We start from the raw sequence: 224,577 nt of genomic DNA on the forward strand, positions 1-224,577 counted from the left end.
CAGACTCATCGGATTGATATCGGATGCAAACCCCGCCGAACCGCTCACTTCCCTACGTGCAGTGCAAGGGAACCTGGGCCCCAAGGGCATCCATGAACGCATTGCGCTGATCTCTGCAGCCCTTCGCGGCGACATCGAGCCATCGCTCGACGTCACGGCCATGAGCCTCCTGGAATCGAAGGATTTCGCGGGTTGGATGACACTGGCGGTTTCGGATGCCCTGGTCACCCGGGAGAACCCGGATCTGGATACGACACTCGAATTGCTTCGACGTTTCACGCCCCGGTTGAGCAGCGAATTTGCCATGCGGAAATTGATCGCGTCCAATCAGGACGACGTCTGGCCCACGATTGTTCGGTGGACGCAGGATACCGATCCGGATGTTCGACGCTTGGCTTCGGAATGCACTCGGCCGCGACTGCCCTGGGCCATGCGCATGGACCACCTTGCCAAGGACGAAAGGCTCTCCGGGCCGATTCTTGATGCACTGTTCAACGACGACTCGGACTTCGTTCGCCGTTCGGTCGCCAACCACCTCAACGACATCAGCAAGATCAACCCCGAGCTGGCATTGCGATTGGCGCGGCGATGGGCAACTGATGGGAGCCCCGAAAGCCGGAAGCTGATCCGGCATGGTTTGAGAACATTGATCAAGGAAACGAATCTGGATGCCTTGGAAATGATTGGCGTGGAAAGTTCCAGACGCCTCGCCGTCACAGGCCCTGTCGTCGAACGCAAGTCCATCGGCCTCGGGGAATCGCTGGACTTCTCGTACGCGGTGACAAACGAGGAAAGCACGCCAACCACTGTCGTCATTGACTACGTCATCCATTTCATGAAGTCCAACGGCCGGACACGGCCCAAGACGTTCAAGCTCAGCACGCGCACGCTGGCGCCAGGCGAAACTTGGGCTGGACGGCGTGAGCATGGCATCGTTCCCATCAGCACCCGAAAGTATTACCCGGGACTCCATGCGGTGGAACTCAGGGTTAACGGAATCGCTACCTTGGCTGCGCCATTCGCGCTTGAAATACCGGGAGTCGGAAGCTGAACCGCGCTGAGTTTGGGCATGCCACTCGTTGGGGCGGACGGGTCACCAGTCACAACGTCAAGGGCCGGCAACCGCCCACATGGGCGTCGTGGCCCGTGTCGGCGAAGCTTGACGCAGGTAGCCGAAAACACTGCCGACATCGTTGAGGCCCCCGACAAGCCCAGACGGGTGACCTGAACTTTGGCATGAAAAAATCCCCGCCTTCACAAGGAAGGCGGGGATCATTCTGTAGCGGCTCCGGGACTCGATCCCGGGACCTCACGATTATGAGTCGTGCGCTCTAACCAGCTGAGCTAAGCCGCCACGAATGGTAAAACCCGCGTCCGCGTCACGGTTCCCTTGCGGGCAGACTCAAACGCGGGCCATTCCATTCAGAGCCCCCCACCGGAATCGATCCGGTGACCTCGTTCTTACCAAGAACGCGCTCTACCACTGAGCTAGGGGGGCAACGAGTAAGAACTCTACCAGCATTTTTCGGCACTGTGAAATCGAGATGCACTTTTGTGGCCGACGACACAAAATCGGGTGAATTGGGCACGTCAGAGGGCTAATCGAGCCCATGTGCAGTGACATGGATCATGGAAGTTCTTTCCGCTATAAAGGCTCGTGGTGCCGGCGGGGCCCAGGCCGGGGACTTCGTCGGCACCGGATGGCGCCCAATGACCACCGACCCCAGGACTCCCCCGGACCAGACAAGCTCGTCAGCATCCATGGTCCCTGCAAAATTTCCACACACCCTGGAACTTGGCGGGAGCAAACGCGGCATTGCCGCCCGTCCAGTTCCACAGCTCGCTGACGGCGGGCTCACGAGCGCGTCACGCGCTGGCGCCCCTGTCAGCGACGCACAGCGCTTCAAACAGCTCACGGCGGCATACATAGGTTTCAGGGGCTTCCTCCCCGTCCAGCGGTTCACGTAATCGATGGCGTGCGCGCGGGCGGGTTTCAAGCCATGCCCGATGCGTCCGGTTGAAACACAGCAGCGCGTCCACGTCCGGATAGAGCGTCGAACTCGCCGCCTTGCGCCCGGGCAAAACAAAACCCCCGGCGGGAGTGCCCAACCCTTTCGGGATGAACACCCCCACCGGGGGCGTTTGCCTATTTAATGCTTAGTAGTCGCGACGACGCGGGGCGCCGGTGCCACCTGCGGTGCGCGGCTTGCGCGAGCCGCCGAAGCGGTTCTCGCCGCCACCGGCGTTGCCGCGGTATCCGCCGCGCTCGCCACCCTGGCCGCCACGGTCGTTGCGGTCGTAACCGCCACGGCCGCCTTCGGAGGAGCCGCCTTCGCTGCGACGGTCGTTGCCGCCACGGTATCCGCCGCCACCCTGGCCGCCACGGTAACCGCCGCCGCCTTCACGGCCTCCGCGGTAACCGCCGCCGCCGCCCTGGCCGCCACGGTAACCGCCGCCGCCTTCACGATCGCTGCGCGGGCTACGGCCATTGTCCAGCTCGAGGTGGATCAGTTCGCCACCGATGCGGGTGCGGGACAGCGACTGCAGCTGCTCCGAGGAGAGGTCTGCCGGCAGTTCCACGAGCGTGTGGTCGGCACGGATGTCGATGCCACCGATCTGTGCGGAGGTCAGGCCGCCTTCGTTGGCAAGTGCGCCAACGATGGAGCCCGGCATGACGCGCTGGCGACGGCCAACCGCGAGGCGGTAGGTTGCGTTGCCTTCGGTCAGTGCACGCGACGGGCCGCGGGAGCCGAAGCCGTCCTTGCCGCCGCCTGCAAGGCGAGCCTGCTTGGCCGGGGCAACCGGAAGTTCCTGCATGAGCAGCGGGCGGCCGCCCTGTGCCATGTGTGCCAGCGCAGCGGCGATCTCGACCTCGTCGATGTCTTCGTGCTCGGCGGAGAACTTCTCGACCAGGTTGCGGAAGACCGTGAGGTCCTGCGACGAGATGGTCTCGGAGATCTTGTCAGCGAACTTCGAGAGGCGCTTGTCGTTGACTGCGTCAACGCTCGGCAGGTGCATCAGCTCGACGGACTGGCGGGTTGCCTTTTCGATGGCACGCAGCAAGTACTTTTCGCGCGGGGTCATGAAGAGGATCGCGTCGCCCGAACGGCCGGCGCGGCCGGTGCGGCCGATGCGGTGGACGTAGGACTCGGTGTCGTGCGGGATGTCGAAGTTCACGACGTGGGAAACGCGCTCCACGTCAAGGCCACGGGCCGCAACGTCGGTGGCAACCAGGATGTCGATCTTGCCATCGCGCAGGTTCTCGATGGTGCGCTCGCGCTGCTGCTGCGGGATGTCGCCGTTGATGGCCGCTGCGGTGAAGCCGCGGGCCTTGAGCTTGTCGGCCAGGTCCTCGGTCGCCATCTTGGTGCGAACGAAGGCGATGACGCCGTCGAAGGTTTCCGACTCAAGGATGCGGGTCATGGCGTCGAGCTTGTGGGCTCCCATGACCTGCACGTAGCGCTGGCGGATGTTGCTGCCGGTGCTGCTCTGTGCCTTGACGGAGACTTCCTGCGGGTTGCGCAGGTACTGCTTGGAGATGCGGCGGATCGAGGAAGGCATGGTGGCCGAGAACAGCACAACCTGCTTCTCTTCCGGGGTGGCCTCGAGGATCTTGTCGACCTCTTCGGCGAAGCCCATGCGCAGCATTTCGTCGGCCTCATCAAGGACCACGTACTGCAGGTCCGAAAGGTCCAGGGAACCCTTGTTGATGTGGTCGATGACGCGGCCGGGGGTGCCGACGACTACCTGTGCGCCACGGCGAAGGCCGTTGAGCTGCGGGCCGTAGGCGGATCCGCCGTACACGGGAAGGACGGTGAAGTCGCCCATGTGCTTGGCGTAGGAGGTGAATGCTTCGGCGACCTGGAGTGCAAGCTCACGGGTCGGGGCAAGAACCAGGACCTGGGTCTTGCGTGCGGTGCCGTTCAAGTCGGCCAGTTCGGCCATCTTGGACAGAGCCGGGAGGGCGAACGCGGCGGTCTTGCCGGTGCCGGTCTGGGCTACGCCGACAACGTCGCGGCCCTCGAGCAGCAGCGGGATGGTTGCTGCCTGGATCGGGGATGGCTTTTCGTAGCCAAGATCGGAAACTGCGGCGAGAACGCGGCCGTCCAGACCCAAATCGGAGAAGAGAACGGTGTTCTCTTCGGTCTTGGTTTCGGCGTTGGCGTTCTGGTTTTCGGGCATGTCAGTAGACAAGGAAAATAACCTCATTCATAGGGGCGGATAAACCCCGTTTCAACGAGGCTCCGCAGCACAATCGGACTCAATCACTTTGGTCCGGCGACTCCCCTATGAAAGAAACATCCCGCGCAATTTGGCGGGCTCACACACGACGAGCTCCTGCCTCAAATATTGGGCAGAATGCGAGGGAAGCCGGATACAGCGAACACCTAAGCTTATCGCCCCTGACCCGAAAGGGGGGTCTTTTTGTCCGGTGAGCTTGCGCACACAGCCGCGCACCACGGCCAACGTGGCCGTTCGACCGGGTTCGACTTGGGTGGATCTAGTCCGTGAACCCGAGCTGCCGCAGCTTGTTGAGGATCTTTTCCGGAAGCGGGACACCGGTTGCCGCCTGCTCGTCGAGCATGGCCTGCGCCTGCGCCGGGGTCGGTCCCGTGAAGACGTCCCGCACACTGACCCCGTGCGCGGGTCGGGAAACGACCTCGATGGCGTCGCCGGCGCGGATCTTGCCGACCCGGACAACCCGGAGATAGCAGCCCACGTCGCCGCGTTCGGTGAAGCGGGAGACCCAGTCCTCCTCCTCCATGTGCCTGGCGAAGGTCGAACACGGCGTGCGCGGCAGCGTGACCTCCACTACAACGTACTTGCCGATCCGCCAGCGCTCCCCCACGATGGCGTCCGTGGTTTCCAGCGAGGAGACCCTGAGGTTTTCGCCGAAGCATCCCCCGGGAATCTCGCGGCCCAGCTCCTGCGCCCAGCGTTGCGCCTCGGCCTCCGAATAGGCGTAGATCGCCTGGTCGGCGCCGCCGTGGTGGATCCGGTCCGCCTGCACATCGGCATAGAGCCCGACCTTGGTGGCCTTGACGGGCCCGGCGACCGCGCGCTTGTCGATCGCGGTGACACCGATGCCGCGGTCGGGCTTCAGCGCATGCACCACGCAGACCTGTTCCAGGATCCCTGTCCCGGGGCCCTGCTGGTTCACTGTTTCGACGTTGACCTGTGCACTCATGGTTCGCAGTCTATGCCAGCGAGAGGAAAAGTTTCTCAAGTTTCTGGCGATCCACGGCCCCGGCGCCTTCTTCGTTCGCCTCGGCCTGCATGCAGGACTGCAGCCCACTGGCGATGATGCTGAACCCGGCGCGGTCCAGGGCCTTGGATGCCGCGGACAGCTGGGTGATCACGTCCGCGCACTCCTGGCCGTCCTCGATCATGCGGATCACGGCGCCAAGCTGCCCCTGGGCACGCTTGAGCCTGTTGAGTACCGGTTTGAGTTCTGCTGGGTCCAGTTCCATGCCTCGAGAATATGCCCCCGGGGGTAATTTCGGCCAACCGGGCCGCCGCCGGCGGGTCACCGTTGTTCACACAAACGCGGGGCGCGGGCCCTGCGCAGCCGCGGCACCCTGTCTCTCACTACCAAACGTTTTCCGGTATCCTCCCGAACATGAACTTGCTAGATAACGACGCCTTTGCCGGATGGCTGGCGGACCAAGGCGACCACCGTGCAGTGCCCGTCAAGGTAGCCGGGTAGGGCCTTGGGACCGGACGAGCAGACCCCGCCGCAATCCGCCCGGCAGACGGTGCCGCATTCCCTGGTGGTGGCACGCTGGTGGTGGATCGCCACCGCGCTGGCGGCGCTGGGATTCGCCGCAAGCTTCTTCTACAACTCCACCCAGCGCCCGGCCGCCGAGGCGCCCGGGCTGTGGGCCGCGGGCATTGCGCTGGTCGGGATCGGGCTGCTCGTCGGCTTCGCCGTCCTCCAGCTGTGGCGCGGCAAGCTCGCGGGACGGCTGTCGCTGACCTGGTGCGGGTTGATCATCGGGCTGCCGCTAATGACCCGAGGGTTCCGGCTTGGCCTCTTCGCCGCGCTGATACTGGTCGGCGTCGCACTGCTGTGGACCCCGGGCAGCATCAGGTTCTTCGCCCCGCAGGCCAAAGCCGCACGCGCGCAGCGCAAGGCCGAACGCGCGGCACGCCGGCGGCAGGGCGCGGCGAAGTAGCCGGCGGACGGCCTGCCCAAGGCGCCGAAACCAAGGATGGCCGGGGCCCATGCGGAATTTTCCGCACGGGCCCCGGCCATCGCTGTCTGGAGTGCCCCCGAAACAGGGGCCGTCGTCGGGTCAGAGCTTGGCGAACGCCTGTTCCAGGTCCGCGATCAGGTCCTGGACGTCCTCGATGCCGACCGAGAGCCGCAGCAGGTTCACCGGCACCGCGAGCTCGGTGCCCTTGACCGAGGCGTGGGTCATTTCCGAGGGGTAGTTCATCAGCGATTCGATGCCGCCCAGGGACTCGGCCAGGGTGAAGATGCGGGTAGCCTCGGCCACGGTGCGGGCCGCGGCCTCGCCGCCGGTGAACTGCACCGAAACCATGCCGCCGAAATCGCTCATCTGCTTCTTGGCCAGCTCGTGCCCCGGGTGGTCCTCCAGACCCGGGTAGTGCACGGCCTCAACCTCGGGGCGCCCGGCCAGCCAGGTGGCGACGGCCATGGCGTTCTCCGAGTGGGTGCGCATGCGCACGCCCAGGGTCTTGAGCCCGCGGGTGGTCAGGAACGCGTCCATCGGGCCGGAGACGGCGCCCACGGCGAACTGGATGAAGCCGATCTTCTCCGCCAGCTCGGCGTCATTGACGATCACTGCGCCGCCGACCACGTCCGAGTGCCCGCCGATGTACTTGGTGGTCGAGTGCACCACCACGTCCGCGCCCAGGGCCAGCGGCTGCTGCAGGTACGGGGAGGCAAAGGTGTTGTCGACGACCAGCAGGGCGCCGGCGTCGTGGGTGATCTTCGCGATGGCCTCGATGTCGGAGATGCGCATCATCGGGTTCGACGGGGTCTCGACCCACACCAGCTTGGTGTTGTTTGCGGCGATGGCCTCGGCGAGCGCCGCGTGGTCGGCCATGTTCACCGGGGTGTTCCCGATCCCCCAGCCGCCGAGCACCCGTGCGATCAGGCGGTAGGTTCCCCCGTAGGCGTCGTTGCCCAGCACGATGTGGTCGCCCGGTGCGGTCAGCGCGCGGATCAGCGAGTCCTCCGCGGCGAGGCCCGAGCCGAAGGAGAACGCGTGCGTGCCCCCCTCCAGTGCGGCGAGCTGTTCCTGCAGGGCGTCGCGGGTGGGGTTTCCGCCGCGGCCGTATTCGTAGCCGGCGCGCAGGTTGCCGATCCCGTCCTGGGCGTAGGTGGAGGAGAAGTGCAGCGGCGGCACGACGGCCCCGGTGCGCGGTTCGAAGGCCTGGCCGGCGTGGACGGCGCGGGTGTTGAAGCCCTGGTTGGCGTGGTTGTTCTCGCTCATGGTGTGTGGGTCCTTAGTGGGTGAGGTAGGTCAGCAGGTCGTGGCGGGTGATGACCCCGACGGCCTCGCCGTCGTGGGTGACCAGCAGTGCGTCGTGGTCGGCCAGCAGGGTGCGGGCGTTGTCGATGGATTCGTGCACGCCGATCATGGTCAGCGGGACGGTCGCCAGCGGACCGACCGGGTCGGTGAGGGCGATTTCATTGCGGAAGAGCTTCTCGGTCAGCGTGCGCTCGTCGATGTAGCCGAGCACCTCCCCCAGCCGCACGGGCGGCTCGGCACTGAGCACCGGGACGGCGGAGACCCCGTACTCGTTCATGATGCCGATCGCGTCGCGCACCGATTCGTTGGGGTGCACGTGCACCAGGTCCGGAAGGCTGCTGTCCTTGGAGCCCAGCAGCTTGGCCACGGTGTCCTGCCTGTCGGTGGACAGGAAGCCGTAGGAGCGCATCCAGGCGTCGTTGAAGATCTTGCCCAGGTAGCCGCGTCCGCCATCCGGGGCGATGACCACCACCACGGCGTCGGAGGGCAGGTCGCGGGCCAGGCGCAGGGCCGCGGCAACCGCCATACCGGAGGAGCCGCCCACCAGCAGGCCCTCTTCCTTGGCCAGTCGGCGGGTCATCTCGAATGCCTCGGCATCCCCCACGGGCAGCACCTCGTCCGGGACCGACTTGTCGTAGTTGGCCGGCCACATGTCCTCCCCGACGCCCTCGACGAAGTAGGGGCGTCCGGTGCCGCCGGAGTACACGGAGCCGTCGGGGTCGACCCCGATGACGCGGACTGGGCCGCTTGGGCGGTCCGCGGAGATCTCCTTGAGGTAGCGGCCGGTACCGGTGATGGTTCCGCCGGTGCCTGCGCCGATGACCACGTGGGTGACGGTGCCGTCGGTATCGGCCCAGATTTCCGGGCCCGTGGATTCGTAGTGGCTGTCGGGGGCGGCGGGGTTGGAGAATTGGTCGGGCTTGTAGGCCCCCGGGATTTCGCGCACCAGGCGGTCGGAGACGCCGTAGTAGGACTCGGGTGATTCGGGAGCCACCGCGGTGGGGGTGACCACGACGTCGGCACCGTAGGCGCGCAGCACGTCGCGCTTTTCCTCGCCCACCTTGTCCGGGGTGACAAAGATCGTCTTGTATCCCTTGAGCTGGCCCACCATGGCCAGCCCGACCCCAGTGTTGCCGCTGGTCGGTTCGACGATGGTGCCACCGGGCTGCAGTTCCCCGCTGGCCTCGGCCTTCTCAACCATCTTCAGGGCGATGCGGTCCTTGATGGACCCTCCCGGGTTCAGGTATTCGAGCTTGAGCAGAACCGTTGCCTGGATTCCTGCGGTGACTGAGTTGAGCTGAACCAGTGGCGTGTTGCCGATCAGGTCAAGGACTGTGCGCGCGTACTTCATGGCGCACACTCTACCGGCGCAGCGTAACAATTTCGTGGTGACTCGTAGTGATTCTTCATGAGCGGCCGGGGGCACGTAACACCCGTCGTAGGCACGGTGGGAGGATTGTTCCATGGCCCTCGATGTTGCACCCCAGCTTCCCCCCAGTGACGCGCATGCCCTCTGGGATCCGCAGGGGCCCTATTCGTTGCGGCCCAGCCTTTCCATCCTTCAGCGCGGCCCGCAGGATCCCACCACCAGGGTGGGCGCGACCCAGGCCTGGCTGTGTTTCCACACCGCCGAGGGCCCCGTCACCCTGCTCATCTCCCGTACTGAGGCGTTGCATTCGGAGGTGATGCTGCGGGCATGGGGTCCGGGAGCGCAAGCGGCCGTGGCACAGGGCCCGCGGCTGATCGGCGCACACGACGACTGGAGTGGCTTTGACGCGCCGCCCTTCAGGGAAACCGTTCCCCAGGTCGTCTCGCAAACCCGCAAGATGAACCCCGGCTTGCGTTTCCCCGCCACGGGCCGCATCTTCGACGCATTGTTCCCCGCCATCCTCGAGCAAAAGGTCACGGTGATCGAGGCCCACTACGCGTGGAAGTACCTGGCGCTCGCGGTAGGCGAAATTCCGCCGGCCCCGGCGCCGGCCGGCATGCGGTTGCCGCCGACCCCGGCAGCGGTGCGTTCACTGCAGCCGTGGCAGTGGCACCAGGCGCGCGTTGATGCCAAACGCTCGGCCACTGCCGTGCGTGCCGCCGTCCTGGCTCCGAGCCTGGAACGCTGGGGCTCACTGGCGCTGGGGAGCAAACGCGAGGGCGTTTTGGGGCCCGGGACCATCGACGCCGCACTGGGCTCGATTCCCGGGGTGGGTCCCTGGAGCATCGCCGAGGTGCTGCAACGCACGCACGGCGCGCCGGACCACGTTTCGGTCGGCGACTACCACCTGGCGGCTTTCGTCGGCCAGGTACTGACCGGGCGCAGGGTCGATGATGAGGGGATGCTCCGGCTGCTGGCCCCCTACACGGGGCACAGGCAGCGCGTGGTCAGGCTCCTGGGCGCCTCGGGCGTGCGCAAACAGGCCTTTGGCCCCCGGTTGGCGCCGATGGATCACCGGCGCCGCTGAAGCGCAGCTACTGAGCCTGTGCTTCCTGCTCGGCGATCTGCGAGTGAACCTGTTCCATGTCGATGCCCTTGACCGCAACAACCAGGTCGTCGAGCTGAGAGGCGTTCAGCGCGCCGGGCTGCGAGAAAACGAGCACCTTGTCGCGGAAGGCCATCAGGGTGGGGATGGACGTGATGTTTGCGGCACGAGCAAGGCCCTGTTCTGCTTCGGTGTCGACCTTGGCGAATTTTACGTCCGGGTATTTTGCCGAAACCTGCTCATACACGGGGGCGAACTGGCGGCAAGGTCCGCACCATTCAGCCCAGAAATCTACGAAGACAATGTCATTTTCTTCCAGTGCCGTGGTGAACTCAGCTTCGGTGATGTCGATGGTAGCCATACCTCCACGGTACCGCGAACTGATGTTCATGCCTCAGTTATCCCCAATTTGTGGCCTTGGACACCGCCCTGCCCCAAGGCCCTTCGAACCGCCTCGCGAGACCTATCCACAACCCCGCGACACCCGCCCCAATCACCTTTCCGTCCTTCTATCCTCATGGGGATGAAGAACCCGCTGAAAAGAAAGGGAACGGGCCATGACACGGTGCACCTTGTTGCTGATCACCACCGGCGAATCCGGTCGCAGGGCACTCTCCGAGGGAATGCTGCTTGCCGAACGCTACGTCGACGGGCTCCCCGTCGACCTGGCCATCACGGAGTCCATGCCGTTTGCCATCGCGCCGGCGTCCAGGATCCAGGAGCGGGTCTCTTACCCCTCCCCGCTTGACGATCCCAGCGCCGCGGCAACGGCCGTGGGGCCCTTGCAGGCGATCTGGGATGGAAACACGTGGTTGACTCCGGGTTCCTGTCCTCCGAAGCCGCCTGCCGACAACGGGGCGACCGAGTGGCAGTGGGCGCACTACAACGCGGTGCTTCAAGCCCCGCGTGACTCCATGATGTTGCTCTGGGATGTATTCGTCGTTCCCATGGGCGAGCGCATGGCGGCCTAGGGAACCGACAAGATTCGCGGCAATTCCAATATATTGGGTGAATCACATCGCGTGCAGGTGCCGGGCAATGAAGGCTACCAAGGCAACGAGGGTGGTACCGGGATCGATTTTGGGCATGAAAAAGCTCGAGCCCAAATCTTACGATTTGGGCTCGAGCTTCATTCGGTGGCAGATACTGGATTCGAACCAGTGAAGGCGTTGCCAGCTGATTTACAGTCAGCCCCCTTTGGCCACTCGGGTAATCTGCCGAATTTGTTCCCTGCGGAACGAGTAGAAACTCTACATGACTTTTTTCGAAAGATAAAATCGAACGGTACGTGAGCTGCCCCACACTCCAATTATGGGCCTCTTTTGGCCATTTGCGGCACCCCGGTAGTCTTGTATTCAAAGCCCATCTCTACTCTTAGGAGGCTCCCATGGCGAGCGATTCAACCTTTGATGTTGTCAGCAAAGTCGACAGCCAAGAAGTGTCCAACGCACTGAACCAGGCCCAGAAGGAAATCGTGCAGCGCTACGATTTCAAGGGCGTCGGCGCAGAGGTCGATTTCAGCGGCGAAAAGATCCTCATGAAGGCTAACTCCGAGGAACGCGTCAAGGCCGTTCTCGATGTTCTGCAGTCCAAGCTGGTCAAGCGCAACATTTCCCTGAAGTCCCTGGATGCCGGCGAGCCTTACCAGTCGGGCAAGGAATACCGCATCGAGGCATCCATCGTTGAGGGCATTGCCCAGGATGTTGCCAAGAAGATCAACAAGCTCATCCGCGACGAGGCACCTAAGGGCGTCAAGTCCACCATTCAGGGTGACGAACTGCGCGTTTCCTCGAAGTCCCGCGATGACCTGCAGGCCACCATGGCATTGCTGCGGACCTTTGAAGATGCGGACCTCCAGTTTGTGAACTTCCGCTAATTCGCCTTTGATAACAACGATGGGCCTGTCACCTCGGATTCGAGGTGACAGGCCCATCGTCATTTGTCGCGTTGCACTGCGTACGGTTCTCCACCGCTATCGCGCTGGAACCGCATCCGGGTAATCAGGATTCGAAGAGGGCTTGGCCCAGGTACCCGCCCTGCTGGACTCCCGGCGGAACGGCAAAGAGGCCCGATCCGGTGTGCCGCAAGTACTCGAGAGACAGAACGTCGTTCCTGGCCATTGCCGACTGCATGGGAACGTAGTGCGTCCTCGCATCCACGACGAACGCAATGAAGAACAACCCGGCATCCAACTTGCCCAGTCCGTCCGAGCCGTCGGTGTAGTTGAAGCCGCGGCGCAGCATGTGCACCCCGTTGTTGTGGCTCGGATGCGCAATCGAAACGTGCGAGTCCACGGCAATCAACGGCCCCTCGCGGCCCTGCATGCCGAAGTCTGGGTCGGTGAATTCCCCGCCGCCCGAGAGCGGCGCTCCTTCCTTCTTGGTGCGGCCGATGAGGCCTTCCTGCTCGCCCAATGAAGTGCGGTCCCAGATCTCAATGTGCATGCGGATTCGACGCGCGACCATGTAGGTTCCGCCGTTCATCCATGCTTCGGGCCCGCTGGAGTCGCGGACCCACACATGCTCGTTAAGGAGGTCGGCGTTTTCCTGCTTGAGGTTTGCGGTGCCGTCCTTGAAGCCGAAGAGGTTTCGGGCCGTCTTCTGGGTGGTGGTGGTCGAGGACGTCCGGCCGAAACCGATCTGGGACCAACGCACGCGTGCACGGCCAAAGGCGATCCTTGCCAGGTTGCGCACGGCGTGCACGGCCACCTGCGGATCGTCGGCGCAGGCCTGGACAATCAGGTCGCCACCGCTGCGTTCTTCCTCCAGCGCATCACCGACAAAGTGTGGCAGGTCGATCAGGGCCGCGGGCAGCTTCCCGGCCAGGCCGTAGCGGTCCTTGCCGTCCTTCTCGAACAGGGTCCGGCCGAATCCGATCGTCACGGTCAGGTGGCTGGGATCCAGATCCAGGGCTTCGCCGGTGTCGTCCGGCGGAGCGTCGTAGCTGCCGTCGGTGGCGCCCTCCCCGATCTCACGCCCTTGCGTCAGCTCGGCGATCGCCTCGGTCCAGTCCTTGAGCAACGAAATCAGTGATTCGCGGGTGCTTGCCGTGACGTCGAACGCAGCGATGTGCATGCGGTCCTGCGCCTCGGTCACGATGCCGGCCTGGTGTTCCCCGTAGAAGTCGACGATCTTGTCGGCGGGATTCGGGACGGTGGCCGCGTTGACGGCGTTGATGCCCAGGGCTCCAACGGCCAAACCGATGCCGCCGGCACCCGCGGCGCCAAAGAGGCCGCGCCTGCTGATTCCCCGGGATTTTTGCTTGTCGTCGTTGGCGACGTCCGTGGTCTTTCTCATCGGGTGCTACTTCACCACTGCGGCGGTGAGCTTGGACAGCGGTTCACCCAGCGCATCCACGGCCGCGCTGAGTTCCTGGACCTGGGCGTCGGTCAGGTCCGTGTAGAGGACAAAGCCGTCGCCCTTCCGGTACTGGTCCAGCAGGCCTTGAAGCGTTGCGAAGTTGGTTTCCAGTGCGGCATCCAGTTCCGAGTCGTTGCCGGCAAGCAACGGACGCAGGTCTTCGTAGGCGATGCGCGCACCTTCCACGTTGGCCTGGAAGTCCCACAGGTCGGTGTGCGAGAAGAATTCTTCTTCGCCGGTGACCTTGCCCGTGGCAACTTCGTCGAGCAGTTCCTTGGCGCCGTTGGCCAGCTTGTCCGGCGTGTAGGTCAGTTCCCGGGTGCGGCTGTTGAGCTCAACCGTGTCGGCAACCATCTTGTCGGCAATCTTCTGGCGTTCGGCCTGCGTCATGGCGGTGTAGCCCTTGGGCGCCCACAGGTCCTTTTCCGCCCGGTGCCATCCGGTGAAGGCGTCGCCCTTTTCCAGGTCCTTTTCGCGTGCGTCCAGCATGGGGTCGAGGTCGCCAAAGGACTCGGCAACCGGCTCGATGCGTTCCCAGTGCATGCGCACGGCGGGGTAGAGTTCGCGCGCCTTATCGGCATCCCCCGCGGCGAAGGCCTCGGCGAACTCCTTGGTGCCCTCAACCAGCTGCTGTGCCTGGTCCTTGACGTACGCGGAGTACAGGCTCACCGCGGTGGCCTGAAGCGCTGCACGGTCGGCACTGACGGTTTCCCCTTCGGGCGCCTTGGTCACGGTGAAAGCCGCACGGATGCCGTCGCCAACCATTCCGGGCTTGCAAGCGGTGAAGTACTTGCCTTCCGGCGCAATGACCACGAGGTCGCGGCTGAGCCCGGGGCCCACGTTTTCAACTTCACCGACAATGCGCAGACCGTCCTCGGCCAACAGGTAGAACTCGGTCACCTCTGTGCCCTCGTTCTTGACGGAGAACTTCATGGTTCCGCCCGGCGCAGTGACTGCGGAGACCGTGCAGGCCTCGGCGGTGCTGGTGACCTGGATGGATCCGTCACCCTCGGCGGTCGGGGTGTTGGTGGTGCAACCGGTCAGGGCCAGCGCTGCCACGGCGGCGGCCGCAGTGAAATTAAGGGGACGAACAAGCTTCATGAGGATTCCTTGATGGTGAAAGTGATGTGAAAACTAGGCGTTTGCCCGGACGGCTGCAGTCGAGGTCGATGATGCGGCCTTCTTGGGCACCGAGATGCGACGGAAGAAAATGGTCATCACGGGAACGACATAGGAAACCCAGACGATTGCCTCGAGCCATGTCGTCGCTGGCGAGAAGTTGAATACGCCCTTGAGCAGCGTTCCCAGGAAGCCACCCGGGGCGATGATGTGTGAAACGTCGAAAGCTAGGTTGTGCAGGCCCGGCAGGATTGCCGCCTCCTGCAGGTCGTGCACGCCGTAAGCCAGGACGCCGCCTGCAACAACGATCAAGGCAGCGCCGGTCCAGGTGAAGAACTTGGACAGGTTGATCTTCAGGACTCCTCGGTGCAACAGTGCACCGAGGCCAATGGCGACGATGATGCCAAGCGTTGCGCCCACCAGCGGCTGCCAGGTCTCGCCCGTGGCACGGGTCGCAGCCCACAGGAACATTGCGGTTTCCAGGCCCTCGCGGCCCACCGCGAACGCCCCCACCATGACCAGCCCCCATGCCGATCCTTCGGCCGCTTGGTCCACCTTTCCGCGAAGATCCGCGGCCAGGGTCTTGGAGGCACTGGCCATCCAGAAGACCATCCACGTCACGAATCCCACGGCAACGATGGACAGGCTTCCGCCAATCGCTTCCTGGGCTTCAAAGGTCAGTCCGCGCGGTCCGAAGGTCAGCAGCGCACCAAATCCCAGGGAGACTGCAACGGCAATGCCGACTCCTGCGAAAATCCGGGGAACGAGCTGAGTCCGCCCGGTCTTTTGCAGATATGCCAACAGGAGCACGACAACAAGGACGGCTTCGAGCCCCTCGCGCAGGCCGATGAGAAAGTTCGCGGTCATGAATTACCTTCGTGGTTCAGTGTCAACCGGCAGACACCGACATTGCGGCACTCCACCCATTAGGTGCGACTGTTGCCAATAGGCTACATGCCCATTGCCTAATGAGGTTACGCCCCGCTTACTTCATGCCGCAAACCGAAATCAGGCTAACGAAGAGTGCCATCCAACCCGCTGCCCCCTCCGCTTGCGGCAATCCGGCTATTCACTTGGTGATATGAATCTCCAGTGGCCCGTGTTCACGATTCGGTATTTTCTTAAATGACGCCTGGTTTAAGCCGGATTTCCGCAGGGCGAAGACCCGGAGACGCCTGCCGGGACGGCGGCCGGAGAATCGTCCGGGACCGCTCGCCGGCCAAAGAAAAGCTCCCGTTTCCCCGGCAGAGGGGAAACGGGAGCGAAAGGCGTTACTTGTCCGGTGCTGTCACCGGCGCGACTAGTAACCCAATGGGCGGCCGGCCATCTTTTCCAGGCGCGCCACGCGGTCGTCCATCGGAGGGTGGGTAGCGAAGAGCTTCTGGGCTCCCCCGGCAAACGGGTTGGCAATCATCAGGTGCGAGGCGTTCACGAGTCGCTGGTCGTCGCTCGGCAACGGGGCGCGCTGCACTCCGCCTTCCAATTTGCGCAGGGCCGAAGCCAGCGCCAGCGGGTCGTTGGTCAGCTTGGCCCCGTCTTCGTCGGCGTCGTACTCGCGGGTGCGGCTGATGGCCATCTGGATCACGGTCGAGGCCAGCGGGGCCAGCAAAGCCATCGCGATCATGGCCAGCGGATTGGCATTGCGGCGGTCGCCGCCGCCGAAGAAGAGCAGGAACTGGGCCAGCGAAGTGATGACGCCCGCCACGGCAGCAGCCACCGAGGAGGTGAGGATGTCGCGGTTGTAGACGTGCATGAGTTCATGCCCCAGCACCCCTCGCAGTTCACGCTCGTTGAGCAACTGCAAGATTCCCTCGGTGCAGCAGACTGCCGCATTCTGCGGGTTGCGGCCCGTGGCGAACGCGTTCGGGGCCACCGTCGGCGAGACATAGAGACGCGGCATCGGCTGCTGCGCAGCGGCCGACAGCTCGCGCACGATCTTGTACATGGCAGGCTGTTCGGCCTCGGTGACCGGGTAGGCCTGCATGGAGCGGATGGCGATCTTGTCGCTGTTCCAGTAGCCATAGGCAGTCGTGGCCAAACCAATGAGCGCAAAGATCCAGATGAAACTGCTGCTTCCGGTTCCCGAAGACAACAGGCCGCCAATGGCCAGCAGCAGGGCGAACATGCCGCCAAGCAGCCCCGCAGTCTTCAGACCGTTGTTGTGATTGTGCACTGTGGTTTTCTCCTCGAAGAACGGTTCGCGGCTTCATATACCGCAAGTTGTATCCACTGTAGTCAACGAGCCTTGGCCCGTCTTTGTTCCCCGCTGTGATGTTGCCGCGAGTTTGCGAGGCGACGGTTCGAATGAGGACTTCAGGGCTTTGGGTGGCGCGAGTCGTAGCGCAGGAATCCGGGCTGTGCGCGCATGAGCAGCGCCGCGGCAACCACGCAGGCGATTCCACCCAGGAGCAACGTGGCGCCCTCGCCGATTCCGCCGGCGACGCCGCCGGAGAGCATCTCGCCCAGCCGCGGGCCGCCCGCGACGACCACGATGAACACGCCCTGCAACCGCCCACGCAGGTGGTCGGGGGTCGCAGCCTGCAGGATGGTGGTGCGGAAAACCGAGGAGATCGCATCGGCAACACCCGCGACGGCCATGCACAGCGCGGCCGGCCACAGCCAGGCGCTGGCTTCACCGCCGGCGGGGAGCGGTTGGCGCGATGCCAGCAGCACCACCAGTCCGAAGGCCCCGATGCTCGCACCCCAGACGGCCACGCACACGAACACCGCGACCCCTTGGCGGTGGAGGCGTCCCAGCGGACCCGAGAACAGCCCGGCCAGGAACGCCCCCAATGCGGTGGCAGCGAGCAACAGGCCCATCGTCAGCTCCCCGCCACCGATCAGCACGGCGCCCACGGCCGGAAGCAGGGCCCGCGGGGCCGCCAGCACCATGGCCGCCAGATCGATCAGGAACGTCATGCGGACGTTGGGCTGGGTGCCCAGGAACTGGAAGCCCTCGATGACCGAGCGCAGCCCCGCTTGGCCGGCCTTTCCGTCGGGCGGCAGCGCCGGGAGCATGTACACGGACCAGACGGCGGCGGTGTAGGTCAACACGTCTATTCCGTAGGTCCAGCCGAATCCGATCCGCGCCACCAGGATCCCGCCCAGCAGGGGGCCGACCATCTGCGCGATCCCGAAGGTGACCATGTTCAGCGAGTTTGCGGCCGGCAGGAGCTTGAGGCCGACGATTGCGGGGATGATGGCGCCACGGGCCGGCTGGTTGATTCCGCCTGCCGCCGAATGGATCGCCACCAGGCCGTAGAGGACCCAGACGTTGTCCACGCCGAGCCAGGCCTGGGCTGCGATCGCCGCGGTCGCCGCCCACAAGACGATGGCGGATGCCAGCGCCACCTTGCGCCGGTCGTGGGCATCGGCAATCGAGCCACCGTAGAGACCCGTCAACACCAACGGAACCAGGGCGAATGCGCCGAGCAGGCCCACGTAAAAGCTTGAGCGGGTCAGCTCGTAGACCTCCAGGCTGACCGCCACAAGCGTCAACTGCCCACCGACGGCGGAGAGCGCGTTGCCGATCCAGAGCCGCTTGAAGGCCGGGCTTTCGCGTAGTGGACTCAGGTCAGCAAGGATTCGTGGCACCCAACGAGTCTAGCCACGCATGACACGCCACACAGGACGCTTATCTTGACTTATTCAAAATAAGCGTGTGGAATAGTTCACATGGACCATTCGACACAGATGCGGGATCTAGGGCTGCGGGTAACCCGCGGCCGCCTTGCCGTGCTCGAGGTCCTTGACCGGCATCCGCATTCCTCGGCGGAAGACGTTGTGGAAGAAGTCCACAAGGATTTGCCTGATGTTTCAATCCAGTCGGTCTACAACGTGCTTAATGATTTGACCGAGCAAGGCATCTTGCGCAGGTTCACTCCCCCTCATTCCGCGGCGCTCTATGAAACCCGCGTGAATGACAACCACCACCATGCCATCTGCACCGGTTGCGGCCGGGTCGAGGACGTGGACTGCGCGGTGGGCCACGCCCCCTGCCTGACACCCTCGGACAACCACGGCATGGTCATCCAGATTGCCGATGTCCTTTACCAGGGCATCTGTGAAGACTGCAGGAAAGCAGCGGATTCCTAGAGCAACTTCGTTGCCCTGCAGAGTTACCAACCCACACAGAAGGAGAGTCTCTCTTGAGCGAGAACTTCACCACCACCCAGAGCGGTGCACCGGTCGCCAGCGACGCGCACTCGCTGACCAGCGGTCCGGACGGCATCACCGCCCTTCATGACCGTTACCTCGTCGAAAAGCTGGCGTCGTTCAACCGCGAGCGTGTGCCGGAGCGCAACCCGCACGCAAAGGGCGGCGGAGCTTTCGGTGAATTCTTCGTCACCGAAGACGTTTCCAAGTACACCCGTGCAGCTGTGTTCCAGCCGGGCGCCACCTCCGAGACGCTGCTGCGCTTCTCCTCGGTCGCCGGCGAGCAGGGCTCCCCCGACACCTGGCGCGACGTGCGTGGCTTCGCACTTCGCTTCTACACCACCGAGGGCAACTACGACGTCGTAGGCAACAACACCCCGGTCTTCTTCATCCGCGACGGCATCAAGTTCCCGGACTTCATCCACTCGCAGAAGCGCATGGGCGCCTCCGGCTTGCGCAACGGCGACATGCAGTGGGACTTCTGGACCCACTCCCCCGAGTCCGCACACCAGGTGACCTACCTGATGGGCGACCGCGGCCTGTCCCGCTCCTGGCGTGAGCTCAACGGCTACGGCTCGCACACCTACCAGTGGATCAACGCCGAGGGCGAGCGTTTCTGGGTGAAGTACCACTTCATCTCCCGCCAGGGTGTCCACAACATCGGCGCCGAGGAAGCTGAGAAGCTTGCGGGTTCGGACGCCGACTTCTACCGCCGCGACTTGTTCGACAACATCGAGGCCGGCAACTTCCCGACCTGGGACGTCAAGGTCCAGGTCATGCCGTACGAAGAGGGCAAGACCTACCGCTTCAACCCGTTCGACATGACCAAGGTCTGGCCGCACGCGGACTACCCGCTGATCCCGGTCGGCCACTTCACGTTGAACCGCAACCCGCGCAACTTCTTCGCCGAGATCGAGCAGGCAGCGTTCTCCCCGTCGAACCTGGTTCCGGGCATCGACATCAGCCCCGACAAGATGCTGATGGCCCGCGTGTTCTCCTACCCGGATGCACAGCGCAACCGCATCGGCGCCAACTACAACCAGTTGCCGGTCAACCAGCCGCACGCCGCCAAGGTGAACAACTACATGCACGAAGGTGCCATGCAGTACCTGTTCAACGACCCGGAAGCCCGCGTCTACACCCCGAACTCCTTCGGCGGCCCGTCTGCCGATGCAGAGCGCGCCGGTGAAGGCGGCTGGGAGACCGACGGCGAATTGGTCCGCGCGGCCCAGACCCTGCGTTCGGAAGACGACGACTTCGGCCAGGCCGGTACCCTGTACCGCGAGGTCTACAACGCAGAGTCCAAGGAACGCTTCCACGAAACCCTGCTGGGCCAGTGCCAGGGCATCACCATCGAGTCCATCCGCGAGGGCTTCTTCCAGTACTGGACGAACGTCGATGCGAACCTCGGCCAGATCCTGCGTGACGCCTACGCAGCGAGCCTGGAAGACGCGGCCGTCTAAGTCCCGCACCGCGGACTTGACCGGCGCCTAGCCAGACAAGCGAAGGGTCCCACACTCCACCAGGAGTGTGGGACCCTTCGTCGTTTCCCCGCAGCTGGCCGCCGGCGGCCCGTCCCGGCACGCTGCCGGGTCCCCGAAGTCGACGGGCCCCGGACAAGGCAAATGCCCGCGCCCTCGATCATTCGAGGACGCGGGCATCGGTTGCTTGGGTAGCGGAATCAGTCGCGGGAGCTCTCGGCCATCTCGCCGCGGGAGATCTTGACCATCTCGTCGCGGTCCACGACCTTGATACGCGCGCGCTCCACCGGGCCCACCGAGGTTTCGGTCGGGCTTGCCGCGGCACCGAGCGCGATCTCGTGCGCGTCGAGCTTCTTCCACCCTTCCCAGGTGGTGAATTCGACGCCGCGGGACTGCAGCAGTTCGATGATTGCGTCCTCGCTCGGGTTTGCGGCCGGCGGCAGCGCCATGCGGTCCTCGAGCAGGTTGCCGATGGTTTCCAGGGCGTCGCCCTTGGTGTGGCCGATCAGGCCGACCGGGCCGCGCTTGATCCAGCCGGTGGCGTAGAGGCCCGGAACGTGCGTTCCCTTGGCATCCAGCACGCGGCCTCCGGCGTTGGGAATGACCCCGCGCTTTTCGTCGAATTCAAGCTCGGCGAGCTCGGAGCCGAAGTAGCCGATGGCGCGGTACACGGCCTGGACCGGGTAGTCGACGAATTCGCCGGTGCCGCGGACGTTGCCGGTGCCGTCCAGTTCCTGGCGCTCGAACTTGATGCCGGCGACCTTGCCGTCCTCGCCGATGACCTCGACGGGGTTGTGCAGGAAGTGCAGGTGCAGGCGGCGGGAGGCGCCGGTGTCCTGCTCCTCGACGATCCAGTTGGTCAGCGTGTTGACCATGGTCTTGACCTGGTTGTTGGTCTTGATCAGGGCGTCGGAGGCCTCGTCGAACTCGAAGTCTTCCGGGTAGAGCACGATGTCGACGTCGCGGCTGTGGCTCAGCTCGCGCAGTTCCAGCGGGGTGAACTTCACCTGGGCCGGGCCGCGGCGGCCGAAGATGTGCACGTCGGTGACGGGCGAATCCTTCAGGCCCTCGAAGACGTTTTCCGGGATCTCGGTGACCAGCAGGTCCTCGGCGTGCTTGGAGAGCACGCGTGCCACGTCCAGGGCCACGTTGCCGTTGCCGAGCACGGCGATTTCCTTGGCCTCCAGCGGCCAGGTGCGCGGCACGTCGGGCTGCCCGTCGTACCAGGACACGAAGTCCGCGGCACCGTAGGAACCCTCGAGGTCGATGCCCGGGATGTTCATGTCGGCGTCCTTGATGGCGCCGGTGGCGAAGATGACCGCATCGTACATGTCGCGGATGTCGCTCAGGGTCAGGTCGCGGCCGTAGGTCACGTTGCCGAGGAAGCGGATGTCGCCGCGGTCGAGCACCTTGTGCAGGGCGTTGACGATGCCCTTGATGCGCGGGTGGTCCGGGGCCACGCCGTAGCGGATCAGGCCGTAGGGAGCCGGGTAGGCGTCGAGCAGGTCGATGCTGACCTCGAACTCGCGCTCTGCCTTGGTGAGGATATCGGCAGCATAGACGCCGGCCGGGCCTGCCCCGATGATGGCGACACGGAGCGGACGTACTGCTGAATCGGACACGAGGGGTTCCTTCCGGAGGATGTACACGGGCGCGCAAAATAACGCACGGACACCTAGTCTAATTGGGATTACTTATCTTGTGGGAACCCTTGTGCGCATGCTCACGTTCCCACCAGGCGTTTTCCGGGGCGGGATGCAAGGTGAGGCACGCACGATGTCGCCGCGCCCGAGCGTTCGAGCTGTAGGCTGAAGTGTGGGTAGTTTTTCCGCGGCTCGCACCGCCAGTCGAAAAGCCTGTTGACACTAGTCAGCAACCTTTTGCCGCCCACGAAAATGCCCGAACTTTTTGTTGCTTTGCACGGCAGCACGGAATGGAATCAATGTTTTCCCTGTTGAGTCAGTCATGACCCAAACGAGTACCCCCAAATCCACGAGCACAGCCGCCGGGGTCTCACCGACGTCCGAACGCAACACCGGCTTGATTCAGGGGCTGATGGCCTACGGTTTGTGGGGCCTGCTGCCGCTCTACTTCCTCACCATCGGCATTGCCTCGCCGATGGAAATCGTCGCCAACAGGATCGTCTGGTCGTTGGTGTTCTGTGCCATCCTGCTGAGCGTGACCCGCAACTGGCACCAGCTGTTCGCGCTGGGCCGCGACCGGCAGGCCATGATCCGGCTGACGGTGGCGTCGGTGCTCATCGCTATCAACTGGTTGACCTACACCTTCGCGGTGCTCAACGGCCACGCCGTCGAGGCCTCGCTGGGATACTTCATCAACCCGTTGGTTTCCACGGCGTTGGGCGTCATCTTCCTCAAGGAGCGGCTGCGCCCGCTCCAGTGGATCGCCATGGGATTCGGCCTCGCCACGGTGCTCACGCTGACCTTCGCGTACGGCAACGTCCCCTACATCGCCCTGACCCTGGCGTTCTCGTTCGGCTTCTACGGGTTCGTGAAGAACCGGGTGGGCCGCACGGCCACGGCGCTGACCTCGCTGAGCATGGAGACGGCGATCCTGAGCATTCCCGCCCTGGCCTTCATGGTCTGGCTCATCGCCCAAAACCAGGACACCGTGCTTTCCGCAGGCCCGGCGCACTTCTGGCTGATGGTCGCCAGCGGCGTCATCACCGCCGTCCCCTTGCTGCTTTTCGGCGCTTCGGCCCGCCGCCTGCCCTTGACGACCCTCGGCACCCTGCAGTTCCTGGCGCCGATCCTGCAGTTCATCGTGGCGTTGACGGTGTTCCACGAACCGATGCCGCCGGAACGCCTGATCGGCTTCTGCCTGGTCTGGGTTGCGGTGATCCTGCTCTGCGTCGACATGGCCACCCAGCCACGCCGCGACCGCGCCGCGCGGGCGGCAGTTGCAGCACCCGCGGCGGACGCTTCCGCCACGGCTCCCGCCGAAAAGAACTGATCGCGTAGTCAATCACGCGGTCCCGCAAGGATCCTGCTCCTTGCCCGTTTCCGGGCATGAAGAAAGGGGCTGGTAGTTGTCCAAAGCCCTGAACAACTTCCAGCCCCTTTCTTGGCTATGCGCGCGTAACGACTAGACGTTGGCGCGGATGGCGGCTTCCAGCACGTCGAATGCGTCCGCAAGCAGCTCGTCGCTGATGACCAGCGGAGGCAGCAGGCGGATGACGTTGCCGTAGGTGCCGCAGGTGAGGATCAGGACGCCTGCAGCCAAGCAGTCGGCAGCAATCTTCTTGGTGATGTCCGCATCCGGCTCGGTGCCGCCGGCCTTGACCAGCTCGATGGCAACCATGGCGCCACGGCCGCGGATGTCACCGATGACCGAAACCTCGGACTGGATCTTGCGCATGCGGGTGAAGAACTGCTCTTCGATCTCGCGGGCGCGGGCTGCAAGGTCGTGCTCTTCCATGAACTTGATGGTCTCGAGCGCGGCCGCAACGGCAACCGGGTTGCCACCGTAGGTGCCGCCCAGGCCGCCCGGGTGGACCGAGTCAAGCAGGTCGGCGCGGCCCACGATGCCCGAGAGCGGCATGCCGCCGGCGATGCCCTTGGCAACCGTGATGATATCCGGGGTGATGCCTTCGATGTCGGAGGCGAACCATGCACCGGCGCGGCAGAAGCCGGCCTGCACTTCGTCGGCCACGAAGACGATGCCCTGCTCCTTGGCCCATTCGGCGATGCGCGGCAGGAAGCCGGCGGCGGGAACGATGAAGCCGCCTTCACCCTGGATCGGCTCGATGATGATGGCCGCGATCTGGTCGCCGCCGATCTGCTTCTCCATGGCCAGGATGGCGCGCTCTGCGGCTTCCTTGCCCGAGATGTTCGGGTTTTCCTCGCGGAACGGGTAGCTCATCGGCATGCGGTAGATTTCCGAGGCCAGCGGGCCGAAGCCGCGCTTGTACGGAGCTGCCTTGGCGGTCAGGCCCATGGTCAGGTTGGTGCGGCCGTGGTAGGCGTGGTCGAAGGCGACGACGGCGGTGCGGCCGGTGGCCACGCGGGCCACCTTGATGGCGTTCTCAACGGCCTCGGAACCGGAGTTGAAGAACACGGCCTTCTTCTCGTGGGTGCCCGGGGTGATTTCGGCAAGCTTCTCGGCCAGCTCGACGTAGCCCTCGTACGGGGTCACCATGAAGCAGGTGTGGGTGAAGCGTGCTGCCTGGGCGGCAACGGCTGCTGCAACCTTTTCGTTGGAGGCACCAACGCTGGTTACCGCAATGCCCGAGCCCAGGTCGATGATGGAGTTTCCGTCGACGTCGACGATCACGCCGCCGTCGGCGTCGGCAACGTAGACCGGGAGCGAGGAAGCCACGCCCAGGGCCACGGCCGCTGTGCGGCGTGCTGCCAATTCAACGGACTTCGGTCCGGGGAAGGCACCGTTGATCTGGCGCTTCTGTTCAATGCGGTAAGTGACGTCCATGAACGCTCATTCCTTTCCCGGTCCTCGCGGTTTGGGACCCCTCATCCTGCGCCGTAGGGCAGGAACTTGGGCACGCACAAGGGAGCCGGTGTGTTGGTGTTGTGTACTTTCATGAAGCCTATGTCGCGGGTGAGAATGCCCGCTAGTGAAATTGGCACAGTACTCCCGGAAGTTCGCAGTGCATGTGCACAGAAGTTTGCGGGGCCGTTTAACTGAAAAGGTGGTCCGTGCCCGCCCGGGATTACCGGACGGGCGGACCACCGTGTAGCTTTCACGCCGCGCGGGGCGTGAACGTGTTAGAGCTCGTGGGGCATTTCCTCGGGAAGGTGCCCCTCGTCCTCGGGGTGGCGGGCCAGGTTCCACATGGAAAGGGCGAGGCCTCCCCAAACGGTGACCATGGCAATGATCATCATGGTGATGGCTACCGGGGTCATACCTTCAGCTCCTCTGCTGCTTCGTCGGCCACAAGTTCGGCCTCGAATTCATCGTATTCCGGGTCGTTGAGCTTGGACTTGTCGCTCCACGGGATCATCGAGAGCAACAGTGCGCCGATGATCAGCGCGCCTGCCATTCCCCAGCCGAAGACACCGTTGAACCACGCCGGGTATCCGGAGTACTGTTCGGTGCTTTTGGCCTGGATTTCGTTGATCAGCATGTAGCCAAGTGCCACGGGCGCAATGCCGCCGACGAGGATGCGCCAAACGGTGCCCATCTTGATCGACGAGGTTCGGTTCATGTGCTTCTGCAGGCCCGGCAGGGCGGTCAGTCCTGCGCTCAGCACGATGACGGTGACAAGTGCGCAGGCAAGGATGCCGAACTGGTTGACGAACGCATCCGAGGTGTCAAGCAACTGCAGGCCCGTGGTGGTCGGGAAGAGCACCATGGAAATCACGGCAATCGGGATGGTGACGATGAGCGTGGCCGACTTGCGGCTCCAGCCCAGCTTGTCCTGGAATGCCGCGACGATGACCTCGAGGATCGAGATCAAGGACGTCAGCCCGGCAAAGACCAGCGAGCCGAAGAACAGCACGCCGAGGATCGCGCCGAACGGCGCCTCCGAGACGATGGTCGGGAAGGCGATGAATGCCAGGCCGATGCCGCCGCTTGCCACCTCGGACACCGCGGTGCCGGAGGCGGCCGCCATGAAGCCGAGCGCGGCAAAGACGCCGATGCCGGCGAGGATCTCGAAGCCGGAGTTGGCGAACGCGACAACCATGCCCGAACCTGTCAGGTCGGTCTTGCGCTTCAAGTAGGACGAGTAGGTGACCATGATGCCGAAGGCTACTGACAGGGAGAAGAAGATGTGGCCGAAGGCCGCAGCCCACACCCCCGGGTCCTGCAACGCTTCCCAGTTCGGGGTGAAGAAGGCGTTCAGGCCCTCCATCGCGCCGGGGAGCAATACCGCCTGGATCACCAGGATCACGAACATGACAACCAGCAGCGGCAGGAAGATCGCATTCGCACGCGAAATGCCCTTGTTCACGCCGGCGACCATGATGAAGATTGCCACGACCCAGACGGCAAACATCGGGAAGAAGACGTTGGAAACGAAGTCGAAGGACAGCCCGGCGTCCGGCGCCATCTTGAGGAAGTCGTTGAAGAAGAACGCCTCCGCGTCGTTCCCCCAGGCCTTGGTCACCGAGAACCAGGTGTACATGGCGGCCCAGGCAATGATTGCCGCGTAGTAGATCGCGATGACGAAGCAGATCAGGACCTGCCACCAGCCAAGCGGTTCGGCCGCACGGTTCAGTCGGCGGTAGGACAGCGGGGCGGAGCCGCGTCCGCGGTGGCCGACCGAGTAGTCAAGGAAAAGCAGCGGGATACCCGCGCACAGAAGCGCGACGAGGTACGGGATCAGGAAGGCCCCGCCACCGTTGTCATAGGCAACGTAGGGGAAACGCCAGATGTTGCCCAATCCAACGGCGGAGCCGATGGCGGAAAGTATGAAAAGTTTTCGCGAGGAAAATGTCTCTCGAGTAGCCGGTGCGGGTTGTCCGTCCTGGCTTGTTGGTGCAGTGGTCATGAGGAGACATGTTACGCACAAGTGACGCGCGTCCCGTGACCCAGTACGCATTTGACCACATTGTGAAACAAGTGGTCGTTCGAGTGCACAATAATTTCAATAGAATTGGTGCATGGCCATCACCTTGTCGCGACTCCTTGGGTCCCCCGCACTCTCCCTGCGCGCACTGACCGATATTTCGGCGGCGGGAGACATTCCGATCGAGTGGGCGGCAGTCACGGAACTACGCGATCCGTCCCCCTTCCTGAGCGGAGGGGAGATCGTGCTGACCACGGGCCTGCGGCAAACCACGATCGCCAACCAGCAGGCTTTCGTGGAAATCGTGCACGGCGCCGGCGCCCTGGCCCTGGGTTACGGGACGGGGCTGAGCCACCGCAGCGTTCCGGCGGCGGTCATCCGCAAGGCCACCGAACTCGGCCTGCCGGTTTTCGAGGTCCCCTACGAAACCCCGTTCGTGGCAATCACCAAGTTGATTGCCGACACGCTGAACGCCGACCACCTGGCTCGCCTCGAACGCCTGCTCAAGGGACACCAGCAGCTGGCTTCCACGCTGCTCACCGGCGGATTGCGTTCAATGCTGCGCGAGCTCTCGCGCATGCTCGGCACAGCCGTCTCGCTGACCCAGTTCGGGGCCAGGGTGCATGGCCCGGAACTGGGCAAGGAGCAATGGCACCCGGTTCCCATCGCCACCGGGCTGAAGGACAGGTGCACGCTCTACCTGGCCGAGCCGTACACCCGGGACGGGCTGGTCGACTACGCCCAGGGACTGATCGGGCTCGAGCTGGCAAACCAGGCCAGGCTGCGCGAATCCAACCGGCTCGTCGCGGGCCAGGCGTTTTCGGACCTGATCGCCGGAAACCTCAGCGCCACCGAGGCAACCGCCCGCCTGCAGGGCATCGGAATCACCGTGGACCGACCGCATTCGGTGGTCCTGGTCCATGCGTCCGCGGGGCATGAAAAGGCGTTGCGGACCCTTCCCATCCCGCCGCAGCTCGAACACGAAGTCTCGGCCATCGTGGATGACAGGCTTTCCCTGGTGGTGAACGGCTCCGATGCCGCGAAGTTCGCGGACCAGCTCGACGGATACCTCGAGGGGGCCGGCATCACCGCCCGCGTGAGCTTCGGAGGGGACTACGCCCAGGCCAACGGCCTGCGTTGGAGCTTCTTCGAGGCGCTCGAGGCCCTGCGCCACGGCGAACGCATCAACACCCCCTCCAGGCTCTCGCTGACCTCCCTGCTGCTTGCGGCGCGCGATGTCCCGCTGCAGGCGCTGGCCCAGGAGGCGCTCGGGCCGCTGGAAGCCTTCGACAAGAAACATTCGGCGGAATTGCTGGGTACGTTGCGTCACTACCTGGAATTGGACGGCAGCGTAGGCGCCGTGGCCGAAACCCTGGGTTTGCACCGCAATACCGTGCGATACCGGCTCCAGCAGATCAGCGAGCTCAGCGGCTACGACCCGACGACCACCGCCGACCGGGTGCAATTGTGGCTTGCGCTGACCGCCAAGGACATTACTTAGAATCGCTCCGGATAGAATGGGGAGCATGGCTGAAATGTTCCTTGAGAAGTTCCGTTCACTGGTTCCGTTGTACCTCGAGGACGAGTGGCAAAAAGAAGACGGTTTGACCGACGCCGAGCTCGATGAGGCGCTCGGCACGCTTCCCGTCCAGTTGCCCCTGGTGCTGCGCGAGTTCTACCTGGCCCTGGGTGGCTGCGAAGACCTCATGGAGGCGTACCACTACTTCTTCGACCCCGACGAGCTCGAGGTCGAAGACGGCTACCTGCTTTTCCTTGAGGACGAGGAAGAAAAGTACGTGTGGGGCTTCCGTCTCGACCAGCTCGAGGTGCCGGACCCGATCGTCTACCGCCGCCAGAACGCCCGCGGCACGTGGAAGAGCGAAGAGGGAACCTTCAGCGAATACGTCCTTGACATGTTCACCTGGGTATTCAACGAGCTCTCCCCCGAGCTGAACGACTAACCCCGGGCCAACCATCCCCATGCGCCGGCTATGGAAATCGCACGCACCGGAAGACTACCGCTGCCCTTTTTGCGAGCTCCTGGCCGGCGTTGAGTTTTCCCCGGACAACCTCTGTGCGCCGACCGACCTGATATACCGGACCGAACACGTCGCCGTCATCATGGCCTGCGACGGGTTCGGCCCCCACGGCGGCCATGCGATGGTCATTCCCGCCGCGCACCACGAGGCACTCTACGATTTGCCCGAACAAGTCGCCGCGGAAATCATGTTCGAGACCAGGCGCATCGCCCTGGCCATGAAACACGCGTGGTCCCCCGAGGGCACCAGCACCAGGCAGCACAACGAGCCCGCCGGCAACCAGCACGTCTGGCACTACCACCAGCACGTGTTTCCGCGCTTCAGCGACGACGACCTCTACAGGCACCTGCGGCACCGCGTCCCGGTTGCCGAGCGCGCACAAAAGGCCGCCCAGTTGCGGGCGGCCTTGAGTGAAGCGAACCTTTGGGGCGAATACCCCGAAAGATTCCTCGTTTAGGTTTTCTTAGACCTCGCGGGTGACCACGGCGTCGGCAAAGGCCGCCAGCGCGTCCTTCACGGTTCCGGCCGGGAGCGGCTGCAGCACCGCCACTGCCTCGTCGGCCCAGTGTCGTGCAACAGCCCAGGCCTTTGCCGTGGCGGGGTTGCCGGCAACCGCCTCGACCGCGAGGGTCAGTGCAGCGTCCTCGGTCAGGTCCCCGTCGACAATTTCCAGCACGCGGGCCGCCTCCGCGTCGCCCGCCGCGGCGGCATCGCGCATCAGCAGGATCGGCAGCGTCGGGACGCCTTCGCGCAGGTCGGTTCCCGGGGTCTTGCCCGAACGGACCTGTGCGCCCGTCACGTCGATGACGTCGTCTGCGACCTGGAAGGCCACGCCGACCTTCTCGCCGTAGGTGCGCAGGATCTCCACGTATTCCGGGACGCCGCCGAAGAGCGCACCGAAGGCGCCGGATGTTGCCAGCAGCGATGCGGTCTTGTCGGCGATGACGCTGAGGTGGTGTTCGATCGGGTCGTCGCCGTCGCGCGGACCCACCGATTCGTGCAGCTGGCCCAGGCACAGGCGCTCAAAGGTGCGCGCCTGCATCGAGACGGCCTCGGGGCCAAGCTCGGCGCCGAGGACCGAGGCCCGTGCGAAGATCAGGTCGCCGGTGAGGATGGCAACGGAGTTGCCCCACACCTCGTGGGCGGTGGGTGCACCGCGGCGCAGCGGCGCCGAATCCATCACGTCGTCGTGGTAGAGCGTGGCAAGGTGGGTCAGCTCGACGATGGCCGCGGCCTTGATGACGTCGTCGGTCACGCCCCCGCCCAACAGCGAGGTCAGGACCACCAGCAGCGGACGGATCCGCTTGCCGCCTGCCTCGACGAGGTGGCGGCTTGTGGCGTCGATCAAGGGGTCGGAGTTGGCGATCGCGTCGCGCAGCAGCTTCTCCACCTTGGCCAGGCCGGTGGCGATGGCCGGGCCAAACTCCGGGTCCTGGGCGATCAGCGAAAAACCGCTGGGCAGGTTCACCGCGGCGGCCAGCACGCTGGTCTCCGGGTTCAGATCGAAGGAATCGTGCACGCCGTGTCCGGCAGCGGTCCAGTTGGTCTGGGAATCGGTCACAGTTCTAAGACTTACTATCTCTCGACGGTCGGTTCCAGCCGCGGCACGTGGCCGATTCTGGTTGCTGGTCGGTAGGTACCAGCTGCTCAAGTACAGGCTTCACTCTATCGCCATTCGGCCCGAGCAAGGCCAAGACGGGCGACTCGCGGCAGGTTGCGCGGCGTTTGACGCCTAGGCAACCCGCCAGCGGCGTGCCTAGTCCAGCGGTTTGGTGGCGCGGTGCACGGCCACGATGCCGCCGCTGAGGTTGCGGTAGCGGCACGAATCCCAGCCCGACTCGTCGATCCAGGCGGCAAGGCCGTCCTGGTTCGGCCAGGCGCGGATGGACTCGGCCAGGTACACGTAGGCCGCCGGGTTCGAGGAGACCTTCCTGGCGATCGGCGGAAGCGCCTTCATCAGGTACTCGGTGTACACGGTGCGGAACGGCGCGAACGTCGGGTGCGAGAATTCGGCGATCACCAGGGTGCCGCCGGGCTTGGTCACCCGCAGCATCTCGGCCAGGGCCTTCTTCGGCTCGTTCACGTTGCGCAGGCCGAAGCTGATGGTCGCCGCGTCGAAGCTGTTGTCCTCGAAGGGAAGGTTGGTGGCATCGCCGGCAACAAAGTCGATGTCCGGGCGGCGGCGCTTGCCGACCTTGAGCATGCCCTGGGAGAAGTCGCAGGCCACGACGCCGATGCCGGCATCCGCAAACGGCTCGGAGGAGGTTCCGGTTCCGGCGGCGAGATCCAGCACGCGCTGGCCCGGCTTGGCGCCGACCGCGTCGAAGACGATCTTGCGCCAGCGGCGGGTCTGTCCCAGGGAGAGAATGTCGTTGACCACGTCATAACGCGGGGCAACGTCGTCAAACATTGCTTGGACTTCTTCTGTGTGCTTTTCCAGCGATGCGCGGCTCATTGTTTCATTGTCGCAAAGTTCGGCGGCAACGTGAAAATACGGCACCCCGGCGTCCTGGTGAGCAGGGCCACTCTAGAGCCTGGCGCGCACCCCGGCGGCGGTAGGCTTAGCTCATCATGACTTCCCAACTTTCCGCCGGTACGGGACCGCACACGCCAACCCCGGTTCCGCAGCTGCGCAGCTTGACCATCAAACGCCCGGCGATGAGCGAGCACGGACTTCTTGACTACGCCACCCGCGACGATTCACTGATGTGGGCCCGCCGCGGCGAGGGAGTCATCGGCTTCGGCCAGGTTGCACGGTTCGAGTCGACCGGCCCGGAGCGCTTCGCGTTGGCCCGCGACTGGTGGGGCAGGGTCACTGCGGCCGCCGGCGTCGAGGACCCGCTGGAAATCCCCGGCACGGGCCTGATCGCCTTCGGCGCCTTCGCGTTTTCCTTCTCCAGCACCTATGCCTCGCGCATGATCGTGCCGAAGATCGTGGTGGGCCGGGACGAAACCTGCAGCTGGATCACCTACACGGTCGCCGACCCGGAGGCCGAACTGAGCCTCGAGGCGGCGGAGGCCGAACTGGCGATGCTGCTTGACGACTACTCGGTTGAGCACGAGCTCGGTTCCGGCGTGGACCGGCTGGTGGCTGGCCAGATCACCGAGGACGAGTACATGGACTCGGTGCGCAAGGGCGTTGCAGCGATCGAATCCGGGCAGGTCACCAAGCTGGTGCTGGCCCGCGATGCGGTGGCCGAGCTCGCGTCGCCGATCGCCGTGGCGCAGGTGTTGCGCCAGCTTGCGCTGCGCTACGCAGACTGCTGGACATACTCGGTGGACGGCCTGATCGGCGCCACTCCGGAAATGCTAGTCCGGGTGCGCGGCGACATCGCCGAGGCACGTGTCCTGGCCGGCACCCTTGACCGTGCCAGCGCGCCAGCCGGGGATTCCGGCTACGCGCACCGGATGCTGGTCGAGGACGAGAAGCAGCGCCACGAACACCAGCTGGCGATCGATTCGCTGACCGAACAGCTCGGCCCGCTGGCCACCGGCATGGACGCTCCCGCCGAGCCGTTTGTCCTGCGGCTGCCCAACGTCTGGCACCTCGCCTCGGACGTCAAGGCATCGCTGGCCCGCCGCGCGGACGGCAGCGTTCCGTCGGCACTGGATTTGGCCGAGGTATTCCACCCGACGGCTGCGGTGTGCGGAACCCCCACGAAGGAAGCGGGCCGCATCCTGCGCGATCTCGAGGGCATTGACCGCGGCCCGTACGCAGGTCCGGTCGGCTGGGTCGACACGCGCGGTAACGGCGAGTTTGGCATTGCGCTGCGTGGCGGCGTAATCGAGTCCCCCACGTCAGTCCGGCTTTACGCCGGTTGTGGCATCGTTGCGGCGTCCGATCCGGCGGCGGAATTGGCCGAGTCGTGGGCCAAGATGCGTCCGATGCGTGAGGCTCTCAGCATCTAGTCTTTTTCCGGTCCGCTCGAACCAATTACCCGTTTACCCTTGTTTACCCATGGACAATGAATGTAGCCTGTGATGCACATCTCAAGACTTGGGGTAATGCCGGTTACAATGTACAACGACGCAAGTCATGCGAGCGATCATCTAGAGAAGGACCACACTCCATGCGGATCACCACCACCGTACTCAAATCCTTTGCTGTTGCAGCGGTGGGCGCACTCGCCCTGACCGCCTGCGGAAGCAGCGACACCCCAGCCGCTTCATCGGACCCGAACGCGCTCAAGCTCATCAATGCGGGCAAACTCACCGTTTGCTCCGACATTCCTTACGAGCCGTTCGAATTCGTGAAGGACGGCAAGAACGTCGGCTTCGACATGGACATTGCGGCAGAAATCGCCAAGGACATGAAGGTCGAACTGAACGTCATTGACTCCAGCTTCGACTCCATCGAATCAGGTTTGTTCAAGACCCAATGCGATCTCGCAATTTCGTCGATCTCCATCACCGAAGCGCGTAAGGGCAACATGGATTTCTCCACGCCTTACATGGATGACGACCTGACCCTTGTCGCCAAGGATGGTTCGGGTGTCACCGACCTGGAATCCGCCAAGGGCAAGAAGGTCGGCGTGCAGCAGGCGACCACCGGCGAGAAGTTCGCCAAGGAAAACGGTCTGGATCCGATTGGCTACGAAGATGCTGGCCTGCAGGTGGCATCCCTGAAGGCGGGGTCCACCGTGGCTTCGTTGGGCAACCAGTCGGTGCTGGGCTACGCCATTAAGAATGACCCAACGCTCAAGCGCGTTGCGGACTTCAAGACCGGTGAACAGCTCGGTATCGCATTGCCCAAGGGATCCACAGTGATGCTGGAGAACGTAAACGCCACGCTCAAGCGCCTGACCGATGACGGTTCCCTGGCCAAGTTCACCGAAACCTGGTTCGGTTCCACCAACTAACATCAACCAAGTTTGCCGCAAGCATTCAGGCGAGGCTCTGGCTCCCGATCGGAACCGGGGCCTCGTCATCTTTCACGGAAGGCTTCGATCCCATGGCCATGACAACACGTCAACGCGCCCGATTAAGCAAAATCATCCAGATTGTCATCTTTGTCGTTGTCATTGTCGCCGTGCTGCTGCAAGTCAACTGGAAGGTCCTCAGCGAACAGTTCTTCGCATTCGACAAGCTTGGCCCGATTTTCCCGGCCCTGATCACCGTCGGCTTGAAAAACACCATTTACTACACGGCCATCTCCTTTGCCTTCGGCCTGACGCTCGGCTTGATCTTGGCACTGATGAAGATGGCCAGCTTTGCGCCGTACCGCTGGTTTGCCACTGGATTCATCGAGTTCTTCCGCGGCATCCCGGCAATTTTGGTGCTAATCACTTTCGGATATGGCGTTCCCACCGCGTTCCCGGGGACACAATGGCCGCAACCCATCGTCGTCATGGTCTCCCTCGGCCTCGTATCTGCCGCCTATATTGCCGAGACACTGCGTGCCGGCCTGCAGGCCGTTCCCAAGGGCCAGATCGAGGCAGCCCGTTCGCTTGGCATGCCCGCTTGGCGTGCCATGGTCACCATCGTGATCCCACAGGCATTCAAGATCGTGTTGCCTCCGCTGACGAACGAGGTCATCCTGTTGACCAAGGACTCTTCGCTGGCCTTTATTCTCGGTGCCAGCATGGCCCAGTACGAAATGACCAAGTTCGGACGCGACGGACTAACCTCGCTCGGGGCAGGCATCACCCCGTTGGTCGTGGCCGGTGCCCTGTACCTGGTGATCACCATTCCTTTGAGCTTGGTTGCTCGGAAGTTTGAATCCCGTTCCGCACGGACGAAGCGATAGGGGATATCGTCATGACTCAAAACAACATTCAATCCACATTCAAGGCCGCAGGCGTAGACATCGTGGGGCTGCACAAGTCATACGGAAATAACGAAGTCCTCAAGGGAATTGATCTCGAGGTGAAGCCCGGCGAAGTAGTTTGCCTGATTGGTCCTTCGGGCTCTGGCAAGTCCACGTTGCTGCGTTGCGTCAACCTTCTAGAACAGCCAAACGCAGGAACGGTCCACGTGGGCGGTTTCGAGGCCACGGATCCCGACGTTGACCTGGACAAGATGCGCCAAAAGGTCGGCATGGTCTTCCAGCAGTTCAACCTCTTCCCGCACCTGACGGTGACCCAGAACTGCACCGTGGCGCAGACCAAGGTACTCAAGCGTCCCGCCGCTCAGGCGAAGGAAGTGGCCCACAAGAACCTGACCCGCGTGGGTCTGGGCGATTTCGGCGACCGCTACCCGGACCAGCTCTCCGGCGGCCAGCAGCAGCGTGTGGCAATCGCCCGCGCCCTGTCCATGGACCCGACGCTGATGCTCTTCGACGAGCCGACTTCCGCGCTCGACCCCGAGACGGTCGGCGAGGTCCTGGCCATCATGCGCACGCTGGCCAAGGCCGGCATGACCATGCTGGTGGTGACCCACGAAATGTCATTCGCCAAGGAGGTTGCCGACCGGGTGATCTTCATGGACGGCGGCGTTGTCGTCGAGCAGGGGCACGCCAAGGACGTCATCGGTAACCCGCAACAGCCGCGCACCCAGGACTTCCTCAAGCGCGTGCTCGATCCCACCCACGTGGAGATCGCTGACTAGCAATCCGTTTGCCGTTCCACGACGAGGGACCGGTTGCCATCGCCATTTTTTGGCCGATCGCAACCGGTCCCTTTTTCATGTGTCCATCCGGTATGCGCCAAGGTGCAGGCTCATCATCGTCGTAGGACCGGATGCGCCCGGGCGCGGAGGCAGACGGGACCTTCGGTGCTTCACTGTCCGGGCGGAACCTGTCTCCGGCGATTCGGCGGCCCCATCATTCTGCATGCAGAAAGAAACGGTGCCGGCAGCCCCACCCAGGGCAGCCGGCACCGTTTCTTGTTGCCCGGCGGCTCGCAGACCGCCCGCCGGGAGTTCGTTGGCTTTCTACTTCACCGCGCCCGCGGTGAGCCCGGCCTTCCAGAAACGCTGGAGGAAGAGGAAGAGCAACAACAGCGGAATGATCGAAACGAGTGCGCCGACAACCACCAGCGACATCGGGACCTTGCCGTTGGAGGCGAACCAGGACACCAGGCCCACGGTCACCGGCTGCAGCGAGGAGTCGTTGATGACCATCGCCGGCAGCAGGTAGTTGTTCCAGATCTCCACGAAGTTGAACAGGAAGATCGTCACCAGGGCCGGGGTCATCATGCGCAGGCCGATGCGGAAGAAGATACCCACTTCCCCGAGCCCGTCGAGCCGGGCGGCCTCGATGACCTCGTCCGGCACGGACTGGGCCGCAAAGACCCGTGACAGGTAGACGCCAAAGGGGCTCACGATGCTTGGCAGGATCACTGCCAGGGGGTTGTTGATCAGCCCCACCTCGGAGAACATCAGGTACAGCGGCAGGGTGAAGAGGATCTTGGGTATCAGCACTGCCGCAAGAACCACGCCGAAGACGACTTCGCGTCCGCGGAAGCGGTACTTGGCCAGCGCGTAGCCTGCCATCGAGGCAAGCAGCGTGCCCACTATGGCGCCGATTCCCGCATAGAAGATCGAGTTCAGGATCCAACGCATGAAGATTCCGTCGCGCGACGAGAGCAGCTCGGCCACGTTGCTTCCCATGTGCATGCCGTTGAACCAGAAGCCGGGTGCGGAGAACTGCTCGCCCATGGGCTTGGAGGCCGCGACAACGAGCCACCAAATCGGCACGAGGAAGTAGACCGCAAAGCAGCCCAGCACGATGGTGACAACCAGCCGGCTCGTCAGCGTCGTTTCGCGATTGTCCCGGGATTTCCGGCCCGTTCCACGCCCAAAGTTCCGGCCGCCGCCCGCAGGCTTGCCCTGTGTGTTGGCCCGCCCGGCGACTGTGTTGTCGGATTCAACGTCGTTTCCCGTGATTAGCTGGGCACTCATGCGTCGGAGCCTCTATTCGTGAGCTTGAAGAAGGTGATGGACAGGACACCGACGAGCACTGCCAGGATGACGGACATGGCAGCGGCATATGGATAGTTCTGTGCGGCCGTTGCGGCCTGCGCGGCCATGATCGGCGTGAACGCGGAATCGATGGACCCTCCGGAGACGCTTTGGAGCACCTTGGGTTCGTTGTAAAGCTGCGCGGTGCCGATGATGGAGAAGACCGCCGTGAGGATGATCGCCGGGCGAACCATGGGGATCTTGATGTTCCAGGCAATGCGCCAGGCCGAAGCCCCATCGATCTTCGCGGCCTCGAGGATCTCCCCCGGGATGGACTGCAGCGCAGAATAGATGATGATCATGTTGTAGCCGGTCCATCCCCAGGTGACGATGTTTGCCACCGACCACAGGACCATGTCCTCGCCAAGGAACGGGATCTCGATCCCCAGCGGCGCCAGCAGAGCATTGATCGGGCTCGATGTTCCGGAGTAAAGGAACGACCACATGAGGGCCGCTATGACGCCCGGCACCGCGTAGGGCAGGAAGCTGGTGAGTCGGAAGAAACCCTTCGCCCGCGCGGATCGGGAGTCAATCAGCAAGGCCAGGCCAGTGGCCAACCCCAGCATGACCGGCACCTGGACCACGCCGAAGAGGAGAACCCTGCCAAGGGACTCGATGAACACCGGGTCGCCAAACGCCTTCAGGTAGTTCGCCATCGGGTCGAATGCGAGGGTGGGGGCCGTTAGTCCGAGCCCATCCCGCTTAAGCACGAAGAGGCTTCGGTAAACGGCGAACCCCAGAGGAGCCAGGTACATCGCCGCAAAGATGACAGCGAAAGGAGCAAGCAGCAAGGCCGCGGTTCGCCCCTGGCGCCCCTTGGTTTTTGTCCTGGCCACACGGGGCCGGGTTGTGGAAGCGAGGCTCATGGGTGCTGCTGCCTTTCAAAGTTCTTGTAGCGGCCGAAACCCGTGGCACCCCCGGTGGGGGTGCCACGGGAATCGAGTTAGTCAGCGACGTTAATGCCCTGGCTCTTCATGTTCTCAACTGTTGCGGTGTTGGCTTCGACCAACGCATCGGCAAGTTTTCCGTTGCCTGCCCAGGCCTTGTTCAAGCCGTCATCGAGCTTGGTTGTCGTCAGCGGCATGTTCGGGCTCCAGGTCCAGTCGGTGTTGACCTTCAACGCCTCTTCCTTGAACACGTCAAAGATCTTCTGGTCCCCGAAGTACTTGTCTGCCTTGGTCAACTGCGGCAGGTCCAGCAACGCCTTGGCGGCCGGGTACAGCGCCGCCTTTTCGATCAGGTTCCCGTAGCTGTCTGCATCGGTGGAAAGGAAGTTTGCGAACTTCCATGCAGCCTCGGGGGTTTCGCAGCCCTTGAGCACCGCGGTTGCGGAGCCGCCGACGTTGCCGACCTTCGGGTTTGCAGCATCCCACTGCGGCATCGGGGCCACGGCCCACTTGCCGGCGCCGTCCGCCGCGTCGCCCTTGATGACGCCAGCTTGCCAGACAGCACCGACCAGGGTGGCGATGGATCCGTCGCCCAGGCCCTTGAACCAAGCCGGGTCGTACATCGGAGCCTTGGAGATGGTGCCTGCATCAACGAGCGACTGCCAGTAGTCGGCAACCTTCTTGTTTTCCGCCGAATCGATCGAGACCTTCCAGCTGTCGCCCTCGATGCCGAACCATGGTGCGCCCGCCTGCCAGGACATGCCTGCGTAGTCGTAGTTTGCATACGGGGAGCTGATCTTGATCTTCGGATCGGCCGCCTTCAGCTTCTCGGCGGCTGCCTTGTACTCGTCCCAGGTGGTCGGGACGGCAATCTTGTGCTTCTCGAAGAGGTCCTTGTTGTAGTACATCGCCATGGGACCGGTGTCCACGGGGGCGCCGAACACCTTGCCGCCAACGGTGACGCTGTTCCAGGCGAATTCCACGTACTCACCCTGGTTCACCGTTGCGTACTGGGTGACGTCTTCGAGTGCGCCCTGTGCCGCGAAGCTGGTCAGGGTTTCGTAGCCGACCTGCCCCAAGCAGGCGGCGTTTCCGGCCTGAACGGCATTGAGCATCTTTTCGTATCCGCCGCGCGAACCCGGCTGGATCTCTTCGTACTTGACCACGACGTCCGACTGGGACGCGTTGAATGCCTTGACGCTGTCCGCGTAGCCCGGGGCCCAGCCCCAGAACGTCAGCTCGGCCGGCTTGGCGGCTTCGCTGCTCGACGCCGCAGGTGCCGGAGTACTGGCTGCCGGGGCTCCGCTGGAGCCGCCGCAGGCCGTCAAGGCGAGAGTCGCTGCAAGGGTGCCGGCCGCGGCCAGACCCCATCGCTTGAAGCTTTTCATGTTTCCTCCACTTGCTACCACCAGGCAATGCGTTGCCCGGAATGACTATCAAAGGCTGGGTCTTCGAGGGTTTTCCCCCGACACCTGAACCTGCCCCGGCACCCCCAAGAGTGAACTCATGTGAGCCGCGCAACATCAAGCGTGAAAACCAGAATGCCACAGCTTGTTATCGATAACAAGTACTTCGCCGTCATTTGCCTTCACTTCGACAATCATGGCCAAGCAGCAGGCCCATAACATAGAGTCACTTGACGCATCACTTGTAACTCCGACATCCGTGACCGATGAATGCCGGCCCGATAAGAAGGACACGATGATCCAGAAACCGACCCGCTCCCCGTCCATGCGCGACGTTGCCCAGCTGGCTGGCGTCTCCGCACAGACCGTGTCCCGCGTCCTCAGCGACCATCCAAACGTCCAGCCCGCGACGCGCCAGTCCGTCAAGGAAGCGGCCCGCAGCCTTGGGTACCGCCGCAACGCCACGGCCCGGGCACTGGTAACCGGGCGCAGCAACATGATCGGCGTGATCACGCTTTCAACCAGTTCCTACTCGCGCATGACTCTGATCGTCGGCATCGAGCGAGAGGCAGCGGCCCGTGGATACTCGGTAACGTTCGTCTCGATCACCAACCTCTCCGCCCGCTCGCTGGAGGAAGGGCTGAGCAGGCTCGTCGCCCAGGGAGTCGACGGAATCATCACCGCGATCCCCTTGCAGGACTCGACGGCGGAGGTAGACAACCTGCTTCGAGAGGTACCGTCGGTGGCAATTGATTCCCCGCTTCCCGCGGGCGAACAGGCCGTCACGTTCGACCAGGCAGAGGCCGCGCGCCTTGCCGTTGAACACCTCATCGCCTGCGGACACACCAACATCTGGCATGTTGCCGGCCCCAAGGACTGGATCGAATCCGAGACAAGAATCGCCGGCTGGCGAGGGGCGCTGGAAGCCGCAAAGCTTCCCGTTCCGCCGGAACTTTATGGAGACTGGAGCGCCGAATCCGGTTACCGCTCGGGCCTGATCCTCGGTCGCATGCCGGACGTCACGGCCGTTTTCGTGGCCAGCGACGAAATGGCCTTCGGCCTGATCGCGGCGGTCAAGGATCTCGGCCGCAAGGTTCCGGAAGACATCTCCGTGGTCGGCATTGACGACATCGAACTGGCCCCCTACTGCTCGCCTCCGTTGACCACGGTCCGCCAGCCGCTTGAGGAGATCGGCCGCCAGGCGGTACGCCAGCTGGACCAAGAACTGTCCGAAGATGGCGGGCAGCCTTCCCCCGGCCAGGCCGGACCCATCGTGCCGGAATTGATAGTGCGCTCCAGCACCGCCAAACGCTGAACCGGAAGTTACACTTTTTGACCCATTGCCAAATCTCTTGTTATCGATAACAATCGTATGACCACGGTCGCCGGAATGGACAGTTCCCTTCGGCGCCGATTCCGTGGCCTGCCACTTCCTGCCTCACAGACGACGTGCAGCAGTTTCGAGCAAGAACCGAGGTATCAGAACGTGATCATCAGCGGAGCCCTTCACTACTTTCGGACCCACCCCGAACAGTGGCGAACCAGGTTGCACTGGCTTCGGCTCATGGGCTTGGATTCCGTGGAAACCTACGTTGCATGGAACATCCACGAACCTCGCCAAGGCGAGTTCGATTTCACCGGCGGTGCGGACCTCGAGCGGTTCATCCGGCTGGCCGGCGAGGAAGGCCTAAAGGTCATCCTGCGCCCGGGGCCGTACATTTGCGCCGAATGGGACAACGGCGGGCTGCCCGCATGGCTCACCGCGCAACCCGGCATCAGGATCCGGACCAGGCAGGAGGCCTACACGTCTGCCGTATCCGCGTTTTTCGACGAGCTGATCCCGCGCATGCTTCCGTTGCTGGAAACCCATGGCGGACCGATTTCGATGGTCCAGGTTGAAAATGAGTACGGATCCTTTGGCTCCGACTCCGTTTACCTGGAACAGGTCCAAAAGGCGCTCGTTGAGCGCGGCATCGACGTCCCGCTTTTCACCTCCGACGGCCCCGAAGACCATATGCTCACCGGCGGCATGATTCCCGGCGTAGCTGCCACCGCAAACTTCGGCTCGGGCACCAACAAGGCGTTCGCAGGCTTCCGCCGGCACCGCGCCGAGGACCCCCTGTTCTGCATGGAATTCTGGAACGGGTGGTTCGACCACTGGGGCGAGGAACACCATGCGCGTTCCCCCCAGGAGGCCGCGCAGACACTCGACGAGATGCTTTCCTCCGGCTGGTCGGTGAACTTCTACATGGCCCACGGCGGAACAAACTTCGGCACCGGCGCCGGCGCAAACTTCGATCCGCCGCACTCGGTGACCGTTGGCAGCTACCAGCCCACCGTGACGTCCTACGATTACGATGCGCCGCTTGACGAACGTGGCGCACCCACGCCGAAGTTCCACGCCTACCGCGAGGTGATTGCCAAGTACCGCGCGGTCCCGGAACTCGAGGAATTCAACGAACCGCTCCTTCCTGTCACTCCATTGGTCGCTGCGGGCGCACCCGTGGGACTGCGCGCCTATCTGGATGCCGTTGCCCTCACGGGGGGCGGCAGCCAGGAGTCGGGGCACCCCCTGACGTTCGAGGAGCTTGGCATTTCCCACGGCGTGGTTCGCTACACCACCACGATCCCCGGTCCGCGGCAGTCATACCCCTTGACCATCGACGGGCTCAACGATCGCGCACACTTGGTCATCGACGGGACGATCAGGCACGTTTTCGAACGCAACAACCAGCAACCCTACGATTTGTCGGTTCCTGCCGAAGGGCTGGAAATCGAGCTGTTGGTTGAATCAATGGGCAGGGTCAACTACGGCCGTCTGGTTGGCGAACGAAAGGGCATCCTCGGTGCCGTGCTGCACGAACGCCAAGAACTCCACGGTTGGCACATGACGGCGCTGAAACTGCCCCAAGCGCCTTCGATCGAGCTGATGCGGCAGGCCGGATCCGCGCAGACCGGGGAAGAACCCGAAGCGGCCTTCCACTCGCTGCACTTCGCGGCCGCGGTCCCCGCCGATGGCTACATCGATCTCACCGGTTGGGGCAAGGGCTACGTGTGGGTCAACGGATTCTGCCTCGGCCGGTTCTGGGACAAGGGGCCGCAGCTATCGCTCTACGTTCCCGCCCCGATCATCCAACCCGGGAAGAACCGGGTCGTGATCCTCGAGCTGGATGGAACCCGCGGGAACGCCCCGCAGATCCTGCCTGTACCCAATCTCGGATCGGGCTGCGTACCGCTGGCACCGCAATAGGAAGCTTGCAATCCCGCATTCCGCGCACGGTTTCCGACATGCTCCATGCCGGAACCCGTGCGCGACTGCGTGGCAGCTACCGGCTTTCGGGCCATTCAAGTGCGTTCACGGCCTCGGTGATCTCCGCATGCAGGGCCCGAAGGCCGCTTCGTCCCACCTCGACCTCTATCAAGCGACGGCGGCCACCGCGCGCATCCAGTGCACGGCGGAGGCCATCGACGTCACCCACCGCGAGGTACTCCCACCCGTAGGCTGCCGCGAGGGACTCGATCCGCACCCGGTGGGGTGTGCCGAAGAGCCTCTCCACGGCGTCGGCGTAGCGTCCCGATTCCTCCACGGCCCCGTGCTCGAGCGTTGCGAAGATGGCGCCTCCCCCGTCGTTGAGGACGATCACGTCCATTTCCGGCTCCGGTTCGCCCAACCCCAGCAGCAACCCGCCCACGTCGTGCAGGAACGTCACGTCCCCGAGCAACACCGTGGTCTTGAGCCCCGCGCGGGTCTGGGCGATGCCGGTGGCCGTGGCAATGGTTCCGTCGATTCCCGCCAGCCCGCGGTTTGCGTACACGCGCGCCGCGGACGCATCCGCGGGCGTGCCGCACAGGTCGGCGTCGCGGATGACGTTCGAGGATCCGAACACCAGGTTTCCCTTGGCGGTCCCCCAGACTTCTTGCGCCACCACCGGGCCGTTGAGCCCGCCGGAGGCTTCGATGCGCTGCTGGATCGTTTGGCTGGCCGAGGCTCCCAGGCGTTGCCAGCCTTCCAGCCACCCCGCCGGGGCGATCCCCGCAAAGGCCTCCAGCTCGGATGCCTCGGAGACGAGCCTTTCGCGCCTCTTGCCCTCCTCGAACCACGGCGCCGGCGCCGGCGCCCAGAGGGCGGTCTCAATCGATGCGTTGTTCAGCAGGCGCGCCACCGGCCGGCTCAACGTGGGGCGGCCGAAGAGGACCACCCGCTGGATGCGGGACATGTGCGAGGCCAGCAGCGTTCGGTACGGGCCGATGGCGTTCGCGCCGAAACGTGCGTTCGAGCTTGGCTCCGCGAACAGCGGCAGTCCCAGGGCGTGTGCGAAGTCCGCGGCGGCGGGTCCAGCACCGTGTCCGGCAACCACCACGGTCCGCAGTGATTCTCCCGAGTCGGGCCGTGCCCAATCGACCGATTCCGCGCTGTCCACGGCAACCGGCGGGTGCGTCAAGTTGGCGCCAAAAGTGGGCAGCCCGTCCGTATCCGAGGGAACCAGCGGGTCACGGAAGGCCACGTTGATCTGCACCGGCCCCGGCGCCGTGGTTTCGGAGCCCCCGGCCGCCTTCAGGGCCCCGGCAACCGGCACGGCGGGATCGCTGCCGGCGCCGATGTCCACGCTGGCGCGCACGTGCACCCCGAAGAGGTCGACCTGGTTGGTGGCCTGGTTTGCCCCGGTGCCGTGAAGCTCCGTGGGCCTGTCCGCCGAAACCACCAGCAGCTGGGCACCCACGTGGTTGGCTTCCATGACCGCCGGAAGCAGCTCCCCCACGGCCGTGCCGGAGGTTGTCACCACCGGCACCGGTGCGCCGCCGGCCAGGCTCAGCCCGAGCGCCGTGAATCCCGCGACCCGCTCGTCGATGCGCACGTGCAACCGGATGGTGCCCGCGGCCTCGGATTCGGCGAGCGCGTAGGCCAACGGGGCGCTTCGCGAACCCGGGCAGATCACCACGTCACGCACTCCGGCGGCCTGCAGGGTTGTCACGAGTTTCCGGGCTACATCCAGGGAGGCGAGTTCGGGATCGGAATTAGTCGGCATACCCTCCATCCTAATTCCGACCCCGACGTGTGCCGTGCCGTTCTGTACTGCTCCGCCGCTATTCGGAGACTGAGATGTAGCGGGTGACCACGTCTGTGGCGTAGGTGACGGTCCCCTCGGGTCCCTTGTCCTTGCGGAACTCTTCGACGTAGTTGGTCAGTCGCCCCGTCTCCGGGCTGAACAGGAGCATTGTCTTGTATACGCCCCCTTCAGCGGACGTATCCACCCCGAAGGCCATGGCGTCTCGGCCCCAGCGGTCCTTGGTGGTTCCAAGCACCTTCATGCCGTCAATCTTGGGGATCGTTTCGAGCAGTGCGACGGATTGCGTTTGGTCGAACTTCCAATCGCTCATCATGAATCCAATTGTTTGGACGACCCCCCATGCACCATCCGCGACTGCCGCACTGCTGGCAACTTGCTGTTTGGCGACCTGCCCATAGAGTTTCGCAGCCGAGTTTTCCGGCCCCTTCGGGAACCAGCCCTGGAACTGTCCGGCCGACAGATTGATCGTGTCGACACTGCCAGGCTTTTGGTTTCCCTCGAAAGGAACGTAATGCACCGTCTCACCGGTTGTGGAATGCGGTTCCCCCACGGTTTGCGTGATGGTTCCGGAGCCGTCGGCCTCCCTGCGTATTTGGGTGGTCGTTGGAATGGAGATCCGGTCGTCGGACTCCACCTCCGTTATCGTCATGGTCCCGCCGAGGTCACCGTCAGCGATTTGTATCGGGGCGAACTGGACATCGAGCGGGACAAACATGGTCCCTGCTTCCCAGTGTTCGACGTCCAGGTATCCCGGTTTGAAGTCGGCGGCGTCCGCGTGCGATTTCGCTGCCCCGATGAGTTGTTCGACAGCTTCGGCGGTGCCCAGCGTGGTGGGCTTGATGGCGGCCAACGCCAATGGTGATGCAACTGCCTTCCCTGCCCCGTTGAGAGATGACCCCAAGGGCACAGCAACAAGTACCGCCGCAGCCGCGGCAGCCAGACCTCCGAGCACCCAGCGCCGGGTGACCGTCGATTTGCGCTTCAGCGGCACAACATTGCCTGCTGCTGGAAGCTCAGGAGCAGTTTTGTTTGGTACTTCTTCGGGTGATTCGGCAGGGACGGAATGCTCGTTGAAATCTCCAGCCAGGATCGAGGCCAGATCCTGAAGTGCGCGCTCATCCAGGTCACGTTCGAGCGACGCCGGGAACGGGTTGGAGTCGCGCAACTTCTGTTCAATCCACGTGTCGTCTTCGAATAGGTTCTTAGGCATTCGATCCCCCGCTTCGTAGGATGTTCTTCAATGACTTGCGTGCCCGGCTAACCCTGGCCCAGACCGCGTCCTGCGAGCAGCCAAGTGTCTCGGCCAGCTGTTCTGCGCTGGCTTCCTCCCAGTAGGTCAGGTAAAGGACCTCGCGTTCGGCCTCACGCATTTTCAGCATCGCTTCGCGCAACGCCACAGCGTGATCCTCGGTGTTTGATGCGTTGGCCCCGTTCTGGAGTTTTACCTCGAGTGCGGCGACGCGCAGCTGCCTGCGGTACTCGTTGCCGATCAGGTTCTTGCAGGTGAGATAGAGGAACGCGAGCCCGCCTTGTTCAGCGTCCTGGAACTTGGTCCAGGCAATGCGGAAGGTTTCACTGGTGATGTCGCGCGATGTTTCATGGCTGCTCAATCGCCGTTCAGCAAATCTCAAGACCATCCAGTAATGCTGGCGATAGAAGTCGCTGAAGCGTTCTTCCAATCCGTTTGGCGGTCTGATCGTTTGCTCCAGCAGCTGTGGGTTGGGCTGCATGGGCCTCCCTCGGTAGGTAAGCGAGTAAGTCTTTCACCCTATCTATTTCCGGCATCCACAAATTCCTGACACCTTGCGATAACTTTCCTGAAAAACAGAAAAGCGCCGTGCGTGAAAGGTGGAATTTCCCATTCACGCACGGCGCCCATTCGCCCGTTCTTGGCCCGGTGCTAGCGTCGCGGGGACCTACCCGTTGGGTAGACCTGGACAACGGTGGGCCGCGGCCCGTAGACCTCGCCTCGCTTGGCCTTCCCGGGTGCGGACACGTAGTCGGGGAAGAACGAGAGCGGCTGGTTGTAGCTGCCTCCCTCCCCCGGGTGCTGGACCGAGACGAACACCGAGCCGTCCCTGTCGTGGATCACCGGGCCGCAGGTCTCTGCTCCGGCGGGAACAGCAAGGAACTGCTCGACCTTGCCGCGTTCCTTGCCCGTCAGGGTGACCTTGTGCAGGGCATCGCAGTAGCCGATGGTTCCCGGCTGCCCGTCGGTGGAGATCCACAGGTTCCCCTTGGAGTCGAATGCCAGGTTGTCGGGGCAGGCGATCGGCGAGACCTTGTCCTTCGGGTACCCCGAGAAGTAGGTGCTCGCGTCCTTGGACGGGTCCCCCGCCACGAGCAGGATGTTCCAGTCGAATTCGGTGGCGGCGGCGTCGTTCCTGCGTTCGGTCAGCTCGATGACGTGGCCGTCGCGGTTCTTGGTGCGCGGGTTCGCCTCGTCGGCGACCGCCTTGCCGGTCGTCCCGCGCTGGGTGTTGTTGGTCAGCGCAATGTACAGCTTGCCCGAGACGGGGCTCGGCTCCACGTCCTCCGGCCTGTCCATCTTGGTGGCTCCGGCCTTGTCCGCAGCGAGACGCGTGTAAACCAGGACTTCCTCGACGGTCATCCCCGGCACCTTGGACTTGCCGTCCAGGACCAGCGGCAACCAGGTTCCCGTTCCGTCGAACTCGCCGTCTGCCGGCACCGTGCCCGAACCGTCGATCTGGCCGGCCGGTGAATCCCCGCTGAATCGTGCAACGAAGAGGTCGCCCTCGGAGAGCAACCGCAGGTTGTGCCGGCGGTCCCCGCGCTTGTACTTCTCCTTGGAGATGAACTTGTACACGTAGTCGAAGCGTTCGTCGTCGCCGGAGTAGGCAACGGCCCTGCCGTCCGCTGCAATGCGGATGTTCGCCCCTTCGTGCTTGAACCGCCCGAGCGCCGTGTGCTTGACCGGGGTCGAGTCGGGGTTTTGCGGGTCGATTTCGATGACCCAGCCAAATCGGTTGGCCTCGTTCTCGAATCCCTGGTTGTGTGCAGAGAAGCGCGGATCGACGTCCTCCCAACCGCGTTCGGTTGCGGCATCGGCGATTCCGTAGCGTGCGTCCGTGGCCGATCCCGTGCCGCGGAAGTACTGGTTGAAGTTTTCCTCACCGGACAGCACTGTGCCCCACGGCGTTGTCCCGCCGGAGCAGTTGTTCAGCGTTCCCAGGACTTTCTTTCCCGAGGGGTCGGCCACGGTCTTGAGCAGCGCCGAGCCGGCGGCGGGACCGTCCACGTTGAAGGCGGTGGAGGCGGTGATGCGGCGGTTTCTTTCACCGCCGCGGATGTACTCCCACCGTTCACTTGTCCGGCTGCGCTTGACCTCGACGACGGAGAACCCGTGTGCCGCCATGGCGATGCGCACTGCTTCGGCCTTGTTGGCGGCAAACCATTCCGGGTCGAACATGAGGTCTTCATTTGTGTATTCGTGGTTTGCGACAAGTACGCCGGTGCGGCCCGAGTATTTGTCGACGATCACGTTGAGGTAGTCGTTGTTGTAACCGAACTGGCCGGCCTGGCCCTTGGCGCTCTGCTTGGTGATGTCGAAGCTCGGCGAGTTCTTGAACAGCGGATCGCCCCAGCGAATCACGGGGCTCCAGTCGTACCCTTCCGGGACGCTGAACGCATCGCTGCTTCGCGGAACGGGGGCAATTGCGTTGAATTGCAGTTTGCCGCTGGTTCCGGGAGCCGCGGCAAACTGGGCGTTTGCCGCGGGGGCCCGAAGAAGCTCGCCTCCAACCACCAGCGCGGCCGATGCCACCGCGCCGAGGCCCAGTAGCGAACGGCGGCTCAACGCGGCATCGGCGATGTCGCGGAAGTACTCGTTGTCAGTGGTGTTGCAGACGTCCTTGGCGCACGCGTTGCCGCACTTGAACTGGCAGGTCGCCGCGTTTCGATTGCCTCGGGTGTGGCCAAGCATGGGCAGAAGGGTTCGGTTCTGGATCATCGTGGTCCCCATAAAAGATGTTGAGAATGAATTATTCGATTCATAACTTTCCATGAGAGGGTGAGCATTTGGCTTGGTCGACGTTAACGCCGAACAAACGCCCGGTTAAATAGTTTCCGTGACCGCCTGCAGGCCGGACATCCGGGGCCCTCATGTGGATATCGATTGCCGTTGGGTCTACTTCTCCAAGTCTCCGCCCGAAAGGCAAGATGCGTCTCATTAGATCCACGAGAAATTTGTTCATGTTGTTGTGGCGCGAGGCCGCAAAGTTCGGCGTGGTCGGCGGTCTGGGCTGGTTCATCGACAACGGCATTTACACCCTGCTGTGGCACGGCCCGATGGCTGACAGCACCATCAAGGCCCGCGTTGTCTCGACGGTCGTCGCCACGATTTTTTCCTGGTTCGCCAACCGCTATTGGACGTTCAGGCACCGGCGTTCGGAGCGGCCGTGGAAGGAATTCGTTCTCTTCCTGATCATGAATGGCATTGGGCTGGGCATTGTCGTGGCCTGCCAATTCGTTTCCAGGTACGTTTTGGGGTTCACGACGTTTGGCGCCGACTTCATTGCCGGCGGGGTCGTCGGATTGATCCTCGGAACCATCTTCAGGTTCCTGGCCTATCGGTACTTCGTCTTCAGCCAGGACCAGCCGGCACCTGTCGGCGACCTGGTTCCCGAAAGCGTCGTGGCAGCAGAGGAAGGCCTCGCAGCTCGCGTCTAGGTGTCCTGGCCCCGGACCGACTACAGGCCCGCGTTCGCTGCCTTGTCGCTGAGGACCTGGTGGCTCGCCCTCAGGCGGTCCATCCACCAGCGCCGGCGCTCGGGATCGACGGCATGGGTACGCAGCAGGTCGGGATCGGCCGCAACGTCGCGCAGCCGCAGCGCACCGCCGACGGCGAGGAACCTGTCGGTCGTGACATCCTCGACGAGCAGGGAACCAGTGGCCAGCCCGCAGGCGTACGGAAGTTCGGGCAGGGCCGCGGCAAGCGCCGCCCCCTGGCGCAGGCCGATGGAGGTGTCCAGCGCCGAGGAGACAACGGCAGGGAGCCCGGCCTGCGCCACGATTTCGAGCGCGCGGCGCACGCCGCCGAGCGGTTGCGCCTTGATGACGATCAGGTCGGCCGCACCGGCACGGGCCACCGCCAGCGGGTCCTCTTCCTTCCGCACGGATTCATCGGCGGCGATCAACACCCCGAGTTCCCGCGCCTGCACGTGCCTGCGCAACCGGGCCAGCTCCTCGATGCTTGCCACTGGCTGTTCGGCATATTGCAGGCCGAAGCCGGCCAGCGCTTCCAACGCCTGCGTTGCTTCCTCGAAGGTCCATCCGGCATTGGCGTCGATGCGGATGTGCGCGTCGGGGAACAGGCGGCGCACCTCGGCCACCCGTGCGACGTCCTGGGCCAGGTCCTGCCCGAGCTCCGCAACCTTGACCTTGATGGTGTGGACGGCATCGTAGTTGGACAGCACCTGTGCAATGCGTTCGATCCCGACCGCCGGAAGCGTTGCATTCACCGGGATCTCGTCACGGAGCGGCTCCGGGTAGCCCGACCATGCCGCCTCTATGGCCGAGGCCAGCCATGAAGAGGCCTCCGCGGGGGCGTATTCGAGGAACGGCGAAAATTCACCCCACCCCGCGGGGCCGTCGAGGAGCAACGCCTCGCGGTGTTCGACCCCGCGGAACTTGACGCGCATCGGCAGGGAGACGACGTGGGCGCGCTCGGTGAGTTCGGCAAGGCTTGGCAGTTCAAACATGGTTCCAGCCTATCGCCGGTTCCTTCCCACCGGTTCCGGTGTTTACGCCGTGGCGTAGGCTCCGTTGAGGGCCTGCTGCCAGGCTTCGGCGTTGTCGTCCGCGTTGGCGCCGGGCCTGAAGTCGTGCACCGTCAGTCCAACCCGGTGGCCGAAGGCATTGCGCCCGAAGATGCGGATCATCGCGTCGTCGGTCCGCAGGCCCACGAAGTTCTCGTTCCTGAAGTCGACAACCACGTCCTGAATGCCGCGCCCGGGAAGCTCCAGGCTGAGGGTGTCCCCCACTGCCGCGTTGCCGAGTCCCAGGGCTTCGATCCAGCGGTCGAGGGCATCCGCGCTTGTGGCCGCATCGGGCCCCTGGACATCGCTGAAGACCACCGGGCGGTCGTTGAAGTACCGGAGGTACTGCCCCAGGGTGTGCAGGTAGAACGTGGTGTGCTTGGAGGCGCCGTCGTACTGGTTGTCCCAGTCGTCGACAAGGATTCCGGAGTGCACATAACGCAAATGGGTCCCGTCCGGCCCGGGGGTCATTTCGTGCTCGAGCTGGTTGAACCACCCGTTGGGCCCCTCCATGCGGGACACCAGGTGCGTTGGGTAGTTCCTTTCACTCACATAGGATTCCCATTCCCCGGTGGGGAACATCCATGCGGCGGTGTCCTCCGTGACGGCCTTCCATATCTGTTCGGGGGTTCCGGGCAGATCCAACTCTTGGCGGATTTCGAATTCCTTGTTCATGAGGCTTGTTCTTTCAGTGTGGGATGAAGGGTGACGACCAGGCGATGCCTGCGTCCGGTCGTCGATGGCTTGTGGTACTTCGCCGCCAGGGAACCGATGCTTTCGCCCAACTCCCGGCTGAAATCGGCGCGGTCCCGGGCGCTGGAAAACGTCAATTCCGCGTCCACGGCAAAGGTTGCCAGTGGCTTGTTCGCCGCTCGTGCCCCGATGATCAGGCGCCCGACCTCGCGCAGGGTTCGCGCGGCCAGGGCAAGCATCCAGATCGCGGAGAAGCTGTCCCGCAATTCGCCGGCGCTCGGGTTCAGGGCGCCCACGGCTTCCGGCGAAATCACGTACGACGCGGCAGTGGCCTGCATCAGGCGCTCGGTCATGATTCCCTTGTGGCGCTGTTCGACCTCCTGCACCAGGCCGAGTTCGGCCAGCTGGTTCAGGTGGTAGGTGATTTTCTGGCGGGGGATGTCCATTCGCTGGGACAGCATGCTCGCGGATGCAGGTTCGCGCAGCTCCCCCAGGAGACTGCGCCTCATGGGGTCAAGGGTGGCGGCTGCGGCCCGCGGGTCTTCCAGCACGGCAAGGTCTAACATGGCTCAAGAATCCCACTGACAAATTTTTTTGTCAATAGATTCGAAGCGGACGCACAAGGCTAGGTCCCCCGGCCGTTCGGCATCGCCGAGTGGAATCCGGCCGGTGCTCCGAGGCACGCAATCTGCGTTGGAGTGTCCGATTGTGAAAGGCTTGAGGCAATGAGTTCAGAAGATTCAGCCCCAACCGCTCCGCGCGGGCCCGCCAGCCTGCTGCCTTGGTATGCCGCCATGGCGGCACTGGCGGTGGCTTTCATTGCTTGCTACGTCTTTTTCGTCCGGACCCGTCTCGGACAATGGATCGACAATGCGGCGCTCCTGGGAGGCCAGGCGTTCCTCGCTGCCGATGCGACCCGGAAACCGGCCCTGACGTTCCTTGACTACATGCCGGCGTTCTCGGCTGTCCTGTCTGCGGCGGTGCTGCTCTGGGCCTTGATCCGCAGGCGGGATTTCATGCGCCCGGTCATTGCCGGCCTGAGCATTCTGGGAGCCTCCGGAACCACCCAGCTGCTCAAACACGTGGTTCTCGAGCGGCCCGACCTGAATATTTCCGGCGCCACCGTAAACTCCTTCCCCTCGGGCCATACGACCTTTGCCGCCGCAGCCATGATGTCGATCTTCATGGTGAGCCCCGCGGCACGCCGACCGATGGTGGCCCTCGGTGGCTGGACCTATGCAGCAATTGCGGGCGCCTCGACGCTGGTGCTCGGCTGGCACCGTCCCGGCGATGTCGTGGCTGCCTACCTGGTGGCGGCTTTCTGGGCGCTTCTTGCGGGTCTCGTGCTGCGGCACCTGCACGGACCCTTGGAACCGGGCAACAGCGCCGGCCACTCCGGTTCGGGACGGGCGGCAAAGATCCTCACTTGGTGCGCATCGGCCGGGACGGTCGCATTCACCGCGGGACTGGTCGTAGCGCTGCTGCTGCCGCACCCTCGGATCGGCGACGTCTCGGCTCCCGTCCTGCTGGTCTTCCTCGGTTCCGGTCTGGCCCTGATCCTGGGCTCGGCGTTCCTCATCGGCAACGCGGTCCTTCGGCTATTCAGCCGCTATGGGGCACCGATTCGGTTCAAACCCGATCTCGGAATGAAGTAGCCGAACAGAGCCGCTCCGAGCACCGATACCGCCGCGATGCTCCAGATTCCGATGCCCAGCGTGGCCACGGCCAGCATGCCGGAAAGCAGGATCGGGCCACCCATGGCCCCCGCGTCCGCCATCAGTCGCCAGACCCCCAGGAACCGCGCCCGGTCATGCACCGGGGAATAGTCGACGCCCAGGGTCAGCACAATTCCCGAGCCGATTCCGTTGCCGAATCCCAGCAGCATGGCAACGGCCGTGAACATCCCGATGCCGGTCGTCAGCGGCAGCAGGGACATTGCGATCGCCATGATAACCAGGCACGGTACCGCTATCCAGACCCGGCCCTTGAGGTCCATGACCTTACCCGCAGGATAGAAGATCAGCATGTCGAGCGCACCGGAGAGTCCGTAGACCAGGGCGATGGTCCCCGCGTCCAGGCCCAGGCTTTCGCCCCACAGGGGCAACACGATCTGGCGGGACGAACGCACCGCGGCAATGCACACGACGCCCAGCCCCACGCCGCAGAGCACCCTCCGGTTTTTCTTGGCCATGCCCCACATGGAAATGCTGGGGGTTTCGGGTTTGGTGCCGCTTCGTCCGCCGCTGCGCGAGGGCAGTTCGGGTATGGCAAAGCAGACGGCCAGGGCAAGCAGCATGGCCGCCACACCCACCCAGTAGGCCCCGGTGATGCCCCACCATCCCATGGCGACCGTCGCCATGAACGGCCCGGCGAACACGCCGATGCGCATCACGCCCCCGAGGGTGGACATGGCCCGCGCCCTGTACTCAACGGGAACCGCCTCGGCGAGATAGCTCTGTCTGGCCAGGTTGAAAACCGCGCCAGCCATGCCCAGCATGGTGACGCCAACGGCGAAGAGTGGCAGCTGCGAATCGAACAGCCCAAGGGCCAGTCCCGCGGCGGCCCAGCCGGCGGCAGCCACCATGGCGGTCCGTTCGCCGACCTTGTTTGTCAGCAGCGCGGCCGGGACATTGGACACCAGAGACCCGACGCCGACGAGCGTGACGATGAGCGCGGCCATGGCGATGCTCGCACCGCGGTCCCGTGCCGATATCGCGATGACCGGGGTGACCGCCCCGAGGCCGATGGAGTACAAAAGCGATGGCGAATACACTTTCAGCGCCATGCTCCGCAGACTGAAAGTTTGATCATCCATTGCCTCATCGTACGCATGCACTACGGGCTCGTGGCGACCAGCCGTTCAAATATGAAGCGGGACTCCACCGGTCCGTAGGGCAGAACCGACAGCTCCTCGTCCGTCGGTCCGCGGCCCGCGGGCAGGCCGGCGGCAAGGCGCCGGCACAGCAAGATGGCCTCGCGCAGTTCGTCGGCCTGGCGTTGCACAAAGTCCCGGCCCACCGGGCCGCCGTGGCCGGGAACGAACACCGTGTCGCTGCCTTCGCTCGATGCAAGTTCCTCCAACAGCCGCAACCACTGGCTCGGGCGTGAATCCCCGAAATTCGGGGGGCCGCCCTGCTCGATCACGTCGCCGGCAAAAAGTACGCGGCCCGCGCGCACCGTCACGTCCCCGGGGCTGTGCGCGGAACCGACCTGTTGCAGGGTGATGAACCTGTTTCCGAGGTTCAGTTCGTGCGGTTCGCTGCCCAGGGCATGGGCCGGCACATGGATGGCGGTGTGCTCGCCGACCCCCGCACCCATTTCCGGTTCCAGCGTCCGCACCAGTTCCCGCTGTTCCGCCCCGGATTCCCGCATGTGGCCGATGGCGAGGTTCCCCGCGTAGAAGTCCCGGACCCCTTGGGCACGGAAGTAGTCGTTGCCAAGGAAATGGTCGCCGTGCGCATGGGTGTTGACGACGATGAGATCCAGATCGGTGATGCGCCGCACCGCACGGTGGATCGCTTCGGCTTCGCGGGGCCCCGCGCCGGTATCGATCAGGGCCGCCAGCCGGTTGCCCACGATCAGCCCGCTGTTCATGGAGAACCCGGGGCTGGTCAACCGCCAGCAGCCGTCGGGCAGCGCCTCCCACGCCAAGGGCGCGGCTTCCGCCTCCCCGGCGTGGGTGCCGTTCGGATGCAGACCCTGCATCGACTCGGGAACATCATGCATGGAGCGGCTCCTCAGTCGGGTATCGGGTCCGGCAGGTGGCGATCAGGTCTTCGTGACCTTCACCTTGCCAAAGGGAACCGTCTCGTCAACGAAGGCCTGTTCGTAGTGGCTGCCCAGTCCCCGCACATGGACCCCGTGCGTTCCCTCGGCCACCGATTCCCTCATCACCGGCAGCACCATCGCCGCGTGGTGTTCCTCGATGGATTCAAGGTACTCGACATAGCTTGCTGGCAAATCTTTCATCTCGCTCATGACCTCAGGATAAAGCCGCGGGCAACAACCGCATAGATGCAGGCCCCTGCATCTATGCCGTTTCTCCCGTTCGGCACCTCGGGTGTTCGGGTGCCGGACGGCGTTCCCGCGGCAAACAAAAACGGGCGTGCGCCCAATCCCCCTCAACAGGATTGGGCGCACGCCCGTTTTCCGTGCAACCGCTACAGGTCGGCCAACGCCCCCGCGGGGTTCTCGATCGCATCGGCAACGAAGCGCAGGAAGCCTGCGGCAACGCCGCCGTCGCAGACGCGGTGGTCGAAGGCCAGCGTCAGCTCGGTGACCTTCCGGACGGCAAGTTCCCCGTTGACGACCCACGGCTTGTCAATGATGCGGCCGACGCCCAGGATGGCGACCTCCGGGTAGTTGATGATGGCGGCCGAGCCGTCAACGCCAAAGACGCCGTAGTTGTTCAGCGTGAACGTGCCGCTGGTCAGCTCGGCCACCGTGGCCTTGCCGGCGCGGGTGACCTCGGTGAGGCGCGCGAGCTCGGCGTTGATGCCGCGGGCGCTGAGCTGCTGGGCGTTGCGGATGGCCGGAACCATCAGCCCGCGCTCGGTCTGCGCGGCGATGCCGAGGTTGATGCCGTCGAACCCGACGATCTCCGCCTCGCCCTGCGCATTCGTCTCGATGCGGCTGTTCAGCTCCGGGTACTTCTGCAGCCCGGCCACCACGAACCGCGCGATGAACGCCAGCAGCCCGGGGGTGTTCTGCGGGTCCTTGGCCTTGAGCGCGCTCCGCATCTCCAGCAGCGCCGTGGCGTCCACGTCCACCCAGACCGTGGCCTCGGGGATTTCGCTGCGTGAGCGCGTCATGGCCGCAGCGATGGTCTTGCGGACCCCGGTGATCGGGGTGCGCGAGGCAACGGCCAGGCCGGAGCGCGAGTCGAGCTCGCCGGTCGCGGCACTTGCCGCACGCGGCGCGGCAGCTGCCGGCTGCGCCGCGGGTGCGGCAACCGGGGCCGGCGCGTCGATGACGGCAGCCACGACCGGGGCCGCGGACGCTGCCTCGACGTCGCTGCGCAGGATCAGCCCGCCGATCCCGGAACCCGCGAGCGTTGCGATGTCGACGCCGCGTTCCCTGGCCAGCTTGCGGACCAGCGGCGAGATCACCAGCGGCGCGCGCAAAGGCACCGCCGCGGCCGCACGGACCTGCGCCCGCGCCGGGGCCGCGTCCACGGATCCGCCGCGCGGACGGCGTTTGCGGGCCTTGGCGGCCAGCCCCTCGGGGGTGCCGTAGCCGATGAGCACGTTGCCAGAGCCCTTGGTTTCCGGCTCCGCGACGCCCGCGAGTTCCTCCTCGCGGTAGGACTGCGCCACCTCGCGCTCCGGCTCGGATGCCGTCACAGGCTCGGCGTCGCTGCCCTCCTCAAGCACGGAGATCAGCGGGGTGTCGACCTGGATCATTTCGCCCGCGGCGCCGTGCAGCTGGTGCACGGTGCCGGCGTAGGGGCTGGGTACCTCCACCATCGACTTGGCGGTTTCCACCTCGGCAATGGGCTGGTCGATGACCACGGTGTCGCCTACGGCAACAAGCCACTTCACCAGTTCGGCCTCGGCCAGGCCCTCGCCGAGGTCCGGCAACAGGAATGTCTTCACGCTCATGCCTTTTCCTCCCACTGCAATGCGTCAACGGTGTCAAGAATGCGGTCAACCGACGGCAGGAAGTACTTCTCCAGCTTTGGGGCAGGGAACGGGGTGTCGAAGCCCGTCACGCGCAGCACCGGGGCCGCGAGCGAGTGGAAGCACCGTTCCTGGATCCGCGCCACAATCTCGCTGGCGACGGAGGCGAAGCCCGGGGCCTCGGCGATGACGACCGCGCGGCCGGTCTTGCGGACGGATTCGCAGATGGTCGCGTCATCCAGCGGCACGATGGTGCGCACGTCGATGACTTCCAGGCTGCGGCCCTCCAGGGCGGCGGCCTCGGCCGCGGCAAGCGCCGTGGACACCGAGGGGCCGTAGGCGATCAGCGTGGCGTCGGTGCCGGGACGGGCGATTGCGGCCTTGCCCTCGGTCGAGGGAACAACTGCGGTCTCGTGGGCCAGGCGCAGCGCCCCCAGGTCGACCTGTTCCTTGGTCCAGTAGAGCTTCTTCGGCTCCATGAAGACCACCGGGTCCGGGGAGTCGATGGCCTCGCGCAGCATCAGGTACGCGTCCTTGACGGTGGCCGGGGTGAAGACCTTCAGCCCGGGGGTGTGCGCGTAGTAGGCCTCGGAGGAGTCGCAGTGGTGCTCCACTCCCCCGATGCCGCCGGCGTACGGGATGCGGATGACCATCGGCAGGGGCATCTTGCCCTTGGTGCGGTTGTGCATCTTGGCCACGTGCGAGGCGATCTGCTCGAAGGCCGGGTAGGCGAAGGCGTCGAACTGCATCTCGATGACCGGTCGCATGCCGTTCATCGCCATGCCGATCGCCATGCCGACGATGCCGGATTCGGCCAGCGGGGTGTCGAAGCAGCGGCCGGTGCCGAAGCGCTGGGTCAGCCCGTCGGTGATGCGGAAGACGCCGCCGAGCACGCCGACGTCCTCGCCGAACATCAGGACCGAGGAGTCGGATTCCATGGCGTCGGCCAGGGCGGTGTTCAGCGCCTTCGCGAAGGTGACGGACTGCAACCCGGTGTTGGCCGTGCGTGCGGCCTGCGCCGCGGTTTCGGCGCTGACGTTGCCGTTGGCCTCTGATGAGGTGCTGATGGTCGGGCTCACTTGGTGTCCTCCTCGCGGGCGAGTTCGTCGGCGAGCAGGTTGGCCTGCTCGGTCAGTTGCGTGGTGGGGGTCGAGAATACGTGGGCGAACAGATCGGCCGGATCCGGGGTGTTTTCCGAGTTCATGCCGTCGCGCAGGGTCTTGGCAACGGCCTCGGCGCTGGCCGTGATGCGCTCCTCGGCCTGCTCGGTGAGCAGACCGGCATCGACCAGGTAGCTGCGCATGCGGGTCAGCGGGTCCTTGGCGATCCATTCCTGGACCTCGGCGTCCGCACGGTACCGCGTGGCGTCATCGGCGTTGGTGTGTGCCTGCATCCGGTAGGTGTGGGCCTCGACCAACAGCGGGCCGTTTCCTTCGCGGGCCAGGCGCACGGCGCGGCCAAGCACGGAGAGCAGCGCCACCAGGTCGTTGCCGTCTACGCGCTCGCCGGCCATGCCGTAGCCGACGGCCTTGTGCGCCAGCGACGGGGCGACCGACTGCTGCGAGAGCGGGACGGAGATGGCGTACTGGTTGTTCTGCACGAAGAAGATCACCGGCAGGTTGAACACGGCCGCGAAGTTCAGCGCCTCGTGGAAGTCGCCCTCGCTGGTCGCGCCATCGCCGCACATGGCCAGGACAACGGTGTCCTCGCCGCGCAGCTTCGCGGCGTGCGCCACGCCGACGGCGTGCAGCAGCTGGGTGGTCAGCGGGGTGGCCTGGACCGACACCTTGTACTTCTTGGGGTCGTAGCCGCTGTGCCAGTCGCCGCGGAAACTTGTCATGACCTCCATCGGAGCGACACCCTTGGCCATGACCGCCACCGAGTCGCGGTAGGTGGGGAACATCCAGTCGCCTTCGCCCAGGCACAGGGCCGCCGCAACCTGGCAGGCTTCCTGTCCGTGGCTGGAGGGGTAAACGGCCATGCGGCCCTGGCGCACCAGCGCGGAGTTCTGGTCGTTGACACGGCGTCCGATCACCAATTGCTCATAAGCGGCCAGCAGCGCGGCGGGGCTCGGCAACGGGTAGTCGTGGCCCGGCTCGGCACCCTGTTCACCCGACGGGTGGAGTTTGCCGTTGACGTCGAGCATGTGGATCTCGGTTCGCGCCGGAAGCATGTAGTCCTCCGGGGTGATGCCGAATTTGCTGCTCACCTGCTCGATTGCTTCGCGCGATTCGTTGATGGTCACGGTCCACGCCTTTCTGCCGTTTCGGTGGCATTCGTCCAGGCCGGGAGGCTTGACCCGATGCCAATTCTTGACTCAATTATGTGTTTTGCTACTGAAACGTATCCAGTCTGTTGAACAATTCTGGAAAACTGAGCATGAGATCGCTAGTATTGTGGACAGATTGAAAATGTGACCGTCACTACACGATGGTTTATAGACAAAGCGGATAGAGGCATTTGATGGAGACTCCCCCGGTTCGACTCGACGACGTGGACCGCCGCATCCTCGAAGAGCTAACCCGCGACGGTCGGCAGTCCGTCACCACCGTCGCGCAGAAGGTGCACGTCTCGCGCGCCCACGCCTATTCTCGTATCAATCGCCTCCAGGAAGAAGGGGTCATCACCCGCTACACCGCGGTGATCGATCCACTGCGTGCGGGCCTGCGAGCCAGCGCCTACGTGACCCTGAAATTGCGCCAGCATTCCTGGCGTGAACTGCGCGAACGCCTGGCCCTCATGCCTGAGGTGCACCACGTCGGGCTGGTCGGCGGCAACTTCGACGTCATTCTCCTGGTCCGAGCGAGGGACAACGTCGACCTGCGCCGAGTCATCTTTGAACAGATCCAGGCCATGCCGGGCGTCTTGGACACCCAAACGTTCCTGATCTTCGAGGATGTCGATACTCGCTAATCCAACACTGGAGTCATAGGCTAATCCCAATGACTCCTACCGGGTCGTCAACCAACAGGGAGCGGCCAGCATGGATCGGCAGTCGGCGGAAGCGGAAACACGGGACGATTCCCGAGGGGCTCCGGAGCTCCTGAGGCACCGCCCCGGCTTTCCCGCCTTGATGGTCTCCGTTGCCTTTGGCGCCGTTGCCTCGGGCATCATGAATGTCGCCAACGATCTGGTTGCCATTTACGCGCTCAACGCCGACGCAACGCAAATCGGTCTGCTGAACGCCTCCGAATCCATCGCGTTTCTTTTCCTGGCCATTCCGGCCGGGATCCTGCTTGATCGAGTCAGTCGGATCAAGACCATGATCTGGGCACAAGTGGCAGCCGGGCTGGCGATCTTCTCGGTCCCCGTCTGCTGGGCGCTGCAGGTCCTGAGTTACCCGCAGCTGCTGGTTGTTTCATTCACGGTGGGTGTCGCCGGCATGTTCTGGGGCCTGGGTTCGGGGTCGGCACTGCCGGGCATCGTGGGGCGTGACCTCATTTCGGCGGCGTTCGCGCGCAAGGAGACGGTGGATGCCTCCGTGGGCATCGTGTCCCCCGGTTTGGCAGGCATCTTGGTTGCGCTCGTATCCGCGCCATTCACCCTGCTGGTGGCCGGGACAGCGAATTTCATGGCAGCGGGGGCACTGCTCTGGGGCTTTAGGAACAAAGCCAACGTCGTCCACCAAGCCGCGGAGCCCAAAGAACGCATCTCTTTCAAGGCTTCCTTCCGGGAGGGGCTGCATTTCACCCTCAAGCACCCGATAATCCGCGCGCTCACGGCCTCGTCGTCCATCACCAATATGGGCCTGGCGTTCGGTGCTGCGTTGGAGACGCTGTACTTCATCAGGGTGTTGGGGTTTACCCCGCAGGTGGTCGGACTGGTCATTTCGACCACCGCCGTTGGTGGCTTGCTCGGTTCGCTGGTGGTTCCGGGATTGGTTGGTCGTCTGGGCGAGCGAAAGCTCCTGGCACTTTCGTTGCTGTGCCTACCCTTGGCGGTCGTTCTTGTTCCGCTCGCGGCTAGCGCAACCGCAGTTCCCGTGGCGCTGATCGCGGCTCATTCGGTTCTCTACAACGCGCTGATGGTTTCCTACAACGCGACAGCGTATGGCCTGCTTGCGCGCTTCACCCCGGAGGAAATGATGGGCCGTCAGCAGGGGTTCCGTCTGGTGTTCACGATGGGCCCGGTTCCTGTCCTGGGAATCGTTGGCGGTTTGCTGGGCGACGGGCTTGGCTTGCAGCCGTCCATGTGGATCTGGGTGGGAATCACTGCATGCGCAGGACTTCCGTTGGTCGTCTTCCTCAACAAGTCCAGCCAGGAGACGACGCCCGCGAATGCCTAGTCTTCGGGGACGAGCATGAAAATACCTCGGCCAACGGCGATCCGAAGGCGCAGGTCCTAGATGGCTTCGCCGCGGATTTCTGCCGGCCCATCGATTCGTGGCGCCACATGGCGGCGACGGTAATGGACAAGATCAATTATCGATCGGACAACCGTCGCCCACAGCAACCCAGTGAACAAGGCATTTGCAAAGGTGTACTGTCCTGCACCCAATAGGGCCAGTGCCGGAAGAATTCCTCCGGTCAGGAGGACAAGTAGTCCAGCGGTGGGCTTGCCGCGATAGACGATGCCCAAGGTCCACGCGTCGCGCTGGTCGGTCTCTTGCGTGCGTCCGCGCAGGATAACGAAGCTTGCTCCCGCGATCGCTGCGCAGATTGCAATGATTGTCCAAATCATCGGCGCGGCACTCGCGCTGCTGGAATCCCCCGTGGCGAACGACGTGGTGGCCATGATGATCACCGAATAGAGAATCAGTCCGCCGGCTGCGATGCTGCCTGCGGCCCAGGCCAACTTTTCATAGATAGCCATATAACCTCGCATGTCCGGGAGCTTCTTGACCTGAGCCTACGAAGCAATCAAACGGCTGTAAAGACTCCGCTGCCGCCGCGTGGCTGCCCAAAGAAAATGCGCCGCCGCCGCTGGCTACTGCCAACGACGACGGCGCATTCGGTAAAGCCCGGAACGTGCCTAGCCCTTGAATACGGGCTTGCGCTTTTCCTGGAAGGCCAGGAAACCCTCGGCGTAGTCCTCGGTCGCGCAGAGGTCGGCCTGTGCCTGGTTTTCGTTAGCCATCGATTCCCACAGGCCCAGTCGGGCGTCACGGATCTCGGCAACCAATTCCTTGGAAGCCCTGAATGCCTCGGTCGCGCCGTTGGCAACCTTGGCAACGATGGCCCGGGTGTTCTCCAACAATTCGTCAGCGGGCATGGATCGCGAGAAGAGGCCCGAGCGCACTGCCTCGGCGCCGCTGATCAGCTCCGCCGTGTAGATCATGTCCAGGGTGCGGTGGGAGCCGAGCCGTTCGGTGAACAGCCAGTGTCCACCCGAATCCAGGGTGGCGCCGAGGTTGGCGAAGGGCGACCCGATCTTTGCGTTGTCCGCAACGTAGACAACGTCAGTGGCGATGGCCAGGCCGAGTCCGACACCCAGGCAGGCGCCCTGGACGGATGCGAAGGTCGGTGCCGGGAACGACGACATCTTGGCCAGCAGCGGCTGGACCTTGCCACCCAGGTAACCCAACACGTCATCGTCGGCCGGGGTGACCCCCGAGATGTCGCGGCCGGCGCAGAATCCGCGGCCCTCGCCGCGCAGCAGCAAGGCACGGACATCACCGGTTTCGACGCCCTCGGCTGCCTTGTCGTAGGCGGCCTCGAGTTCGGCCAGGGCCGCCTCGTCGAGCGCGTTCATCTTCTGCGGGGCGTTGAGCACGATTTCTGCCACGCCTCCGGAAATGCTTAGTTCAATCATCCGGTCCTCTTTTCCAGTCGGTACAAGAGAAGGACCCGCCCACGTCCATGAGCAGATCCTTCCCCACAATCAATTATTCCTAGGCGTCGTAGTCGACCAGGACGCTGTCGCTGGTCGGGCGCGACTGGCAGGTCAGGACGTAGCCCTTCTCCACCTCGTCCGGTTCCAGCGCGTAGTTCTCGTCCATTTCGACCGTGCCGGTGACGACCTTGGCACGGCAGGTGCCGCACACGCCGCCGGCGCAAGCGAACGGAACATCCGGGCGAACGCGCAGTGCGGCGTTCAGGATGGTTTCGCGGGCGCTGACCGGGCTCTTGACCTCGCCCTGCAGGCCGTCGAGCTTGAAGGAAATCTCGAAGTTCTTCCCGCCGTCGTCGGCAACCACCGGGCGACCGATGTGCCCCTCGGGACGGTTCGGCTCACCCGTGGTGAACAGTTCGAAGCGGATCTTCTCGGGCGCCACACCCTGGGCCGCAAGGTTGTCGCGCACCAGCTGGACCAGTTCGAACGGTCCGCAGAGGAACCACTCGTCGATCGATGGCGTGCGGATCACCGTGCTGAGCATGGTGTGCAGCTTCTCGGAGTCGATGCGTCCGGAGAGCAACGGCGAGATGCGCTGTTCGCGGCTGAGCACGTGGTGCAGGGCGAAGCGTGCCGGGTACTTGTCCTTCAGGTCCGCCAGTTCCTCGAGGAACATGACGTCCATGGCCGCCTTGTTCGCGTAGATCAGGTCGAAGCGCGTGTTCTTGTTTGCGGCAAGCACCGTGCGGGCAATGGCAATGACCGGGGTGATGCCCGAGCCCGCGGCAACGGCCACAAAGTTGTTTTCGTTGTCCGTGTCGATGGATTCCGGGTCGTTCATCCCGGTCATCTTGTGCTTGGAAATGAAGGCACCGGCCGGGCTCATCACGTCAATGACGTCGCCTTCGGCGAGGGATTCGTTCGCCCAGGTGGAGAAGATGCCGCCAAGGTCGCGCTTGATCGCAACGCGGATCTCTCCGCGTACCGGGGCCGCGCAGATCGAGTAGCTGCGGCGCAGTTCGAAGGGGTTGCCTTCGGCGTCCGGCAGTTCCTTGCGCAGGGCAACGTACTGGCCGGAAACGTAGTCGAACTGGTCGGCCAGGTCCTCGGGGACCTCGAAGGTGACCTCGATGGCGTCGGCGGTCAGCCGGCGTACCTCGGCGACACGCAGGGAATGGAAGGTGGCCCGGCGTCGGGTCGTTTCGGGCGTGGCAGCGGTATCTGTCATGAGAGCACCTTGAAGTAATCAAATGGTTCCAGGCAATCCTTGCATTGATACATGGATTTGCAGGAGGTGGAACCGAAGCGGGAAAGTTCTTTGGTATTGAGAGAATGGCACTGTGGGCACTTGACGGCCATGCCCACCGTGACCCGGCCTCGGTGGCCCGTGCCGGTAGGCGGGGCGATGCCGTATTCCTCGAGTTTGGCCTTGCCCGACTCTGTCATCCAGTCGGTGGTCCAGGCCGGTGAGAGCACCAGATTCACCGTGACCTTCTCAAAGCCTTCCTCGCGGAAGGCAATGCCAAGGTCCTCGGTGATCGCGTCCATGGCCGGGCACCCCGAATAGGTGGGGGTGATGGTCACGTGGACGGTGCCCTCGGTGTCCTGTTGCACCGAGCGCAGAATCCCGAGGTCCTCGATGGTGAGAACCGGGATCTCGGGATCCGTGACCCGTGAGGCGATTTCGAGCAAGCGCTCGGTGGAAACAGACACGTCGTTCAGCTTTCTTTCTTTACCAGGTGGCGCCGGGGTGCTTGCGCGCCAGCACCTGCATTTCGGCCAGGATGAAGCCCATGTATTCGCTGGGCTGGCCCTGGCGGCCGAAGCTCATGGCCGAACCGGTCTTGGGGATTTCCAAGCCGGCATCGGCGAGCACTGCGGTGATTTCCTCGTCCCACGCCGCACGCAGCGTGGACGGGCGGACGCCCGCGTCCCCGAGCACGTCGTAGAGCGGTTCGTCCTTGAACATCTCGTCAACGTACGGCCAAAGGATCTGCAGCGCGTGGCGCATCTTCTCGGCCGATTCCTCGGTGCCGAGGCCCAGGCGCAGCGTCCACTGGATGGCGTGGTCGCGGTGGTAGTCCACTTCCTTGACTGCCTTCGCGCAGATTGCCGCGATGGTCTCGTCCGAGGACTCGAGCAGTCGCGAGTAGAGCAGGTGCTGGAAGATCGACACGATCAGCTGACGCACGATGGTCGTGCCGAAGTGGCCGTTTGGCTGCTGCACGATGTGCAGCGCGGTAAATTCCTCTTCCTCGCGGAAGTAGGCAAGGTCGTCCTCGGTCTTGTCCCACGCCAATGCGGCGTAGGAAAGGAAGGAACGGGCATGGCCCAACTGGTCCAGGGCGATGTTGCCCAGGGCGATGTCTTCCTCGAGCTCGGGGCCGCGGGAGATCCAGTCGGAGAGCCGCTGTGCGAGGATCAGGGCGTCGTCGCCCAGGCGTAGCGCGTACTGTGCGACCTCTTCGCTCGGGGCCGTCTGCTGGATGGCGATGTCCTCCGGGCGCAGTGCGTTGCCAGGGGTGACGCGGGTCGCCGAGGCGCTCGCGTCGCCGAAGCTGTCCAGGGAGTGGTCGATGTCGTGTGCGCTCACAGGTGCTTCACGCCTTCGCTCTTGGTGTAGTAGGTCGCGTGGCGGTAGTCCTTGCCCTGCGGGGACTCAAAGAACTGGCCCTTGGCGTCCGGGTCGGAGGCGATGATGTCGTTGGAGTTCACGATCCACAGGGAGACGCCCTCGTTGCGGCGGGTGTACAGGTCGCGCGCATTGCGAAGCGCCATTTCCGCGTCCGGGGCATGCAAGGAACCCGCGTGCACGTGAGAGAGCCCGCGCGAGGAACGGACGAATACTTCCCAAAGCGGCCAGGCGCTGTTGTTTTCACTCATTGTTTAGGCAACCTCAGTCTTTCGAGCCATCTTCGCGGCGTATGCCGCTGCTGCTTCACGAACCCACGCACCTTCGGCGTGGGCCTGGCGGCGGCGCTCCAGTCGCTGGGAGTTCACCGGACCGTTGCCGGCGATCACCGCCTTGAATTCTTCCCAGTCAAGTTCCTTGTGGATCCACTTGCCGGATTCCTCGTCGAAGTGCAATTCCGGATCCGGCAGGGTCAGTCCAAGGACCTTGACCTGCTCGGCGATCATGCCGACGAAACGCTGGCGCAGTTCGTCATTGGAGTGGCGCTTGATACGCCATTCCATCGACTGCTTGGAGTTCGGGGACTCGTCATCGGTCGGGCCGAACATCATCAGGGACGGGGCGTAGAAGCGGTTGATGGCGTCCTGCGCCATCTTCTTCTGGGTCTCGGTGCCGTTGGCGAGCTCGAGCAGGATTTCGAAGCCCTGCCGCTGGTGGAAGGATTCTTCCTTGCACACGCGGACCATGGCACGGCCGTACGGGCCGTAGGAGGCACGGCACAGCGGAACCTGGTTGGCGATTGCCGCACCGTCCACGAGCCAGCCGATTGCCCCCATATCCGCCCAGGAACGCGCCGGGTAGTTGAAGATCGAGGAGTACTTGGCACGTCCGCTGAGCAACTGCTCGTTGAGCTCGTCGCGCGGGGTGCCGAGGGTTTCGGCCGCCGAGTACAGGTACAGGCCGTGGCCCGCCTCGTCCTGCACCTTGGCCATCAGGATGGCCTTGCGCTTCAGCGACGGAGCACGGGTGATCCAGTTTGCCTCGGGCTGCATGCCGATGATCTCGGAGTGCGCGTGCTGGGATACCTGACGCGTGAGCGTCTTGCGGTACGCCTCGGGCATCCAGTCTCGTGGTTCGATGCGGGAATCTTCGGCGATGATCGCGTCGAAGCGATCCTTGCCTGCTTGCTCCTCAGGAGAAAGTACCGCGGATAGCTTTCCGCCGCTTTCATTCTGCGCAGCCATAGTGCTCACCTCACTGTGACAAAAACATTTATTTACTGACCGTTCGTTCAGGATATGCGGATCGTCACCTTTTCGTCAATCGGTTACGAGCCCGAAACCTCGAGCCGCGCCCTGGACATGCTGGCAGGTTGGACCCGCAAGGTAGTTGCGAATCGCCTCCCACCGCAGCCAAAACCGGTTCCCGCACTAGTCAGCACTCAATATGGCCCCGCAACCGGCTCGGGCAACGCTTGGAATACGCGCTTGGCACGCGCTGGAAACCGGATCGCCTCGGACGAACACGCACCGCGCTATTCTTGTTCACCCGGAACCGGTACCACTGGCGCTTCAGCCTCGCCTTGGCAAAAGAGGCTGCCGAGCTACCCGCAAGTACACGACGTCACATGTGTCGGCAGGTGACCTTTTGTGTCAAAGAGGGTGTTTTCCAGCCCAATCGACCGGACGAATACGTCGCCGCGTGACTGCACGTGCCGCTCCGTGACCGTCATCTGGCGCCACAAGCCAGGCATCGGGAGTATGGATTTACTCCCCCACGGCAGTCCACCCCGGTGAAGCTGCCCAGCCAGACGGTACGGTCCCCGGACCGCGCCACGACGGAAAGCTCCCCCTCATGATCAGCCTCAAAAACCTCACAAAGGTCTATGGACACGGCGCCAACGCCGTCACCGTCCTCGACGGCCTTGACGTGGAGGTTGCAAGCGGCGAGATCCTTGCGGTTGTCGGCCCCTCGGGCGCAGGCAAAAGCACGCTCGCCCAATGCATCAACCTCCTGGAACGGCCCACCTCGGGCCAGGTCATCGTCAACGGCGAGGACCTCGCCGGGCTGCCGGAGCACAAGCTCCGGGTGGCCCGCCGCCGGATCGGAACCGTCTTCCAGTCCGCCAGCCTGCTCTCGCGGCGCACCGCCGCCCAAAACATCGCCCTCCCGCTCGAGTACCTGGGCGTCACGCCCGCCGAAGCCAAGTCGCGGGTAGCAGAGCTGCTCGACCGCGTCGGGCTTTCGCACCGGGCCGACCACTACCCGTTCGAGCTGTCCGGCGGCCAGCTGCAGCGCGTGGGCATCGCCCGTGCGCTGGCGCTGCGCCCCTCGGTATTGCTCTCCGACGAGGCGACCTCCGGCCTGGACCCGGAAACCACGCGCTCTGTGGTGTCGCTGTTGCGCCAGCTGCGCGACGACCTTGACCTTGCGGTTGTCTTCATCACCCATGAAATGGACACCGTCCTTCACGTTGCGGACTCTGCGGCTCGGCTGGACCACGGCCGGATCGCGGAGCAGGGATCCCTCGTGGACCTGCTCACCGACCACGATTCGGCCCTGGGCCGGGCCCTGCAGCCGCACCTGTCCCCGGCCGAACCTGGCGCGGGCTCCCGGGCTTGGTACGTCACCTACGATTCGCGTACCGTCCCGGCCGACTGGCTGCAGCTGGTCTCCGCCGAGATCGGCGAGCCCGTCGCGCTGCTGGCGGCCACCATCCAGAGCATCGACGGCACCAGCACCGGCAACGCCACGGTGGGGCTGCGCGCCGAGGCCCGCAGGGTCCAGCGTGCCTTTGCCCGCCACGGCCTGCGCGCCACCCTGCGCCCGGAAGCCGGAGCGGGGATTCCCGCGACGGCCGGGGCCGACGCCAAGGAAGAGGAGCAACTCCAATGGGCCTGACACTTTCCAGCGCGGTGCATGTCCGCGCTTTGTCCGACACCCCCCTCACGGAACTGCCGGCCTTGCTGGTTCCGGCCCTGGGCGAGACCCTGGCGATGGTCGGGATCGTCATGGCGATCGTGGTGGCACTCGGCACCCCGATCGCCGTCGCCCTGCACAACATGGCGCCGGGCGGGCTCTTCGAGCACCGCGGCATCTACGGGGTGCTGAGCTGGGTCGTCAACATCGGCCGGTCCCTGCCGTTCCTGGTGTTGATGGCCGCGATCGTCCCGTTCACCAGGTTCGTCACCGGCACCAACATCGGCATCGCCGCGGCCATCGTCCCCATGTCGCTGGCCGGCATCCCGTTCTTCGCCCGGCTTGTGGAGAACTGTTTGCGCGATGTCCCGCGATCGGTCACCCAGGCGGCACGGGCCTCCGGGGGCTCTCCCCTGCAGATCATCCGCACCGCGCAACTCGGCGAGGCGGTTCCGGCGATCCTCGGCGGGCTGACCATCAATACCATCGCGATGATCGAGTACTCGGCCATCGCCGGGACCATCGGGGCCGGCGGCATCGGCTACGTCGCGGTGACCTACGGGTACCAGCGATTCGACCACACGGTCATGCTGGCCACCGTGCTGCTGTTGATCCTCATGGTCACCATCGTCCAGCTGGCTGGCGATGCCCTGGTGCGGGCCACGACCCCGCACCTGCGCCGCCGCTAGGACCCAAACCCTTCCATCCACCCACACCCTGCCGGAACTCCTCCCCCGTTCCAGGCGCCCCCACCCCCACACCCGAAAGAGAACTCCCATGACCATCACGGACACCAAGACCACAGGCGGGCCCGAGGCCCACGGCTTCACCATCCAGAAGAAAAAGAAGTGGCCATGGGCCGTCGGCGCGCTGGCCGTCGTCGCAGCCGTCACCGCCACGGTGGCCATCAACGCGGGCGGCGGAGACAAGTCGCCGAACAACGTCGCGGGTGCCACCCTGACGGTTGTCACGGCCGAAGGCAACCACGCCGAACAGGCCCTGGTGAACTTCGTCGCCGAAAAGGTGGCACCCAAGTACGGCATCAAGGTCGCGTTCAAGGGCCTTGCCGATTCGACGACGCTGAACCGCGCGGTATCCACCGGCGAGGTTGCGGGAACCATCTACCAGCACAAGCTCTGGCTGGGCCAGGTGCTGGAGGCCAACCCCGATTTCAAGCTCACCGCCGCGACCCCCGTCTTCCGCTGGGGCTTCGGGATCTGGAGCCAGAAGTACAAGTCGGTGGATGAGATCCCCGACGGCGCCACCATTTCCCTCTACTCCGACCCGGCCAACGAGGCCCAGGGACTCTGGCTCCTGGAACGCGCCGGACTGCTCAAGCTTGCCGACGGGATCAACAAGGCCGAAGCGACGCAGAAGGACATCGTGGAGAACCCCAAGGGGATCAAGATCAAGTTGCTCGACTTCGCAGCGCAATCCCGCGCCCTGCCGGATCTGGATGCGGCCGTCGGCTACACCGAGTACTACGTCTCGGCCAAGGTCCCGCTGGAACAGCAGATCTTTGCCCCGGCCGCGCCCGACGAGTTTGCCGGGCAGCTGACCATCGGCACCGAGTACCAGGACACCGAAAACGTCAAGAACCTGGTCAAGGCGTTCCAAGACCCCGCCGTGCAGGAATTCCTCCGCACCGACCCGTCGGTCAAGGACCTGCTGGTGCCCATCGACGCCAAGTAGCGCCCGGCCTGCCGGCCCAAACGGCAAAACCCCCGTGGCTGCACCGAATTGCTTTCGGTGCAGCCACGGGGGTTCGCCCGCTTTACGGCTTATGCGTGGAGCGCGGACTTTGCCCGGGAGCGTCCAAGGATGAAGCGATCCACGGCAATCCGCCCGGGGCCCATCAGCGCAATGGCAACAGCGCCGGCGGCCAGCACCAGCACCAGTTCGAAGCCGCCGTTTTCCACGAAGACTCCCGCCGGGGCGTGCACGAGGACCAGTGCGCCAAGCATGTTCAGCGCCAGCAGCGCCGCAAAGACGCGGGTCAGCACCCCCAGCATCAAGGCAATGCCACCCACCAGTTCAAGCGTGGCGACGACCGGCGCCACCAGGGCAGCCTCGGGAACGCCCATTTGGCCGAAGGCGGCCGTCGTTCCGTCCAGGGTGAACTGGACGTATTTTTGCCAGCCGTGCGCGGCGAAGAGGAACCCAACCACCACGCGCAATAGCGTCTGGGTGGCGGTTGTCAGTGCGGGGCTTTTCGAAAAGGTATCCATCGGTTTTTCCTTCGGGCTTATGGTGATCGCAGCCTCCACTCGTGGCGGATGGCGCGGCGGGCCGGATCAACCGGTCCGCAGGTTCTGGTTCAAGCTTTGCATTAATTTAGTTGAAGATTCAAGCGTTGTGAGATTCGCCTCGGGCAATGTGACGCCGCGTGGCTTGGATGACGCGTCTCCGCGGCCGGCCGTAGATTGGGGTTCGCTAACGCTTTGGGCGAAACGCCACGCCGGTTGAGGATCTTTGCAGGTTCGAACGGCAACATAGGAACCATGAGCTCTCGCCTTGCCGCCCTTAGCATCGCAACCGCCGCCGTCTTGACGCTTTCCTTAGCCGGTTGTTCGGCCCCGCTGAGCGAAAAATGGGTGAGGTACTCGTTCGCCCCGGGGCCCGAGGAATCCGGGGAGGCAACCGCAACGCCCCCTTCTGAGGACCAGGGGGCGAAGCCCGCGGCGGAGCGGACACCGCCGAATTGCAGCAAGGTCAAATGCGTTGCGTTGACCTTCGATGACGGGCCCGGCAGCTACACCACGGAACTTTTGTCCCTGCTGGACCAGTACGACGCCAAGGCGACCTTCTTCCTGATCGGTGGCAACGTCAAGAAGCACCCGCAGATCGTGCGCGACGAGGTCGCCAAGGGACACGAAATCGGAAACCACACGTGGGCGCACAAGGACCTGACCAAGATGTCGGTTGCCGCGGCCAAGCGAGACCTGCAAAAGACCGATGACGCCGTCAAGCAGGCCGCGGGAGTCGAGCCGACCTTGGTCCGACCGCCGTTCGGCTCGCTTCCGAGGTCACTGAAGAAGAATCTCGCCGTCCCCATCGCGTTGTGGGACGTAGACACCCTCGATTGGAAAACCCGCAACACCAAATCCACGATCAAGGCCGCCGAGAAGATCGTTCCCGGCTCAATCGTCCTGATGCATGACATCCACAAGTCCACCGTCGACGCCATGCCCACGATCCTCAAGGACCTTGACGCGAAGGGCTACCACTTCGTGACAGTCACCGAACTCATTGGCCACCCGAAACCGGGCATCGGTTACGGCTCGGGCCAACACCCCGGCTCCAAGGACTGAGCCGGGGGCGCGGCAGGATCCCGGCGCGTTCCCGAACGCAACGAAGGCGGTTGTGCGCCCACCAGTGGTGGGTGCACAACCGCCTTCGTCGTCGACGGGCTACCGTTGGTATCCGCCGCTCCTGCCGCTTGCCTACAGCGCCAGGATCTTGGCCTTTTCTCCCAGGAATTCCGATTCCGTCAGCACACCGGCGGCACGGAGCTCACCCAGCTGCTTGAGCTGTGAAAGTTTGTGGTCGGTCAGGTCCATTGACGACGGCGGGGCAGCGACGGGTGCGGCCGCCGGTGCCGCCACGGCAACCGGAGCAGCTGCCGCAGCCGCTGCAGCGTCCTCGGCGGCAAATCGCAGCTGCTGCTTGCGCTGGACACGGCCAACCACTGAACCCGCGACTGCGGCTCGTCCGGCAGTTCTAAAAAGTCCCATGATTTGTTGCCTCTCCCAAGAAGTGCACCGGTATTGCCTCAACCATAGTGCTGGGATCCGGTGAAAAACATGGGAGGCTCGAACATTGATCATGCTCCTTCGGATGCAGTCGCAGAGGCGCGCCGCACCTCGCGTTGCAGGTGCGGCGCGCTATTGCTTGATCGAACCCCCTAGAGCACTTTGGAGAGGAATTCCTTGGTGCGAGACTGTTGCGGGTTGCCAAAGAGGTCGGCAGGCTTGCCCGACTCGCAAACCACTCCGTCAGCCATGAAGACCACACGATCGCCGATTTCCTTGGCAAAGCCCATTTCGTGTGTCACCAAGACCATGGTCATGCCTTCGGCTGCCAGATCACGGATCACCTGAAGCACTTCCCCGACCATCTCCGGGTCAAGCGCGCTGGTGGCTTCGTCAAAGAGCATGATGCCGGGGTTCATCGCCAATGCACGGGCAATGGCCACTCGCTGCTTCTGCCCGCCGGACAGCGAAGCCGGACGGGCATCCGCCTTCTCGCGAAGTCCAACACGATCAAGCAGCTTCAAGGCCTGCTCACGGGCTTCGGGCTTTGTTGCCTTCTTGAGCTCGACCGGCGCCAACATGATGTTCTCCGCAACGGACATGTGGGGGAACAGGTTGAAGTGCTGGAACACCATACCCACGTGGCGACGCACCTCGTTGATGTCGACCTTTGGGTCGGTGACGTCGAAGCCGTCCACGATGACGTGTCCCGCGGAGATTTCCTCGAGCTTGTTCAAGCAACGAAGAAGAGTGGATTTGCCCGAGCCTGAAGGCCCAATGATGCAAACGACTTCGCCTTCACCGATTTCCACGTCGATGCCTTTAAGCACCTCGTTGGACCCGAATGACTTGCGCAGTCCCTTGACGGTGATCTTGGCTGGCTTCTGTGTTTCAACCGGTGATGCACTCACTTGTTGAACCTCCTATCGGCGTAGTTTGCCAGTTTGGTCAGGGCCATGATGGCCACGAAGTAGATGGCGCCCACGATCAGCAGGGTCTCGGTGACGCGGAAGTTCGCGGCGTAGATCTGCTGGCCCTGGTAGAGAAGTTCAGCGAAGCCGATGGCCAGCAGCAACGAGGAATCCTTAAGCATGATGATCAGCTGGTTGATCAGGGATGGCGTCATCATCTTGAATGCCTGCGGAACCACGACCTTCTGCATGGACTTGCCGTAACCCAGGCCCAGCTAACGCGACGCCTCGAGCTGCCCGGGATCCACAGACTGGATGCCGCCGCGCACGATCTCGGCCACATAGGCACCGGAGTTCAACGACAGCGTCAACACGCCTGCCACCCAGATGCTGATCGGCTGCCCTGTCAGCTGCGGGATGCCGAAGTAGAACATGAAGGCCCACAGCAGCAGCGGGGTCCCTCGGAACACATTCACAAACGTGGTCGCGATGCCGCGCAACACGATGTTGTGGGAGATCTTCATGAACCCTGCCAAAAGACCAATCGCCATGGCCACGGCGAAGGAAATCAAGGTCACCAAAAGCGTGTTTTTCAGGCCGCTCATCAGTGCCGGGAAGGACTTGACCAAAAGGTCCACGAAGGTGGTGGGGACTGCCGCGGTCGGATTGGCGAGGTACTTGTCCAGGATCTTCTGGTAATCACCGTCGGCCTTCAACTTGGCCAACCCGTCGTTGAAGGCGGCCAGCAGGGCGGTGTTCTGGCCCTTGTTCACCGCGAATCCGTAAGATCCGCCGGGCACCTTGTCGGTGACGGTCTTAAGTCCGTTGTTCTGTGCAATGCCATAGGCCAAGACCGGGTAGTCATCGAAGACTGCCACGGCGGAACCGGATTTGACGGACTCGTACATGGTTGCCGACTGGTCCAGGGCTTTGACGGTGAACCCGTACTGCCCTGCAATCGACTTGGCATAGGACTCGCCCTCGGACCCGGTCTTGGCAACCACCGTCTTACCTTTGAGGTCCTCGTAGCCCTTGATGGAGTTGTCGTTCTTGTCGACCGCCATCTGAACCCCGGACTCGAAGTAGGGCTCTGAGAAGTCGTAGACCTGCTTGCGTTCGTCGGTGATCGACATGCCGGCAATCACGCCGTCGACTTGGTTGGAACTCAGCGCCTGCAATGCGGCGTTGAATCCCAGAGAACGGATTTCAACCTTGAATCCTTCTTTCGCGGCAATGGCACGGATCAGGTCCATATCGATGCCGGTCAGTTCACCCCCCTCGCGGAATTCAAAAGGCGCGAAGGTGGTATCGGTTCCAATGACGAAGGTTTTGCCTGCGACGCCATCGTCGCCCTGCTGGGCCAAGGCTGGACCCGCTGGACCAAGCAGCAGGAAAAGGCCCAACATGGCAGCCGTCACCGCCTTCAGCCAGCCACGGGGGCCACCTGTCATTTTAGACGTTTTCAAGTCTTGTTCACTCTCCCATATATGGCCAAGCCACCAATCTGCGATGGCTTTAACACGGGTCATAGCATAGTTGCTGCGCGTGGCCGGTCACACCACCAGCCGAGAAAACGGTCAAGTACGAGCTCCCAATTTTCGATCCAGAGTTCTTGAAAATCAATGCTGGTGAGCCTGTTTTGGCAAACGAAACTTTCTGCGGCTTCGTCGGCAACTCGCTACTTCGTTGGCCGCAGCACCTTGGGGAATACAAAATCTTCCTGACGCACGAAGCGCATTCCGCCGGGTCCGCGAAGTGCACTGGCACCGCGCCCGTCAAACTCGAAGTGGACGGGTTCCCGATACCCGCCAAATCCGTTGGGATCGGCCGATTTCAGGGTGCGCTCATCCACGAATTCCAGCGGCACGGTGGTCCTGGGATCCACGGCTCCCCCGGGTTCGAGCATGAACAGCTTGCCGCCCAGTTCCACGATGTCCTGCAAGCCCCACAGGGCCGCAAAGCGGCCCGTGAACCGGGACAGCGTGTCGGGTTCGACGCCGTTGTAGGACTCCGGTGTCTTCTGTTCGGCGAGCGCCGCCAGGGCAAAGAGCTTTTCTCCCCAGGAAGTTGCCGCACCATCGACCGCGTTGCTGAGCACGCTGAGCACCACACCCGTTTCGGGGACAACCCATGAACGGGTGATGTGGCCGGGATACCCTCCGCTGTGGCCGAAGGTGTCCCGGTCCTGGACCTTTTGAAGGATGAGCCCGAGACCGTAGCCGCGGCCGGCAACGCCCGAGTCTTCCACCTTGCGCTGCATGAGACGCTTGGAATCGTCGCTGAGCACGCTCGGTTCAGCACCGACCAGGTGGGACGAGAAATAGGCGACCATGTCGCTTGCCGTGGAGTAGAAGCCAGTGGCCGCGGCCAGTGAGTCGGTGTGGATGTGCTCAATCTCGATCCGCGCATCCAACGCGTGGTCCATGCCCGCCAGCACCAGAGGTCCATAGCCCGCGGCGAGTTCCGGCGCGCGACCGTCAAGGTCCGCGCCCGTGTTCGCCAGCCCCAGCGGGGAGAGGATACGCAGGGTCACAAACTCGGCAAAGCCCAGTCCGCTCGCCGCCTCGATGACCAGGCCCAGCAACCCGTAGCCGATGTTTGTGTACTTGAAGTGTTCATTGCGTTCGAGCACCTTGGAGGACTTGGCAATCTCCAGAAGTTCCGCTTCCGGAGGGAAGGGCCGTCCGAGCGTCCAGAAGTCCGCGTTTTCACTGTCCCTGATGATTCCGCCAGAGTGCGAGAGCAGCTCGCGAACCGTTACCCCGGAAACGTCACTGTCCGCCAGAGTCGGCACCAGATCGCCGAGCCTGCCCTCGAGAGACAGCGCCCCGTCCTCGCACAGGAGCATGACGGCGGTGGTGGTGAAGGTCTTTGAGTGCGAGGCGACCCTGAACAGGTGCTCGTTGGTCAGCTTGGCGCTCCGGCCCAGGTGCGCGTATCCGCCACTGAAGGCCCCTATCAATTCGCCATCAACGCCCACCGCGCATTGGAAGCCGGGTTGCCTGGACACGGCACGGTCGACTTCCAAGAAGCTTGGCGCATACCTGAGCACCGATTCCCAGACGGCGACGGCGGCGTTGGCGGCAGGGTTGGCTGTGGGTTGTTCCGCTTCGCTCATGAAGCCATCCTGCCATGTCGGATATCGATTCGAACCGATCACCGGGGCGAACCTACACGACCGTGTTTGGACTGCGTAGGCTCAGGTCATGAGCGATTCCCAGACCACGGCAGCGGATGCCGCGCCGACCAAGCCCACGACCCCTTCGACACCCCGGAACCCCTACGCCTTGGGATTGTGGATCCTGACCGGCGGCATGTTCCTCACCGCATTCATCCTGCAACGAGTGGGGTCCGAGAAGTCACGGGTCCCCAATGGGACGGGCGACAACGAGTCTTTCTCCTTCGACCCTTCGATGTTGTCCACCTACAACACGGCGGCATTCGCGTTCCTGGTTCTCGGAGTGCTTTGCCTGCTCGCCACACTGCTCTTCCAGGCCAGCCGTTGGAAGCCCGCCGCTTCCTGACGCCTCCCGCGGTCCTGTCCGCGCAGCCCCGATCCGACCGGATTTGTACGCGGTGGGCGTAGCATCGCACGGACTGCCCGTGGTTCGGATTGAATAGGAGCATGAGCCACACCGAGCAGACGCCCCAGCCACCGGTGACCGCCAAGGTCCCCGTCACCCGTACCCACCACGGGGACACCTTCATCGACAACTACGAATGGTTGCGTGAGAAGGACAGCCCCGAGGTTCTGGAGCACCTGCGCGCCGAAAACGCCTACGCGGAGGCCGTCACGGCCAACCAGGAATCCCTGCGCGAGGCGATCTTCCAGGAGATCAAGGAACGCACCGTGGAAACCGACCTGTCGGTGCCCGCCCGCAAGCGCGGCTGGTGGTACTTCACCCGGACCGCCGAGGGCTCCCAATACTCGATCCACTGCCGCGTGGCGGCAACCGACACCGGCGACATCGCCGCCGACTGGACTCCGCCGGCCATCGAGGCCGGCGTGAGCATCGAGGGCGAACAGGTGCTGCTCGACGGAAACCTCGAGGCCGAAGGCAAGCCCTTCTTCTCCCTGGGCGGCCTGACCGTCAGCGAAGACGGCAACCTGCTGGCCTACGCCCAGGACAACGCCGGCGACGAACGCTTCACCCTGCGCATCAAGGACCTGACCACCGGCGAGCTGCTGCCAGACGTCATCGAGAACGTCTTCTACGGCCTGAATTTCTCCCCCGACGGCACCCGCCTGTTCTACACCGTCGTCGACGAGTCCTGGCGTCCGCACCAGATCAAGGCCCACACCCTGGGAACCGATCCGGAAACGGATGTTGTCATCATCCAGGAGGACGATCCCGGCATGTGGCTCGGCTTCGACCTGTCGGCCGACCGCACCGAACTGATGATCTCGATCGGCAACTCCGAATACTCGGAGACCCTTGCCCTGGACCTGAACGACGAAAACGCCGTCCCGGTCATGCTCCTGTCCCGCGAGCACCGGATCCTGCACTCGATGGACCCGATCACCTTGGTGGGCGAGCGCGCCTACGTGATCACCCACGACCGCGACGCCCTGAACAACATGGTCTCGCTCCTGCCCGCCGGCCAGGTCGGCCTCCCCTACGGGCAACAGGAATGGGCGACCATCCTCGAGCACCAGGACACCGTCAAGGTCGAGGGAACCGCGGCGACCGCAAGCCACCTGGTCATCGCCGTACGCAAGGACACCACCGAACGCGTGCAGATCCTGCCGCTGGCGGGCCTTGGCACCGACGCGCAACAGCCGGCCGTGGAACCGGCCTTCGACGAGGAGCTGTACACCGCCTCGCTGGCCGGTGCGGAGCTCGAGTCGCCAATGATCCGGTTGCACTACACCTCGGATTTCACTCCCTCGCGCGTCTACGACTACACGCTTGCAGACGGCACGCTGACCCTGCGCAAGCAGACCCAGGTCAACAACTACGATTCCTCCGACTACCTGGCCACCCGCGAGTGGGCCACCGCCGCGGACGGCACCAAGATCCCGCTGACCATCCTGCGCCGCGCGGGCGTCACCAACGAATCCCCGAACCCGGTCATCGTCTACGGCTACGGCAGCTACGAGGCGTCCATGGACCCGGGCTTCGGCATCCCCCGCCTGTCCCTTCTTGACCGAGGCGTCGTCTTTGTCATCGCCCACGTGCGCGGCGGCGGCGAACTGGGCCGCCAGTGGTACCTGGACGGCAAGAAACTGACCAAGAAGAACACCTTCACCGACTTCGTCGACTCCACCAAGTACCTGCTGGACACCGGCTGGGCCGACCCGTCCCGTGTGGTGGCCCTAGGCGGCTCCGCCGGCGGCCTGCTCATGGGCGCCGTGGCGAACCTTGCCCCGCAGCTCTACACGGGCATCATCGCCCAGGTGCCGTTCGTCGACGCGCTGACCTCCATCCTGGACCCGGAGCTGCCGCTCTCCGCCCTGGAATGGGAGGAATGGGGCAACCCGATCGAGGATGCGGAGGTCTACGCGTACATGAAGTCCTACACCCCGTACGAAAACGTCGCGGCCCTGCCCTACCCGAAGATCGCGGCCGTCACCTCGCTGAACGACACCCGCGTGCTCTACGTCGAGCCGGCCAAGTGGGTCGCGAAGCTACGCGAGGAAACCACGGGCGGCGAGCCGATCATCATGAAGATCGAGATGGACGGCGGCCACGGCGGCGCCTCGGGCCGCTACGAGGGCTGGAAGACGCGCGCCTGGGACTACGCCTTCGCCCTCGACACCCTGGGCTTGAACCCAGCGGGGGCATGACCACGCCCGAAATAACCAGCGCGTCCAACGCGGGGTTCGCCACGAACCCCGCATTCCGGGCGCTGCTCACCGAGGCAAGCGACGCCACCGGTGCGGAGCTCGATGCCTTGGTCGCGCAGATCGCGGACATGGAGCTGCTGGTGGTGCCCGGCCCGCACGGAGATCCGCAGGCGCTGGCCGTCTACCGGCGGCTCGATGCCTACGCGGTGGAGATCGAGTACCTCGCTGTCGCACCGGCCCTTCGTCGGCACGGCGTGGCACGGGCGCTGGTGAACCGGGTGCAGGCGCTCGAAGAGGCCATGGTCGTGGCCCGCACGGATGAAGACGCCATCGGGTTCTACCTCAACTCCGGATTCCAATGCAGCGACTCGGCCGCCGACCCGCGCTGGCCGGAGAACCGGCGCTACATCTGCGTGCTGCCCCACTTGCCGCTGGTGCGGAACCCGGAGACGGATTCGTCTTCCGTGGAATGGGTCAATGGCTCCCCCGTACCCGTGCAGGTCGCCGTCGTCGAGCCCCGGGAATCCTGGAGCGACGACTTCGTCGCGCTCGCCGGGCGCATCGGGTCCGCGCTGGGGCCCAAGGCCGTCGCGGTGGAGCACCTGGGTTCGACTTCGGTGCCGGGCCTGCCCGCCAAGCCAATCGTCGACGTGGTGCTGACGGTTGCCGACCCCGCGGCCGAGTCCGGCTACGTTCCGGACCTCGAGGCCGCGGGGTTCGCCCTGCGGCTGCGCGAACCGCGCTGGTACGCCCACCGGCTGCTGGTCGCGGCGGAGGGCAGCGGGCTTCCACCGGTTAACCTCCACGTCTTTGCCCCGGGTTGCCCGGAGACCTCGCGCATGCGGTCCTACATGGACTGGCTGCGCCGGAATCCCGACGACCGGGAGGCATACGCCCGCATCAAGCGCTCGGCCGCGCATGAGGTCAACGAGCGAGGCGGCGGCGCCGGCCTGGTCATGGACTACAACGCGGTCAAGGAACCGTTCATCAAGGACCTGTACGCCAAGATCTACGCGGACTGATGGAACCTGCCTCCGTGTCAATCCTGGAGGCTGTTGCCGACATCATTGTTGGCGTTGCTTGTGTCGGCAGTCCTCGCCAGCTTGATGCCGTCTCGGACGGCAGCGCGGATCACGAAGTACAGGGCGTACAGCGCGATGGCCGCAAAAACCACATTGAGAACCATTGCCGAAATCAATTCACCCGTCATCCGCCCGGGCCTACCGGCACCGGGCCCGAATTTGTGTTCATTTGGTCTTGGCTTGATTCGTGCCAGGTGCAGCTTCGCCGGTTCGTTCATGGCATGAGGCGCCCGACACCGCGGTGGCCCGGACGCAAAAAAAGATGCGCTTTCGGGGCGATTCCCCGAAGGCGCATCATGATTTTTCACTCAGCATTTCAAAGCCAAAGGCCCGGGCATCAAGCTTCACTGATGCTGCACTTCGTGAGAGGCTTTGACGCTTGGTTTCATGGCCAGGATGGTGGCGATGAATGCGATGCCACCGGCGATCCACGAGGTCATGGCCGGGACATTGACTCCGGTAAAGTATCCGAGTCCCGGCAAGAGGATGGCGATCAAGGCCGCCAGCAATTGTCCGGCCTCGATGCCGTAGAGGTTTGGCCCGGCCAAGTTGATAACTCCGACAATTACCAGCAAGGTGCCCGAAGTAATCATCAGCGGAACGGAATTTCCGATCGCCTCGCTCCACAACGGGGTCAACGCAATGGCCAAGCCCGCGACAACCACCGTCCAGTCTTCCCAACGCCGCCATTTACGCATCGGTTTTCAGCTCCTCAATAATCCAGAAGGTCCTCCACTCTTGAGTTTGCCCCTGAACCGGGAGGGGCAGCTAGGGACTTTCGTCCCATGCAAGGTCGGCTTGCCGGCAAAATCGCCGCAGCATCTCCCCGGAAATCCCGGCTGCACCGAAAATCCCATGTGGGACACCTGCACCCTCGTCCACGGGGCTCTGGACGTATCGTTCCGTTGGGAGGAAATTCGTGCCCGAACGAGCCCAAAATGACGGCGTTTCGAGGCTCGCGTCTTGACTTATCTCACATTTCAGGATTACCTAATGATCGTTCGGTAAATAACTGAAGGGACCTTCATGAGCGACATCGACGTCGACGCACCACTACTACATCCCATCCTGAAGAACGACTATGCCACCCAATGGATGGGCATTGAAGTGACCAAGGTCGCCGACGGTCATGCGACCATCACCATGAAGCTCCGCCAGGAAATGCTCAACGGTTTCGGTATCGCCCACGGCGGGATGATCTTCGCCTTCGCCGATACCGCATTCGCCCTGTCCTGCAACCCGCACACCGGCTCCGAGGACTCCATCACCGTGGCCGCCGGGGTCGACATCAACTTCCTCAAGCCCGGTATTCCCGGACGCCTGCTCACGGCCGTTGCGAACCGCCGCCAGCAGTCCGGCCGCAGTGGCATCTATGACATCCAGGTCTTCCAGTCGGTCCCCGGCGCGGAGGATGAGATCTTGGCAGAATTCCGCGGCCGTTCGCGCACCATCCCCAAGCGCGCCTAGTTCCCCTCCCCCAGCTTCACCCCTCCCGCACACACAGCACGATAGGCACAGAAATGACCCAGATCTCCACCCGGATCGAGCTTCCAAACCCGTTGGATCCGGAAGAAACCATGAGTCGCGACCAGATCGAATCGATCCAGCTCACGCGACTCCAGGACACCCTGGCCTACGCCTATGACCGCGTGCCGCTGTACAAGGAAAAGTACGATGCCGCCGGTGTCCACCCGACGGACCTGAAGGAACTTTCCGACCTTGCCAAGTTCCCCTTCACCGAGAAGGAAGACCTGCGCAAGACCTATCCGTTCGGCATGTTCGCCGTTCCGCAGCACGAGGTCGCCCGCATCCACGCGTCCTCGGGCACCACCGGCCGCGCCACCGTCGTCGGCTACACCCAGACCGACCTTGACGACTGGGCCAAGCTCGGCGCCCGCTGCCTGCGCCTCTCCGGCGTGAAGCCGGGCTGGAAGGTCCACAACGCCTACGGATACGGCCTGTTCACCGGCGGCCTCGGCGCGCACGCCGCGGCCGAGCGCCTGGGCACCACCGTGATCCCGATGTCCGGCGGACAGACCGAGAAGCAGATCACCCTGATCCAGGACTTCGAGCCCGACGCCATCCTGTGCACCCCGACCTACCTGCTGACCATCGGCGATGCCATGCAGCGCCAGGGCATTGACCCGCGCAAGACGTCGCTGAAGACCGCCGTCCTGGGCGCCGAGCCGTGGACCGAGGAAATGCGCCACGAGCTCGAGGTCATGTTCGACCTCGACGCCTGCGACATCTACGGCCTGTCCGAAGTCATGGGCCCGGGCGTCGCCGGCGAGTCCAATGAAACCAAGGACGGAAGCCACATCTGGGAGGACCACTTCCGCCCGGAGATCGTGGACGCCTTCGACGAGACCCAGGTCCTGCGCGACGGCGAGCACGGCGAACTGGTCTTCACCTCGCTGACCAAGCAGGCCCTGCCGATCATCCGCTACCGCACCCACGACCTCACGCGCCTGCTGCCCGGCACCGCCCGCGAGGGACACCGCCGCATGGGCCGCATCACCGGCCGCAGCGATGACATGATCATCCTGCGCGGGGTGAACCTGTTCCCGTCGCAGATCGAAGAGCTGGCGCTCAAGGTACCGGGGCTCTCCCCGCACTTCCAGCTGGAAATCACCCGCCCGGGCCGCATGGACCAGCTGGCCGTTCGCATCGAGCGCCGCGAGGACTGCACCAGCGACCGCGCGGAAGCAGCCGCCAAGGAACTGGCCAAGCTCATCAAGATCCACGTCGGCTCCTCCTGCGAGATCGATGTCATGGATCCGGGAACCCTCGCCCGGTCTTCGGGCAAGCTGCGTCGCATCTACGACTTGCGCAACAAGTAAGTCGTGAAACTGTGTTGGGGCGGGAATCCGGAAACGGTTCCCGCCCCAACACGTATCTTCAGGCACCCCGCCGATTCTGACTTCATGAAAGAATGACTGACCATGACCACCAGTGCAATGAAGCCCCCGGCAAGCAAGCGGGGACGTCCCGGCTACGACCAGGAGTCGGTGCTTTCGATTGCCGTTGAGGTCTTCAACAAACACGGCTACGACGCCACGTCGATGGGCAAGCTCGCCGAGAACCTCGGCATCAGCAAGTCGGCGATCTACCACCACGTGCCATCCAAGGGCGACCTGTTGCGTCTCGCCCTCGACGAGGCCCTGGTGCCGCTGGAGGCCATCGCCCAGGACGAGCGCGCCACCGTCGGAAACGCCGAGGAACGCCTGAAGTTCTTCCTGCGCTCCACCATCCGGGTGCTGGTCAAGCGCCAGCAATACGTCACCCTGCTGCTGCGCCTGCGTGGCAACACTGAGATCGAGCGCGACGCACTCGACCGACGGCGAGCCGTAGACCGCAAGGTCTCGGACCTGGTGATCGAGGCCCAGCAAGAGGGCTCGCTGCGCAGCGACATCGACCCGCGCACCACCACCCGTTTGCTCTTCGGCACCATCAACTCGCTGGTCGAGTGGTTCCGCGAGGACGGCAACGTCACGGCCGAACAGGTCGAAGAACATGCGATCACCATGATGTTCGAGGGGTTGCACAAGAGCGACCGATAGGCGCTTGGTCCACGTTTCACGCTACGATCAGTAGTTGAGGCTCTCGCACCGTCTCACACCCAATCTTTGTGAATAGGCAGTATTTTTCGTGGACGAACTCTTCTACAACCTCTTCTCCCAGGCGCCGGGCACCGATTCCGGCACCCAGGTAGCGCTCTTCGCGGTATCGGCGCTGCTGAGCTGCATCGCCATGGTGCTGCTGGCCCGCCGCAACGACCTGGGCTGGTGGGCGCAAATCCTGGCTGTTTTCGCCGGGCCCACCGTGGTTGCCCTGCAGTACGAAATATCGATGCTCTTCTACGCGGTTCCGGCCATGCTGGCCGCCGCGTTCGGCCTGTGGCGCTTCTCCAAGTACGAGATGGCAGGCCGTTTCGGCCGCAAGGTGATCCGCCGCGAATTCTCGGTGAAGTCGCTGCTCATCGGTTTGGCGCTGCTTGTCGTGTTTGGCGCCCTGCGCCTGGGACGGATGCTCACCACCGGCTTCATCTTCAGCGACGGAACCGCCGCCGTGCTGGTTTCGCTGCTGGCCGAGGCGACGCTCGTGGTGGCGCTGATCGGCATCGCCTGTGGTTACCGTTGGGCATGGCTTGCGGCAAGTGCCTCGGGCGTCGTCTACGTCGCGGTTCTGTTCGGCAGCAACCCTGCGCTGGCCCTGTTGGGCGTCACGGTCTTCCAGGTTCTGGCAGGTCTCTACGGCTGGTTCGTCTGGCGCGACCTCCCCACGTCGAAGTCAATTGCGGCCGACGCCGAATCAGGCTCGGAGTACCCGCCAAGCCCCTACACCGCGTAGCCGGCAAGAACAGCCAAGCGTTGAGAATGGCCTGGAACATCACTGATGTTCCAGGCCATTCTGTTTTCCTGGCACCGCCCGGTTACGTCCCGATGCGAAGCGGCGTCAGGGGCGGCACGGGATCGTCGCGCAGCCTTGCGTAGGTTTGCACGTCGAAGCGGACCGGCTTCCCGTGCTCATCCAGGTACCGAAGCTTGGAGCGCTCGATGCCCTCGGGGATGAATCCCGCATTCACTGCGACCCGACCCGAGCCGGGGTTGTTGACCCGGTGGGCCAGTTCCAGCCGGTGCAGCCCCAGTTCGTGGAAGCAGTGGTCGGCCAGCCCCGCGGTAGCCGCGGAGGCAAGCCCGCTCCCCCGTGCCGAAGGGGTGACCCAATAGGAAATCCAGGCGGTGTCATGCCTGCGGTCAATGGCGCTGGCCGACACATGACCGACGGCGAGGCCTTCGTGCTCGATCGCGAACGCCACGGCGTCGGACCGCGGTCCATCGGCCCAGGCGTCGAGCCAACGCCGGGCAGCTAGCTCTGAATTGATTGGCTCACCGGCTTGTCCGGCCATGTCGTCATGGTCGAAGGCCGCCAGCACGGCCGCGACATCCCGCATAGAATCCGTCCACGGACGAAGCCAGGCCAGTTCTGTGGGCCGCAGGTGTTGTGAATTCATGCTCCAACCCTAGCCGTGGCGACCTTGCGCGGAACCATGAGCCATCCAAGCGCTCCAGCCACGGGTGGAATGGCGAGGAGCAACCACAGCGGCTTGGCCATTGAGATGTCAACCATTCCAAACATGATGCTCATCAGCAGCAACATGGGGATCGCCCCCAGCACGAAACCAAACCCCGTTCCCAGTAAGGCCGTAAATCCTGCTTGGATGCCACTGAACTTTCGCCGGGTCCTGGTGGTGGCACCGATCCCCGAAAGAGTCCTTGCGTCCTCACGCCCGTCGGCAAGAGCCAGACCCGTGGTGATCACTGTGGTTGTGAGCACCAGCAAGCTAGCGGCAATCAAAAGCAACAGCGGTAGCTTTACGATCAGGCGATCGCTCCCGCCAAGGGTATCCGTTGGCATGTAGAACGCGCCATGCTGCCGGACCGCTGCACTAAGGTCGTTTGATTCCTGCATGGACAACGACTTCCCAAGCTTGACCATCAGCCTCTCCCCGCCAAGGGTTGCACCGGTTCCCCGTAGCGCGTTGTGCGGAATGATGATTCGCGGGACAGTCGGTCTCCCTGGCTTGATTTCCACGGCTTCGAGCTCGAGAGTCTTCGCGATTGGATCCAGTACAAGGTTGCCAGTCCTGCCGTAGCTCATGCCGGCACTATCCAAATCCGTGAGTTCCAACGTGTAATCTCTGTCGATCTCGGCGATTCTCAAGACCCCGCCGCTGCTCACATATTCGGGTGCGGAAACGATGACCTTGTTCTCGTCGAACGCCCTGCCGATTGCAGGCGACATCGACTTGCCCAGCAGCAGTTCCAGCCCCTTTCGATCGGTGACCACGGGATTGAAATCACCGGCAAGCGGGGAACCACCCCAATGATCGATGTTGCAGTATCGTGCACTGAACCGGTCGGCACTACCCAAGGCCATGTCCAAGTCATCGGCCCAGCGCTGGATCTGTTTGTAATCTGGTTTGTCGGCGCTCAGGAGCTCGTCCACGCCGTATCGGCATTTGCTACTAGGTGCTAAGAGCAAGCCGTAATCGCTGTAGTCAAAAGCTCCTGGTTCATACTCATGTTTCCCCGCGAACGGGGTCTGAGTAATAGCTTTCTCCACCGGGACGTGGCCAAGGCGAGCGAGTTCGGCAAGGACAGCGTCCTCTCCTCCGCCGCTTGGTGCTGTGCCGTCAGGGCCTTCGCTTGCCAGGGAAATGGTCAAAATCCTGTCCGAATCCCCAACAGCTGTTGGTCCATCCATGGCAAGCCCCATTCCCACTGCGACCGTTATGGCAGTCGTCAACGCAACCCCTGCAATAACTGAGGCAACGACGGGAGTATTGCGCGCAGCGTTCCTGTGAACATCACGGATGGCAAGCCTGCCGGACAGCGGTAGCTTGTGGCCAACTTTGCCGGCGAAACCCAGAACGCGGCCGATTACCAGCATCATTCCAGCAGTGCATAGAAGCATCCCCCCGACGAACGCGTATTGGATCAGGGAGATACGGTCCTGCAGCAGTGCGAGCGTTGTTGCAGATAATCCGAGGTACAGCCCAATTCCCCACGCAATGGCAGCCAGTCCCAGCAAGATGTATCCAACGATCGGCTTCTTGGCCGAAGTCGCGCTTGGGTTGCCGGCACCACGCAGCGCATGCAGGGCACTGTGTTTTGTGGAAACCCATGACGGCACCAACGATGCAACCACTGCGCAACTCAGCGCCAGCATCATTAGCGGTACAACAGTTGCCCATGGAACATGCCAGCCGGGGAATCCCACCGCAAACATGTTGCCCCAAAGAATAGTTAGCCATGCCACCAACAGTCCCAAGGCCGTTCCCAGCAGAATTCCGACGAGGCCCAGATAGAGTCCGGTGTAGCCGGCAAGCATCCGCAGTGTTCCCGGTCCGGCACCATTGGATGCCAACAATGACAGCACACGTTTCTGTTTTTTGGCACCTACCGCAAACGCTGCACCGGCCAGCATCCCCACTTCCAGGAACACAAAGAACGCCACGATGAAAATCATGAGGTTCGATTCAAGTGTTGTGGTCCCATCCCGTCCGGTGCCAACGCCCGTCCATTGATCAGTCAGCGGAGGATCCAGCAGGAACCCGCGTTGAATGCTGCCGACACCTTTGGCATTGAACCCAGCCTGCTCTTCAAGGGAGTGCCCCATTTTCTCTACAAAAAAAGAAGTCTCGTATGGGTTAAGTTTCTGCACGACCTCGTTTCGCGGATCGAGGAACACCTCATAATCCTGTCGACTGCTGAGCCCAAGGCTTGAGACGAACATGTTTCCGGAATTCGCAAAGACCGACCGATCCCTGACGAGGCCGGAAACAATGAGGGGCTTGCCCTCAACCTGAAGAGTGGAACCCACTGAAACATCGAATGTTTCGGCCAGATCGGTGGTGATCTGCAAACCGTCAGCCGACCCCCAGGTCCCCTCAAGAAGTTCGTATCGGCCCTCGAACCGGGGATCGAAAATCTGCCCCACGGTTACCGGCATCTCGAGCTTAAGGGTTTCGCCCTGCACTTGGGCCTGTGAGGACGTCAGCATGACGCTGGATGCATCTTTCGGGATCACCGATTCCAGCGTTGCACGGTCCGCGGCACCCGTTCGACCTTGGCTATCATCACCCCAGGCCTCATTCGCCGTCGATACCGTGGGCACAGACGAGTATGTGATATTTGAATCACCAGATGTGGACACGTAGTAGTCATTTGGAAGTTGCACTGTTCCCACGACAAAGTCCCGTGATGCCAGCTTCGTTTCGAAGTGTCCCAGACGCATAGTCGCATCCTCGGCCCGCGTGGGCATGCCACTTTGTACGACAACCATGACCGCGGTGATGACCATCAGGGGGAAGGCTATAAGCACAAGGATCAACGCGGATCTGGATTTGTGTGCAAGGATGTCACGCAGCGCGAGGCGTCGCGTTAAGGCTCCTGAAAGTCTTGCAGTGGGGCGGTCCTTTGGTTTTTGCCTGCTGCCGCCCAAACTCATTGACTCACCAACAAAGATGCAGGGTCATTCTGCAGCGCGGTCTGGTCCACGAGGCGGCCGTCCTTCAGGAACACCACGCGGTCGGCCCAACCTGCATGCCGCGGCTCGTGGGTCACCATGACCACGGCCGCGCCGGCATCGGCACGCTCACGCAGGACCTCCAGCACGCCGTTGCCCGTCACCGAGTCCAACGCACCGGTGGGCTCATCGGCGAGGATCAGGCGTCGCTCGCCGATGATGGCACGGGCAATCGCGACTCTCTGCTGCTGTCCGCCGGAGAGCTGGTCCATGAAGCGGTTGGCCAGGTGCTCGATCCCCACCTGGCGCAGTGCGTTCGTGGCAACGCGATGGGCCTTGGCGGGCTTCCACCCGTCAAGCTCGAGAGGCAATGCGGCGTTCTCCACCGCGGTCAACGTGGGGATCAGGTTGAAATCCTGGAACACGTAGCCCACCGCGCGTCGGCGCAGCCGGGCAAGCTCGTTCAGGTTCAACTTTCCCAACGGCGTGTCCTGGAGGTAGACCTCTCCGCTGGTAGCGGTGTCCAAGCCGCCAGCGAGGGCGAGAAGCGACGACTTGCCGGAGCCCGAAGGGCCCATGACTGCAACGAACTCTCCTTCGTCGACGCTGAACGACACCTCGCGCAGCGCTGCCACAGAGGTTGCACCCTGGCCGTAGGTCTTGGTGACCGAGTCCAGTTCAAGAAGTTGCCGACGATTGCGGGCGTTCATGAGGAGGCCTCCATTCGGGCTGGCTTTACTTTGGGCGCGGCTGCACCGGCCGATGCGACAGAAGACTGCTTTGCCATCGATGGCATCTTTGCTTCACAGTGGTCGAGCCACTTGAGTTCGGCCTCGGCCGAGTAGATCAGCGATTCGAGGACCAGCCGCCAGGAAAGGTCGGCCGCATTGTTCTCGCGGTCCGCTTCCCGCCGAGCGCGCACATAACCCTGCATCGTCTGGATCGTGGCCAAGCGCTGGGTCTGCACCACGGCCGCCACGTCGACGCCCGGCGTACCCAGGGCAAGGGCCAGCTTGATGGCCAGCTCGTTGCGCGGCGGCGCGCTCGGCGCCACAGGTGTGGCAAACCAGTTCCGGGCTTCCTGCCGCCCGGAGTCGGTGATCGCGTAGTAGCGGTGCCCCGCCTCATCCGTTCCCATGTCACTGACCAGCCCGTCGCGCTCGAGTCGATCAAGGGTGGTGTAGACCTGCCCGATGTTCAGCGGCCAGGTGCTGCCGGTGGAGCGCTCGAACTCCTCGCGCAGCTCGAAGCCGTAGCGCTGCTGTCGGTCAAGCATGACCAACAATGAATGTCTAATGGACACAACCACTCCTGCATACTCGGTATTCTCTGCACCCATCTTACATACTCAGTATTCTCGAATACACAACCTGTCCACCGATCGGAAATTTGCAACAAGTCGTGATAGCAAAAACAAGTCATAGTGATCAACGCCCTATTGTGACGGGTGCATTTCGTACCATACTTAGGGCAGTCAGCAAGCATCATGTACATTTGCTGAAAATTTAGCTTTCATTCGACCAGCGCGGCACAACGACGTGCCCGCCATGCAGCATAAGTCCCCGGGCACCCGCGGCGACAGCAAGGAGCAATGACCAATGAGCACCCAGACCCTACAGGCACACGCGCAGACCCCGACGCCGACCAAGAAGTCGGCAGGGCATGTCATCGTTGATACCCTGGTGGCCCACGGTGTGGAACGCACTTATGTCATTCCGGGTGAGAGCTACCTCGACGTCCTTGACGGACTCCACAACTCCCCCATTGAAACAATCGTCTGCCGCCACGAGGGCGGAGCTGCCTACATGGCCGAGGCGGACGGCAAGATGCACCAGCGCCCCGGCATCGCCATGGTCACCCGCGGCCCGGGTGCCGCCAACGCACACGTCGGCCTGCACACCGCATGGCAGGACTCAACGCCCATGGTGCTGTTCGTGGGTCTGATCCCGTTCGCCCACCGCGACCGCGAGGCCTTCCAGGAATTCGACATCAAGGGCTGGTTCGACACCGGAGCCAAGCGCGTCATGGTCCTGGACCACCCCGAGCGTGCATCGGAGATCGTTGCCGAGGCAATGTTTGCCGCCATGAGCGGACGTCCCGGTCCGGTGGTCGTCGGCCTGCCCGAGGACATCATCCGCGAGATGATCGAACCCACGCTGCACCCGATCATTCCCGTCGCAGCGGGCGGCATGACCGTCACCGACTGGAAGCAGCTCAAGTCCGCCCTCGAGGTATCCACCAAGCCGTTGTTCGTCGTGGGCGGCAACGACTGGACCGCAGAGGGTGCCGCAACCCTGACCAAATGGCTGGAAGATCACCAAATCGCGGCGGCCGTTGAATGGCGCTGCGAAGGCACCGTCCCGTTCAGCTCCCCGTCCTACGTCGGCCCGATCGGCTACGGCCGCCCCAAGCCGACGTACGACCTGCTGGAGGAAACCGACCTTCTGGTCTTCGTCGGTACCGTCCCCGGTGACGTCATCACCGACGGCTTTGTGGTTCGCCAGGACTGGAGCAAGAAGAACTTCCTGGTCACTATCGACCCGTCGCTGCGCGGACGTTCGGGCGCGGTTTCCCACCAGATCGTTTCCAAGCCCGACGTATTCGTCCGCGACCTCGTCATGATGGATCTCGACGTGAAGCCGGAATGGAAGGCATTCACCGACCGCATGCGCGCCGAACAGGTGAAGTTCTCGGCGCTGCCCCCGGCAACGCCGTCCGCAGGCCCCGCCAAGATGGACACGCTCATGGCCAACCTGGTCAAGGACCTGCCGAACGATGCCATGGTCACCCTCGGCGCCGGCGAGCACACCAACTGGGCACACCGCTACTTCCCCACCGAGGAATACGCCTCGATGATTTCGGCCCGCAACGGTTCGATGGGCTACTCGGTTCCTTCGGCCATCGCGGCTTCGCTGAACTTCCCGGGCCGCCGCGTCGTCACCATCGCGGGAGACGGCGAGTTCCTGATGAACGGGCAGGAACTGGCAACCGCGGCACAGTACGGCGCGACCCCGCTGGTGATCGTCATGGACAACCAGGAATACGGCACCATCCGCACCCACCAGGAACGCCACTACCCGGAGCGTGTTTCCGGCACGCAGCTCAAGAACCCCGATTTCGCCCTGATGGCACAGGCCTTCGGCGGGTTCGGGGTCCGGGTTGAGAACGACGCCGACGTTCCCGCTGCACTCGAGGCAGCGCTGAAGGCCATCGACGAGGAAGGCCAGTTCGCGCTCATCCACCTGATCGTGGAGCAGCGCGTCAAGGCCTACTAAGCCGATCCGTCCGCCCGCTCGGCCGGCAGGTCCGCCCATTGCGCGTACCCGCTGGCCGAGGGGGCAACCCACCCCGGCCATAAGTTCTCCACCGTTTCAATCCCCCGGCCGGTCATCCCTTCCTGAGCCCACCGTTGGCCACACTTGCCGCCGGAATGGCAATTGCACCAAGCCACCCGCGGGTTCACGGTGTCGGGTTCTCATCTTCGTCTCATCAACATCGGCCATACTGATTCCTATGGGATTTGGAACGATACGTCGGGTTGCACTCTGGGCAGCGGTTTTGTCTGCCCTCGGCATCGGCGTGTTTGTAGTGGCGCAAGGGGCAACGGCTCCCCCGCCGGTCGAGCTTGGACCTGGCATCACCATCCAGCAGAGCGCCATCCCCACCCAGTCGCGCCCGATCGCACCAGCGAATCCCGAGCCGTCCGGCACCCCAGCCACCCCGAGTTCCGCTTCGCCGTCACCGACCACCCTCGTCCCCGGCAAATCTGCACCGGTCAAACCGCTTCCGCCGTCACTGGCCGACGACGATGACGATGATGACGACGGCGACGACATTGACGACTAGCCACGCGGGGACGGCGCCTCCCGAAACCGAACGGGACATACGCCCCAGGTCCAAGGCCTCGCGTCGGGGTTGGTCCGTGCGTTCGCGCGTGCTCGCCGGCATGCTGGGACTCATCACCATCGCGTTCATTGTCACCGGGAGCGTGGTCTACCTCTTACAGCTCTCCAGCATGGACGCCCGCATCGACGACTCGCTCAAACGCAGCGTCGAGGAATTCCGCGTGCTGGCTGCACGCCATTCGGACCCGACTGTTTTCCCCGAACAGGTGACGGCCGAGGTCCTCCTCTACACCGCCATGCAGCAGACCCTGCCCGCCAACCACGAAGGCATGCTGAGCATTGTCAACGGAAAGGTGCGGTGGACGGCACCCGAGGTCGTCGATCTCAGGCTGGAAAACGATCCGGAATTCGTTGCGTGGGCGGCAAGCGGCACTTCGCGCACTGACGTGGTCATGCAATCCGTGCCCACCGCAACGACAACGTACCGGGCGGTTTCGGTGCCCGTAGCACTGGGTGATCAGGCCGGCCCCGCGCACCTGGTTTTCGCCTACGACTACACGGCGGAAAAACGCGCGCTGAACCAGGGTTTCCTGATGTACCTGCTGGTGGGGCTCCTCGTGTTGTTGACCGCCGGGGTCGTGGGCTGGATGTTGGTGGGTCGCATCCTGCGACCAGTCGCCCTGCTCCGGGACACTGCGCGACAGATCTCCGAATCCGACCTTGCCCAACGCATCGAAGTCGTCGGGCGGGACGACCTCGCGGAACTGACGGCCACCGTCAATGCCATGTTGGACCGCCTGGAAAACGCCATGACATCGCAACGCCAATTGCTGGATGACGTGGGCCACGAGCTGCGGACACCGGTCACCATCATCCAGGGACACCTGGAACTCATGGACCCGTTGGATCCCGGCGACGTCAACCAGTCCCGCGACATAGCGCTGGCAGAACTGGACCGGATGTCGTTCCTGATCAACGACTTGGTGACCTTGGCCAAGTCAAACCGGATCGACTTTGTTCACCCGGCGCCCACGAATGTTGGAACCCTGCTGGATGACCTCCTGGACACGGCGCGCCCTCTTGGCGAGCGGGCCTGGAAAGTCGGGCATCGAAACGAGGCCGTTGCGCTCCTGGATCCACAGCGGATCACCCAGGCCATGCTGCAGTTGTGCTCGAACGCGGTCAAGTTCTCGGCACCGGGAACCACCATCACGCTGGGGACCAACATCAACGGCACGGCCGACGGAAAGCGAAAGCTTCGCTTGTGGGTGCGTGACGAGGGCATCGGAATCGCGCCGGAGGACCAAGAACGGATCTTCGAGCGATTCGGCAGGGGCCACAATTCAAAACGCACCGAAGGCTCCGGGCTGGGCCTGAACATCGTAGCGGCGATCGCCGCCGCACACCATGGAACGGTCGGCGTCAGCTCGGATCCGGGCCTGGGCTCCACCTTCGTCATGGAAATCCCCCTGCGCGCAGAAGGAGAAGATCATTAGCCGCATCCTGATCATCGAGGACGAGGAGCGCATCAGTTCCTTCGTTGCCAAGGGCCTGAAGTCGGCGGGATTCCAGCCGACGATCGCCGACACCGGCTTGAAGGGCGGATACCTTGCCCAAACCGGGGACTTTGAACTAGTCATCCTTGACCTGGGCCTCCCGGACGAGGACGGCTTCTCGGTGCTCAAACGCATCCGAAGCACACACGTCGACACCCCGGTCATCATCCTGACGGCACGTTCAAGCATCGACGACACCGTTGCCGGGCTCGAAGGCGGGGCCGACGACTACATGGCAAAGCCGTTCAGGTTCGAAGAACTGCTCGCCCGGGTTCGACTGCGCCTGCGACCGCAAGCCAACGGATCGGATACGCGTGTGCTGCGCGTCGGCTCCCTGGAGCTGGACCTGGGCAGCCGCCGGGCCAGGCTGGAGGGCCGTGAGATAGACCTTTCAGCGCGCGAATTTGCCCTGGCGGAGGCCTTCATGCGCAACGAGGGACAGGTGCTGAGCCGCGAGCAGTTACTCTCGCGTGTCTGGGGCTACGATTTCGACCCCGGTTCAAACGTCGTTGACGTCTACGTCCGGTACCTGCGCAACAAGCTCGGGGCCGAGTGGTTCACGACCGTTCGCGGCATGGGATATCGCTTGGACGACCCGTCGGGCGGCCGCGCCTAACCGTCGGCGAGTTCCGGCGGCCAAACGACCCGAAAACGTTCAAACACGATCTCGTCGCTTTCCCGCCACACGGCACCGCGTGCCGCACACCCACGCTGCCAGTACCGTCGGTGCTCGGTGCGCCAGCTCTCCAGTGACCTGTCGTCCTCGCCTTCGTCCCAGGCAAAGGCCGCATCCGCACTGCCAAAATCTCCCAAGCGCAGCTCGACGCTACGCAAGATGACCTGCGGTTTCCCTGCGCCGTCACAGGCGATCCAGTGCGACCCGACGCGGGGAATGGCTTCTCCTTGTGCCGCATATTCCGCGGCCAATGCCGAGGTTGCCCTCTTCTGGCCGTGGGTGACTTCCCTCAGGAGACTGTCGGCCAATGCCGCCGAGTCCCCGAAATGCTCGACCGTGTACTCGGGGCACAGGTTCACGGCTTCCGGATGGCTGTCCGAATACTTGGACCACATCAGCCGTGCCCCTTCATGGTCCACCGGCAATGCCGGGATTCCCTCATTTCCCATCCGACCATTCTCACATGGGGACTACGCACCCGAAATGCATCTTGACATGGCAGATCCCCGGCCTTGGGGGAAAGCCGGGGATCTTTTCGCGCCGCGATTACTTGGTCTAGTCCGACGTTGGGGCCGACGGAGCAGACTGTGGGCTAATCGCGGAAACCGGGGATACCGGCGACTTCGGCGACATCGGTGAAACCGCGGATTTCGCCGAGACGGCCGACTTGGCCGAAACCGCCGACTGGGCCGAGACCGAATCCGTGCCCGCGGTCGCCGCCGCAGCACCTGCTGCGACATGTTGCTGGCCCACTGCCTGCACTGCCGGTTGGTCGGTGACGGAAACGGATGGCTGGGCCATGGCTACGCCGGCGCCAAGCGATACGATTCCCAGGGCTCCGGTGACGGACCACAACACGCGTGACTTCTTCATGATTCTCTTCTCCTCGGATGGGATTGGCCTTCTGGCTTGCTTCCAGCATGACCCGCCATCGTGAGGCCAAAGGGAGAGGAGGATGAGAGTGCTCTCATGTTCGGGTTTTCCGGTGCGGCACCCGGCTCAGGCGATCCGGGCGAGCAGCCTCTCGACCAGTTCGAGCCGTTGCAGGGCGCCGTCGCGCCACTGGGGATCTTGTTCGTCTCGCGCTCCCGCCACCAACGACAGGACCACACAGGCCGCGCGGGCAAACAGCCCATCGGCGCCGATGCCCCTGGATTCCAGTTCCCTGGCAAATGCCGTTGCATAGGTTTCGAAATAGCCCGGCACCCGGCCGTATCGATCGTCCAGTGCAGGCAGGACGACAAGATGGCCAAGGAAACATGCCAAGTCATCGACAAGGTAACCGGGACCGGCCGAATCTATGTCCAGCAGCCCGGCAACGCTTCCAAGTTCTACGAAGATGTTCGCCTCGTAGAAGTCACCGTGCGTGGGGACCAGCTCGCCGCGATGGGAACCCTCCAAGACCCTGCCCAAACGCTGCACCAGCCCGCCAATCCTTTCGGCTTCTTCCGGCAGGGTTGTCAGCGCCGCATGACCGTACCAGCCCAACCGATCGGACCAGGCCGGTCGCGCCGGGACTTCCATCAGTCCGGCGGGAAGCCCGTCCAGCAACGCAAGGACCGTTTCCGGCTGCAGGGGGATGGCGTTGCCGTGCATGAGTTCCTCGGCCATGGAAACGCCCCTGACCTTTTCAAACGCCAAGACGTCGTTCAGGGGCGGACCCAGCGGCTCCGGCACGGGTATTCCTGCCCCGGCCAAGAGCTCATGCTTCCGGAATAGCGTGTCGCCGTCCTTGCGCAGAACCTTGAGGAAGACCTCCTGGCCGTCGTCAAAGGTGGCTTTGAGGACCGCACGGCGCAATGGCCTGTAGGTCAAGGTCCTGAGGTCAACGAGATTCCTCCCGTTCCCCCAATGCCGCCGCACGGATTCCGGCGTCGTCGCCAGGGCCAGTCCCGGGAGACGGGGATCTGCCGGATGAAGCCACACCTCGACCTGCCCCTTGGGACTGGACAACGTCACGACCCCCTCGGGAATCGGTTCAAGGTTCTCCGCGGTGGCCCCCAGATACAGGATTGCGTCCTCGGTTGCGGCTTCGAAGACACCCGAAACACCTGCACCGGGGCGGTGGTGCAGCTCGACGACGGTGATCCGTGCGTCCTCCAACCCGAGGGGACGCACCAAATCAACGAGCATTCCGGCCAGGTCTTCCGATCCGAAGAATTCCAGCTGCTCTCGTTCGCTCCACCGGTTTTTGATCTCAGTCATGTTTGGACGGGCTGCCTTCGTTTTCGAGGATGAGTCCGGGCTCCTTGCTCGATACTTTCTCACATCGGGAACTGCACCACCACAAATAATCTGCACATGACCTGATAAGCAGCGACAGATCCAAACGCCAACGGCGCCGGCCTGGGTGCCGAAGCAGCCGGGCCAACGCCGTGGGAATCGCAGTAAGAAGTGGGCGTCAGGCCCAGTTCGCGTAGGTGGTGTTTTCCTTTTCAACCAGGGTCAGCACATCGTAGGTTGCCACGATCTCGCCAGCCTGGTTGTTGATGACCGCATCCCAGACGACCTCTCCGTATTCGTCGGTGACGCGCGGGGTGATCTTCTTGGCGGTCAGGGTGACGCGGATAGAGTCACCGGCAGGCACCGGGGTGATGAAGCGCAGGTTCTCCAGACCGTAGTTGGCCAGGACCGGGCCCGGTGCGGGCTGGACGAAGAGTCCGGCGGCCCAGGACACCAGCAGGTAGCCGTGCGCGACGATGCCCGGGAAGAACGGGTTTGCCTCGGCGGCAGCCTGATCGGTGTGCGCGTAGAAGGTGTCACCGGTTTCCTTGGCGAACGCGGTGATCTCCTCCAGCGTCACCTCGCGCAGCGGCGAGGCGAAGGCATCGCCGATGTTCAGCTCGGCCAGCGACTTGCGGAACGGGTGGATTGCGCCCTCGACGGCACCGAATTCCGCGGAGCCGGCGCTCACGCGGTCGGCGCCGGTGTGCCAGATCCCGGTGACGGCCGTGAGCATGTTCGGCGAACCCTGGATGGCGGTGCGCTGCATGTGGTGCTTGACCGAGCGGATGCCGCCGAGTTCCTCGCCGCCGCCTGCACGGCCCGGGCCGCCGTGGACCAGGTGCGGAACCGGGGAACCGTGGCCGGTCGAGGAACGTGCGGTTTCGCGGTTGAGCATGTGCACGCGACCGTGGTGCGAGGCAATGCCGACGCTGAGCGTGCGGGCGGTCTCCGGGTCGTTGGTGCAGACCGTGGCGACCAGCGAGCCGGAGCCCATGGCGGCCAGGCGGATGGCGTCGTCAAGATCGGAGTAGCCGATCACGGAGCTGACCGGGCCAAAGGCCTCGAGGCTGTGCACGGCCTCGTTGTTCACGTCGTCCCAGGTCAACAGCAGCGGCGACATGAAGGCGCCCGCGTCGACCAGCTTCTGCTCGCCCTCGGCGGTGCGGACCACCGGAGCGTCAAGGGTGCCGTAGGCGATCTCGCCGCCGGCGGCGACCATTGCCTCGACGGCGGCGCGCACGTCGCGCAGCTGTTCCAGCGAGGCCAGGGCGCCCATGGTGACACCCTCGGCGCGCGGGTCGCCGATGACAACGCGCTGCTCAATGCGCTCGCCCACGGCCTTGACCACGTCATCGACGAGGGCTGCGGGCACGATGGTGCGGCGGATGGCCGTGCACTTCTGTCCGGCCTTGACCGTCATCTCTGTGACGACGGACTTGACGAAGGCGTCGAACTCCGGGGTGCCGACGACCGCGTCGGGGCCCAGGATCGCGGCGTTGAGCGAATCCGTTTCGGCGGTGAAGCGCACTCCCCCGTCGACGACGTTCCGGTGGGACTTCAGCGAGGAGGCCGTGGAGGCCGAGCCGGTGAAGGACAGCATGTCGCGGTAGTCCAGCACGTCCAGCAGGGTGCGCGCGGAACCGGAGATCAGCTGGATGGAGCCCTCGGGCAGGATGCCGGATTCGACCATCAGGCGGACCATGCCCTCGGCAACGTATCCGGTCGGGGTTGCCGGCTTGGCGATCGTCGGCACGCCGGCGATGAAGGCCGGGGCGAACTTCTCAAGCATGCCCCAGACGGGGAAGTTGAACGCGTTGATCTGGGCGGCGACGCCCGGGATGCGGGTGTAGATGTGCTCGCCGGCGAAGGATCCGTCGCGGGAAAGGACTTCCATGGGCCCGTCAAGGATGACGTTGGAGTTCGGCAGTTCGCGCCGGCCCTTGGAGGAGAAGGTGAACAGCACGCCGATGCCGCCGTCGATGTCCACCATGGAGTCGATCTTGGTGGCGCCGGTGCGGAAGGACATCTCGTAGAGCTCTTCGCGGCGGCCATTGAGGAACTGCGCGAGTTCCTTCAGCTTCAGGGCGCGTTCGTGCAGCGTCAGCTTGCCCAGCTCGCGCTGGCCGACGGTGCGTGCGTAGTCGACCATTGCGGCCAAGTCCAGGCCGCTGGAGTCGACGGTGGCCAGCTGTTCGCCCGTGTTTGCATCGAGCACGGGGGTGCCTGCGGCCGGATCGGACGGAGTCCACCAGGCGTTTTGGACGAAGCTGGGAACAAGTGGAGCCATGGGAGTTGTCGTCATCGACGAATCCTTCCTGAACGATCGGTCAGTATTAGCAACCACAGTACAGTATGGTGCAGGACACCACGAGCCTTGGGTGCCCAGATGACATGAAATTCAGGAGATCCCCACAATGAGCGAACAACGCCCGACAGCCCCGACCCCGGAAACCTCGAAGGACGGCGTCTGGCAGATCGCCCTGGGTGAGCTCGACGAGAAGATGGGCGTCAAGATCGTCGAGGAGTCGGTGGACAAGGTCGTAGCGACCATGCCCGTGGAGGGAAACCGGCAGTCGTTCGGCCTGCTGCACGGCGGCGCCTCGCTGGCCGTCGGCGAGGCCGTCGGTTCCTGGGCCGCGGTCAAGCACGCCTCCACCATGGGCAAGTCAGCGGTGGGTGTGGACGTTTCGGCAACCCACCACAAGGGCGCCCGAGAGGGAATCATCACCATCACCGCGACCCCGATCAGCCTGGGCCGCCGCATGGCCAGCCACCAGGTCGTCATCGAGAACGAGGCCGGCCAGCGCCTGTGCACCATGCGCATCACCAACCTGATCATCGACGTTAAGAAGTAGGGATCCCCCGCCTACTCGTCGCAGCTTGGATCCGCCGTGCCCACCAAGGCAAACGCGGGCCCCTGCGGTGAAACGGTTCCCCTGATCCCGTACGCCGAAAGCGTCACGGTGGGGGTCCGGTCGAAAATCGTTGCGCCGCCGACGCCCAAGCATCCCGGAATAGGTTCAACCACCGCGGAGATCCGCACGGAATCACGCCCGCCGAGCGACTCGTCCAGCATGAAGTTGGCGTCACCGCTTTCACTGGTGATGCGCTCGATGGAATTGTTGGTCAGCCGGGGCATGTGCGCCCCGGCACCGTTGGGTCCCATGCCGGTGATCCGAAGAGCCCTCAGCGACACCTCGGTGTCACCGGTGTTGTTGACGATGAAGGAAAAGGTGCATTCAAGGCCCTTGTTGAGCTTCACGGCCGGCACCGGATAAGTAATTTCGTCCCTGTCGCCAAATTCCTGCTCAAAAACGGCTACATCCGCGGGATCCTCACAGCTGATCGCATCGGGCCCGATGAGGACCTCCACCTTGGATCTGGCCGCCGCGGCGCTAGAGACCCAAACGGCTCCGGCCACCACGGCGCAGAGCGCCAGGATGAGAACGGTTTTTTGCCGACGTGTTTTGCCCATCCGCAGATCCTACGTCAAACCGGATCCCACAAGCGTCTTTACACGTCCTGCGGCTCTTCTTTGCGCGCCATCAGATAGGCCTGCGGGGTCGATTCCATGGGTCCTGGCTGCCTCAGCGCACTGGAATGCATGGCAAAGCCGGCAGTCTCGAGCTGCGTGGTGATGTACTCGGCATCCAGCCGATGGGCCGTGAACGAAACTTCGTGGCCGTACGCCCGCGAGACTCTCACGCTCTCGTTCCCGGACTGGAATGCCAGCAACATATATCCCCCGGGCTTCAGTACCCGGTGCATTTCGGCAAATATCTTCGGCAGCATGTCCGCCGGCGCATGGATGATCGAGTACCAGGCCACCACGCCTGAGCACGAGGCATCGCCCAGATCGAGTTCGTCGAGCGAACCGACGTCGAAGCGGAGCTCCGGGTTCTCATGGCGGGCGATCTCGATCATTCCCGGCGACAGGTCCACCCCATGGATGTCCAACCCGCGCTCGCACAAGAATCTTGCGATCCTGCCGGTGCCGCAGCCGAGGTCGGCGACCGGGGCTGCACGGGGGCCAACGAGCTCGGCAAACGCCGTGAGAATTGCCCGGTCCCAAGGGTTCTCCTCAAGCTCGTTTCGAAGCAGTCGCGCGTAGCTTTGAGCCACAAGGTCATACGCCGCTTGCGTCTCGACCTTCCAATCCGTCGTGTCCATGGGATCGATCCTAGGGCAGGCGGGGAACGTAGCTCAGAAGCTCCCCGACCTCGCAGTCCAGCGCCTTGCAGATTGCCTGAAGCGTTGAGAACCGCATGGCCTTTGCATGGTTGTTCTTCAGGACGGAAAGGTTCACCACGCTGATGTTCACCTTCTCGCTCAGTTCCACCAGAGTCATGGATCGCTCGTCGAGCAAGGCACCCAGGTGGCATTGGATCTCCGTGGGCTCCTCAGAATCCTCGAGACCCACTAGATCAGGCCGGCCGTGTCTTTTTGCATCTGAAGCCCGCGCTTGAAGATCTGCGCGGTGGAGAACAAACCAAGCCCTGCCCAGAGTGGCCAGAAGTTCAGGTTGATCTCGAGATAGACGGCCTTGGGAATGCCGACAATCTCGTGCAGGTCCTCCCGCTCAGTCACGTCAGCTTTCCATGTGGAGCCGTCGAATCCCAGGACTTGCGCCGAAGCCTGCATGCCGGCGACGGATTCGGTAATCTGCCATCCCAGGCCGCACACCATTATCACCGCAGCGGTGACGGTGAACCACTTGACCAGCACCGGGCGGAACGTCGTCTTGCCGATGTATCCGTTGCACATGCTAATGACGGCCGCACCCACGAAGATCGCCGCGATCCCCTGCAGCAAGGTAGTGGTCCCCAGCAGCCACCGAGTACCGGTCGCCAGACCCTGGACTTCCACGAGGGCCTGGGTGAAACCTCCCGACACCACTTGGGCGGTGGCTCCCTGTACGCTGGCGCCCGGCGGAAGCGTTGGCCAGAATTCCTCAACGGGCATCTTGACCTGCAGGCTCTGCGCCATGAGCGTCTCCGCGAACCCATAGATCGTCGATGCACCCGCGATGACTACGTAGGCCACGGCGATGCCCCGAGTCAGACGGACTTCCGCGTCCTTCGCTTTCTTGTCAAAGAGGGGCGCTGCCAGCAATGCCGCCAGGATGGCCATAAGCAGCAGGGCGATCGGCACAATAATTCCCGCCATGGCGAGGCCTCCGTTTTCCACGTTGCAGAGCCGCTCGAGTTGAGGGCACTGACCTCAACATAATGTTTATCGTTATGTTTCGCAACGTTGCCACGGCGCGGCTTTTCCGGTTCGAGTGATTGACAATAGCCAATCATTCGTGTTTCTGTTGAACCCAACACCGACCGCAACTACGAAGGAGGGAACCCAATGAGTGTCCCAATGAACACCCAAGCGACAGATATCCCTTCCCTCGGAAGTTACTACCCCCATGAAAAATTACCCGGAAACCAACTTTCTGGAATCCTTTGAATCGACAATTTCTCGCTCACGTTCGGCACGAACCGACCGAAGCGAAGACTGGAACGTCCTTGACGACCAGCTGACAGGTAACCAGAGGTGGTCCACGTGGCCATCCACCGAGAAGCTCATGCGCGGACCCAAGCCCTACCCGGAGTTTGTCATCGAGGACGCCGCGGCGATCGACACCGAACTCGGCGTCCTCAAGACCGGCAAAGAGGCCGACGTGTTCCTCATTGAACGCGCCACCGATTCCCAAAGCGCGCTGCTGGCGGCCAAGCGCTACAGGTCTCCCGACCAACGGATGTTCAATCGCTCGTCCACCTACACGGAGGGGCGCAGCGTTCGGCGCTCGCGCGATGCACGTGCACTGAAAAACGGCAGCAGCTACGGCAAACTCGTCGAGGCGTCCCGTTGGGCGAACTCGGAATGGCAGTACCTTCGGCTGTGCTTTGAGGCCGGGGCACCCGTGCCCTATCCGATCCAGATCATGGACACTGAAATCCTGATGGAATTCATCGAGGACCCCGAATCACCCGGCGCAGCCGCCCCACGACTGCAGCAGGTCCAGCCCGGTCCCGAACGCCTGCAAGGCTATTGGGACCAGCTCGTGCACGCCATGACGGTCTTTGCCTCGCTGGGATTCGCCCACGGCGACCTGTCGCCCTACAACGTGCTCGCGGCCGGGGACCGGCTGGTGATCATCGACCTTCCGCAGTTCGTGGACTTGTCCGGCAACGAGCAAGGAATCGATCTGCTGCAGCGCGATTGCCGGAACATGTGCAACTGGTTTGTTGCGCGGGGGTTGGCGGTCGACGGCGAGGAACTGCTTGCCGAGCTCATCGCTGCCGCCTGGTAGGAAACGAATGCGGCCCGGCCCTGATCAAACACCGCTACTCCGGGCCGGGCCGCATCAACCCCTGATTGGAGGGCCTCCGGGGCTGGTCTTGGCGTGCGGACAGGTCTAGAGTATGCCCATCCAAATGCGCCGGGCCGCACTTCCAACACTCGCATACTCGCCCCCTCCGATTCGCGCGCGGCCCCGTGGCCACTCGTTGGCCGTTACCCTTGCAGTTCCTTGAGCAATTTTCGGGAAGGACGTACGCATGCGTACCGCATACAAAATCGTTGCTCACCTCATTTCCCTGGCTGTTGTCGTTCAGGCGGCGGTCGTGGCTTGGTCCATGTTCGAGGCGATCGCATTGCTCCAGCGGGGAATCATGCCTGCCGGTCCCCCGTTCGCGGCGATCCTGCACGGGAACATCGGGATGTACGTGGTCCCGGTGCTGGCAATTGCGCTGGTTGCCATCGCATTGTTCGCCCATGCCGGACTGAAATGGGCGTTGCTGACGTTGCTGGCCGTGGCGCTCCAGATTGCCCTGGCGTTTGCGGCGTTCGGCGCGCCCTGGCTCGGAATGTTGCACGGCATCAACGCCTTTGCCGTTCTCGCACTTGCCGAGGTTGCGGCATATTCCATGGCGCACGCCGAGGTCAGTATCCGTGTTCGACGCCATGTGGCGTATCCGGCAGCATAGCCTGCCGCTGCATTTCCCATTCACGATCCGTGGCCAGCGCGTCGAGGAAATCCTCGTCGTGGCTGGCCACAATCATGGCACCTCCAAAGGCTTCGAGCGCCGAGAGCAGCTGCTCCACGGTGGGCATGTCCAGGTTGTTGGTCGGTTCATCCAGCAAGAGAAGCTGCGGAGCGGGACTTGCCAAAAGAATCTGGGCCAACGCCACCCGGAACCTTTCACCGCCGGAAAGCCTGGACACGGGTTCATCCACCCTGTTTCCGCGAAAATGAAACGCCGCCAATTGGTCTCGCAGGGCTTCCGGCGCCACCCTGGGGGCCGCGTTGCGGAGATTCTCCAGCATGCTCAGGTCCTCGTTGAGTCCAACCCAGCTGTCGGCTTCTCCGGCATCTAAACGCTGCCGCAGGAACCCCACCGGCACATCGGCCCGGGCCGCCAGCTGGCCGAGCATCGTGGATTTCCCCACCCCGTTTCCGCCCGTCAATGCGATGCGTTCGGGACCGCGCAGATGGACCACCCCGTCGCCGGCAAATTGCTCGCCATCCTCAAGGAGCGTCCCGCGGCCGATCTCTGCGACCGGCATTTCCACGACGGTGCGCCCGGCGGGAACCCGGGTTTCGGGCAGGTCGATGCCGATGCGGAACTCCACGGGAAGGGCGTCCCTGGCGGCGTTGAACTCCGCGGCGGCCGAGGCTTCGCTGTCCTTCATGATCCCCCGGCTCCTGGCAGCGGTCTGTTCGGCCTTGTTCTTCAGGGAGTTTGCCAGGATCTTCGGCATCGACCCGGCCGCTTTCTGCCCTTGCTTGGAGCGCCTGGCGATTTTCGTCTCGGCCTCACGCCGTTGGCGCTTTTCGATGGCCAGTTTGCGACGGGCATCGCTGAGTCTACGCTGGGCGCCCTCGAGATCGTGCCCCAGGCTTTCCTCGCGTGATTGCCAGTCCCCGAAACGAACCAAGTCCACTTTCTCGGCCCTGAGGGCGCGCACGTTTACAGGACGGAGCTCTGCCAACGAACCGACGAGGCGCAGCAGGGTCTGGTCGTGCGTCGTCACCAGCACCGTCCCGGGCGAGCGTTCCAACACGCCGTAGAGCCTGTGGCGCGCGGTCCTGTCCAGGTTGTTGGTTGGCTCGTCGAGCAGCATGATTCCGCTGCCGCGCAGTTCGATTCCGGCGAGCGCCACCGCCATGGTTTCGCCACCCGACAACGTGGCAACGGCACGCTTCAGGAACCCCGGATCGACATTGGTGTTCAGGTAACCCTGTAAGAGTGCGGCACTGAGTTCTGGCAGGTCCCAGGCATCGCCGATGACCTCCATGTCGCGTTCGAGGTCTGTCGACGTTGCGGCAAGCACCCGCTCCAGTGCGGCCAGCGTTTCCTCGATGCCCATGAGTTCGGCGACGGTCCGGCCGGTATGGAGCACGACGTTTTGGGCCAGGTAGCTCGGCGGCGACGAGGCAAGGATGCTTCCGGCCGTCGGGTTCAGTTCACCGGCGATCAAGCGCAGAAGTGTTGACTTACCCGAGCCGTTGGGGCCGATGAGCCCGGTGGTCCCCCGGGAAAAGGTCGTGGACAGGCCTTCGAAGACTTTGCCGCCGGAGGGCCAGGAAAAGGTGAGGCGGTCCAGGACAATGGGATGGGCGTTTTGCATGGGGTGTTCTCGATTCGACGAAGGAAGCGCCGAAACAACTGCATGCCGCCAACAACCTGCTGGTTGGTACGGGGCATGCGTTCCTTGGCGCGATTAGGCGAAGGCAAGAACTGGCAACACGTCGTGATCCTCACGTCGACAATGGGACTCTCCCATCCTGACGCTTCGCGCCAGCGGCTGTCAAACGCCCATGGGCGGCCGTGCGGGGGCTTCACCCCGATGAAACGGCGATCAGGGCAGCCTCCTCGTCCGGGCTGAGTCCTGAATTCAGCGAAGCCACGGCGCCGGCGGGCGTGGCCCTGACGATGTCGACGAAGGTTTCCTCCAGTCCTCTGCGCTGCAACCCCATGGCCAACGAGCGTGCGTCGGACCGCCGGGCGAAACCAGCATGTTCCGGCCCGGGCGGAGGCACCAGCGGAAGCGATCTGGGACCCGCCCAGACGTTGACATCATCCGCCTCAAGACGGGTGAGGTCGTAGGGAACGGAAGAAACGCCAGGCTCCATGCCGCTCGGCGACGGCCGGTCTCCCTCACCCGCGGCCTGGGCCATCCGCAGTGCATCGTGAAGCGACGTTTGTTCGCCCACCGCGTTGACCTGGCCGTGCAGTCCGGCAAGACCCGCGGCGAGGATGAACGCAGCGAGGTCCCGGACATCGATGATCTGCACACTGAGCTCGTTCCTCGGGTCGTTCGGCACCAGCACCGGGCGTCGCTCCTCGGAAAACCGCAGTGGCCAATAGGTGCTTCGCCCGCTTGGGTCCCCGGGACCCCCGATCAGGCCCGAGCGAACCACCAGCGCCCGGCCACCGCGGGCTTCCATGGTGATGTACTCGCCATAGGACTTGGCGCGGCCGTAGTCATAGTCGGCTTCAGGGGTTTCTGGAGGCAGCGGTTCCAGCACATCATTGTCTTCGTCCGCACCCGGCGTGGATTGGTCGGCATACGCCGAGCAGGAAGACACGTTGACCCAGTGCTCGGCTCTCTCCGACAGCGCTTCGAGGGCGCCACGCGCTTGGGCAGGATCACGGGTCAGCTCGACCACCAGGTCCCAATGATGCGCGCTGGCAGCCTCATACGGGCCCGGAAGGCTGCGATCGGCGACGATGGGCTGGACACCTGCCGCGAATTCGTGGCTGCCCCGGGCCAGCGCATGGACTTCGTGGCCGCGAGCCAGCGCCTGTTCGCAGAGTGTCCGGCCAAGCCAAGCGGTGCCACCGAGTATGAGGATTTTCTTCATCTCTTGAGCCCACACGCTGCGACACCTTCGTTCAAGGCCTTTTCGCTTTCGGCCAAGCCGGCGACCAGAGGCGCTATTCGATCGGTAAACACTCGTTGACATGCAGCGTTTCGCCTGTAGGCTCGGGCCATGAAGCGGACTATCGTAACACTTGCTGGTTCCCTCGGGCTTGTTCTTGCCGTGAGCGGCTGCGTCGAGTTGGAGCCGCCGGCGTCCACGACCAGCGCAGCTACCCAGACTCACGCGGTTTCGGCATCTCCAACGGCGGATCTCCCGGACTTGGAACCGTACTCGACGGCAGGCTTGGGAGAAAGAATCGACGCGATGTCCAAGGGGTCTGCCGCCCGCTTGCTCAGTGCCGGCAAACGCCCCCTCGACAACGCCGTGCCGGGGTCGGAAAAGATCCTGATCGCTGACACTGTTTCCGGCGAGCACTACGCGGCATTCCCCGAAACCATTGAGGGCGACACCCTGAGCATCAGCGTCTTGTGCCCGAAGCCCACCAACGTCACATTCGAGGTCTACGACAAGGTCGGGCGACAGGTGGGCAGCGGCCACGGCGACTGCTCGGCGGAGGGTTTTTTCGGGGTAACTTTTGGCGCCAAGGAATGGCCCAAGCCCTCGTACATACGCGTTGCCGCGACCGTCCCGGTGCCAGTGGAGCTTTCTGTCGTGGCCTTCGAGACCACGGATCTTCCTCCGAGCTGACGGGTGGGCGACCGCCTGGCAACGGGTGCCTGACTACGCTTGCTGGTCGTGAGGTGCCACGGAACCCGGGGCTAGGTGCACCGCTGCTCGCTGGTGCTTGGCCAGCCGGTGTTCGAGCCCCGAACGAACCTGGGACCATTCCGACGCGATGATCGAATACACGCAGGTGTCCCGCAGCGACCCGTTGGCCATGCGCGTGTGCGAGCGCAGCACCCCGTCGAGCTTTGCACCCAGCCGCTCGATGGCTGCCCTGGATTGGGCGTTCATCCAGTGCGTCCTGAACTCCACTGCTGGGCAACCGAGCACCTCAAAGGCGTGGGTGAGCAGCAGCAGCTTTGCATCCACGTTGCTCCCGGTTCCGCTGGCGGAGGCCCGGTTCCAGGTGGAGCCGATCTCGACCCGCGGCAGGGATGCGTCGATGGCCATGTAGGTGGTCATGCCCAGGACCAGGCCATCGGAATTCCGCCGGCTCACGAACGGCAGCATGGTGCCCGCCGTCTGCTCCGCCAGCCGGCGTCCGATTTCCGCTCGCATCTTCTCCGGTGTGGGCACCACCGTGTACCAAAGGTTCCACACCTCGCCGTCGCGAACCGCCTCGACAAGTTCGTCGTGGTGTTCATGGGTCAGCGGCTCGAGGGTGACAAGGCTCCCCCGCAGGGTGACAGGCTCAATCAACGTCATGTTTTCAGCCTAAGGCCTTGTGAGGCCATGTTTTTTCGATGACACCCTGAGACGTGCCGGGAACCCAGTTTCCTTCGCTAGGTCAGCTTCCCGGAGATGGTATCGATCTCCGCTTGGCTCAGCCCATGCGCCAGCAGGAACGCCTCGACATCCATGGAACCCACGAATTCGTCCAGCGCCGCGACACGTTCGGCCAGGTGCTCGACGAGCTCCTGCTCGCCGATGTGCGACTCGTAGGGGTGCTTGACCGGGCTGACCTTGTGCCATTCGTTGATCCCGCGCAACGCCGCCTCATACTGGGATTCCAGCAGGTCCTGGCGTCCCGCCAGCTGCAGCAGCATCGAAACCACCAGCCCCGTGCGATCCCTGCCCGCCGAGCAATGCAAGACGATGTTGCCCTCCGCGGCCGCTATCCGGCGGAAGACTTCGGCAATCCTGTCAGGGAAGCACTCCACGTTCGCCGGGTACAGCCGCGGGTGGTTCATGTACGGGATTGCGACCTGTTCAAATTCCGGGTGGCCCGGTTCCTCGGTCGGCGCGTTGATGATGGAAATCCCGGCCCGCACCGCCTCATCGATCGCGGGATCGGTGGGGCGGCGGGTCCGTTCGGTGGGGTTGCGCAGGTCGATGACCGTGCGCACGCCGTCGGCGTAGGCCTGTTCCCACCCCGCAGTGGTCAGCCATTCGCTGCGGCCCATCCGATAGATCCGCCCCAGCACGTGGCGTGCGTTGACGGCACCCTCCCAATGCGGCTGCCCGCTGGAGTCCAACAAGCCGAACCGCCGTCCTAGGCCTGGTCTGCTTGGTAGGTCTCCACGCGGATGTGGTGCTCGATTCCCGTCACCGAACGCACGTCCTCGGTCTGGGGCTTTTCGGCGGGAGCGGCATCCGCAGCTGCGGCGGGACGCGTGTGTGAGGCGCGGAAGGCCTCCGAGTTTTTCCATGCCTCGAAGTCGGATTCGGCCTCGAACTCCATCGTCACCTTGTACGGGGTGTTTTCATCCACCGGGCGGTCGAGGGTGGCGCGGGTCAGCCCTTCAACCTTCGGCAGATTGTTGCGCATGTTGCCGATGAAGCGTTCCTCGAATGCCTCGGCGCGTTCTGCCGGAACGTCGATCCGGTTGGTGACGATGTACATGTTCATGCCCTTCTTCGGGTGGCGATCGGCGCCCGATGGCTCCGCGTTCTCCCTCCCACCGTACCCATGCCCCTCCCGGGATCTGCAAGTGCATTGCCGTGGCGACGTACAAGATGAAGAAACCATAGGCGGGACCGCAGTCTTGCGAATTGTGACGCGCTTGTTCGGGCCCACGGTCGACCTTGCGGGTACGCGCCATCCGGACGGATGCATACACCCTTCCGACATGGATCTATTTGGTTGTTTGTTTAACTTAATTTGCATTACGGGCCATGGTCGTGCGCTTAATGTCTCCGCACTAGTTAGGTAAGCATAACCTTTGCTTGTCGGCTTGTGGTTTTTCCCAACATTGAAGGAGCCCCATGACGCCCCAACGTCCCCTGGCGCAAACCCTGCCCTCCCCCGCTTACGCCGCCGATGACGCCGCGGCAAGGCATCTGCTCGGCGCCGAATCAGCAGAGCGCATGGCCGAAGAATTCGGTGCTGCCGCACGCATGGCCGCGCGCTCGATCTCCGGGGCCACCGGTCCCACCACGGGCCCCGGCCCCGCAGCGTTGCGGGCCCGGCTCGACGCCGTGGACCTGCGCACCCCGCTGGGCAGCACCGACGCAGCCCTCGAGGAAGCGACGGAACTGTACCTCCGCGATGCCGTCTACTTCCACCATCCGCGCTACGCCGCGCACCTGAACTGCCCCGTGGCGGTGCCCGCCGTTGTCGCCGAGGCGCTCGTCACCACCGTCAACACCTCGATGGACACCTGGGACCAGAGCGCCGGTGCCACGCTCATCGAACAACGGCTCATCGACTGGGCCGCCGATCTGGCGGACCTCGGCCCGGAGGCCGACGGCGTCTTCACCAGCGGCGGGACGGCCTCCAACATGCAGGCCATGCTGCTGGCCCGCAACTCCGCTGTCGCCGGAACGCCTGGCAGCCTGCCCGAGCGCCTGGCCGGATTGCGCATCTACTCCTCGGCCGACAGCCACTTCAGCATCTCCACCTCCGCCTCGTTGCTCGGCATGGGGGCCGACGCAGTGGTGGCAATCCCCGTCGACTCCATGCACCGGATGGACGCGGCCGCACTGGAGCGCGCCCTTGAGGCCGACAGGGCCGCCGGGCTGCGCGCCCTGGCGATCGTCGCCACCGCGGGCACCACCGACTTCGGCGCCATCGACCCACTGCCGGCTCTTGGGGCGCTGGCAGCCGAATACGGCGCCTGGTTCCACGTCGATGCCGCCTACGGCGGCGGGCTGCTCGCCTCACCGCGGCACCGCGGGATGCTCGCCGGAATCGAGCGCGCCAACTCGGTGACCGTCGACTTCCACAAGTCCTTCTTCCAGCCCATCGGCTCCAGCGCCATCCTGGTCCGCGACAAGGCAACCCTGGGCCTGGTCTCGCACCACGCCGAATACCTGAACCCGGCGGCCGAGGCCGGCCGCGTGCCCAACCAGGTCGACAAGTCGCTGGCCACCACGCGCCGCTTCGACGCGCTGAAGCTCTGGGTGACGCTGCGCTCCATCGGCGGGCAGGCCATCGGGGAAATGTTCGATTCCGTGATGGAGCTGGCCGCCCGGGCCGGTGACATGGTCGAGGGGCATCCCGAACTCGAGCTCGCCGCGCCGGTGCAGCTAAGCACCGTGGTCTTCCGCTACGTCGCTGCCGGACCGGACGGGGAGGGGGATTCGCTGGCCAACGCGATCCGCAAGGCCCTGTACGACTCCGGCGAGGCCATGGTCGCCGCCACCACCGTCGACGAGGTGCGCCACCTGAAACTGACCCTCCTGAACCCGCAAACCACGCCGCAGGACGTGGCCGAAATCCTGGACGCCGTCGTCGCCCACGGCCGCCGCCTCTCCGGCGAGCGCGCAGCAAGCGAGGTGTCAGCATGAGCATCAAGAACCTGAACCACGAACCGGTCTGGGACGCCGTGGGCATCGGCGCCGGACCCTTCAACCTGGGCTTCGCGGCGCTGGCCAGCTCCGTGAAGGACCTCAAGGTCCTGGTGCTGGAGAGCGCCGACGAGCTGGCCTGGCACCCGGGCATGATGCTGGACGGCGCCCACCTGCAGGTCCCCTTCATGGCCGACCTGGTCACCATGGCCGATCCGACCAACCCGCTGTCGTTCCTGAACCACCTGAAGGAAACCGGGCGCATCTACCCGTTCTACATCAGGGAGAACTTCTACCCGCTGCGCGAGGAATACAACAACTACCTGCGCTGGGCCGCTGCCAAGCTGCCCTCGGTCCGGTTCGGGCACCACGTCGCCGCAGCACGGCACGCGGACGGAATCTACGAGCTCGACGTTCACACCGCCGAGGGTGCACACACGGTCCGCACCCGGAAGCTGGTGCTGGGCACCGGCACCGTGCCCTACGTGCCCGCATCCGTCCCGCAGCACCTGTTGGCCGCCGGCCAGGTGGTGCACAGCAGCGGCTACCGCGAGGCCAGCGAGCGGATCTCCGCGTCCGGCCGCATCGCGGTGGTCGGCAGCGGACAAAGCGCCGCGGAGATCTTCGCCGACCTGCTGGGCAGGCTTCCGGCCGACGGGCAGCTGGAATGGGTCACCCGCTCCGCGCGTTTCTTCCCGCTGGAGTACACCAAGCTGACCCTCGAGATGACCAGCCCCGAGTACATCGACCACTTCCACGGGCTGCCGCAGGGCACCCGCGACCGGCTCTCGGCCAGCCAGAAGGGGCTCTACAAGGGGATCAACGCCGACCTGATCGACGAAATCCACGAGCTGCTCTACCGGCGGTCGGTGGCCGGGCAGGCACCCGTCACGCTGCGCGCCGCCACGGCGCTGGAATCCGTCGAGACCTGCAACGACTCCCTGAGCCTGGGGCTGCGAAACCAGGACGACGGCGGCGGGTTCACCACGCACGCCGACACCCTGGTGCTGGCCACCGGATACGGCTACCGGGAACCGGACTTCCTGGCCGGCATCGAACACCGCCTCAACCGGCTGCCCGACGGCCGGCTGGACGTGGACCGGGATTACGCGATCGCCCTGGAGGGCGACGTGCTGGTGCAGAACGCGGAATTGCACACCCACGGGTTCACCGCCCCCGACCTCGGCATGGGCGCCTACCGCAACTCGGTGATCATCAACCGGCTGCTCGGCCGGGCCCACTACCGGGTGGAAACCCGCATCGGCTTCCAGCACTTCGGCAGCCCCGCGGCCGGAACCCGTCCCGCCCACTCCCCCGACCTCGACCTCCACCCCGAAGGAGCCCACGCATGATCACCACCTTCGAGCCGGCCATCGCACCCGCCGCCACCGACATTTCCTTCCGCCGCTTCGACCCGGCCGCGGACTCCGGACTGCTGCACGGCTGGGTGAACACCGAGCGCGCCCGCTACTGGGGCATGAACGGCACCTCACTGGAGCAGGTCCGCGACGCGTACGCAGCACTCGACGCGGACCCGCACCACCATGTGCTTCTGGGCCTGCTGCCCGCAACGGCTCCCGGCCGGGCGCCGGAGGCCGTGATGCTGCTTGAGCACTACGCACCCGAGCACTCGGTGCTCGCCGGCGCCTACGCGCACCGGCACGGGGACGCCGGCCTGCACCTGCTGCTTGCCGGCCCCGGGACCGGCCCGGCGCAGCCCGGGTTCAGCGCCGCGGCCATGGAGGCGGCGCTCGCCCACCTCTTCGCCGACCCGGCGGTGCTGCGCATCGTCGTGGAACCGGACGCCGGCAACACCGCCATCCACTCGCTGAACTCGCGGCTCGGCTTCCGCCCGGCCGGGCGCATCGAGCTGCCGGCCGGCCCTGACACCCCGGCCAAGACCGCGCTGCTGTCCTTCTGCACCCGCGCCGACTTCGCCGCCGCCACGCGCGGGCCCTCCACCGCCACCGCGCACCTGTCCCCCGCCCGCTGGGCCACCGCCAACCGCCACGTGCTGGCCAAGGCCATCGCCGAGTTCACCCACGAGCGACTGCTGGCCCCGGTGCCGGCGGCCGGGCAATGGTTGTTGTCCATCGGGGATCTCGAGTACCGATTCGCCGCCACCGTGCACCGGCTGGAGCACTGGGTGGTGGACCCCGCCTCGTTGGCCGCGACCCGCGCAGGGGAACCGGTCGCGCCCGATGCCGCGGGCTTCGTGCTGGCGTTCCGGGAGGAACTCGGCCTGTCCGAGGCCCAGCTGCCCGTGTACCTGGAGGAAATCGGCAGCACCCTGGCCGGGCACTGCTACAAGCAGCTACACTCCACCGCCAGCTCCGCGGAACTTGCGGCGGGGACCGGGGACGCGGTCGCGGACTTCCAGCGCACCGAGGCGGCGATGACCGAGGGGCACCCGTGCTTCGTGGCCAACAACGGGCGGCTGGGCCTGGGTGCCGAGGACTATCTGGACTACGCACCCGAGACCGGGTCCGCGATCGAACTCCAGTGGATCGCCGCCCACGGCTCCCGGGCCCGCTTCACGGCCCTGTACGGGATCGACGCCGCGGGACTGCTGCGCGAGGAACTCGGCGGGGAACAACTGGGACTGCTGAACGCCCGGCTCGCGGAGGCCTGCGCCGCCAGCGGGCTTGATCCTGAGGATTTCGTGTTCATCCCGGTGCACCCGTGGCAGTGGGACAACAAGCTGGCCGTCAGCTTCGCGCCCGACGTGGCCACGGGCCACCTGGTGCACCTTGGGTCGGGGGCCGACCTGTACCAGCCGCAGCAGTCGATCCGCACCTTCTTCAACCGCAGCCACCCGGAGCGCCACTACGTCAAGACCGCGCTCTCGGTGCTGAACATGGGCTTCATGCGCGGACTCTCGGCCTCCTACATGGAGGGCACCCCCGCCATCAACGCGTGGCTCACCTCCGTCTTCGATGCCGACCCCGAGCTGCAGGCCCGCGGGACCCGGCTGCTGCGCGAGGTCGCGGCCGTCGGCTACACGAGCCCGCTGTTCAGCGCCGCGGGCCGGAACGCGCCGCAACGCAAGATGCTGGCCGCGCTCTGGCGCGAGTCCCCCGCCTCGCGCATCGAGGACGGCCAGGCGCTGGCCACCATGGCCTCGCTGCTGCACATCGACGCCGCGGGCGCCTCGCTGGCCGCCGCGCACATCCGGCTCTCGGGGTTGGCTCCGGCCGAGTGGCTGGCGCGCTACTTCGACGCCTACCTGGTGCCGCTGGTGCACTGCCTGTGCCGCTACGACCTGGTGTTCATGCCGCACGGGGAAAACGTCATCCTGGTCCTCGAGGACTCGGTGCCGGTGCGGGTGCTGCACAAGGACCTGGCCGAGGAGGTCGCGGTGTTCGGCGACAGGCAGCAGCTGCCCGCCGCGGTCGAGCGGATCCGCATCACGGCGCCCGATTCCGAGCGCCGGCTGGCGATCTTCACCGACGTCGTCGACTGCTTCCTGCGCTTCCTGGCCCCCGCGCTGGCCCGCGAGGGCGTGTGCGACGAGGAGGAATTCTGGGCGATCGCCGCGCAGCGTCTGCTCGCCTACCGGGAACGCAACCCGGAGCAGGCCGAGGCCTTCGACGCCCTGGAGCTCTTCGCCCCGGACTTCGAGCTTTCCTGCCTGAACCGGCTGCAGCTGCGCAACAACCAGCAGATGCTGGACCTGGCCGACCAGTCCGGCGGGCTGATCTACGCCGGCATGCTGGCCAACCCGATGGCCGGGCACCGGGCGTAGGGACCCACCCACCTCCCCCGGTGAGCCATGAGCGCCTTCGCCCAGGCCCGATTTCGCGGGCCTGGGCGAAGGCGCCGCTCACCGACAACCGGCTGCGGGAATCCGCCCTGCAAGACACCGATTTTTTGACCAAAGCACGTCCACCTCGACCTCGAAAGCACCACCTGTGACCACGACGCCTGCCCCCGATACGGGCCTCTACCGCGATGCCTGGGGCATCCCGCACCTGCGAGCCGATTCCGCCGACCAGCTGGCGAGCCTGCAGGGGCTGAACGCCGCCACGGACCGCTCCTGGCAGATCGAGCTGGAACGCTGGCGCTCCGAGGGGCGCACCGCCGAAATGCTGGGCTCCGACGGCCTGCCGTGGGACCGTTTCTCCCGCCAGTGCCGGCTCGACGACACCGCCCGCCGCTGCTTCGATTCCCTCGATGCCGACACGCAGCGCTGGTGCGCCAGCTACGTGGCCGGCATCAACCAGGCGCTCGACGCCGGCCTGCGCGGCGGGCCGGCGTCGAGGAGTCCGGCACCGCCCCGGCACGCTGGAACCCGTGGACCCCGCTGGGCGTGTTCCTCGTCCAGCACATCCTCTTCTCCACGTTCCCGAACAAGCTCTTCCGCGCCCATGTCGCCCGGACCCTCGGCCCGGACGCCGTCGCCCTGTTCAGCATCGAGGCCCCCGTGTTCTCCGGCAGCAATGTCTGGGCCGCCCATGGTTCGGCCACCGCGGGCGGTGCGCCGCTGATCGCCGGCGACCCGCACCGCCTGCTGGAACTGCCCGGCGTCTACCAGCAGGTACGCCTCGCCTGCCCGGAGTTCGACGCCGTCGGCTTCGCCTTCCCCGGCGTCCCGGGACTGCCGCACTTCGGCCACACCGGCCACACCGCCTGGGCCATCACCAACGCCATGGCCGACTACCAGGACCTCTTCGAGGAAGAGCTGTGCCGGGGCGCGGACGGCGGCATCCGGGCGCTCGGCCCGCTTGGCTGGGAACCCGCCGTCGCGGGCGTCGAGACGATCATGGTCCGGGGCGGGGCGTCCGAGGACGTGGAGGTCATCGAGACCGTCCGCGGTCCGGTCATCGCCGGTGGGCCCGACGGCGGCGCGTTGAGCCTGCGGATCCCGGCCCGGGTCGAGGGACGGCTGGGTTTCGACGCACTCCTGCCGCTGCTGCGCAGCCGCCGCGTCGCCGACGTGGAGACGGCCCTGCAGCGGTGGGTGGAGCCGGTGAACAGCGTGCTCGCAGCGGACACCGAGGGAATCGTGCGGCATTTCCTCGCCGGGCTGGTGCCTCGGCGGAACCACGACAACCGTCGCGTGCCGGTGCCGGCGGCCTCGGCCGAACACTCCTGGGACGGCGGCTACGTGGACCTGACGAGCACCCGGGTGAAGCGTTTCGCGGTGAGCGCCAACGACCGAGAGGCAGGCGGCGGAGACCCCGTCGGGATGGAATTCGCCCCCGCCCACCGCGCCCGGCGGATCCGCGAACTGCTGGAAGCCCCGGACGCCGCACCCCTCACCGTGGACGCCATGCAGGCCATCCACTCGGACACCCTGCTCGGCTCGCTGCCCGCATTCCGTGCCCTGCTGGAAACGCTCGATGCCGGGCCGCTGCCGCCCGCCGCGGCCCGGCTCCGCTCCCGCATCCTCGCATGGGACGGCCACATGGCCGCGGACAGCGCCGACGCCGGGGCGTTCGCCGCGTGGCGCGCGGCCCTGGTCAGCAGGATTGCGCGGCATCCGGCCCTGGAACCCCTGGCCGGGAAGCACGGGTATTCGCCGCTGTTCGGTCCTTGGCTTTCCGTGGCCTCCCGGGTGGGCTTCGCCCTCGAGACCCTGCTGCTTCGCGGCCCGGAGCTGGGGATCGACCCGGCGGCGGAGGCGGCGGCCGCCCTGGCCGAGGCCGCCGCCGTGCCGGAGGAAAGCTGGGGCGGGCGCCACACTCTCCTGGCCGTGCACGAACTCCCCAGCCGGCTCGCGGCCCGCGTCCCGACCACGACCCTCTCCGGCGACACCGGCTGCGTACTCTCCACCGAGTCCCTGCCCGGCGTCGAGGACCGCAGCTTCCGCGGCCCGGTGGCCCGCTACGTCTGGGACCTCGCGGACCGCGCCGATTCCCGCTGGGTCGTCCCGTTCGGCGCGGCCGGCAACCCCGCAAGCCCCCATTTTTCCGACCAACTGCCGCTCTGGGCAGCCGGCGGCCTCGTTCCGGTCATCACGGACTGGAACCTGCTGGCCAAGGACCCCCTGCTTATCAACAACCCCTTGCTTGCCACGGAACCCCCGACCGAAAGGACCCCATGAACACCGCCCCCGCAACGGACCGGGACTTCGGCCTCCGCGCCACCGTCCACACCGAGGACCTCGAATCCCGGGGGACGGTGCGGATCGTGCCGCTGTCCCCCGAGGAAGACCTCGATCTCGTCCACGGCTGGGTCACGCAGGATCGCGCCAGGTTCTGGGGCATGACGGAGTACTCCCGCGGCGACGTGCTGGAGGTCTACCGGTTCCTGGAGTCGCTGCAGACGCACCACGCGTTCCTGGTGCTGCTCGATGGTGAACCGGTGGCCCTGTTCCAGACCTACGAACCCCTGCATGATCCCGTCGGCGAGGCCTACCCGGCCCGCGCCGAGGACATCGGCATGCACCTGCTGCTGGCACCGCCCACCCGGCCCGTCCCGCATTTCACGCCGCGGCTGGTCGCCGCGCTGATCAACTTCATGTTCTCCGACCCCGCCATCGACCGGATCGTGGTGGAACCCGACGCCCGGAACGAGAAGGCCCTGCACCGGCTGGGGGCCACCTGCTTCGAGCTCGGGCCCAGGATCCAGCTGGCGGAGAAGGAAGCGCAGCTGGCCTTCCTGACCCGGGAACGCTTCAAACGCACGGAGGCACTGCGCACGCGCTAGACGCCGCGAGGGCCCGAGCGCAGCCATTGGCTGCGCTCGGGCCCTCGTCGTTGGTGCCGTGGATTTAGCTCCAGTCGTAGAAGCCCTTGCCGGTCTTGCGGCCCAGGTGGCCGGCCTCGACCAGGTCGCGCAGGATCTGCGGCGGCGCGAAGCGGTCGCCCAGGGTCTCGTGCAGGTACTCGGCAATGCCCAGGCGCACGTCGAGGCCCACGATGTCGGTGGTCCTCAACGGGCCGGTCGGGTGCTTGTAGCCGAGCACCATGGCGTTGTCGATGTCCTCGGCGCTTGCGACGCCCTCCTCGACCATGCGCATGGCTTCCAACGCGATGGCAACGCCCAGTCGCGACGAGGCGAAGCCGGGGGCGTCGTTGACCACGACGGCCGTCTTGCCCAGGCCGGCAACCCAGCCGCGGGCGCGCTCGATGAGCGCCGGGGCGCTCTGCTTGGCGATGACAACCTCGATGAGCGTGGAGGCCGGCACCGGGTTGAAGAAGTGCAGGCCCAGGAAGTTCTCCGGGCGCTGCAGCTCGGCGGCCAGGCCGCTCATGGACAGCGAGGAGGTGTTCGAGGCCAGGATCGCGTCGGCCTTGAGGTTTTCCTCGACCTTCTTCAGCGAGGAGACCTTCAGGTCCCAGATTTCCGGGACGGCCTCGACGACGAGCTCGCGGTCGGCGAACGCGGCGTAGTCGGCCGAGACGCTGAGGCGCGCGGTGATCTGCTCGTAGGACTCGGTGAGACCGCCGCGTTCGACGGACTTGGTCGCAGAGGCCGCGACGCGCTCGTAGGCGCCCTGCGCGGATTCCTCGTCGCGCTCGACGACAACCACGTCGCAGCCGTTGACCAGGAACGCGTGGGCAATGCCGGCGCCCATGCGCCCGCCGCCGAGTACGCCGACCTTGGCCGGAAGGGCCGTGGAAACTTCACTCATTACTTTTTCTTCCTGTCCAAGAAGGCCTGCATGCGGTCGAATTTTGCCTGGGATTCAAAGAGCATTCCCTGGGCGAGGGTGTCGATGACCGGGTGAGCCTCGCGCGGGGTGTGGAACACGCTCTTGGTGATGCGCACCGCCAGCGCGTCCTGGTTGCCGATGCGGTCGGCCAGGGCCGAGGCCGCGTCGAGCAATTCGGCGCCGGAAACGAGCTCGGTGATGAGCCCGACGCGCAAGCAGTCCTCGCCCTTGAGCACCTTGCCCGCGAGCAGGATCTCCTTGGCGATCGGCTCGCCCACGAGTTCCTTCAGGCGCCAGGTGGCGCCGGCAGCGGCCATGATGCCGAGCCCGGTCTCCGGGTTGCCCATGCGCAGCTCCGGGGTGCCGATGCGGAAGTCCGCCGCGTAGGCCAGCTCGGCGCCGCCGCCCAGGGCGAAGCCGTCGAGGGCCGCGATGACCGGCATCGGCAGCTTGGCGATGCGGTCGAAGATGCCCGAGTTGATGCCGGCCAGCGCATCGTCGCGGCGGCGTTCGCGCAGCTGGGCGATGTCGGCGCCCGAGGCGAAGATGCCCTTGGCGCCGGATTCCGGGTCGGCCGGGGTGCCGGAGAGCACCATGATCTTCGGGATGCGCTCAAGGTAGGCGCACACCGCGTGAAGCTCGTCGACCATCAGCTGGTCGATGGCGTTCTTGACCTCGGGGCGGTCAAGCTGCACCAGCAGCCTGTCGCCGAGCTCGGTGACCTTCAGGGTCTCGAAGCCCGCGGTGTCCAACTGCTCCGCCACGCCTAGACTCCCTCGATGAGCAGGGCCGAGCCCTGGCCCACGCCGACGCACATGGCCGCGAGGCCGAGCTTGCTGCCGCCCTCCTTGGCTTCGCGCTCCAGGCGGCCCAGCAGGGTGATGACGATGCGGGAGCCGGAGGAGCCCAGCGGGTGGCCGAGCGCGATGGCGCCGCCGTCGTTGTTCACGATTTCCGGGTCGATGCCCAGTTCGCGCACGGATGCCAGCGACTGGGAGGCGAAGGCCTCGTTGAGCTCGACGGCCGCGAGGTCCTCGATCTTGCGGCCGGAGCGTTCCATGACCTTGCGGGTGGCGGGAACCGGTCCGACGCCCATGATTTCCGGGGCCAATCCGGCGGAGGCGCCGTCGATGATGCGGGCGCGCGGGACCAGTCCGTACTTCTTGATGGCGGCCTCGGAGGCGACGATGATCGCCGAGGCGCCGTCGTTGAGGGTCGAGGCGTTGCCCGCGGTGACCACGGTGCCCCCCTTGACAACGGGGCGCAGGTTGGCCAGCACCTCGGCGGTGGTTCCGGCGCGCGGGCCCTCGTCGGTGTCGACGATGGTCTCGCCCTTGCGGGTCTTCACGACGACCGGGACGATCTCGTCCTTGAAACGGCCGGCCGCGATGGCGGCGATGGCACGCTCGTGGGAGCGCACGGCGAAGGCGTCACAGTCCTCGCGGCTGGTGTTGTAGACGCGGGCGACTTCCTCGGCCGTTTCCGGCATGGAGAAGGTGGCCTTGCCGTCGCGGGACAGCTCGCCGGAGAGGAACTCGGGGTTCGGGAAGCGCCAGCCGATCGAGGTGTCGTAGCTGGCACCGGGCTTGGCGAAGGCCTTGTCCGGCTTTTCCATGACCCACGGGGCGCGCGACATGGACTCGACGCCGCCGGCGACGACGATGTCGGCGGCACCCGCCTTGATCATGTGGCTGGCCATGGTGATGGCGCTCATGCCGGAGGCGCAGAGGCGGTTCACGGTGATGCCCGGGACGGTGTCCTCGAAGCCGGCGAGCAGCCAGGCCATGCGGGCCACGTTGCGGTTTTCCTCGCCGGCGCCGTTGGCGTTTCCGAAGATCACCTCGTCGACGTCGGCCGGGTCGATTCCGGCGCGCTCGACGGCGGCCCGAATGGTGAGCGCCGCCAGGTCATCGGGGCGGACACTGCTCAATGCTCCGCCGTATCGTCCAACCGGTGTGCGGGCTCCGCCCACCAAGAAAGCCTCGGTCATCACAACTCCTTTGTCATTCGAAACTCGCCATGCCCGACTTCCGCCGCTGGCGATGGAAGGGCAATGGCGGGCCGTTCTTTGTCCCCGGCCGCGGGTCTTGGGCAGACCGCACGTTATTTACCGACCATTCGTTCACTAATACAATCCCACCCCGAAGCGATCGGGGTCAACCTCCGCGCCACATTCGCCCGGACGGGCTTCACGGGAGCGCCCCGCGCTTAAAAGCGAATCGGCGGGGCCGGCGCGGAAGGCGTCACTATGACACTTCCACCCGACCCCGCCGATCTTCAACCCCCGAAAAGGTATCGGGGGTACAAAGAAACCGGTGTACTAGGAGTACAGCTCGCTCTTGGGCTTGTTGTTGCGCACCTTGCGCCAGCCGATCCACAGCGCGACGGCAAACAGCGGGATGCACCCGATGGTGTAAAGGCCGAGGTGGAAGACCGAGCCGTCCTTGCCGGTGATGGTGTCGAAGCCGATCAGCACCGTGATGATGGCCAGGGACACAAGCCCGATCCAGCTGGTGTACGGCGAACCCGGCATCGGCAGCGAGGAGACCACGCCGCGCTTCTTGCGCAGCATCAGCTGGCAGGCGAAGATCGAGCCCCAGGTGAACAGCACGCCGATGGACGCGGTGTTCAGCGCCAGGTCGAACGCGTGGGTTCCACCGAGCCACACGTTGAGGATGATGCCGATGAAGTAGACGCCGGAGATGGCCCAGATGCCCGCGTACGGGACGTAGCGCTTGTTCATCTTGGTCAGCCACTGCGGGGCATGGCCGTTGTTGGCCATCGCACGGAAGATGCGGCCGATCGAGTAGAGGCCCGAGTTGCAGGAGCTCAGCGCAGCGGTGATGACCACGAAGTTCATGACGCTGCCGATCCAACCCCAGCCCAGCTGGTCGAAAACCGTGACAAACGGGCTGACGCCGGCCTGGTAGTGGTTCCACGGGACGATCATGGCCAGCAGGGACACCGAACCGACGTAGAAGACCACGATGCGGATGACCACGGCGCGAATCGCCGCAGGGACTTCCTTGGCCGGGTTTTCCATTTCGCCGGCGGTGATGCCGACCAGCTCAATGGCGTTGTAGGCGAAGATGACGGCGTTGAGCACCAGGATGGAGACCAGGAAGCCACGCGGGAACATGCCGCCTTCACTGGCGAAGAGGTTGCTCACCGAGGCGTGTCCGTCGCCGACCTGCGCGTTGGTGACCACCAGGTAGGTGCCGATGCACAGGAACGAGACAATGGCCGCGACCTTGAGGAACGAGGCCCAGAATTCAAACTCGGCAAACGCCTTGGCGCTGAAGAGGTTCACGGCCACGAGCAGGCCCAGTGCACACAGCGCGGAGGCTTCCACCGGAACGCCCGGGAAGAAGTACTGGAAGTACAGGCCGATGGCGATGAGTTCGGCAATGCCGGTCATGGCCCAGTTCAGGACGTACATCCAACCGGAGAGGTAGGCACCCTTGGCGCCGAAGAGCTCACCGGCGTAGGACACGAAGGAACCCGAGGACTGGCGGTACATGATCAATTCGCCGAGGGCGCGCATCAGGAAGTATGCGATGACGCCGGCAATGGCGTAGGAGAAGATCAAAGCCGGACCGGTGGAAGCCAAGCGCCCGCCGGCACCCATGAAGAGGCCGACGCCAATGGCACCGCCCATCGCGATCATCTGGACGTGGCGACGCGTCAGGGTCTTCTTGTAGCCCTCGGACGTGACATCCGCTTCCCGTGTCGAAACATGGTGCTGGTGCTCGTGAACGTTGTGGGGTTCCAACGCGTGACTCCTTCAATAAAGCTTTACTCTCGCGCAGGGTAAGGCGGGAGGTGCCCGCTAAAAATCGTCCGGGGTGGCCCGTGACACATTTAGTGGATGCAAGCGGTAAACCTACCTCATTCACGCCAGCAAATACACTTGGGATGTGCCACGGACCACACGAATCTCGTGTGATGCACAGCATATGCAATTGCACAAATCAAGTGGTGAGACCCGTCTTTCCGGGGATCCGCCGGTCCGAAAAACTTTTCAAAAAAATTGTTGAACAGTCCCTGAATCTTAGCCCCACCTGCCCCTCCGCGAGGCCTGCCGCCGGCAACCGGTTTTCGCGCCGCCGCAGGGTAAGCGGCTAGCATTCATAACTGTGAGCAACGTTGAATCAAACCCGCAGCTGCCGGCCAAGGTCTCAGACATTTTCGACCCCGTGCGCTGGCGCGTGGTCGAGGGCTTCGACCTCGAGGACATGACCTACCACCGCCAGGTCGAGCGCGACGCCGACGGCAACATCGTCCGCGACCTGCCGACCGTGCGCATCGCCTTCGACCGCCCGGAGGTGCGCAACGCCTTCCGCCCCGGCACCGTCGACGAGCTCTACCGCGTCATGGACCACGCCCGCATGAGCTCGGACGTGGCAACGGTGCTGCTCACCGGCAACGGCCCCTCCCCCAAGGACGGCGGGCACTCGTTCTGCTCGGGCGGCGACCAGCGCATCCGCGGCCGCGACGGCTACCGGTACGCCGAGGGCGAGACGGCCGACTCGATCGACCCGGCACGCGCCGGACGCCTGCACATCCTCGAGGTCCAGCGCCTGATGCGCACCATGCCCAAGGTCGTCATCGCCGTGGTCAACGGCTGGGCCGCGGGCGGCGGGCACTCGCTGCACGTGGTCTCGGACCTGACCATCGCCTCCCGCGAGCACGGCAAGTTCAAGCAGACCGACGCCACTGTCGGATCCTTCGACGCCGGCTACGGATCAGCCCTGCTGGCCCGCCAGGTCGGACAGAAGACCGCACGCGAGATCTTCTTCCTTGCCCGCGAATACTCCGCCGAGGACATGGTCCGCATGGGCGCCGTCAACGAGGCCGTCGACCACGCCCGCCTCGAGGAAGTCGCCCTGGAATACGCGGCGGACATCGCCAAGCAATCCCCGCAGGCCATCCGCATGCTCAAGTTCGCCTTCAACCTTGCGGACGACGGACTGGCCGGCCAGCAGGTCTTTGCCGGCGAGGCCACCCGCATGGCCTACATGACCGACGAGGCAGTCGAGGGCCGGGACGCCTTCCTGGAAAAGCGCGACCCCGACTGGTCCGCCCACCCGTACTACTTCTAAGGGCCAAGGACTCCAGCCACCCATGAATCCAGATTCCGCGCTCGTCGCCCTGTCGGCCTCCCTCAACGAGGAAGGCCCGGCCGTCGAGATCCTTCCCGGCACCACGAACAACGAATACCTGGTGAACCTCGTGGACGGGGCGGAACTGGAGGGCCTCGAGGAAATCGCGGCCGTGGTGCGCACCTCCGGCTCCACCGGCACGCCCAAGCGCACGGCGTTGTCGGTCGAGGCCCTCGCCTCGTCCTCCATGGCCACCGCCGAGTACCTGGGTTTCGAGGGCCAGTGGCTGCTGGCACTGCCCCTGCACTATGTGGCGGGGCTGTCGGTCCTGAGCCGAAGCCTGTACGCCGGAACGCGGCCGTGGGGCATGGACCTGGACCGGAGCTTCGACGCCGCCGGGTTCAACGAGGCCGCCTCGGCACTGACCGACCGCAAGCGGCTGGTGTCACTGGTGCCCACCCAGCTCCAGCGCCTGCTCACCGATCCCGACGCCGAGACCCTGGCCACGCTCAAGCGCTTCGATGCGATCCTGCTCGGCGGGGCGCGCGCCCCGCGGGCGGTCCTCGAGGCGGCGGCAAGCCATTCCCTGAACATCCACCTCACCTACGGGTCAAGCGAAACCAGCGGCGGCTGCGTCTACGATGCGAGGGCCCTTCCCGGGGTCGAGGTGAAAACCGTCGACGGCCGGATCTGGCTCGGCGGCCCGACCATCGCCTCGGGCTACCTCGGCGACCCGGAACTGACCTCGGGGCACTTCAGCGTCGACGACCAGGGCACCCGCTGGTACCGCACCGATGACCTGGGCAGCGTCGAGGACGGGGTCCTTTCCGTCAGCGGCCGGGCGGACGACGTGATCATCACCGGCGGCGTCAAGGTCTCCGCGTCCAGGATCCAGCAGGTCATCGAGTCGGTTCCCGGCGTTGAATCGATCATGGTGCTGCCCGTCGCCCACGAACAGTGGGGCCAGCAGGTCGGCGCCGCGTTCAGCGGACCCGCCGACCCGGAATCGCTGCGCGAGGCGGTGCGTTCGGCCCTCGGCGCCGCCGCGGTTCCGCGCCGCATCCTGCAGCTTCCGGCACTGCCGATGCTGCCCAACGGCAAGTTCGACCGCATGGCCCTCGGCGCACTGCTGGCCGCCGCCAAGGAATAGCCCGAGGCCCGGCCGCCCTCAATCCCGCCGACGGTTGAGGCCAATTTCTCCCCCATCAGTGATCAGGGGAGAATAGAGGCTGATCTTAGACGGAAGTATCGAGAGGACTAACAGTGGCAACGCTCTCCCAATGGGTCGCCGGTGCACGACTTCGCACCCTGCCCATCGTGATTGCCCCGGTGGTTATCGGCACGGCAGCTGCGGTGGACATCACCGGAAGGCTTGCCTGGTTCGAGGCGATCCTGGCGCTCATCGTGGGCCTTTTGCTGCAGGTCGGCGTCAACTACTCCAACGACTACTCGGACGGCATCCGGGGCACCGACGACGTTCGCGTCGGTCCCCTGCGGCTGACCGGCTCCGGGCTCGCCGAGCCGAAGGACGTTCGGAACGCGGCGTTCGGCTGCTTCGGTGCGGCTGCTCTGGTTGGCGCATTCCTGGTGATTTTCACCGGCTCGTGGCCTTTGCTGCTGGTCGGTGCCGCGGCGGTCGTCGCGGCCTGGGGCTACACCGGCGGCAAGAACCCCTACGGCTACCGCGGGCTGGGCGAGGTCTTCGTCTTCATCTTCTTCGGCCTCGTGGCAACGCTCGGCACAACCTACACGCAGGCCGGCGTACTGTCGGTGCTGTCGCTTTTGGGTGCCGTCGGAACCGGCCTGATTGCCACTGCCCTGCTGATGGCCAACAACGTGCGCGACATCCCCACGGACCGGGAAGTCGGCAAGATGACGCTGGCCGTGCGCCTGGGAGACACCACCGCGCGCATCAGCTACGTGATGATGCTTGCCCTTGCCATCCTGCTGCCGGTAACGATGATCGGCACCCGTCCCTGGATGTGGCTGGTCCTGCTCACCGTGTTGCCGAGCCTGATGCCCTGCTGGATCATGCTGCGCAAGCACGAACCCGGCGCCCTGATCCCGGTGCTGAAGCAGACGGGCATCATCAACCTTGCCTACGCGGCGCTGTTCACCGTCGCGATCGTCATGGACAAGGCGCTGGCCTAACGCTCCCTTCACAGATGCGGCGGGGCGGCTTCCGAACGGGAGCCGCCCCGCCGCATTTTTGCGTCATCCGCAGGCCGGTTAGGATGAACCCAAGGGCGAAGGAAACCACAGGCCATCCGCCAAATCGGGGCCCGTTGGACCGCTTTCGCACAGCCGGAACCCGCTTGGAGGCGCTACCCCGATGGACCTCATGCAGCAACGTTACAAAAGGGCCCCCGGCAGCCCGTCCATTGACGGCTACGCGGTTGCCAAGGGCTGCCTCGTCACGGTCGGTGCGTGGCTTGTGGGCTCACTCATTTGGGCCATCTGGATCGAGGTGACACGGGCTGTGGAACCCGATGTCGGCTACATCCCCTACCTCGAGATTTGGCCGGTCTTCGCACTTGTGAGCGTCATGCTGGCGATGATTGCGGGTTTTCCGTTGGCCCTGCTGCTCGACAGGGTGCTGCGCAGCGTTGAATCGCCGCTGATCCACGTGGCTGTATTCCTCGCGTTTTTCACCCTGCTTCCGGCAATCCCGCTGGGCCTTTCCCTGGGTGACGACTGGATCCTGGCGTACGGCTACTCGTCCCTGCTGGGAGTCTGTGCTGCCTTGGGACGCGCCGCGGCCTTTCGGCGGGGCGGTTCGTTCCGCAGGCCAACCACGTGGGCCTGACGGTCGAGAATCGGGAGTCGTTGGCGGACGGAATTGCAACCGGCATGACCACCAGACAACCGATTATCGGTTAGGGATGGGTAGGGCCGCATGCCCGCCCGCGCTTGGGCGGATCTTTGCATGCGCCCCGGGACGCCGGAAGTGGCGAAAAGCTACTTGTCGCCGTCCAGAAAACGGTCTTCGGCTTCCTCGTCAGACAGCTGCCGCTTGGACTTCTTGGGGCCGTTTGCCGCAAACATTTTCTGCACGTCGGCGTTGGCGGCCAGCCGCAACTTGTTGAAGAACAAGTAGCTGACGGCAAAGGCAATGACCAGTGCGATCAGGCCCGAGGTGTAGATGGGCCAGCGCAGGAGGAATGCCAGCGGGAGGAAAACAACGAAGAAAAGGGCCAACCGGATCACGGTGTACTTTAAGAACTGCACGGCTCCAGTCTATCCGCAGCCCGATCCCAGATATTTTCACTAGACTGTAGATATGGTCAGGAACATAATTTTTGCCGCATTGGTCGCACTTGCTGTCACCATCTACGCTTTGATCGAATGTGTCCGCACACGGCCGAGCGATGTCCGCTCCCTGCCCAAGGCCGGCTGGGTCGCCGCCATCATCTTGTTGCCACTCATCGGTGCAGGGCTCTGGTTCTGGCTCGGACGCCCCGTTGCGGGCGGGCCGCAGCGCCAGGCCCCGGGAACGCGTCCGGCCACCGGCGCCCCGGACGACGACGAGGCCTTCCTGCGCAACCTGGAAACGCAGCGCCGCGACAAGGCCCGCGACGAGGAACTGCGCCGCAAGGAAGCCGAGCTCAAGGAACGCGAGCGCAAGCTGGCCGAGGAAAACAACAAGAAGCCTGAAGAGGGCGGCAACCCGTCCGAAGACACGCCGCACCACACCCCGTAGTTCCAGGAACAATTTGGAGGTTGGGCGTGCCCGGATTTTTCGGGGCACGCCCAACCTTTTTGTTTAGTCGCCCTTGACGTTGATGATCTGGCGCAGCTTGTGCCGCACGCTCACCAGGTCGCCCGCGTCCTCCATGACCTGGTCAATGGGCTTGTAGGCACCCGGGATCTCGTCGATGAACGCATCGGTGTCACGGTACTCGATCCCCTCCATGGCCTCGCGCAGCTGCTCGATGCTGAAGGTCTTGCGGGCGGCGCTCCGGGAGTACTCGCGTCCGGCGCCGTGCGGCGAGGAATCGAGTGACACGGGGTTGCCCTTGCCGACCACCACGTACGACGCGGTGCCCATGGACCCGGGGATCAGTCCCGGGTCGCCCTCGCGGGCCCGGATGGCGCCTTTGCGGGAAAGCCAGACCGACTTCCCGAAGTGCGTTTCCTTTTCCGTGAAGTTGTGGTGGCAGTTGATGCGCTCGAGTTCCTCGACCGGTCCCCCGACCCAGCCGGTGAACTGGCGGATCACCCGGTCCATCATTTCCTCCCGGTTCAGCAGGGCGAAGTGCTGGGCCCAGCGCAGTTCGCGGATGTACGCGTTGAATTCGTCGGTCCCCTCGACCAGGTAGGCGAGGTCCGGATCCGGCAGTTCGATCCAGTACTTCTTGGCGACCTGCTGTGCGACCTTTATGTGCTTGGTCGCAATCTTGTTGCCGATGCCGCGCGAGCCGGAGTGCAGGAACAGCCAGACGGAGTCCTCCTCATCCAGCGAAACCTCGATGAAGTGGTTGCCCGACCCCAGGGAGCCGAGCTGGTGCGCCCAGTGCCCCGCGTAGCTGGCCGGGTCGAAGCCGGCCTTCGCAGCCAGCTCCTTGAGCTCCTCGATCCGGGGAGCCGCCGTTGCAACGATCTTGTTGTTGTACTTTCCGGCCGAGAGCGGGATCGCGCGCTCGATGTCCTCGCGGAGCGGCTTGCGGTCCTTCGGCAGGTCAGCGGCCTTGTACTGGGTCTTCACGGCGATCATGCCGCATCCGATGTCCACGCCCACTGCCGCGGGGATGATGGCCCCGAGCGTCGGGATCACCGACCCGACGGTGGCACCCTTGCCCAGGTGCGCATCCGGCATCAGCGCCAAGTGAGGGAAGATGAACGGCATCTTCGAGGTGGTGATCGCCTGCTCCCGGGTCTTTTCATCCAGGATGGACGCCCAGTTCTTGAGCCGGCTGTTGATGGTCTCCACGATTTCTCTTTCTGTGATGTGGTCCTCGCCGCGTGGTCCGCGGAAAGGCTGAAAGGTTCGGGGAAACGATCGGATCCAAAAAAGTAACCCCGAACCGGTGTGCGGTTGCGGGGTTTGGAGTCCTACTGGCGTGCAGGGATCTACAAAAGGGGCAACCGACGACTTGGATCGTGCTTGTACTGGCGCTGAAAGGAGCGCAGGGACAAGTCATTTAGTTGGGTTGCTTTGAAATTCAACATTGCCTTGTCCTTTCCAGTGGTTACAGACCGAATCCCGTTTTCGGGATCTTCATGCGCCGTCTCCGGTGCGGAGCCGACAAGAGGCGAGCCTAACAGCCGCATCGATGTTCGGGCAAGCCACAAGCCGGTTCGGCCTTGTCCTGTTAAAGAAAACAACCCATGATCCAGAAGCAGGATCATGGGTTGTTTTCTTTGTGGCGGGGACAGGATTTGAACCTGTGACCTCCGGGTTATGAGCCCGGCGAGCTACCGAACTGCTCCACCCCGCGTCGGTATGTACTAACCCTAACAGCGGTTTGGCCTCACACCTAATCGAGGGGGTATTTCATCGAGAATCCCGCGATTTACCGAGTATTCGGGCGCTTTCCGCGCCACGATCGCCCCTGAATTGGGCAAAATCGGTCCGAACGCAGAATTCTTGCACGTGAGTACAATCACTTGCCTTGGCTTGCATATTCATTTTCGCGATTTCCCGGCACCTCCCGGACCGCCTACTCTCCGGTTCCTAGGCCACCGCAGGAAAGGGCCGGCAGCCACTCCTCAAGGTGCGGGACCGAGTGTTGCGCCGAACCTCGGGCGCCCGTCCCGCTAGCACCGGGACGTTAACGCAATGATGGCCCGCTGCTTGCAATGCGAAGCAGCGGGCCATCATTCGGTATTCCGGTTTCTACAGTCCGGCGTAGGAGTGCAGGCCGTTGAAGTAGATATTCACGATGGTGAAGTTGAAGACGAGGCAGAGGTAGCCGATGATGCTCAGCCAGGCCGAACGTGCGCCCGTCCAACCACCGGTTGCACGGGCATGCAGGTAACCTGCGTAGACAACCCAGATCACGAAGCTCCAGACTTCCTTGGTGTCCCAGCCCCAGTAACGTCCCCAGGCGGCCTCGGCCCAAATGGCACCGGCCATGACGGTGAAGGTCCACATGACGAAGGCAACCGCGTTGATGCGGTATGCGAAGTTCTCGAGGGCACCCGCACTCGGCACCAGGCCCATGAAGGGGAACTTGTCCTTCTTGCCGGCGGCCAAGGCCTCAACGCGGGCATGCTGCACCAGCTGCAAAACGTTCATGGCGAAGCTGATGGTGAACAGCGCCGAGGCCGACACAGCGATGGACACGTGGATGATCAGCCAGTAGCTCTGCAGGGCAGGCACCAGGTGGGCTACGGGAGTCGGGAACCCCATGGTGGCACCGCAGAGCATCACCGTCACCAGGCCGATGACGAAGGTGCCCATGAATCGCAGGTCCTTCTTGAGCAGCACCACGGAAAAGACGAAGGCAACGATGAAGGAACCGGTGGAAAGGAACTCGTACATGTTGCCCCACGGCACGCGGCCTGCAGCAATGCCTCGGCTGACCACGGCAAAGCCGTGGATGAGCACGCCGAGCCAGGTCAGCGAGACCGCGACCTTCGCGGCCATGCGCTTCTCCGACGCCGGGACGTAATCCATGGAATCGTTGACGAGCTCTTCACCGCGCGGGGTGTTTGCGACGGGTGTCGATTTTCCGGCCCCTGCCGCCACTAGGACCTTCTTTTCGGCTTCCAGCGTTGCTGCATCAATTTCCCGGATCAGCTTGCTGGACTTCGCCAGGTCCCAGGCGAAGGCGATGAACGCCACCGCATAGACGAACGCTGCAAGCAACATGAACAGATCGCTGTATTGCCCCAACGTCTCGTTGATGGTGGGCAGGTTGTTTCCCATAAGGTCTCCTAGACTCCGGCTCGCACGACGGCGGGCCACTGCTGCTCAAGAAGCTTGCGCAATTCCTTCGCTTCCGATTCCAAGCGAGGGTCTTCACCACGGGCCAGCAATCCGTATTCGATTATCCGCTCTTCACGTCCCGAATCGTCAACCGAGGTCTTGATTTTGACCCAGACTCGGCGACGTGGAGTAAAGAGGGAGATGGCCAGGCCCAGGAGGGCCAGACCGGCAAAAATAGCTACCGGGCGCTTGCTCGGGTCGTAGTTGATGTCGAGGCCGACAAAGCGCTTGAGGCCGTCAAAGGAAATGCTCCCCTTACCGTCCGGCAATTCGTAGGTTTGTCCGGCGCCCAAGACAATGCCGCCGGCTTTGAGGTTTCGGTTGTTCAGCTCCTTGAGCTGATCCGTTTCCAGTACATAGACGTTCTGCGGGTTCCCGTCATCCAAGCCGAGGTTTCCGTAATAGGAGTTCAGCTGCAGCTGCGGGTTGATGGCGTTCGGGTCACCGGAAATGGCAAAGCCCGTCTCATCGGTCATCGCCGTGGGCAGCAGGAACCCCTGGAAGCCAAGCTGATCCGGTTTTGCGTCCGGGGCCTTGATGACCAGCAGCGAGGTGTACATGCCGTCCTGGGGAACCGATACGACGGGTCCGCTGAACGATACGTTGCCTTGCCCATCCCGGACCGTCACCACGGGGGCGTACCCGTTGCCGACGAGGTAGACGTCCGCACCGTTGATACGCAGCGGGTGGTTGACTCGAATGGTTTCCTTTTGCACCGGGGCATCCGGGCTGCGGCGCGTTTCGACCTCGGCGGTGAAGTCGATGGGCTGTCCGAAGTGGGTCGTGGATTCGCGGTCGAACGTGATGTTGAACTTGTCCAGCTTGACCGAGTACGGGTTGAGCGACTCTTCCTTGAACCAGGTGCCGGGCTTGAAGGAGTCGTAGGAAACGAGGGAGTTGACGAAGGTCTCCCCCTCGACCAGGACGCGCTGCCCGCCGTAGCCGAACGATCCGCCAACTGCGACGGAGGCGAGAATCCCAACCAGGGAAATGTGGAAGAGCAGGTTGCCGATTTCGCGGCTGTAGCCGCGCTCGGCACCCACCGATGGGCTGTCACCTTCCGGGCGTGCCTCGGCACGGTAGCCGCGCTTCTTCAGCAGCTTGGTTGCGTCGGCAATGATCTGCTCGTTGCTGATTCCCGATGCTTCGGCCGATTCGATCTCAATCGTGCCGTTCTGCGGCAGCCGGTTCAAGCGAGACGGTGTGCGCGGCGGAGGGGTTCGCAGGGCCTTCGCGTGCTTCTTCACGCGCGGCAGGATGCAACCGATGAGCGAGATGAATAGCAGAAGGTAGATTGCCGAGAACCAGGCCGATGAAAAAACATCGAAGAGCTGGAAACGGTCAAGCCAGGCACCAAGGGTGGGCTTGTTGGTCAGGTACGCCGCGACCTGCTCGGGGTTGACTGCACGCTGCGGGAAAACGGATCCCGGAACGGCTGCCACGGCTAGCAGTAGGAGGAGGAACAGCGCCGTGCGCATGCTGGTGAGCTGGGCCCATGCCCAGCGAAGCATCCCGATGACCCCGAGAGCCGGAACCGCGACGTCTTTTTTCATATCTTGCTTTGCCATTAGATGGGCAACCTGACTTCGTTGGCGAACCAATCTTGCAATTGTGTGACCCAGATGCCCCACAGGCCCGAGGCCATGAGAATACCCAGGAGGATAAGTAGACCGCCGCCAAAACGCATGATCGCGAGCTGGTGACGACGGAAGAACTTCATTGCACCCATTCCACGGCGCAGGCCCAGGGCGATGAAGAGGAAGGGCAATCCCAACCCCATGCAGTAGAAGAAGGTCAGCAATGCGCCCTTCGACATGCTCGCGTCGGGACCCGTGCTCATGGCAAGTACCGCGGCGAGGGTGGGGCCGATGCATGGCGCCCAGCCCAGCCCGAAGGTCACGCCCAGGACGGGAGCGCCCCAGAGTCCGGCCGGTGGTTTGCGGTGGATCTTGGCTTCGCGTTGCATGAAGGAAAAACCGCCCATGAACACAATGCCCATGAGGATGACCACCACGCCGAGGGCCTGGGTTACCCAGGCGCCTTCAAATCTCATCCAAGCCGCTACTTGGGAGAATATGCTTCCCGCGAGCACGAAGACGGCCGTGAACCCCAGGATGAACAGGCCGATGCCGGTGACCATGCGGCCGCGTTTTTGGTCGGCCAGGTCTGCCCCGGAAAGTCCCGTCACATAGCCCAGGTACCCGGGAACCAACGGCAGTACGCAGGGGGAAAGGAAGGAAACAAGCCCGGCAAGGATCGCGACGGGAACGGCAAGAAGCAACGAACCGTCCATGATGATCTCGGCAAAGGGATTACCCTGGGCCGGGACCGCCAACGCAGCAACGAGCGTCGGGGCTATCACAACGACTCGGTGAGGGCCGTGTTGATCAGGGCCTTGAGCGTCGGCTTCTCCGCAACACCAAGGATGCGGGCAGATACGCGTCCCTGCCGGTCGAGAACCAAGGTCGTGGGCACGGCCTGCAGCGGAACGTACTTGGTCATGGCCAGCTGGATTGCACCCTGGGTGTCCTGCACCGACGGGTACTTGATGCCGAAGGTCCGCTCGAAGGCCTCGGCTGCGTCTTTCTCATCCCGGACGTTGATGCCGATGAAACCGACCTTGCCCTTGAACTCGTCGCTGAGTTCAACCATGTGCGGTGCCTCGATGCGGCACGGCGCACAGGCGGCGTACCAGAAATTCAGGACCGTGACCTGGCCGGCCCATTCGGCCGAGTCGATCTTCGATCCGTCGTAGGCGGTGGCGCTGATGACCACAGGCTCCGTACGGGACTCCGGGCCGTATTCCTGGACCGATCCATCGCCGGCGATGTAGTTCTTGTTGTTGCCTTCGCGGGCCTGCTTGGCCAGCGGGTCTTCTTCGGCAACACAAGCTGCCAGCGGCACCACTGCTGCGGCAAGCATCGCTACGCGCAAGAAAGAACGCCGTCCCAAACGCGATGGTTGGGACGAAGTGGGATCGGTCATGATCTCAGGCTCCAGGAATGTTCGCAGCGTTGGCCAAGAGGTCAACACTGGGTTCTGCATAGCGGACGGCGACCAGACTTTCACCTTCAAAGTCCAGGCTAGTCACGGAGGTGAGAGTGCATTCGCGTTTCCGCGGGTCGTGCCAAAGGGCCTTGCCTTCGGCCGCGCGGCGCGTGACCCAAATCGGCAGCTGGTGGCTGACCAAAATGGCTTGTGCCCCGCTACCGCCAAGTTCAACCGCGCGATCACGGTGTTCAACAATGGCGGCCATCATTCGTTCTACCTGGTCCCGGTAGGGTTCCCCCCAGGAAGGACGAAAGGGATTGACGACGTAGGACCAGTATTTTGGTTCCTTCAGTCGTTGCTTGATCTGGGACAGGCCCTGGAATCGGTTGGCGGCCTCGATGATCCGATCATCGGTCACAATGTCCAGCCCGAGCGCCTCGGCTGTCGGGCTGGCGGTTTCCTGGGCTCGAACGAGCGGAGACGAAACCATGTGGGTGATGTTCGCGCCGGCCTCTTGCTGGGCCTTGAAATACTCTGCCGCTCGTTGTGCCATTTCATGGCCCAGGTCGGAGAGATGGAATTCGGGTAGCCGACCGTAGAGAACCCTGTCCGGGTTATACACTTCGCCGTGACGCAGAAGGTGAACGGTAGCAGTCGACATGCCTTAAGTGTCTCAAATCTTTGGTGGGTTACCTAAACAGGGAACTTGATCCCCGCCACGTCCGGGAGCACGAGTTGGGCCGTCGTGCCGTAATTTCACAGCAACCGTGCGGCCAAAATCCCGCGACGGCCCGGGTAGTTCCATGCCTAGCAACGAACTTTTGTCGGATTCCGTCCGCCTCAAAAACCATCCTTTAGGAGGGGGATAAAACCAGATGGCAGCGGATATTGTGATGCGTAAGACGCATTTTCAAACCGAAGGAGCAGGTCATGTCGACACCTGAGAACGAACCTGAGAACCCGCAGACCCCGCCTGCCAATCCGACACCGCCACAGTATGGGCAGGTCGCTCCGCAGGATCCGAACGCCCCGGTTCCTCCTCCATACGGCCAAGCTCCGCAGTACGGCGCCCCGCAGCAGAATCCGTACGGGCAGAACCCCAACCCATACGGTCAAACCCCTTACGGGCAGAACCCCTACGGCCAGAACCCCAACCCGTACGGCAAGGCGCCCCAAGGCCAGACGCCCTATGGGCAACAGCCTTACGGTGTCGGATTCCCGGTGCCGCCGCAGGGCAATTTCCCGGCACCCCAGATGCCGACCGAGCGCCCCAAGGAACTCGACACCGCGTTCTGGGTCATCATCGCCGCAGGCATGCTGTCGTTGATCGCCGCGGTCTTTGGCTTTGACACGGACCTGATCCGTCAGCAGCTTGCCGCGACGCCTGAGTTTGACGAGATGTGGCAGGACACCGGGATGTCGCTCGATGCGTTCCTCAGCGCCATGCACACCATGGTCGTCGTCTTCTCCGTAATTTCGCTGGGAATCTACGTCTTGCTGGCGTTCATGATCCGCAAGGGAAGCAACGTCGCCCGCATTTTCGCAACGGTCTTCGCCGCGCTTTCGATCTTCGGCATCTTCGGCGGAACGGTCCTGTCCATCCTGTCCATCCTGGTCGGCGTGGTCGGCGTCGTGTTCGCCTGGCTGCGTCCGGCCAGCGCCTACATCGCCGCCCGACGTGCGGCCCGCGCAGCAGGCTACCGATAAGGAGCATTCACGGCGGAGGGTTCTTGAATGCGGGGAAACCCGCATTCAAGAACCCTCCGCCGGTTAAGGGCAGGGCCATTCGCTCGCCGCGAATGCCAATGAAGCCCTAAACGATGTTTTGCGCGTGATAGGCCAGGATTTGCAGCTCGGTTGCCAGATCGACCTTCCGGAGGTTGACACCCTCCGGCACCTGCAGGACGACAGGTGCGAAGCTCAGGATGCTGCGCACCCCGCATTCAACGACCTTGTCGCACAGGACCTGCGCCGCCGCGCCCGGAACCGAAAGCACAGCGATGTTTGCGCCCGTGGATTCGAGAACCGAAGCCAGGTCATTGGTGTCGGCAACGGTCAACTCTCCGATCTTGGATCCGATGACATCCGGCGCCGCGTCCAAAAGCGCAACAACCTCAAATCCCCTGCTGCGGAAACCGCCGTATCCGGACAACGCGCGCCCCAGGTTACCGGCACCGATGATCGCCACACGCCATTGCTGGGTCAGGCCCATGGCCTTAGAAATGTGTTCCGCCAGCTCCGTGACGACATAGCCCACTCCCCTGGTCCCGTATGAACCCAACAGGGAAAGGTCCTTCCGCAGGATCGAGGGATTGACGCCAGCTTCCGTGGCCAAGAGGCCGGACGAGGTTCTTGTCTGTCCCTGGGATTGAAGCGCGTTCAGGGCCCGCAGGTATTGGGTAAGCCGTGCCAGGGTGGCCTCGGGAAGAATCCGATCCAGGGAGCCCGTCACGGGGCTTGCCGACGGCTCGACTCCATCGTCTGCCGGAAGGTGTTGCGGGGTTGGCATCGTGCTCTGACTCATTCCTTGGATCTTTTCATGACCCTACGATCTACTCCTTGGCGCAATCAAGCGCATTCCAGTGTTTGGAACGGCGACGGCCCCAATCAGTTGCTGAGCAATGACTCGAGGCGTTGCGCATCAATGACCCAGAAATCCCGCACTTTCCCATCGATCAGGAGTACCGGCACTTCCTCTGAGTGCCTGGCCAAGAGATCGTCGTGCTCATCTATGTCAACGCTCTGCCAGTCGTAGCCCATTCGCGTGGTGACTTCGTCCAGCGTTTCCATGGCTGCATGACACAGGTGGCACCCGGAACGGACTAACAAGGTGATCTCATGGGGCGTCTTCGCAGTGCTCATGAATCCAACGCTACAGCTCCCCGACAAAATGCGTGCAATAGACTGTGGGGATGCCCGCCACACAAACCCATATACTGCCCGACGACGAGGAAACTGCGAGGCTGCGCCCGATGGCCGCCTTCTTTGACGTGGACAACACCATGATGCGCGGCGCATCCCTCTTTCCGCTGGCCCGCAAGATGTACCGGCACAAGGCATTTTCGCTCCGCCAAATCCTCTGGTTCCTTCTGCACCAGTTGCGTTTCTCCGCCCGGGGTGAGCACCTCGGGGATATCAGGGCGATCCAGGATCGCGCATTGACTTTGGTGGAGGGTTTCCCCGTGGCCGAAATGCAGTCACTTGCGGATGAGATCTACGACGAGTTCATCGAATCCAAGATTTGGCCGGGAACCCGTGCCATCGCAGAACAGCATTTGCACGCCGGGCGCCAGGTTTGGTTGGTGACGGCAACCCCGTTGGAGGTCGCCTCGGTCATGGCGCGCAGGCTGGGGCTCAGCGGAGCGCTGGGAACCTCGGTGGAACACGTCCAGGGGGCGTACACCGGCAGGCTGGTCGGCGAGATCCTGCACGGGCCGGCGAAAGCCGAAGCTGTCCGGGAGCTGGCGGCGACCATGGGCCTGGAGCTGGATGATTGCTGGGGCTACAGCGACTCCCACAACGACATCCCTTTGTTGGAGGCCGTGGGGCATCCCGTCGCGATCAACCCGGATGCCAAGTTGCGCCATCACGCCAAACACCGAAATTGGCCGATCTATGACTTTCGCACGGGACGCAAGGCTGCAAACCTCGGGTTGAAGGCCGTGGGCGTCTCGGGAGTTGTTTGGGGCCTGTGGCGCAGCCTGGGAATTGTGCGCCACCGCCCTTGATGCCGGCCCCACCCTTCGTGCTCGAATTCTTTCGGCCTGCCGCCACACGCAAAAAGGTGCGTTCCCCGAGGGGAACGCACCTTTTTACATGCTCAATATCCGGATGAACCGGAATCGGCATTTACTTCTTATTACGACGCTGGTGGCGGGTCTTACGAAGCAATTTACGGTGCTTCTTCTTGGCCATACGCTTGCGGCGCTTCTTAATAACTGAGCCCATAGTGGTTCCTCACAAACTGATTCGATTGCCGACTACAACTTCTTCGGCACCAAAGCACCAGAATGCAGTCAACTGGACGTTAAACGTTCCTTAACAGATTACCTGCTTCTCGGGCAGGTTCTGACCACCACGCAAGTTAAGGGCCTATCCGGCGCCGGAAATTTTTCCAAGACCGGCGGCACGCAGGTAGTCTTCCACTGCATTTTCGGGCACGCGGTAGGATCGGCCGAAACGCACGGCAGGCAATTCACCCGAATGCACCAGGCGGTAAACCGTCATCTTTGAAACGCGCATTACCTCGGCGACTTCGGCCACCGTCATGAATTTCGCATTGGCAAAGTGTTTCGCTTCAACCATGACCCGATGCTCCTGACTTTCCCAATGAAGGAGTCATGACGGTTTGAATTGCCGTCGTCGTTCCTGGTTACAGCAACGCTCCTAAGTACTTGTTGTTCCCCCGCCACCCACATTAGTGGCTAATGTGACCAAAGTGAACGGCAGGTATCCGTGTATTCCAATGGAGCCGATGGGGCGTATGCCGGCGCGAGCCCTTAGGCCCACGAGGCGCGAACCGCGCCGGCCAATTCCTCAAGTGCGGCTGAGCTTGCTTCCCAGCCCATGCAGGCATCGGTGACCGACTGGCCGTAGGTCAGCTGCGCCAGCACGTCTGTGCCCACTTCCACCGAATCCGGGTCGTGCTTCTGGGCGCCGGGCAACAGGAAGCTTTCGGCCATGATACCGGCGATGGTCGTGTCCCCGGCCGCGATGCGAGCCGCAAGTTCGGTGATCACCTCGGCCTGGCGGACATGGGACTTGCCCGAGTTTGCGTGGCTTGCATCGACGATCACACGCGGGTTCATGCCAGCCTTGGCCATGGCATCGGATGCGGCCGCGACGTCGCCTTCCCCGAAGTTCGGCCCGGCCGCCCCGCCGCGCAAGATGAGGTGTGCGTCCTGGTTGCCCACAGTGTGCACAACGGCCGTGCGACCCGACTCGTCGATTCCCATGAACGACTGGGCTGCCGAGGACGCCTGGCATGCGTCGATGGCCACCTGCACCGATCCATCCGTGCCGTTCTTGAACCCGACAGGCATGGACAGCCCGGAGACCAGCTGGCGGTGGGTTTGGCTTTCGGTGGTACGCGCACCGATGGCGCCCCAGCTGATGACGTCGGCGAGGTACTGGGCACTCAACGGTTCCAGGAATTCCGTTGCAAGGGGCAGGCCCAGGGCGCTGGCCGCCAGCATGAATTCACGCGCAGTCCGGAGCCCCGCACCCATGTCGTGGCTTCCGTCGAGGTGCGGGTCGTTGACCAGGCCCTTCCAGCCCACCGTGGTGCGTGGCTTCTCGAAGTAGCTGCGCATGACGATCAGCAGTTCACTCTCGTGCTTTTTTGCGGCTGCAGCAAGGCGCGCTGCGTATTCGAGCCCGGCGGCCGGATCGTGGATCGAGCACGGCCCCACGATGACCAGCAGTCGCTGGTCCAGCCCCGAAAGTACCGCGCGTACCTCTTGGCGGGCCCTGGTGATCCTGTAGGCCTGGGCATCGGTCGTCGGGAGTTCGCTCAGCAGTTCGGCGGGGCTCGGCAACTCGGTGAAGGAAACCACCCGCTCGTTGGTGTTGGGGCGGGCCGGTGCATCTGCGTTCAGGATGTTCGGGTTCATGGTGGGCCTTTCGATTCCGGCCCTCCAGCTGAGGGCCTAGCGTTCGATGCGGCCCCGACAATCGCTGCGTATTTCTTCAGGGCCGCTACGGTGAAAATAGCGAAGGGCCCACAAGCAATAGCTTGCGGCCCTTGTCGGCTCTGAAGGTGGGTATGCGAAATTATCGCGTCTTAGGCCCCTCCAGAGCCGACACAAAATACGCATACCAACGATTAGTCATGGTGTTCAATGTACAGACAATCTGCCGCGATGCCCAATTCCATGACGTATGTGACGGGCTGAAGGACCCCAACCCGCCGGATACGACACGGGGCGCCGTGGCGACGGGGACGTGAATCCCCTTCGCGACGGCGCCCCGTGGGCGGTGCAAAGTGCCCGGTTAGATGAGGCCCTGGGCCAGCATCGCGTCGGCAACCTTGACGAAGCCGGCGATGTTTGCGCCGGCAACGTAGTTGCCGGGCATTCCGTACTCATCGGCCGTTGCTGCACAGCGGTCGTGGATGCCGACCATGATTTCGGTCAGTCGGCGTTCGGTGTGCTCGAAGCTCCACGAGTCGCGGCTGGCGTTCTGCTGCATCTCCAGCGCGGAGGTTGCAACGCCGCCGGCGTTTGCTGCCTTGCCCGGGCCGAAGAGCACGCCTGCGTCCTGGAACAGCGCGGTGGCTGCTGCGGTGCACGGCATGTTGGCGCCTTCGGCCACGGCGATGACGCCGCTGGAGATCAGGCGCTTGGCGTCGACATCGTCGAGTTCGTTCTGCGTTGCACACGGCAGCGCCACGGTTGCGTTCACGTCCCAGACGTTGCCGCCCTCGACGTAGTGCACCTTCTTGGAACCTGCGCGCTCGACGTATTCGCTGATGCGTCCACGTTCGACTTCCTTGATCTGGCGCAGCAGTTCAACGTCCAGGCCGCGTTCGTCAACGATGTAGCCTGCGGAGTCCGAGGCGGCAACAACGTTTGCACCCAGGAACTGCGCCTTCTCGACGGCGTTGATCGCAACGTTGCCCGAACCCGAAACGACAACGCGCTGGCCGTCGAAGCTGGCACCGCGGGTCTTGAGCATTTCCTGGGCGAAGATCACAGCGCCGTAGCCGGTGGCCTCCGGACGAACCAGGGATCCTCCCCAGCTGATGCCCTTGCCGGTGAGCACACCGGATTCGTAGCGGTTGGTGATGCGCTTGTACTGGCCGAAGAGGTAGCCGATCTCGCGGCCGCCGACTCCGATGTCGCCGGCCGGGACGTCGGTGTATTCACCGATGTGGCGGTAGAGCTCGGTCATGAACGACTGGCAGAAGCGCATGACCTCTCCGTCGGACTTGCCGCGCGGATCGAAGTCCGAACCGCCCTTGCCGCCGCCGATGGGCATGCCGGTCAGGGAGTTCTTGAAGATCTGTTCGAAGCCCAGGAACTTGACGATGCCCAGGTAAACGGAGGGGTGGAAGCGGAGTCCGCCCTTGTACGGGCCCAGTGCGGAGTTGAATTCCACACGGAAACCGCGGTTGATCTGCACGCGGCCCTGATCGTCGGTCCACGGGACACGGAAGATGATCTGGCGCTCCGGCTCGCACAGACGCTGCAGGATGGCAGCCTCGGCGTACTCGGGGTGCTTGCGGGAAACCGCCTCGAGGCTTTCGAAAACCTCGGTAACCGCCTGGTGGAATTCTGCTTCACCGGGATTACGACGGAATACTTCATCGCGGATGGTTGCTAAATGCTGGTCCAAGTCTTATCTCCTTCATCACTTGGGGCAGGCACGGGGGCAAGCTACCGCCATGTCCGGCGACGCTGCCCCACAACCTGAGAATGACATGCACCACACCCGGCAACCCAACCGGACGTAATCAATGAACCAGCCGCGCGTAACGTTTCAACCCCGTCCGGCGGGCAACAGCCCGCCGGGTGACACTACCGCTTGCGGCCGAATTTGGGCTTGGGTAGGCGTTCCAGGAAGTCCTGCGCGCGTCCGGTGACCTGTTCCAAGCCCCTGCCGACGGAACGCCCCAATTGTTGCGCGGCGGCGGTCGCCTGGTGCGAGACCTCGCTGTGGCTTGCGTCCTGTTCCACGCCGGCGGGGACAAGAACCAAGGCCGGAGCCGGCGGCACGAAGGCCTCAAGCCATTCCTGCAGCGAGGTGAAGGTGGGAAGTTCGAGTGCGTAGTACCTGCGCTGGCCGTCGGCGCGCATGGAGACCAGGCCGGCCTCGCGCAGCACCTTCAGGTGCTTGGATACCGTCGGCTGGGAAACGCCGAGGGATTCGACAAGTGAACCGACCGAGCGCGACTCGGCGCGCAGGGATTGAAGGAGTTGGCGCCGGGTGGGGTCTGCCAATGCGGAGAAGATATCGTCGTGAGCCACCGGATAACCCTAACCGTATATACGCGCAATGGCATCTTTGCCTATTCCCGCCTAGTCAGTCGAACCAGGGGTCCAGGCCGAAGAGCGGGAAGACTTCCTTGCGGGTGGCCATGATGCTGCGGTCGACCGGGTCCGCGGGGTCGTAGCCGACCTCCCAGGATCGCCACCACAGCTCGGCGTCGTCGCCCATGGTTTCCGGCGTCCAGATTCCGTACCGTTCATGAACGTATTCGCGCCACGGCCGCGGCACGGGGGTGCGCAGCGGGACGGGCTTGCCCGAGGCGATGGCCACCAGGTGGCTCCAGGCCCGTGGCACCACCGAGGTGGTGTTGTAGCCCCCGCCGCCGGTGGCGATCCAGCGCCCGCCGCAGAGCCGTTGGGCAAGCTCGGCAATGTCCAGCGCGTTCTGGCGCTGCCCGTCGATGCTCAGCCGCAGGTTGGACAGGTCGTCGTCCTTGTGCCCGTCGCAACCGTGCTGGGAAACGATGACCTCCGGTCCGAACGCGGCAGCGAGCTGCGGGACCACCGCGTGGAAGGCGCGCAGCCAGGCCGCGTCGCCGGTCAGCGGGGGCATGGCGAGGTTCACCGCGGTGCCGGCCGCGTTGGGCCCGCCGACCTCGTTGGCGTATCCGGTGCCCGGGAACAGCGACATGCCCGTTTCGTGGATGGAGATGGTCATGACCCGGGGGTCGTCCCAGAAGATGGACTGGGTGCCGTCGCCGTGGTGGGCGTCGACGTCGATGTAGAGGACCCTCTGCACGCCGCCCGCCAGCAGCCGCTCGATGGCCAGCGCCGCGTCGTTGTAGATGCAGAACCCGCTGGCCTTGCCGGCCGCCGCGTGATGCATGCCTCCGCCGAAGTTCACGACGTGCAGCGCGCGTTCACCCAGGACGGCCTCCGCCGCGTCGATGGATCCGCCGGCCAGCCGGGCGCTGGCCTCGTGGATGCCCGCATAGGCGGGGTTGTCCTCCGTGCCCAGGCCGCGGGCCTCGTTGGGGACGTCGGGGTTGGTGCTGACCTCGTGCACCGCGGCGATGTAGCCGCGCTCGTGCACCGCCGCCAATTCGTCGTCGGAGGCGACGTGCGGCTCGACGACCGTGACGTTTTCCCTGTCGAAAAGCCCGAGTTCCCTGCACAGCCGCGCGGTCAAATCCAGCCGAAGCGGATGCATGGGGTGGGTTTCGCTGAAGCGATAGGCCATCATCTGCTCGCTCCAGATCACCTGGGTCGGCGGCACGGGTCCGGTTACGTCTAGCACCCCCTTAGGCTACGCGATCGGCATCCGGGCCGGGACCCGGGACACTTCATGTATGCGTCGCATTCGCCCAAGACACCGGCCATCCATGGACGCCCGGTGCCGGCCGCGGAACGGGGACGGCGGCGGGGCATGGGGCGCGGACGCGACCTCATGGTTTATTGTGGGGTGTTGCGGGAAAGATCGCCCGCACCTCGTTTTTTCCGAAGACCGGGAGCCGCGCCACACCATGGGAAACATTCCCTCCTTCGAGTCCGCGGGACGGCAACACGCCGCCGCCCCGGCTCGATGGCGTACGCGCCTGGACCAATGGCGGAGGGCCACCGCCGAGTTCACCGTCCGCTCCCCCGCGCGCCTGGCGCTCTTCACCTTTGCGCTGGTCATCGCGATCTTCACCTCGCTGCTCTCGCTCCCCGCGGCCACCGCCAGCGGCCAGCACACGCCGCTGCACGACGCCCTGTTCACCGCGGTCTCCGCCGTGTGCGTCACCGGGCTCACGGTGGTTTCGACGGCGACCCACTGGTCGTTCTTCGGCCAGCTGGTCATGATCATCGGCGTCTTCGTCGGCGGCTTGGGCATCCTGACCCTCGCCTCGGTGCTTTCCCTGGCCGTCTCCAAGCGCCTCGGCGTGCGCGGCAAGCTCATGGCGCAGAACTCCATGAACACCTCGGCCGCCTCCACGCTGGGCGAGGTCGGTGCGCTGCTGCGCATCGTCATCACCACCTCGGTGGCCATCGAGGTGCTGCTGGCGCTCATGCTGACCCCGCGCTTCCTGATCCTCGGCGAACCCTTCGGCCAGGCGCTCTGGCACGGCATCTTCTACTCGATCTCCGCCTACAACAACGCCGGATTCACCCCGCACTCCGACGGCCTGGTGCCCTACGAGACCGACCTGTGGATCCTGGTCCCGCTGATGCTCGGCGTGTTCCTCGGCTCGCTGGGCTTCCCGGTGGTGATGATCCTGATCGCCCACCGCTTCAACACCAAGAAGTGGACGCTGCACACCAAGCTCACCCTGCTGGTCACCTCGATCCTGTTCGCCGCGGGCTCGCTGCTCTGGGGGCTGGCCGAATGGTCCAACCCCGCCACGATCGGCAGCATGAGCACCGGGGACAAAGTCATCCACTCGGTGTTCGCCTCCGTGATGACGCGATCAGGCGGCTTCAACCTGGTGGACATGAACGAGATGAACCAGGTGACGATGCTGCTCACCGACGCGCTCATGTTCGCAGGCGGCGGCTCCGCCTCCACGGCCGGCGGCATCAAGGTCACCACCATCGCCGTGATGTTCCTGGCGATCTTTGCCGAGGCCCGGGGCGACACCGACGTCCGCGCCTTCGGCCGGCGCATCCCGGAAGGCACCATGCGCGTGGCGATCTCGGTGATCGTGCTCGGCGCGACGCTGGTCTCGCTGGCCACCGCCGCACTGCTGGTCATCAGCGGCACGTCGCTGGAAAGGGCGCTCTTCGAGACGATTTCCGCCTTCGCCACTGTGGGGTTGAGCACCAATCTGTCCGGCGAGCTGCCGCCGAGCGGCAAGTACGTCCTCTCCGCCCTGATGTTTGCCGGACGCATCGGCACCATCACCCTGGCCGCGGCCCTGACGTTGCGCCAGCGAAACCAGCTGTACCACTTCCCCGAAGAGAGGCCGATCATTGGCTGAGAAAAAGTCCGACCACAACGCCCCGGTGCTGGTCATTGGCCTGGGCCGGTTCGGCGCGGCCGTGGCCGAGCAGCTGGTCCGCCAGGGACGCGAAGTGCTGGCCATCGAGCGCAACCAGGAACTGGTCCAGAAGTGGGCCTCGATCCTCACCCACGTGGTGGAGGCCGACGCCACCAACATCGACGCGCTGCGCCAGCTCGGCGCCCAGGACTTCTCCTCCGCGGTGGTCGGCGTCGGCACCTCGATCGAGTCCTCCGTGCTGATCACCGTGAACCTGGTGGACCTGGGCATCGAGCACCTGTGGGTCAAGGCCATCACGCCCTCGCACGGCAAGATCCTCACCCGCATCGGCGCGAACCACGTGATCTACCCGGAGGCCGACGCCGGCGTCCGCGCCGCGCACCTGGTGGGCGGCCGCATGCTCGACTTCATCGAGTTCGACGACGGGTTCGCGATCGTGAAGATGTACCCGCCGAAGGAGACCCAGGGCTTCACGCTCGGCGAGTCCCAGGTGCGTTCCAAGTACGGCGTCACGGTGGTGGGCGTGAAGTCCCCGGGCGAGGACTTCACCTACGCGCAGCCGGACACCAAGGTCACCCGGCGCGACGTGCTGATCGTCTCCGGGCACGTGGACCTGCTCGAACGCTTCGCCGCCCGGCCCTGACCCGGCATTGACGCCGGAAAACCCCGGGCGTACCATCGCCTCACCCGGCCGCCATGCGCCGGGGCGGGCGATCCTGCGGCTGCCCGGCGCGGACGCGTCCGCCGTCGCCATCGGGCGGAAGGCCGGGTTCTGCCATGGGGTTGACCAACGGTTACGGGGTGCTGGTCGGGACGCGCGAGCGCTACTACCGGGATCCCGTCAACGACTACGGGCAGTATTTCCACGCGAACCTCCTGGTCGCCACGCCCTCCGGGACGTTCCACTGCGCCATCGACGTGGACAGCCACCAAGTGCCCAACGGGGTGCAGTGGCGGGTCGTGGCGCTGTGCCCCTCGGCGCTCAAGGGCGTCGACGCGCTGGGCGAGGGCTGGCACCCCCTGGCGTCGGATCCCGAATCCGGGGCGCTGGACGTGATCCGCAACCGGAGGCTGCGGCTGCGGCTCCCGGCCCTGTGTCCCCGGCGGCTTCCGGCGCTCCCGTTTCCCTGGCACCGCATCCCCCTCCCGCCCCGCCTGCCGTTCCTGGAACTTCCATGGAAGTCGGGGGTCAGCACCGACGCGCTGGCGGACCTCGAACCGCTGGTCGCCCGCGCCCGGAAGGTGCTGGTCTTCGGGGAGCCATTCAGCGGAGGCGATCTGGGCGTGCACAACATCCACCAGAACCAGGGCGACCCGGTGGCTTCCCAGTTCGCCGCCGAAAACGGCATCTGGCAGGACGGCGCGACGATCATCCAGCTCGAGAACGGATGCTGGCGGGGATTCTTCAACAAGTTCTCGACCCAGGCGGACAGGACCGACGCCAACGGGCGGCCGCTGCCCTGAAGCCCGCGGGTGCGGCCCCGCGGCCTCAGGGTGCGGTGGAGTGGACCGTGAACGGTTCGTGTTCCAGGGCGCAGGCCCCGGAGACCTTCAGCGCGGCCGTGTTCAGGGGCACGAAGCTGCCGCCCAAGTCCACGTTGTCGCCGGCGTTGTAGGTGGTGTTGCCGATGCACAGGGACGGCACGTCCCCGTCGACGACGGTGGAGCCGGCCGGAACTACCAGCCGGTTCGAGGTCCCCGTTTCGTCGAGGACCTCGAAGCATCCTCCGGGGCCCAGGACAAGCGAGCCCGTCAGCCGGACGGCCGCAGAATTTCCGCGCCCCGCTTCCGTGCTGACTACCCCGGAATACCCGGCCTCGGACGTGGAAACGACGACGCCCGCCTGCTCCTCCGCGGAGCAGCCGGACAGCATGGATGACACCACGAAGGCCAGCGACAGCACGGCACCGGTGAGGGCCAGGGACCGGATCCTGGCGGTGGAGTGGGCCTAGCAGGCGCGGGTCGTTTGCGTCATGCCCACCATCCCAGGCCGAGGCCGCGGGCCCGCGGGAATCAGGCCAGTTCGCTGCTGATCTGCGCGGCGCGCGCGGCGGCCGCCGCGGTGGCGTGCGCCATGATCTGCGGCAGGCCCTCGGCGTCGAAGGTCGCGATGGCGCGTTCGGTGGTGCCGTTGGGGCTGGTCACGGCCCGGCGCATGGCGGCCGGGTCAGCCTGCGGGTCGGCAAGCATCTTGCCCGCGCCGGAGACCGTGGCGCGTGCCAGGTCCATGGCCAGGGCCGGGTCCAGGCCCAGCTCGACGCCGGCCTTGGCCATGGCCTCGACCAGGTAGAACGCGTAGGCCGGGCCGGAGCCGCTGATCGCCGAGACGGCGTTCTGCTGGGACTCGGGAACTACGTGCACGATGCCGGAGCCGGAGAGCAGCTGGACCACCTCGGCCAGCGATTCCTCGGTGACGGTCGGCCCGGCGCTCAGGCCGACGGCGCCCGCACCGACCATGAGCGGGGTGTTGGGCATGGAGCGCACGATCGGCTGCCCCGTGTTCAGGTGGGAGGCCATCATGTCGATGGTGATGGCTGCGGCCACGGAGACCACCACTGCCTGCGGGGAGAGCGAATCCCTGATCTCGTCGCACAGGGCCTGGATGCCCACCGGCTTGACGCCGAGGAACACGATGTCGGCACCGGCCACCGCGTGCTTGTTGGCCTCGGGGTTCTCGGCGGCGATCAGCACGTTCACGCCGGTGTCCGCGCGCAGGGCCTCGGCCCGGGCGTCGGAGCGGACGGTGGCGTTCACGGCCTGCGGGTTGTGGCCGGAGGCGATGATGCCGCGCAGCACCGCCCCGTTCATCGAACCGGTGCCAAGGAAGGCGAGCTTGCGTTCGGTCAGGGCTGCGGAATCAGGCGCAAAAGTCATATGGCCCATTCTGTCACGGGCGCGCGATCTAGATCGAGTGGGTGCCGGCCTCTGCCGGCTTGACGACGGGCGCCAGGTGCCTGCGGGCGAACTCCAGGGTCTCCCCCAGCCATGCCTCGCGCTCCCCCGCGCCGCGGGCCTTGCGGGTGGAGACCTCGACGGCAACAACGCCGTCCCACTGCGAATCGCGCAGGAACTCGATGGCCTCGACGACCGGCTGGGTGCCGAGCCCTGGCACCAGGTGCTCGTCCTTGCCGTTGTCCTTGCCGTCGCACAGGTGCACGTGACTCAGCCTTTGGCCCAGGTCGCGGAAGGCCACCGCGGAGTCCATGTCGGCGATCGCCGAGTGGGAGAAGTCCCAGGTGACGAACTCGTAGGGCTCCGGGACCGGGTTCCAGTGCGGCAGGTACATCTTGGCCTCGCGGCCGCGGGCGCGCCACGGGTACATGTTTTCCACGGCGATCTTCACGCCGTACTGCTCCATGATCCGGCGGATGCCACTGGCGAATTCCGTGGCGTAGGTCCCCTGCCAGCGGAAGGGCGGGTGCGCGACGACCACGTCGCAGCCCACCTCCACGGCCATCGCCGCGGAGGCCTCGATCTTGTTCCAGGCGGTCCCCCACACCTGCTGGGTCAGCAGCAGCGTGGGCGCGTGGATGGCCATGATGGGCTGCTCGTAGCGTTCGGCCAGGCGGTTGAGCTGGGCGGCGTCCTGCGAGATCTGGTTTCCGGTGACCAGCACCTCGATCCCGTCGTAGCCCAGGTCGTGGGAGACGGCGAAGGCATCGTGAACGTTCAGCGGGTAGACCGAGGCGCTCGAGAGGGCAACGGGGATGGGGGCATTGCTGTTGTTGCTGGACTCGACCATGGACCTGGCCCCTTATCTTTGGCTAACGAACGTTGCTGCCCTGGGACATCGAAATCACCGAGGATTTGCCCAGTGCTACCTCTCCGACTCCCACGCTACTACTGAGTGGGGCGCTGGAGTCAAAAAGGACGTGCTCAAAGCGGCGCAGCATCAAACCTTCGCGCAGCGCCCACGGGCAGATGCGCAGGGACTTGACCTTCAGGGCGCTCATGGCCTCGAGGGCGACGATCGCGCCGGCCAGCAGCTGCGGGGCGCGGATCGCCGAAACCCCGGGAAGCTCGGCGCGGTCCTCCCAGTTCATGGCGGTCAGCCGGTTGGTCCAGAGCTTCAGCGAATCGGCACGCAACACGCGCTTGACGTAGGGGCCGTCGGCGCTGGGGGCCGCGCCCGTGATCCGGGCCAGCGACCTGAAGGTCTTCGAGGTGCCGGTGACAAGCGTGGGCTTGCCGAACTGGCGCAGCTCCGCGACGGGATCCGCCAGCGTCTCGCGCACGTGGTTGCGCAGGGCCTTGACCTCCTTGATGGAGGGCGGGTCATGCGGCAGCCACTCGCGGGTCAGCCGGCCGGCGCCCAACGGCACCGAGTGCGCAAGGGTCGGGAACTCGTCCTGGCCCAGGGCCATCTCGAAGGAGCCGCCGCCCATGTCGAGGTTCAGGATGGCGTCCGAGCTCCAGCCGAACCAGCGGCGCACCGCGTAGTACGTCATGCCGGCTTCCTGCTCGCCGGTCAGCTCGGTCAGCCGCACGCCGGTTTCGGCCACGACGCGCTCGAGCACTTCCTCGCCGTTGGCCGACTCGCGGATGGCCGAGGTGCAGAAGGCCAGCAGGTCCTCCGCGTGGTGGTTGGTCGCGAACTGCGCGGCCTCGTGCACGAAGTCCAGCAGCTCGGCCTGCCCGGCCTCGTTGATGGCCCCGTTCTCGTCCAGGAACTGCACCAGCGACAGCGGCCGCTTGTGCGAGGCGAAGGGCACCGGGCGGGCGCCCGGGTACGCGTCAACCAGCAGTAGGTGAACCGTGTTCGACCCGATATCCAGTACGCCCAGCCTCATGGTGTGCCCCTCGCCTTGTGTTCAGCCGCGCCTGAAGGCGCGGCTACTTGCTCGTCTTGGCGGCGGCTGCCTTTTTGGCGGGGGCCTTCTTGGCCGGCGCCTTCTTGGCGGTCGTCGTCGCGGTCTTGCGCTTCACCGGGCCCTTGGCGCGCTTGTCCGCCAGCAGCTCGATGGCGCGCTCGCGGGTCAGCTCCTCAAGGGTGGTGTCGCGCGGGATCGTGATGTTGGTGACGCCATCGGTGATGTAGGCACCGAAGCGTCCCTCCTTGACCACGATCTTCTTCTCGGAGACCGGGTCCAGGCCGAACTCGGCCAGCGGCGGCACCGCGGCGCGGGCGCCACGGACCTTGGGCGTCGAATAGATCTCCAGCGCCTGCTCGAGGGTGATCGTGAAGATCTCCTCTTCGCTGCCGATGGAGCGCGAGTCGCTGCCCTTTTTCAGGTACGGTCCGAAGCGGCCGTTCTGAACGGTGATCTCTTCGCCCTCGGCGTCGGTGCCCAGCACGCGCGGCAGCGAAATCAGCTTGAGCGCGTCCTCGAGGGTGACGGTTTCCACGGTCATCGACTTGAACAGCGAACCGGTGCGCGGCTTGGCCTTGGTCGGCTTCTTCGGCGGCTTCGGCTTGCCGTTCTTGTAGTACTCGACCGGCAGGGCCGCGAGTTCCTCGGCGGTCGGCTCCACGATGACCTCGGTGACGTAGGCGCCGTAGCGCCCGTCCTTGGCCACGATGGTGCGGCCGGTCTCCGGGTCAACGCCGAGCACTCGCTCGGACGGGCCCTGGTTCTCCATGAGCTCGATGGCCTTTTCGGCGGTCAGCTCGTCGGGCGCCAGGTCCTCGGGCACGTTGGCACGCTGAGGCTCGGTACCCTCCGGGGCGTCTGCCGGCAGCGGCTTTTCCAGGTACGGGCCGAACTTGCCCACACGCAGCACGATGCCCGGGGCGATCTCGATGGAGTTGATGGCGCGGGCGTCGATGTCGCCCAGGTTCTCCACGACGGACTGCAGGCCGGGCTCGCCGGATTCCTCCGAGCCGAAGTAGAAGTCCTTCAGCCAGGCGCTGCGGCCGCGCTGGCCGTGGGCGATCTCGTCGAGGTCGTCCTCCAGGCGCGCGGTGAAGTCGTAGTCGACGTACTTGGCGAAGTGCTCCTCCAGGAGGCGCACGACCGAGAACGCGATCCAGCTTGGCACCAGGGCACCGCCGCGCTTGGTCACGTAGCCGCGGTCCATGATGGTGGAGATCGTCGGGGCGAACGTGGACGGGCGGCCGATTTCGCGGGCCTCCAGCTCTGCGACGATCGAGGCTTCGGTGTAGCGCGCCGGCGGGGTGGTCGTGTGACCGATGGCCTCGACGCCGGTTCCGGCCAGCGGGTCGGCGACCTTCAGCTGCGGCAGGCGCGCTTCCTCGGCGGCTTCCGCTGCCTCGGCCTCGCGGGCCGCGTCGCGGCCCTCCTCGTAGGCTGCCATGAAGCCCCGGAAGGTGATCACGGTGCCGGAGGCGGAGAATTCCGCGACCTGGCCCGTGGTTGCCGTGCCGGCCAGCTTGATGGTGGCGGTGAAGCCCTTCGCGTCGGACATCTGGGAGGCGACGGTGCGCTTCCAGATCAGCTCGTACAGGCGGAACTCGTCGGCCGAAAGCTGGGCGCGCACGGTGGCCGGGCGGCGGAAGGAGTCGCCGGCGGGGCGGATGGCCTCGTGGGCCTCCTGCGCGGCGCCGCTCTTGGCCTTGTAGACGCGCGGCTTGTCCGGCACCGATTCGGTTCCGTACAGTTCGGCGGCCTGCTTGCGCGCCGCGTTCACTGCCTCGTTGGAGAGGAACACCGAGTCGGTACGCATGTAGGTGATGTAGCCGTTTTCATACAGGCGCTGGGCAACCTGCATGGTCGACTTGGAGCTCCAACGCAGCTTGCGGGAAGCTTCCTGCTGCAGCGTCGAGGTGGTGAAGGGGGCGGCCGGGCGGCGGGTGTACGGCTTCTCGTCGACGTTCGTGACGGCGAAGTCGACGTCTGCGAGGCCGGCGGCAAGCGCGGAGGCCTTGGCCTCGTCAAGGTGCGCGACGGCACCGGACTTGGGGGTCTTCAATTCGCCGCGATCGGAGAAATCGCGACCTGTCGCCACGCGGGCGCCGTCGACGGAAGAGAGCTTCGCGCCGAAGGTCTCGCCGTTGGCCGTCGAGAAGGTACCGGTCAGGTCCCAGTAGGAGGCGCTGCGGAAGGCCATGCGTTCGCGTTCGCGCTCGACGACCAGGCGGGTTGCCACGGACTGCACGCGGCCGGCGGACAGGCCGCGGGCCACCTTGCGCCAAAGCACCGGGGAAATCTCGTAGCCGTAGAGGCGGTCGAGCACACGGCGGGTTTCCTGGGCATCGACGAGGTCGGTGTCCAGTTCCCGGATGTTCTCCATGGCACGGTTGATGCCCTCTTGGGTGATTTCGGTGAAGGCCATGCGGTAGACCGGGACCTTGGGCTTGAGCACCTGGAGGAGGTGCCACGCGATGGCTTCGCCTTCGCGGTCCGCATCGGTTGCGAGATAGAGGGCGTCGGCGTCTTTAAGCTTGGCCTTCAGCTCGGCGACACGCTTCTTCTTGTCCGGGTAGACCACGTAGTACGGCTCAAAGTCGTTGTCGATGTCGACAGCGAACTTGCCCAGCGAAGTCTTTTTCAGTTCCGCCGGCAGCTCCGAAGGCTGCGGCAAATCCCGGATGTGTCCCACCGAGGCGTCGACTTCAAAGCCCTCACCCAAATACTTGGCGATGGACTTGCTTTTTGCCGGGGACTCCACGATAACGAGTTTTTTTCCGGTCTTTTCTTTGGCCTTGGCGGGCACAGTACTCCTATTAGCAACCAGTGGTGCACCAAAGTGGGCGCACAGCACATTCCCTGCTCTAGGTTAGCCGCATTCTGGCAAACCTAGGCAAGTGCCCGCCGGAAAGCGAGTGCGTTTCCGGTCGGTGCGGGCCCTGCGGCGGGTTATTCTTCCCGGATTTCCGGCAGGAAGGAAAGCATGTAGTAGAGGCGCTCCCCGTCGACCCCGCGTTCCTCGGGTTCGGCCTTCGCCTCGTATTCATAGAGCAGGTCATAGACCCGTGCGATGAATTCCTTGCGGTGCTTCTCCGACAGGAAGACCATGCCGGTGGTGAGCATCGGGGCGCGGTCCGGATCCGGCACGATGCCCGCGATGCGTTCTTTGTCACGGCGGGTGATCTCCGCCGAGAGCCGGTCCCTGAACGCGTTGAGTTGCACGTTCAGGTAGGCGTTCTTGGCCGAGGCCGAGTCGGCAAGCGATCCGAGCACCAGCTCGTCGCCGGCCGCCTTCCAGCGGCGCTCGCGTCCGTCGCCCTCGTTGGCGGCCCGGATGACGTAGCCGTATTTCTCCAAGGCACGCAGGTGGTAGCTCATGGCGCTGGGCGTGAGGTTGCAGCGCGAGGCAAGCTCGGTGGCGGTTCGCGTCGACTGTGACGCGAAAAGCTCCTCAAGTACGGTAAGCCGCGCTTCATGAGCGAGTGCACGAATGGCTTGGGGGTCGCTAATCGTCACCGTTTTGGCGGGCATGTGGGTGAGCGACGCGATTTTTGCCGCGTCGTTCCCGGAGGTGTTCTGGCTCATGTGAAAAAACTTTAGCGGTTGTTTCGCATCTCCAACAGAAAGCCCCGCTTAATAAGTCGTATTACCCCTTCATTAAGTCGCGCGGTAAATTCCGGGTCCCCGTCGCCGAGCAGCGAATCAAGCGCCCCGACCAGGGCCGAGACGCTCAAATCACCGTCGCAGGCCGAGACGAACCCGGCCAGGGCGGTGTCCATGAGTTCGGTGCGGCGCAGGCCCGCTCCCTGCCGAAGGAGGATCACCCCCGGGTGTTCTGCACCCGGGCGCTGGTGGCGCTCCTCGGTGACGTCCTCGGCAACGAGCAGGTGCTCATCCCCCAGGGTTTCGAGGTCCAGGGCGTCGGCGGTTTCGATGGCGCGGCCCAGGTAAGGGCCAATGGGTTGTTCGATCGGGTAGGTGATTTCCTCGAACAGCCGGCCCACCGGCTGCTTCGACACATCGGCCGGGCGGCGCAGCCACACCATGCCGAAGCCGATGGCGGCGACGTGGCGGGAGGCGAAATCCTCAAGGTACGCGCCGTACTGTTCCGCGAAGGCCCGTTGGTCACGGGACTGCGAGGCATCGCGCAGCCAGGTTTCGGCATACTGCGTGGGGCTGACCGATTCGCGCTGGATGAACCAGGCCTCGGTGTTCTCCGGGAGCCAGGAGCGTGGCCCGGCGCTCCATTCGAGCCCGACCTCGGCATCTGCAGGCTCCGTGATTTCCCAGTTTGCAAGCATCTGCGCGGTTCCGCCGGGGGCCAGGATGCCGGGCAGGTCCCGCACCAGCGTTGCCACCAGGGTGTCGCCGGGCATTCCGCCGTCGCGGTAGGTGAAGCGGTCGTCCGCGTTCTCGCCGGCCCGGCGCGGGGTGATGACAAACGGGGGGTTTGAAACGACCAGGTCGAACGTCTCCCCCGCCACCGGTTCCAGCAGGCTGCCCAGGCGCAGCTGCACCCGGTCCTCGAGGTTCGCCGGATCGATCTCCAGCGCCCGGTGGTTGAGCAGCAGGTTGAAGCGGGTGAAGCCCAGGGCGCGTTCGGAGATGTCGGTGGCGACGACACGGCGCACGTGCGAGAGCAGGTGGAAGACCTGGATCCCGCAACCGGTTCCCAGGTCCAGCGCGGTGTCCACCCGCGGGCGGATGGTGGTTTGGGCCAGCGTCAGCGACGCCTGCCCGATGCCCAGCACGTGGTCGTGGCGCAGCACGCCGGGGCGCTGGTGTGCGCCGAGGTCGCTGGCCACCCAGATCTCCGCGTCCGCGTCGGAGGCGTGCGGGCGCAAGTCCACGCGTGCATGCCATCTTCCGATGGCTCCCGGAGCGGCCTCGAGCAGCCCCAGCTCAACCAGGCCGGCCAGGCCAAGCGACGGGAAGGCCTCGGCGATGTCGGCTTCGGCGGCCTCGCTGCCCAGCATGAACAGTCCGAGCATGGTGCCCAGGACCGTTGGCCGCTGCAGCGAACCGATCAGGCGCAATGCCGGGATCAGCTGGTCCCTCATGAGTGCTTCGTGGGCCACCTCGCCCAGGAACTCGATGATTGCCTCGTGGGCGAACTGCCCGCGCTCCAGGTCGTGGGCGAATGCCGCCAGGAGTTGCAGGTCGTCGCTGCGCGGGGCGTCGGGAACGTGGGCGTAGTTTGCGGTGGAAGTCACGCCCACAAGTCTATCCAGCCGGGAAAGGCCAGATGGAAAGAACCTAAAATGGATTCCATGATTGAGGTCACCACCACGCATTTGCAGCAGCTCTCCGCTTCGGCGCTGGTTCCGTCCTCGCGCCCGTTGCCGGCCCACGCCCGGATCGAATTGGCGCGGGAGATCACCCCGGAGTTCAGCAAGTTCCTCTACCAGGGGGTGGGCAGCGAATGGAACTGGGCGGACCGGCTCACGCTGACCCGCAGCCAGTGGGATGCGTTGTTGCGCACGCCGGGGGCCGAGACCCACGTGCTCTATGTCAACGGTGCGCCCGGCGGCTACGTGGAGCTGCTGGCCCGTCCCGCCGGCGCGGGCACCGAGGTTGAAATCATGTACTTCGGCCTTTTCCCGCAGTGCATCGGCCAGGGGCTGGGCGGGGCATTGCTCACCGAGGGCATCGCCCGCGCGTGGGATCTCGATACCCGTTGTGAAGGTTTCGCACCGGTGACACGCGTCTGGGTGCACACGTGTTCCCTTGACGGCCCCGCCGCGATCGCCAACTACGAGGCGCGCGGCCTCAGCGCGTTCCACACAGAGACCGAAAAACTGGTTCCGGGCGACGGAACCGCGGGGATGTGGCCGGCGGGCTAACCGCCAATAGGTCGACGGCCGATACCCACCTAATTATTAGCAAAATGCTTATATTCAGGTAGGTATTAGTCGTATGCTCGTCCCATGAGATCGATTGATGTCGTCTTCCCGGTCATCATGGACATCGTGGACTCGAGAAAGCTCGCGGACCGAGAGTCGGCCCAGGCCGCCATCGAGTCCGTCTGTGCGGTGGTCGAACGGCAGCTGCCCGCTCTCCAACCATGGCAGGCCACCGTCGGCGACGAGTTCCAGGCGGTCTATCCAACGCTGCACGAGGCCTTGTGCGCGACAACCCTGCTGCGGCTGAGCCTGCCCGCGGACATCGACTGCCGATTCGGCATCGGCCGTGGATCCATCCAGCCGGTCTCTTCGATTTCCGCCGCTCGCATCCAGGACGGATCCGGATGGTGGGCGGCCCGGGCTGCCATCGATGAAGCAAGGCAGCGCGAAAAGGCAAGGAACCCCACGCTGCGTTCCTGGTTCCAGAGCTCCGGTGCAGGTGACGAACAAACTGCCGTCACCAACGCGTACCTGCTGACCCGCGACCAGCTGATCTCCTCGCTGAACCCCAAAACCCGCCGCTACGCTTCCGGGCTGCTCCTGGGCCAGACCCAGAGCTCCATCGCCCGCGCGGAGGGTGTCACCCAGTCCGCGGTTTCCCAGGCGCTGAAAAACTCGGGTGCCGGCACGCTGATCGCAGCCATGGAACTGCTCGACACGGCTCCGGAGCCCCGCACCCGGGTGCAGCGATGATCTCCGCGGCACTCCTGCTGGCCATGGTCGGCATCGCGGACCTGACCAGGTCACTGGTGCGCGACTGGTACACGGGCGAAGACGCCGGCACGCCCTTGCTGTCCTGCCGGGTCTTGGACGTACGCGGCAAACGAACGATGGTCCTGGTGATTGGTGCCTTCTGGGCGATCATGTTGGGCGCTTCCATGTGGTTGCTGGGCCTGGAATGGTGGTGGGCCCTCGCCGCCACGATCCTGGCCGCGGGCTGGCTGGCCACCACCACCAGCCGCGAGGACGCGGCCGCCCCGCTGCGCCTTTGGCCTGCGCTTGGGCTGCTGCTGGGGACCCTCGCCTTCGCCGTCCTTGACACCACGGATCCGGCCGCCGGCACCCCCGCCGCCGCCTGGCACGGCACGGTGGCACCGGAGTGGATCCGCGAGATTCCGCTGTCGACCATCCTCGTCACCATCGGCGTGGGGCTGTTCCTCATCGAGAGCTCGAACATCGTGGTGCGCAGCGCCCTGCGTCCGGGCAGCATCCGCCGGCGGGGAGTCCGGGGCGAGGCCCCCGTGCCGTTGCCGGACCTTCGCGGCGGCAGGCTCATCGGCCCGCTGGAGCGGCTCGGTCTGCTCACCTTGACGCTTGCAGGCATGTTCACCATTGTCGCGGCGCTGATCGCGGCCAAGGGAATCGTTCGCTTCCCCGAAATCTCCAACGACGGGGCCACCGGCTCGAAGGCGGAATACTTCCTGGTGGGCAGCCTGTTCAGCTGGGGCTTGTCCCTGCTGGGGGTCGGACTCATCCGCATCTCCGGCTAGCCCCGCACAGTGCTTTCGGGCCGGTGCCCCACACACGAACAAGCGGTGTCGCCCCGACATCGTCGGGGCGACACCGCTTGTCGCGGGAGGGAACCGGGGGACTCAGCCACTCATCGGCGGCATCGTCACGTCCGTGTCGTCGCTCGCCGGTGAAACCAAGTTCTCGGAACCGCCTATGAGAGCGTGATCCAAACGGTCTTGGTCTCCGTCACGGAGTCCAGCTGTTCCGGTCCCAGGTCCCGGCCGAAGCCCGAGTTCTTGAACCCGCCGAAGGGCATCGCCGGGTCGATGGAACTCTGCGCGTTGACGTAGACGGAGCCGGCCTTGAGCACCTTTGACAGGCGGTGCACACGGTTCAGGTTCTGCGAGTAGATAGTTGCGGCCAGGCCGTACTGGTTGTCGTTTGCCAGTTCGACGGCCTGCTCCTCGGTGGTGAATCGCTGTGCCACCAGCACCGGGCCAAAGATCTCTTCCTGCACGATTGTCATCTGGTTGTTGCAGTCGCCGAAGATGGTCGGCTCAATGAAGTAGCCGGTTCTGTCCAGCCGCTTGCCGCCGCACAGGAGCGTGGCGCCCTCGTCGATTCCGGTTTGGATGTAGCCCATCACGGAGTTGCACTGGCTTTCGGAGACGACCGGGCCGATGGTGCTTTCCGGATCGAGTCCCGGGCCAATGACCCAGCTCTTGGCGTTCTCGACCAGCTTTCCCATGAACTCGTCGTAGATTGCGTCCTCCACGTACAGGCGGGATCCTGCGTCGCAGATCTGTCCCGCGTTGAAGAAGATGCCCAGGGCGACCTCTTCAACGGCCTTGTCCAGGTCCGAATCGGCGAAGACCAGGACCGGGGACTTGCCGCCGAGCTCGAGGGTCATCCGGGTCATGTTTTCAAGCGCCGCATGGCCCACCGACTTGCCCGTGGGCGTTGAACCGGTGAAAGTGACCTTGTCGATTCCCTTGTGCCCGGCCAGGGCCGCGCCGACAGTGGATCCCTTGCCGGTCAGGATGTTGATGACGCCACCTGGAATGCCGGCCTCGCTGGCCAGCTCGGCAAAGCGAAGGGTCGTCAGCGAGGTGATTTCCGGCGGCTTGACCACGGTGGTGCATCCTGCGGCCAGGGCGGCGCCCAGCTTCCAGGCCAGGGTCTGCAGCGGGAAGTTCCACGGGACGATGACACCCACAACACCCACCGGTTCCTTGCGGGTGTAGGTGACGTAGTCCCCGGGAAGACCCGCGGCTTCGCCGCTGCGGCCGGAGATCTTTGACGCCCAGCCGGCAAAGTAGCGGTACGTGTCGATGGTGCCCTGGATGTCCATCTCGGCCTCGGCCAACGGCTTGCCCACGTCGATGGATTCAAGCACCGACAGTTCAGCGGTGTTGGCCTCGATCAAGTCGGCAAGCTTGTGCAGCAGGCTCTCGCGTTCCAGCGGGGTGAACCGGCTCCAGGAGCCGCCGTCGAATTCGCGGCGGGCGGCCGCAACGGCCTTGTCCAGGTCGGCCACGGTGGCGCTGGCAATGTTGGAGATCGTTTGGGTGGTCGATGGTTCGGTGACGGGCACCGTGGCGCCGTCGGAGGAATCCACCCAGTCTCCGTCGATAAACAGTTTGTGTGACCTTGCCAGGAAGCTGCGTACCGAGGCCGGAACCTGGTAGGTGTCAAAGTAGGTTTCAGCGATGTCGATGCTCATCTGAAGTCCCTCTCGGTGTTGTGTTGGAAAAGATGGTGCCTGTGCGGCGTCTTGTATTTGAAGGGCCTAAAACTGGACCACGAGGCGGCCGTCGGCATCCCCCGCATCCAAGCGGCGGAATGCCTCGTTGATGTTGCCGAATTCCATCGTTTCGACGTTCGAGTGCACCAGGCCGTCCTTGGCCAGCTGCATGACCTGGTCGCGTTCCAGTCGGGTGCCGTCGGCGCTGCCGATGATGGTGATGCCCAGGTCGATCAGTTCCGCTGCCTTGAACGTGAACGGGTTGTTCGGCAGTGCAACCTGGATGAATCGGGCGGTCGGGGCTGCCAGGGTGAACATGTTCCGGAACACCTGCGGCGAGGGCGCGAAGCTCAGGAGGGCATCGGCGCCACCCAGTTCGTGGATCGCCTTTTCGGCTTCCTCGCCCGGTGCGTAGGCGGCGTGGGCACCCAGGCGCTTTGCGGTTTCCAGCTTCTTGGGGTCCAGGTCGATGCCGACGACCTTGGCGCCGAAGAGCTTGGCGAACTGGATCGCGTATTGCCCCAGGCCCCCGAGGCCGAAGACGACCACGACGGAGCCGGGCTCGATGTTGGCCTTGCGCACCGCGCTGAAGGCGGTGACGCCGGCGCAGAGCAGCGGGCAGGCTTCCTCGGAAGAGAGCTCTCCGGGGATGTGGGTGACCCAGTCGGCGGGGGCAACGATGTACTGGGCAAAGCACCCGTCGACGTGGACGCCCGTGGCCTGGCTGTTCTGGCAGTAGGTCTCCAGGCCCTTGCGGCATTCGCGGCAGTTGCCGCAGGCGGAGTAGACGAAGCCGACGCCGACCCGTTCTCCCGCAGTCAGCTCCACCCCGTCGCCGACGGCAACGATCGAGCCGACGCCTTCATGGCCCAGGATCGCCGGCTTCGGGCGCGGAAGCTCGTCCTCGCCCTTCCAGAAGTGCACGTCCGTGTGGCAGACTCCGCAGCTTTCCATCTTGATTAGGACCTCGCCCTTGCCCGGCTGCGGAATGGCGCTCTCGCGGATTTCCAGGGGGCTGTTGTCTTCGGTGAAGTAGGCGGCCAGCATGGTTTCAGTCATCGTAATTCAGCTCCTTGTGAGGGTTTTGGCGCGGGAGGTCGGGTAACCGCCCAGGCCACGGGGTACAACGATTAGTGCGGACATTGCCCAGTAGATGAGCCCGGCTGCGACGGCTGCGAGCAGCGAGGCAGTGGTGTATTGGAAATATCCTGTGTGTTCAAAACTCAGCGGGTTGAAGGTGACGGTGAAGATCGCAATGCCGATCACCGTTGCCGCCATCGCCGCGATGTTGTAGCCGCCGGTGAAGTAGTAGACCGACGACTTGTCTTCGATGAAGAGTTGCTTGAGGTCCACGCGCTGCCGGCGCAGGAAGAAGTAGTCGACAAGCATGATTCCGGTCAGGGCGCTGTAGATGGCCGCGGTCCACACCAGGAACGTCATGAAGCCGTCGTAGAGACCCGGAATGGCAAACATGACAATCACCGGGACAATGCAGAATCCATAGACGAGCCATTCCCATGACACGTTCTTGAGCAGCGCTCCGAACATTTGCCGCAGTCCCACGACTGCCGTGTAGAGGATGTTTGCCATGCTGGTGATGTTCGCGAAGGCGATGAACACCAGGACAATGGCGCTCAGCCACAGTCCCCCGGTTTCGGCCATCCACTGCGTCGGGTCGGCGTTCCCGTACTTGATGGCTCCGATGAGTCCCACGGCTTCACCCAGGCTGGCGGCGAATCCGATCCCGATCAAGTTGGGCCAGAACGCCGTGCGTTCGTTCTTGGTGATGCGGGACAGGTTGCCGATGTACGGCCACCAGGAGAAACCGGCGGCGATGTTGATTTCAACGGCGATCATGAAGTTCACCGCGTTCGAATCGAACGGCCGGGCCAGCGCCTCCAGGGCAAGCAGATCCGCGAGCGAGGAATCCGAAAGGAACAGCCAGATCATGAAGCCCATGACCAGGATCAAGGCGGGGGCAACGATGACGTTGAACAGCTTGATGGAGGTCGGACCCTTGGCCACGATGTAGGCCGTCAGCGCGATGGCAATGATGGTGATGACGTAGATGTACGGTGCGTTCGGATCCGGTTCCCGGTCGCTGACGACACTAATCGCGGAGTCGATCGAGCGGCCGAACATGGTCCCCAGGACCACCAGCCAACCGACCGTCAGCAGGATCATTGCCACCGTGTAGATCACCCGGCTGCCGTTGTGGCCGAATACGCTGCGCATGAACGTGTATTGCTCGGTTCCGTACTTGCCGGCGCTGACCGATACGGCAAGCCCCACCAAGAGGACGCCCAAGACGTTTCCCAGGATGATGGCGACGAGGCCGCCCTTCACGTCGACAACGAGTGCCAGCGATCCTCCGATGAGAAAGCCCCACGTGGCAATCGCGAGCGCCGCATTGGCCCACGTGTATTCCCAGAATCCCCACAGCCGCTTCGATGGCGGCAACGGGGCCCTTCCTCGTTCTGCTTCAATGGTGTAGTCCATTGCGAATCCTCTGTGATCGGTACCCCCCAACCAGGGGTTTTGGGCAGTGAAGGTTGCTTACTGATAAATCAGGACCAAGGCATATGTCACGACGAGCAAGACGCCCACCAAGATGTACTCGGCTTTGGTGAGCTGCCCGGGCTGCCGAGTGCCTTCGCGCTCGGCGAAGTAGGTGCACACCCTGTCACGTTCGGCTTCAAAGCCCGCGAGATCCAGCTCATCTCCGGCCCCTTCAACTTCTTCGCTTGTTTCGTTCATTTCTCGCCATTCCTTCGCTTTTTCGCCTGGAAACCAAGAACAAGTTCGATCACCCAACAAGATTTATGGGCAGCGGCATCCACGCACTTGTGGGCCATCGGGAACTTGGTGAGGCATCCAGATTCAACGGTTCTCAAGGCTGCAGCCTCGACCAACTCGTGTTCTGCAAGTCACATTTCCATCGTGGTGCCACCATGTGATCCGCACAACATCAATACTGTAATCAGCTCGATTTTGCCGCTGTTACACTTTGTAAATGACCCTAACGATTCGCCGAGTTCTAGGGGTTACGGCGGTCAGCGACGGACATCCCCGGGTTCTTGGCCAGGCACGACTCCTTGATACCCCGGTACGCAGCATCCACGTCACGGAGTCCGCGGATTTGTCCGGACTCCTGGAGGGCGGGGAACTGATTCTCAGTTCAGGCCTGTCCTTGACGGCATCTCCGGAGGCCACCCGGGACTTTCTGGACGGCTTGGCCGCAGCAGGGGCCGCCGGGGTGATTTTCTCTTTCCTTTCCGATGCGCCCGAGGTCAAGAAGTGCCTGGAATTCGCCGCCGAAACGGCGGAGATTCCCGTCGTCCTGCTTGATGACCGGGTCCGCTTTGTGGATATCACCGAGACCGTGCATCGACTCATCTACTCCGCCGCCAGGGGGTTGAGCGGCTTGGATGCGGTATCGAATTTTCTTTCATCCGCATCCGCCTCGCATCTGGAGCCGAGGGAACTGTTCTGCTCAATAGCAGACATGCTCGATGCACCCCTTGTCCTCGAGGACTCTCTGTCCACGGTCGTCATCCACCAAGGCCTGGATCCGGAGCAGATGCGGCGATTCATCCAGGTACCCGCCGTTTCGAAGGGATTCGGAAGCGGTGTCCGTGTCGTCGGCGACGAGACCTGGTTGGTCTACCCCGTCATCGGCCATGGCCGGAAGCTGGGGCAGATTGTCTCCACCTTGGGAGCCGGGAACCCGCGCGCCTCCCTGCGCATGGAGAAAGTTGGTGCGGCCTTTGGCGGATTGCTGCCCAACGGCTCCGCCGACTTGGCATTGACCCGGCAGGAGTCGCTCTCAACCATGGTCAAGAAAGTTCGCTCGGGCGAAATCCGAAGCGAAAAGGAAATCGTGCTGCACGCGGCGATGCTGGGCGTGGCATCCGTCGACCTGTTCGTGCCCATCGCCATCAACTTCAGGCAGCGCGGCAGCGCCACGTCGGTGCCGGCAGGCCCGGATCTGGCAGCCATTACCGCGAAACTGCAGGACACGCTTCGCGGTTCCCGGTACCCGGCGTTCGCCTGCGATTCCGGTGCGAACGGGGTGGGCATCGTCCTTTGCCTGCCCGCGGCGGCCGATGTCGAGGCGGCCCTGTCGGTCGTCCACGGAAGCATCGGCCCGGTGCTCGGCGCCGACGGCAACGACCGCTCCTGGACGATGGGTGTGGGAACGGCGAGCCCGGAGCTGGGACGCACCGCCTTGAAGGGACTGGACGAGGCCTGCCGCGTGGCGCACTCGGCGTCGACCATGGATCATTCCGGGGCCCCGTACCACCGCGCCAGCGACCTCGGCTTCCGCTGGCTCATGCAGCGGCTGCTGGACGTGGAGGAAAGCCACACCTACGTGCACGACCAACTCGCGCCCTTCCTGGACGAGCCGGAGTACATGGACTTCATCGAGACCTACCTCCAGACCAACGGCAGCATCGCGGAGTTGTCCCGGGCGCTGCATCTGAGCCGGCCGAGTGTCTACGCCCGGCTGCGCAGGATCGAAAAGGTGCTGGGCCGCGAGCTGACCGATGCAGACACCATGACGTCCCTGCACCTTGCCGTCACGCTTTACCGGCTGGGTGTCCGGGGGTAGTCCCCTGCCGCGCACCGGGAACCGGTCGCGGGCGAACAGCAATCGCAGTCGGCAACCGCGTGCCAACCAGGGAAGTTCCCCGCAAATGCAGTACGACCCGCCCGAACCAGGTTTTCGGGCGGGTCGTACTGTCTGTTCGTGGTGTGCCGCTACAGGTTGGCGCTTTCAAGGGCCTCGACAGACCTGACGCAATCGGGGCAACGACGCAGTTCGTCCTTGGATGCGCAGTCCGCGCAGAACAGACGCAGGTTCCGGCAGGAAAGGTTCGAGCAGTTCTCAAACTTGTTGGTTGGCGCCTCGCAGCCAACGCACTTGCCGATGGTCACGGCGTCGTCGCTGAACTCCATGTGCATGCGCTTGTCGAAGACATACAGCGAGCCTTCCCAGAGGCCCTTGTCGCCGAAGGTCTCCCCGTAGCGGACGATGCCGCCCTGCATCTGGTAGACCTCGGTGAAGCCGCGGTTGACCATGAGGGCCGAAAGCACCTCACAGCGAATTCCGCCTGTGCAATATGTCACAACAGGCTGGTTCTTCATGTCATCGTATTTGCCGGATTCGATTTCGGCGATGAAGTCGTGTGTGGTTTCGACGTCGGGAACGATCGCGTTCTTGAACTTGCCGATCTGGGCCTCGAAGGCGTTTCGGCCGTCGAAGAAGTGGACCTCCTGGCCGGCGGCCTTCTTCGCCTCAACCAGTTCGTGCAGGGCCTCGGGCTTGAGGTGCATGCCGCCGCCGAGCACGCCGTTGTCGTCGACCTTCAGCTCGCCGGGGGCACCGAAAGACACGATTTCATCGCGGACCTTCACGGAAATACGCGGGAAATCCTCGGCCGATCCCTCGGACCACTTGATATCCATCTTCTTGAATGCCGGGTACTCGCGGGTGGCCTTGACGTACTGCTTGACGGCATAGATCTCGCCCCCGACCGTTCCGTTGATGCCGTCCTTGGAGATGATGATGCGTCCGCGAAGACCCCACCTCTCTAGGAGCGTTCGCTGCCAAAGGCGCACGGCCTCGGGGTCGGCGAGTGGGGTAAAGGCGTAATACAAGACAATTCGGTTCTGCGACACGCTGTTAAGCCTAGGTGCAAAATCCCATTTAAGGCATCCGAAGTGTCAACCGTCACCGGGACGTTCGAGTGTTTCAAGCGTGCAACAGTTCACCTCAATGCAACCCATCGGGCCTGTTCAGGAGGTAGGGTCGAGCTATGGGATCTACTGCAAGCGATGAACTAATTGGTACTTGGGTTACCGGCTGGGCTGGTGCACGAGGTTATGAGAACCGACACGAGGGTCGGGTCCATGCCGCCCTGCGCCACGATACTTCCGGTGACTGGGAGTACGTTATCTATGAGCCGTCCAATGAAGAATTGGTGGCTGTTGCCGAGACGCTGCACAAGCACCCGAAGCGTCGACTGACGGCATTCGCGAACGAAATCGCCTCGCTCATCGAAGCAGCCCAGGCTGCCGGACTCAACGTGGTCAATTCCGAAGAAGTACTCATGGTCACCGAGATGAGTGGCCACGACGTCGAGGAACCGCGTCCGGCGGAAGGGTTCGCTTTCCAGATCGAACGCGACAACACCCACGCCTATGTCTCAATCCACCCAGTGGACGACCCCGAGGTTGTTGCCGCAAGCGGCCACGTGTCCGCAGTCGAGGGTTTTGCGATCTTTGACCGCATCATCACCGCCCCGGACTTCCGCCGTCGCGGACTGGGCAGCCTGATCATGCGTGCCTTGGTCTCCCTTGCCTTGGAGCACGACGTCGAGGAAGGCCTGCTGATCGCCTCGGTCGATGGCCAGAAGCTCTACCAGTCGCTTGGCTGGACCAATCTGGGCAACGTCGTCCTCTTCGAAGGCAAGCAAGACGCCTAGCTGCAGAAATTTTCGTTTGGTGGTGGGTCTTGCCTTGGCAGGGCCCACCACTTTTTTGTCACCCAATCAGCGGCTGTCGCCGCGGGATGCCACAATGATTCGGTGAACGCTTATTCGGAACAGATCGCCTTGTTGGGCCACGGGCCAACGCCCTCGGCACTGCTCCATTCCCGCACCGTCCAAGCCCGCGAAGCGGTCACCGGCCCGTGGCCCGGCTGGGTCCATCCGGAGGTTCGCGAGGTCTTTGAACGCACGGGTGTCAGCGCCCCGTGGCTGCACCAGGTCCAGGCGGCGGACCTTGCCCACCGGGGTGAACACACGATCATCGCCACCGGCACGGCCTCGGGCAAGTCATTGGCGTACCAGTTGCCGGCCCTGAACGCCATCCACACCTCGTCCCTGGAAAACCAGGCAAGCCTGATTCCCCAGGACGGCACCGTGCTCTATCTGGCGCCCACCAAGGCCCTGGCAGCGGACCAGCTCTCCGCGATTACGGGTTTCGGCCTCTCAAGCGTCCGGGCCGCCAGCTACGACGGCGACACGGAAGTCTCCGCCCGACGCTGGATCCGCGACCACGCAAACTTCATCCTCTCCAATCCCGACATGCTGCACTTCGGCATCCTGCCGAACCACACCTGGTGGGCCAGGGTCCTGCGCCGGTTGCGCTTTGTCATCATCGACGAAGCGCACTCCTACCGCGGTGTCTTCGGATCGAACATCGCCAACCTGCTGCGCCGCCTGCGCAGGATCTGCGAACACTACGGGGCGAATCCGGTCTTCATCGGCGCCTCCGCCACCAGCGCCGATCCCGCCGCGTCCTTCTCCAAGCTCATCGGCGCCACGGCACAGGAAGTCACCACCGATTTCTCGCCCAAGGGCGCACTGACGATCGCGCTCTGGGAACCCCCGCTCACGGATCTGCACGGTGAAAACGGGGCTCCCACCCGCCGCACGGTCGTTGCCGAAACCTCGAACCTGCTCGCCAACCTGGTCTGCTCCCACGTGCGAACGCTCGCCTTCATCAAGTCTCGGCGGGGGGCCGAAACCATCGCCACGATCACCCGCAGCATGGTGGACCAGGTCCACCCCTCGCTGCCCGATCGAGTCGCGGCCTACCGCTCCGGCTACCTGCCTACCGAGCGTCGCGAGCTCGAGGAACAATTGCGCAACGGGACGCTGCTGGGCGTGGCATCAACCTCGGCACTCGAACTTGGCATCGATGTGGCGGGCCTCGACGCAGTGTTGGTGGCGGGTTGGCCCGGCACCAGGGCCTCGTTCTTCCAACAGATCGGCAGGGCGGGGCGCGCCGGACAGGACGCCTTGGCCGTGCTCGTGGCGAGCGACGACCCGCTGGACACCTATTTGGTCAACCACCCAGAGGCCATCTTCGAAGCCGGCGTCGAGGCGACGGTGTTCGACCCCGAAAACCCCTACGTGCTTTCCGGCCACCTCTGCGCGGCGGCCGAAGAGCTTCCGTTGCGCCCCGAGGACCTTGCGGCGTTCGGTCCCTCCGCCCACGGATTGCTTGACTCGCTGGTCGCGCGCGGATTCCTGCGTCGTCGGCCGGCGGGTTGGTTCTGGACGCATCCGGAACATGCCGCCTCGATGGTCAACCTGCGCGCCGACGGCGGCGGGCCCGTGAGCATCATCGAATCCGACACCGGTGCGCTCCTGGGAACCATGGATTCGCCGCAGACCCACTACCAGGCACACACCGGCGCCATATACGTGCATCAGGGTGCCAGCTACGTGGTCGACGAGCTGAACGAAATGGACCATTGCGTCATGGTGACCCGGGCCAACCCGGACTTCTACACCCAGGCGCGCGACATCACCACGGTCGAGGTCAAGGACATCGAACGAAGCGTGCAGTGGGGCCCGATCACCGCAAACTTCGGCGACGTGGTGGTCACCACGCAGGTGGTGTCGTTCCAGCGCAAATCGGTCATGAGCAACGAAATACTCAGCGAGGAGCCGCTGGATTTGGAGGCCCGCGACCTGCACACCAAGTCGGTGTGGTTCACCATTCCCGAAAAGCGGTTGATCGCCGCGGGCATCTCCCCCGAGGAATTCCCCGGTGCACTGCATGCCGCCGAACACGCGGCCATCGGCTTGCTGCCGCTGGTCGCGTCCAGCGATCGCTGGGACATTGGCGGGGTCTCCACCGCGCTCCACATGGACACCTCCATGCCCACCATCTTCGTCTACGACGGCCACCCCGGCGGGGCCGGATTCGTGGAACGCGGATACGAAAAGGCCACGGCCTGGCTGGGTGCCACCCGGGATGCTATTGCTGCCTGCGAATGCGCCAGCGGGTGCCCGTCCTGCGTCCAGTCCCCCAAGTGCGGGAACAAGAACAACCCGCTGGACAAGCACGCCGCGATCCGACTGCTCTCGGCCATCCTCAGCGAGGCGGCGCGCTCGGCCTGAGGCTCCCGCGGCCGTCCTACTCTGCCAAGCGCCAGGGCTGCGGCGGCGGGCCCGCCCGCGCCACGGCAACCGCATGGCCCACCGGCGGAAGCCAGCCAACCATCGCGACCGGAACCTTGACGGCGATCTTCACGATCTCGCCGCTGGTTCCCTGCCTGCTGCATTCGGTGAGTACTGCATGGTTGGCCTGGGCAGCCTGCTCTGCAACGGCACACGGTTCGCCCGGCACCAGGAAGCGTGCGGCATCGGCACCGGCCAGCGCTGCTAGGTCCGCGGCCGTGGCCGCCTTCGACGCAGCATGGCCGGTGGCGGACAGCATGAGCACCACCACCAGCGCGAAGAACGCCAGGAAGACGACCGCGACCATCAGCACCGTCCCGTTGCCTTCCTCTGCCTCCCTGCCTGCCTCGGAAGCGCTTGTCCGCCTCATGGTTCGGTTTCCTTCCTGGCCGATGCTTCCGCGGTCAAACGGATTTCTCCCAACAGCGGCAGGGCCACGCCGGAGGCGACAAACACCTTTGCGTACCCGGCCCCCGACCCCAGGGTGACGTGCAGGTCGGTTCCGCCAATGCGCAGGGCAGTGGCGATGGCTTCGCCCGCGTCGGTGCCGCGGGCCAATTCCCGCGCGGCGGCGCTTGCTGCCTGCTGGATCCGAACTTGTTCCCCGCCGAGCATTCCCGCGGCGGCCACGACCGTGAGCAACAGTGCAACGGCCGGCAGCAGCACCGCGACTTCCGCGGTGCTGCTGCCGGCTTCCGGATGCGTTGGCATGCCCATGGTCCCTAGAAGGACAGCGCCTGACGGATCAGCCCCATGAGCATTCCGCGCACATCGCCGCTGGAGAGAATGCTGACCAGCAGCCCGGCGAAGGCCACGGCCGCCAACGTGACGATGGCAAATTCCGCCGTGGTGCTGCCATCCTCGTCCCCGGTGACATGCAGATCGATGTGCCCCGGCGATACCAGCTCGACCTCGTGTTCCATGTGCTGCCTGCCTTTCCTTGTTGCGATTTTTGGGTGTGTTGCTTGTTCACGAGCGCTCCGGCCGTTGGGTCCGGAATCGCACACCTTGAGTCTGGCGCCGCGGCTTCCGGGCCGGGCCCCGCCGGTGCGGCGTTGGGGATATCCGGCGGACGGTTCACGCTGTTTGCGCTGTGCGGGGAAGCCACGGAAAGGCGCTCAGAAGTCCGGCAGCAGGGAGATGACGATGGGAACGACTCCGAGGCAGACAAAGGCCGGCAACGCGCACAGACCCAGTGGAATGACGAGCTTGATGCCGAACTCTGCGCCGCGTGCCTCGGCCTCGCGGATCTCTCGCTTCCGCCCCGAGGCCGCCGCCGAACGCAGGAGCTTGGCCGCAGGTGCCCCGCTGAGCTGGGTGAAGCGCAGCGACGGCTCCAGTTCCCGAACCGCGTCGGGCACCTGGCGCCAGGCCCGTTCCCAGTCGACGTTCAACTCCAGCGCCCGGGAAACGCGCGTCAGCGGCGCATAGCCGGGCACGTGCCCGCCCACGATTTCCAGCACCGACCGTACCGGCAGCCCGGATTCCAACAACGTTGCGCACATTTCGAGCACCAACGACGGTGATTCGCGCGGCCCCGCGGGCGGCGCTTCAGGCCGGGTGCGGTCCGCCTCGGCGGAACGGGCGGACGGGTTCCCCGACCACATCCAGAGAGCCAGGCCCGCCAAGAACCCTGCCACCAGGTAAGCCATCACGAGGGAACCTGCCTCACGATCTTCACCAGCATCAGGTGGCACCACCAGCGGTTCGCCAGCCACAGCAGCACCCCGGCGACCAGCGCCAGCCTGCCCACGGGGTGAACGGTGAGCACCGCCAGCGGGTTGATGCCCAGCAGCTGGCCCAGGCCAAGACCCACGAGCGGGAGGAAGGTGAGCAGGCGGCTGGTGGCCCGGGGTCCGGCGAGCGCGGCATCCAGGGCCCGGCGCATGTCGGCCGAGTTCTCGAGTTCCGCCGCGAGCTGGTCGAGCAGCTCGGCCAGCGCGGCACCCGACTGTTCCGAAATGGCGAAGCACCAGGCCAGCCTCCCCCACAGCCGGGAACGGTGATTGCTTGCGGCCGCGTGTTCCGCCAGTCCCGCCCGCAGCGTGCCTCCGGTGCGCATTTGGGTCAGCGCCCTGGCGCACCCGGCGTGGATGTCGCCGCCGGCGCTTCCCCTGTCATCGGCCCAGATTTTCTCCAGCAGTTCCAGGGCAGCGGCGTTGGAACAGCCCGCACGCAGCAACGCCGAAAGCTGGCGGATGAGTTTCCCGTACTCCTCCGCCTCGTGCGCTTCGTCGCGGGCCGGGCGTCGGAGCGGGAACCCGAATCCCCTGGCACGGATGGCGGGGTCCGCTGGTGCGCCCCGGCCGACGCTGCGCGGGCCTGCCTTGTTCCGGCCTGCGTCGCCCGGGCGCCGGAAGAGCCAGACGGCAAGCCCCGTCAGCATGGTGGCACAAAGGATCGTCACCATGGGCTGGCCGCTCCCCGGGACTGCAACCGTCCGCGGAACCAGTCGAGCGCCTCGGATTCCTGGGCGGGCGCCCCGAGCTCGCAGATGACCTGCACCTCCAGCGTTCCGGCGGGGTTTAGTACCAGCCGCCCCAGTTGCACGGGGTGCCGGACGCCCGTGCGTGCGTCCCTGGCCACGTGGATGAGCAGGTCCAGGGCGCTCACCGTCTGCAGGGTGGTGGCCTGCGGGTCCATCTTCGCCAGCGCGCCCATGGCGAGCAGCCGGGCCGGCACTGCCTGGACGCTGTTGGCATGCACCGTCCCGGCGGCTCCCTCGTGCCCCGTGTTCATGGCACCCAGGAAGTCACCGATCTCCGCTCCCCGGCATTCGCCGACGACCAGACGGTCGGGCCGCATGCGCAGGGATTGGCGCACCAGCATGTTCAGGCCGACCTCTCCGGCGCCCTCGACGTTGCCGCCGCGCGCCTGCAGGCCGATCAGGTGGGGATGTTGCGGCGTGAGCTCCGCGGAGTCCTCGACAACGATGATGCGTTCGTTTGCCGGCACCCCGGCAAGCATGGCCGCCAGCAGCGTGGTCTTGCCGGCACCCGTGCCGCCGCTGACCAGGAAGTTCAGCCGGGCGGCGACGATGGCTCGCAACGCCTGCAACCAATCGGGGCGGGCCGGGTCGATCAGCACGGCCAGTTCCGGGCGCACGGTCCGTTTCACGCGCACCGAGATCAGCGTGCCGCCCGTGGAGATCGGCGGCAACACCGCATGCACCCGGTAGTTGCCCAAGGTGAGGTCCACGAAGGGTTGTGCGTCATCCAGCCTGCGCCCGGCGGCGGCCGCAAAGCGCACGGCCAGGGCCCGCAGGGCTGCGGGGTCGGAGAAGCCGGATCCGCTGGGTTTCAAGCCTTCGGCCCCGTCGACCCAGATCCGGCCCTGTCCGTCGACCAGCACGTCGGTGACCCCGGGCTGCCGGGCGAATTCCTCCAGCAAACCCAGCCCGTGGATGTCCCGGCTGAGGTTTTGGACCATTTCGGTGGTGGTGCGCGATCCGATGACGCTGCCCGTGGCCTGGACGGCCGAGGCGAGATCCACCTCGCTCAGTCCCCCGTCCCGGCCCAGGGCGCGCAGCCGCACCTGCTCGAGGACCTCCGGACTGGTCACCGCCTGCCCGGCCTCCGGGCCCTGTTCCCAGCGCCGGCGCCCGGTGCGCCGTTCCGGGGTGCTCATGCCGCCCGGTCCAGGGCCGCCCGCTCCGGCGCTCCCAGCGAGGCGATCCTGCGCCGCAGGGCGGTGCGGGCCAGCACGCCCATCAGCCGGCCCTCCGCGGCCGCGCGTTCAAGGGGCTTGAGCCGTGGCAGGTAGCCGCCCAGCGGCAGGCCCAGCCCGTGGGCCAGGGCCCGGGTGTCGGTTCCGGCCTCCAGCCTGCCGGTGAACACCACGGACCAGTTGGCTCCGGCCGCCCCGGGGATACCGCGATTCGACGCGCAGCGGGTGGGCATGACAAGCAGCCGCTCCCCGCAGAGGGCAAGCACCCCGGGCAGCACCGCGGGCAGACGGCCGGCGTCGATGACGATGTGTTCGTAGATGCGCCGGGAGGCCGCCAGCACCGACACCACCAGCGATTCGTCCGGCACGAAGCTGCCCGGTTGGCGCACCCAGGAGAGCACGGCACTGCCCTGCGACAGCGGCAGGATCTCCGCCAGTTGCCCGGGGGCCAGCGCCCCGCGGCTGTGCTCCAGGTCCTCCCAGCCGATTCCTTCCGGTTCCCTGGGGCGCAGCATCGGCCACAGCCCCGTGGACGTCCTGTCCGCGTCGATGAGCAGCGTCCGCTGCCCGGCCAGCGTGTGGGTGGCGGCAAGCAACGCTGCAAGGGTGCTGGTGCCGGCTCCCCCGCAGCCGCCGGCCAGCAGCGTGATGCGCGCGGCCCCGCCGTTCAACCCGAGTTCGCCCAGGTACTCCCCCAGCCAAGCCGCCGCCTGCGGAAGCACGGCAACCCTGGCCCCGGGGCTGCGGGCCGCGGCACGCCAGAGCACGTCCTGGTGCTCCTGGACCCCGGTGAGCACCAACCGCGCCCCGGGAAAGAAGCTTGCGGCCTCCCCCGCGCAGTCGTGCCCGACCAGGATGGTCTCCTGCCGGTGCGTGCGCGCCTGTTCGGTCTCGCGGCACTGGACCAGCTGCACCCCGGCACCCAGGGCGATCAGCGCGATCGACTGGGCCAGCGCCGCGTCGCGGGTGAGCAGGATGCAGTGCGCGGACTGCGACTCCCGGGCCACGGGTCGCGGTTCCGGCCGGGGTTCCGCCCAAGGTCCGGTCCGCGGTTCGGGGAATGCGTCCGGCACGCCGGTCCGATCCTGCGCTTGCAGGTGCTGCAGCGCGGCGCGCAGCGCGGGGTACTCGGTTGCCCCGGCGCCGCGCTGCGGTCTCCGGGGCGCGCCGGCGACGAACCGTCTCTGCTCTTCCATGCACCCCAGTGTGGGGCGCGGACCGGGACCGGCGGCCGGGCCACGCGCACGCTGTGGGCCCGCACGGAACGCCGGGTTCCCGGTGCGGGAAAGTCGCGGACGCGCCGCGCCCTGCGCCGCTTTTCCCGCGCCGTCCCAAGTCGTGGCAGCCAACTGCGAGAATGTAGCGTGCAACAATTCGCGATCGTGGCCACCCACGCCATCTCCCAGCCGGACCTTGAGGCCGGTGCCGCCACGGCGCTGGTGCAGCTCGTCGACGCCCGGGGCGCCGCACTGCTGCCCCCCGTGCAGGTCTATGGCGACGGACTGGCACGGGTGGTCGCGGAACTCGAATCGCGCTCCCCGCGCTGGGTCTTCGACTCGGTGCACGCCTGGTACCCGGGGCTGCTGGCCGCCGGCGTCCAGGTCAACCGCGCCCACGACCTCACGCTGACCCGCAACATCCTGCGCAACGCCCCGCACGCGCTGCCGAGCGACTACCTGACCGCGCTGCGCCGGGAACCGGATCCCTCCACCGTGGCCCCGGCCCACCTGCTGCCGCCGGCGCGCGTCTCCGAAAACCAGGGCGAGCTCTTCTCCGAGCCCAAGGACGACTCCGGCGCCCTGGAGAACCTGCTCGCCGAGTTCCTGGCCCAGCGCGCCGCCGTGGCGGAGGACGAGCGCGGCAGGCGGCTGGGCCTGCTCATCGCCGCCGAGTCCGCGGGCGCGCTGATCGGCGCCGAAATGACCCATGCCGGGGTCCCCTGGGACGTGGCGGTGCACCACCGGCTGCTCGAGGAGGCCCTGGGGCCGCGCGTCCCGGCCGGGGTGCGCCCGCCGAACATGGAGCGGCTCGCGGTGCGGATCCGCGAGCTGCTCGGCGCCCCCGCCCTGAACCCGGATTCCCCGCAGGAACTGCTGCGCGCCATGAACCAGGCGGGCATCTCCGTGACCAACACCAGGGCCTGGGAACTGACAGAGCTCAAGCACCCGGTGATCGAACCGCTGCTGGCCTACAAGAAGATCGCGCGGCTGGCCAGCGCCAACGGCTACGCCTGGGTCGACCGCTGGGTCACAAACGGCCGCTTCCGGCCCGAGTACGTGGTCGGCGGGGTGGTGACCGGACGCTGGGCCTCGCACGGCGGCGGGGCGCTACAGATCCCGCACCAGGTCCGCTCGGCGGTGCGGGCGGACCCCGGCATGGCGCTGGTCGTCGCCGACGCCGCGCAGCTGGAGCCGCGCATCCTGGCGGCGCTCTCCCGGGACACCGCGCTGGCGTCCGCCGCCCGCGGCAAGGACCTGTACCGGGGCATTGCCGACGCCGGTTTCGGCGGGGACCGCGCCCACGCCAAGGTCGCGATGCTCGGGGCGATGTACGGGGCGACCACCGGCGAGTCCGGGCGGCTGATGCCCAAGCTGAAGGCCACCTACCCGCGCGCCGTGGGCCTGGTCGAGTGGGCAGCCCAGCAGGGCGAGGCCGGGGCGGACGTCTCGTCGTTCCTGGGCCGCGGCACTCCCCCCGCCTCCGAGGCCTGGCTGCGCGCGCAGAAACGCGCGGATTCGGAGGAATCGGCACGCGCCGCGCTCGCGGAGGCCCGCAGCCGGGGCCGCTTCACCCGGAACTTCATCGTCCAGTCGACGGCCGCCGAATGGGCGCTGTGCTGGATGGGCGAGCTGCGCCGCCGGCTGCGCGCCGGGGCCGCCGCGGGCACCGACCTGGGCTCGCTCGTCTTTTTCCTGCACGACGAGATCATGCTCCATGTGCCGGCCGAGCACGCCGAGACGGTCGTCGGGCTGGTCCACGAATCGGCCAAGGCCGCCGCGGACCTGCTCTTCGGTCCGATCCCCGTGGACTTCCCGGTCACCGCGGTCGTCGTGGAGTCCTACGAGCAGGCCAAGTAGCGGTTTCCCGGCGGCGCCGGGCCGGGGCTAGGAGGACTTGCCCCGGACGACCCCGACGGGCACCTCGCGGGTGCTGTCCCACGGCACGGTCCAGCCCAGGTCGTTGAACATCCGATCCAGCACGATGGCCGTGAAGCCCCAGATGAACCCGCCCTCCACGTCGAAGGCCGGGGCGCTGAAGCGGGAGCCGTCGCGCTCGACCACGGCGGTGACCCGGTTCGCCGGGTCCAGCAGGTCGGCCACCGGGGCGCGGAAGACCGTGGAGGACTCCGCGGGGTCGACGGCAAAGACGTCCGAGGGCGCGTGCCACCAACCCAGCACGGGGGTGACGATGAAGTTCGTGATCGGCAGCTCGGCCTCGGGCAGCGCCCCGAGGATTTCGACGCCGGAGGGGTCAAGCCCGGTTTCCTCCTCCGCCTCCCGCACGGCCGCGGCTATCGCGTCCGTGTCCTCGGGGTCGATCTTGCCGCCCGGGAACGCGACCTGGCCGGCGTGCTTGCGCAGGGTGTCCGCGCGGGTCACGAAGAGCACGTCCAGGTCCTCGTGCACGGACGGGACCTGGCTAGCCGCCGGCACGTCGTCAAGCCGTCCGAAGAGGATCAGCACGGCCGCGTGCCTCGCCCGCTCCGGGTCGATGTCCTTGAACACCCAGCTGTCGGGCATCTTGGTCGCATCCCCGGCCCCGGCATCCGCCGGGCCGGCCTTGCGCTCGATCAGCGCCAGAAGTTCTTCGCGTACGCTCATGCTTCCAATCCGTATCCCTGGGCCCGCAGCTCCCGGCGCGTGGCACCGGCGCGCATCTTCTCCAGCAGTTCACCGCGTCCCGGCGCCAGCTCGTACTTCAGCAGCTTGGCGGCCTTGGCCTCGTCGGTCTCGCCCTCCCCGTAGGAGGGGCAGAGCGTGGTCAGCGGGCAGGCCCCGCAGGCGGGCTTGCGTGCATGGCAGACCCGCCGACCGTGGAAGACCACCCGGTGGCTGAGCATCGTCCAGTCCTTCGGCTCGAAGAGCGCGCCGACCTCTTGCTCGATCTTCACCGGGTCGCTCTCCTCGGTCCAGCCGAAGCGGCGGGCCAGGCGCATGAAGTGGGTGTCGACGGTAATGCCGGGGACCCCGAACGCGTTGCCGAGCACCACGTTGGCGGTCTTGCGCCCCACGCCGGCCAGCGTCACCAGGTCCTCGAGCCTGCCGGGCACCAGCCCGTCGTACTCGTCGACGATCCGGGTGGACAGGGCCAGCAGCGAGTTCGCCTTGGCTCGGAAGAAACCGGTGGGGCGGATGAGTTCTTGGAGTTCCTCCGGCTGGGCCTGGCTCATCGCCAGCGCGTCCGGGTACCTGGCGAAGAGCGCCGGGGTGATCGCGTTGACCCGCACATCGGTGGTCTGCGCCGAGAGCACCGTGGCGACGAGCAGCTCGAACGCGTTGCCGAAGTCGAGTTCGGCGACCGCGTACGGGTAGGTTTCGGCGAGCACCCGGTTGATCTTCCGGGCCCGGCGCTTGAGGCCCAGGGTGCTCTCGTCACGCATCATCGGCTACTTTTCCGGGAATTGCAGGTTGTCCAGCTCGCGCAGCACGGCCGGGCGGTCACCGTCGAGGTTGACCAGGTAGTCCTGCCCGCGGTCCTCGAGGCAGAGGATCCAGACGCCGGGCTGCAGCGTGGTGATCCGCGCACCGCTCTTCGGGTCGAAGACGGGACGTGGCTGGTTCAGCGCGAACCAGAAGCTGCTGGATTCGGGCTCCTCGGCAGCCACGTCGGAGCGGGCTCCGAAGGGCTCGTCGTCCCGCGCCAATTGGCTGGCGGCGGCCGCCTTCATCTGTGCGGCGAGCTCGTCGCGGGAAAGTGCCGCGGTGGCCTGCGGGGCCGCCTGGGCGACCGGGTGTGCGGAGGTGGCGGGTTCGGCGTGGCTAGCCAGGGAAGCCGCCTGCGGGGCTTCCTCGCGCGCCAGGTCCGGTGCCGCCGCCGGGATCAGTCCGGTGGCTGCCGGGGCGGGCTCGGCTTCCGCACCCTGCTGCACCAGGCTGACCTCCGGGAAGTCGGACTCGGCCGGGTCGTTGGTCTCAGGCACTGCCACCTTGGAAGCGGCCGCCGGTTCGTTAGCGGCTTCATTTACGGCCCCGCTCACGGCCTTCTCAAACGCGGACGGTGCGGCTTCGCTCTTGGCTGCCGGCTCGGGCTTGGCTGCGGGCTCGTCGGAGGTCGCAGGGGTGTCCGCGGATTCGCCGGTTCCCGTGCTTTCCTGCTTCACGGCCGCGGCGGCAGGGGCCTCAACGGAGGATGCCCCGGGCACCTCGGCCTCGGATTCCGCGGCGACCGGCTCGTCGATGACGGACTTCGCGGGCGCTGCGGCGGTTGCTTGCGCCGCGGCCGCCGTTCCGGCCAGGGTGGCTGCTGCGGCGGCGCCGACGGTGACGCCTGCAGGCGCGGCGGCATTGACCGGCTGCGCGTCGGCGGACGATTCCGGAACCTGTGTGCCGGCGGTCTTGGGAACCACGGGCTTGGACGGTCCCGCCTTGGGGTCGCTGCTGGCGCCGAAGCCCTCGGAGTCGTCAGCGGTTGCGGCGGTTGCCGTCGCGGCGGCGGATGCGGCCTTCGATGCGCTCACGGCCACGGGGCGGACGTCGTTGCTGATCACGGCCTCGTCCCCGGGAACAAAATCCGGGCGGAACGCACCGAAGTAGCGGGCCAGCGTGGTGCCGCAAACCATGGCCAACGCACCAACGAAGCCCAGCAGGAAGGCAGGGGCCATCGTTGCAACGTAGGAATTGAAGAAGTACGCGGTGGAAATCAACGAAATGATCGACCCGAACTGGTCAAGGCTCAGCGACCCCACGCGCACCCTGGTGCGCTTGGTGAACCGGCGCCAGGCGAACGCAACGCCAACACCCAACGGCATGAGCAGGGTGACCAGCAAGTGGAACGGTAAGCCGGGAAAGATCCACATGTTCACTGAAAGCGCCTTGGTCCAGGAAATAGGAACCAGGGAGCCGACCAGCACCAGCGCCGCGCCGACGACAACCACCGTGTCGCGCAGCGTGAACGGCCCAACCACACTCTTCACCTTGGTCGTACCATTGCCGTCTTGTGTTCCCAAGTGCACCTGTTCCATCTGAGGACCCCGCTTCTGTTCATCGTTGCTGCCAGTCAACCACCCCGGCCACGGGCCATACATCAGAGTTGCACTATGTTTCGGCCGCCACCGAGTGGTCTTTCTACAGCCTATCCGCGCAGCCCACGTTCTTCCCCCGTTGGCCACCGCACCGGCGGAGGTGTCGGGAAAGCGACGGGGCCGCGGTCCTCCGGCCCGTGCACCGCCACGCCCCCAAACCCGGCAACCACTTGGCGCGCACCGCGACCGCTTGGCGCACAAACGGCACCCTCTGCTGTCATAATTGTGACGGGCCGCACCCGGCCCACGTGGGTGGCTGTAATCTGACTCACAAGCAAACCCCTGTTGTTGGAAGGACTCCTCCGGTGTCGGAAACCCATATCCCCACGCTCGATAACCTGTCTCACGAGACCCGCTCGTTCGCCCCAAGCGCAGAGTTCGTGGCGAATTCGATTGCCAAGCCGGAACAGTACGAGGCAGCCAAGGCCGACCGCCTGGGTTACTGGGCCGACCAGGCCCGCAACACCCTCACCTGGGACACCGACTTCACCGAAACCCTCGACTGGTCCGAGGCCCCCGTGGCCAAGTGGTTCGTCGGCGGCAAGGTCAACGCCGCATACAACGCGCTGGACCGCCACGTCGAGAACGGCCTGGGCGACCGCGTGGCCATCCACTTCGAGGGCGAGCCGGGCGACACCCGCAGCTACACCTACGCGCAGCTGACGGAGGCGGTCAAGCAGGCCGCCAACGCCTTCGAGTCCCTGGGCGTCGCCAAGGGCGACCGCGTGGCCGTCTACCTGCCGATGATCCCCGAGGCCGTCATCACCATGCTGGCCTGCGCCCGCATCGGTGCCATCCACTCGGTCGTCTTCGGCGGCTTCTCCGCCGACGCGCTGCGCTCACGCGTCGACGACGCCGAGGCCAAGCTCGTGGTCACCGCCGATGGCACCTGGCGCCGCGGCAAGCCCTCCTCCCTGAAGCCGGCCGTCGACGAGGCCCTGGCCACGGAGGGCCACACCGTGCAGAACGTGCTGGTGGTCAAGCGCAACGGCCAGGACGTCGCCTGGACCCCCCTGGACAAGTGGTGGCACGAGGTCGTCGAGACCGCGCCGGCCGAGCACACCGCCGTGGGCCACGACTCGGAGCACCCGCTCTTCGTGCTCTACACCTCCGGCACCACCGGCAAGCCCAAGGGCATCGTCCACACCACCGGCGGCTACCTGGTCCAGGCCGCCGCCACCCACCGCGACACCTTCGACCTGCACCCGGAGTCGGACGTGTTCTGGTGCACCGCGGACATCGGCTGGGTCACCGGCCACTCCTACGTCACCTACGCGCCGCTGGTCAACGGCGCCACCCAGGTCATGTACGAGGGCACCCCGGACTCCCCGCACCAGGGCCGCTGGTGGGAGATCGTCGAAAAGTACGGCGTCACCATCCTCTACACCGCACCGACCGCCATCCGCACGTTCATGAAGTGGGGCCGGAGCATCCCGGACTCCTACGACCTGTCCAGCCTGCGCGTGCTCGGCTCGGTGGGCGAACCCATCAACCCCGAGGCGTGGATGTGGTACCGCGACGTCATCGGCTCCAACAACGGCAAGAACGGCGAACACAAGGAACACCCGACCCCGATCGTGGACACCTGGTGGCAGACCGAGACCGGCGCGCACATGATCGCCCCGATCCCCGGCCTCACCGCCACCAAGCCGGGCTCGGCCCAGGTCGCGGTCCCCGGCATCACCGTCGACGTGGTCGACGAAATGGGCCACTCGGTGGCCAACGGCGAGGGCGGCTTCCTGGTCATCCGCGACCCGTGGCCGGCCATGCTGCGCGGCATCTGGGGCGACATGGACCGCTACAAGGACACCTACTGGTCCCGCTTCGAGAACATGTACTTCGCCGGCGACGGCGCCAAGAAGGACGAGGACGGCGACATCTGGCTGCTGGGACGCGTCGACGACGTCATGAACGTCTCCGGGCACCGCCTGTCCACCACGGAGATCGAGTCCTCGCTGGTCGCCCACCCGTGGGTCGCCGAGGCCGCCGTGGTCGGCGCCAAGGACGAGACCACCGGCGAGGCCGTGGTCGCGTTCGTGATCCTGCAGGTCGAACCGCCCGAAGGCGAGGACGTCGTCGCCACGCTGCGGGCCCATGTGGGCAAGGACATCGGCCCGATCGCCAAGCCGCGCCACATCCTGGTGGTCCCGGAACTGCCCAAAACCCGCTCGGGCAAGATCATGCGCCGCCTGCTCAAGGACGTCGCCGAGGGCCGCGAGGTTGGCGACGCCACCACGCTGGCCGACAACACCGTGATGACGCAGATCGCCGAATCCATGCGCAAGTAGTTTCACGACAAGGGCGGGGCCGGGGTGGGTTTTCCACCCCGGCCCCGCTTGCTCGTTTAACGCCCGTCATCAAGGCCGCGACGGGGCCGAAATCGGGGCCCGAGAAGCGATTGCTGGCTACAGTGGAACCATGAGCGAATCCAGCAACCGCAGAATCCTTGTCCTCAACGGGCCCAACCTGAACCTCCTGGGCACCCGGGAACCGGAGGTCTACGGCAGCGAGACGCTGGAAGACGTGCGCGTGCTCTGCGAGGACGCCGCCGCTGCCGCCGGATTCGACGTCGAATTCCTGCAGTCCAACCACGAGGGCGTGCTCATCGACGCCATCCACGCAGCGCGCGGCAACGTCGCGGGCATCGTCTTCAACCCCGGCGCCTACACCCACACCTCCATCGCTCTGGCCGATGCCATCGCCGGCGTGGAACTGCCCGTCATCGAGATCCACATCTCCAACGTGCACAAGCGCGAGGCCTTCCGCCACCACTCCTACATTTCGCCCGTTGCGGCCTCCATCATCGTGGGGGCCGGGGTCAACGGCTATGCCCTGGGCGTGCAGCAACTCATCCACATCGCCTCCAGGTAGCCGGGCCGCCGGCCCCCTGCGAGTGCGCCGGCCCCCTGTGAGGGCGCCGGCCCGCTGGGTAGAGTGTGGCCATGAGCACCGAGGACGACGTCCGCAGGCTATGCCTGGCACTTCCCGGCGTCACCGAAAGACTGAGCTGGCAACGCCCCGCCTGGTTCGCCACAACGCTCATGGCCCGTATCTGGGAGGACGGCGTGCTCACCGTGAAGAGCGGCGAGCGTGAAGCGCTCGCGGCCATGGAGCCCGACAGCTATTTCTGGACGCCGCACCATGAGCGTTCGCCGTTGCTGCTGCTGGTCAGGCTCGAGCGAGTGGATCCGTCGGAGCTGGAGGAGCTGTTGGTCGAGTCGCACCGGCTGGCCGGCGGCATACGCTGATTTGGCTCCGCCGTGGCCCAATGCCCTGCCGCGGGCCGGCAACCTTCATGCGGGGAAATGCCCCCTTGTGCCGCGGGGTGGTCCGGGGCGAAGCTGGACGCGGATGCGACATCGCAGACACCCATCGGATCCGGCGAAATGAGGCAGAAACGTGAGCACCCAGGCAACGGAATTCACGGTTTCCCTCTACCTTGACTACGCGCGCCGCTGGTTCCACGGCCACAGCCCGCTCTACGTCCAATGGGCAACGGGCGTGGCCAACGACCCGGACCTGCTGGCCCTGGTTGCGGAGTTGCCCGAACCCAAGCGCCAGCCAAACCTGGTCTTTGCCGCCGCCCGCTATCTGGGCAGCGGGGACGGGGATTTCGAGGACGTCAGGGACTTCATGCTCGCCCGCTGGCCGGAGGTTGCCGGCACCGTGCTCAGCCACCGGACCCAAACCAATGAGGCCGGCAGGTGCGCCACGCTGCTGCCGGTGCTTTCCATGATCGCGGCCCAGGAGCGGCGTCCGCTGGCACTCATCGAGGTCGGGCCCTCGGCGGGCCTGTGCCTGCTGCCGGACCTGTACTCGTATTCTTTCGACGGCGCCCCGCCGCTGGGGTCTGGTTCGCCGCTCCTTCACTGCCGTACCACCGGCAACCCGCCGCTGCCCACAGCGCTGCCGGACATTGCCTGGCGCGCCGGGGTGGACCTGAACCCCCTTGACGGCACCGACCCGGAAACCGTTGCCTGGTTGCGCTCGCTGGTGTGGCCCGGTCAAACAGAGCGGCTCAAGCAGCTCGATGAGGCGCTTGAAACACTCAGCGCGTTGAAATCCGGCGCCTACGGGTCCACCGCCGGGGCTCCGACCTTGATGACGGGCGACCTGAACGACCGCATCCGGGAATTGGTCGAGGCCGCGCCGGAGGGTTCCGTGCCCGTGGTTTTCCACTCGGCGGTCCTGATGTACCTCGACGAGGCCGACAGGAAGCGATTTGCCGCGACGGTTTCCGCCATGGACTGCCGCTGGATCTCGAACGAGATCTTCTTCGTGGACACCGCGGGCCGTTCCCACGAATCTGCCGACCAGAATTCCTTCACGCTTGCACTCGACGGCGTGCCGTTGGCCCGCACCGGCCAGCACGGCGCCGAGCTCCATTGGTTGGAGACCATCTTCGGCACGTAGGGCATGTCTCCCGATGCTGCCGGGCCTCTCACCGGGCACGGCAACATCGGCGAAGAATCGGAGGCTCTACCGGCTGCTTTCTTCATGAATTGGCGGGAAAATTGATCGTAGGCGGACAGGAAGGGCCGGTCTGACATGGATGACTTCATCGCCTATCTGGATACCTCCGAGGTCCAGGCTGGAAGGCTCGAGGAGCTCAAGGCGGCCACGATCGAGCTGGCCACGTTCGTGGAGTTGAATGAGCCCCGAGTCCTCGCCTACCGCGTCTATTTCTCGGCGGATGGTTCCATGATGAGCATCTTGCACTTTCATCCGGACGTAGCGTCATTGGAGTTCCATATGGAGGTAGCGGGACCCAAATTCCTACCCATTGCCCCGTACATCAAGCTGCGGTCGATCGAAGTGTTTGGCCGTCCGACCGACGAGCTCATGACACGGCTCCAAGCCAAGGCGAGGCTCCTGGGCGACGACGCAGCAGTTATTGTCCGCGACCTGCACGCTGGCTTCGACCGTCTGCCACCCGACTAGATCCTGGCGCATCTGTGCGGCCACCGGAAAGGGTTCGCCTCCCGATGACGCACCCGCCCTCGCCTACCGAGGCTGAGATGTTCTCCAAACCATCAGCATCTGGCCGATGCTTCGGGAGACACGACTTAACGCCGAGGCAGCTGTTAGTGGGACGAGCAGGCGCCCGTCGGCACCGGTTCGCGGAAGGTCTGGGCGTTGATGAAGGCCTTGTCGATTTCTTCCAGTGCCAGCGCGTAGCCGACCTGGGCGCCGCCCTTTGCCTTGGCGAAGATCATGCCGACGACACGACCCCTGGAATCAAGAAGCGGTCCGCCGGAATTCCCCTGCTCGACATCGCCTGCCAACTGGTAGATGCGCAGCGGCGCCGGCTCGGCACCGTAGATGTTTTGGATGGAAATGGTGCTCAGCGATTCGACGACGGCACCCATGGCCTTGAAGGATCCGCCTCCGGGGAATCCGAGGAACGCCGCTGTTGCACCGCGTCCCAGGTCTTCACCACGCTCGAGGGGTTTCACGTCCAAGCCGGGCACCGCCAAGATGGCGATGTCGGAGACGGAATCGAAGTACACAACGCGGGCGGAATGTACCTGGCCGTCCATGGTTGTCACCGACGGTTCGGTGATCCCTGCGACCACGTGGGCGTTTGTCATGACGCGGTCGGGTGCCACGGCAAAGCCGGAACCCGATTGGTTGACACCGCAGGCGTAGGCGGTACCGATGATCTTGACGACGGAACCGGCCGCGGCGTTGACCTCTGCACTCAGCGACGTCTCCCCCGGGACCTCAACCGCCACCTGGGGCGCGAATGGTTCCAGGAGTTCCGGGATGGTTTGTCCCATGACCGCGGACCGCGCGGTGGTGATGAGGTTGGTGACGGGCTGGGGGGTCAAGGTCTGGATGGTGCCGATGACCTTGGAGTCGGCAACCTGTTGGGATACCCACGGGATACCCATGGTTGCCGCCGAAAATGCGATGGCGGAAATGACCAATGCGGCCATCACAGTGTTGGCCACGCCGCCCAACATGCGGTCAAACGACTTCAATACCGGGAAGTTCAGCCATAAGCGGATTCTCGAGCCAATGGCTATTCCGATGCCCTGGCCGATCAAAATGAAGACCACGCCGGAAGCTACAACCCAAAAAATGCGCCATCCGGGGTTCGATACCCACGTGGAGACCAACGGGATTCCAAAGAACGCAGCCGTGCCGCCGGCCAGGAAACCAATAATGGCGCCAAGCGTGACAAAGAAGCCTTTACGCAGGCCAGAGGCCAAAAAACCGATCAAGGAAATGATGAGTATCAGGTCCAACCACGTCATTCCCCACATTGCGTCCGGACTCCCACCCTCAATACGTCCCGAATGCCTCAAACCCTTGGCATCCGGCAACTGCCTATCGTCCAGAGTTTAGCCGGGACGGCTGACAGTTCCCCGCGATTCTAACCACATTTAGGCCTAAAATGCGTGTGGAAGCTGTCACATGGGCAAACAGTACGGCACAATTAGATGAGCGCTAACGACAGTTGACAGGAGATTTTATGGACATCGAGGTACTGCGCCGAGCACCACTCTTCGCATCATTGGGCGACGAGGTGTTCTCTGCATTGACTGAAGAACTAACTGAAGTGGATCTGTCCCGTGGTGCTTCGGTATTCCGCGAGGGAGATCAGGGCGACCAGCTCTACTTCATCGTTTCGGGCAAGATCAAGCTGGGTCGCACTTCTTCCGATGGTCGTGAAAACCTGATTGCGGTACTCGGCCCGGGCGAGTTGTTCGGCGAGATGGCACTGTTCGATCCGAGCCCACGCAACGCAACCGCAACGGCAGTCTCCGAGACTCGCCTCGCCGGCCTGCGTCACGAAAACCTGCGCAAGGTCATCATGACCAGCCCGGAGGTTTCGGTTCAGTTGCTTCAGGCCCTTGCCTCACGCCTGCGCCGCACCAACGAGTCGCTTGCCGACTTGGTCTTCTCGGATGTTCCGGGCCGCGTTGCCAAGGCCCTGCTGGATCTGGCCGACCGTTTCGGCCGTCCGGCAACCGATGGAATCCTGGTTGCCCACGAGCTGACCCAGGAAGAATTGGCACAGTTGGTTGGTGCTTCGCGCGAAACCGTGAACAAGGCCTTGGCCGAGTTCGTGCAGCGTGGATGGCTGCGTCTCGAGGCACGCGCCGTCGTGATCTTGGACATCCAGCGTTTGCGCCAGCGCTCACGCTAAGTCCCACAGCAGAATAATGTGGCGGTGTTTCCCGGTTTCCGGGAAACACCGCCACATTGCTTTAAAAGCCATTTGGATGCCGGGGAGCGGCGTCTAGCGTCCTCGCCCGCCTCCGCCGCCTTCGGCTGCGGTGGTGGTGGTGACATCCAAGAAGAAGTCGTCGCCGACCTGCACCAGGTCGGGGTGGTAGCTCTTGAGCTCCCGGCGCACCGAAAGATACGCGACGGTTCCCCGTGTGGAAGCGATCTTTTCCAGGATGACCTCGACGGCCGGCGTGGTGATCATGCTCAGCGGCAGCCCGACGGTGTCCGGCGCCCCTGCGGTGTCTCCGAGGCTGGTGGTGTTTCGGGAGGCAAGAACGTCCGCAGCAACCATCCATGCAGCCCAGCCGCCCTTGTCTTGCAGCAACGACGGTTCCTGGCGCACCGGCAATGCAGCGGCGAAGTAGCGGGTGTCGAACCTGCGCAAGGCAAAATTCGGGGAGATCCAGTGCGAGAGCGGACGCAGAAGGTCTGTACGCAGGCCCAGTCCGCGCTTGGTCAACACGCTGACAAAGGACTTGTCCTGGCCCGCGACGGCCTCCCGGATTTGCATCCAGTCCTCGCTGACGCAGTTCTCGACCACCGACAACTCATCGGTTCCGGCGAGCAGCACGCCCGTTTCCTCGAAGAGCTCACGGATCGCGCAGACAATGTGGGCCCGCACCAGCCGCTGGTCGAGGATTCCCAGGCGTTTGGACCATTCCGAAAGGCTGGGTCCGTACCAAGGGATTTCATCTTCGTCACTGGCTTCAAGGCTTCCGCCCGGAAACGCGACACTCCCGAGCGGAGATCCACCCTTGCGATATCCCAGATAGGTTTCCACGCCGTTCGGGGAGTCACGGATCAACACCACGGACGAGGCCCTGCGGGTGGCGCGCGGGGTGCGGCTGCCGTAGGAAACCCAGTTTTCGGCCGCGTCGTACTGCGTAGGCGGCAGCGGAAAGAGCCTACGCAAGAGCCCCGTGGACGGGACCTGGGATTTCACCACAGGTACGCCGTTCACGGGGCCACTCGGATCATGCGGATTATTCAAACTCTGCAATCAGTTCAACTTCAACCGGTGCGTCCAACGGCAGGGCGGCAACGCCCACTGCCGAACGGGCATGCACGCCCTTGTCGCCCAGAACGGCGCCGAGGAATTCGGAGGCTCCGTTGATGACAACCGGCTGGCCGGTGAAGGAAGGATCGGACGAAACGAAGCCCACAACCTTGACGATGCGGGTGATGCGGTCGAGATCGCCAATAACGGCCTTGATCGCGGCCAATGCGTTCAGCGCACAGACCTGGGCCTGGCCCGCTGCGACCTCGGCGGAAACGGCTGCGCCGACTTTGCCGGTGGCTGTGAGTTCGCCGTTAATAAACGGCAGCTGGCCGGAGGTGTAAACCAGGTTTCCGGTGACCATGGACGGCACGTAGGCGGCAACGGGTGCGGCGACGGCAGGAAGCTCGAAGCCGAGCTCGGCCAGGCGTGCCTCTACTGCGGAAGTTGTCTGTTCTTGCATGGGTTTTTTCTCGTTTCTGTGCTTAGGCCTTGGGGCGCTTCAGGTAAGCGACCGGGGCATTTCCATTTGGTCCGGGGACAACGGTAACAAGCTCCCAACCGTCTTCTCCCCACTGGTCCAGGATCTGCTTCGTGGCGTGAATAATTAGCGGCAAAGTGGCGTACTCCCATTTGGTCATAACGGATACGTTAGCGCGTCCTTGTAAACTAGTGGGTATGGCAGCTAAAAAGTCTCCTTTTTTTGATACAGCTACCACCCTCGGCAAGATCGTTGCCTTCTTCGGGGTGAGCGCATTATGTGGCGTACTTGCGGCAGGACTCATGGTTCCTGTCGCTTCCTTTGCCGGCAGCGGCGCCAAGGCAGGGTCCGAGATTTTCGATGCCCTGCCCGCGAGCTTCAAAGAGGAGCCGATCGCAGAACCATCGAAGATCCTTGCCAAAGATGGTTCGGTCATCGCGACGTTCTACTCGGAGAATCGCCAGCCGGTGAAGCTGGACGACATTTCTCCGGTCATGCGCAAGGCGATCGTCGCGATCGAGGATGAGCGCTTCTACGAGCACAACGGAATCGACGTGCGCGGCATCGCCCGCGCCGCGGTGAACAACTTCACCAGCTCCTCGCAGCAGGGTGCCTCGACGCTGACCCAGCAGTACGTGAACAACCTGCTGATCAACTCCGACTCCATCAACGGCGTGGATCGCTCCGAGATGACGATCTCCGGCACCAAGAACATCGCCGACAAGGCCCGCGAAGCCAAGCTCGCCATTTCCATCGAAAAGGAAATGTCCAAGGACGAGATCCTCGAGGGCTACCTGAACCTCGTGCTGTTCTCCGGACGCAACTACGGCATCCAGGCAGCCGCCCAGCGCTTCTACTCCGTGGACGCCAAGGACCTGAACCTGCAGCAGTCTGCCATGCTCGCCGGCATGGTTCAGCTTCCCAACGGCTACAACCCGGAGAAGTACCCCGAGCGCAGCATCAAGCGCCGCAACACCGTGCTGGCTGCCATGCTGCGCACCGGTGCCATCGACCAGAAGGCCTACGACAAGGCAGTCAAGTCCGGTCTGGGCCTGAAGCCAAGCGAAACCAAGTCCGGCTGCATCGCGGCCGAATCGGCCAACTACTTCTGTGACTACGTCACCAAGCTGATCACCACTGACGACACCTACGGCAAGACGAAGAAGGACCGCGAGAACTTGCTCTACCGCGGCGGCCTGACCATCAAGACGACCCTTGACCCGGCCCTGCAGAAGTCCGCCGAAAAGCAGACCAAGAACATGATCCCGGCCAAGGACAAGTCCAACATCGGCGCCGCGATCGTCACCGTCGAGCCCGGCACGGGCAACATCCTGGCCATGGGACAGAACAAGAAGTACTCCCCCGAAAAGGGACGCCAGTTCACCGAGTACAACTTCGCCGTTGAATCGTCGAAGGGCGGCGCCGGCGGTTTCCAGGGCGGCTCCACGATGAAGCCCTACACCACGTTGGCATGGCTCCAATCCGGCCGCGGCATGTATGAAACGATCAACGCACCGCGCGACAAAAACTACCCGGCGTCATTCCGTTGGAAGGCGTCGTGCCTTCCCGGCGGATCCACCACCGCATACGGGGGCTGGACGCCAGGCAACGCTGTTGACGGTTGGGCCTCGTCGGGCACGGTTGACTACGGTCTGTTCAATTCGGTCAACTCCTTCACGGTGTCCGAAGCCTCGCAGCTTGACCTCTGCGATATCTCGGAGAACACCGAGAAACTGGGCCTGATCGACTACGGCAATTTCACCGACTTGGAGACCGGCAAGAAGACCACCACGCCGCAGCCGATCTCCCCGGTCAACCCGTCCTTCATCATCGGTTCGGCCCAAATCACCCCGCTGGCACAGGCCACCGCATTCGCGGCTTTCGCCAACAACGGCGAGTTCTGCGAAAACCGTGCACTGACCTCTGTCACCGATTCCAGCGGCAACAAGTACAAGGTCAAGCCGGTCACCTGCAGCCAGGAACTCGAGCCACAGGTTGTGGCCGATTTGAACGGCACGCTGAAAAAGATCGCCAGCCAAAAGGTTGCCAAGGGCACCATTGGCTACCCGATCGCTGGCAAGACCGGTACCAACAACGGCGCCACCTCGACCTGGTTTGTTGGTTACACCACCGGCATGTCCACCGCGGCCTGGGTTGGTCGCTGGGACAAGGATCGAAACCTAGAGACCCCGGGCGCCGTGGTCAATGGCGTCGCTCGCCGGTGGGTCGACTCGGGCACCTGGGCCGCACCGATGTGGACCAACTACATGCACGAAGTTGGACGCCTGTACCCGGCCGGTTCGCTCGGCAAGGCAACCCCGGCCCCGGCCCCGAAGCCCGAGCCGAAGAAGGCGGAGTCGAACTCCAACGACGACTCCTCGAACGACAACTCGTCGAATGGCGATTCCTCGAACGATGAAGCGCCAGCGGCCGACAACAAGTCGAAGGAAAAGCCGGCCAAGGAAAAGCCGGCCAAGGAAAATCAGACGGAAAACGATGACTAATCACATGGCGAACACCCATCGCCTGGCCTCAGCGGTCTCACGCACTGTGCGTGGGGCCGCTTTGGCCGTTGGTGCGGCAGCCGCCGGTGCGGGCGTCCTCATCGGCTACGGCATGAGCGAGACCACCCGTTTCGGAGTCCGCGAGGAGACGCTGCCGCTGTTGGCTCCGGGCGCTGCACCGATCAGGATCCTGCACCTGTCGGACATCCACATGGTGCCCAACCAGGAACTCAAGCGCCGCTGGCTCCATTCGCTGGCCGACTTGAATCCGGACCTGGTCATCAACACGGGTGACAACCTGGGCCACAGCGAGGGCTTGGATTCCCTGCTTGATGCCCTGGGCCCGCTGATGGCTTTCCCCGGGGCATTCGTTCCGGGTTCGAATTGCTATTTTGCCCCGCGCCCGAAGAACCCCCTGCGCTACCTGCGCAAGCGGACCGATGCCCCTCGCAACTCCCCCAAGTACCAGTTGCCGTGGCAGGCGATGCACAGTGCCTTCGGTGCCGCCGGGTGGGTCAACATGACCAACCGCAGCCACTCGATGGCCTTGAACGGAACGCGGCTGGATTTCACGGGTGTCGACGACCCGCACCTTGAACTGGACCGATTCGCCGGTTGGCCGGCTGGTTCTTCCACCTCCAACCAAGCGCCGCACCTTCGCATTGCGCTCGCCCATGCACCGTACCAACGCACGCTGGACAAGTTCACTGCGGCCGGTGCCGACCTGATTTTCGCCGGCCACACCCACGGCGGACAGGTCTGCATCCCGGGTTACGGCGCCCTGGTCACCAATTGCGACCTGCCGACCTGGCGCGCCAGCGGCCTGACCTACTGGGAACACATGGGACGTAGCACGCCGATGAACATCTCGGCGGGCATCGGAACCTCGCGCTTCACTCCCATCCGCATTGCGTGCCCGCCCGAGGCCATTTTGTTCACGCTGACGGCCAGGGCGTAACCGGTCAGCTTCCGATTGAAGATTCCCAACCGATCACTGTAACGTATTCACAGGTCAGTGACGCGTACGGTGGAATGGGGTCGGAAAAGTGGCAGTACCACAAGGGCATGCACCGCAGTCGGGGGTGCCCACGCTGCGCCAGACGTTCGCCCGGTTGGCGCCCTTCGTCAAACCGATCCTGCCCCGGCTGAGCCTCGGGTTCCTCTGCGCCCTGGGCGCGGGAATCATCGCGCTGACCATTCCGCAGGTCCTTGCTTGGCTTGTCAACAACGTGTTGCACCCGGCCGGCGAGGGCGGCAACGTGTGGCTGGCCGTGGCGTTGGTCGGCGGGCTGGGCGTCCTCGAAGCGGTGCTGGTGTTCCTGCGCCGCCAGTTTGTCATCACCCCCGCGGCACGCCTCGAGACCCAGCTGCGCGTGCGCTTCTACGAGCACCTGCAGCAGCTGCCCGTGGCGTTCCACGACCGCTGGGGATCGGGCCAGCTGCTCTCGCGCTCCATGTCCGACCTCAACCTGCTGCGGCGCTGGCTTGCCTTCGGCGCGTTGATGCTCGTGGTGGCCACCGTCACCGTCACCACCGGCGTGATCCTCATGTTTTCCAGCAGCTGGGTCCTCGGAACCATCTACCTGGCCGGTGCGATCCCCATTGCCATCAGGGCCTTCCACTTCCGCAACAGGTTCCGTGCCGCCAGCCGGCTCAGCCAGGACCAGGCCGGAGACCTTGCCACGGCCGTCGAGGAATCCGTGCACGGCATCCGCGTGATCAAGGCCTTCGGCCGCGGCAAACACATGTACGACGGTTTCCAGGACCGCGCCAAACAGCTGCGCGACACCGAAATCGTCAAGGCCAAGACACTCGGCAACTTCCTGTTCCTTGTCGTTTCCATCCCCGAAATCACCCTGGCCGCGGGGCTGGTCGCAGGGCTCTGGCTCACCGCCGAGGGACAGCTCAGCGTCGGCGCGCTCGTTGCGTACTTCGCCACGGCCGCGGTGCTGGCCGGGCCCGTCGAGGGCATGGGCATGCTCCTTGGCATGACCCTGACGACCAAGACGGCCCTGGACCGCCACTTCGAGGTCATGGACACGCCAAACACCATCGCCTCCCCCGCGAATCCGCTGACCCCCGACAACCCTCGCGGCCACCTTGAACTGCGCCAGGTCCAATTCCGCTTCCCCGACGCCACGGACGAGAGCACGCCCATCCTGCAAAAGATCGACCTCGATGTCGAACCCGGGGAAACCATGGCGCTGGTGGGCATGACGGGCACCGGAAAATCCACGCTCCTGCATCTGGTCCCGCGCCTCTACGAGGCGACCGGCGGCTCGGTGCTCATCGACGGGATCGACGTGCGCCAGTGGGACCTCACCGCGCTGCGCCGCGAGGTCGCCGTCGCGTTCGAGGACACCATCCTCTTCTCGTCCTCGATCCGCGACAACGTCCTGCTCGGCGCACCGGCCATGCCGGCCGAGGAGACGGAGGTGCTGCTCAACGAGGCCCTCGACACCGCCCAGGCGGGATTCGCCCGCGCGCTGCCCGAGGGCTTGGACACCGTCATCGGCGAGGAAGGTCTCTCGCTTTCCGGCGGGCAGCGCCAGCGCATCGCCCTGGCCCGCGCCATCGCCGCGAAGCCCCGGGTCCTGATCCTCGATGACCCGCTCTCGGCACTGGACGTGCGCACCGAGGAAGCGGTGACCGAGCGCCTGCGCCGCACCCTCGCCGGAACCACCACGCTCATCGTGGCCCACCGGCCATCCACTGTGGCCCTGGCTGACCGCGTGGCACTGCTGCGCGACGGCGTCATCGACGACGTGGGAACCCACTCCGAACTGCTCGGTCGCAACGACCACTACCGGTTCGTGATCGCCAGCCTCGAGGAAGAAACCGCCGACAACCTGGACCAGGAAGCGTAAGGGTCATGAGCCAAAACACGGGTGTGTCCAACGAAGACGCCATCACCCTTTCCAAGTCCGAGCGGGCGCGCGTCCGCGCCAGGTCGTGGCGGCTGCTGGCCTTGCTGGCCGGCAAGCAGAAGCCGATGCTCGCGCTGACCGTCTTGCTGGTCATCGTGTCCAACGCGGCCAGCGCCTCCTTCCCGCTGATCATCGCCTGGGCCATCGACTGGGGCCTGCCGCAGGTCAAGAACGGAAACCTCGCCGCCCTGGGAATCACCGGCGGCGTCTACCTGCTCAGCGCAATCCTGGCCGGCAGCCTGCTCGGCTGGTACGTGGTGTGCACCGCCCGGATCTCCCAGGCGATGCTCCTTGACCTGCGCCTGCGCGTGTTCAGGCACACCCAGCGGCTGAGCCTGGAATTCCACGAAAGCTACACCTCGGGCCGCATCATTTCCCGGCAGACCTCCGACCTCGAGACCCTGCGCGAGCTGCTGGACCAGGGCATCTCCGAGCTCGTCTCCTCCAGCGTGTTCGTGATCTTCACGCTGGTCTCCATCTTCGTGTTGGACTGGCGCAGCGGCCTGGTGGTCGTTGCCGCAATGGTTCCGATCAGCCTGCTCTTCCGCTGGTACCAGCGCCGCTCGGAAACCGTCTACCGCGAATCCCGGGTCGTCTCGGCCAGGCTCATCGGCACCTTCGTGGAAACCATGACCGGCATCCGCGCCGTCAAGGCCTTCCGCAAGGAAGCCTCGAACGACCAGAACTACGCGAACGTCGCCGGCGAGTACCGCGACAACTCGATCCGCTCCATCAACCTGTTTGGCGTGCTGCAGCCGGGTCTGGTGCTCATCGGCGGGCTCAGCATGGCCGCGGTGCTGGCCTGGGGCGGCTTCCGCGTCATCGACGGCACGCTGGCCGTCGGTGTGCTGGTCGCCCTCCTGCTGGCCACCAAGCGCGTCTTCCAGCCGGTCGAGAACATCGCCATGTTCTACTCCTCCCTGCAGGCCGCAACGGCGGCGCTGGAAAAGGTCTCCGGGCTGCTCGAGGAGGAGCCGACCGTCGTCGAACCCTCCAAGCCCCGGCCGCTGGGCAGGGTCACCGGCCACCTGGAGTTCAAGGACGCTGTCTTCGGCTACGGCGACGGCCCCGTCGTCATGGACAGGTTCGACCTGGACATCCCGGCCGGGCAGACCGTTGCGGTGGTGGGCCAGACCGGCGCCGGCAAGTCGACGCTTGCCAAGCTGATCGCCAGGTTCTACGACCTGCGCTCCGGCTCGCTGACGCTGGACGGGGTCCGAATCGACCAGATCGCCAACGACGACCTGCGCCGCCACGTGGTCATGGTGACCCAGGAATCCTTCCTGTTCTCCGGAACCGTGGCCGAGAACATCGCGCTGGGCAAGCCGGGCGCAAGCCACGAGGAGATCGTCCTGGCAGCCCGCGCCGTCGGTGCCCACGAGTTCATCAACGCGCTGCCCGACGGGTACGAGACGGACGTCAACAAGCGTGGCGGCCGCGTCTCGGCCGGCCAGCGCCAGCTGATTTCCTTCGCGCGCGCCTTCCTGGCGGACCCTGCCGTGCTGATCCTCGACGAGGCCACCAGCTCGCTGGACATCCCGAGCGAACGCGCGGTCCAGCGTGGCCTGCAGACGCTGCTGGGAAACCGCACCGCGCTGATCATCGCGCACCGCCTGTCCACGGTCCAGATCGCCGACCGGGTGCTGGTGGTCCACGACGGCAATGTCGTGGAGGACGGCTCTCCCGCCGACCTGATCAGCGGGGACGGCCGGTTCGCGGCCCTGCACAAGGCCTGGCGCGACTCGATGGTCTAGCCCCGGCCGCATTGCATCCCGGCAAGTATCCATAAACCGATTGGTGGTCCATGAAACGAGCAGGAATCCCCGCGTTGGTGTTGCTGGGCGCGGCACTTGCGTTGGGCGGCTGTTCCGCCCACTCTGCCGCGTCAAGCCTCAGCTCCCTCGAGCGGCAGGCCACCGATGATGACCGGCTGCCGGACGGGCTCGGCCGCGCGTGGACGCCGGAGGAACTGGACCAGGCGAGTGTTCGATTGCTGGCGACCACTTCCGGGAACAGGATCTTCGCCGGTTATGCGAAGGACAAATCAGAGGTCTGCGCCGTCTACCTCCCGGCCCGCCCGGACCAAGGCTGGTTCGGGGGCTGCAGTGCCCTGGACGACCCGGACCCCCAGCTCCTGTACATGTCGGGCATCGGATACAACCAGTCGATGATTGTGGTCAGGGACAATGCGGATACCCGGGACCTCGAATCCACGGGATGGACCAAGGTCGGCGAAAATACCTTGGTTCCCGCGTCCTGACCGCGGCTGGCACCAACACCATACAGCCACACACGACGAGGGGCCCCGGGATCGCATTGAAAATGCGGTCCCGGGGCCCCTTGCGTGCAAGCTTCTAGGCGCTGAAGGTCAGGCCCGTCAGGCGCTCGTACGCCTCGATGTAGCGTTCGCGGGTGCGCTCGACGACCTCCGCGGGCAGTGCCGGCGGCTCCTCGCCCGAGTTCTTGTCCCAGCCCGATTCGGCGCTGGTCAGCCAGTCGCGCACGTACTGCTTGTCGAATGACGGTTGGGCCTGGCCCGGCGCGTAGGTTTCGGCATCCCAGAAACGCGAGGAGTCCGGGGTCAGCACCTCGTCGCCCAGGGTGATCTGGCCGTTGGCCGGATCGATGCCGAACTCGACCTTCGTGTCGGCCAGGATGATGCCGCGGGTGCGCGCGATCTCCTCGGCGCGGGTGTACAGGGCCAGCGTGGCGTCGCGAAGGTCGGCGGCCTGCTGGCCGCCGATGCGTGCCGCGGTTTCCTCGAACGTGATGTTCTCGTCGTGCTCGCCGACCTCGGCCTTGGCCGACGGGGTGAAGATCGCCGGCTCCAGCTTGGAACCGTCGACCATGCCTGGCTGCAGCGGCAGCGCGCACACGGTCTGGCTGACCTCGTACTCGGCCAGGCCGGAACCGGTCAGGTAACCGCGGGCGATGCACTCGATCGGGAACATGTCCAGCTTCTTGCAGACCATGGCCCGGCCGGCGACGGCCTCGGGGACGTCGGTTGAAATCACGTGGTTGGGGATTTCGGCCAGCTGGTCGAACCACCAGAGGCTCAGCTGCGTGAGCACCTTGCCCTTGTCCGGGATCTCGGAGGTGAGCACGTAGTCGAAGGCACTGATGCGGTCGGAAGCGACAACCAGCACGCGGTCGGTCTCCGCGAAGGAGGACCCGGCCGGAACGTAGAGGTCGCGAACCTTGCCCGAATAGAAGTGCGTCCAGCCCGGGAGATCCAGGGTTTCGGTTTGCAGGCCTGACATTTAGTTTGTTCCTTCCGAGACACTGATCTGGCCGTTGGCGGCCTTCAGTGCGATGTCGGTGCGGTGCTGGGCACCGTCCCAAGAGATGGCGCCGACGCCGGCGTAGGCCTTGTCGCGTGCGGCATGCAGGTCCGCACCCAGGCCGACAACTGCCAGCACGCGGCCGCCGGAGACGATCACGTCACCGGACTCGTTGCTGGTGGTGCCCGCGTGCAGCACCGAGACGTCCTCGATGGCCTCGGCGTCGGCCAGGCCGCTGATGACGGCACCCTTGACCGGGGCGTCGGGGTAGTTGGCCGCGGCCATGACCACGCCGACGGCTGTCTCGGGGCGCCAGCGCAGCTGCTCGGCGTCGTCGAGCTCGCCCTTGGCCGCTGCCAGCAGCAGGCCGCCGAGCGGGGTCTTCAGTCGCGCAAGCACGGCCTGGGTTTCCGGGTCGCCGAAGCGTGCGTTGAACTCGATGACGCGGATGCCGCGCGAGGTGATGGCAAGTCCGCAGTAGAGCACGCCGGTGAAGGGGGTGCCGCGGGATTCCATGTCGCGCAGCGTCGGGTAGGCGACGCGCTCCATGACCTCGTCGACGAAGCCGGCAGGCAGCCACGGCAGCGGCGAGTAGGCGCCCATGCCGCCGGTGTTCGGTCCCTCGTCGTTGTCGAAGATGCGCTTGAAGTCCTGGGCCGGTGCCAGCGGGACGGCGTGGGTGCCGTCGCAGATGACGAAGAGGGAGACCTCGGGGCCGTCGAGGAACTCCTCGATGACGACGGTTCCACCTGCCTCGAAGCAGGTCTCCGCGTGGGCCAGGGCCTCGGCGCGGTCGGAGGTAACCACGACGCCCTTGCCCGCGGCAAGCCCGTCGTCCTTGACCACGTAGGGGGCACCGAAGGTGTCGAGCGCATCGGCTGCTTCCTCGGTGTTGGTGGCGACCTTTGCCATTGCCGTGGGAACGCCGGCCTCTGCCATGACGTTCTTGGCGAAGGCCTTGGAGGCCTCAAGCTGGGCAGCCGCCCTGGTGGGGCCAAAGACCGGGATCTCCGCCGCGATCAACGCGTCGGACACACCCGCAGCCAGTGGTGCTTCGGGGCCGACCACGACCAGATCCGAACCCAGTTCCCGGGCCAGTGCCACCACTGCCGCGGGGTCCTGGGCGTCGATCTCATGGGTCGAGACATCGCGCGAAATGCCGGCATTACCCGGTGCGCAATGCAGGTCGGTGACGTAGGGGTCCGCAGCCAGTGCGCGGATCAGTGCATGTTCGCGGCCGCCGGGGCCAATAACCAGTACCTTCACGAGGCTTAAGCCTACCGGTTCCGGCGGCGCAGTGGCTTCCCGAAGTCTTTGGTCCGACGCATTGGGCGCAACGGCAAACTTTTCCCGCCCCGGCATATGCTCGTTGGCATGAGTGAGGAAACACTGTGGGAAAAGCAGTCGCGCACCAACCCGAGTCAGGCGCAGGACTACATCGAGCGCTTCGCGCAGCTGCGTGCGGAGGGCGCCGACCTGCACGGCGAGGCCAGGTTCGTCGATGCGCTGTTGCCGCGCGGGGCCCGCGTCCTTGACGCCGGCTGCGGCACCGGACGCGTCGGCGGCGAGCTTGCGGCACGCTCCCACGTGGTCACGGGCGTCGACCTGGACGAAGAGCTGCTGGCCCAGGCGCGCAGGGATTACCCGGGCTCCCGCTGGGAACTCGGCGATCTCGCGACGCTCGGGCTGCGCGATGCCGACGGCACCCCGGAGCTGTTCGACGTGGTCGTCGCCGCGGGCAACGTGCTGGCGTTCGTGGCCCCCGGGAGCACCGGCGCGGTGCTGCGCTCGCTCGCGGAGCACCTTGCAACTGACGGACGGCTGGTGGTCGGGTTCTCGCTGCGCAAGGGCTATGCGCTGAGAGATTTCGAGGCGGATGCCGCTGCCGCCGGGCTCGCCTTCACGGCCCGCTTTGCGGGGTGGGACATGCATCTTTTCGACGCGGACTCGGACTTCATCGTTGCGCTGTTACACAGGGCCCGACCCGTAAACTGATCAAATGCCCGAAACCTTACTTTCTTCCCAGGCCGTGGACCTCGTCGTTGTCGAACGCAACGGATTCATCGAATCGCGCCACCGCGGTGCCGCGGTGGTCGTCGATGCCGCCGGGGACATCGTTTCCTCGCTCGGGGATCCTCAGGGGCTGATTTACCCGCGTTCGTCGCTCAAGCCGTTCCAGGCCCTGGCGTCGATGCAGAGCGGCGTCCCGTTGCGCGGCGCCGAGGTGGCATTGGCCTGCGCCAGCCACATCGGCAGCGCCGAGCACATGGAGCTGGCCAAGGTCATGCTCCACAAGGCGGGCCTGACGGAAGAAGACCTGGGTTGCCCCACCGCGTGGCCGGCGCACGAGGGCACCCGGATCGACATGGTGCTCGACGGCGAGGGCAAGTCGAAGGTCGCGTTCAACTGCTCGGGCAAGCACGCCGCCTTCCTGTGGGCCTGCACCGAGAACGGCTGGGACACCAAGACCTACCTCTCCCCCGACCACCCGGTGCAGCAGCGGGTCGTCGAGGTCGTCGAGCAGTACTCCGGGGAAAAGATCTCCCACCTGGGCATCGACGGCTGCGGCGCACCCGTTCCGGCGATTTCCCTGGCCGGGCTGGCACGCGCGGCCTCGAAGCTTGCCCAGGCGCCCGGCGACAAGCACTCGGAGGCCCGGGCGGCAACGATCGCCACGGCGATGCTCGACTACCCGTGGGCCGTGCAGGGCCACGGCCTGCCCAACACCGTGGTGATGGAAGAGCTGGGCGTCCTCGCGAAGCTGGGTGCCGAGGGCGTGCTGGTGCTCGCGGCCCCCAACGGCACCGCGGTCGCGGTGAAGATGCTCGACGGCTCCGGGCGCGGCAGCGACATGCTGGGGCTGACCATGCTGGCACAGGCCGGGGCCATCACCGCCGAACAGCTGGCCGCCATCCTCCCCAAGATCTCCCGCCCGATCCTCGGCGGGGCCGAGCCGGTGGGATCGGTGCGCCTGGCCGACGGCGTCATGGGATTGCTGGGCTAGTCTCCCGTGGCCATCAAACGACGCATCGACCCGGCCGAGGGGCGTGCCGCCCTGCAGCGCTGGATCACCGAGAGCGACGAGGGCGGGGAAACAGCGCTGCCGCGCCCGCTCATTGCCATGGCCGTGCGCTACTCCCTTGAGGAATTGGCCAGCCGGGCCGAGGGCAACTCCGTGGAGGTGCGGGTTCCGCCCTTCGGCGTCACCCAGTGCATTCCGGGCCCACGGCACACGCGCGGCACTCCCCCGAACGTCATCGAGCTGCCCGCGGACATGTGGCTGGCACTGGTGAGCGGGCGGATCTCCTGGGAAGCGGCGTTGGCGACCGGAAAGGTCTCGGCTTCGGGCCTGCGGGCGGATCTGGCCGCCGAGTTGCCGCTGGTTTAGTACCCTTGAGGGTATGGAACCGACGCAGCAACCCGCAGAACCCACGCCCGGATCATCACCTTCGGCAAACATCGAGGTAGTCGTTCATTCGGCCCCCAAGTTCTGGCCCTTCATGGGTGTCGGCGCATTGGTGGGCATCATCATCGCCTTCATTTCCGCATACAGCGGCCCCGAGTCCCCCGACTTCTCGCGCGGCTCCGTTGCCGGCTTCCTGTCGGTCGGTTTTGCCATCGCGGGCGTCCTACTGGCCGGTATTGTTTTTTTGATTGTGGATCGCGTCACACTCAAGCGCGGCCGTCGCGCCACCGCAGTGCCCACTGGTGAGCCAGAACACCACTAGAAGCGCTTGCCGTGCGACTTTTCTCGCAATCCAAGGCCCCCGGATCGTGAGAGAATAATTTCTATGGCGCGTGGTGACGGAAACCTAAATCATGATCTTTTGCCCGACGAGAAGGGCCCGCAGGATGAATGCGGTGTCTTCGGTGTTTGGGCTCCCGGCGAAGAAGTAGCGAAGCTGACCTATTACGGTCTCTATGCGCTGCAGCATCGCGGGCAGGAATCGGCCGGCTTGGCCACGAGTGACGGACAGCGAATCAATGTCTACAAGGACATGGGGCTTGTCTCGCAGGTGTTCGACGAGAACACGCTGAACTCGATGCAGGGGCACTTGGCCATCGGCCATTGCCGCTACTCGACCACCGGCGCAAGCCACTGGGCCAACGCCCAGCCGACCCTCGGCCCCACCAATTCGGGCACCGTGGCACTGGCCCACAACGGCAACCTGACCAACTCGGCCGAACTCATGGACATGGTCAACGCCCGGCTCGCCGAGTCCGGCGAAAAGATCCGCGGCGAAATCGCCCAGGGCAACACCACCGACACCGCACTGGTGACGGCGCTGCTGGCCGGCGGCGAAGGCCAGACCCTTGAGGAAACGGCACTTGACCTGTTGCCGAAGCTCCAGGGCGCGTTCTGCTTCGTCTTCATGAACGAAAACACCCTGTACGCGGCACGCGACACCTTCGGCGTGCGCCCGCTGGTCCTCGGACGCCTGGACCGTGGATGGGTAGTGGCCTCCGAACAGGCCGCACTGGCCACCGTTGGCGCCAGCTTCATCCGTGAGATTGAACCCGGCGAATTCATCGCCATCGACGAGGACGGCATCCGCTCGCAGCGCTTCGGCGAGGCAACCCCGGCCGGCTGCGTCTTCGAGTACGTGTACCTGGCCCGCCCGGATGCTTCCATCAACGGCCGTTCGGTCTACGAGTCCCGCGTGGAGATGGGCCGCCAGCTGGCCCGCGAAAACTCCGCCGAGGCGGACATCGTCATCCCGGTCCCGGAATCGGGCACTCCCGCCGCCATCGGCTACGCCGAGGAATCGGGAATCCCCTTCGCCCACGGCTTCGTGAAGAACGCCTACGTGGGACGCACCTTCATCCAGCCGTCGCAGACGCTGCGCCAGCTGGGCATCAAGCTCAAGCTCAACGCGCTGGAACCCGTCATCAAGGGCAAGCGCGTGGTGGTGGTCGATGACTCGATCGTCCGCGGCAACACCCAGCGCGCCGTGGTGCGCATGCTGCGCGAGGCCGGTGCCGCCGAGGTCCACGTCAAGATCTCCTCCCCTCCGGTCAAGTGGCCCTGCTTCTACGGCATCGACTTCGCCACCCGTGCGGAACTGATCGCCAACGGTGCGGCCGTCGAGGAAATCGGCAAGTCCATCGGCGCCGATTCCCTGGCCTACATTTCCGAGGACGGCATGATCGGCGCCACCAAGCAGCCGCGCGAGCGCCTGTGCACCGCCTGCTTCACCGGCGACTACCCGATCGCCCTGCCCGGCTCCAACCTCCGGGGCAAGAACTTGCTGGAACGTAGCAACCAGGCGGGATGTGAACCGGGCCCGGATGCGGAGTTCGAGTCCACGCTCACCGCCGAAGACAAAACACCGCGCAACTAAGTAAAGGACACATCAGAGATGACAAGCGCCACCCCTGAGAATTCCGGAATCACCTACGCTTCGGCCGGTGTCGACGTCGAGGCCGGAGACCGTGCCGTCGAACTCATGAAGGGTGCCATCAAGGCAACCCACAACTCCAACGTCATCGGCGGGGTGGGCGGGTTCGCCGGCCTCTACGACGCCTCGAAGTTCCTGTCCTACAAGAAGCCGTTGCTGGCCACCTCCACCGACGGCGTCGGCACCAAGGTAGCCATCGCCCAGGCCATGGACATCCACCACACCATCGGCCACGACCTGGTCGGCATGGTCGTCGATGACATCGTTGTCGTCGGCGCCGAGCCGCTGTTCATGACCGACTACATTGCCTGCGGCAAGGTCGTCCCGGAGCGCATCGCGGACATCGTCCGCGGCATCGCCGAGGGTTGCCAGATCGCCGGCACCGCACTGGTCGGCGGCGAAACCGCCGAGCACCCGGGCCTGCTGGGCGAGCACGAATACGACGTCGCGGGTGCCGCAACCGGCATCGTCGAGGCCGACGGCCTGCTGGGTCCGGACCGCGTGAAGGACGGCGACGTCATCATCGGCATGGCCGCCTCCGGCATCCACTCCAATGGCTACTCGCTGGTGCGCAGCGTTGTTGCACACGCCGGCTGGGCCCTGGACCGCCACGTTCCGGAATTCGGCCGCACCCTGGGCGAGGAACTGCTGGAACCGACCCGCATCTACACCATGGACTGTCTGGACCTGATCCGCGCATTCAACGTGGACGGCGCCATCAAGGTGCACGGCTTCAGCCACGTCACCGGCGGCGGCCTTGCGGCCAACCTGGCCCGCGTGTTGCCGCAGGGCCTGATGGCCACCGTGGAGCGCAACAGCTGGGCACTGCCGGCCGTCTTCAAGGTCATTTCCGAGCTCGGTTCCGTGCCGCAGCCGGACCTGGAGCGCACGCTGAACCTGGGTGTGGGCATGGTTGCCATCGTCGATGCCTCCATCGCCGATGCAGCCCTCTCCCGCCTGAACGCACGCGGCATGAACTCGTGGGTCATGGGCACCGTCGGTGCTGTCACCGAGGAAGCCAAGACCTCCGGCCTGGACTACGTCCAGGGCGCCAAGGGCGTTGACGGCGGCGCCGTGCTGATGCGCGGCAACTTCGCCGGCTAAGTACCGCAAGCCTTAAGCAGTGAAGGACCGCACCCAATGGGTGCGGTCCTTCACTGCTTAAGGCCACCGGATTCGCGACTTAAGGCCACCGGATTCGCGACTCCCGTTTCCCGGTCAGGGGAAGAACAAGGCTACAGCGGCCGGTGGCGCTGCCCCGCGGCCGAATCGGACGGTGCAGGCAGGTCGAGCAGGTCAAGCGCCTCCGCGATGTTGGTGCGCCACCTGAAGTCGGCCTTGGCGTCCCCGCGCGTGGGACCGCCATTGATCAATCCCACGCGCTTGCCCGCGGCGAGGGCGTCGAGCAGCAGCTTGTAGCCGCTCATCACGGCCAACGAGGAACCGATGACCAGCAGCGCACTGGACTTGGATTCGAGCTCCTTGAGCCGAGCCTTGCGTTCGGCCGGCACGTTTTCGCCGAAGTAGACGACGTTGGGCTTCAACGCCTCGGATCCGCAGACCAGGCAACCCACCATCGTGAATGCCTCGACGTGCTTCTGGTCCAGGCTCACGTCCCCGTCCGGGTTCACCAGGCTGGGGTCCAGGTCGATGCTTTCGAGGTAGCCGGGGTTTGCCTCGTGCAGTCGCACGTCCAGCGACCGGCGGCCCTCGAGGGCCCCGCAGTTCAGGCAGGCGATCCGTTCGAGGTCGCCGTGCAGGGCAATCACGTTCCGTGAGCCGGCGGCAACATGCAGACCGTCGACGTTTTGCGTGACGATGCCGCTGATTTTTTCCGTGGCTTCCCACGCAGCCAGGCGATGGTGGATCGGGTTGGGCGATGCCTTGTCCATGTGCCGCCAGCCCACGAAGCTGCGCGCCCAATAGCGGTGGCGGGCCGCCGGTTCATGCAGGAATTCCTGGTAGGTCATCGGGCGGTGCCGCAACAGGGAACCGCGGGGCCCGCGATAGTCGGGGATCCCGGAATCGGTGGAAACGCCGGCACCGGTGAGCACCAGCACGTTGCCCTTTTCCAGCATCGTACGGATGCCCTTGCTGGCCACCTCGGGATCCTGGAGCGGGGTGTTCTCCCCCACCACGCGTTCGATGGAACGGATGGCGGCCCGGTGCGCCATTTCGATGCCGAGCTTGCCTTCGTGAATCATCGCTGCATCCTCTTTGCGGGCACGACAAAGACCGCGGTCACCAACACAGGTTCTGTGTGGTGGCCACGGTCTTCATGCTCACGTACTGGAAAAACCACGACCGCTGATGCATCAGGGGTCACTTCAGGGAGTCGGCACATCAACTGATGCGCCGTTGGTCGTCCTCATCGTCGTCGTCTGCGTACGTATCTTCGTAGTCCGAATAATCGGGCTCGTAAGGTACTTCGACAGGGCTTGGTGTCGCGGTGCTAGGACCACGCGTCTTCCCAAGCTCGCGTTCCAAGGCTGACAAATCAGTGGCCGGGGAGAAATACTTAATATCCCTGGCCTGTCGTGTCGCTTTTGCCTTCTGACGGCCGCGCCCCATGGCGTGACCCCCTTTTTTCAGTAGATCTGGAGGTGGTCCTACCGTGTTAGGCGGAGGCCCCAGAATATGTGACTAATTCTTTCGTGTTTCAAGGTTAACATGATTCGGCGACGAGTGCCTGCCCGCAACCCCGGTTCTGCCGGTAGAGTATTAATTTGTCCACCAAGTCGACTGCGACCGTCCAGGGAGCTTGCTTGTCCGTACCGCCTCCCCCTGAGGGAAAAGCCGCACTACCTGCGCGCAGAGCCAGACCGCAAAAACGCGCGTGGTGGCACTCGTCTTTGTTGTGGGCGCTGGTCGGAACACTCGGCATCCTGCTGATTTTTCTCTACGGCACGAAGAAAATTCTCGGCGAAGGCGACGGCAAGGGCGCTGCCGCATTGGTGACAAGAAACCCATCTCCGGGCCTCGACGGCATCATCGCCCTCCAGGTTCCCCCGGAGCAGCTGGCGGTGGGCGACTGCCTCCAAGGATTCAAGAGCGCGCTCGAACCTGTCACGATTGTTACGTGCGTGACGGCACACAATGCCCAGATGATCGGCTCTTTCGAGATCACCGAGGTTAATTTTCCCGGCCCCGAACAGATGCTGAGCCGCTCGGAAAGCCTGTGCAAATCCGTCACCCTCGATCCGGGAAGCTCGATCGATTCAACCTGGTCCTACCATTTCTCGCGTCCTTCGGCAGGAACCTGGAAAACGGGAGACCGCAAGGTGGCATGCTTCCTCACCCTGAACGAGGGAACCGTCCAGGATTCACTGTTGCCCAGCGACGCGGCCGGAATCAGCTCCTAGGCGCAATCCGACATGCCGCGTCCCGGCATCCCCGTCTGGCATGCGAAGGCGCCGGGCTTCGATCGGGAAATCCCCGTCGAAGCCCGGCGCCGACTTGTCACTGCATGCGTTCGTTAACGGGTGCGGCTTGAGCTGAGCGTCAATCCGTCGTTGAGCTCGTTGACGCCCACCTCCACGGTGTCCCCGTCCTGGATGTTGCCTGCCAGGAGCTCGCGGGCCAGCCTGTCCCCGATCTCCCGCTGGATCAGGCGACGCAGCGGGCGGGCGCCGAAGGCCGGATCGAACCCGGTGAACGCCAGCCAGTCGCGGGCATCCTCGTCGACCACCAATTGCAGTCGGCGTGACGCCAAACGCCCGGCCAGGGTATCCACCTGCAGGGAGACGATCGAGCCCAGCTCCTCGAGGGACAGCGGATCGAACATGATCACGTCATCGAGCCGGTTCAGGAATTCGGGCTTGAAGGATGCGTTGACGATATTCATCACCGCTTCCTTCTTGGCCTCGGATTCCAGCGTCTGGTCGACCAGGAACTGCGAACCGAGGTTCGAGGTCATGATCAGGATGACGTTGCGGAAGTCCACAGTGCGGCCCTGGCCGTCGGTGAGACGCCCGTCGTCGAGCACCTGGAGCAGGATGTCGAAGACCTCCGGGTGGGCCTTCTCCACCTCGTCCAGCAGCACCACCGAGTAGGGGCGGCGGCGCACCGCCTCGGTGAGCTGTCCACCCTCCTCGTAGCCGACGTATCCCGGAGGGGCACCGACCAGGCGGGCCACCGCGTGCTTCTCCGAGTACTCGCTCATGTCGATGCGGACCATGGCCCGTTCGTCGTCAAACAGGAAGTCGGCAAGTGCCTTGGCCAGCTCGGTCTTGCCCACGCCGGTGGGACCCAGGAACAGGAAGGAGCCGGTGGGGCGGTCCGGGTCGGAGATTCCGGCCCGTGCGCGCCGCACGGCATCCGAGACCGTCTTGACGGCCTTCTGCTGGCCGATCAGCCGGTGCCCCAGGAACGATTCCATCTCCAGCAGCTTCTGGCTCTCGCCCTGCAGCATGCGCCCGGCGGGGATTCCGGTCCAGGCGGAGATGACCTCGGCAATGTCGTCCGCGGTGACCTCCTCGGCAACCATCAATTCCTTGGTTTCCGCCGATGCCTCGGCCTGGGCGGCGTCGGCCATCTCCTTTTCCAGGGCGGGAATCTCCCCGTAGAGCAGCCTAGATGCACCCTCCAGGTCTCCCTCTCGCTGCAGCTTCTCGGCGCGCGAGCCCAACTCTTCCAAGCGGGCCTTGAGGTCGCCGACCCGGTTCAGGCCGGACTTCTCCGCTTCCCAGCGTGCGTTCAGCGCATCGAGTTCTTCCTTCTTGTCAGCGATGTCGGCCCGCAGCGCCTCGAGTCGTTCACGCGACGCGGCATCGGTTTCCCCCGCCAACGCGAGTTCCTCCATGGTCAACCGATCCACGGCGCGGCGCAGCTGGTCGATTTCCTCGGGTGCGGAATCGATTTCCATGCGCAGCCGGCTGGCGGCCTCGTCGACCAGGTCGATGGCCTTGTCGGGCAGCTGGCGGCCGGTGATGTAGCGGTTGGACAGGGTGGCGGCGGCCACCAGCGCCGAGTCGGCGATGGTGACCTTGTGGTGGGCCTCGTAGCGCGGCTTGAGACCGCGCAGGATGGCGATGGTGTCGTCGACGCTGGGCTCCCCCACGTAGACCTGGGCAAAGCGGCGCTCGAGGGCAGGGTCCTTCTCGATGTTCTCGCGGTACTCGTCCAGCGTGGTGGCACCGATCAGGCGCAGCTCACCACGGGCCAGCATGGGCTTGAGCATGTTGCCCGCGTCCATGGCGCCCTCGGAGGCACCCGCGCCCACGACCGTGTGGATCTCGTCGATGAAGGTGACGATCTGTCCGTCGGAGGCCTTGATTTCCTCGAGCACGGCCTTCAGGCGCTCCTCGAATTCACCGCGGTACTTGGCACCCGCGATCATGGACCCCAGGTCCAGGGAGATCAGGGTCTTGCCGCGCAGGGATTCGGGGACGTCCCCGGCCACCATCCGCTGGGCCAGCCCTTCAACGACTGCCGTCTTGCCCACGCCGGGTTCACCGATGAGCACCGGGTTGTTCTTGGTGCGGCGCGAGAGCACCTGGATCACACGGCGGATTTCCCCGTCGCGGCCGATGACCGGGTCCAGCTTGCCCGAACGGGCAATGGCCGTCATGTCGGTGCCGAACTTTTCCAGGGCCTGGAAGGTGTTTTCCGGGTCAGGGTTGTTGACCTTGCGGTCCCCGCGGATTCCTGGCAGCGCAGCTTCGAGGGCCTGGCGGGTGGCGTTGAGCCCGCGCAGAATGTTGCCCGCGGCCCCAGTGTCATCGCTTAGGCCCAGCAGCAGGTGCTCGGTCGAAACATAGCCGTCACCGAGTGCCTCGGCCGCTTGCTGTGCGGAGTTGATCACTTGGAGGATCCCGCGGGAGTACTGGGCCTGGGCCACAGAACTACCCGAAGACGAAGGCAGGGCCTTGATCGCGGCACTGGCCTGCACGGAGACCTGGTCCGGGTCGACCCCCGCAGCCTTAAGCAGGGCCACTGCCACCGATTCACGCTGGTCGACAAGTGCCTTGAGTAGGTGGACTGGTTCCACCTGAGGGTTCCCGGCGGTGGAGGCATTCATGCCCGAACCGGAGAGTGCTTCCTGGCTTTTGGTCGTAAATTTAGTGTCCACGCTATTCCTTTCGTTGTTAGCGATTCACTCAAACATGAGTCTACTTAACTCAACTTTGGTTTGCATGAACGTATTCCCTGGATCAAGGATTTTTCGAGAATTCCCTCCCCGGTCAGGAAGCGGCCGCGCGTTCAAGCGCCGCAATATCCAGTTTCCGCATGGGCATGAACGCTTCCACGACCCTACGTGCAACCTCGGGATCGCTCTGGCCAAGCAGCTCGGGCAGCCTCGTCGGGACCACCTGCCACGAGACCCCGAAGCGGTCCTTGAGCCAGCCGCACTGGCTCTCCTCTCCACCCGCGGTCAATGCGTCCCAGTAGTAGTCGACCTCGGCCTGGTCCTTGCACATGATCTGGAAGGAGACCGCCTCACTGAACGAAAACATGGGTCCGCCGTTCAGTGCCACGAACGGGTTTCCGTTGAGGCTGAATTCAACGGTCATGGGCACGCTCGAGGGTTGCCCGTTTTCATCGAGATCCACGTGGGTACCGATCTCCGAATTCGGGAAGATCGAGGTATAGAACCGGGCGGCGTCCAAGCCTTGCTGGTCAAACCACAGGCAGGTAACGATGTTTTTCATGGGTGATCCCCCTTGGGGCTTCGATTGAGCGTTCGGCACATCCACAGACTATGAACCGCATGCACCACTTTCAAGGGCGGGGCCCCAGCTGTCCGGGGACAGGTGTCACACACCGGGTAGGGCGGCACAACGCAAATACCGTCCCGGGCCGTGTTGGCCTGAAACGGTATTTCGTGGTGCAGGGTTGGGCTGTGGGCGATTCCCGCGTTTAGCGGCCCCCTGGCATGTACTGGTTTGAGGGAACGATTTCCTTGCCCAACGGCATCAGGGAAATCGGGATCATCTTGAGGTTTGCCACGCCCAGCGGGATGCCAATGATGCTGACAAACATGGGGATGGCCGTCGCAATGTGGCCGATGGCGATCCAGATGCCCGCCACAAGAATCCAGATGACATTTCCAATGGTCGACATTGCCCCTACATGCCCGCGGTCAACAACCGTGCGACCGAATGGCCACAGGGCGTAGAGCGCAATGCGGAAGGAAGCGATGCCAAAGGGAATCGTGACGATGAGCAGACAACAGATGATGCCTGCCAAGGCATATCCGGCCGCCAGCCATATGCCTCCGAAAACCAGCCAAATGACGTTTAGGACTGCCGAAAGTGAATTGCGCATATCCCTAGCATTGCCGACTCGCGCCGCTTCTGCCATGGGGTATGTCCCTGATTCGTCCCCGAGGTCCCGATAACGCTTTCTAACGATTTGCCCCGTGTGCCCCGCTCAATTCGATTAGTTCCACCTAAAACGGCAAGCTTGATGAATGCGGTTCGTCTTCGGTCAAAAATCATCCAAGTTCATTGCAGGACTCCTCGCCCTCACGCTGCTCACCGGATGCGCACCGCTACCAGGCTCGCCCACCACACCCACTGCGGCTTCCCCCACGTCAGCGGAGGGTTCTTCGCAAATGGATGTTCGTCAGACCGAATCCTTGCCGTTGATCTTCGTCCCGGACCTCAACGCCGTTGAACAATCCGACGAACACCGCCACATCTTCAGCCGGCACTTCGAGGTTCCCTCGGTGCCCTCGATCGGCGAAGCGCAACGCAGCATCGTCGAGTCGCGCATGAAGTCGTTCAACCAGAACAACACCCCCGATGTCTACGCCGGATCCGCGGCAACCGGGGAACTCAACCTACGCAGCTACCTCACCGCGGTGTCGCAGCAGGTGATCGGCATCAGAAGCACCGCCTACGAATTCGCCGGGGCCTCGGGCGGCAGCAGCTTCGTGACGCAGTGGTTCGACACGCGCACACCCGGGATGCTGGACAGCCGCGACCTGTTCGGCAGCGACGAGGGCTGGGCGGAATTCCGCGAGTTCGTGGCACAGGCCGCGACCGCCAACCCCGAGGTCATCCCCGAGAGCGTGACCGAGCTGCAGGATTCGTGGCTGGATTCGGTCAACTTTGATGCGCAGGGAAACGTCACCGTCGAATTCGACGACTACACGATTGCCCCGGGATCGGCGGGGTCCATTGTCGTCACGGTTCCGTCGGCAAACATCATTCCGTTGCTCTCTCCATTCGGCCTGATGGCACGAACGGCTGGCATGAACCCCATGCCGAGGATTCCCGCGGACCTCCTGGGATCGGCAAGGCCCGGGGAGCCCGCCCAAACAACCCAGGAACCGGTCGCCGAAACGCCGCAGCCACGAAACATCGACTGCAACAAGACCAAGTGCGTGGCGCTGACCTTCGACGACGGCCCCGGCCCCAAGACCGGCAAGCTGCTTGACGAACTCGAGAAGAAAGACGCCGCCGCGACCTTCTTTGTCGTCGGGCCCAACGCCAAGACCCGTCCCGAACTCATCGAACGCATGATCGCGGAGGGCCACGAGGTGGGCAACCACACCTGGAGCCACCGTTCACTGCCGGCGTTGTCCCCGGCCCAGGTTCGAAGTGAGATTGACCGCACCAACGACGCGATTTCCGCGGCCATCGACCAGCCCGCCACGCTCCTGCGTCCCCCCTACGGTGCGCGCAACGCAACGACCGACCGGCTGGCGCAGGCACCGGTGATCCTGTGGGACGTGGACCCCCTGGACTGGAAGCACCGGAACACCGAAAAGGTTATCGACGCCGCGGTTTCGCAGACCAAACCGGGTTCCATCGTTCTCATGCATGACATCCACAGCAGCACCGTGGCGGCAGTGCCGGAGATCCTTTCGCGGCTCAAGGCAAAGGGCTACACCTTTGTCACCGTCACGGAGTTGCTGGGCCAGGACAAGTTGAAGTCGGGGAAAACCTATTCCCGTGCCCCGCTTCCGCCCACTGCCAGTTCGAAGACGGGCGAGAAAAAGTAGCCGGGGAGTTCGCTAACCTTAAGTACATGAGCATTCCCACAGATCGCAAGATGCCGTCCACCGGCCGCGCCGTCGAAGACCCCAGCTTCTACCGAGCCGAACCGGTGTCCTTTGTCCGCCGTGGCAGCCGCCTCCATGGCCGCCGTGCGGACGCCTGGGAGCGCATCGCGGACAAGTACGTCATCGAGCCTGAGCGCGAACGCACCGACACCTCGGTGGCCGCGGGTTTCGTTCTGGACCCTGAGACGGTCTACGGCCGCAAGGCCCCGTTGATCGTTGAGATCGGTTCGGGGCTCGGCGAAGCCATGGCCCATGCCGCCGACGAGAACCGCGACAAGGACTTCCTCGCCGTGGAGGTCTACCGCCCCGGCCTTGCCGCACTCATGGTGCGTGTTGAGAACCGCGAGCTCACCAATGTGCGCGCCGTCCAGGCCAATGCCCCGGAGGCGCTCGACATCATGCTTCCCGAGGGCTCGGCCCAGGAAGTCTGGATCTTCTTCTCCGACCCGTGGCACAAGATCCGCCACCACAAGCGCCGCCTGATCAAGGAGTCGTTCCTTCCCAAGATCGAGCGGGTGTTGGTTCCCGGCGGCATCGTTCGTCTGGCCACCGACTGGTCGAACTACGCGGAACAGATGCGCGAAATCTTCGATGCCTCCGATAGCTTCGAGAACCTCCACCCCGGCAATTTGGCCGGTGAGGACAGCAACCTGACGAAGGTCCGCCGACTCGGGCTTGAGGGCGAGGAGCAGGATGCGGCGTTCACCGACGAGCTTGGCGGCTGGGCCCCTCGCTTCGAGGGCCGCACGCTCACCAGCTTCGAGGGCAAGGCCTTGAATGCAGGTCGGTTGATCTTCGACCTGACCTACCGCAAGAACTAGCCGGGCACGAAATTCCCCCTGCGGCGCCGAGGCGCCGCAGGGGGAATTTCCGTTTAATCAGGGCAAAACAATTTCGTCCTAGGCCAACGGCTTTTGGCCGGTGGTGATCAAGGCCAGGTTGCGCAGCGACGTGGTGCCCGGGTCCCTGTATCCGCGGGGTGCACCGGGGTTCCCCGGGGTCATTTGCGAGGTGTTGTGCCCGCGCACCCCCAGCAGGCCAAGGTCGGGCCTGCCTGCAACACTGAAGGCGTGGCCGGGAATGAGTTTCCGGCCCGAAAGCAGCCGTCCCCACCAAGCCAGGCGATCACCGTCGGCGACCGCCTCATAGATGTGGTCCGCGGAGAGGTTGAGCCGGCCAGGGTCGCGGGACAGTTGCCTCGGGATTCCCGCCGAGCCGATCGTCGCCAGCGCCTGGACAAGCGCCGAGGATCCGGCGCGCGAGTCGAGCACCTGGGCTGCGAGGGTCGCCGCATAGGAGTGGGCTTCGAGCGCCAGGTGCGGCTTCCCGTGGCGCAGTGCGGCAAAGATTTCAAGGTCGCGTTCGAGGACCTGCACGCCGCGGTGTGCCGAGCGGTTAATCAGTGCGCTGGCCATGTTGGGGCTGCGGTATCCCAGCCACGCGACAACCGCCGGCGCCTCGATTCCCACCGTGCGTTGCTCGAGGTACAGCTGCCCTGCCTCGCGAACGCTTCCCCACAGTGCGTTGCGGGCCCTGATCCCGGTGCCCGAAAGCTGCCAGGTGACATGCGTTGCCGTGTCCAGGTCGCCGACGGCGATGGCTGCCAGCGGTTCGCGCGCCGAAAGATCCAGATAGAGCAGGTGGCGTGCGGGGATGGCGGGATCCATGGAGCCTTCACGCAGGGCGTGTGCCGTCCCGTCGAGTGCCTGGCGGTGGGTCCTGCGCAAGCGGCCCCGGATGGCGCACAGCGCCTCGAAACGGGCCTCGGCCACGGCAGTGAGCTGGGCGTATCCCCCGTGGTTCGGCATTCGGCTCCCCCATCCCGTTGGCAGGCCACGACCCCGACGGGTCTATTTGCTGCGCGGCTTCCAGATCACCAGGGCCTGGCTGCGGCCGCGGGGACGCTGGCCCCGTGTCAGGGACACTACATCGCCGCTGGTGCCGGCGGCAAAGACGCGGCCCAGCCCGGCGCTCTGGCTGGCGCTGCGCAGGGCGAAGACCTCGTTGCTCAGTTCGCTGATCCGGGACTGGAGCGCCGCAAGCTGATTCTCCAGGGCGAGCACGCGCTTGATCCCCTCGAGGGAGACGCCGTCCTTGGAGAGTCGCTGGATCTCGCGAAGCAACTCCACGTCGTGTTCGGAGTAGCGGCGTTGCTTGCCGCCCTGTCTGGAGGGCGACACCAAGCCCATGCGGTCATACTGGCGCAGGGTCTGCGGATGCATCTCCGCCAATTCGGCTGCAACGGAAATGACAAAAACCGGTCGAAGTCTGTCATTGTTCATGATTCTGTCCCTCCATGCATTTCCGTATGTGGCAACCGGCAACGAGCCGATCGAATGATCCGCTTTGGGGTGCCTTCCGCGCGTCCGCGGAAGGCACCCACGACGGTCCTAGAGTACTGCGTGGGCCAACAGGCTGTGACGCGGATCCTCGCCCTTGGTGGCCTCCGCAAACGCCTCGACCGCGGCCTTGGCTTCCTTGGACAGGTTTTGCGGGACCAGGACGTCCAGGGTGACAAGCATGTCGCCGGTGGCCTTGGCCGTGTGCACGCCGCGGCCCTTCAGGCGCAGCGTGCGGCCGGAAGATGAGCCGGCCGGTACCTTCATCTTGACGGTGTCCCCGGTGATCGTGGGGACCTCGATTTGCCCGCCCAGCGCCGCTTCGGCAAAGGTGACGGGAACGTGGACGCGGATGTTGTTCTCTTCGCGGGTGAACACCGTGTGGGGCTTGACGCTGACCTTGACGATCAGGTCCCCGGGACCGGCAGTGCCCGGCGAACCCTTGCCGCGCACGCGCACGGACTGCCCGTCCTTGATGCCGGCGGGGATGCGCACGTCGATGATCTCGCCGTTGTCTTCGCGCAGCCCGATGGTGGTTCCCTTGATGGAACCCGCGAAGGAAATGCTGGTGCTTGCCGTGCGGTCCGCGCCCTTGCGCGGTGCCTGCTGGCCGAAGCCGCCGAACCCGCCGCCGCCTCCAAAGAGGTCCGAGAAATCGGGTGGCACCTGGCTGCCGCGATGTCCGCCGCCGCCTCCGAAGAGGTTGGAGAAGACGTCCTCGAACCCGCCGTTGTTGGGCCCGCCGTGGCCGCCGCCGGCGCTGAAACGGGCGCCGGAACCCATGGCACGGATCGCGTCGTACTGCTGGCGGTCTTCGGGGTCGGAGAGCACCGAGTGCGCCTCGGTGATGTCCTTGAACCGTCGCTCGGCCGCCGCATCGCCGGCGTTGGTGTCCGGATGGTACTTGCGGGCCATCTTCCGGTAGGCCTTCTTGATGTCCGCTTCGCTGGCGTCCTTGGAGACGCCCAGTATGGCGTAGAAATCCTTTTCGACCCAATCCTGACTTGCCATCAGGCGCCTCCTTTTCCTGTAGTGCTTCGGTGCCCGCGAACGCGTGCAAAACGGTTCCGGGCCAAAATCTTGGGGTGGAAGTCCACCGGCCTGCGGCGGGTCCCCGGTCCTTTCCAGGAACCCGGATGACCCGCCGCAGGTGGTGGAGTTACTTCACGGTTTTACTACCGTGTTGCGTTGCTTGGCAATTATTCCCCGAGGGAAACGATCACCTGGGCCGCACGCATGATGCGCTCGCCCTTCTTGAAACCGGAACGCAGGACCATGGCGACATGGTCTGCCGGGATCTCCGGATTCGGCTGCTGCAACAGTGCCTCGTGCACGGTCGGGTCGAATGCCACGCCCGCTTCGTTGATGCGTTCAAGGCCGAGGCCTTCGAGCACCGCATCGAGCTTGTTGGCGATCGAGGCGAACGGCCCGTCGGTCAAGTCACCGTGGGCACGGGCTGCATCGATGTCGTCGAGGACCGGCAACAGGTTGTTCATGACCGACTGCACGGCAAGCTCGCGCACTGCCTCGCGGTCACGCTCAACGCGCTTGCGGTAGTTGACGTACTCGGCCTGCAACCGCTGCAGGTCCTCGCGCAACTCGGCTTCCTTGTCCGGAACCGTACCCTCTGCCGCAGCCTCGTTGAGGATGGCCTCGGCCTGACTCAACGCGTCACCCGAGTCATGGGCTTCGTCAACGGGAGTGACCTCTTCGTTGGAGGCGCCCTCGTTGTGAATTTCCTCAGACATGGTCGATGCGCCCCTTACTTCTTTTCGTCTTCGTCGATGACCTCGGCGTCGACGATGTCCTCTTCGGCGTTCGGGGCCTCGCCACCGTCTTCACCGTTGGACGAAGCCTGGGTGTTGGCGTAGATGGCCTCGCCCAGCTTGCCCTGCGAAGCCTGCAGCTTCTCGAACGCGGCCTTGACCTCGTCGTCGTTGTTCTGCGACTCAAGGGCCTTCTTCAGCGCGTCGACGTCGGCCTGGACCTCGGTCTTGACCTCTTCCGGCAGCTTGTCGGCGTTGTCCTTGATGAGCTTGTCCACCGAGTAGGCGGTCTGCTCGGCGGCGTTGCGGGTCTCGGCTGCCTCGCGGCGGGCCTTGTCCTCGGAGGCGTGTTCCTCGGCTTCGCGGACCATGCGGTCGATGTCGTCCTTGGACAGCGAGGAACCACCGGTGATGGTCATCGACTGCTCAACGCCGGTGCCCTTGTCCTTGGCGGACACGTGGACGATGCCGTTGGCGTCGATGTCGAAGGTGACCTCGACCTGCGGGATGCCGCGCGGAGCCGGCGCGATGCCGGTCAGCTCGAAGGTGCCCAGGGCCTTGTTGTCGCGGGTGAACTCGCGCTCGCCCTGGAAGACCTGGATCGATACCGAAGGCTGGTTGTCTTCGGCGGTGGTGAAGGTCTCCGAACGCTTGGTCGGGATCGCGGTGTTGCGCTCGATCAGCTTGGTCATCACACCACCCTTGGTTTCGATGCCCAGGGACAGCGGGGTAACGTCGATGAGCAGAACGTCCTTGCGCTCGCCCTTCAGCACGCCGGCCTGGAGTGCCGCGCCGACTGCAACGACCTCATCCGGGTTGACGCCCTTGTTGGCTTCCTTGCCGGCCATTTCCTTGACCAGTTCGGCAACGGCAGGCATGCGGGTGGAGCCGCCGACGAGGATCACGTGTGCGATCTCGGAGACCTTCACGCCGGCTTCGGCGATGACGTCCTTGAACGGCTTCTTGGTGCGCTCGAGCAGATCTGCGGTCAGTTCCTGGAACTTGGCACGGGAGAGGTGCTCGTCCAGGTGAACCGGGCCTTCCGGGGTGACCGAGAGGTACTGCAGGGAGATGTTGGTGCTGGTGGCCGAGGAGAGTTCCTTCTTGGCCTGCTCAGCGGCTTCCTTCAGGCGCTGCAGGGCAATCTTGTCCTTGGACAGGTCTGCGCCCTTCTGCTTTGCCTGGGCCAGCAGCCAGTCAACGACACGCTGGTCCCAGTCGTCGCCGCCGAGGCGGTTGTCGCCGGCGGTGGAGCGAACCTGGATGGTGGAGAAGCCGTCGTCGTCCTTGCCAACTTCGAGCAGGGACACGTCGAAGGTTCCGCCGCCGAGGTCGAAGACCAGGATGAGCTCGTCTTCCTTGCCCTTGTCCAGGCCGTAGGCCAGTGCTGCCGCGGTCGGCTCGTTGACGATGCGCAGGACGTTGAGGCCAGCGATTTCGCCGGCTTCCTTGGTGGCCTGGCGCTCGGCGTCGTTGAAGTAAGCCGGAACGGTGACAACCGCGTCGGTTACCTTTTCGCCCAGGTATGCTTCGGCGTCGTTCTTGAGCTTCATCAAGATACGGGCGGAGATTTCCTGCGCGGTGTACTTCTTGTCGTCAATGGCAACCGACCAGTCGGTGCCCATGTGGCGCTTGACCGAAGCGATGGTGCGATCGATGTTGTTGACGGCCTGGCGCTTGGCGATGTCGCCAACCAGGACTTCGCCGCTCTTGGCAAAGGCAACGACCGACGGGGTGGTGCGGTTGCCTTCGGCGTTGGCGATAACGGTGGGCTCGCCACCTTCGAGGACGGATACAACAGAGTTGGTGGTTCCGAGGTCAATACCTACGGCACGTGACATGGGTGAGCTCCTTCTTGCATTGGGGAAAATGAACCAACGTTCCTTCCGGATGAACCGGTTGAGCGTTCTGTACTCAAGTTTACTCGGCCGCAAATCCTTGTCAATTCAAACTTGAGCGCAATCGACTCAAGTTTGTGTTTTTGGGCAAAAAACAACCGGATCCCGTGGCAAAAAACCGCGGAAATCCGGCATTCTTTGAACTTGCTGGGAGAAGTGTTCGCTGTGAGAGATGGGGCAGATTATGCGGCATTCGACCACCAAGACGGCCGGTGGACCCCCGGATGCGGATGGTTCCCTACGCATTTACGCACGGTGGACTGGCATCCGGGCAGCTTGGCCGCCATGCCCTAATTCAACGTCAGCGACCCAACATCAGGTCCACCCCCAGGAACGCGAGCGTTCCGAAGGCCGTGCCCCACAGGATGATGGAAATGATCTGCCAGAAGATGACCTTCTCCTTAGCGGCGCCGAAGGAAACCAGCGCGGCCGAGGTGATCTGGCTGGGCAAGATGGTCTGCCCCAGAAGGCTGACCCCCGCCACGCCGTACTTGTCGAAAGCCGTTCGCAGCTTCTTGTACTTCTGGGTCGGGGATCCCTTTTCCTTGGCCACCTTGCCGCGAACGAAATGTGCGCCGTTGACCAGCAGGAGCATCGAGGCGACGTTGCCGAGAACCGCCGCCAGAATGGCTACCACCGGGTTCAGGCCGATCACGACCCCGAGTGCGGACCCGAAATATGACTCGACGAACGGAATCGCCGCGGCCAGGATCACGGCGATCCATTGCAATGCGGGCGGGAACGAGGATGCGAATTCCTGCAGGGATTCAATCACGACACTTCTCCAGATGTTGTTGGTGGACGCTTGACTGCCAACGCGTCCGGAGCGAACCGGGCGCGGTTGCAATCATCTGCAACTCTTTACTTCCTCCAGATTATTTGCACGGGCATTTCGAAAGCCCGCTCAAATGGATGATTTGCCCGGGCTGGCAGCGAGCGCGATTCATCCGAACGGATGAGTCTTTCCAAGCGCTTGTGCGCTCTTAAACGACTAGTGGGTCCCGCTTTGCAAGAAATCTTGCAAAGCGGGACCCACTAGGGAGCATCAAGCCTTCGGTCGCCCGTGGGACGACCGGCCGGGCTTAGTAGCTGCGGTTGTTCGAGGCCGGCGAGGAAGCGCGGCGCGGACCACGCGAGCGACCGCCGCGGCTGGCACCGTTGGCTGCTTCAACCTTGGAAGCGCCCAGCGCTTCGCCGATGGTGTTTCCACCGCGCGGACGGGAACCTGAAGTGGCACCCTGGCGCTGGCCGGAGTTGTTGCGAGCCGAAGCGGAACCGCGACCTGCACCGGCACCGGCACCGCGGCGGGCTACGTCGCGGTCGTCGCCACGTGAATCCTGGCGCATGTCTGCGCGGCGATCTGCACGGTTGTCGGTGCGGACGTCACTGCGACGCTCGCCACCGCGACCTGCTGCGGCGCCGTTGCCACGGCGTTCGCCACTGCGGGCGCCCGGAGCTGCATAGCCGCGGCCTTCGCCACGGTTTTCGCCGCGACGCTCGCCACCGCTGTTGCGGGTGGAGGAAGCCGCGTTGCCACGGCTCTCGGTACGGCGTTCGCCACGGTTCTCGTCGCGGCCACGCTGGTTTTCGCCACCGGTGCTCTTGGCCGGCGCAGATGCCTTTGTGGTACCACGTCCGCCACGACGGCGGCCACGGCCACCCGCAGCGTCCGAATCGGTCAGGGTGTCCTTGCGGACCGTTGCCTGGGTGCGCAGCTGCGGGGCAACGTATGCAACGGGCTCGGCGCGTTCGCCGACAACGTCGGAGACAACCTGGGCGTTCGGGGTGACCTTGACCATCGGCACCTTCAGGCCCGCGGCCTTCAGCAGCGACTTCACGTCACCCTGCTGGTCCGGGGTCGCGATGGTGACAACGGTTCCGTCCGAACCTGCGCGGGCGGTGCGGCCCGAGCGGTGCAAGTAGGCCTTGTGCTCTGCCGGCGGGTCGATGTGTACAACCAGTTCAACACCGTCGACGTGGACGCCGCGGGCTGCAACGTCGGTGGCAACCAGTACGCGGGCATCGCCGGCGGCGAATGCCGCAAGGTTGCGGTCACGGGCATTCTGGCTCAGGTTGCCGTGCAGGTCCACGGACGGGATGCCGCACTTGCCCAGCCATACGGCCATCTTCTTGGCGTGGTGCTTGGTGCGCATGAACATGATGCGACGGCCGGTGCCCGATGCCAGGGTGCGTACCAGTTCCTTCTTGTCGTCGTTCGACACCAGGAACACGTGGTGTTCCATGGTGTTCACTGCGGCCTGCGGTGCATCGACCGAGTGCACGGTCGGGTTCTCGAGGTAGCGCTGGACGAGCTTGTCCACGCCGTTGTCCAGGGTGGCGGAGAAGAGCAGGTGCTGGATGCCGCGAGGTGCCTGGTCCAGGATGCGCTTGACGACCGGAAGGAAGCCGAGGTCGGCCATGTGGTCGGCCTCGTCCAGCACGGAGATTTCCACGCGGGAAAGGTCTGCAACGCGCTGCTTGAGCAGGTCCTCGAGGCGACCCGGGCAGGCGATGAGGATGTCAACGCCTGCGTTGAGGTCCTTTTCCTGGCGCAGCTGGGAAACGCCGCCGAAGACAACCGCGGTGCGAAGGTCGAAGGCCTCGGCCAACGGCTCGACGACCTTGGCGATCTGGGTTGCCAGTTCGCGGGTTGGTGCCATGATCAAGGCACGCGGGAAGCGGGCCTTGCGCGGCTTCGGGTTGGCCGCAAGACGGGCAACCACGGGAAGGGAGAATGCCAGGGTCTTGCCGGAACCGGTCTGACCGCGACCGAGCACGTCGCCACCCTTGAGGGTGGTTGGCAGGGTTGCTTCCTGGATGGGGAATGCCGATTCGATTCCTTGGGCCGCGAGGACCTCTGCAAGGATTGCGGGCACGCCAAGGGAAGTGAATGAAGGACTCACGTGGTTCTTTCTCTCAAAGCTTCGCACGACGGTTTCGACGCGCGTGATCGCCGAAGAAAGAGAGAGCCTAGATGGCGCAAAGCGCACATGATGCAGCCGCGTTCAATCGCAAGAAGGATGTGAAACAAGCGGCGGATCGGGAAATCTAATCTGTCGACGCATAGACTTTCAGGCCTCGAAGCTGATCCCCGAGCCATACCGATCTACAAGCTTCCATCTTAGCAGTACACCGCGGGGAACCATACGAGAGATCCGTTACCCTCGTCGGCCCAGCCCGCTTGGCCACCACACGTGCCTGCCGATGTCATGCACGAGGGCCGGCACCAGGAGCGAGCGCACCACGAGGGTGTCAAGCAGGACGCCAAAGGCCACGATGAAGCCGAGCTGGACCAGGAACATGATCGGGATGATGCCCAGTGCGGCAAACGTTGCGGCAAGCACCACACCGGCGGAGGTGATGACGCCGCCTGTCACCGACAGCCCACGCAGGACGCCCGACCGGGTTCCGTGCTCCAACGACTCCTCGCGCACGCGCGTCATCAGGAAGATGTTGTAGTCGACACCCAGTGCGACGAGGAAGACGAACCCAAAGAGCGGAACCGATGGATCGGCGCCGGGGAAGCCGAGGATGCCGTTGAACACCCACGCCGATACCCCCATCGCGGTTCCGTAGGACAGCACCGTGGTGGCGACCAGCAACAGCGGTGCGACCACGGAGCGCAGCAGGAACATCAGGATGACCAGGATGGCGGCCAGGATCAACGGGATGATCTTGGCCAGGTCGGCCTCGGCGGTCGTGGCGGTGTCGGCGAGTGTTGCCGTGGTGCCGCCGACCAGGGATTCCGGGTCCATGGCGTGGATGGTGTTTCGCAGACCGACGAGCGTGGCCTTCGCGGCATCGGAGTCGGCGGCGTCATCGAGCGTGATCGAGATGAGCGAGCGGCCCTCGACGACCTGAGCCTCGCGGCCCGCGGCGGTCACCGCCGGGCCCCCGTCCGCGGCCTGGACATAGGCCGAGGCCACGCCGTCCAGGGCCTCGATGCCGGGCAGGGCGTCCTCAGCCTTAGTGCTGTCGATGACGGCGAACGCGGGGCTGCCGGTTCCGCCCGGGAAGTGTTCCCCCAGGACCACCTGTCCGTCGCGGGAATCGGTCTGGCCCAGGACGAGTTCGCTCTGCGGGACGCCGGAGGCCTTGAACTGGGTCGCGCCCAGGGCGCCGACCACCAGGACCAGGGCGGTGGCGATCCAGATGCTGCGCGGGTGGCGGCCGACGAACTTCGCGACGTTTCCCCACAGGCCCCCCGGAAGCTCCTCCGCACCCAGTGGGCGGGCGGGCTTGGGCATGAAGGGCCAGTAGGCGGAGCGCCCGAGCAGGCCGAGCGCGGCCGGAAGGAAGCTCAGCGCCGCGACGACGGAGAAGACGATGCCGCTGGCGCCGATCGGGCCGAGCGCCTTATTGGAGTTCAGGTCGGAGAACAGCAGGCAGAGCAGGCCCACCGTCACGGTGCCACCCGAGGCAAGGATGGGTTCGACCGAGCGCTTCCAGGCCGTGGTCGTGGCTTCCCAGCGGCCGGCCCCGTGGGCCAGTGCCTCGCGGTGCCTGGCAACGTAGAGCAGCGAGTAGTCGGTCGCGGCCCCGATGACCAGGATGGAGAGGATTCCCTGGCTTTGCCCGTCCAGGCGGATCCAGCCTTCCTTGGCCATGTAGTACACGGCGACGATGGCAGCGCACAGCGCTGCAACGGAAGTGAACAGGACGACGAGCGGCAACAGGAACGAGCGGTAGACCAGCAGCAGGATCAGCAGCACCGCGCCCAGGGCGACGCCCAGCAGTACACCGTCGATGCCGCCGAACGCCTCGACGAGATCCGCGTTGAACCCAGCGGGGCCCGTCACGTAGGCGCGGGTGCCTTCCGGGACGCGTTCCGTGAGTTCGTGGCGCAGCGTCTCGACAGCCTCCTGGGTTTCGGTTTCGGCGCCCAGCGGCACCAGCAGCTGCGCGGCCAGCCCGTCTTCGGAGAAGAACGGCCCGGCAATCTCGCCCTCGAGCGCCGGCAGGTCCTTGAGCGACTCGGTCGTCGCGGCGATGGCCGCCTCGTCGAGTTTTGCGTCGCCGGCGATGACCACCACCGCGGGGATCGCATCGGAGGTGCGGAACTTCGCCTGCCACTCGAGCGCGCGGGTGGCCTCGGCCGAGGCGGGAAGGAAGGAAGCCTGGTCGTTGGTCTGCACGTCACCGAGTTTGCCGAAGGTGGGACCGCCGACCCCTGCGACACCCAGCCAGGCGAGAACCAGGACCGCGGCAACCAGAGCGCGCACCTTGCCGCCCGCCTGCCGCATGTTCCTACCTGGTAACACGGTTTTTTCCGCAAGTCCCGCAGAACCAGCAACGCGCTTTTCCACAATATTCCCATCTTCGCACCGGTCGGCTTTCCGCAACGGAAGCCAAGTCTCTCCACTAGATAGTATTTCCATCATGGAACTACTTCAAGTCTGAACGTATGATTGTTGCCATGGATCCCAATAACGCTCGTGAACTTGTACTGCTGCTCCAGCAGTTTGCGCAGGCCTCCGATCGTTACGTGGAATCCACCGGCGCGCGTCACCAGACCCACCGAACCGACATGAATGCGCTGGCGGCCATCATGCGTTTTGAGCTGGCTGGCAATCCACCGACGCCCGGGGACCTGGCCCGCGAGCTCAGCCTCAGCTCCCCCGCAACCAGTGCGTTGCTCGACCGGCTCGAACGCAGCGGCCACATCGAACGACTGCGCGTCGACAAGGACCGCCGGGTGGTGCGCATTCGCATGACGGAGAAGGCCAAGGCGGACGGCCAAACCATGTTCGGGCCGCTGGCGGTCAGCATGATGGAGGTCATTTCCTCCTACGGCGAGCGCGACATCGCCCTGATCTCCAGGTTCATGGCGGAAGCCATTGCCGGCATCGACCAGGCGAGCCGCCAGGGCACTGCCAGCTGAGGCGCCCCTGTTCCAGTGCTGGTTTGCATCCTGCACGCATTCACGGGTGATGTCCCGGCTCCCATAAGCTGGTCAGGTGACTCTATCCCTCTGGCTTTCCCTGCTCGGTGCGTCCGCGCTCATCAGCTTCACCCCGGGCGCCGGTGCCATCAACACCATGACCAATTCGCTGAACTCGGGCTTCAAGCGCTCCATCTGGGGGATCATGGGGCAGCAGGCGGCGCTACTGGTCCACGTGATTGTCGTTGCGGCGGGCGTGGGTTTGCTGGTTTCACGCTCCCCGGTGTTCTTCACCGGCATCCGCTATGCCGGCGCCGCGTACCTTATTTACCTTGGCGTACGGCTCATTCTTGCCAAGCCCCAGAGCCCCGACGAGATCGACATGCGCGGGCAGGAGTCGGCCGGCTCGATGTTCAGGCGCGGCCTGTGGGTGAACTTGCTCAACCCCAAGGCCATCGTCTTCTTCCTGGCCTTCACCCCCCAGTTCATCCGCCTGGACCAACCGGCACTTGGGCAGTACCTGGTGTTCATCACGACCATCGTGGTTGTCGACATCTTGGTCATGTGGTTCTTCTTCGCCGCCGCAGCGAAGAGCTTCAGCCGCTTCACTGCCACCGAACGCGGGCAAAAAATTCTGAATATGACATTCGGGACGCTGTTCATTTTCGTGGCCGCTTTGCTGGCCTTTATCCACTAGGCGGAAGCCTCGTTCGACTCTGTTGTGACCCATTGGACCTCTTACTTGGGTCTTCCGGGAACGCCGCGGGCCAAAGCCGCAGGGCACAATCCGATAACCTTCCACACTCGGCGTGTTTGAGCCTGTCACTAGGGGCGTCAGCTGTCCTAGACTAAAACCATGTTTCGGATAATGACAGTGTGCACAGGCAACACCTGCCGCTCCCCCATGGCGGAGTACATGCTGCGCACGGCACTCGACGACGCGGGAATCACCGATGTGACGGTTTCATCCGCCGGCACCAGCAATGGGGAAACTGGGGCCTCCATAGATCCGCGGGCCGCATCCATTCTGCAGTCCCACGGGATCAATCCCGAGGCACATCGGGCCGCCACCATCGACGCGGCCCAGCTCGCGGAGATCGACCTGCTGTTGGCCATGGACGAAGACCACTACGCGACCTTGGAAGGGTTGCTGCAGGCAGTTGCACCGGAGCAACGCCCCGCACTGCGCATGATGCGCTCCTTCGACACGTCATTCGCCACCTCCCCCCACGACGAACAGGGCATCTACGACCCGTGGTTCGGGGACTCGGCCGATTTCCGCCTTTGCTGGCAAATGATCCACGCTGCCATACCGGGAGTGCTCGACTACGTGCGCGCCCACACCATGCCTTCACGTGGCAACTAGCCCGGCGCTCATCCTTGGCATTGACGGTCGTTCCGGTGCAGGGAAGAGCACGCTCGCGGCCGAATTGGCCACCGAACTACGACGCCACCGCGAGGTAGCCGTCTTCCACCTCGAAGACATCTACCCCGGGTGGGACGGACTCGCCTCCGGGATGGACGCCTACGTCTCCGACGTCCTGGTCCCGTTGCGCCGCGGCGAAAACGCAACCTGGAACACCTGGGACTGGGCCGTCGGAACCCCCGGAGCGCCAAGTGCCCTCTCCCCCGCACCGGTGGTCATCATCGAGGGCGTAGGGGCCGGCTGCGCCGCGGCCAGGGAAATGCTCGATGCCCTGGTGTGGGTCGAGGTAGCCGACGAGACACGCAAGACGCGGGCCCTGAGCCGCGACGGGGAAACCTTTGCCGCGCACTGGGACCGCTGGGCCGACCAGGAAGAAACCTACCTCCGCGCCGATCCCGTCCCCGGCCATGCCCAGGTGGTGCTCGAGAACAGGGCCGACGGGAGCGCTCCCGGACATACGTTGCGGGCGCTGAAGGCCCTGCCCAAGTTCTACACCCTGTTGGCCCCCGAACGCGCGGAGGCCGCGGCCAGGCAACCGTTCCACCGCAGCCTCCCGGGAACCCCGGACACCGCGGCGCTTTTCACTGCCCTGTACGCAGACGATCGGCACGCCGTGCTGCTCGAATCCAGCAACCTTTCCTTCGCCGATCCCCGGCAGCGCAACCGCTTCAGCATCATGGCCGCTGCCGACACGGACGAAAGCGCGGTCCTGGAACACCGCCCGGGCACCGGGAGCCTCCAGGAGGGGACCGCCACGGCCAGGATCAACGGCGGTTTCTTCGAGTTCCTGGCGCAGCAATGGGACACCGGTTCGTTCCTGCCGGCCGCGGAGGAACTGCCCTTTGTTCCCGGGTGGCTGGGTTACCTGGGGTACGAGCTCAAGCGCGAAACCGGCGGCAGCGATCTCCGTCCGGATCCGGCCGCACCCGGCAGCATCGCCGACGCGGCCCTGATCCGCCCCTCGCAGGCTGTCATCCTGGACCACGGAAACAACACCGTGCACCTGTTGTGCTCGGCCGGCTCCGATCCCGAGGCCTTTGCCGAGCGTGTGCGCTCCGCGTTGGCGACACTGCCCGCGACCGTGCCCGAGCCCCCGGCATTGGTACCGGCCCCGTTGTTCGCGGTCCGCGACAACAGGCCGGGCTACCTGGCCAAGGTCCGTGCCGCCCAGGAACAGATCCGCCAGGGAAACAGCTACGAGGTCTGCCTCACCACGTCGCTGCACTCGGCCCGGGTGGCCTGCGACCCGTGGGAGAACTACCTGCGCCTGCGTGCCGCGAACCCCGCGCCGTTCGCCCACTACCTGCGTTTCGGCGACATGGCCGCGGCGAGCACCTCGCCCGAACGATTCATGTCGATCGGAGCCGACGGCTGGATGCGCGCCGAGCCCATCAAGGGCACCCGGCCCCGCGGCGCCACGCCGGAGGCCGACCAGGCACTGAAGGATGAGCTGGCGTCCTCGCCGAAGGACCGCGCCGAGAACATCATGATCGTCGACCTGCTGCGCAACGACCTCTCGCACTTCGCGGACCCGGCAACGCTCTCGGTCCCCCGGCTCTGTGCCATCGAGACCTACGCCACCGTGCACCAGATGGTGTCGACGATCGACGCCAGGCTGCTCCCCGGGGCCTCGCGCGCCGAGGCCATCGCCGCGGCGTTCCCCGCCGGCTCGATGACCGGCGCACCGAAGATCTCCACCATGGAGATCCTCGACGTGCTCGAGGACGGCGCGGCCCGCGGGCTCTACTCCGGTGCGGTCGGCTATTTTTCGGCCACCGGGGCCACCGACCTGTCGGTGGTCATCCGCACGCTCGTGATGGTCGGCGAACCGGGGACGGACCTGTGGAACCTCAGCCTCGGTGTGGGCGGTGCCATCACCGCCGATTCGTCGCCGCAGGAGGAGTGGGACGAGGTCCGCACCAAGGCCTTCGGCGTGCTGTCGGCACTGGGCTCGGTGTTCCCCGAGACCTCGGACTGACTCCCGGCGGGCGCGGGCGGCGCTTGGGTCGCCGCCCGTCGCCTCCCGTAGGTTATTGCAGTGTGGCCGAGAGCCGTGCGACGTTGTCGATCCAGCGGCTGAGCGGCCTGCGGCTCTTCCACTCGTCCAGGGTCAGCTCCACCGATTCGGCGCGGTAGCTGTCCTGCACCCGCATGAGCTCGGCCGCCATGTCCCGGCCCAGGAGCATCAGGGTGATCTCCAGGTTCAGCGAGAACGACCGCATGTCCATGTTCGAGGAGCCGAACACCGCGACCTCGTCGTCCACGACAAAACACTTGGAGTGCAACACGTCGGGGGCGCGGTAGCGGTAGATCCGCACACCCGCCTTGAGCAGCACCTCGTAGTAGGACTGCTGGGCCCGGTGGACCAGAAACTGGTCGCCCTTCTCGCAGACGAAGAGCTCCACCGCCACGCCGCGCTGGGCGGCCGTGGTGATCGCATACAGCAGGGAATCGTCGGGCACAAAGTAGGGGCTGGTGATGGAGAGCCGCTCGGTGGCCGAGTAGATCAGCGTGTTGAACAGCCGAAGGTTGTTCTCTGTCTCGAAGCCGGGCCCGCTGGGCACCAGCTGGCCGATCGCCTCGCCCGCGTTCGGGGCCTCGCGGATGGAGGACTCCTCGGCGGCGAGGTCCTGCAGCAGGTCCTCGTCGCTTTCCTGCGACCAGTCCGTTGCGAAGACCACGTCCAGGCTGGTGACCAGCGGCCCGCGGACCTTGGCCATCAGCTCGACCCACGTGCGGCCGAGCCGGTGCGAGGAAGCCCGCTTGTAGCCCGGCTCGATCAGGTTCTGGCTCCCGGTGAACGCCACCTGCCCGTCCACGACCATGATCTTGCGGTGGTTGCGCAGGTCCGGGCGCCGCCATTGGCGCTGGAACGGCGCCACCGGAAGCATCCGGCGCCACTGGATGCCGGCCTCGGTCATCCGCCGGGTCAGCGCCATGTAGCCCCTGACGCGGATGGTCCCGAGGTGGTCGAAGAGCACCCGGACCTTGACGCCGCGGGCCACAGCGCGTTCCAGGGCCTCGAGGATCGGGCTCACGTAGGTTTCGTCGTCTCCCACGATGTAGAACTGCACGTGGATGTAGCGCCGTGCCCTGTCGATCTCGCGGCGCATCTGGAGAAAGGAATCGGCGTAGCCGGTGATGAACTCGACGGCGTTTCCCTTTTGCAGCGGCAGCGCCCCGAGCGACTTGTTGAGCGCCACGGCGGAGAGCACCCAGTCCGGCGCATCGGGCACCACCTGCTCGCCGACCATGTGCTGGGTGTTTTCAAGGATCGATTCGTTGACGCGCTTTTGCCGAAGGATCCGCCGGCGCGAGAGCTTGGTGTTGGCAAAAAGCAGGTACAGCAGCAGGCCGACGACCGGGATGAAAAAGATGGCCAGGAGCCACGCCATGGCGGTCGTCGGGCGGCGGTTGCCCGGAACGATCCCGATCATGGTGATGCGGATGGCGATTTCCAGGGTGACGGCGACCGACCACAGGGCAGCGCCGACGGTGAGCGCACCGGTGCCGTCGTCCATGGGTTCCTCCTTGCCAGAGCCGCCATCGGGCCCATCCACCAGCCTACCTTCAGTGCCAGGTCCGGCCGCGAAACCCAGGCGGTGCCCGCGCCCGGATCCGCCGCAGGCACCCACTCACCGGTAACCTTTAACCATGACTGCACTTGTGTTCCTTGA

General features: G+C 64.8%; 211 protein-coding genes, 4 tRNA genes and 2 pseudogenes (2 of these 217 cut by a window edge). 87 read left to right on the top strand and 130 right to left on the bottom strand.

The window, feature by feature from the left end; all coding sequences use genetic code 11:
* A protein-coding gene (locus ACFY5D_RS06445; protein WP_387526587.1) for a DNA alkylation repair protein crosses the window boundary here: on the top strand, nt 1-1,051 show its 3' portion. It extends 41 nt beyond the left edge of the window; only the last 1,051 of its 1,092 coding nucleotides appear in the window; its start codon lies beyond the left edge, outside the window; the stop codon is at nt 1,049-1,051.
* Nucleotides 1,052-1,280: 229 nt separating this feature from the next.
* On the opposite strand, the gene ACFY5D_RS06450 is transcribed toward ACFY5D_RS06445, so the two are convergent.
* The 5 genes from ACFY5D_RS06450 to ACFY5D_RS06470 all read right to left on the bottom strand — a co-directional run bounded on the left by ACFY5D_RS06450 (nt 1,281) and on the right by ACFY5D_RS06470 (nt 5,471).
* Nucleotides 1,281-1,354 (bottom strand) — tRNA-Met (locus ACFY5D_RS06450).
* A gap of 72 nt (nt 1,355-1,426) precedes the next feature.
* Nucleotides 1,427-1,498: transfer RNA gene (locus tag ACFY5D_RS06455), tRNA-Thr, on the bottom strand.
* 659 nt (nt 1,499-2,157) lie between these two features.
* On the bottom strand, nt 2,158-4,182 hold the full coding sequence (locus tag ACFY5D_RS06460) for a DEAD/DEAH box helicase (protein ID WP_387526590.1): 2,025 nt from the start codon (nt 4,180-4,182) through the stop codon (nt 2,158-2,160).
* A 319-nt stretch (nt 4,183-4,501) separates the two neighbouring features.
* Nucleotides 4,502-5,188, bottom strand: coding sequence for an MOSC domain-containing protein (locus ACFY5D_RS06465; protein ID WP_387526593.1), 687 nt, complete (start codon nt 5,186-5,188; stop codon nt 4,502-4,504).
* 10 nt (nt 5,189-5,198) lie between these two features.
* The gene (locus ACFY5D_RS06470) at nt 5,199-5,471 is read right to left on the bottom strand and encodes a metal-sensitive transcriptional regulator (protein WP_387526596.1); all 273 of its coding nucleotides are present in this window, start codon (nt 5,469-5,471) and stop codon (nt 5,199-5,201) included.
* A 240-nt stretch (nt 5,472-5,711) separates the two neighbouring features.
* Between ACFY5D_RS06470 and ACFY5D_RS06475 the strand changes: the two genes are divergently transcribed.
* Nucleotides 5,712-6,176 carry a hypothetical protein gene (locus ACFY5D_RS06475; RefSeq protein ID WP_387526599.1) on the top strand — a complete coding sequence of 155 codons (465 nt, stop codon included), beginning with the start codon at nt 5,712-5,714 and terminating at the stop codon, nt 6,174-6,176.
* A 120-nt stretch (nt 6,177-6,296) separates the two neighbouring features.
* Here ACFY5D_RS06475 and ACFY5D_RS06480 read toward each other — a convergent pair whose 3' ends face one another.
* Nucleotides 6,297-7,463 (bottom strand): cystathionine gamma-synthase, encoded by a 1,167-nt coding sequence (locus ACFY5D_RS06480; RefSeq protein ID WP_387526602.1) that lies wholly within the window; start codon nt 7,461-7,463, stop codon nt 6,297-6,299.
* Between the two features lie 13 nt (nt 7,464-7,476).
* Nucleotides 7,477-8,853, bottom strand: a complete 1,377-nt coding sequence (locus ACFY5D_RS06485) for a cystathionine beta-synthase (protein WP_387526604.1) — start codon at nt 8,851-8,853, stop codon at nt 7,477-7,479.
* Between the two features lie 112 nt (nt 8,854-8,965).
* Between ACFY5D_RS06485 and ACFY5D_RS06490 the strand changes: the two genes are divergently transcribed.
* Nucleotides 8,966-9,958 (top strand): DNA-3-methyladenine glycosylase family protein, encoded by a 993-nt coding sequence (locus ACFY5D_RS06490; RefSeq protein WP_387526607.1) that lies wholly within the window; start codon nt 8,966-8,968, stop codon nt 9,956-9,958.
* Nucleotides 9,959-9,965: 7 nt separating this feature from the next.
* Here the strand turns inward: ACFY5D_RS06490 and trxA are convergent, their stop codons facing one another.
* Complete coding sequence (gene trxA, locus ACFY5D_RS06495; RefSeq protein WP_387526610.1) at nt 9,966-10,337, bottom strand: thioredoxin; 372 nt, start codon at nt 10,335-10,337, stop codon at nt 9,966-9,968.
* A 196-nt stretch (nt 10,338-10,533) separates the two neighbouring features.
* Between trxA and ACFY5D_RS06500 the strand changes: the two genes are divergently transcribed.
* Complete coding sequence (locus tag ACFY5D_RS06500; RefSeq protein ID WP_387526613.1) at nt 10,534-10,947, top strand: hypothetical protein; 414 nt, start codon at nt 10,534-10,536, stop codon at nt 10,945-10,947.
* A 166-nt stretch (nt 10,948-11,113) separates the two neighbouring features.
* On the opposite strand, the gene ACFY5D_RS06505 is transcribed toward ACFY5D_RS06500, so the two are convergent.
* Nucleotides 11,114-11,195 (bottom strand) — tRNA-Tyr (locus ACFY5D_RS06505).
* Between the two features lie 168 nt (nt 11,196-11,363).
* Between ACFY5D_RS06505 and ACFY5D_RS06510 the strand changes: the two genes are divergently transcribed.
* Nucleotides 11,364-11,852: a YajQ family cyclic di-GMP-binding protein gene (locus ACFY5D_RS06510; protein WP_387526616.1), complete on the top strand. Its 489-nt coding sequence runs from the start codon at nt 11,364-11,366 to the stop codon at nt 11,850-11,852.
* A 124-nt stretch (nt 11,853-11,976) separates the two neighbouring features.
* Here ACFY5D_RS06510 and efeB read toward each other — a convergent pair whose 3' ends face one another.
* The 5 genes from efeB to ACFY5D_RS06535 form a co-directional block, all read right to left on the bottom strand.
* Nucleotides 11,977-13,272: an iron uptake transporter deferrochelatase/peroxidase subunit gene (gene efeB, locus ACFY5D_RS06515; protein WP_387526619.1), complete on the bottom strand. Its 1,296-nt coding sequence runs from the start codon at nt 13,270-13,272 to the stop codon at nt 11,977-11,979.
* A 6-nt stretch (nt 13,273-13,278) separates the two neighbouring features.
* Nucleotides 13,279-14,436, bottom strand: coding sequence for an iron uptake system protein EfeO (efeO, locus tag ACFY5D_RS06520; RefSeq protein WP_387526622.1), 1,158 nt, complete (start codon nt 14,434-14,436; stop codon nt 13,279-13,281).
* Between the two features lie 33 nt (nt 14,437-14,469).
* A complete protein-coding gene (gene efeU, locus ACFY5D_RS06525) occupies nt 14,470-15,321 on the bottom strand; it encodes an iron uptake transporter permease EfeU (protein ID WP_387526625.1) in 852 nt (283 codons plus the stop codon).
* A 433-nt stretch (nt 15,322-15,754) separates the two neighbouring features.
* Nucleotides 15,755-16,627, bottom strand: coding sequence for a zinc metalloprotease HtpX (htpX, locus tag ACFY5D_RS06530; protein WP_387526628.1), 873 nt, complete (start codon nt 16,625-16,627; stop codon nt 15,755-15,757).
* A 140-nt stretch (nt 16,628-16,767) separates the two neighbouring features.
* Nucleotides 16,768-18,048, bottom strand: a complete 1,281-nt coding sequence (locus ACFY5D_RS06535; RefSeq protein WP_387526631.1) for an MFS transporter — start codon at nt 18,046-18,048, stop codon at nt 16,768-16,770.
* Nucleotides 18,049-18,129: 81 nt separating this feature from the next.
* On the opposite strand from ACFY5D_RS06535, the gene ACFY5D_RS06540 reads away from it, so the two are divergent.
* Both ACFY5D_RS06540 and ACFY5D_RS06545 read left to right on the top strand, forming a co-directional pair.
* Complete coding sequence (locus ACFY5D_RS06540) at nt 18,130-18,549, top strand: Fur family transcriptional regulator (protein WP_387526634.1); 420 nt, start codon at nt 18,130-18,132, stop codon at nt 18,547-18,549.
* A gap of 53 nt (nt 18,550-18,602) precedes the next feature.
* Nucleotides 18,603-20,072, top strand: coding sequence for a catalase (locus ACFY5D_RS06545; RefSeq protein WP_387526637.1), 1,470 nt, complete (start codon nt 18,603-18,605; stop codon nt 20,070-20,072).
* A gap of 218 nt (nt 20,073-20,290) precedes the next feature.
* On the opposite strand, the gene ACFY5D_RS06550 is transcribed toward ACFY5D_RS06545, so the two are convergent.
* Nucleotides 20,291-21,712, bottom strand: coding sequence for an FAD-dependent oxidoreductase (locus tag ACFY5D_RS06550; protein WP_387526639.1), 1,422 nt, complete (start codon nt 21,710-21,712; stop codon nt 20,291-20,293).
* A gap of 343 nt (nt 21,713-22,055) precedes the next feature.
* Here ACFY5D_RS06550 and rarD point away from each other — a divergent pair, with 343 nt between their 5' ends.
* Nucleotides 22,056-23,063 (top strand): EamA family transporter RarD, encoded by a 1,008-nt coding sequence (gene rarD / locus ACFY5D_RS06555; protein ID WP_387526642.1) that lies wholly within the window; start codon nt 22,056-22,058, stop codon nt 23,061-23,063.
* A gap of 132 nt (nt 23,064-23,195) precedes the next feature.
* Here the strand turns inward: rarD and gabT are convergent, their stop codons facing one another.
* From gabT to ACFY5D_RS06570, 3 genes are all read right to left on the bottom strand, one after another.
* Nucleotides 23,196-24,536 (bottom strand): 4-aminobutyrate--2-oxoglutarate transaminase, encoded by a 1,341-nt coding sequence (gabT, locus tag ACFY5D_RS06560; protein WP_387526645.1) that lies wholly within the window; start codon nt 24,534-24,536, stop codon nt 23,196-23,198.
* A gap of 296 nt (nt 24,537-24,832) precedes the next feature.
* A complete protein-coding gene (locus ACFY5D_RS06565; RefSeq protein ID WP_387526648.1) occupies nt 24,833-24,970 on the bottom strand; it encodes a methionine/alanine import family NSS transporter small subunit in 138 nt (45 codons plus the stop codon).
* Nucleotides 24,967-26,559, bottom strand: a complete 1,593-nt coding sequence (locus ACFY5D_RS06570) for a sodium-dependent transporter (RefSeq protein ID WP_387526650.1) — start codon at nt 26,557-26,559, stop codon at nt 24,967-24,969. The genes ACFY5D_RS06565 and ACFY5D_RS06570 overlap by 4 nt, the downstream gene beginning before the upstream one ends.
* Nucleotides 26,560-26,671: 112 nt before the next feature.
* On the opposite strand from ACFY5D_RS06570, the gene ACFY5D_RS06575 reads away from it, so the two are divergent.
* From ACFY5D_RS06575 to ACFY5D_RS06585, 3 genes are read left to right on the top strand one after another with little or no spacing between them, the layout of a single operon-like run.
* On the top strand, nt 26,672-28,078 hold the full coding sequence (locus ACFY5D_RS06575) for a PucR family transcriptional regulator (protein WP_387526653.1): 1,407 nt from the start codon (nt 26,672-26,674) through the stop codon (nt 28,076-28,078).
* Nucleotides 28,079-28,103: 25 nt separating this feature from the next.
* Nucleotides 28,104-28,538: a hypothetical protein gene (locus ACFY5D_RS06580; protein WP_387526656.1), complete on the top strand. Its 435-nt coding sequence runs from the start codon at nt 28,104-28,106 to the stop codon at nt 28,536-28,538.
* Nucleotides 28,539-28,557: 19 nt separating this feature from the next.
* The gene (locus tag ACFY5D_RS06585) at nt 28,558-29,073 is read left to right on the top strand and encodes an HIT family protein (RefSeq protein ID WP_387526659.1); all 516 of its coding nucleotides are present in this window, start codon (nt 28,558-28,560) and stop codon (nt 29,071-29,073) included.
* Between the two features lie 6 nt (nt 29,074-29,079).
* Here ACFY5D_RS06585 and ACFY5D_RS06590 read toward each other — a convergent pair whose 3' ends face one another.
* Together ACFY5D_RS06590 and ACFY5D_RS06595 are read right to left on the bottom strand one after the other, a co-directional pair.
* Nucleotides 29,080-30,177 (bottom strand): polyprenyl synthetase family protein, encoded by a 1,098-nt coding sequence (locus ACFY5D_RS06590; protein ID WP_387526662.1) that lies wholly within the window; start codon nt 30,175-30,177, stop codon nt 29,080-29,082.
* A 195-nt stretch (nt 30,178-30,372) separates the two neighbouring features.
* Nucleotides 30,373-31,071 carry a demethylmenaquinone methyltransferase gene (locus ACFY5D_RS06595; RefSeq protein WP_387526665.1) on the bottom strand — a complete coding sequence of 233 codons (699 nt, stop codon included), beginning with the start codon at nt 31,069-31,071 and terminating at the stop codon, nt 30,373-30,375.
* A 116-nt stretch (nt 31,072-31,187) separates the two neighbouring features.
* On the opposite strand from ACFY5D_RS06595, the gene ACFY5D_RS06600 reads away from it, so the two are divergent.
* The 4 genes from ACFY5D_RS06600 (at nt 31,188) to ACFY5D_RS06615 (ending at nt 35,162) form a co-directional block, all read left to right on the top strand.
* Nucleotides 31,188-32,525 carry an isochorismate synthase MenF gene (locus tag ACFY5D_RS06600; RefSeq protein WP_387526668.1) on the top strand — a complete coding sequence of 446 codons (1,338 nt, stop codon included), beginning with the start codon at nt 31,188-31,190 and terminating at the stop codon, nt 32,523-32,525.
* 161 nt (nt 32,526-32,686) lie between these two features.
* Nucleotides 32,687-33,475, top strand: coding sequence for an ABC transporter substrate-binding protein (locus ACFY5D_RS06605; protein ID WP_387526671.1), 789 nt, complete (start codon nt 32,687-32,689; stop codon nt 33,473-33,475).
* A gap of 92 nt (nt 33,476-33,567) precedes the next feature.
* Nucleotides 33,568-34,362: an amino acid ABC transporter permease gene (locus ACFY5D_RS06610; RefSeq protein ID WP_387526674.1), complete on the top strand. Its 795-nt coding sequence runs from the start codon at nt 33,568-33,570 to the stop codon at nt 34,360-34,362.
* Nucleotides 34,363-34,373: 11 nt separating this feature from the next.
* Nucleotides 34,374-35,162 carry an amino acid ABC transporter ATP-binding protein gene (locus ACFY5D_RS06615; protein WP_387526677.1) on the top strand — a complete coding sequence of 263 codons (789 nt, stop codon included), beginning with the start codon at nt 34,374-34,376 and terminating at the stop codon, nt 35,160-35,162.
* A gap of 324 nt (nt 35,163-35,486) precedes the next feature.
* On the opposite strand, the gene ACFY5D_RS06620 is transcribed toward ACFY5D_RS06615, so the two are convergent.
* The 3 genes from ACFY5D_RS06620 to ACFY5D_RS06630 form a co-directional block, all read right to left on the bottom strand.
* Nucleotides 35,487-36,455 carry a carbohydrate ABC transporter permease gene (locus ACFY5D_RS06620; RefSeq protein ID WP_387526680.1) on the bottom strand — a complete coding sequence of 323 codons (969 nt, stop codon included), beginning with the start codon at nt 36,453-36,455 and terminating at the stop codon, nt 35,487-35,489.
* Nucleotides 36,452-37,381: a carbohydrate ABC transporter permease gene (locus tag ACFY5D_RS06625; RefSeq protein WP_387526683.1), complete on the bottom strand. Its 930-nt coding sequence runs from the start codon at nt 37,379-37,381 to the stop codon at nt 36,452-36,454. The genes ACFY5D_RS06620 and ACFY5D_RS06625 overlap by 4 nt, the downstream gene beginning before the upstream one ends.
* 77 nt (nt 37,382-37,458) lie before the next feature.
* Nucleotides 37,459-38,790 (bottom strand): extracellular solute-binding protein, encoded by a 1,332-nt coding sequence (locus ACFY5D_RS06630; RefSeq protein ID WP_387526686.1) that lies wholly within the window; start codon nt 38,788-38,790, stop codon nt 37,459-37,461.
* Between the two features lie 313 nt (nt 38,791-39,103).
* On the opposite strand from ACFY5D_RS06630, the gene ACFY5D_RS06635 reads away from it, so the two are divergent.
* Both ACFY5D_RS06635 and ACFY5D_RS06640 read left to right on the top strand, forming a co-directional pair.
* Entirely contained in the window at nt 39,104-40,123 is a 1,020-nt protein-coding gene (locus ACFY5D_RS06635; RefSeq protein ID WP_387526689.1) for a LacI family DNA-binding transcriptional regulator, read from the top strand.
* 75 nt (nt 40,124-40,198) lie between these two features.
* The gene (locus ACFY5D_RS06640; protein ID WP_387526691.1) at nt 40,199-42,058 is read left to right on the top strand and encodes a beta-galactosidase family protein; all 1,860 of its coding nucleotides are present in this window, start codon (nt 40,199-40,201) and stop codon (nt 42,056-42,058) included.
* 76 nt (nt 42,059-42,134) lie between these two features.
* Here ACFY5D_RS06640 and menD read toward each other — a convergent pair whose 3' ends face one another.
* The 4 genes from menD to ACFY5D_RS06660 form a co-directional block, all read right to left on the bottom strand.
* On the bottom strand, nt 42,135-43,835 hold the full coding sequence (gene menD, locus ACFY5D_RS06645) for a 2-succinyl-5-enolpyruvyl-6-hydroxy-3-cyclohexene-1-carboxylic-acid synthase (RefSeq protein WP_387526694.1): 1,701 nt from the start codon (nt 43,833-43,835) through the stop codon (nt 42,135-42,137).
* Nucleotides 43,836-43,893: 58 nt separating this feature from the next.
* Nucleotides 43,894-45,087: a hypothetical protein gene (locus ACFY5D_RS06650; protein ID WP_387526697.1), complete on the bottom strand. Its 1,194-nt coding sequence runs from the start codon at nt 45,085-45,087 to the stop codon at nt 43,894-43,896.
* The gene (locus ACFY5D_RS06655; RefSeq protein ID WP_387526699.1) at nt 45,080-45,607 is read right to left on the bottom strand and encodes an RNA polymerase sigma factor; all 528 of its coding nucleotides are present in this window, start codon (nt 45,605-45,607) and stop codon (nt 45,080-45,082) included. The genes ACFY5D_RS06650 and ACFY5D_RS06655 overlap by 8 nt, the downstream gene beginning before the upstream one ends.
* Before the next feature lie 170 nt (nt 45,608-45,777).
* Nucleotides 45,778-47,847: a PhoX family protein gene (locus ACFY5D_RS06660; protein ID WP_387526702.1), complete on the bottom strand. Its 2,070-nt coding sequence runs from the start codon at nt 47,845-47,847 to the stop codon at nt 45,778-45,780.
* 242 nt (nt 47,848-48,089) lie between these two features.
* On the opposite strand from ACFY5D_RS06660, the gene ACFY5D_RS06665 reads away from it, so the two are divergent.
* Entirely contained in the window at nt 48,090-48,566 is a 477-nt protein-coding gene (locus tag ACFY5D_RS06665; protein WP_387526705.1) for a GtrA family protein, read from the top strand.
* Nucleotides 48,567-48,586: 20 nt separating this feature from the next.
* Here the strand turns inward: ACFY5D_RS06665 and ACFY5D_RS06670 are convergent, their stop codons facing one another.
* From ACFY5D_RS06670 to ACFY5D_RS06680, 3 genes are read right to left on the bottom strand one after another with little or no spacing between them, the layout of a single operon-like run.
* Entirely contained in the window at nt 48,587-49,597 is a 1,011-nt protein-coding gene (locus ACFY5D_RS06670; protein ID WP_387526707.1) for an o-succinylbenzoate synthase, read from the bottom strand.
* 42 nt (nt 49,598-49,639) lie between these two features.
* Entirely contained in the window at nt 49,640-50,329 is a 690-nt protein-coding gene (locus tag ACFY5D_RS06675) for an SRPBCC domain-containing protein (RefSeq protein WP_387526710.1), read from the bottom strand.
* Complete coding sequence (locus ACFY5D_RS06680; RefSeq protein WP_387526713.1) at nt 50,326-50,913, bottom strand: winged helix-turn-helix domain-containing protein; 588 nt, start codon at nt 50,911-50,913, stop codon at nt 50,326-50,328. Before ACFY5D_RS06680 ends, ACFY5D_RS06675 begins: the two co-directional genes overlap by 4 nt.
* 159 nt (nt 50,914-51,072) lie before the next feature.
* Here ACFY5D_RS06680 and ACFY5D_RS06685 point away from each other — a divergent pair, with 159 nt between their 5' ends.
* Nucleotides 51,073-52,002 carry a phosphatase PAP2 family protein gene (locus ACFY5D_RS06685; RefSeq protein ID WP_387526716.1) on the top strand — a complete coding sequence of 310 codons (930 nt, stop codon included), beginning with the start codon at nt 51,073-51,075 and terminating at the stop codon, nt 52,000-52,002.
* Here ACFY5D_RS06685 and ACFY5D_RS06690 read toward each other — a convergent pair.
* The 6 genes from ACFY5D_RS06690 to ACFY5D_RS06715 form a co-directional block, all read right to left on the bottom strand.
* Nucleotides 51,957-53,132 carry an MFS transporter gene (locus tag ACFY5D_RS06690; RefSeq protein WP_387526718.1) on the bottom strand — a complete coding sequence of 392 codons (1,176 nt, stop codon included), beginning with the start codon at nt 53,130-53,132 and terminating at the stop codon, nt 51,957-51,959. The two genes, ACFY5D_RS06685 and ACFY5D_RS06690, sit on opposite strands and share 46 nt — an antisense overlap.
* Before the next feature lie 50 nt (nt 53,133-53,182).
* Complete coding sequence (locus tag ACFY5D_RS06695; RefSeq protein WP_387526721.1) at nt 53,183-54,073, bottom strand: MBL fold metallo-hydrolase; 891 nt, start codon at nt 54,071-54,073, stop codon at nt 53,183-53,185.
* A 42-nt stretch (nt 54,074-54,115) separates the two neighbouring features.
* Nucleotides 54,116-54,325 (bottom strand): hypothetical protein, encoded by a 210-nt coding sequence (locus tag ACFY5D_RS06700; protein ID WP_387526724.1) that lies wholly within the window; start codon nt 54,323-54,325, stop codon nt 54,116-54,118.
* Between the two features lie 182 nt (nt 54,326-54,507).
* Nucleotides 54,508-55,947: a dihydrolipoamide acetyltransferase family protein gene (locus ACFY5D_RS06705; RefSeq protein WP_387526727.1), complete on the bottom strand. Its 1,440-nt coding sequence runs from the start codon at nt 55,945-55,947 to the stop codon at nt 54,508-54,510.
* The gene (locus ACFY5D_RS06710) at nt 55,944-57,044 is read right to left on the bottom strand and encodes an alpha-ketoacid dehydrogenase subunit beta (protein WP_387526730.1); all 1,101 of its coding nucleotides are present in this window, start codon (nt 57,042-57,044) and stop codon (nt 55,944-55,946) included. Before ACFY5D_RS06710 ends, ACFY5D_RS06705 begins: the two co-directional genes overlap by 4 nt.
* Entirely contained in the window at nt 57,041-58,210 is a 1,170-nt protein-coding gene (locus ACFY5D_RS06715; protein WP_387526733.1) for a thiamine pyrophosphate-dependent enzyme, read from the bottom strand. Before ACFY5D_RS06715 ends, ACFY5D_RS06710 begins: the two co-directional genes overlap by 4 nt.
* Nucleotides 58,211-58,428: 218 nt before the next feature.
* On the opposite strand from ACFY5D_RS06715, the gene ACFY5D_RS06720 reads away from it, so the two are divergent.
* Both ACFY5D_RS06720 and ACFY5D_RS06725 read left to right on the top strand, forming a co-directional pair.
* Nucleotides 58,429-58,878, top strand: coding sequence for an Lrp/AsnC family transcriptional regulator (locus tag ACFY5D_RS06720; protein WP_209998829.1), 450 nt, complete (start codon nt 58,429-58,431; stop codon nt 58,876-58,878).
* A 70-nt stretch (nt 58,879-58,948) separates the two neighbouring features.
* Nucleotides 58,949-60,250: an MFS transporter gene (locus tag ACFY5D_RS06725; RefSeq protein WP_387526737.1), complete on the top strand. Its 1,302-nt coding sequence runs from the start codon at nt 58,949-58,951 to the stop codon at nt 60,248-60,250.
* A gap of 56 nt (nt 60,251-60,306) precedes the next feature.
* Here ACFY5D_RS06725 and ACFY5D_RS06730 read toward each other — a convergent pair whose 3' ends face one another.
* The 7 genes from ACFY5D_RS06730 to paaA all read right to left on the bottom strand — a co-directional run bounded on the left by ACFY5D_RS06730 (nt 60,307) and on the right by paaA (nt 65,613).
* Nucleotides 60,307-60,777, bottom strand: coding sequence for a hypothetical protein (locus ACFY5D_RS06730; RefSeq protein ID WP_387526739.1), 471 nt, complete (start codon nt 60,775-60,777; stop codon nt 60,307-60,309).
* A gap of 159 nt (nt 60,778-60,936) precedes the next feature.
* Complete coding sequence (locus tag ACFY5D_RS06735; protein ID WP_387526742.1) at nt 60,937-61,716, bottom strand: enoyl-CoA hydratase/isomerase family protein; 780 nt, start codon at nt 61,714-61,716, stop codon at nt 60,937-60,939.
* Between the two features lie 79 nt (nt 61,717-61,795).
* On the bottom strand, nt 61,796-62,965 hold the full coding sequence (gene paaE, locus ACFY5D_RS06740; protein ID WP_387526745.1) for a 1,2-phenylacetyl-CoA epoxidase subunit PaaE: 1,170 nt from the start codon (nt 62,963-62,965) through the stop codon (nt 61,796-61,798).
* Nucleotides 62,962-63,450 carry a 1,2-phenylacetyl-CoA epoxidase subunit PaaD gene (gene paaD, locus ACFY5D_RS06745; RefSeq protein ID WP_387526748.1) on the bottom strand — a complete coding sequence of 163 codons (489 nt, stop codon included), beginning with the start codon at nt 63,448-63,450 and terminating at the stop codon, nt 62,962-62,964. Before paaD ends, paaE begins: the two co-directional genes overlap by 4 nt.
* Nucleotides 63,451-63,469: 19 nt before the next feature.
* Nucleotides 63,470-64,330: a 1,2-phenylacetyl-CoA epoxidase subunit PaaC gene (paaC, locus tag ACFY5D_RS06750; protein ID WP_387526751.1), complete on the bottom strand. Its 861-nt coding sequence runs from the start codon at nt 64,328-64,330 to the stop codon at nt 63,470-63,472.
* On the bottom strand, nt 64,327-64,620 hold the full coding sequence (gene paaB, locus ACFY5D_RS06755) for a 1,2-phenylacetyl-CoA epoxidase subunit PaaB (RefSeq protein ID WP_209998851.1): 294 nt from the start codon (nt 64,618-64,620) through the stop codon (nt 64,327-64,329). The genes paaC and paaB overlap by 4 nt, the downstream gene beginning before the upstream one ends.
* 3 nt (nt 64,621-64,623) lie before the next feature.
* Nucleotides 64,624-65,613: a 1,2-phenylacetyl-CoA epoxidase subunit PaaA gene (gene paaA / locus ACFY5D_RS06760; protein WP_387526755.1), complete on the bottom strand. Its 990-nt coding sequence runs from the start codon at nt 65,611-65,613 to the stop codon at nt 64,624-64,626.
* Nucleotides 65,614-66,223: 610 nt separating this feature from the next.
* On the opposite strand from paaA, the gene ACFY5D_RS06765 reads away from it, so the two are divergent.
* From ACFY5D_RS06765 to ACFY5D_RS06775, 3 genes are all read left to right on the top strand, one after another.
* Nucleotides 66,224-67,270: a methionine ABC transporter ATP-binding protein gene (locus ACFY5D_RS06765; RefSeq protein ID WP_387526757.1), complete on the top strand. Its 1,047-nt coding sequence runs from the start codon at nt 66,224-66,226 to the stop codon at nt 67,268-67,270.
* A complete protein-coding gene (locus ACFY5D_RS06770) occupies nt 67,261-67,977 on the top strand; it encodes a methionine ABC transporter permease (protein ID WP_387526759.1) in 717 nt (238 codons plus the stop codon). Before ACFY5D_RS06765 ends, ACFY5D_RS06770 begins: the two co-directional genes overlap by 10 nt.
* An 88-nt stretch (nt 67,978-68,065) precedes the next feature.
* The gene (locus ACFY5D_RS06775; protein WP_387526761.1) at nt 68,066-68,980 is read left to right on the top strand and encodes a MetQ/NlpA family ABC transporter substrate-binding protein; all 915 of its coding nucleotides are present in this window, start codon (nt 68,066-68,068) and stop codon (nt 68,978-68,980) included.
* A gap of 89 nt (nt 68,981-69,069) precedes the next feature.
* Here the strand turns inward: ACFY5D_RS06775 and ACFY5D_RS06780 are convergent, their stop codons facing one another.
* Nucleotides 69,070-69,516, bottom strand: a complete 447-nt coding sequence (locus tag ACFY5D_RS06780; RefSeq protein ID WP_387526763.1) for a DoxX family protein — start codon at nt 69,514-69,516, stop codon at nt 69,070-69,072.
* A 273-nt stretch (nt 69,517-69,789) separates the two neighbouring features.
* Between ACFY5D_RS06780 and ACFY5D_RS06785 the strand changes: the two genes are divergently transcribed.
* Nucleotides 69,790-70,599, top strand: coding sequence for a polysaccharide deacetylase family protein (locus ACFY5D_RS06785; RefSeq protein ID WP_387526765.1), 810 nt, complete (start codon nt 69,790-69,792; stop codon nt 70,597-70,599).
* Between the two features lie 132 nt (nt 70,600-70,731).
* On the opposite strand, the gene ACFY5D_RS06790 is transcribed toward ACFY5D_RS06785, so the two are convergent.
* The 4 genes and pseudogenes from ACFY5D_RS06790 to ACFY5D_RS06805 all read right to left on the bottom strand — a co-directional run bounded on the left by ACFY5D_RS06790 (nt 70,732) and on the right by ACFY5D_RS06805 (nt 75,069).
* Entirely contained in the window at nt 70,732-71,022 is a 291-nt protein-coding gene (locus tag ACFY5D_RS06790; protein WP_387526767.1) for an SHOCT domain-containing protein, read from the bottom strand.
* 170 nt (nt 71,023-71,192) lie between these two features.
* Complete coding sequence (locus ACFY5D_RS06795) at nt 71,193-71,951, bottom strand: amino acid ABC transporter ATP-binding protein (RefSeq protein ID WP_387526769.1); 759 nt, start codon at nt 71,949-71,951, stop codon at nt 71,193-71,195.
* Nucleotides 71,948-73,402 (bottom strand): annotated as a pseudogene (locus tag ACFY5D_RS06800) (amino acid ABC transporter substrate-binding protein/permease). Before ACFY5D_RS06800 ends, ACFY5D_RS06795 begins: the two are co-directional and overlap by 4 nt.
* Nucleotides 73,403-73,629: 227 nt before the next feature.
* Entirely contained in the window at nt 73,630-75,069 is a 1,440-nt protein-coding gene (locus ACFY5D_RS06805; protein WP_387526772.1) for a serine hydrolase domain-containing protein, read from the bottom strand.
* An 88-nt stretch (nt 75,070-75,157) separates the two neighbouring features.
* Here ACFY5D_RS06805 and ACFY5D_RS06810 point away from each other — a divergent pair, with 88 nt between their 5' ends.
* The 3 genes from ACFY5D_RS06810 to ACFY5D_RS06820 all read left to right on the top strand — a co-directional run bounded on the left by ACFY5D_RS06810 (nt 75,158) and on the right by ACFY5D_RS06820 (nt 78,761).
* Complete coding sequence (locus ACFY5D_RS06810; protein ID WP_387526774.1) at nt 75,158-75,475, top strand: hypothetical protein; 318 nt, start codon at nt 75,158-75,160, stop codon at nt 75,473-75,475.
* Nucleotides 75,476-75,576: 101 nt separating this feature from the next.
* On the top strand, nt 75,577-77,739 hold the full coding sequence (locus ACFY5D_RS06815; protein WP_387526777.1) for a S9 family peptidase: 2,163 nt from the start codon (nt 75,577-75,579) through the stop codon (nt 77,737-77,739).
* The gene (locus tag ACFY5D_RS06820; RefSeq protein ID WP_387526781.1) at nt 77,736-78,761 is read left to right on the top strand and encodes a GNAT family N-acetyltransferase; all 1,026 of its coding nucleotides are present in this window, start codon (nt 77,736-77,738) and stop codon (nt 78,759-78,761) included. Before ACFY5D_RS06815 ends, ACFY5D_RS06820 begins: the two co-directional genes overlap by 4 nt.
* A 17-nt stretch (nt 78,762-78,778) precedes the next feature.
* Here ACFY5D_RS06820 and ACFY5D_RS06825 read toward each other — a convergent pair whose 3' ends face one another.
* Both ACFY5D_RS06825 and ACFY5D_RS06830 read right to left on the bottom strand, forming a co-directional pair.
* The gene (locus ACFY5D_RS06825) at nt 78,779-79,039 is read right to left on the bottom strand and encodes a hypothetical protein (protein WP_387526783.1); all 261 of its coding nucleotides are present in this window, start codon (nt 79,037-79,039) and stop codon (nt 78,779-78,781) included.
* 126 nt (nt 79,040-79,165) lie between these two features.
* Entirely contained in the window at nt 79,166-79,519 is a 354-nt protein-coding gene (locus tag ACFY5D_RS06830) for a hypothetical protein (RefSeq protein WP_387526786.1), read from the bottom strand.
* 328 nt (nt 79,520-79,847) lie between these two features.
* On the opposite strand from ACFY5D_RS06830, the gene paaI reads away from it, so the two are divergent.
* The 4 genes from paaI (at nt 79,848) to ACFY5D_RS06850 (ending at nt 83,171) form a co-directional block, all read left to right on the top strand.
* Complete coding sequence (gene paaI / locus ACFY5D_RS06835; RefSeq protein WP_387526789.1) at nt 79,848-80,288, top strand: hydroxyphenylacetyl-CoA thioesterase PaaI; 441 nt, start codon at nt 79,848-79,850, stop codon at nt 80,286-80,288.
* Nucleotides 80,289-80,341: 53 nt separating this feature from the next.
* Nucleotides 80,342-81,661 carry an AMP-binding protein gene (locus ACFY5D_RS06840; protein ID WP_387526792.1) on the top strand — a complete coding sequence of 440 codons (1,320 nt, stop codon included), beginning with the start codon at nt 80,342-80,344 and terminating at the stop codon, nt 81,659-81,661.
* A gap of 102 nt (nt 81,662-81,763) precedes the next feature.
* Nucleotides 81,764-82,381 carry a TetR/AcrR family transcriptional regulator gene (locus ACFY5D_RS06845; RefSeq protein WP_387526795.1) on the top strand — a complete coding sequence of 206 codons (618 nt, stop codon included), beginning with the start codon at nt 81,764-81,766 and terminating at the stop codon, nt 82,379-82,381.
* An 88-nt stretch (nt 82,382-82,469) separates the two neighbouring features.
* A complete protein-coding gene (locus ACFY5D_RS06850; RefSeq protein ID WP_387526798.1) occupies nt 82,470-83,171 on the top strand; it encodes a nicotinamide mononucleotide transporter in 702 nt (233 codons plus the stop codon).
* Nucleotides 83,172-83,253: 82 nt separating this feature from the next.
* On the opposite strand, the gene ACFY5D_RS06855 is transcribed toward ACFY5D_RS06850, so the two are convergent.
* The 4 genes from ACFY5D_RS06855 to ACFY5D_RS06870 form a co-directional block, all read right to left on the bottom strand.
* Nucleotides 83,254-83,835, bottom strand: a complete 582-nt coding sequence (locus ACFY5D_RS06855; RefSeq protein ID WP_387526801.1) for a GNAT family N-acetyltransferase — start codon at nt 83,833-83,835, stop codon at nt 83,254-83,256.
* Entirely contained in the window at nt 83,832-86,687 is a 2,856-nt protein-coding gene (locus ACFY5D_RS06860) for an FtsX-like permease family protein (protein ID WP_387526804.1), read from the bottom strand. The genes ACFY5D_RS06855 and ACFY5D_RS06860 overlap by 4 nt, the downstream gene beginning before the upstream one ends.
* 143 nt (nt 86,688-86,830) lie before the next feature.
* A complete protein-coding gene (locus tag ACFY5D_RS06865; protein WP_387526807.1) occupies nt 86,831-87,562 on the bottom strand; it encodes an ABC transporter ATP-binding protein in 732 nt (243 codons plus the stop codon).
* Nucleotides 87,559-88,128 (bottom strand): PadR family transcriptional regulator, encoded by a 570-nt coding sequence (locus ACFY5D_RS06870; RefSeq protein WP_387526810.1) that lies wholly within the window; start codon nt 88,126-88,128, stop codon nt 87,559-87,561. The genes ACFY5D_RS06865 and ACFY5D_RS06870 overlap by 4 nt, the downstream gene beginning before the upstream one ends.
* 322 nt (nt 88,129-88,450) lie before the next feature.
* Here ACFY5D_RS06870 and ACFY5D_RS06875 point away from each other — a divergent pair, with 322 nt between their 5' ends.
* On the top strand, nt 88,451-90,127 hold the full coding sequence (locus ACFY5D_RS06875; RefSeq protein ID WP_387526813.1) for a thiamine pyrophosphate-dependent enzyme: 1,677 nt from the start codon (nt 88,451-88,453) through the stop codon (nt 90,125-90,127).
* A 517-nt stretch (nt 90,128-90,644) separates the two neighbouring features.
* On the opposite strand, the gene ACFY5D_RS06880 is transcribed toward ACFY5D_RS06875, so the two are convergent.
* Entirely contained in the window at nt 90,645-90,800 is a 156-nt protein-coding gene (locus tag ACFY5D_RS06880) for a hypothetical protein (protein WP_387526816.1), read from the bottom strand.
* On the opposite strand from ACFY5D_RS06880, the gene ACFY5D_RS06885 reads away from it, so the two are divergent.
* Both ACFY5D_RS06885 and ACFY5D_RS06890 read left to right on the top strand, forming a co-directional pair.
* A complete protein-coding gene (locus ACFY5D_RS06885) occupies nt 90,799-92,193 on the top strand; it encodes an ATP-binding protein (RefSeq protein ID WP_387526819.1) in 1,395 nt (464 codons plus the stop codon). The two genes, ACFY5D_RS06880 and ACFY5D_RS06885, sit on opposite strands and share 2 nt — an antisense overlap.
* On the top strand, nt 92,189-92,869 hold the full coding sequence (locus ACFY5D_RS06890; protein ID WP_387527607.1) for a response regulator transcription factor: 681 nt from the start codon (nt 92,189-92,191) through the stop codon (nt 92,867-92,869). The genes ACFY5D_RS06885 and ACFY5D_RS06890 overlap by 5 nt, the downstream gene beginning before the upstream one ends.
* Here ACFY5D_RS06890 and ACFY5D_RS06895 read toward each other — a convergent pair.
* The 4 genes from ACFY5D_RS06895 to paaZ form a co-directional block, all read right to left on the bottom strand.
* Nucleotides 92,866-93,378: an ASCH domain-containing protein gene (locus ACFY5D_RS06895; RefSeq protein WP_387526822.1), complete on the bottom strand. Its 513-nt coding sequence runs from the start codon at nt 93,376-93,378 to the stop codon at nt 92,866-92,868. The two genes, ACFY5D_RS06890 and ACFY5D_RS06895, sit on opposite strands and share 4 nt — an antisense overlap.
* 106 nt (nt 93,379-93,484) lie before the next feature.
* The gene (locus ACFY5D_RS06900; protein ID WP_387526825.1) at nt 93,485-93,802 is read right to left on the bottom strand and encodes a hypothetical protein; all 318 of its coding nucleotides are present in this window, start codon (nt 93,800-93,802) and stop codon (nt 93,485-93,487) included.
* A gap of 126 nt (nt 93,803-93,928) precedes the next feature.
* Complete coding sequence (locus ACFY5D_RS06905; RefSeq protein ID WP_387526828.1) at nt 93,929-95,134, bottom strand: phosphotransferase; 1,206 nt, start codon at nt 95,132-95,134, stop codon at nt 93,929-93,931.
* A 196-nt stretch (nt 95,135-95,330) separates the two neighbouring features.
* Complete coding sequence (gene paaZ, locus ACFY5D_RS06910) at nt 95,331-97,457, bottom strand: phenylacetic acid degradation bifunctional protein PaaZ (protein WP_387526831.1); 2,127 nt, start codon at nt 97,455-97,457, stop codon at nt 95,331-95,333.
* A gap of 112 nt (nt 97,458-97,569) precedes the next feature.
* Here paaZ and ACFY5D_RS06915 point away from each other — a divergent pair, with 112 nt between their 5' ends.
* Complete coding sequence (locus ACFY5D_RS06915; RefSeq protein WP_387526834.1) at nt 97,570-98,010, top strand: PaaI family thioesterase; 441 nt, start codon at nt 97,570-97,572, stop codon at nt 98,008-98,010.
* 11 nt (nt 98,011-98,021) lie between these two features.
* On the opposite strand, the gene ACFY5D_RS06920 is transcribed toward ACFY5D_RS06915, so the two are convergent.
* The 4 genes from ACFY5D_RS06920 to ACFY5D_RS06935 are packed head-to-tail and all read right to left on the bottom strand — an operon-like array spanning nt 98,022 to nt 100,321.
* Nucleotides 98,022-98,630, bottom strand: coding sequence for a hypothetical protein (locus ACFY5D_RS06920; RefSeq protein ID WP_387526837.1), 609 nt, complete (start codon nt 98,628-98,630; stop codon nt 98,022-98,024).
* Between the two features lie 38 nt (nt 98,631-98,668).
* On the bottom strand, nt 98,669-99,325 hold the full coding sequence (locus ACFY5D_RS06925) for a class I SAM-dependent DNA methyltransferase (RefSeq protein ID WP_387526840.1): 657 nt from the start codon (nt 99,323-99,325) through the stop codon (nt 98,669-98,671).
* Between the two features lie 10 nt (nt 99,326-99,335).
* Nucleotides 99,336-99,575, bottom strand: coding sequence for a helix-turn-helix domain-containing protein (locus ACFY5D_RS06930; RefSeq protein ID WP_387526843.1), 240 nt, complete (start codon nt 99,573-99,575; stop codon nt 99,336-99,338).
* Entirely contained in the window at nt 99,575-100,321 is a 747-nt protein-coding gene (locus ACFY5D_RS06935) for a hypothetical protein (RefSeq protein WP_387526846.1), read from the bottom strand. The genes ACFY5D_RS06930 and ACFY5D_RS06935 overlap by 1 nt, the downstream gene beginning before the upstream one ends.
* Before the next feature lie 250 nt (nt 100,322-100,571).
* On the opposite strand from ACFY5D_RS06935, the gene ACFY5D_RS06940 reads away from it, so the two are divergent.
* Nucleotides 100,572-101,459 (top strand): serine protein kinase RIO, encoded by an 888-nt coding sequence (locus ACFY5D_RS06940; RefSeq protein ID WP_387526848.1) that lies wholly within the window; start codon nt 100,572-100,574, stop codon nt 101,457-101,459.
* Nucleotides 101,460-101,706: 247 nt separating this feature from the next.
* A complete protein-coding gene (locus ACFY5D_RS06945) occupies nt 101,707-102,135 on the top strand; it encodes a hypothetical protein (protein ID WP_387526851.1) in 429 nt (142 codons plus the stop codon).
* Here the strand turns inward: ACFY5D_RS06945 and ACFY5D_RS06950 are convergent.
* Together ACFY5D_RS06950 and ACFY5D_RS06955 are read right to left on the bottom strand one after the other, a co-directional pair.
* Nucleotides 102,092-103,780, bottom strand: a complete 1,689-nt coding sequence (locus ACFY5D_RS06950) for an ATP-binding cassette domain-containing protein (RefSeq protein ID WP_387526854.1) — start codon at nt 103,778-103,780, stop codon at nt 102,092-102,094. The two genes, ACFY5D_RS06945 and ACFY5D_RS06950, sit on opposite strands and share 44 nt — an antisense overlap.
* Nucleotides 103,781-103,991: 211 nt before the next feature.
* Entirely contained in the window at nt 103,992-105,017 is a 1,026-nt protein-coding gene (locus tag ACFY5D_RS06955) for an NAD-dependent epimerase/dehydratase family protein (protein ID WP_387526857.1), read from the bottom strand.
* A 324-nt stretch (nt 105,018-105,341) separates the two neighbouring features.
* On the opposite strand from ACFY5D_RS06955, the gene ACFY5D_RS06960 reads away from it, so the two are divergent.
* The gene (locus ACFY5D_RS06960; RefSeq protein ID WP_387526860.1) at nt 105,342-105,725 is read left to right on the top strand and encodes a hypothetical protein; all 384 of its coding nucleotides are present in this window, start codon (nt 105,342-105,344) and stop codon (nt 105,723-105,725) included.
* Between the two features lie 33 nt (nt 105,726-105,758).
* On the opposite strand, the gene ACFY5D_RS06965 is transcribed toward ACFY5D_RS06960, so the two are convergent.
* From ACFY5D_RS06965 to ACFY5D_RS06975, 3 genes are all read right to left on the bottom strand, one after another.
* Nucleotides 105,759-106,406, bottom strand: coding sequence for a GNAT family N-acetyltransferase (locus tag ACFY5D_RS06965; protein WP_387526862.1), 648 nt, complete (start codon nt 106,404-106,406; stop codon nt 105,759-105,761).
* Nucleotides 106,407-106,483: 77 nt separating this feature from the next.
* Nucleotides 106,484-107,179: a tyrosine-protein phosphatase gene (locus ACFY5D_RS06970; protein ID WP_387526865.1), complete on the bottom strand. Its 696-nt coding sequence runs from the start codon at nt 107,177-107,179 to the stop codon at nt 106,484-106,486.
* Between the two features lie 14 nt (nt 107,180-107,193).
* Nucleotides 107,194-107,550: an antibiotic biosynthesis monooxygenase family protein gene (locus tag ACFY5D_RS06975; RefSeq protein ID WP_387526868.1), complete on the bottom strand. Its 357-nt coding sequence runs from the start codon at nt 107,548-107,550 to the stop codon at nt 107,194-107,196.
* 356 nt (nt 107,551-107,906) lie between these two features.
* Here ACFY5D_RS06975 and ACFY5D_RS06980 point away from each other — a divergent pair, with 356 nt between their 5' ends.
* From ACFY5D_RS06980 to ACFY5D_RS07005, 6 genes and pseudogenes are all read left to right on the top strand, one after another.
* Entirely contained in the window at nt 107,907-109,430 is a 1,524-nt protein-coding gene (locus ACFY5D_RS06980; RefSeq protein ID WP_387526871.1) for a pyridoxal phosphate-dependent decarboxylase family protein, read from the top strand.
* Entirely contained in the window at nt 109,427-110,782 is a 1,356-nt protein-coding gene (locus ACFY5D_RS06985; RefSeq protein ID WP_387526874.1) for a lysine N(6)-hydroxylase/L-ornithine N(5)-oxygenase family protein, read from the top strand. Before ACFY5D_RS06980 ends, ACFY5D_RS06985 begins: the two co-directional genes overlap by 4 nt.
* Entirely contained in the window at nt 110,779-113,175 is a 2,397-nt protein-coding gene (locus ACFY5D_RS06990) for a GNAT family N-acetyltransferase (RefSeq protein WP_387526877.1), read from the top strand. The genes ACFY5D_RS06985 and ACFY5D_RS06990 overlap by 4 nt, the downstream gene beginning before the upstream one ends.
* Before the next feature lie 166 nt (nt 113,176-113,341).
* Nucleotides 113,342-113,617, top strand: a pseudogene (locus tag ACFY5D_RS06995) (penicillin acylase family protein); the annotation flags it as partial.
* 5 nt (nt 113,618-113,622) lie between these two features.
* A complete protein-coding gene (locus ACFY5D_RS07000; RefSeq protein WP_387526880.1) occupies nt 113,623-115,476 on the top strand; it encodes a penicillin acylase family protein in 1,854 nt (617 codons plus the stop codon).
* Nucleotides 115,473-116,081: a GNAT family N-acetyltransferase gene (locus ACFY5D_RS07005; RefSeq protein ID WP_387526883.1), complete on the top strand. Its 609-nt coding sequence runs from the start codon at nt 115,473-115,475 to the stop codon at nt 116,079-116,081. Before ACFY5D_RS07000 ends, ACFY5D_RS07005 begins: the two co-directional genes overlap by 4 nt.
* 64 nt (nt 116,082-116,145) lie before the next feature.
* On the opposite strand, the gene ACFY5D_RS07010 is transcribed toward ACFY5D_RS07005, so the two are convergent.
* From ACFY5D_RS07010 to ACFY5D_RS07025, 4 genes are all read right to left on the bottom strand, one after another.
* The gene (locus ACFY5D_RS07010; protein WP_387526886.1) at nt 116,146-117,009 is read right to left on the bottom strand and encodes a 3-hydroxyacyl-CoA dehydrogenase family protein; all 864 of its coding nucleotides are present in this window, start codon (nt 117,007-117,009) and stop codon (nt 116,146-116,148) included.
* The gene (locus tag ACFY5D_RS07015) at nt 117,009-117,794 is read right to left on the bottom strand and encodes an enoyl-CoA hydratase/isomerase family protein (protein WP_387526890.1); all 786 of its coding nucleotides are present in this window, start codon (nt 117,792-117,794) and stop codon (nt 117,009-117,011) included. The genes ACFY5D_RS07010 and ACFY5D_RS07015 overlap by 1 nt, the downstream gene beginning before the upstream one ends.
* A gap of 2 nt (nt 117,795-117,796) precedes the next feature.
* On the bottom strand, nt 117,797-119,020 hold the full coding sequence (locus ACFY5D_RS07020; protein WP_387526893.1) for a thiolase family protein: 1,224 nt from the start codon (nt 119,018-119,020) through the stop codon (nt 117,797-117,799).
* A gap of 330 nt (nt 119,021-119,350) precedes the next feature.
* Nucleotides 119,351-120,802, bottom strand: a complete 1,452-nt coding sequence (locus tag ACFY5D_RS07025) for an amino acid permease (RefSeq protein ID WP_387526896.1) — start codon at nt 120,800-120,802, stop codon at nt 119,351-119,353.
* Between the two features lie 364 nt (nt 120,803-121,166).
* Here ACFY5D_RS07025 and ACFY5D_RS07030 point away from each other — a divergent pair, with 364 nt between their 5' ends.
* The 4 genes from ACFY5D_RS07030 to ACFY5D_RS07045 all read left to right on the top strand — a co-directional run bounded on the left by ACFY5D_RS07030 (nt 121,167) and on the right by ACFY5D_RS07045 (nt 124,938).
* Entirely contained in the window at nt 121,167-122,132 is a 966-nt protein-coding gene (locus ACFY5D_RS07030) for a 1,4-dihydroxy-2-naphthoyl-CoA synthase (RefSeq protein WP_387526899.1), read from the top strand.
* Nucleotides 122,133-122,154: 22 nt separating this feature from the next.
* A complete protein-coding gene (locus ACFY5D_RS07035) occupies nt 122,155-123,282 on the top strand; it encodes an AMP-binding protein (protein ID WP_387526902.1) in 1,128 nt (375 codons plus the stop codon).
* Nucleotides 123,283-123,395: 113 nt separating this feature from the next.
* Nucleotides 123,396-124,283: a 1,4-dihydroxy-2-naphthoate polyprenyltransferase gene (locus ACFY5D_RS07040; RefSeq protein WP_387526905.1), complete on the top strand. Its 888-nt coding sequence runs from the start codon at nt 123,396-123,398 to the stop codon at nt 124,281-124,283.
* A gap of 181 nt (nt 124,284-124,464) precedes the next feature.
* Nucleotides 124,465-124,938 (top strand): hypothetical protein, encoded by a 474-nt coding sequence (locus ACFY5D_RS07045; RefSeq protein WP_387526908.1) that lies wholly within the window; start codon nt 124,465-124,467, stop codon nt 124,936-124,938.
* Between the two features lie 152 nt (nt 124,939-125,090).
* Here the strand turns inward: ACFY5D_RS07045 and ACFY5D_RS07050 are convergent, their stop codons facing one another.
* Nucleotides 125,091-125,360 carry a DUF4229 domain-containing protein gene (locus ACFY5D_RS07050; protein ID WP_387526911.1) on the bottom strand — a complete coding sequence of 90 codons (270 nt, stop codon included), beginning with the start codon at nt 125,358-125,360 and terminating at the stop codon, nt 125,091-125,093.
* Nucleotides 125,361-125,412: 52 nt separating this feature from the next.
* Between ACFY5D_RS07050 and ACFY5D_RS07055 the strand changes: the two genes are divergently transcribed.
* A complete protein-coding gene (locus ACFY5D_RS07055; protein ID WP_387526914.1) occupies nt 125,413-125,832 on the top strand; it encodes a PLDc N-terminal domain-containing protein in 420 nt (139 codons plus the stop codon).
* Nucleotides 125,833-125,895: 63 nt separating this feature from the next.
* On the opposite strand, the gene ACFY5D_RS07060 is transcribed toward ACFY5D_RS07055, so the two are convergent.
* From ACFY5D_RS07060 to ACFY5D_RS07095, 8 genes are all read right to left on the bottom strand, one after another.
* A complete protein-coding gene (locus ACFY5D_RS07060; protein ID WP_387526917.1) occupies nt 125,896-127,062 on the bottom strand; it encodes an RtcB family protein in 1,167 nt (388 codons plus the stop codon).
* A 140-nt stretch (nt 127,063-127,202) separates the two neighbouring features.
* Nucleotides 127,203-127,481 carry a hypothetical protein gene (locus ACFY5D_RS07065; RefSeq protein WP_387526920.1) on the bottom strand — a complete coding sequence of 93 codons (279 nt, stop codon included), beginning with the start codon at nt 127,479-127,481 and terminating at the stop codon, nt 127,203-127,205.
* 15 nt (nt 127,482-127,496) lie between these two features.
* Nucleotides 127,497-127,570, bottom strand: a tRNA-Met gene (locus ACFY5D_RS07070).
* 398 nt (nt 127,571-127,968) lie between these two features.
* Nucleotides 127,969-129,003 (bottom strand): c-type cytochrome biogenesis protein CcsB, encoded by a 1,035-nt coding sequence (gene ccsB, locus ACFY5D_RS07075; protein ID WP_387526923.1) that lies wholly within the window; start codon nt 129,001-129,003, stop codon nt 127,969-127,971.
* A gap of 8 nt (nt 129,004-129,011) precedes the next feature.
* The gene (locus tag ACFY5D_RS07080) at nt 129,012-130,631 is read right to left on the bottom strand and encodes a cytochrome c biogenesis protein ResB (protein WP_387526926.1); all 1,620 of its coding nucleotides are present in this window, start codon (nt 130,629-130,631) and stop codon (nt 129,012-129,014) included.
* Nucleotides 130,631-131,356, bottom strand: a complete 726-nt coding sequence (locus ACFY5D_RS07085) for a cytochrome c biogenesis CcdA family protein (protein WP_387527610.1) — start codon at nt 131,354-131,356, stop codon at nt 130,631-130,633. The genes ACFY5D_RS07080 and ACFY5D_RS07085 overlap by 1 nt, the downstream gene beginning before the upstream one ends.
* 65 nt (nt 131,357-131,421) lie before the next feature.
* Nucleotides 131,422-132,048, bottom strand: coding sequence for a TlpA family protein disulfide reductase (locus ACFY5D_RS07090; RefSeq protein ID WP_387526929.1), 627 nt, complete (start codon nt 132,046-132,048; stop codon nt 131,422-131,424).
* A gap of 4 nt (nt 132,049-132,052) precedes the next feature.
* Entirely contained in the window at nt 132,053-132,715 is a 663-nt protein-coding gene (locus tag ACFY5D_RS07095) for a histidine phosphatase family protein (RefSeq protein WP_387526932.1), read from the bottom strand.
* A 269-nt stretch (nt 132,716-132,984) separates the two neighbouring features.
* On the opposite strand from ACFY5D_RS07095, the gene ACFY5D_RS07100 reads away from it, so the two are divergent.
* Complete coding sequence (locus ACFY5D_RS07100; RefSeq protein WP_387526935.1) at nt 132,985-133,761, top strand: hypothetical protein; 777 nt, start codon at nt 132,985-132,987, stop codon at nt 133,759-133,761.
* A 106-nt stretch (nt 133,762-133,867) separates the two neighbouring features.
* On the opposite strand, the gene ACFY5D_RS07105 is transcribed toward ACFY5D_RS07100, so the two are convergent.
* Together ACFY5D_RS07105 and ACFY5D_RS07110 are read right to left on the bottom strand one after the other, a co-directional pair.
* Nucleotides 133,868-134,578, bottom strand: a complete 711-nt coding sequence (locus ACFY5D_RS07105) for a redox-sensing transcriptional repressor Rex (protein ID WP_387526938.1) — start codon at nt 134,576-134,578, stop codon at nt 133,868-133,870.
* A gap of 83 nt (nt 134,579-134,661) precedes the next feature.
* A complete protein-coding gene (locus ACFY5D_RS07110) occupies nt 134,662-134,916 on the bottom strand; it encodes a glutaredoxin family protein (RefSeq protein ID WP_387526941.1) in 255 nt (84 codons plus the stop codon).
* Between the two features lie 50 nt (nt 134,917-134,966).
* Here ACFY5D_RS07110 and ACFY5D_RS07115 point away from each other — a divergent pair, with 50 nt between their 5' ends.
* Nucleotides 134,967-135,782: an HAD family hydrolase gene (locus ACFY5D_RS07115; RefSeq protein ID WP_387526944.1), complete on the top strand. Its 816-nt coding sequence runs from the start codon at nt 134,967-134,969 to the stop codon at nt 135,780-135,782.
* Nucleotides 135,783-135,903: 121 nt separating this feature from the next.
* Here the strand turns inward: ACFY5D_RS07115 and ACFY5D_RS07120 are convergent, their stop codons facing one another.
* The 6 genes from ACFY5D_RS07120 to ACFY5D_RS07145 all read right to left on the bottom strand — a co-directional run bounded on the left by ACFY5D_RS07120 (nt 135,904) and on the right by ACFY5D_RS07145 (nt 141,225).
* Entirely contained in the window at nt 135,904-136,002 is a 99-nt protein-coding gene (locus ACFY5D_RS07120) for a 30S ribosomal protein bS22 (protein ID WP_003792170.1), read from the bottom strand.
* 144 nt (nt 136,003-136,146) lie between these two features.
* The gene (locus ACFY5D_RS07125; RefSeq protein WP_387526946.1) at nt 136,147-136,359 is read right to left on the bottom strand and encodes a helix-turn-helix domain-containing protein; all 213 of its coding nucleotides are present in this window, start codon (nt 136,357-136,359) and stop codon (nt 136,147-136,149) included.
* Between the two features lie 194 nt (nt 136,360-136,553).
* Nucleotides 136,554-137,666 (bottom strand): 3-deoxy-7-phosphoheptulonate synthase, encoded by a 1,113-nt coding sequence (locus tag ACFY5D_RS07130; protein WP_387526949.1) that lies wholly within the window; start codon nt 137,664-137,666, stop codon nt 136,554-136,556.
* Nucleotides 137,667-138,045: 379 nt separating this feature from the next.
* Nucleotides 138,046-139,389, bottom strand: coding sequence for an NADP-specific glutamate dehydrogenase (gene gdhA / locus ACFY5D_RS07135; RefSeq protein WP_387526952.1), 1,344 nt, complete (start codon nt 139,387-139,389; stop codon nt 138,046-138,048).
* Between the two features lie 182 nt (nt 139,390-139,571).
* A complete protein-coding gene (locus ACFY5D_RS07140) occupies nt 139,572-140,021 on the bottom strand; it encodes an ArsR/SmtB family transcription factor (RefSeq protein WP_387526955.1) in 450 nt (149 codons plus the stop codon).
* A 55-nt stretch (nt 140,022-140,076) separates the two neighbouring features.
* Nucleotides 140,077-141,225: an acetoin utilization protein AcuC gene (locus ACFY5D_RS07145; RefSeq protein ID WP_387527613.1), complete on the bottom strand. Its 1,149-nt coding sequence runs from the start codon at nt 141,223-141,225 to the stop codon at nt 140,077-140,079.
* A gap of 280 nt (nt 141,226-141,505) precedes the next feature.
* Here ACFY5D_RS07145 and ACFY5D_RS07150 point away from each other — a divergent pair, with 280 nt between their 5' ends.
* The 3 genes from ACFY5D_RS07150 to ACFY5D_RS07160 all read left to right on the top strand — a co-directional run bounded on the left by ACFY5D_RS07150 (nt 141,506) and on the right by ACFY5D_RS07160 (nt 144,424).
* Complete coding sequence (locus tag ACFY5D_RS07150) at nt 141,506-142,939, top strand: TrkH family potassium uptake protein (RefSeq protein WP_387526958.1); 1,434 nt, start codon at nt 141,506-141,508, stop codon at nt 142,937-142,939.
* Between the two features lie 25 nt (nt 142,940-142,964).
* Nucleotides 142,965-143,603 (top strand): potassium channel family protein, encoded by a 639-nt coding sequence (locus tag ACFY5D_RS07155; RefSeq protein ID WP_387527616.1) that lies wholly within the window; start codon nt 142,965-142,967, stop codon nt 143,601-143,603.
* A 134-nt stretch (nt 143,604-143,737) separates the two neighbouring features.
* Entirely contained in the window at nt 143,738-144,424 is a 687-nt protein-coding gene (locus ACFY5D_RS07160; protein ID WP_387526961.1) for a DUF2278 family protein, read from the top strand.
* Nucleotides 144,425-144,449: 25 nt separating this feature from the next.
* Here the strand turns inward: ACFY5D_RS07160 and ACFY5D_RS07165 are convergent, their stop codons facing one another.
* From ACFY5D_RS07165 to ACFY5D_RS07195, 7 genes are all read right to left on the bottom strand, one after another.
* Complete coding sequence (locus ACFY5D_RS07165) at nt 144,450-144,863, bottom strand: hypothetical protein (protein WP_387526964.1); 414 nt, start codon at nt 144,861-144,863, stop codon at nt 144,450-144,452.
* 110 nt (nt 144,864-144,973) lie between these two features.
* The gene (gene proC, locus ACFY5D_RS07170) at nt 144,974-145,843 is read right to left on the bottom strand and encodes a pyrroline-5-carboxylate reductase (RefSeq protein WP_387526967.1); all 870 of its coding nucleotides are present in this window, start codon (nt 145,841-145,843) and stop codon (nt 144,974-144,976) included.
* A 19-nt stretch (nt 145,844-145,862) separates the two neighbouring features.
* The gene (locus tag ACFY5D_RS07175; protein ID WP_387526970.1) at nt 145,863-146,702 is read right to left on the bottom strand and encodes a sugar phosphate isomerase/epimerase family protein; all 840 of its coding nucleotides are present in this window, start codon (nt 146,700-146,702) and stop codon (nt 145,863-145,865) included.
* 22 nt (nt 146,703-146,724) lie between these two features.
* A complete protein-coding gene (locus ACFY5D_RS07180) occupies nt 146,725-147,750 on the bottom strand; it encodes a Ppx/GppA family phosphatase (protein WP_387526973.1) in 1,026 nt (341 codons plus the stop codon).
* A 43-nt stretch (nt 147,751-147,793) separates the two neighbouring features.
* Nucleotides 147,794-150,574, bottom strand: coding sequence for a type I DNA topoisomerase (gene topA / locus ACFY5D_RS07185; RefSeq protein WP_387526976.1), 2,781 nt, complete (start codon nt 150,572-150,574; stop codon nt 147,794-147,796).
* A 143-nt stretch (nt 150,575-150,717) separates the two neighbouring features.
* Nucleotides 150,718-151,353: an ArsR/SmtB family transcription factor gene (locus ACFY5D_RS07190; RefSeq protein WP_387526979.1), complete on the bottom strand. Its 636-nt coding sequence runs from the start codon at nt 151,351-151,353 to the stop codon at nt 150,718-150,720.
* Between the two features lie 11 nt (nt 151,354-151,364).
* On the bottom strand, nt 151,365-152,981 hold the full coding sequence (locus tag ACFY5D_RS07195) for a methyltransferase (RefSeq protein ID WP_387526982.1): 1,617 nt from the start codon (nt 152,979-152,981) through the stop codon (nt 151,365-151,367).
* A gap of 57 nt (nt 152,982-153,038) precedes the next feature.
* On the opposite strand from ACFY5D_RS07195, the gene ACFY5D_RS07200 reads away from it, so the two are divergent.
* The 3 genes from ACFY5D_RS07200 (at nt 153,039) to ACFY5D_RS07210 (ending at nt 155,161) form a co-directional block, all read left to right on the top strand.
* Nucleotides 153,039-153,611: a GNAT family N-acetyltransferase gene (locus ACFY5D_RS07200; protein WP_387526985.1), complete on the top strand. Its 573-nt coding sequence runs from the start codon at nt 153,039-153,041 to the stop codon at nt 153,609-153,611.
* An 84-nt stretch (nt 153,612-153,695) separates the two neighbouring features.
* Nucleotides 153,696-154,364 carry a SatD family protein gene (locus ACFY5D_RS07205; RefSeq protein WP_387526987.1) on the top strand — a complete coding sequence of 223 codons (669 nt, stop codon included), beginning with the start codon at nt 153,696-153,698 and terminating at the stop codon, nt 154,362-154,364.
* The gene (locus ACFY5D_RS07210) at nt 154,361-155,161 is read left to right on the top strand and encodes a hypothetical protein (RefSeq protein ID WP_387526990.1); all 801 of its coding nucleotides are present in this window, start codon (nt 154,361-154,363) and stop codon (nt 155,159-155,161) included. Before ACFY5D_RS07205 ends, ACFY5D_RS07210 begins: the two co-directional genes overlap by 4 nt.
* Before the next feature lie 173 nt (nt 155,162-155,334).
* Here ACFY5D_RS07210 and ACFY5D_RS07215 read toward each other — a convergent pair whose 3' ends face one another.
* The 4 genes from ACFY5D_RS07215 to ACFY5D_RS07230 all read right to left on the bottom strand — a co-directional run bounded on the left by ACFY5D_RS07215 (nt 155,335) and on the right by ACFY5D_RS07230 (nt 159,624).
* Nucleotides 155,335-156,846: an aldehyde dehydrogenase family protein gene (locus ACFY5D_RS07215; RefSeq protein ID WP_387526992.1), complete on the bottom strand. Its 1,512-nt coding sequence runs from the start codon at nt 156,844-156,846 to the stop codon at nt 155,335-155,337.
* Between the two features lie 66 nt (nt 156,847-156,912).
* Nucleotides 156,913-157,926: an alcohol dehydrogenase catalytic domain-containing protein gene (locus ACFY5D_RS07220; RefSeq protein WP_387526995.1), complete on the bottom strand. Its 1,014-nt coding sequence runs from the start codon at nt 157,924-157,926 to the stop codon at nt 156,913-156,915.
* A 6-nt stretch (nt 157,927-157,932) separates the two neighbouring features.
* On the bottom strand, nt 157,933-159,366 hold the full coding sequence (locus ACFY5D_RS07225; RefSeq protein ID WP_387526998.1) for a purine-cytosine permease family protein: 1,434 nt from the start codon (nt 159,364-159,366) through the stop codon (nt 157,933-157,935).
* A 57-nt stretch (nt 159,367-159,423) separates the two neighbouring features.
* The gene (locus tag ACFY5D_RS07230) at nt 159,424-159,624 is read right to left on the bottom strand and encodes a hypothetical protein (protein WP_387527001.1); all 201 of its coding nucleotides are present in this window, start codon (nt 159,622-159,624) and stop codon (nt 159,424-159,426) included.
* 256 nt (nt 159,625-159,880) lie between these two features.
* On the opposite strand from ACFY5D_RS07230, the gene ACFY5D_RS07235 reads away from it, so the two are divergent.
* On the top strand, nt 159,881-161,479 hold the full coding sequence (locus tag ACFY5D_RS07235) for a PucR family transcriptional regulator (protein WP_387527004.1): 1,599 nt from the start codon (nt 159,881-159,883) through the stop codon (nt 161,477-161,479).
* 149 nt (nt 161,480-161,628) lie between these two features.
* Here the strand turns inward: ACFY5D_RS07235 and ACFY5D_RS07240 are convergent, their stop codons facing one another.
* Nucleotides 161,629-162,549, bottom strand: a complete 921-nt coding sequence (locus ACFY5D_RS07240; protein ID WP_387527007.1) for a rhodanese-related sulfurtransferase — start codon at nt 162,547-162,549, stop codon at nt 161,629-161,631.
* A 302-nt stretch (nt 162,550-162,851) separates the two neighbouring features.
* Between ACFY5D_RS07240 and ACFY5D_RS07245 the strand changes: the two genes are divergently transcribed.
* Together ACFY5D_RS07245 and ACFY5D_RS07250 are read left to right on the top strand one after the other, a co-directional pair.
* Nucleotides 162,852-163,355, top strand: a complete 504-nt coding sequence (locus tag ACFY5D_RS07245) for a GNAT family N-acetyltransferase (protein ID WP_387527010.1) — start codon at nt 162,852-162,854, stop codon at nt 163,353-163,355.
* A 102-nt stretch (nt 163,356-163,457) separates the two neighbouring features.
* Nucleotides 163,458-165,785, top strand: coding sequence for a DEAD/DEAH box helicase (locus ACFY5D_RS07250; RefSeq protein WP_387527013.1), 2,328 nt, complete (start codon nt 163,458-163,460; stop codon nt 165,783-165,785).
* Between the two features lie 16 nt (nt 165,786-165,801).
* Here the strand turns inward: ACFY5D_RS07250 and ACFY5D_RS07255 are convergent, their stop codons facing one another.
* The 7 genes from ACFY5D_RS07255 to ACFY5D_RS07285 all read right to left on the bottom strand — a co-directional run bounded on the left by ACFY5D_RS07255 (nt 165,802) and on the right by ACFY5D_RS07285 (nt 170,707).
* Nucleotides 165,802-166,215: an Rv3654c family TadE-like protein gene (locus ACFY5D_RS07255; protein WP_387527016.1), complete on the bottom strand. Its 414-nt coding sequence runs from the start codon at nt 166,213-166,215 to the stop codon at nt 165,802-165,804.
* Nucleotides 166,212-166,556: a TadE family type IV pilus minor pilin gene (locus ACFY5D_RS07260; protein WP_387527019.1), complete on the bottom strand. Its 345-nt coding sequence runs from the start codon at nt 166,554-166,556 to the stop codon at nt 166,212-166,214. The genes ACFY5D_RS07255 and ACFY5D_RS07260 overlap by 4 nt, the downstream gene beginning before the upstream one ends.
* Before the next feature lie 11 nt (nt 166,557-166,567).
* Nucleotides 166,568-166,768 carry a DUF4244 domain-containing protein gene (locus ACFY5D_RS07265; RefSeq protein WP_387527022.1) on the bottom strand — a complete coding sequence of 67 codons (201 nt, stop codon included), beginning with the start codon at nt 166,766-166,768 and terminating at the stop codon, nt 166,568-166,570.
* Between the two features lie 195 nt (nt 166,769-166,963).
* Nucleotides 166,964-167,497 (bottom strand): type II secretion system F family protein, encoded by a 534-nt coding sequence (locus ACFY5D_RS07270; protein ID WP_387527619.1) that lies wholly within the window; start codon nt 167,495-167,497, stop codon nt 166,964-166,966.
* Nucleotides 167,497-168,255 carry a type II secretion system F family protein gene (locus tag ACFY5D_RS07275; RefSeq protein ID WP_387527025.1) on the bottom strand — a complete coding sequence of 253 codons (759 nt, stop codon included), beginning with the start codon at nt 168,253-168,255 and terminating at the stop codon, nt 167,497-167,499. The genes ACFY5D_RS07270 and ACFY5D_RS07275 overlap by 1 nt, the downstream gene beginning before the upstream one ends.
* Nucleotides 168,249-169,472, bottom strand: a complete 1,224-nt coding sequence (locus ACFY5D_RS07280; RefSeq protein WP_387527027.1) for a TadA family conjugal transfer-associated ATPase — start codon at nt 169,470-169,472, stop codon at nt 168,249-168,251. The genes ACFY5D_RS07275 and ACFY5D_RS07280 overlap by 7 nt, the downstream gene beginning before the upstream one ends.
* The gene (locus ACFY5D_RS07285) at nt 169,469-170,707 is read right to left on the bottom strand and encodes a hypothetical protein (protein WP_387527029.1); all 1,239 of its coding nucleotides are present in this window, start codon (nt 170,705-170,707) and stop codon (nt 169,469-169,471) included. Before ACFY5D_RS07285 ends, ACFY5D_RS07280 begins: the two co-directional genes overlap by 4 nt.
* A 168-nt stretch (nt 170,708-170,875) precedes the next feature.
* Here ACFY5D_RS07285 and ACFY5D_RS07290 point away from each other — a divergent pair, with 168 nt between their 5' ends.
* The gene (locus tag ACFY5D_RS07290; protein WP_387527032.1) at nt 170,876-172,588 is read left to right on the top strand and encodes a bifunctional 3'-5' exonuclease/DNA polymerase; all 1,713 of its coding nucleotides are present in this window, start codon (nt 170,876-170,878) and stop codon (nt 172,586-172,588) included.
* A 27-nt stretch (nt 172,589-172,615) separates the two neighbouring features.
* Here ACFY5D_RS07290 and ACFY5D_RS07295 read toward each other — a convergent pair whose 3' ends face one another.
* The 3 genes from ACFY5D_RS07295 to ACFY5D_RS07305 are packed head-to-tail and all read right to left on the bottom strand — an operon-like array spanning nt 172,616 to nt 175,644.
* Nucleotides 172,616-173,332 carry an NUDIX hydrolase gene (locus tag ACFY5D_RS07295; RefSeq protein WP_387527035.1) on the bottom strand — a complete coding sequence of 239 codons (717 nt, stop codon included), beginning with the start codon at nt 173,330-173,332 and terminating at the stop codon, nt 172,616-172,618.
* Nucleotides 173,329-174,114, bottom strand: a complete 786-nt coding sequence (nth, locus tag ACFY5D_RS07300) for an endonuclease III (protein ID WP_387527037.1) — start codon at nt 174,112-174,114, stop codon at nt 173,329-173,331. The genes ACFY5D_RS07295 and nth overlap by 4 nt, the downstream gene beginning before the upstream one ends.
* Nucleotides 174,115-174,117: 3 nt before the next feature.
* Entirely contained in the window at nt 174,118-175,644 is a 1,527-nt protein-coding gene (locus ACFY5D_RS07305; RefSeq protein WP_387527040.1) for a hypothetical protein, read from the bottom strand.
* Nucleotides 175,645-176,057: 413 nt separating this feature from the next.
* Here ACFY5D_RS07305 and acs point away from each other — a divergent pair, with 413 nt between their 5' ends.
* The 5 genes from acs (at nt 176,058) to ACFY5D_RS07330 (ending at nt 180,693) form a co-directional block, all read left to right on the top strand.
* Complete coding sequence (gene acs, locus ACFY5D_RS07310; protein WP_387527042.1) at nt 176,058-178,040, top strand: acetate--CoA ligase; 1,983 nt, start codon at nt 176,058-176,060, stop codon at nt 178,038-178,040.
* Between the two features lie 130 nt (nt 178,041-178,170).
* Nucleotides 178,171-178,623, top strand: a complete 453-nt coding sequence (aroQ, locus tag ACFY5D_RS07315) for a type II 3-dehydroquinate dehydratase (protein WP_387527045.1) — start codon at nt 178,171-178,173, stop codon at nt 178,621-178,623.
* Between the two features lie 71 nt (nt 178,624-178,694).
* Nucleotides 178,695-179,000 (top strand): MmcQ/YjbR family DNA-binding protein, encoded by a 306-nt coding sequence (locus tag ACFY5D_RS07320; RefSeq protein WP_387527047.1) that lies wholly within the window; start codon nt 178,695-178,697, stop codon nt 178,998-179,000.
* A gap of 151 nt (nt 179,001-179,151) precedes the next feature.
* The gene (locus tag ACFY5D_RS07325) at nt 179,152-180,165 is read left to right on the top strand and encodes a DUF2332 domain-containing protein (RefSeq protein WP_387527049.1); all 1,014 of its coding nucleotides are present in this window, start codon (nt 179,152-179,154) and stop codon (nt 180,163-180,165) included.
* Nucleotides 180,166-180,300: 135 nt separating this feature from the next.
* The gene (locus tag ACFY5D_RS07330; RefSeq protein WP_387527051.1) at nt 180,301-180,693 is read left to right on the top strand and encodes a hypothetical protein; all 393 of its coding nucleotides are present in this window, start codon (nt 180,301-180,303) and stop codon (nt 180,691-180,693) included.
* Nucleotides 180,694-180,836: 143 nt separating this feature from the next.
* Here ACFY5D_RS07330 and ACFY5D_RS07335 read toward each other — a convergent pair whose 3' ends face one another.
* On the bottom strand, nt 180,837-182,012 hold the full coding sequence (locus tag ACFY5D_RS07335; RefSeq protein ID WP_387527054.1) for a MarP family serine protease: 1,176 nt from the start codon (nt 182,010-182,012) through the stop codon (nt 180,837-180,839).
* 218 nt (nt 182,013-182,230) lie between these two features.
* Between ACFY5D_RS07335 and ACFY5D_RS07340 the strand changes: the two genes are divergently transcribed.
* Nucleotides 182,231-182,908 (top strand): Crp/Fnr family transcriptional regulator, encoded by a 678-nt coding sequence (locus tag ACFY5D_RS07340; RefSeq protein ID WP_209999193.1) that lies wholly within the window; start codon nt 182,231-182,233, stop codon nt 182,906-182,908.
* A gap of 93 nt (nt 182,909-183,001) precedes the next feature.
* Here ACFY5D_RS07340 and ACFY5D_RS07345 read toward each other — a convergent pair whose 3' ends face one another.
* Both ACFY5D_RS07345 and ACFY5D_RS07350 read right to left on the bottom strand, forming a co-directional pair.
* Nucleotides 183,002-183,952: an NUDIX hydrolase gene (locus ACFY5D_RS07345; RefSeq protein WP_387527057.1), complete on the bottom strand. Its 951-nt coding sequence runs from the start codon at nt 183,950-183,952 to the stop codon at nt 183,002-183,004.
* A gap of 22 nt (nt 183,953-183,974) precedes the next feature.
* Nucleotides 183,975-184,451, bottom strand: coding sequence for a RidA family protein (locus ACFY5D_RS07350; RefSeq protein ID WP_387527059.1), 477 nt, complete (start codon nt 184,449-184,451; stop codon nt 183,975-183,977).
* A gap of 284 nt (nt 184,452-184,735) precedes the next feature.
* Between ACFY5D_RS07350 and ACFY5D_RS07355 the strand changes: the two genes are divergently transcribed.
* From ACFY5D_RS07355 to ACFY5D_RS07375, 5 genes are all read left to right on the top strand, one after another.
* A complete protein-coding gene (locus ACFY5D_RS07355) occupies nt 184,736-186,973 on the top strand; it encodes a transglycosylase domain-containing protein (RefSeq protein ID WP_387527062.1) in 2,238 nt (745 codons plus the stop codon).
* 4 nt (nt 186,974-186,977) lie between these two features.
* Entirely contained in the window at nt 186,978-187,931 is a 954-nt protein-coding gene (locus ACFY5D_RS07360; RefSeq protein WP_387527064.1) for a metallophosphoesterase, read from the top strand.
* A gap of 124 nt (nt 187,932-188,055) precedes the next feature.
* On the top strand, nt 188,056-189,840 hold the full coding sequence (locus ACFY5D_RS07365; protein ID WP_387527622.1) for an ABC transporter ATP-binding protein: 1,785 nt from the start codon (nt 188,056-188,058) through the stop codon (nt 189,838-189,840).
* 5 nt (nt 189,841-189,845) lie between these two features.
* Nucleotides 189,846-191,654 (top strand): ABC transporter ATP-binding protein, encoded by a 1,809-nt coding sequence (locus ACFY5D_RS07370; protein WP_387527067.1) that lies wholly within the window; start codon nt 189,846-189,848, stop codon nt 191,652-191,654.
* Between the two features lie 50 nt (nt 191,655-191,704).
* Nucleotides 191,705-192,160: a hypothetical protein gene (locus tag ACFY5D_RS07375; RefSeq protein WP_387527070.1), complete on the top strand. Its 456-nt coding sequence runs from the start codon at nt 191,705-191,707 to the stop codon at nt 192,158-192,160.
* Nucleotides 192,161-192,254: 94 nt separating this feature from the next.
* On the opposite strand, the gene ACFY5D_RS07380 is transcribed toward ACFY5D_RS07375, so the two are convergent.
* Nucleotides 192,255-193,160 carry a phosphoribosylaminoimidazolesuccinocarboxamide synthase gene (locus ACFY5D_RS07380; RefSeq protein ID WP_387527073.1) on the bottom strand — a complete coding sequence of 302 codons (906 nt, stop codon included), beginning with the start codon at nt 193,158-193,160 and terminating at the stop codon, nt 192,255-192,257.
* The gene (gene purD / locus ACFY5D_RS07385) at nt 193,161-194,447 is read right to left on the bottom strand and encodes a phosphoribosylamine--glycine ligase (RefSeq protein ID WP_387527076.1); all 1,287 of its coding nucleotides are present in this window, start codon (nt 194,445-194,447) and stop codon (nt 193,161-193,163) included.
* A gap of 108 nt (nt 194,448-194,555) precedes the next feature.
* Between purD and ACFY5D_RS07390 the strand changes: the two genes are divergently transcribed.
* From ACFY5D_RS07390 to purM, 6 genes are all read left to right on the top strand, one after another.
* The gene (locus tag ACFY5D_RS07390; protein WP_387527079.1) at nt 194,556-195,176 is read left to right on the top strand and encodes a class I SAM-dependent methyltransferase; all 621 of its coding nucleotides are present in this window, start codon (nt 194,556-194,558) and stop codon (nt 195,174-195,176) included.
* A gap of 4 nt (nt 195,177-195,180) precedes the next feature.
* Entirely contained in the window at nt 195,181-196,185 is a 1,005-nt protein-coding gene (locus ACFY5D_RS07395; protein WP_387527081.1) for an asparaginase, read from the top strand.
* Nucleotides 196,186-196,191: 6 nt separating this feature from the next.
* Nucleotides 196,192-196,569, top strand: coding sequence for a sterol carrier family protein (locus tag ACFY5D_RS07400; RefSeq protein WP_387527084.1), 378 nt, complete (start codon nt 196,192-196,194; stop codon nt 196,567-196,569).
* A 13-nt stretch (nt 196,570-196,582) separates the two neighbouring features.
* Nucleotides 196,583-196,909, top strand: coding sequence for a hypothetical protein (locus ACFY5D_RS07405; protein WP_387527087.1), 327 nt, complete (start codon nt 196,583-196,585; stop codon nt 196,907-196,909).
* Between the two features lie 63 nt (nt 196,910-196,972).
* Complete coding sequence (purF, locus tag ACFY5D_RS07410) at nt 196,973-198,523, top strand: amidophosphoribosyltransferase (RefSeq protein WP_387527090.1); 1,551 nt, start codon at nt 196,973-196,975, stop codon at nt 198,521-198,523.
* Between the two features lie 18 nt (nt 198,524-198,541).
* Entirely contained in the window at nt 198,542-199,684 is a 1,143-nt protein-coding gene (purM, locus tag ACFY5D_RS07415) for a phosphoribosylformylglycinamidine cyclo-ligase (protein ID WP_387527093.1), read from the top strand.
* 131 nt (nt 199,685-199,815) lie between these two features.
* On the opposite strand, the gene ACFY5D_RS07420 is transcribed toward purM, so the two are convergent.
* Together ACFY5D_RS07420 and ACFY5D_RS07425 are read right to left on the bottom strand one after the other, a co-directional pair.
* Nucleotides 199,816-200,784 carry a Sir2 family NAD-dependent protein deacetylase gene (locus ACFY5D_RS07420; RefSeq protein ID WP_387527096.1) on the bottom strand — a complete coding sequence of 323 codons (969 nt, stop codon included), beginning with the start codon at nt 200,782-200,784 and terminating at the stop codon, nt 199,816-199,818.
* A gap of 139 nt (nt 200,785-200,923) precedes the next feature.
* Nucleotides 200,924-201,151, bottom strand: coding sequence for a DUF3073 domain-containing protein (locus ACFY5D_RS07425; protein WP_387527099.1), 228 nt, complete (start codon nt 201,149-201,151; stop codon nt 200,924-200,926).
* Nucleotides 201,152-201,345: 194 nt separating this feature from the next.
* On the opposite strand from ACFY5D_RS07425, the gene ACFY5D_RS07430 reads away from it, so the two are divergent.
* Nucleotides 201,346-201,942 carry a hypothetical protein gene (locus tag ACFY5D_RS07430; protein WP_387527102.1) on the top strand — a complete coding sequence of 199 codons (597 nt, stop codon included), beginning with the start codon at nt 201,346-201,348 and terminating at the stop codon, nt 201,940-201,942.
* Nucleotides 201,943-202,055: 113 nt separating this feature from the next.
* Here ACFY5D_RS07430 and clpB read toward each other — a convergent pair whose 3' ends face one another.
* The 3 genes from clpB to ACFY5D_RS07445 all read right to left on the bottom strand — a co-directional run bounded on the left by clpB (nt 202,056) and on the right by ACFY5D_RS07445 (nt 205,882).
* Complete coding sequence (gene clpB / locus ACFY5D_RS07435; RefSeq protein WP_387527104.1) at nt 202,056-204,650, bottom strand: ATP-dependent chaperone ClpB; 2,595 nt, start codon at nt 204,648-204,650, stop codon at nt 202,056-202,058.
* A gap of 112 nt (nt 204,651-204,762) precedes the next feature.
* The gene (locus tag ACFY5D_RS07440; protein ID WP_387527107.1) at nt 204,763-205,230 is read right to left on the bottom strand and encodes a VOC family protein; all 468 of its coding nucleotides are present in this window, start codon (nt 205,228-205,230) and stop codon (nt 204,763-204,765) included.
* Nucleotides 205,231-205,438: 208 nt separating this feature from the next.
* Nucleotides 205,439-205,882 carry a YccF domain-containing protein gene (locus ACFY5D_RS07445; RefSeq protein ID WP_387527110.1) on the bottom strand — a complete coding sequence of 148 codons (444 nt, stop codon included), beginning with the start codon at nt 205,880-205,882 and terminating at the stop codon, nt 205,439-205,441.
* Between the two features lie 253 nt (nt 205,883-206,135).
* Between ACFY5D_RS07445 and ACFY5D_RS07450 the strand changes: the two genes are divergently transcribed.
* Nucleotides 206,136-207,530, top strand: a complete 1,395-nt coding sequence (locus ACFY5D_RS07450) for a polysaccharide deacetylase family protein (protein WP_387527113.1) — start codon at nt 206,136-206,138, stop codon at nt 207,528-207,530.
* 26 nt (nt 207,531-207,556) lie between these two features.
* A complete protein-coding gene (gene trmB / locus ACFY5D_RS07455) occupies nt 207,557-208,411 on the top strand; it encodes a tRNA (guanosine(46)-N7)-methyltransferase TrmB (protein ID WP_387527116.1) in 855 nt (284 codons plus the stop codon).
* Nucleotides 208,412-208,489: 78 nt separating this feature from the next.
* Here trmB and ACFY5D_RS07460 read toward each other — a convergent pair whose 3' ends face one another.
* The 8 genes from ACFY5D_RS07460 to ACFY5D_RS07495 all read right to left on the bottom strand — a co-directional run bounded on the left by ACFY5D_RS07460 (nt 208,490) and on the right by ACFY5D_RS07495 (nt 218,836).
* Nucleotides 208,490-209,398 carry an alpha/beta hydrolase gene (locus tag ACFY5D_RS07460; RefSeq protein WP_387527119.1) on the bottom strand — a complete coding sequence of 303 codons (909 nt, stop codon included), beginning with the start codon at nt 209,396-209,398 and terminating at the stop codon, nt 208,490-208,492.
* A gap of 42 nt (nt 209,399-209,440) precedes the next feature.
* Nucleotides 209,441-209,872, bottom strand: a complete 432-nt coding sequence (locus ACFY5D_RS07465; RefSeq protein ID WP_387527122.1) for a heat shock protein transcriptional repressor HspR — start codon at nt 209,870-209,872, stop codon at nt 209,441-209,443.
* Between the two features lie 108 nt (nt 209,873-209,980).
* Nucleotides 209,981-210,940, bottom strand: coding sequence for a DnaJ C-terminal domain-containing protein (locus ACFY5D_RS07470; RefSeq protein WP_387527125.1), 960 nt, complete (start codon nt 210,938-210,940; stop codon nt 209,981-209,983).
* Nucleotides 210,941-211,128: 188 nt separating this feature from the next.
* Nucleotides 211,129-211,677 (bottom strand): nucleotide exchange factor GrpE, encoded by a 549-nt coding sequence (locus ACFY5D_RS07475; protein ID WP_387527128.1) that lies wholly within the window; start codon nt 211,675-211,677, stop codon nt 211,129-211,131.
* 14 nt (nt 211,678-211,691) lie between these two features.
* Nucleotides 211,692-213,536, bottom strand: a complete 1,845-nt coding sequence (gene dnaK, locus ACFY5D_RS07480; protein ID WP_387527131.1) for a molecular chaperone DnaK — start codon at nt 213,534-213,536, stop codon at nt 211,692-211,694.
* Nucleotides 213,537-213,894: 358 nt separating this feature from the next.
* Nucleotides 213,895-214,368: a hypothetical protein gene (locus ACFY5D_RS07485; RefSeq protein ID WP_387527134.1), complete on the bottom strand. Its 474-nt coding sequence runs from the start codon at nt 214,366-214,368 to the stop codon at nt 213,895-213,897.
* Nucleotides 214,369-214,675: 307 nt separating this feature from the next.
* Nucleotides 214,676-216,496, bottom strand: a complete 1,821-nt coding sequence (locus ACFY5D_RS07490) for a DEAD/DEAH box helicase (RefSeq protein WP_387527137.1) — start codon at nt 216,494-216,496, stop codon at nt 214,676-214,678.
* Between the two features lie 255 nt (nt 216,497-216,751).
* The gene (locus ACFY5D_RS07495; protein WP_387527140.1) at nt 216,752-218,836 is read right to left on the bottom strand and encodes an MMPL family transporter; all 2,085 of its coding nucleotides are present in this window, start codon (nt 218,834-218,836) and stop codon (nt 216,752-216,754) included.
* Between the two features lie 173 nt (nt 218,837-219,009).
* On the opposite strand from ACFY5D_RS07495, the gene ACFY5D_RS07500 reads away from it, so the two are divergent.
* From ACFY5D_RS07500 to ACFY5D_RS07515, 4 genes are all read left to right on the top strand, one after another.
* The gene (locus tag ACFY5D_RS07500) at nt 219,010-219,474 is read left to right on the top strand and encodes a MarR family winged helix-turn-helix transcriptional regulator (RefSeq protein WP_387527143.1); all 465 of its coding nucleotides are present in this window, start codon (nt 219,010-219,012) and stop codon (nt 219,472-219,474) included.
* A 76-nt stretch (nt 219,475-219,550) separates the two neighbouring features.
* A complete protein-coding gene (locus ACFY5D_RS07505; RefSeq protein ID WP_387527145.1) occupies nt 219,551-220,171 on the top strand; it encodes a LysE family transporter in 621 nt (206 codons plus the stop codon).
* Nucleotides 220,172-220,342: 171 nt separating this feature from the next.
* A complete protein-coding gene (locus tag ACFY5D_RS07510) occupies nt 220,343-220,840 on the top strand; it encodes a low molecular weight protein-tyrosine-phosphatase (RefSeq protein ID WP_387527148.1) in 498 nt (165 codons plus the stop codon).
* Entirely contained in the window at nt 220,830-222,878 is a 2,049-nt protein-coding gene (locus ACFY5D_RS07515; RefSeq protein WP_387527151.1) for a chorismate-binding protein, read from the top strand. The genes ACFY5D_RS07510 and ACFY5D_RS07515 overlap by 11 nt, the downstream gene beginning before the upstream one ends.
* A 52-nt stretch (nt 222,879-222,930) precedes the next feature.
* Here the strand turns inward: ACFY5D_RS07515 and cls are convergent, their stop codons facing one another.
* A complete protein-coding gene (gene cls, locus ACFY5D_RS07520) occupies nt 222,931-224,421 on the bottom strand; it encodes a cardiolipin synthase (protein ID WP_387527153.1) in 1,491 nt (496 codons plus the stop codon).
* Nucleotides 224,422-224,554: 133 nt separating this feature from the next.
* On the opposite strand from cls, the gene ACFY5D_RS07525 reads away from it, so the two are divergent.
* Nucleotides 224,555-224,577 carry the beginning of an aminodeoxychorismate lyase gene (locus tag ACFY5D_RS07525; RefSeq protein WP_387527155.1) on the top strand. Its footprint extends 853 nt past the window's final position, so the window shows 23 of its 876 coding nt (coding positions 1-23); the start codon lies at nt 224,555-224,557; its stop codon lies off the right edge, out of view.

The sequence above is a fragment of the Paeniglutamicibacter sp. NPDC012692 genome, assembly GCF_042901625.1.
In the GTDB taxonomy this organism is placed as follows: Bacteria; Actinomycetota; Actinomycetes; order Actinomycetales; family Micrococcaceae; genus Paeniglutamicibacter.

Coding starts and splice junctions, on each gene's coding strand:
- ACFY5D_RS06490 (WP_387526607.1), top strand. CDS start 8,966: ATGGCCCTCGATGTTGCACCCCAGCTTCCCCCCAGTGACGCGCATGCC.
- ccsB (WP_387526923.1), bottom strand. CDS start 129,003: ATGGGAAACAACCTGCCCACCATCAACGAGACGTTGGGGCAATACAGC.
- ACFY5D_RS06585 (WP_387526659.1), top strand. CDS start 28,558: ATGCGCCGGCTATGGAAATCGCACGCACCGGAAGACTACCGCTGCCCT.
- ACFY5D_RS06880 (WP_387526816.1), bottom strand. CDS start 90,800: ATGCCGGCGAGCACGCGCGAACGCACGGACCAACCCCGACGCGAGGCC.
- ACFY5D_RS06980 (WP_387526871.1), top strand. CDS start 107,907: ATGACGCCCCAACGTCCCCTGGCGCAAACCCTGCCCTCCCCCGCTTAC.
- ACFY5D_RS07375 (WP_387527070.1), top strand. CDS start 191,705: ATGAAACGAGCAGGAATCCCCGCGTTGGTGTTGCTGGGCGCGGCACTT.
- ACFY5D_RS07270 (WP_387527619.1), bottom strand. CDS start 167,497: ATGGCTTACCTGGTGGCAGGGTTCTTGGCGGGCCTGGCTCTCTGGATG.
- ACFY5D_RS07285 (WP_387527029.1), bottom strand. CDS start 170,707: ATGGAAGAGCAGAGACGGTTCGTCGCCGGCGCGCCCCGGAGACCGCAG.
- ACFY5D_RS07200 (WP_387526985.1), top strand. CDS start 153,039: ATGATTGAGGTCACCACCACGCATTTGCAGCAGCTCTCCGCTTCGGCG.
- paaE (WP_387526745.1), bottom strand. CDS start 62,965: ATGACAGATACCGCTGCCACGCCCGAAACGACCCGACGCCGGGCCACC.
- ACFY5D_RS06725 (WP_387526737.1), top strand. CDS start 58,949: ATGGATCGGCAGTCGGCGGAAGCGGAAACACGGGACGATTCCCGAGGG.
- cls (WP_387527153.1), bottom strand. CDS start 224,421: ATGGACGACGGCACCGGTGCGCTCACCGTCGGCGCTGCCCTGTGGTCG.
- ACFY5D_RS06790 (WP_387526767.1), bottom strand. CDS start 71,022: ATGGGACTTTTTAGAACTGCCGGACGAGCCGCAGTCGCGGGTTCAGTG.
- ACFY5D_RS06480 (WP_387526602.1), bottom strand. CDS start 7,463: ATGAGCGAGAACAACCACGCCAACCAGGGCTTCAACACCCGCGCCGTC.
- ACFY5D_RS07450 (WP_387527113.1), top strand. CDS start 206,136: ATGGATGTTCGTCAGACCGAATCCTTGCCGTTGATCTTCGTCCCGGAC.
- ACFY5D_RS07295 (WP_387527035.1), bottom strand. CDS start 173,332: ATGAGCGTACGCGAAGAACTTCTGGCGCTGATCGAGCGCAAGGCCGGC.
- ACFY5D_RS07255 (WP_387527016.1), bottom strand. CDS start 166,215: ATGAGGCGGACAAGCGCTTCCGAGGCAGGCAGGGAGGCAGAGGAAGGC.
- ACFY5D_RS06465 (WP_387526593.1), bottom strand. CDS start 5,188: ATGAGTGCACAGGTCAACGTCGAAACAGTGAACCAGCAGGGCCCCGGG.
- ACFY5D_RS06460 (WP_387526590.1), bottom strand. CDS start 4,182: ATGCCCGAAAACCAGAACGCCAACGCCGAAACCAAGACCGAAGAGAAC.
- ACFY5D_RS06615 (WP_387526677.1), top strand. CDS start 34,374: ATGACTCAAAACAACATTCAATCCACATTCAAGGCCGCAGGCGTAGAC.
- ACFY5D_RS06705 (WP_387526727.1), bottom strand. CDS start 55,947: ATGAGCGTGAAGACATTCCTGTTGCCGGACCTCGGCGAGGGCCTGGCC.
- purM (WP_387527093.1), top strand. CDS start 198,542: ATGACAAGCGCCACCCCTGAGAATTCCGGAATCACCTACGCTTCGGCC.
- ACFY5D_RS06570 (WP_387526650.1), bottom strand. CDS start 26,559: ATGACCACTGCACCAACAAGCCAGGACGGACAACCCGCACCGGCTACT.
- menD (WP_387526694.1), bottom strand. CDS start 43,835: ATGCCGACTAATTCCGATCCCGAACTCGCCTCCCTGGATGTAGCCCGG.
- ACFY5D_RS07090 (WP_387526929.1), bottom strand. CDS start 132,048: ATGACCGATCCCACTTCGTCCCAACCATCGCGTTTGGGACGGCGTTCT.
- ACFY5D_RS06810 (WP_387526774.1), top strand. CDS start 75,158: ATGAGCGATTCCCAGACCACGGCAGCGGATGCCGCGCCGACCAAGCCC.
- ACFY5D_RS06895 (WP_387526822.1), bottom strand. CDS start 93,378: ATGGGAAATGAGGGAATCCCGGCATTGCCGGTGGACCATGAAGGGGCA.
- ACFY5D_RS06860 (WP_387526804.1), bottom strand. CDS start 86,687: ATGGTCATCACCGCGGTCATGGTTGTCGTACAAAGTGGCATGCCCACG.
- ACFY5D_RS06775 (WP_387526761.1), top strand. CDS start 68,066: ATGACCATCACGGACACCAAGACCACAGGCGGGCCCGAGGCCCACGGC.
- ACFY5D_RS07380 (WP_387527073.1), bottom strand. CDS start 193,160: ATGTCAGGCCTGCAAACCGAAACCCTGGATCTCCCGGGCTGGACGCAC.
- ACFY5D_RS06845 (WP_387526795.1), top strand. CDS start 81,764: ATGACCACCAGTGCAATGAAGCCCCCGGCAAGCAAGCGGGGACGTCCC.
- ACFY5D_RS07320 (WP_387527047.1), top strand. CDS start 178,695: ATGAGCACCGAGGACGACGTCCGCAGGCTATGCCTGGCACTTCCCGGC.
- ACFY5D_RS07350 (WP_387527059.1), bottom strand. CDS start 184,451: ATGCAAGAACAGACAACTTCCGCAGTAGAGGCACGCCTGGCCGAGCTC.
- ACFY5D_RS06885 (WP_387526819.1), top strand. CDS start 90,799: ATGCTGGGACTCATCACCATCGCGTTCATTGTCACCGGGAGCGTGGTC.
- ACFY5D_RS06785 (WP_387526765.1), top strand. CDS start 69,790: ATGAGCTCTCGCCTTGCCGCCCTTAGCATCGCAACCGCCGCCGTCTTG.
- ACFY5D_RS07475 (WP_387527128.1), bottom strand. CDS start 211,677: ATGTCTGAGGAAATTCACAACGAGGGCGCCTCCAACGAAGAGGTCACT.
- ACFY5D_RS07260 (WP_387527019.1), bottom strand. CDS start 166,556: ATGCCAACGCATCCGGAAGCCGGCAGCAGCACCGCGGAAGTCGCGGTG.
- rarD (WP_387526642.1), top strand. CDS start 22,056: ATGACCCAAACGAGTACCCCCAAATCCACGAGCACAGCCGCCGGGGTC.
- ACFY5D_RS07420 (WP_387527096.1), bottom strand. CDS start 200,784: ATGATTCACGAAGGCAAGCTCGGCATCGAAATGGCGCACCGGGCCGCC.
- ACFY5D_RS07395 (WP_387527081.1), top strand. CDS start 195,181: ATGCCCGAAACCTTACTTTCTTCCCAGGCCGTGGACCTCGTCGTTGTC.
- ACFY5D_RS07145 (WP_387527613.1), bottom strand. CDS start 141,225: ATGATGGCCTATCGCTTCAGCGAAACCCACCCCATGCATCCGCTTCGG.
- ACFY5D_RS06510 (WP_387526616.1), top strand. CDS start 11,364: ATGGCGAGCGATTCAACCTTTGATGTTGTCAGCAAAGTCGACAGCCAA.
- ACFY5D_RS07510 (WP_387527148.1), top strand. CDS start 220,343: ATGACAGTGTGCACAGGCAACACCTGCCGCTCCCCCATGGCGGAGTAC.
- ACFY5D_RS07210 (WP_387526990.1), top strand. CDS start 154,361: ATGATCTCCGCGGCACTCCTGCTGGCCATGGTCGGCATCGCGGACCTG.
- ACFY5D_RS06690 (WP_387526718.1), bottom strand. CDS start 53,132: ATGGCGCTGAAAGTGTATTCGCCATCGCTTTTGTACTCCATCGGCCTC.
- ACFY5D_RS06915 (WP_387526834.1), top strand. CDS start 97,570: ATGAGCGAACAACGCCCGACAGCCCCGACCCCGGAAACCTCGAAGGAC.
- ACFY5D_RS07275 (WP_387527025.1), bottom strand. CDS start 168,255: ATGGTGACGATCCTTTGTGCCACCATGCTGACGGGGCTTGCCGTCTGG.
- purF (WP_387527090.1), top strand. CDS start 196,973: ATGGCGCGTGGTGACGGAAACCTAAATCATGATCTTTTGCCCGACGAG.
- ACFY5D_RS07005 (WP_387526883.1), top strand. CDS start 115,473: ATGAACACCGCCCCCGCAACGGACCGGGACTTCGGCCTCCGCGCCACC.
- paaI (WP_387526789.1), top strand. CDS start 79,848: ATGAGCGACATCGACGTCGACGCACCACTACTACATCCCATCCTGAAG.
- ACFY5D_RS06640 (WP_387526691.1), top strand. CDS start 40,199: ATGGACAGTTCCCTTCGGCGCCGATTCCGTGGCCTGCCACTTCCTGCC.
- ACFY5D_RS07150 (WP_387526958.1), top strand. CDS start 141,506: ATGGGAAACATTCCCTCCTTCGAGTCCGCGGGACGGCAACACGCCGCC.
- efeB (WP_387526619.1), bottom strand. CDS start 13,272: ATGAGAAAGACCACGGACGTCGCCAACGACGACAAGCAAAAATCCCGG.
- ACFY5D_RS06470 (WP_387526596.1), bottom strand. CDS start 5,471: ATGGAACTGGACCCAGCAGAACTCAAACCGGTACTCAACAGGCTCAAG.
- ACFY5D_RS06485 (WP_387526604.1), bottom strand. CDS start 8,853: ATGAAGTACGCGCGCACAGTCCTTGACCTGATCGGCAACACGCCACTG.
- ACFY5D_RS07445 (WP_387527110.1), bottom strand. CDS start 205,882: ATGGCAGAAGCGGCGCGAGTCGGCAATGCTAGGGATATGCGCAATTCA.
- ACFY5D_RS07085 (WP_387527610.1), bottom strand. CDS start 131,356: ATGGACGGTTCGTTGCTTCTTGCCGTTCCCGTCGCGATCCTTGCCGGG.
- ACFY5D_RS06565 (WP_387526648.1), bottom strand. CDS start 24,970: ATGACCCCGGTAGCCATCACCATGATGATCATTGCCATGGTCACCGTT.
- ACFY5D_RS07045 (WP_387526908.1), top strand. CDS start 124,465: ATGGACCTCATGCAGCAACGTTACAAAAGGGCCCCCGGCAGCCCGTCC.
- ACFY5D_RS07180 (WP_387526973.1), bottom strand. CDS start 147,750: ATGAGGCTGGGCGTACTGGATATCGGGTCGAACACGGTTCACCTACTG.
- efeU (WP_387526625.1), bottom strand. CDS start 15,321: ATGACCGCGAACTTTCTCATCGGCCTGCGCGAGGGGCTCGAAGCCGTC.
- ACFY5D_RS06855 (WP_387526801.1), bottom strand. CDS start 83,835: ATGAATTCACAACACCTGCGGCCCACAGAACTGGCCTGGCTTCGTCCG.
- ACFY5D_RS06780 (WP_387526763.1), bottom strand. CDS start 69,516: ATGGATACCTTTTCGAAAAGCCCCGCACTGACAACCGCCACCCAGACG.
- ACFY5D_RS07465 (WP_387527122.1), bottom strand. CDS start 209,872: ATGAACAATGACAGACTTCGACCGGTTTTTGTCATTTCCGTTGCAGCC.
- trmB (WP_387527116.1), top strand. CDS start 207,557: ATGAGCATTCCCACAGATCGCAAGATGCCGTCCACCGGCCGCGCCGTC.
- ACFY5D_RS06960 (WP_387526860.1), top strand. CDS start 105,342: ATGTCCAAGGGGTCTGCCGCCCGCTTGCTCAGTGCCGGCAAACGCCCC.
- ACFY5D_RS07390 (WP_387527079.1), top strand. CDS start 194,556: ATGAGTGAGGAAACACTGTGGGAAAAGCAGTCGCGCACCAACCCGAGT.
- ACFY5D_RS07105 (WP_387526938.1), bottom strand. CDS start 134,578: ATGAGTCAGAGCACGATGCCAACCCCGCAACACCTTCCGGCAGACGAT.
- ACFY5D_RS07055 (WP_387526914.1), top strand. CDS start 125,413: ATGGTCAGGAACATAATTTTTGCCGCATTGGTCGCACTTGCTGTCACC.
- ACFY5D_RS06825 (WP_387526783.1), bottom strand. CDS start 79,039: ATGAACGAACCGGCGAAGCTGCACCTGGCACGAATCAAGCCAAGACCA.
- ACFY5D_RS06600 (WP_387526668.1), top strand. CDS start 31,188: ATGACTTCCCAACTTTCCGCCGGTACGGGACCGCACACGCCAACCCCG.
- ACFY5D_RS07110 (WP_387526941.1), bottom strand. CDS start 134,916: ATGAGCACTGCGAAGACGCCCCATGAGATCACCTTGTTAGTCCGTTCC.
- ACFY5D_RS07065 (WP_387526920.1), bottom strand. CDS start 127,481: ATGATCCTGCTTCTGGATCATGGGTTGTTTTCTTTAACAGGACAAGGC.
- ACFY5D_RS06925 (WP_387526840.1), bottom strand. CDS start 99,325: ATGGACACGACGGATTGGAAGGTCGAGACGCAAGCGGCGTATGACCTT.
- ACFY5D_RS07190 (WP_387526979.1), bottom strand. CDS start 151,353: ATGAGCCAGAACACCTCCGGGAACGACGCGGCAAAAATCGCGTCGCTC.
- ACFY5D_RS07095 (WP_387526932.1), bottom strand. CDS start 132,715: ATGTCGACTGCTACCGTTCACCTTCTGCGTCACGGCGAAGTGTATAAC.
- trxA (WP_387526610.1), bottom strand. CDS start 10,337: ATGGCTACCATCGACATCACCGAAGCTGAGTTCACCACGGCACTGGAA.
- ACFY5D_RS06650 (WP_387526697.1), bottom strand. CDS start 45,087: ATGCCTAAGAACCTATTCGAAGACGACACGTGGATTGAACAGAAGTTG.
- ACFY5D_RS06575 (WP_387526653.1), top strand. CDS start 26,672: ATGGCCATCACCTTGTCGCGACTCCTTGGGTCCCCCGCACTCTCCCTG.
- ACFY5D_RS06655 (WP_387526699.1), bottom strand. CDS start 45,607: ATGCAGCCCAACCCACAGCTGCTGGAGCAAACGATCAGACCGCCAAAC.
- ACFY5D_RS06840 (WP_387526792.1), top strand. CDS start 80,342: ATGACCCAGATCTCCACCCGGATCGAGCTTCCAAACCCGTTGGATCCG.
- ACFY5D_RS06990 (WP_387526877.1), top strand. CDS start 110,779: ATGATCACCACCTTCGAGCCGGCCATCGCACCCGCCGCCACCGACATT.
- ACFY5D_RS06630 (WP_387526686.1), bottom strand. CDS start 38,790: ATGAAAAGCTTCAAGCGATGGGGTCTGGCCGCGGCCGGCACCCTTGCA.
- ACFY5D_RS06830 (WP_387526786.1), bottom strand. CDS start 79,519: ATGCGTAAATGGCGGCGTTGGGAAGACTGGACGGTGGTTGTCGCGGGC.
- ACFY5D_RS07370 (WP_387527067.1), top strand. CDS start 189,846: ATGAGCCAAAACACGGGTGTGTCCAACGAAGACGCCATCACCCTTTCC.
- ACFY5D_RS06625 (WP_387526683.1), bottom strand. CDS start 37,381: ATGAGCCTCGCTTCCACAACCCGGCCCCGTGTGGCCAGGACAAAAACC.
- paaB (WP_209998851.1), bottom strand. CDS start 64,620: ATGAGTGAAAACAACAGCGCCTGGCCGCTTTGGGAAGTATTCGTCCGT.
- ACFY5D_RS07020 (WP_387526893.1), bottom strand. CDS start 119,020: ATGACCGAGGCTTTCTTGGTGGGCGGAGCCCGCACACCGGTTGGACGA.
- ACFY5D_RS06670 (WP_387526707.1), bottom strand. CDS start 49,597: ATGTTTGAACTGCCAAGCCTTGCCGAACTCACCGAGCGCGCCCACGTC.
- ACFY5D_RS07360 (WP_387527064.1), top strand. CDS start 186,978: ATGGCGAACACCCATCGCCTGGCCTCAGCGGTCTCACGCACTGTGCGT.
- ACFY5D_RS06820 (WP_387526781.1), top strand. CDS start 77,736: ATGACCACGCCCGAAATAACCAGCGCGTCCAACGCGGGGTTCGCCACG.
- ACFY5D_RS07160 (WP_387526961.1), top strand. CDS start 143,738: ATGGGGTTGACCAACGGTTACGGGGTGCTGGTCGGGACGCGCGAGCGC.
- ACFY5D_RS06680 (WP_387526713.1), bottom strand. CDS start 50,913: ATGTTAGACCTTGCCGTGCTGGAAGACCCGCGGGCCGCAGCCGCCACC.
- ACFY5D_RS07425 (WP_387527099.1), bottom strand. CDS start 201,151: ATGGGGCGCGGCCGTCAGAAGGCAAAAGCGACACGACAGGCCAGGGAT.
- gabT (WP_387526645.1), bottom strand. CDS start 24,536: ATGGACGTCACTTACCGCATTGAACAGAAGCGCCAGATCAACGGTGCC.
- ACFY5D_RS06770 (WP_387526759.1), top strand. CDS start 67,261: ATGGGCCTGACACTTTCCAGCGCGGTGCATGTCCGCGCTTTGTCCGAC.
- ACFY5D_RS07120 (WP_003792170.1), bottom strand. CDS start 136,002: ATGGGCTCAGTTATTAAGAAGCGCCGCAAGCGTATGGCCAAGAAGAAG.
- nth (WP_387527037.1), bottom strand. CDS start 174,114: ATGATGCGTGACGAGAGCACCCTGGGCCTCAAGCGCCGGGCCCGGAAG.
- ACFY5D_RS07205 (WP_387526987.1), top strand. CDS start 153,696: ATGAGATCGATTGATGTCGTCTTCCCGGTCATCATGGACATCGTGGAC.
- ACFY5D_RS06735 (WP_387526742.1), bottom strand. CDS start 61,716: ATGATTGAACTAAGCATTTCCGGAGGCGTGGCAGAAATCGTGCTCAAC.
- ACFY5D_RS06765 (WP_387526757.1), top strand. CDS start 66,224: ATGATCAGCCTCAAAAACCTCACAAAGGTCTATGGACACGGCGCCAAC.
- ACFY5D_RS06720 (WP_209998829.1), top strand. CDS start 58,429: ATGGAGACTCCCCCGGTTCGACTCGACGACGTGGACCGCCGCATCCTC.
- ACFY5D_RS06920 (WP_387526837.1), bottom strand. CDS start 98,630: ATGGGCAAAACACGTCGGCAAAAAACCGTTCTCATCCTGGCGCTCTGC.
- ACFY5D_RS07280 (WP_387527027.1), bottom strand. CDS start 169,472: ATGAGCACCCCGGAACGGCGCACCGGGCGCCGGCGCTGGGAACAGGGC.
- ACFY5D_RS07230 (WP_387527001.1), bottom strand. CDS start 159,624: ATGAACGAAACAAGCGAAGAAGTTGAAGGGGCCGGAGATGAGCTGGAT.
- ACFY5D_RS07460 (WP_387527119.1), bottom strand. CDS start 209,398: ATGCCGAACCACGGGGGATACGCCCAGCTCACTGCCGTGGCCGAGGCC.
- ACFY5D_RS06905 (WP_387526828.1), bottom strand. CDS start 95,134: ATGACTGAGATCAAAAACCGGTGGAGCGAACGAGAGCAGCTGGAATTC.
- ACFY5D_RS07500 (WP_387527143.1), top strand. CDS start 219,010: ATGGATCCCAATAACGCTCGTGAACTTGTACTGCTGCTCCAGCAGTTT.
- ACFY5D_RS06675 (WP_387526710.1), bottom strand. CDS start 50,329: ATGAACAAGGAATTCGAAATCCGCCAAGAGTTGGATCTGCCCGGAACC.
- ACFY5D_RS07175 (WP_387526970.1), bottom strand. CDS start 146,702: ATGGTCGAGTCCAGCAACAACAGCAATGCCCCCATCCCCGTTGCCCTC.
- ACFY5D_RS07440 (WP_387527107.1), bottom strand. CDS start 205,230: ATGAAAAACATCGTTACCTGCCTGTGGTTTGACCAGCAAGGCTTGGAC.
- ACFY5D_RS06660 (WP_387526702.1), bottom strand. CDS start 47,847: ATGATCCAGAACCGAACCCTTCTGCCCATGCTTGGCCACACCCGAGGC.
- ACFY5D_RS06940 (WP_387526848.1), top strand. CDS start 100,572: ATGAAAAATTACCCGGAAACCAACTTTCTGGAATCCTTTGAATCGACA.
- ACFY5D_RS07470 (WP_387527125.1), bottom strand. CDS start 210,940: ATGGCAAGTCAGGATTGGGTCGAAAAGGATTTCTACGCCATACTGGGC.
- ACFY5D_RS06965 (WP_387526862.1), bottom strand. CDS start 106,406: ATGACGTTGATTGAGCCTGTCACCCTGCGGGGGAGCCTTGTCACCCTC.
- ACFY5D_RS06605 (WP_387526671.1), top strand. CDS start 32,687: ATGCGGATCACCACCACCGTACTCAAATCCTTTGCTGTTGCAGCGGTG.
- ACFY5D_RS07220 (WP_387526995.1), bottom strand. CDS start 157,926: ATGACTGAAACCATGCTGGCCGCCTACTTCACCGAAGACAACAGCCCC.
- ACFY5D_RS07495 (WP_387527140.1), bottom strand. CDS start 218,836: ATGCGGCAGGCGGGCGGCAAGGTGCGCGCTCTGGTTGCCGCGGTCCTG.
- ACFY5D_RS07130 (WP_387526949.1), bottom strand. CDS start 137,666: ATGAACCCGAACATCCTGAACGCAGATGCACCGGCCCGCCCCAACACC.
- ACFY5D_RS07235 (WP_387527004.1), top strand. CDS start 159,881: ATGACCCTAACGATTCGCCGAGTTCTAGGGGTTACGGCGGTCAGCGAC.
- ACFY5D_RS07115 (WP_387526944.1), top strand. CDS start 134,967: ATGCCCGCCACACAAACCCATATACTGCCCGACGACGAGGAAACTGCG.
- ACFY5D_RS07335 (WP_387527054.1), bottom strand. CDS start 182,012: ATGACGTGGTTGGACCTGATACTCATCATTTCCTTGATCGGTTTTTTG.
- ACFY5D_RS07010 (WP_387526886.1), bottom strand. CDS start 117,009: ATGAGTGAAGTTTCCACGGCCCTTCCGGCCAAGGTCGGCGTACTCGGC.
- ACFY5D_RS06900 (WP_387526825.1), bottom strand. CDS start 93,802: ATGAAGAAGTCACGCGTGTTGTGGTCCGTCACCGGAGCCCTGGGAATC.
- efeO (WP_387526622.1), bottom strand. CDS start 14,436: ATGAAGCTTGTTCGTCCCCTTAATTTCACTGCGGCCGCCGCCGTGGCA.
- ACFY5D_RS06730 (WP_387526739.1), bottom strand. CDS start 60,777: ATGGCTATCTATGAAAAGTTGGCCTGGGCCGCAGGCAGCATCGCAGCC.
- ACFY5D_RS07340 (WP_209999193.1), top strand. CDS start 182,231: ATGGACATCGAGGTACTGCGCCGAGCACCACTCTTCGCATCATTGGGC.
- ACFY5D_RS06815 (WP_387526777.1), top strand. CDS start 75,577: ATGAGCCACACCGAGCAGACGCCCCAGCCACCGGTGACCGCCAAGGTC.
- ACFY5D_RS06935 (WP_387526846.1), bottom strand. CDS start 100,321: ATGGCGGGAATTATTGTGCCGATCGCCCTGCTGCTTATGGCCATCCTG.
- ACFY5D_RS07215 (WP_387526992.1), bottom strand. CDS start 156,846: ATGAGCATCGACATCGCTGAAACCTACTTTGACACCTACCAGGTTCCG.
- ACFY5D_RS07225 (WP_387526998.1), bottom strand. CDS start 159,366: ATGGACTACACCATTGAAGCAGAACGAGGAAGGGCCCCGTTGCCGCCA.
- ACFY5D_RS06950 (WP_387526854.1), bottom strand. CDS start 103,780: ATGCAAAACGCCCATCCCATTGTCCTGGACCGCCTCACCTTTTCCTGG.
- ACFY5D_RS06875 (WP_387526813.1), top strand. CDS start 88,451: ATGAGCACCCAGACCCTACAGGCACACGCGCAGACCCCGACGCCGACC.
- ACFY5D_RS07405 (WP_387527087.1), top strand. CDS start 196,583: ATGGAACCGACGCAGCAACCCGCAGAACCCACGCCCGGATCATCACCT.
- ACFY5D_RS06685 (WP_387526716.1), top strand. CDS start 51,073: ATGAGTTCAGAAGATTCAGCCCCAACCGCTCCGCGCGGGCCCGCCAGC.
- ACFY5D_RS06805 (WP_387526772.1), bottom strand. CDS start 75,069: ATGAGCGAAGCGGAACAACCCACAGCCAACCCTGCCGCCAACGCCGCC.
- ACFY5D_RS06635 (WP_387526689.1), top strand. CDS start 39,104: ATGATCCAGAAACCGACCCGCTCCCCGTCCATGCGCGACGTTGCCCAG.
- ACFY5D_RS07100 (WP_387526935.1), top strand. CDS start 132,985: ATGTCGACACCTGAGAACGAACCTGAGAACCCGCAGACCCCGCCTGCC.
- ACFY5D_RS06700 (WP_387526724.1), bottom strand. CDS start 54,325: ATGAGCGAGATGAAAGATTTGCCAGCAAGCTATGTCGAGTACCTTGAA.
- dnaK (WP_387527131.1), bottom strand. CDS start 213,536: ATGTCACGTGCCGTAGGTATTGACCTCGGAACCACCAACTCTGTTGTA.
- ACFY5D_RS06975 (WP_387526868.1), bottom strand. CDS start 107,550: ATGAACATGTACATCGTCACCAACCGGATCGACGTTCCGGCAGAACGC.
- ACFY5D_RS06580 (WP_387526656.1), top strand. CDS start 28,104: ATGGCTGAAATGTTCCTTGAGAAGTTCCGTTCACTGGTTCCGTTGTAC.
- proC (WP_387526967.1), bottom strand. CDS start 145,843: ATGGGCCATATGACTTTTGCGCCTGATTCCGCAGCCCTGACCGAACGC.
- ACFY5D_RS07080 (WP_387526926.1), bottom strand. CDS start 130,631: ATGGCAAAGCAAGATATGAAAAAAGACGTCGCGGTTCCGGCTCTCGGG.
- ACFY5D_RS06870 (WP_387526810.1), bottom strand. CDS start 88,128: ATGCTTGACCGACAGCAGCGCTACGGCTTCGAGCTGCGCGAGGAGTTC.
- paaZ (WP_387526831.1), bottom strand. CDS start 97,457: ATGACGACAACTCCCATGGCTCCACTTGTTCCCAGCTTCGTCCAAAAC.
- aroQ (WP_387527045.1), top strand. CDS start 178,171: ATGAGCGAATCCAGCAACCGCAGAATCCTTGTCCTCAACGGGCCCAAC.
- ACFY5D_RS06955 (WP_387526857.1), bottom strand. CDS start 105,017: ATGAAGAAAATCCTCATACTCGGTGGCACCGCTTGGCTTGGCCGGACA.
- ACFY5D_RS06610 (WP_387526674.1), top strand. CDS start 33,568: ATGGCCATGACAACACGTCAACGCGCCCGATTAAGCAAAATCATCCAG.
- ACFY5D_RS06865 (WP_387526807.1), bottom strand. CDS start 87,562: ATGAACGCCCGCAATCGTCGGCAACTTCTTGAACTGGACTCGGTCACC.
- ACFY5D_RS07125 (WP_387526946.1), bottom strand. CDS start 136,359: ATGGTTGAAGCGAAACACTTTGCCAATGCGAAATTCATGACGGTGGCC.
- ACFY5D_RS07265 (WP_387527022.1), bottom strand. CDS start 166,768: ATGGAACACGAGGTCGAGCTGGTATCGCCGGGGCACATCGATCTGCAT.
- ACFY5D_RS06985 (WP_387526874.1), top strand. CDS start 109,427: ATGAGCATCAAGAACCTGAACCACGAACCGGTCTGGGACGCCGTGGGC.
- ACFY5D_RS07035 (WP_387526902.1), top strand. CDS start 122,155: ATGAATCCAGATTCCGCGCTCGTCGCCCTGTCGGCCTCCCTCAACGAG.
- paaA (WP_387526755.1), bottom strand. CDS start 65,613: ATGGCTGCGCAGAATGAAAGCGGCGGAAAGCTATCCGCGGTACTTTCT.
- ACFY5D_RS06540 (WP_387526634.1), top strand. CDS start 18,130: ATGGACCATTCGACACAGATGCGGGATCTAGGGCTGCGGGTAACCCGC.
- ACFY5D_RS06695 (WP_387526721.1), bottom strand. CDS start 54,073: ATGCATGATGTTCCCGAGTCGATGCAGGGTCTGCATCCGAACGGCACC.
- ACFY5D_RS06500 (WP_387526613.1), top strand. CDS start 10,534: ATGACACGGTGCACCTTGTTGCTGATCACCACCGGCGAATCCGGTCGC.
- ACFY5D_RS06945 (WP_387526851.1), top strand. CDS start 101,707: ATGCGTACCGCATACAAAATCGTTGCTCACCTCATTTCCCTGGCTGTT.
- ACFY5D_RS06595 (WP_387526665.1), bottom strand. CDS start 31,071: ATGAGCCGCGCATCGCTGGAAAAGCACACAGAAGAAGTCCAAGCAATG.
- ACFY5D_RS06620 (WP_387526680.1), bottom strand. CDS start 36,455: ATGAGTGCCCAGCTAATCACGGGAAACGACGTTGAATCCGACAACACA.
- ACFY5D_RS06665 (WP_387526705.1), top strand. CDS start 48,090: ATGTTGTTGTGGCGCGAGGCCGCAAAGTTCGGCGTGGTCGGCGGTCTG.
- ACFY5D_RS07330 (WP_387527051.1), top strand. CDS start 180,301: ATGGATGACTTCATCGCCTATCTGGATACCTCCGAGGTCCAGGCTGGA.